Annotated in this window: 159 protein-coding genes and 4 tRNA genes (1 of these 163 only partly in view); 51 read left to right on the top strand and 112 right to left on the bottom strand. The window is 63.9% G+C overall.

Translation table 11 applies throughout. From position 1 onward, the window contains the following. The 9 genes from tuf to queA form a co-directional block, all read right to left on the bottom strand. On the bottom strand, window positions 1-282 hold a 282-nt coding region (gene tuf, locus JJ896_08525; protein MBO6779684.1), incomplete at its 3' end, for an elongation factor Tu. Window positions 283-430: 148 nt separating this feature from the next. Next, a tRNA-Thr gene (locus tag JJ896_08520) sits at window positions 431-502 on the bottom strand. A gap of 188 nt (window positions 503-690) precedes the next feature. Then, window positions 691-763 (bottom strand) — tRNA-Gly (locus JJ896_08515). A 46-nt stretch (window positions 764-809) separates the two neighbouring features. After that, a tRNA-Tyr gene (locus JJ896_08510) sits at window positions 810-891 on the bottom strand. Between the two features lie 86 nt (window positions 892-977). Beyond that, window positions 978-1,050: transfer RNA gene (locus tag JJ896_08505), tRNA-Thr, on the bottom strand. A 99-nt stretch (window positions 1,051-1,149) separates the two neighbouring features. Next, window positions 1,150-1,788: a DedA family protein gene (locus tag JJ896_08500; protein ID MBO6779683.1), complete on the bottom strand. Its 639-nt coding sequence runs from the start codon at window positions 1,786-1,788 to the stop codon at window positions 1,150-1,152. Between the two features lies 1 nt (window position 1,789). Then, a complete protein-coding gene (locus JJ896_08495) occupies window positions 1,790-2,269 on the bottom strand; it encodes a 2-C-methyl-D-erythritol 2,4-cyclodiphosphate synthase (protein ID MBO6779682.1) in 480 nt (159 codons plus the stop codon). Continuing rightward, on the bottom strand, window positions 2,266-3,027 hold the full coding sequence (gene ispD, locus JJ896_08490) for a 2-C-methyl-D-erythritol 4-phosphate cytidylyltransferase (protein ID MBO6779681.1): 762 nt from the start codon (window positions 3,025-3,027) through the stop codon (window positions 2,266-2,268). Before ispD ends, JJ896_08495 begins: the two co-directional genes overlap by 4 nt. A gap of 54 nt (window positions 3,028-3,081) precedes the next feature. Beyond that, on the bottom strand, window positions 3,082-4,128 hold the full coding sequence (gene queA / locus JJ896_08485) for a tRNA preQ1(34) S-adenosylmethionine ribosyltransferase-isomerase QueA (protein MBO6779680.1): 1,047 nt from the start codon (window positions 4,126-4,128) through the stop codon (window positions 3,082-3,084). A 141-nt stretch (window positions 4,129-4,269) separates the two neighbouring features. Between queA and JJ896_08480 the strand changes: the two genes are divergently transcribed. Together JJ896_08480 and JJ896_08475 are read left to right on the top strand one after the other, a co-directional pair. After that, window positions 4,270-4,737 carry a hypothetical protein gene (locus JJ896_08480; protein ID MBO6779679.1) on the top strand — a complete coding sequence of 156 codons (468 nt, stop codon included), beginning with the start codon at window positions 4,270-4,272 and terminating at the stop codon, window positions 4,735-4,737. Next, complete coding sequence (locus tag JJ896_08475) at window positions 4,734-6,977, top strand: TonB-dependent receptor (protein MBO6779678.1); 2,244 nt, start codon at window positions 4,734-4,736, stop codon at window positions 6,975-6,977. Before JJ896_08480 ends, JJ896_08475 begins: the two co-directional genes overlap by 4 nt. 3 nt (window positions 6,978-6,980) lie before the next feature. On the opposite strand, the gene JJ896_08470 is transcribed toward JJ896_08475, so the two are convergent. The 7 genes from JJ896_08470 to JJ896_08440 form a co-directional block, all read right to left on the bottom strand. Then, a complete protein-coding gene (locus JJ896_08470) occupies window positions 6,981-7,502 on the bottom strand; it encodes a putative metal-dependent hydrolase (GenBank protein ID MBO6779677.1) in 522 nt (173 codons plus the stop codon). Window position 7,503: 1 nt separating this feature from the next. Beyond that, window positions 7,504-7,860, bottom strand: coding sequence for a hypothetical protein (locus JJ896_08465; GenBank protein MBO6779676.1), 357 nt, complete (start codon window positions 7,858-7,860; stop codon window positions 7,504-7,506). Between the two features lie 2 nt (window positions 7,861-7,862). Next, window positions 7,863-9,605, bottom strand: a complete 1,743-nt coding sequence (locus JJ896_08460) for an amidase (protein ID MBO6779675.1) — start codon at window positions 9,603-9,605, stop codon at window positions 7,863-7,865. Between the two features lie 428 nt (window positions 9,606-10,033). Next, window positions 10,034-10,429 carry a hypothetical protein gene (locus JJ896_08455; protein ID MBO6779674.1) on the bottom strand — a complete coding sequence of 132 codons (396 nt, stop codon included), beginning with the start codon at window positions 10,427-10,429 and terminating at the stop codon, window positions 10,034-10,036. Further along, window positions 10,429-12,447, bottom strand: a complete 2,019-nt coding sequence (gene tkt / locus JJ896_08450; protein MBO6779673.1) for a transketolase — start codon at window positions 12,445-12,447, stop codon at window positions 10,429-10,431. Before tkt ends, JJ896_08455 begins: the two co-directional genes overlap by 1 nt. Window positions 12,448-12,607: 160 nt before the next feature. After that, entirely contained in the window at window positions 12,608-13,381 is a 774-nt protein-coding gene (locus JJ896_08445; GenBank protein MBO6779672.1) for a thioredoxin domain-containing protein, read from the bottom strand. Beyond that, a complete protein-coding gene (locus JJ896_08440; protein MBO6779671.1) occupies window positions 13,378-13,830 on the bottom strand; it encodes a vitamin K epoxide reductase family protein in 453 nt (150 codons plus the stop codon). Before JJ896_08440 ends, JJ896_08445 begins: the two co-directional genes overlap by 4 nt. 156 nt (window positions 13,831-13,986) lie before the next feature. Between JJ896_08440 and JJ896_08435 the strand changes: the two genes are divergently transcribed. The 12 genes from JJ896_08435 (at window position 13,987) to JJ896_08380 (ending at window position 24,653) form a co-directional block, all read left to right on the top strand. After that, window positions 13,987-14,886 carry a mechanosensitive ion channel gene (locus JJ896_08435; GenBank protein ID MBO6779670.1) on the top strand — a complete coding sequence of 300 codons (900 nt, stop codon included), beginning with the start codon at window positions 13,987-13,989 and terminating at the stop codon, window positions 14,884-14,886. Between the two features lie 237 nt (window positions 14,887-15,123). Then, a complete protein-coding gene (gene trpE / locus JJ896_08430) occupies window positions 15,124-16,617 on the top strand; it encodes an anthranilate synthase component I (protein ID MBO6779669.1) in 1,494 nt (497 codons plus the stop codon). 12 nt (window positions 16,618-16,629) lie between these two features. Beyond that, on the top strand, window positions 16,630-17,076 hold the full coding sequence (locus JJ896_08425) for a hypothetical protein (protein MBO6779668.1): 447 nt from the start codon (window positions 16,630-16,632) through the stop codon (window positions 17,074-17,076). Window positions 17,077-17,079: 3 nt separating this feature from the next. Next, on the top strand, window positions 17,080-18,084 hold the full coding sequence (trpS, locus tag JJ896_08420; protein ID MBO6779667.1) for a tryptophan--tRNA ligase: 1,005 nt from the start codon (window positions 17,080-17,082) through the stop codon (window positions 18,082-18,084). Further along, complete coding sequence (locus JJ896_08415) at window positions 18,081-18,671, top strand: aminodeoxychorismate/anthranilate synthase component II (protein ID MBO6779666.1); 591 nt, start codon at window positions 18,081-18,083, stop codon at window positions 18,669-18,671. Before trpS ends, JJ896_08415 begins: the two co-directional genes overlap by 4 nt. Then, window positions 18,668-19,684 (top strand): anthranilate phosphoribosyltransferase, encoded by a 1,017-nt coding sequence (gene trpD, locus JJ896_08410; GenBank protein ID MBO6779665.1) that lies wholly within the window; start codon window positions 18,668-18,670, stop codon window positions 19,682-19,684. The genes JJ896_08415 and trpD overlap by 4 nt, the downstream gene beginning before the upstream one ends. Beyond that, window positions 19,684-20,487, top strand: coding sequence for an indole-3-glycerol phosphate synthase TrpC (trpC, locus tag JJ896_08405; protein ID MBO6779664.1), 804 nt, complete (start codon window positions 19,684-19,686; stop codon window positions 20,485-20,487). The genes trpD and trpC overlap by 1 nt, the downstream gene beginning before the upstream one ends. Then, a complete protein-coding gene (locus tag JJ896_08400; protein ID MBO6779663.1) occupies window positions 20,484-21,134 on the top strand; it encodes a phosphoribosylanthranilate isomerase in 651 nt (216 codons plus the stop codon). Before trpC ends, JJ896_08400 begins: the two co-directional genes overlap by 4 nt. Continuing rightward, window positions 21,131-22,312, top strand: a complete 1,182-nt coding sequence (gene trpB, locus JJ896_08395; protein MBO6779662.1) for a tryptophan synthase subunit beta — start codon at window positions 21,131-21,133, stop codon at window positions 22,310-22,312. The genes JJ896_08400 and trpB overlap by 4 nt, the downstream gene beginning before the upstream one ends. Beyond that, the gene (locus JJ896_08390) at window positions 22,312-23,127 is read left to right on the top strand and encodes a tryptophan synthase subunit alpha (GenBank protein MBO6779661.1); all 816 of its coding nucleotides are present in this window, start codon (window positions 22,312-22,314) and stop codon (window positions 23,125-23,127) included. Before trpB ends, JJ896_08390 begins: the two co-directional genes overlap by 1 nt. Before the next feature lie 66 nt (window positions 23,128-23,193). Beyond that, window positions 23,194-24,336, top strand: a complete 1,143-nt coding sequence (locus tag JJ896_08385; GenBank protein MBO6779660.1) for a DUF4837 family protein — start codon at window positions 23,194-23,196, stop codon at window positions 24,334-24,336. After that, window positions 24,333-24,653: a DUF4296 domain-containing protein gene (locus JJ896_08380; GenBank protein MBO6779659.1), complete on the top strand. Its 321-nt coding sequence runs from the start codon at window positions 24,333-24,335 to the stop codon at window positions 24,651-24,653. The genes JJ896_08385 and JJ896_08380 overlap by 4 nt, the downstream gene beginning before the upstream one ends. A 109-nt stretch (window positions 24,654-24,762) precedes the next feature. Here the strand turns inward: JJ896_08380 and JJ896_08375 are convergent, their stop codons facing one another. Further along, entirely contained in the window at window positions 24,763-26,466 is a 1,704-nt protein-coding gene (locus JJ896_08375) for a RecQ family ATP-dependent DNA helicase (GenBank protein MBO6779658.1), read from the bottom strand. Beyond that, the gene (locus tag JJ896_08370) at window positions 26,463-26,948 is read right to left on the bottom strand and encodes a hypothetical protein (GenBank protein MBO6779657.1); all 486 of its coding nucleotides are present in this window, start codon (window positions 26,946-26,948) and stop codon (window positions 26,463-26,465) included. The genes JJ896_08375 and JJ896_08370 overlap by 4 nt, the downstream gene beginning before the upstream one ends. Before the next feature lie 90 nt (window positions 26,949-27,038). Between JJ896_08370 and truA the strand changes: the two genes are divergently transcribed. The 6 genes from truA to JJ896_08340 all read left to right on the top strand — a co-directional run bounded on the left by truA (window position 27,039) and on the right by JJ896_08340 (window position 32,471). Beyond that, entirely contained in the window at window positions 27,039-27,830 is a 792-nt protein-coding gene (truA, locus tag JJ896_08365; protein ID MBO6779656.1) for a tRNA pseudouridine(38-40) synthase TruA, read from the top strand. 306 nt (window positions 27,831-28,136) lie between these two features. Next, window positions 28,137-29,423 (top strand): hypothetical protein, encoded by a 1,287-nt coding sequence (locus JJ896_08360; protein MBO6779655.1) that lies wholly within the window; start codon window positions 28,137-28,139, stop codon window positions 29,421-29,423. 17 nt (window positions 29,424-29,440) lie between these two features. Beyond that, window positions 29,441-29,632 carry a hypothetical protein gene (locus tag JJ896_08355; GenBank protein ID MBO6779654.1) on the top strand — a complete coding sequence of 64 codons (192 nt, stop codon included), beginning with the start codon at window positions 29,441-29,443 and terminating at the stop codon, window positions 29,630-29,632. A gap of 123 nt (window positions 29,633-29,755) precedes the next feature. Continuing rightward, window positions 29,756-30,991: a hypothetical protein gene (locus tag JJ896_08350; GenBank protein ID MBO6779653.1), complete on the top strand. Its 1,236-nt coding sequence runs from the start codon at window positions 29,756-29,758 to the stop codon at window positions 30,989-30,991. Between the two features lie 41 nt (window positions 30,992-31,032). After that, window positions 31,033-31,488: a nucleoside deaminase gene (locus JJ896_08345; GenBank protein ID MBO6779652.1), complete on the top strand. Its 456-nt coding sequence runs from the start codon at window positions 31,033-31,035 to the stop codon at window positions 31,486-31,488. Next, window positions 31,485-32,471: a YpdA family putative bacillithiol disulfide reductase gene (locus tag JJ896_08340; protein MBO6779651.1), complete on the top strand. Its 987-nt coding sequence runs from the start codon at window positions 31,485-31,487 to the stop codon at window positions 32,469-32,471. The genes JJ896_08345 and JJ896_08340 overlap by 4 nt, the downstream gene beginning before the upstream one ends. A gap of 542 nt (window positions 32,472-33,013) precedes the next feature. Here JJ896_08340 and JJ896_08335 read toward each other — a convergent pair. Then, window positions 33,014-35,062 (bottom strand): tetratricopeptide repeat protein, encoded by a 2,049-nt coding sequence (locus tag JJ896_08335; protein MBO6779650.1) that lies wholly within the window; start codon window positions 35,060-35,062, stop codon window positions 33,014-33,016. Here JJ896_08335 and JJ896_08330 point away from each other — a divergent pair. Further along, the gene (locus JJ896_08330; GenBank protein ID MBO6779649.1) at window positions 35,049-36,923 is read left to right on the top strand and encodes a VCBS repeat-containing protein; all 1,875 of its coding nucleotides are present in this window, start codon (window positions 35,049-35,051) and stop codon (window positions 36,921-36,923) included. The two genes, JJ896_08335 and JJ896_08330, sit on opposite strands and share 14 nt — an antisense overlap. Here the strand turns inward: JJ896_08330 and JJ896_08325 are convergent. From JJ896_08325 to JJ896_08285, 9 genes are all read right to left on the bottom strand, one after another. Next, window positions 36,920-38,584, bottom strand: a complete 1,665-nt coding sequence (locus JJ896_08325; protein MBO6779648.1) for a VCBS repeat-containing protein — start codon at window positions 38,582-38,584, stop codon at window positions 36,920-36,922. The genes JJ896_08330 and JJ896_08325 overlap by 4 nt on opposite strands. A gap of 127 nt (window positions 38,585-38,711) precedes the next feature. Then, a complete protein-coding gene (locus JJ896_08320; GenBank protein MBO6779647.1) occupies window positions 38,712-39,746 on the bottom strand; it encodes a PorV/PorQ family protein in 1,035 nt (344 codons plus the stop codon). 88 nt (window positions 39,747-39,834) lie between these two features. Then, complete coding sequence (locus JJ896_08315; protein ID MBO6779646.1) at window positions 39,835-43,239, bottom strand: T9SS type A sorting domain-containing protein; 3,405 nt, start codon at window positions 43,237-43,239, stop codon at window positions 39,835-39,837. Window positions 43,240-43,321: 82 nt separating this feature from the next. Continuing rightward, the gene (locus tag JJ896_08310) at window positions 43,322-46,783 is read right to left on the bottom strand and encodes a carboxypeptidase-like regulatory domain-containing protein (protein ID MBO6779645.1); all 3,462 of its coding nucleotides are present in this window, start codon (window positions 46,781-46,783) and stop codon (window positions 43,322-43,324) included. A gap of 727 nt (window positions 46,784-47,510) precedes the next feature. After that, window positions 47,511-49,097, bottom strand: coding sequence for a phosphoglycerate dehydrogenase (locus JJ896_08305; protein ID MBO6779644.1), 1,587 nt, complete (start codon window positions 49,095-49,097; stop codon window positions 47,511-47,513). Between the two features lie 113 nt (window positions 49,098-49,210). Then, a complete protein-coding gene (locus tag JJ896_08300; GenBank protein ID MBO6779643.1) occupies window positions 49,211-49,798 on the bottom strand; it encodes a YihA family ribosome biogenesis GTP-binding protein in 588 nt (195 codons plus the stop codon). A gap of 10 nt (window positions 49,799-49,808) precedes the next feature. Next, on the bottom strand, window positions 49,809-50,687 hold the full coding sequence (sucD, locus tag JJ896_08295) for a succinate--CoA ligase subunit alpha (protein ID MBO6779642.1): 879 nt from the start codon (window positions 50,685-50,687) through the stop codon (window positions 49,809-49,811). Further along, a complete protein-coding gene (gatA, locus tag JJ896_08290) occupies window positions 50,684-52,120 on the bottom strand; it encodes an Asp-tRNA(Asn)/Glu-tRNA(Gln) amidotransferase subunit GatA (GenBank protein ID MBO6779641.1) in 1,437 nt (478 codons plus the stop codon). The genes sucD and gatA overlap by 4 nt, the downstream gene beginning before the upstream one ends. After that, entirely contained in the window at window positions 52,117-52,377 is a 261-nt protein-coding gene (locus JJ896_08285; GenBank protein MBO6779640.1) for a twin-arginine translocase TatA/TatE family subunit, read from the bottom strand. The genes gatA and JJ896_08285 overlap by 4 nt, the downstream gene beginning before the upstream one ends. 148 nt (window positions 52,378-52,525) lie before the next feature. On the opposite strand from JJ896_08285, the gene add reads away from it, so the two are divergent. Together add and aroA are read left to right on the top strand one after the other, a co-directional pair. Further along, complete coding sequence (gene add, locus JJ896_08280; protein MBO6779639.1) at window positions 52,526-53,560, top strand: adenosine deaminase; 1,035 nt, start codon at window positions 52,526-52,528, stop codon at window positions 53,558-53,560. Beyond that, window positions 53,560-54,855, top strand: a complete 1,296-nt coding sequence (gene aroA / locus JJ896_08275; GenBank protein MBO6779638.1) for a 3-phosphoshikimate 1-carboxyvinyltransferase — start codon at window positions 53,560-53,562, stop codon at window positions 54,853-54,855. Before add ends, aroA begins: the two co-directional genes overlap by 1 nt. Window positions 54,856-54,866: 11 nt before the next feature. Here aroA and JJ896_08270 read toward each other — a convergent pair whose 3' ends face one another. The 10 genes from JJ896_08270 to JJ896_08225 form a co-directional block, all read right to left on the bottom strand. Further along, window positions 54,867-55,196, bottom strand: a complete 330-nt coding sequence (locus tag JJ896_08270) for a methylated-DNA--[protein]-cysteine S-methyltransferase (GenBank protein MBO6779637.1) — start codon at window positions 55,194-55,196, stop codon at window positions 54,867-54,869. Further along, on the bottom strand, window positions 55,193-57,322 hold the full coding sequence (locus JJ896_08265) for a GWxTD domain-containing protein (GenBank protein MBO6779636.1): 2,130 nt from the start codon (window positions 57,320-57,322) through the stop codon (window positions 55,193-55,195). The genes JJ896_08270 and JJ896_08265 overlap by 4 nt, the downstream gene beginning before the upstream one ends. Before the next feature lie 65 nt (window positions 57,323-57,387). Next, window positions 57,388-59,526 (bottom strand): CRTAC1 family protein, encoded by a 2,139-nt coding sequence (locus JJ896_08260; GenBank protein ID MBO6779635.1) that lies wholly within the window; start codon window positions 59,524-59,526, stop codon window positions 57,388-57,390. Further along, on the bottom strand, window positions 59,523-62,585 hold the full coding sequence (locus JJ896_08255; GenBank protein MBO6779634.1) for a VCBS repeat-containing protein: 3,063 nt from the start codon (window positions 62,583-62,585) through the stop codon (window positions 59,523-59,525). The genes JJ896_08260 and JJ896_08255 overlap by 4 nt, the downstream gene beginning before the upstream one ends. Next, window positions 62,582-65,932 carry a VCBS repeat-containing protein gene (locus JJ896_08250; GenBank protein MBO6779633.1) on the bottom strand — a complete coding sequence of 1,117 codons (3,351 nt, stop codon included), beginning with the start codon at window positions 65,930-65,932 and terminating at the stop codon, window positions 62,582-62,584. The genes JJ896_08255 and JJ896_08250 overlap by 4 nt, the downstream gene beginning before the upstream one ends. 13 nt (window positions 65,933-65,945) lie before the next feature. After that, window positions 65,946-67,178, bottom strand: a complete 1,233-nt coding sequence (locus tag JJ896_08245; protein ID MBO6779632.1) for a hypothetical protein — start codon at window positions 67,176-67,178, stop codon at window positions 65,946-65,948. Continuing rightward, window positions 67,175-67,666, bottom strand: a complete 492-nt coding sequence (locus tag JJ896_08240) for a hypothetical protein (protein MBO6779631.1) — start codon at window positions 67,664-67,666, stop codon at window positions 67,175-67,177. Before JJ896_08240 ends, JJ896_08245 begins: the two co-directional genes overlap by 4 nt. Before the next feature lie 87 nt (window positions 67,667-67,753). Next, window positions 67,754-69,385 (bottom strand): hypothetical protein, encoded by a 1,632-nt coding sequence (locus JJ896_08235; GenBank protein MBO6779630.1) that lies wholly within the window; start codon window positions 69,383-69,385, stop codon window positions 67,754-67,756. An 87-nt stretch (window positions 69,386-69,472) separates the two neighbouring features. Continuing rightward, complete coding sequence (locus tag JJ896_08230) at window positions 69,473-72,694, bottom strand: SusC/RagA family TonB-linked outer membrane protein (protein ID MBO6779629.1); 3,222 nt, start codon at window positions 72,692-72,694, stop codon at window positions 69,473-69,475. 449 nt (window positions 72,695-73,143) lie between these two features. Then, window positions 73,144-73,980 (bottom strand): prohibitin family protein, encoded by an 837-nt coding sequence (locus JJ896_08225; protein ID MBO6779628.1) that lies wholly within the window; start codon window positions 73,978-73,980, stop codon window positions 73,144-73,146. Window positions 73,981-74,130: 150 nt separating this feature from the next. Between JJ896_08225 and murB the strand changes: the two genes are divergently transcribed. Genes murB through JJ896_08200 form a run of 5 tightly spaced genes read left to right on the top strand, consistent with a single transcriptional unit; the run spans window position 74,131 to window position 77,190 of the window. Further along, window positions 74,131-75,069 carry a UDP-N-acetylmuramate dehydrogenase gene (gene murB / locus JJ896_08220; protein ID MBO6779627.1) on the top strand — a complete coding sequence of 313 codons (939 nt, stop codon included), beginning with the start codon at window positions 74,131-74,133 and terminating at the stop codon, window positions 75,067-75,069. A gap of 13 nt (window positions 75,070-75,082) precedes the next feature. Then, on the top strand, window positions 75,083-75,757 hold the full coding sequence (locus tag JJ896_08215) for a heme exporter protein CcmB (GenBank protein MBO6779626.1): 675 nt from the start codon (window positions 75,083-75,085) through the stop codon (window positions 75,755-75,757). Window positions 75,758-75,800: 43 nt separating this feature from the next. Further along, the gene (gene ccsA / locus JJ896_08210; protein ID MBO6779625.1) at window positions 75,801-76,502 is read left to right on the top strand and encodes a cytochrome c biogenesis protein CcsA; all 702 of its coding nucleotides are present in this window, start codon (window positions 75,801-75,803) and stop codon (window positions 76,500-76,502) included. Window position 76,503: 1 nt separating this feature from the next. Continuing rightward, window positions 76,504-76,776: a CcmD family protein gene (locus JJ896_08205; protein MBO6779624.1), complete on the top strand. Its 273-nt coding sequence runs from the start codon at window positions 76,504-76,506 to the stop codon at window positions 76,774-76,776. A gap of 3 nt (window positions 76,777-76,779) precedes the next feature. After that, on the top strand, window positions 76,780-77,190 hold the full coding sequence (locus tag JJ896_08200) for a cytochrome c maturation protein CcmE (GenBank protein ID MBO6779623.1): 411 nt from the start codon (window positions 76,780-76,782) through the stop codon (window positions 77,188-77,190). 3 nt (window positions 77,191-77,193) lie between these two features. Here JJ896_08200 and JJ896_08195 read toward each other — a convergent pair whose 3' ends face one another. From JJ896_08195 to mscL, 9 genes are all read right to left on the bottom strand, one after another. Beyond that, entirely contained in the window at window positions 77,194-77,772 is a 579-nt protein-coding gene (locus JJ896_08195) for a hypothetical protein (GenBank protein MBO6779622.1), read from the bottom strand. Continuing rightward, complete coding sequence (mgtE, locus tag JJ896_08190; GenBank protein ID MBO6779621.1) at window positions 77,769-79,211, bottom strand: magnesium transporter; 1,443 nt, start codon at window positions 79,209-79,211, stop codon at window positions 77,769-77,771. Before mgtE ends, JJ896_08195 begins: the two co-directional genes overlap by 4 nt. A 396-nt stretch (window positions 79,212-79,607) precedes the next feature. Next, the gene (gene rsmA / locus JJ896_08185; GenBank protein MBO6779620.1) at window positions 79,608-80,357 is read right to left on the bottom strand and encodes a ribosomal RNA small subunit methyltransferase A; all 750 of its coding nucleotides are present in this window, start codon (window positions 80,355-80,357) and stop codon (window positions 79,608-79,610) included. Next, window positions 80,357-81,460 (bottom strand): VWA domain-containing protein, encoded by a 1,104-nt coding sequence (locus tag JJ896_08180; GenBank protein MBO6779619.1) that lies wholly within the window; start codon window positions 81,458-81,460, stop codon window positions 80,357-80,359. The genes rsmA and JJ896_08180 overlap by 1 nt, the downstream gene beginning before the upstream one ends. 3 nt (window positions 81,461-81,463) lie before the next feature. After that, on the bottom strand, window positions 81,464-82,645 hold the full coding sequence (locus JJ896_08175; GenBank protein ID MBO6779618.1) for a tetratricopeptide repeat protein: 1,182 nt from the start codon (window positions 82,643-82,645) through the stop codon (window positions 81,464-81,466). 64 nt (window positions 82,646-82,709) lie between these two features. Continuing rightward, window positions 82,710-83,282, bottom strand: a complete 573-nt coding sequence (locus tag JJ896_08170; GenBank protein MBO6779617.1) for a biotin transporter BioY — start codon at window positions 83,280-83,282, stop codon at window positions 82,710-82,712. 154 nt (window positions 83,283-83,436) lie between these two features. Further along, window positions 83,437-87,099, bottom strand: a complete 3,663-nt coding sequence (gene metH, locus JJ896_08165; GenBank protein ID MBO6779616.1) for a methionine synthase — start codon at window positions 87,097-87,099, stop codon at window positions 83,437-83,439. A 198-nt stretch (window positions 87,100-87,297) separates the two neighbouring features. Next, window positions 87,298-88,062, bottom strand: coding sequence for an alpha/beta fold hydrolase (locus JJ896_08160; GenBank protein MBO6779615.1), 765 nt, complete (start codon window positions 88,060-88,062; stop codon window positions 87,298-87,300). A 101-nt stretch (window positions 88,063-88,163) separates the two neighbouring features. Further along, window positions 88,164-88,616 carry a large conductance mechanosensitive channel protein MscL gene (mscL, locus tag JJ896_08155; GenBank protein MBO6779614.1) on the bottom strand — a complete coding sequence of 151 codons (453 nt, stop codon included), beginning with the start codon at window positions 88,614-88,616 and terminating at the stop codon, window positions 88,164-88,166. A 117-nt stretch (window positions 88,617-88,733) separates the two neighbouring features. Between mscL and JJ896_08150 the strand changes: the two genes are divergently transcribed. After that, complete coding sequence (locus JJ896_08150) at window positions 88,734-89,846, top strand: acyl-CoA desaturase (protein MBO6779613.1); 1,113 nt, start codon at window positions 88,734-88,736, stop codon at window positions 89,844-89,846. Here the strand turns inward: JJ896_08150 and JJ896_08145 are convergent, their stop codons facing one another. The 7 genes from JJ896_08145 to JJ896_08115 all read right to left on the bottom strand — a co-directional run bounded on the left by JJ896_08145 (window position 89,847) and on the right by JJ896_08115 (window position 96,538). Beyond that, entirely contained in the window at window positions 89,847-90,116 is a 270-nt protein-coding gene (locus JJ896_08145) for a hypothetical protein (GenBank protein ID MBO6779612.1), read from the bottom strand. A 163-nt stretch (window positions 90,117-90,279) separates the two neighbouring features. Continuing rightward, window positions 90,280-90,897 carry a GNAT family N-acetyltransferase gene (locus tag JJ896_08140; GenBank protein ID MBO6779611.1) on the bottom strand — a complete coding sequence of 206 codons (618 nt, stop codon included), beginning with the start codon at window positions 90,895-90,897 and terminating at the stop codon, window positions 90,280-90,282. 92 nt (window positions 90,898-90,989) lie between these two features. Further along, window positions 90,990-92,234 carry an AMP-binding protein gene (locus tag JJ896_08135; protein MBO6779610.1) on the bottom strand — a complete coding sequence of 415 codons (1,245 nt, stop codon included), beginning with the start codon at window positions 92,232-92,234 and terminating at the stop codon, window positions 90,990-90,992. Between the two features lie 17 nt (window positions 92,235-92,251). Continuing rightward, window positions 92,252-93,262, bottom strand: a complete 1,011-nt coding sequence (gene menC / locus JJ896_08130) for an o-succinylbenzoate synthase (protein ID MBO6779609.1) — start codon at window positions 93,260-93,262, stop codon at window positions 92,252-92,254. Then, the gene (locus JJ896_08125) at window positions 93,259-94,131 is read right to left on the bottom strand and encodes a 1,4-dihydroxy-2-naphthoate polyprenyltransferase (protein MBO6779608.1); all 873 of its coding nucleotides are present in this window, start codon (window positions 94,129-94,131) and stop codon (window positions 93,259-93,261) included. The genes menC and JJ896_08125 overlap by 4 nt, the downstream gene beginning before the upstream one ends. A gap of 35 nt (window positions 94,132-94,166) precedes the next feature. After that, on the bottom strand, window positions 94,167-94,991 hold the full coding sequence (gene menB, locus JJ896_08120) for a 1,4-dihydroxy-2-naphthoyl-CoA synthase (protein ID MBO6779607.1): 825 nt from the start codon (window positions 94,989-94,991) through the stop codon (window positions 94,167-94,169). A 38-nt stretch (window positions 94,992-95,029) separates the two neighbouring features. Beyond that, complete coding sequence (locus JJ896_08115; GenBank protein MBO6779606.1) at window positions 95,030-96,538, bottom strand: polysaccharide biosynthesis protein; 1,509 nt, start codon at window positions 96,536-96,538, stop codon at window positions 95,030-95,032. 65 nt (window positions 96,539-96,603) lie between these two features. On the opposite strand from JJ896_08115, the gene wecB (JJ896_08110) reads away from it, so the two are divergent. Then, window positions 96,604-97,698, top strand: coding sequence for a UDP-N-acetylglucosamine 2-epimerase (non-hydrolyzing) (wecB, locus tag JJ896_08110; GenBank protein MBO6779605.1), 1,095 nt, complete (start codon window positions 96,604-96,606; stop codon window positions 97,696-97,698). A 410-nt stretch (window positions 97,699-98,108) separates the two neighbouring features. Here the strand turns inward: wecB (JJ896_08110) and JJ896_08105 are convergent, their stop codons facing one another. From JJ896_08105 to JJ896_08035, 15 genes are all read right to left on the bottom strand, one after another. Continuing rightward, window positions 98,109-99,311, bottom strand: a complete 1,203-nt coding sequence (locus tag JJ896_08105; protein ID MBO6779604.1) for a glycosyltransferase family 4 protein — start codon at window positions 99,309-99,311, stop codon at window positions 98,109-98,111. Further along, window positions 99,311-100,360: a UDP-N-acetylglucosamine 2-epimerase (non-hydrolyzing) gene (gene wecB / locus JJ896_08100; GenBank protein ID MBO6779603.1), complete on the bottom strand. Its 1,050-nt coding sequence runs from the start codon at window positions 100,358-100,360 to the stop codon at window positions 99,311-99,313. Before wecB (JJ896_08100) ends, JJ896_08105 begins: the two co-directional genes overlap by 1 nt. Then, entirely contained in the window at window positions 100,357-101,643 is a 1,287-nt protein-coding gene (locus JJ896_08095) for a glycosyltransferase family 4 protein (protein ID MBO6779602.1), read from the bottom strand. The genes wecB (JJ896_08100) and JJ896_08095 overlap by 4 nt, the downstream gene beginning before the upstream one ends. Beyond that, entirely contained in the window at window positions 101,640-104,114 is a 2,475-nt protein-coding gene (locus JJ896_08090; GenBank protein MBO6779601.1) for a hypothetical protein, read from the bottom strand. The genes JJ896_08095 and JJ896_08090 overlap by 4 nt, the downstream gene beginning before the upstream one ends. A 444-nt stretch (window positions 104,115-104,558) precedes the next feature. After that, complete coding sequence (locus JJ896_08085) at window positions 104,559-105,305, bottom strand: alpha/beta fold hydrolase (GenBank protein ID MBO6779600.1); 747 nt, start codon at window positions 105,303-105,305, stop codon at window positions 104,559-104,561. Beyond that, a complete protein-coding gene (menD, locus tag JJ896_08080; protein ID MBO6779599.1) occupies window positions 105,302-106,981 on the bottom strand; it encodes a 2-succinyl-5-enolpyruvyl-6-hydroxy-3-cyclohexene-1-carboxylic-acid synthase in 1,680 nt (559 codons plus the stop codon). The genes JJ896_08085 and menD overlap by 4 nt, the downstream gene beginning before the upstream one ends. Further along, window positions 106,959-108,344, bottom strand: coding sequence for an isochorismate synthase (locus JJ896_08075; GenBank protein ID MBO6779598.1), 1,386 nt, complete (start codon window positions 108,342-108,344; stop codon window positions 106,959-106,961). Before JJ896_08075 ends, menD begins: the two co-directional genes overlap by 23 nt. Further along, window positions 108,341-108,985 (bottom strand): histidine phosphatase family protein, encoded by a 645-nt coding sequence (locus JJ896_08070; protein ID MBO6779597.1) that lies wholly within the window; start codon window positions 108,983-108,985, stop codon window positions 108,341-108,343. Before JJ896_08070 ends, JJ896_08075 begins: the two co-directional genes overlap by 4 nt. Next, complete coding sequence (locus JJ896_08065; protein MBO6779596.1) at window positions 108,982-109,602, bottom strand: hypothetical protein; 621 nt, start codon at window positions 109,600-109,602, stop codon at window positions 108,982-108,984. Before JJ896_08065 ends, JJ896_08070 begins: the two co-directional genes overlap by 4 nt. A gap of 296 nt (window positions 109,603-109,898) precedes the next feature. Further along, entirely contained in the window at window positions 109,899-110,759 is an 861-nt protein-coding gene (locus tag JJ896_08060; protein ID MBO6779595.1) for a hypothetical protein, read from the bottom strand. Window positions 110,760-110,780: 21 nt separating this feature from the next. Then, window positions 110,781-111,767, bottom strand: a complete 987-nt coding sequence (locus JJ896_08055) for a hypothetical protein (GenBank protein ID MBO6779594.1) — start codon at window positions 111,765-111,767, stop codon at window positions 110,781-110,783. 7 nt (window positions 111,768-111,774) lie between these two features. Next, entirely contained in the window at window positions 111,775-112,275 is a 501-nt protein-coding gene (locus JJ896_08050; GenBank protein ID MBO6779593.1) for a BMC domain-containing protein, read from the bottom strand. 4 nt (window positions 112,276-112,279) lie between these two features. Further along, the gene (gene eutM / locus JJ896_08045; GenBank protein ID MBO6779592.1) at window positions 112,280-112,567 is read right to left on the bottom strand and encodes an ethanolamine utilization microcompartment protein EutM; all 288 of its coding nucleotides are present in this window, start codon (window positions 112,565-112,567) and stop codon (window positions 112,280-112,282) included. Between the two features lie 103 nt (window positions 112,568-112,670). Continuing rightward, the gene (gene gatC, locus JJ896_08040; GenBank protein MBO6779591.1) at window positions 112,671-112,955 is read right to left on the bottom strand and encodes an Asp-tRNA(Asn)/Glu-tRNA(Gln) amidotransferase subunit GatC; all 285 of its coding nucleotides are present in this window, start codon (window positions 112,953-112,955) and stop codon (window positions 112,671-112,673) included. Window positions 112,956-112,966: 11 nt separating this feature from the next. Then, a complete protein-coding gene (locus JJ896_08035; protein ID MBO6779590.1) occupies window positions 112,967-113,761 on the bottom strand; it encodes a 1-acyl-sn-glycerol-3-phosphate acyltransferase in 795 nt (264 codons plus the stop codon). 107 nt (window positions 113,762-113,868) lie between these two features. On the opposite strand from JJ896_08035, the gene JJ896_08030 reads away from it, so the two are divergent. Next, complete coding sequence (locus tag JJ896_08030; GenBank protein MBO6779589.1) at window positions 113,869-114,501, top strand: outer membrane beta-barrel protein; 633 nt, start codon at window positions 113,869-113,871, stop codon at window positions 114,499-114,501. A gap of 37 nt (window positions 114,502-114,538) precedes the next feature. Here the strand turns inward: JJ896_08030 and JJ896_08025 are convergent, their stop codons facing one another. After that, window positions 114,539-115,702 (bottom strand): M28 family peptidase, encoded by a 1,164-nt coding sequence (locus tag JJ896_08025; GenBank protein ID MBO6779588.1) that lies wholly within the window; start codon window positions 115,700-115,702, stop codon window positions 114,539-114,541. Window positions 115,703-115,723: 21 nt separating this feature from the next. Between JJ896_08025 and JJ896_08020 the strand changes: the two genes are divergently transcribed. Beyond that, window positions 115,724-116,443: a hypothetical protein gene (locus JJ896_08020; protein MBO6779587.1), complete on the top strand. Its 720-nt coding sequence runs from the start codon at window positions 115,724-115,726 to the stop codon at window positions 116,441-116,443. 104 nt (window positions 116,444-116,547) lie between these two features. Here JJ896_08020 and JJ896_08015 read toward each other — a convergent pair whose 3' ends face one another. The 10 genes from JJ896_08015 to JJ896_07970 all read right to left on the bottom strand — a co-directional run bounded on the left by JJ896_08015 (window position 116,548) and on the right by JJ896_07970 (window position 131,696). Continuing rightward, window positions 116,548-117,906, bottom strand: a complete 1,359-nt coding sequence (locus JJ896_08015) for a type II and III secretion system protein (GenBank protein ID MBO6779586.1) — start codon at window positions 117,904-117,906, stop codon at window positions 116,548-116,550. An 11-nt stretch (window positions 117,907-117,917) separates the two neighbouring features. Then, entirely contained in the window at window positions 117,918-118,922 is a 1,005-nt protein-coding gene (locus JJ896_08010) for a hypothetical protein (protein ID MBO6779585.1), read from the bottom strand. A 4-nt stretch (window positions 118,923-118,926) separates the two neighbouring features. Beyond that, complete coding sequence (locus JJ896_08005; GenBank protein ID MBO6779584.1) at window positions 118,927-120,648, bottom strand: hypothetical protein; 1,722 nt, start codon at window positions 120,646-120,648, stop codon at window positions 118,927-118,929. Window positions 120,649-120,663: 15 nt separating this feature from the next. After that, window positions 120,664-122,067 (bottom strand): Flp pilus assembly complex ATPase component TadA, encoded by a 1,404-nt coding sequence (tadA, locus tag JJ896_08000; protein ID MBO6779583.1) that lies wholly within the window; start codon window positions 122,065-122,067, stop codon window positions 120,664-120,666. A 139-nt stretch (window positions 122,068-122,206) separates the two neighbouring features. Then, window positions 122,207-122,365: a hypothetical protein gene (locus tag JJ896_07995; protein MBO6779582.1), complete on the bottom strand. Its 159-nt coding sequence runs from the start codon at window positions 122,363-122,365 to the stop codon at window positions 122,207-122,209. An 89-nt stretch (window positions 122,366-122,454) separates the two neighbouring features. Further along, window positions 122,455-123,834, bottom strand: a complete 1,380-nt coding sequence (locus JJ896_07990; protein ID MBO6779581.1) for an HTTM domain-containing protein — start codon at window positions 123,832-123,834, stop codon at window positions 122,455-122,457. A gap of 70 nt (window positions 123,835-123,904) precedes the next feature. Continuing rightward, the gene (locus tag JJ896_07985; protein ID MBO6779580.1) at window positions 123,905-125,911 is read right to left on the bottom strand and encodes a hypothetical protein; all 2,007 of its coding nucleotides are present in this window, start codon (window positions 125,909-125,911) and stop codon (window positions 123,905-123,907) included. 117 nt (window positions 125,912-126,028) lie between these two features. Further along, on the bottom strand, window positions 126,029-126,601 hold the full coding sequence (locus tag JJ896_07980) for a hypothetical protein (GenBank protein ID MBO6779579.1): 573 nt from the start codon (window positions 126,599-126,601) through the stop codon (window positions 126,029-126,031). Then, window positions 126,598-126,987 (bottom strand): hypothetical protein, encoded by a 390-nt coding sequence (locus tag JJ896_07975; GenBank protein MBO6779578.1) that lies wholly within the window; start codon window positions 126,985-126,987, stop codon window positions 126,598-126,600. The genes JJ896_07980 and JJ896_07975 overlap by 4 nt, the downstream gene beginning before the upstream one ends. Window positions 126,988-127,478: 491 nt before the next feature. Next, a complete protein-coding gene (locus JJ896_07970) occupies window positions 127,479-131,696 on the bottom strand; it encodes a S8 family serine peptidase (GenBank protein MBO6779577.1) in 4,218 nt (1,405 codons plus the stop codon). Window positions 131,697-131,838: 142 nt separating this feature from the next. Between JJ896_07970 and JJ896_07965 the strand changes: the two genes are divergently transcribed. Continuing rightward, window positions 131,839-133,194: a M28 family peptidase gene (locus tag JJ896_07965; GenBank protein MBO6779576.1), complete on the top strand. Its 1,356-nt coding sequence runs from the start codon at window positions 131,839-131,841 to the stop codon at window positions 133,192-133,194. Here the strand turns inward: JJ896_07965 and JJ896_07960 are convergent. From JJ896_07960 to JJ896_07930, 7 genes are all read right to left on the bottom strand, one after another. Beyond that, on the bottom strand, window positions 133,184-137,665 hold the full coding sequence (locus JJ896_07960; GenBank protein MBO6779575.1) for a response regulator: 4,482 nt from the start codon (window positions 137,663-137,665) through the stop codon (window positions 133,184-133,186). The two genes, JJ896_07965 and JJ896_07960, sit on opposite strands and share 11 nt — an antisense overlap. Window positions 137,666-137,859: 194 nt before the next feature. Beyond that, window positions 137,860-139,611, bottom strand: coding sequence for a SpoIIE family protein phosphatase (locus JJ896_07955; protein MBO6779574.1), 1,752 nt, complete (start codon window positions 139,609-139,611; stop codon window positions 137,860-137,862). Beyond that, complete coding sequence (locus JJ896_07950; GenBank protein MBO6779573.1) at window positions 139,608-140,108, bottom strand: metallophosphoesterase family protein; 501 nt, start codon at window positions 140,106-140,108, stop codon at window positions 139,608-139,610. The genes JJ896_07955 and JJ896_07950 overlap by 4 nt, the downstream gene beginning before the upstream one ends. A 6-nt stretch (window positions 140,109-140,114) precedes the next feature. Beyond that, window positions 140,115-141,062, bottom strand: a complete 948-nt coding sequence (locus tag JJ896_07945; protein MBO6779572.1) for a hypothetical protein — start codon at window positions 141,060-141,062, stop codon at window positions 140,115-140,117. Window positions 141,063-141,085: 23 nt separating this feature from the next. Beyond that, window positions 141,086-141,772, bottom strand: coding sequence for a metal-dependent hydrolase (locus tag JJ896_07940; protein MBO6779571.1), 687 nt, complete (start codon window positions 141,770-141,772; stop codon window positions 141,086-141,088). Window position 141,773: 1 nt separating this feature from the next. Beyond that, window positions 141,774-143,810, bottom strand: a complete 2,037-nt coding sequence (locus tag JJ896_07935; protein ID MBO6779570.1) for an oligopeptide transporter, OPT family — start codon at window positions 143,808-143,810, stop codon at window positions 141,774-141,776. Window positions 143,811-143,813: 3 nt separating this feature from the next. Beyond that, the gene (locus tag JJ896_07930; protein ID MBO6779569.1) at window positions 143,814-145,499 is read right to left on the bottom strand and encodes a T9SS type A sorting domain-containing protein; all 1,686 of its coding nucleotides are present in this window, start codon (window positions 145,497-145,499) and stop codon (window positions 143,814-143,816) included. A 197-nt stretch (window positions 145,500-145,696) separates the two neighbouring features. Between JJ896_07930 and JJ896_07925 the strand changes: the two genes are divergently transcribed. Beyond that, window positions 145,697-146,815, top strand: coding sequence for an ATP-dependent 6-phosphofructokinase (locus tag JJ896_07925; GenBank protein MBO6779568.1), 1,119 nt, complete (start codon window positions 145,697-145,699; stop codon window positions 146,813-146,815). On the opposite strand, the gene JJ896_07920 is transcribed toward JJ896_07925, so the two are convergent. From JJ896_07920 to JJ896_07855, 14 genes are all read right to left on the bottom strand, one after another. Next, complete coding sequence (locus JJ896_07920) at window positions 146,732-147,475, bottom strand: PIG-L family deacetylase (GenBank protein ID MBO6779567.1); 744 nt, start codon at window positions 147,473-147,475, stop codon at window positions 146,732-146,734. The two genes, JJ896_07925 and JJ896_07920, sit on opposite strands and share 84 nt — an antisense overlap. Further along, a complete protein-coding gene (locus tag JJ896_07915; protein ID MBO6779566.1) occupies window positions 147,472-148,413 on the bottom strand; it encodes a glucose-1-phosphate cytidylyltransferase in 942 nt (313 codons plus the stop codon). Before JJ896_07915 ends, JJ896_07920 begins: the two co-directional genes overlap by 4 nt. Continuing rightward, window positions 148,410-149,798, bottom strand: a complete 1,389-nt coding sequence (locus JJ896_07910) for a hypothetical protein (protein MBO6779565.1) — start codon at window positions 149,796-149,798, stop codon at window positions 148,410-148,412. The genes JJ896_07915 and JJ896_07910 overlap by 4 nt, the downstream gene beginning before the upstream one ends. After that, window positions 149,785-150,423: a dTDP-4-dehydrorhamnose 3,5-epimerase gene (gene rfbC / locus JJ896_07905; protein MBO6779564.1), complete on the bottom strand. Its 639-nt coding sequence runs from the start codon at window positions 150,421-150,423 to the stop codon at window positions 149,785-149,787. The genes JJ896_07910 and rfbC overlap by 14 nt, the downstream gene beginning before the upstream one ends. Further along, complete coding sequence (locus JJ896_07900; GenBank protein ID MBO6779563.1) at window positions 150,420-151,514, bottom strand: SDR family oxidoreductase; 1,095 nt, start codon at window positions 151,512-151,514, stop codon at window positions 150,420-150,422. The genes rfbC and JJ896_07900 overlap by 4 nt, the downstream gene beginning before the upstream one ends. An 89-nt stretch (window positions 151,515-151,603) precedes the next feature. After that, the gene (locus tag JJ896_07895; protein ID MBO6779562.1) at window positions 151,604-153,088 is read right to left on the bottom strand and encodes a sugar transferase; all 1,485 of its coding nucleotides are present in this window, start codon (window positions 153,086-153,088) and stop codon (window positions 151,604-151,606) included. Then, entirely contained in the window at window positions 153,085-154,110 is a 1,026-nt protein-coding gene (locus JJ896_07890; GenBank protein MBO6779561.1) for a glycosyltransferase, read from the bottom strand. Before JJ896_07890 ends, JJ896_07895 begins: the two co-directional genes overlap by 4 nt. Before the next feature lie 2 nt (window positions 154,111-154,112). Continuing rightward, window positions 154,113-155,378 carry a glycosyltransferase gene (locus JJ896_07885; protein ID MBO6779560.1) on the bottom strand — a complete coding sequence of 422 codons (1,266 nt, stop codon included), beginning with the start codon at window positions 155,376-155,378 and terminating at the stop codon, window positions 154,113-154,115. Next, complete coding sequence (locus JJ896_07880; GenBank protein ID MBO6779559.1) at window positions 155,378-156,127, bottom strand: WecB/TagA/CpsF family glycosyltransferase; 750 nt, start codon at window positions 156,125-156,127, stop codon at window positions 155,378-155,380. Before JJ896_07880 ends, JJ896_07885 begins: the two co-directional genes overlap by 1 nt. Next, window positions 156,117-157,460: an O-antigen ligase family protein gene (locus JJ896_07875; protein ID MBO6779558.1), complete on the bottom strand. Its 1,344-nt coding sequence runs from the start codon at window positions 157,458-157,460 to the stop codon at window positions 156,117-156,119. The genes JJ896_07880 and JJ896_07875 overlap by 11 nt, the downstream gene beginning before the upstream one ends. Further along, a complete protein-coding gene (locus JJ896_07870) occupies window positions 157,457-159,517 on the bottom strand; it encodes a hypothetical protein (protein ID MBO6779557.1) in 2,061 nt (686 codons plus the stop codon). Before JJ896_07870 ends, JJ896_07875 begins: the two co-directional genes overlap by 4 nt. Next, window positions 159,514-161,928 (bottom strand): hypothetical protein, encoded by a 2,415-nt coding sequence (locus tag JJ896_07865; GenBank protein ID MBO6779556.1) that lies wholly within the window; start codon window positions 161,926-161,928, stop codon window positions 159,514-159,516. The genes JJ896_07870 and JJ896_07865 overlap by 4 nt, the downstream gene beginning before the upstream one ends. Beyond that, window positions 161,912-162,988, bottom strand: coding sequence for an SDR family oxidoreductase (locus JJ896_07860; GenBank protein MBO6779555.1), 1,077 nt, complete (start codon window positions 162,986-162,988; stop codon window positions 161,912-161,914). The genes JJ896_07865 and JJ896_07860 overlap by 17 nt, the downstream gene beginning before the upstream one ends. A gap of 142 nt (window positions 162,989-163,130) precedes the next feature. Then, entirely contained in the window at window positions 163,131-166,172 is a 3,042-nt protein-coding gene (locus tag JJ896_07855; protein MBO6779554.1) for a hypothetical protein, read from the bottom strand. 146 nt (window positions 166,173-166,318) lie between these two features. Here JJ896_07855 and JJ896_07850 point away from each other — a divergent pair, with 146 nt between their 5' ends. Next, window positions 166,319-167,236 carry a serine hydrolase gene (locus JJ896_07850; GenBank protein ID MBO6779553.1) on the top strand — a complete coding sequence of 306 codons (918 nt, stop codon included), beginning with the start codon at window positions 166,319-166,321 and terminating at the stop codon, window positions 167,234-167,236. Between the two features lie 759 nt (window positions 167,237-167,995). Here the strand turns inward: JJ896_07850 and JJ896_07845 are convergent. The 3 genes from JJ896_07845 to JJ896_07835 all read right to left on the bottom strand — a co-directional run bounded on the left by JJ896_07845 (window position 167,996) and on the right by JJ896_07835 (window position 175,349). Further along, window positions 167,996-168,904 carry a glutaminase gene (locus tag JJ896_07845; protein ID MBO6779552.1) on the bottom strand — a complete coding sequence of 303 codons (909 nt, stop codon included), beginning with the start codon at window positions 168,902-168,904 and terminating at the stop codon, window positions 167,996-167,998. Then, the gene (locus JJ896_07840; GenBank protein ID MBO6779551.1) at window positions 168,898-171,945 is read right to left on the bottom strand and encodes a PD40 domain-containing protein; all 3,048 of its coding nucleotides are present in this window, start codon (window positions 171,943-171,945) and stop codon (window positions 168,898-168,900) included. Before JJ896_07840 ends, JJ896_07845 begins: the two co-directional genes overlap by 7 nt. Window positions 171,946-172,088: 143 nt before the next feature. Then, window positions 172,089-175,349, bottom strand: coding sequence for a hypothetical protein (locus tag JJ896_07835; protein ID MBO6779550.1), 3,261 nt, complete (start codon window positions 175,347-175,349; stop codon window positions 172,089-172,091). Between the two features lie 234 nt (window positions 175,350-175,583). Here JJ896_07835 and JJ896_07830 point away from each other — a divergent pair, with 234 nt between their 5' ends. From JJ896_07830 to JJ896_07820, 3 genes are all read left to right on the top strand, one after another. Beyond that, window positions 175,584-178,340: a S8 family peptidase gene (locus JJ896_07830; protein MBO6779549.1), complete on the top strand. Its 2,757-nt coding sequence runs from the start codon at window positions 175,584-175,586 to the stop codon at window positions 178,338-178,340. Window positions 178,341-178,812: 472 nt separating this feature from the next. Beyond that, window positions 178,813-181,260: a S8 family serine peptidase gene (locus tag JJ896_07825; GenBank protein MBO6779548.1), complete on the top strand. Its 2,448-nt coding sequence runs from the start codon at window positions 178,813-178,815 to the stop codon at window positions 181,258-181,260. 65 nt (window positions 181,261-181,325) lie between these two features. Then, window positions 181,326-184,139 carry a S8 family peptidase gene (locus tag JJ896_07820; GenBank protein MBO6779547.1) on the top strand — a complete coding sequence of 938 codons (2,814 nt, stop codon included), beginning with the start codon at window positions 181,326-181,328 and terminating at the stop codon, window positions 184,137-184,139. Between the two features lie 106 nt (window positions 184,140-184,245). On the opposite strand, the gene JJ896_07815 is transcribed toward JJ896_07820, so the two are convergent. From JJ896_07815 to JJ896_07805, 3 genes are all read right to left on the bottom strand, one after another. Next, window positions 184,246-185,211: a Gfo/Idh/MocA family oxidoreductase gene (locus JJ896_07815; GenBank protein MBO6779546.1), complete on the bottom strand. Its 966-nt coding sequence runs from the start codon at window positions 185,209-185,211 to the stop codon at window positions 184,246-184,248. After that, window positions 185,208-186,443, bottom strand: coding sequence for a Gfo/Idh/MocA family oxidoreductase (locus tag JJ896_07810; GenBank protein ID MBO6779545.1), 1,236 nt, complete (start codon window positions 186,441-186,443; stop codon window positions 185,208-185,210). Before JJ896_07810 ends, JJ896_07815 begins: the two co-directional genes overlap by 4 nt. 265 nt (window positions 186,444-186,708) lie before the next feature. After that, window positions 186,709-187,971 carry a hypothetical protein gene (locus JJ896_07805; protein ID MBO6779544.1) on the bottom strand — a complete coding sequence of 421 codons (1,263 nt, stop codon included), beginning with the start codon at window positions 187,969-187,971 and terminating at the stop codon, window positions 186,709-186,711. A gap of 199 nt (window positions 187,972-188,170) precedes the next feature. Here JJ896_07805 and JJ896_07800 point away from each other — a divergent pair, with 199 nt between their 5' ends. The 9 genes from JJ896_07800 (at window position 188,171) to JJ896_07760 (ending at window position 198,912) form a co-directional block, all read left to right on the top strand. Continuing rightward, window positions 188,171-189,874 carry a hypothetical protein gene (locus JJ896_07800; GenBank protein MBO6779543.1) on the top strand — a complete coding sequence of 568 codons (1,704 nt, stop codon included), beginning with the start codon at window positions 188,171-188,173 and terminating at the stop codon, window positions 189,872-189,874. Between the two features lie 71 nt (window positions 189,875-189,945). After that, a complete protein-coding gene (locus JJ896_07795; GenBank protein ID MBO6779542.1) occupies window positions 189,946-191,496 on the top strand; it encodes an acyl-CoA carboxylase subunit beta in 1,551 nt (516 codons plus the stop codon). A gap of 180 nt (window positions 191,497-191,676) precedes the next feature. Further along, window positions 191,677-193,806 (top strand): LysM peptidoglycan-binding domain-containing protein, encoded by a 2,130-nt coding sequence (locus JJ896_07790; GenBank protein ID MBO6779541.1) that lies wholly within the window; start codon window positions 191,677-191,679, stop codon window positions 193,804-193,806. A gap of 110 nt (window positions 193,807-193,916) precedes the next feature. After that, a complete protein-coding gene (locus JJ896_07785) occupies window positions 193,917-194,528 on the top strand; it encodes a sigma-70 family RNA polymerase sigma factor (protein ID MBO6779540.1) in 612 nt (203 codons plus the stop codon). 13 nt (window positions 194,529-194,541) lie between these two features. Continuing rightward, window positions 194,542-195,156, top strand: a complete 615-nt coding sequence (locus JJ896_07780; GenBank protein MBO6779539.1) for a hypothetical protein — start codon at window positions 194,542-194,544, stop codon at window positions 195,154-195,156. An 11-nt stretch (window positions 195,157-195,167) separates the two neighbouring features. Further along, window positions 195,168-196,082: a hypothetical protein gene (locus JJ896_07775; GenBank protein MBO6779538.1), complete on the top strand. Its 915-nt coding sequence runs from the start codon at window positions 195,168-195,170 to the stop codon at window positions 196,080-196,082. A gap of 35 nt (window positions 196,083-196,117) precedes the next feature. Continuing rightward, entirely contained in the window at window positions 196,118-196,819 is a 702-nt protein-coding gene (locus JJ896_07770; protein ID MBO6779537.1) for a hypothetical protein, read from the top strand. A gap of 181 nt (window positions 196,820-197,000) precedes the next feature. Continuing rightward, window positions 197,001-198,221, top strand: a complete 1,221-nt coding sequence (locus JJ896_07765) for an N-acetylmuramoyl-L-alanine amidase (GenBank protein MBO6779536.1) — start codon at window positions 197,001-197,003, stop codon at window positions 198,219-198,221. Between the two features lie 130 nt (window positions 198,222-198,351). After that, entirely contained in the window at window positions 198,352-198,912 is a 561-nt protein-coding gene (locus JJ896_07760) for a hypothetical protein (protein MBO6779535.1), read from the top strand. Between the two features lies 1 nt (window position 198,913). On the opposite strand, the gene JJ896_07755 is transcribed toward JJ896_07760, so the two are convergent. Beyond that, a complete protein-coding gene (locus JJ896_07755) occupies window positions 198,914-199,315 on the bottom strand; it encodes a RidA family protein (GenBank protein ID MBO6779534.1) in 402 nt (133 codons plus the stop codon). Between the two features lie 79 nt (window positions 199,316-199,394). Between JJ896_07755 and JJ896_07750 the strand changes: the two genes are divergently transcribed. The 3 genes from JJ896_07750 (at window position 199,395) to JJ896_07740 (ending at window position 201,799) form a co-directional block, all read left to right on the top strand. Beyond that, window positions 199,395-200,201: an SDR family oxidoreductase gene (locus tag JJ896_07750; protein ID MBO6779533.1), complete on the top strand. Its 807-nt coding sequence runs from the start codon at window positions 199,395-199,397 to the stop codon at window positions 200,199-200,201. Next, complete coding sequence (locus tag JJ896_07745; GenBank protein MBO6779532.1) at window positions 200,198-201,142, top strand: MBL fold metallo-hydrolase; 945 nt, start codon at window positions 200,198-200,200, stop codon at window positions 201,140-201,142. Before JJ896_07750 ends, JJ896_07745 begins: the two co-directional genes overlap by 4 nt. Before the next feature lie 120 nt (window positions 201,143-201,262). Further along, window positions 201,263-201,799 carry a hypothetical protein gene (locus JJ896_07740; GenBank protein MBO6779531.1) on the top strand — a complete coding sequence of 179 codons (537 nt, stop codon included), beginning with the start codon at window positions 201,263-201,265 and terminating at the stop codon, window positions 201,797-201,799. Window positions 201,800-201,811: 12 nt separating this feature from the next. Here JJ896_07740 and JJ896_07735 read toward each other — a convergent pair whose 3' ends face one another. Genes JJ896_07735 through JJ896_07720 form a run of 4 tightly spaced genes read right to left on the bottom strand, consistent with a single transcriptional unit; the run spans window position 201,812 to window position 206,445 of the window. After that, a complete protein-coding gene (locus JJ896_07735; protein ID MBO6779530.1) occupies window positions 201,812-202,600 on the bottom strand; it encodes an MBL fold metallo-hydrolase in 789 nt (262 codons plus the stop codon). Further along, the gene (locus JJ896_07730; protein MBO6779529.1) at window positions 202,593-202,883 is read right to left on the bottom strand and encodes a hypothetical protein; all 291 of its coding nucleotides are present in this window, start codon (window positions 202,881-202,883) and stop codon (window positions 202,593-202,595) included. Before JJ896_07730 ends, JJ896_07735 begins: the two co-directional genes overlap by 8 nt. Before the next feature lie 14 nt (window positions 202,884-202,897). Then, window positions 202,898-203,614 (bottom strand): hypothetical protein, encoded by a 717-nt coding sequence (locus JJ896_07725; GenBank protein ID MBO6779528.1) that lies wholly within the window; start codon window positions 203,612-203,614, stop codon window positions 202,898-202,900. Then, window positions 203,611-206,445 (bottom strand): Rne/Rng family ribonuclease, encoded by a 2,835-nt coding sequence (locus JJ896_07720; GenBank protein ID MBO6779527.1) that lies wholly within the window; start codon window positions 206,443-206,445, stop codon window positions 203,611-203,613. Before JJ896_07720 ends, JJ896_07725 begins: the two co-directional genes overlap by 4 nt. Window positions 206,446-207,003: 558 nt before the next feature. On the opposite strand from JJ896_07720, the gene JJ896_07715 reads away from it, so the two are divergent. Beyond that, on the top strand, window positions 207,004-207,978 hold the 5' portion of the coding sequence (locus tag JJ896_07715) for a citrate synthase (GenBank protein MBO6779526.1). Its footprint extends 153 nt past the window's final position; only the first 975 of its 1,128 coding nucleotides appear in the window; the start codon lies at window positions 207,004-207,006; the stop codon falls past the right edge of the window.

Raw genomic sequence — 207,978 nt, 5'->3', positions numbered from 1 at the left:
GACCATGTTCTTCACGTAGTCGGCGTGGCCCGGGCAGTCCACGTGCGCGTAGTGACGGTCGGCCGTCTCGTACTCCACGTGCGCCGTCGCAATCGTGATGCCGCGCTCACGCTCCTCAGGAGCGTTGTCGATCGAGTCGAAGCTCCGCAGCTGGTTGCCCTCCACGCGCTTGGCGAGCACGGTCGTGATCGCCGCCGTCAGGGTCGTCTTGCCGTGGTCCACGTGACCGATCGTACCCACGTTCACGTGCGGCTTTGTACGCTGAAATGTCTCCTTCGCCATGTTGTCAGGCTTCTAGGTCAGGTTCTTCGGAATGTGTGCTTCCCGGGGATTGCTCCCGGCAGGCTTTCTCCGGGCAGCAGGTGTCGCCCAAAGGGGGCACTCCCGACCCGAAGGCCGAAAGCGACCATCGACCGCATGGCCGAGGTTGAGCCTCCTCCCGGACTTGAACCGGGGACCCCTTCCTTACCATGGAAGTGCTCTACCGCTGAGCTAAGGAGGCAATATGTCCAGGGAGAGCAAGCGAAGCGAAGCGACCCCCGCCCCAGGAGCGAGCGAAGCGACGCGATTCCGCCCAACTAAACAATTCGCAGGTCCTGACCCGGGACCCGTGATGTTCTCCGCAGGAGAAATCACGGGAGAAACCCAAGCGACCGAATCGCTGGCGTAAGCACAGCTCTCCCATTCGGGAGCGGGAGACGGGATTCGAACCCGCGACCCTCAGCTTGGAAGGCTGATGCTCTACCAACTGAGCTACTCCCGCTTGAGTGCCGGCGCCACCATGTTCGGTGCCTCTCTGGGCACCTGTGTGGACAGGGGAGGATTCGAACCTCCGAAGGCTAAGCCACTAGATTTACAGTCTAGCCCGGTTGACCGCTTCGGTACCTGTCCATGTCGACCCTAAGGTCGAAAGGTGTCGGGCGCCGGCAGCGCCCTGTCATAAAGTCAAAGCCGACAATGCCCTGGAGGGCAGCTTGAGCTGGCGAAGGGACTTGAACCCCCAACCTGCTCATTACAAGTGAGCTGCTCTACCAATTGAGCTACGCCAGCAGCAGGTGACCCTCAAGTAGGGCCAGACACGAAAACTAGCCTTATCGATCAACGCATGTCAACCTGCGGCGGCGAAAGATCGGTGAAGCAGAGACGCGCTCAGGACCCGGATTCCGGCGGAACATCCAAGGGGCGGCGCACCCTCAGAAAGCGTACAAACTGAACCACGGCAAAGAGCACCAGCAGCGCGACCACCAGGGTCCCGTACTTCCTCAGATACTCCCCCACTACGCTCCAGTTCTCTCCCAGGTAGTACCCGGCCACACCGAGCAGGACGCACCATACGATAGAGCTGAATGTGGCCCAGGCGGCCACAGGACCCGCGGGCTTGTGAGCCATGCCAACGGACAGCGATATGACAGAACGAAGACCGCTCAGAAAACGATTGGCGGCGACGAGCCGATACCCCCATCGGTGCAGATAGCGTCGCGCCGCCCGGATTCTCCCCTTGGGCAGCCACCGGAAGCGGTTCGGGTCGAGAATGGCGGTGCCCAACCGGTGACCGATGGCATACATGCTCATGAAGCCCAGGGCGCCTCCGAGCGAAGACAGCACGATCACTGCCCACAGGTCGAGGCTTCCGATTCCGGCCAGGTACCCCCCGAAAACGACAATCATGTCACCTGGAATGGGCGGGACCACGTTCTCCCCGTACGCGACCACCAGGATCAGGCCATAGGCCCAGACCGCCGGCAGCTCCGACATCCAGGCGACCATGTCGTAGAGCAGATCGCCCACGTCAGTCGGACCGGACCAGTGTGCACACAGCGTGCGCCGCAGCGCCTGCACCGGAGCCGACAAAGCCCATCTTCTCAGAGGTGGTGGCCTTGACCGAAACGGCATCGACCGGGCATTCCAACAGCTGGGCGATACGGGCCCGCATGGTATCGATGTAGGGACGCAGCTTCGGCCGCTCCATGACCACGGTGGCGTCCACATTGCCAATGCGCCAGCCCTCGGCGCCGACGCGCTGCATGACTTCAGCCAGCAGATCACCGCTGTCTGCACCCTTGTACGCCGGGTCGGTGTCCGGGTACAACGCTCCGATGTCACCCCAGGCCAGAGCACCGAGGATGGCATCGGTGATAGCATGCAGCAGCACATCGGCATCGGAATGCCCGAGCAGGCCGAACGGCGACTCTATGAGGATGCCGCCGAGCACCAGGCGCCGGCCCTTCGCCAGCCGATGCACGTCATAGCCGAAGCCGATGCGCATCATGCCCCGCCCTCGCCGCGCAGCACGACGCCTCGAGCCCCGCTTTCCAGACGGAGCACTTTCTCCCACATCGGCCAGAAATCGGTGGCTCGCTCCCAGTCGTCCGGGTTCGTGATCTTGACGTTGTCCGAGCTTCCGTCGACAACCCGCACGGGCGCGCCGGCATGCTGCGCCAGGCCCACGTCATCGGTGGCATCCAGCCCTCCTTCAGACGCCAGGCGGTGGGCCTCCAGGAGCAGCGATCGCCGAAAACCCTGCGGGGTCTGCATGCGCTGGAGTCCGCTTCGGTCGACGGTATCACCAAAGAACCCATCGCCCGATCTGCGTACCGTGTCCGTCACCGGGATGGCCGGAGCAGCCGCACCATACTCGCGCGCGGCCCCGATCACGTCAGAAACCTGCGAGACCCGCACGAAGGGCCGAACGGCATCGTGCACGAGGACCACGTCCACAAGCGGAGGCAACGCCGCAAGCGCTCGAAACACAGACTCCTGCCGGGTGGACCCGCCGGCCACCACGCGCTCTAGCTTGGTGATGCCGACTCGCCTGAACTCCTGCTGGAGCGGCTTGACGGCATCCTCAGGCGCGGCCACAACAATGTGATGCACCTCCGGGTGCCGCTCAAACACCAGGAGCGTCTGCACGATTACCGGACGCCCGCCAAGCTCGCGAAACTGCTTGCGATGCCCTCCCAGTCGCGACCCCGATCCTGCGGCCGGAACGACAACCGCAACTTCTCCGGGAAGGTCTGCTGGATTCACGATAGGGCGTTAATGGGCTGGCTCAGCCGGACGGGGCGCCTTCCCCGTGGCGGCTCAGATGATAAGCATGGCATCGCCGAACGAGAACAGGCGATACTTCTCCTTGAGCGCCTCCTGATAGGCGTGCATCATGAAATCGTAGCCGCCGAACGCCGAGACCAGCATGACCAGCGTGCTGCGGGGCATGTGGAAGTTCGTTATGAGCCGCTCGGTGATGCGGAACTCGTAGGGCGGGTAGATGAACTTGTCCGTCCATCCGCGATTGGCCTTCAGCGTGTTCGAGGCCGAAAGACTCGACTCGATGGCCCGAACCACGGTAGTACCCAGGGCGGTGACACTCTTCGTCTTGGAGTTGAGCGCCTGATTCACCTTCTCCTGGGTGGAATACGGAATGTTGAAGTACTCCGAATCCATGCGGTGCTTTGTGAGGTCCTCGACCTCCACCGGACGGAATGTGCCCAGGCCCACGTGCAGCGTGATGGGCGAAATGTTGACGCCCTTCTCCTTCAACTTGTCGACGACCGCCGGCGTGAAGTGAAGCCCGGCCGTGGGTGCCGCAACCGCGCCACGCTCCTCGGCAAAGACCGTCTGGTAGCGCTCACGATCCGCTTCTTCAACATCGCGTTTGATGTACGGCGGGATCGGCGTCTCTCCGATCTCATCGATCTGCCGGTAGAGATCCTCGTTGTCCCCGTCGTGCACGAATCGAATGGTGCGCCCGCGCGAGGTGGTATTGTCGATCACCTCTGCCACAAGCCCGTTCTCGAAGTAGAGCTTGTTGCCGATCCGGATCTTGCGAGCCGGGTCCACGATCACGTCCCACAGGCGATTCTCCGCATTCAGCTCACGGAGAAGGAAGACCTCGATGCGGGCCCCGGTCTTCTCCTTGTTGCCGTAGAGGCGGGCCGGAAACACCTTGGTGTTGTTGACCACCAGGGCATCGCCTTTGCCGAAGTAGTCCACGATGTCCGTGAACTGCCTGTGCTCGATCTTTTCTTCCGCCCGATTGATCACCATCAGACGGGACGAATCCCTCGGCTCCACCGGGTATTTGGCAATGAGCTGCCGGGGGAAATCAAAGTCGAAGTCTGACAACTTCATTGCCATTGCATTACCTCGAGAAAGAGCCTTTTCTGCCGGTTTTTGGAGGGTCGCGAATATAGTATCGTTTGCCGCCTGGGCCAAAAACGCGGGTTGAACATCTAACCAAGACTGGTTACTATGTCATGCTGTACGGAGACTATGACCCACCGCCCCGGCATCGCCTGTCTCGCTGTGCTGCTCTGGATCGGAGCGGGGTGTGACCACGGTCTGGAGCCCCCGGAAGAGGTTGCCAACGGCTCCATATCGGGCACCATCACGTACGTAGGAGAGTGGCCCCCGCAGAGCCAGGTTCAGGACCTTCGTTTTGTGGCGATGCGGTTTGTGCCCCAGGACACACTGGACTTCCTGCAGCTGAACCGCATGGCCATCTCGGAGCGGCTGGCGTACGGCGTCGCGGAGGACACCTTCACCATCCTGGATGTAGAGCCGGGAGTCTTTGTGTACTCGGGTGTCGCTCAGCAGCAGACCACGGACATTCTCTCATGGCGGCCGGTCGGCCTGCTTCAGGGAGACGGCGGCTTCTTCTCAGTCGAACCCGGGCAGTCTGCCTCCCTGTCGATGACCGTGGATTTCAGCAATCTGCCCGTCTTTCCTCCGGATCGATGAGTCGATGGGCACACAACACACTCCTTCTGGCCCTGCTTCTGGCAGGCGCGCCAACTACACAGGCGCAGACCGCATCGCTCGCCGGACGTGTGACGGATGCCTCAGGGCTGGCCCTTCCCGGCGTGAACGTGGTCATTGAGGGCACGGGCCAGGGCACCGCAACTGGCGTTGACGGGCGCTACCTCATCGAACGGCTCCAGGTTGGTCCGGTGACCGTCGCAGCGTCCATCATCGGTTACGAACGTCAACGGCGGGACACCGTGCTGTCCGCCGGAGGAAATGTCCTGGACTTCGTCATGCAGGAGGACGTGATCCTGACGGACGGCGTGATCGTGACCGCATCGAGACGGCCCCAGGCCGTGCTGGAGGCGCCGGCCAGCGTGGCGGTTCTCACGCCCAGGGAGTTGGAATCCCGCAACATCGTCGCCATTGACGATGCCCTGCGCTACATCCCCGGCGTCAACGTGCAGGAGAACCAGGTGAACGTGCGCGGCTCCTCCGGCTTCGCATACAACACCGGAAGCCGCGTGCTGATGCTGATTGACGGTATGCCGCTGCTGACGCCGGACTCGGACGGCATGCCCTTCGATGCGCTGCCGGTTGCCCAGATCGAGCGCATCGAAGTACTCAAGGGGCCGGGCTCGGCCCTATACGGCGGCGGCGCGCTTGGGGGCGTAATCAATGTGATTACCCGGGATGTGGGCGATGAGCCCCGCACCCAGGTGTCGGCCTTTGCAGGGGCACACGCACCGGTGCGCTACGATATCTGGACACGTGGATTCGCCAAGGGTGGCGAATTCCGGCCCTATCTCGGATTCGCGGCCTCCCATGCGCGCAAGCTGTCCGAGAGCCTCGGCGGTTGGCTCAACGTCTCGGTGCGCCGCGACGACGGTTACCTCAACTTCAACCGCGCGTCCTATCTGCAGGGCTTCGGCAAGCTCAACTGGAAGCCGAATCCGGAAACCACCGGGGAGCTGCTTGTGGGCCTCCTGGTGCGCGAGAAGGACAACTTCCTGTTCTGGAACGGGGCGCGGGACGCGCTGAATCCGGGCAGCCTGGCCATCGGATCGCAGGATCCGGGAGGCACCCCGACCGGCACCAACGACATCTTTGCCAACCAGCTGACGCTGCTGCCGTCCTACACGCGCCTGGTGGGCGACAAGCTCTATCTCGCCGCGCGCGGCCGCGTGTTCGGTACCGTGCTGCGACCCCTCGATGACGAAGGCAATGTCGAAAGCCTCGACAACGGCACACTTGGCATTCGATGGGGCGGCGAACTCCAGGTGGACTACGCCGCCTCGGACAGCCGCAACCTGACGTTTGGCGCTTCCGGGGATGCCATGGCGTCCCGCTCGACCTTTTTCGTCACGGCCGATGGGGACTCGACCGGCGCCCAACCGGAAACGGCACTTTTCACCCAGTGGGAGGAGCAGCTGGGGCGCACCACCATCTCGGCGGGCATGCGCCTGGATCGTTACGCCATCGACACCGGATCCACGGTGCAGCGACTGAGCCCCAAGCTCGGGGTGTCGCATCTGCTGGCTGAAGGCGCGTCGGTGCGCGCTGCCTGGGGTCACGGATTCCGGGTGCCGAGCCTTGCTGAGCGCTTCACGGACAACCAGGACTTCTTCCCCATCGTACGTAATCCGGGCCTGCTGCCCGAGCGCAGCGTCAGCGTTGAGGTCGGTCTCCGTGATGAGCGTACCACCGGCTTCGCGTCCCTGCAGACGGACCTTGCGGTGTTCGTCTCGGACTACTGGGACCTGATTGAACCGCGGCTGGTGCCCGAACTGCGCGCGTTCCAGTTCATCAACCTGACCCGCGCCCGGATATCGGGCGTTGAGCTGGCCTTCGAGGCAGCGGCCGACCGCGGCATCCTTCGGGTGGGATACACGCTGCTTGATGCCGAGGACCGCACGGTCAACGAGCCGCTTGCCTCCAGGTCGCGGCACCAGCTGACGGCGGGCGTGGAGTTGCCGGTGGCGCGCGGATTTCGAGCCGCGGCAGACGTGCGCACGATGAGTGCTCCGGAGCGTGTGGACTCGGATTTTGCGCTCTTTGTGCGCGATGCCGACCTGCTGGTGCCCATGCGGGTGCTGGACCTGCGCGTGATGTACCAGCGCGGAGCCATGCGGGCTTCCCTCCTGCTCAATAACGCGCTGGACTACTACTACCTGGAACGGCCGGCTTTTCTGGCCCCGCCGCGGCACCTCACCGCCCGGGTGCAGCTGGACTTCTGAGGCCTACCAGCCTTCGCGATCCCGCGTCATGGTCACGTGCGCGACGTGATGACGACCGTGCCACTGGTACGTGTCCAGCAGGCCCCAGAGCGTAAGGTCTCCGGATTCCGGGTGATGCAGCGTGCGCTCGTACGCTGAGAGTTCGAGCGTGTCCAACAGGCGACACCACCTGTCGTGAAGCGAACGGATAAGGTTCAGCGAGGGGCCAATCGGTGCGGAGGACGCGTCGGGCAGCTCTGCCCAGGCCACCTCGTCGTACGGCCGGATGGTCGGATTGTCCTCGGTGATCGTCAGGCGGAAGCGACAGTAGGCGTTGAGATGGCTGTCGGCGAGATGGTGCACGACCTGCCGGATGGTCCAGCCTTCATCCCGGTAGCGGGTGTCCAGTTGGCTGTCCGTCAGGTCGCGGACCGCATTCTCGATGTCCGTCGGAAGGCGCCGAATCCGCTCGACCCACTCCGCCCTGAGGGCTTCCGAGGATTCGGGCGTGGTCTCGTGGGGTCCGATCGGGTAGCGGGGATCCATACTAGAACGGCTTGTAGAGCGCGAGGTAGGCAGCCAGCGTGCCCAGCAGAATGGCTCCGAAGAGCAGCGGACGACCGCGTTCGGGCATCTTGCGCATCGCCGTCAGCGATCCTCCGAGGATGACCCAGATGGCCAGTTTCGCCCAGACCCAGCCAGGCCAGCCAGAGATGATTCCGAGACGGGCGAGCATGCCGAATCCACCAAGCAGCAGCAGGAACAGGCCGGACCCGTGCAGGATGGCGTGCATTTTCTTCCACGGCTTCTCTTTGAGCGCCGCTTCAATGGCCGCGCCGCCGAGGGCCGCGAAGACCAACATGAGGCCGAGAAGGTGGAGGACCTTGTAGAGAATGAGGGGCATGATCAGACGATGGGTGGTCGTTGCAAATGGAAGTCGGTGGCGGACTGGTAGGCATGCGCCACGGCGAGGGCCATGTCGTCCTGGTAGAGCGCGCCGATGAAGTTAATCGCATCCGGTTGTCGGCGGGGCGAATCCGGAGCGTCTTCCAGCGGTGAGAATCGATTGGGCACCGTGACCGAGGGATGGCCGGTCAGGTTGGTGATGGCGAGGCCACCGCGGCGGTGATTGGTGACGATCACGTCGAAGTCCTGCATCAGCGCCGAGACGTCTTGCATGAGCAAGGTGCGCTGCCGCTGGCCGTTCAGGAAGTCCACGCCGCTGATGAATCGGGACTGACGGAAGTTCTCCGGCCAGAGCTGCTGACTCACCATGCTGTCGGTGCCCCCGGTGCGGCTCAGCTCATCGAACGCAGCCGCCGTCTCGACCGAGAGCGTGAGCATGGCCGGTGCCGTCGAACGGTCCGGCCACGCCATCGGCTTGGGGTCGAAACCGAGGCTTCTAAGCACCTGGAGCACTGCCCGATCCGCCTCGGCTCCACGGAACTCGCCCTCAAAGGCATCAGCTACGTAGCCCAGTCTCACTCGCGAGGGCTGCACGGCCGGGGGCCAGGAAAAGTCCCCATCGACCGTGGTGGGATCCCGATGGTCGGTGCCCTGAATCGCCTGAAACACAAGCGCGCAATCGGCAGCGCTGCGACACATCGGGCCTAGCTTGTCCATGCTCCAGCACAGTGTCATGGCCCCGTGGCGCGACACGCGGCCGAAGGTCGGCCGCAGGCCCGTCACGCCGTTCCTGGTGGACGGAGATACGATCGAACCCAGGGTCTCCGAGCCGATGGCGAAGCCGACGAGCCCGGCCGCGACGGCACTTCCGGGGCCCGCGCTCGAGCCGCTGGAGCCCTGGTCCAGATTCCAGGGATTGCGGGTCTTCTCCCCGAACCAGACGTCTCCCCAGGCCAGCGCGCCTGTCGTGAGCTTGGCGACCAGCACGGCGCCCGCCGCGTCGAGTCGTTCCACGACCGTTGCATTGCGGTCGATGACCTGGTCCTTGAACGGCATGGCGCCCCAGGTGGTCGGGTAGCCTCGCACCGAGAGGAGGTCTTTGGCGCCCCATGGCACGCCATGGAGCGGCCCCCGCCAGAGGCCGGCGTCGAGCTCGGCGTCGGCGGCGCGGGCTTGCGCGAGCGCACGCTCCTCGGTGAGGTTGATCACGCAGTGCAGCTGGGGGTCGAGCCGCTTGAGCCTCTCCAGGTAGAGCTGCGTCAGGTCGAGGGAGCGCACGTCCCGCTGTTTCAGCAGGCCCGACAGCGTGGTGACGGGCGCAAAGGCCAGGTCTTCATCCGACTGCGGCATGGGAGCCAGCTGCGGCTCCCACGGGCGACGAGGCACCCGCGGTCGCGGGCGGTCTCCGGCTATTTGCGGATCGAACCGCCATGCCGGAATGAGGTGGTTGGGCGGACTCGCCGCGTGCAGGGATTCGAGGACTTCCAGGCGCTCCTGCAGATCTTCGAGCATCGCCTCCCGCTGCTCGGGTGTTTGGGTGACGCCGAAGATTTTTTCGGCCGCCTCAATCATTTCGACCGTGATTTCGGTGTCGGTTGGCGCGGGGGCGGTGGCCGTGGCGCCCGTCGGTGTCGCGCCCCCCGGGCCCGCCGACGGGGCCGCGCTCAGCAGTTCGGGCCGCGTGGTGCCGGCGAGGCCCAGCACGGCGGCGCGGAATAGGAAATCTCGGCGGGAGGCGGGCATGCGCTTTCCGGGGATGAGCGAACCGCTAATCTACGAGCGCGCGGGGCGTGCGGTCTGCTTCTGCGGTGGCCGTTGTCCCCTCCGCGGGCGCCCAGATGTTGAATCGGGGGCCGCGATTCAACCTCTGGCCCCGCGTGTCGCGCCTCTGCCCCCGCACGCCGCGCCATTAGGTTCCATTCGAGGCGATTTTGAACCTCTGCCCCCGCACGCCGCGCCATTAGGTTCCATTTGGGGCGATTTTGAACCTCTGCCCCCGCACGCCGCGCCATTAGGTTCCATTCGGGGCGATTTTGAACCTCTTCCCCCGCACGTCGCGCCATTAGGTTTCATTCGGGGCGATTTTGAACCTCTGGCCGGCAAGCCCGGTGCCTCGCCCAACCCCTCGGCAAACCCCTCGCCCAACCCCGCTCGCCTCGGCGCCCCGTCGTTCACCGGCGCGTCACGCGAAATCCCCGCATCCCGATCTGGGTCACCTCCCTCCCATCTTCAAACGGGATAAAGAAGAGCCCGTCGGAATCGCCGGTGATCGACGCCCCCGCCTCCAGCGAACCCTCGACGAGCGTCTCGGCGCGGTCCTCGCCGCTCCGGAAAATCGCCACGAACCGGTAGGTCACGTCCGCCGTGCCGAAGTTGTCCAGCCTGAGCACGACGCCGTTGTTGTAGTTGTCCGCCTCAGAATACAGGATGTAGCGCACACGCACGCTATCGGCTTCGTGCACGTGCCTCCAGGCCCACTCGCCCGCCACCTGCCGCTGGGCCGATGCCGGGTCCGGGGTCGCGAGGAGTAGCAACCCGGCCAGTACGATGACCGGCCGGACGCCCATCAGGCCATCACCCGTCGGGCGGCGGCAACCACCGCATCGACCGTGAAGCCGAACTTTTCAAACAGAACCTTGGCCGGAGCAGAGGCGCCGTAGTCATCCATGGCGACGGTGGTGCCGGCCAGGCCGACATAGCGTTCCCAGCCCAGGCTGACGCCGGCTTCCACGGCAACGCGCGCGCTGACCGACGGAGGCAACACGGCGTTCCTGTACTCGGCATCCTGACGGTCAAACACGTCCGTGCACACCATGCTGACCACACGCACAGCCACACCGTCGGCGACCAGCGCATCCGCCGCACCCACGGCAAGCTGCAGCTCGGAGCCGGTGCCCATAAGGATGACATCGGGCGTGCCCTCGCAGTCGCGAACCACGTAGCCCCCACGGGCCACACCGTGCGCGGCCGCGCCGGCGGTGCCTTCCAGTTGAGGCAGGCCCTGCCGGGACAGCGCCAGGGCGCTCGGACCGTCGGTGCGCCGGAGCGCTGCCCTCCAGGCCTCAGCGGTCTCCGCCGCGTCGGCCGGCCGGTACACATCCAGCCCCGGAATCGCCCGCAGGGCCAGCATATGTTCGATGGGCTGGTGCGTCGGGCCGTCCTCGCCAAGTCCGATGGAGTCGTGAGTGAAGACGTAGATCACCTGCAATCCCATAAGTGCGGCAAGCCGCACCGAAGGACGCATGTAATCGCTGAACACCAGGAAGGTGGCGCAGTAGGGCACGATGCCGCCGTGCAGCGCCATGCCGTTGCAGATGCCACCCATGCCGTGCTCGCGCACGCCAAAGTGGAAGTAGCCGCCCTCGGGGCTCTCGGCCTGGTGGTCACCGCGACCGGGCACAAAGGTCAGGTTGGATCCGGAAAGGTCGGCAGACCCCCCGATCAGATTGTCCAGCGACGGACCGATGGCTGCCAGCACCTTTCCACTGGCTTTGCGCGAGGCCATGTCGTCACCGGGCGTAAATGCGGGAATCAGGTCCTCCCAGTTCGGAGACAGCTCACCGGACATCCAGGCACGAAATTGCCCGGCCAGTTCCGGATGATCCCGCCGATAGTCCTCGAGCCGCTCCCGCCACCGCTGGTGCGTCGAGCGACCGTTGTCGGTCGCCTGCCGCAGATGTTCGTAGACCTCGTCCGGCACATGAAACTCGGCATCGACGGGCCATCCCAGACGCTCTTTGGTGGCTCGGACCTCATCGGGCCCCAAGGGAGAGCCATGACTGGCGGCCGTGTCCTGCTTGTTCGGACTTCCGTAGCCGATGTGCGTGCGCACGACGAGCAGTGAGGGGCGACCGGATTCGGCGCGCGCCTGCGCCAGGGCCTCGTCCAGTGCCTCGACGTCGTTGCCGTCTTCCACATAGGCCACGTGCCATCCGTAGGACTCGAACCGTGCGCCGACATCCTCCGTGAAGGAGAGGTCGGTCCCGCCATCGATCGTGATGCGGTTGTCGTCGTAGAGATAGATGAGCTTGCCCAGGCCCAGGTGCCCCGCCAGCGAGGCGGCCTCGTGACTGATGCCCTCCATGAGGTCCCCGTCAGAGACGATCCCATACGTGTGATGGTCGACCACCATGTGGCCGGGCCGATTGAAGTGGGCCGCCAGATAGCGCTCGGCGATGGCCATGCCGACGCCGTTTGCGAAACCCTGACCCAGGGGACCGGTGGTGGTCTCGACGCCACGCGTCACGAAGTTCTCAGGGTGGCCGGGCGTGCGGCTTCCCCACTGACGGAACTGCTTCAGCTCGTCCATGGGCAGATCGTACCCGAACAGGTGGAGCAGCCCATAGAGGAGCATCGAGCCGTGCCCTGCCGACAGCACAAAGCGGTCGCGGTCCCACCAATCGGGATCCTGGGGATCATGCTTCAGGTGGCGGCTCCAGAGCGTGTACGCCATGGCCGCCGTGCCCATAGGCATGCCGGGGTGGCCGCTGTTGGCCTTCTGCACGGCGTCGACCGCCAGAAAGCGCAAGGCATTGATGGACAGGTCCTCCACGTCGGAGGAGGTGCGAACGGCTTCTACTTCCATGGGCTCGGGGCTGAACAGAGGCGGGGATAAGGAAATTACGCCCCGCCGGAAGCGCTGTTCAGCCGAGACCGGCAATTGTGGAAACCTTTACGGCGGCGACCGAAGCGCCGCAGGCGAGGGCTCTAGCAGGGCCGCCCTTGTGCCGTAATCTCCTGCCGCCCTAGCCCTCGGCCTCAGCCGCCGCTGCGTCGATCAGTTCCTGAAGGCACTCCACTGACTTGGAGGCACTGGCCACGACGCGGCCGTTGATCAGCACGGTCGGCACACCGGCCAGACCGATGGAACGAGCCTGCTCCCGGCGGGCCGCGATGGCATCCCGGTTGAGGCCACGATTTACCCTGCGGGCAAAGACTTCGGCGTCAATGCCCATGCCGGCGGCCAACTGGGCCAGTTCATCGACAGAAAGCCCACCAGGCTTCTGCGCTTCGAACTGCGCATCGACCATCTCCAGATACTTGCCGTCCTGTGCAGCGACATACAGCGCCTCGATCTGGGGCAGCGAATGCGAGAAGACAATGAAGGGCACCATGAAGAACTGCGCCTTGTCGCTGTGGGTCTCGATGACCCGCTTCATGATCGGGTGCATCGTGCGGCAATGCGGGCAATTGGGGTCGAAGTACTCCACCACCTGGATGCCGGAGCCCGCGTTGCCCTGGAAGGGATCGGCGAAGGTGACGAGGTTCTGATATTGCGCTACCGGCGGAATGGCCTCGTCATAGCTGCACTGACTGGAGACGACTGCTGGGGCTGCTTCCGGGGCCGACGGGGCGTCGGGTGCCATGGCAGGCGACTCAGGCGCGGCAGGAGCCGGTGCTTGTGAGACCGCTTCCTCTGCGGGCTCGGCGACGGCCAACTGGCTGAAGTAGGCAATGTCTGCGACGACAATCACAAACGTGAGAGCGGCCAGACCGATGTAGAAGTTGCGCGCCTTCATGCGTCAGGTTGTTTTGAGAAGAGTTGCCAGGATGTGAGCAGAGTGAGCACAGTCACGATCCCGGCGGAAATCAGGCAGAGCTTGCACCACTGGCCGATCTGCGTCGCTTGCACGTACACGAGGTAGGCCGAATACGCGAATCCAATTCCAATCAGCGCGTGCCGCAACCGCCGGGCAGTAGCGCCGAAACCAGTCGAAAACGCCACCAGCGCCGACAAACCGGCGACGCCCAGGTAGAAGAGCAGCCCCCAGACGGCGTTCGAGATGCCGAACAGAGAGCCGGCATCAGACTGAATGACCGCCTCACATTCCACTACGGCTGTGGGGGCCGAGAATCCAAAGCAGCCGCGGTCAAAACCGCGGTCCACCATCAGCCAGAGGTGCACGACCACCAGGACTCCTATCAAGGAGACACCATAGATGGTCTTTTCAAGAGTTGCCCGTTGCATGGTCCGTGGTATCGACCGGTTGCGCAGCCCATCAAGCGTTCGCGCGGTCCTACCGGGGCCGGTGCCTATTGATCCGGGCCAGATACCGGGCGGAAGCGCACACCGCCGCCGGGAGTCCGGGCTTGCCGACCGACGACCCTGGCGCGACCTTTGGGCATGGACTTCACCGCCGCCCTCCAGAACGAACTCGTAGCCCGGCTGCTGATGCTGCTGGGTGTGGTGGTGGTCCTCCTGCTGCTGACGCGGGTCATCATCCGCATCCTGACAGGCGCAGTCCAGGATCCCACCAAGGCCTACAAAGCGTCCAGGGTGGTCCGTCAGATCGCCGCTGTGGTGGGTGTCGCGGCAGCCCTGGTCATACTGTCTCCCGATTCGAGCGGCCTCGTCACCATTCTGACGGTGATCGGGGCGGGCCTGGCCATTTCCCTGCGCGAAACCCTGCTTTCAGTCGTCGGCTGGCTGCGCCTGGTCACCATGAACGACTACAGGGTGGGAGACCGGATCGAGATCGGTGGCACGGTGGGGGACGTGATCGACATCCGCCTGTTTCGTACCACGCTGATGGAAATCCGCGGGTGGGTTGACGCCGACCAGAGCTCGGGGCGCATCACCCATGTGCCCAACGCCTGGGTCTGGCAGCATGCCGTTCACAACTACAATCGGGGTTTCAGCTTCATCTGGCACGAAATCAGCCTGACGGTCACGCACCGCAGCGACTGGCGCGCCGCCCGCGAAATCATGCTCTCCCTGGCCCAGGAGAGCGCAACCATCGTGGAGCAGCAGGCGGGTGCCGAAATCCGCGAGATGTCCCGCGAGTTTCTGGTGCACTATGGCATCCTGACGCCGTTCGTATACGTGCGCATCACGCGCGATGGGATCCTGCTCACCCTGCGCTATCTCACGGAGGTGCGAAAGCGGCGTGGCACCGAACACGCGCTGACCATCTCGATCCTGGACGCCTTTCGTGAGCGCGGGGGCATCGAATTCGCGCACGGTTCCATGGACATGTGGCCCCCGGATGCGCCGCGTTTCGGCGAGGTACCCGACAAAGCCTAGCTCTCGCTCGCCGGCAGACTCGGAACTCACCGCGACCCCGTTGCCCGACACCCCCCGCAGCCCCGTTGCCGTATTCAGCCGGGAGCGCTAGTTTAGGCGCATGATTCGCTCTGCAACCCACATGACCAGCTGGTGGTGGACCGACCCTGCGGGCCGGCCCGACGCCTGATTGTTATCGGTTCGTCGTGATTGCAGGTCCGCGCCTTCGGGTTCGGACCTTTTTTCGTTTTTGCCCCCATGCTGACTCTTGAACAACTAGGATCTCTCGTCGACGCCGAACGTGCGGCCGGGCATGAGCACATCGTGGTTCCGCTGCATCGCCGCGTGAGCGCTGATCTGCTGACCCCGGTCTCGGCCTTCCTGGCGCTGCGGGACGGGGCAGATCATGCGTTTCTGCTCGAGAGCGTCGAGGGGGGCGAGAACCTGGCCCGCTACTCGTTCCTGGGGCGCGACCCCTACCGGGTGATCGTCGGGCGCGACAACACGGTCGAGGTGCTGGAAACGGCCACGGGTGTTCGCGAAACCCGGCAGCAGACCGTCTTCCAGGCCTTGCGCCAGGAGATGAAGCAATACCGGGAAGTTCGTCTTCCGGGTCTACCGAGACTGACGATGGGCGCCGTCGGCTATGCGGCCTACGACACGGTACGCCTGATCGAGCACCTGCCCGACCCGCCTCCGGACGACCTGAACGTGCCGGATGCCATCTGGTGTTTCTACGACACCATTGCTGCCTTTGACCACGTCAAGCACCAACTGGTGCTGGTCTCGGGCATCTTCGTGGATCCGGACAGTGACCTTGCTGAAGCGCATGCGGCCGCCTCAGAGCGCATCGACCGCCTGGCCGAACTGCTGGTGCGAATCCCGCGCAGGAGGGGCGATGCGGTCATGCTGGCCGGGGACATGACTTCCAATTTTGAGCGGGAGCAGTTCGAGGACGCCGTCCGGGTGGCCAAGAAGCACATCTTCGAAGGCGACATCTTTCAGGTCGTGCTCAGCCAGCGCTTCCGTCTGCCCTACCGGGGGGACCGATTCAACCTCTACCGGGCGCTCAGGCAGGTCAATCCCAGCCCGTACCTCTTCTACCTCGACTTCCAGGACTTTGCGCTGATCGGATCCAGTCCGGAGGTGCTCGTGCGTGTCGAGAACGGTACGGCCGAGGTCATGCCCATCGCCGGTACCCGACCGCGCGGGGAAACGCCGGACGCCGACCAGAGCTTTGAAACCGACCTGCTGGCAGATCCCAAGGAGCGGGCCGAGCACCTCATGCTGGTGGACCTGGGCCGCAATGACCTGGGACGAGTCTGCGAGTTCGGCAGCGTGCATGTGGACCGGTACGCGTATATCGAGCGGTACAGCCACGTGATGCACATCGTCTCCGCCGTCAGCGGCGCGCTTTCGGAACGCAAGGGTGCCGTGGAGGCGCTCGAGGCCTGCTTCCCCGCAGGCACCGTCAGCGGCGCGCCCAAAGTGCGGGCGATGGAGATCATAGACGACCTCGAACCGACGCGCCGGGGACCGTACGCCGGCGCCGTCGGGCATCTTGACTTTTCGGGTAATCTGGATACGTGTATCACGATTCGCACCATGCTTGTCAGGGACGATGCGATATTCGTGCAGGCCGGAGCGGGTATCGTCGCCGACAGCGACCCCGCATCCGAGTACGAGGAAACCCTGAACAAAGCCCGCGCGCTCAAGCAGGCCATCCATATGGCCGCCGGCGAACTACTCTAGACCACCGCTCCCATGGGTATCAAGGATCTGCTTCTGAACAAAGGCTGGGCCGGCAAGACCATCGACCGTGCCGAGACCATCGACCGGATCAATCCGCTGATTCAGGATATGACCGGCCTGATGCACTTCTACCTGAACGCGGCGGAGCGTCTTGGTGGCGATGCGGCCGGCACCATAGAGCAGCACCTGCGCACCATGCGGGCCGACATCGGCAAGCTGGCCGAGACTGTGTTCTCCAGTGGCGGCGTGGCCTATTCCGGCACCGACATCGAGCCGGGCGAACTCAAGCTTTCCGACGGTCTGCTGGATGAGCTGGCCGATCGCGAGCGCGCCTTCTGCGCAGCGGTCGAAGAGGAAGCAGACGTCGAACACCAGATGCGCACCCGCGCCGTGCTGTCCGTGGTGCGGGCCAACGGCGACGCGCGCCTGAAAATGATCCGCTCGCTGGGCGGCCGATAAGCCTTGGCTGAGACCCCCGACTTCCCCCCCGTCATTGTTTCCGGCATTCAGCCGTCGGGCACGCTCCACATTGGCAATTACTTCGGTGCGCTGCGGCAGCACATCGAACTGCATAGGCAGCACGAGGCCTACTACTTCATCGTGAACTACCACGCGATGACCACGGTGCACGACGCCGAGGCCCTGCGTCAGTTCTCGATCGATGTGGCGCTGGACTATCTGGCGCTCGGCTTTGACCCGGTAGAGGCCGCCCTCTTCATGCAGTCGGACGTGCCCGCCGTCAACGAACTGGCCTGGGTGTTCTCCACGTTGACGCCGGTTTCCCAGCTGGAAAAGGCCGTCTCCTACAAGGACAAGGTCGCTCAGGGTCTGACCGCGAATGCGGGCCTCTTCAACTATCCAGTGCTGCAGGCCGCGGACATTCTGATCTACGGCGGCACGCTCGTGCCGGTTGGTCAGGACCAGAAACAGAACATCGAGATCACCCGCAATCTGGCGCAGAAGTTCAACCTGACCTTCAGCCCGGACGACCCGGTGCTGCCGGTCCCGGAGCCTTACATCCTGGAAGACGTCGCGGTGGTGCCGGGCATCGACGGCCGCAAGATGTCCAAGAGCTACGGCAATACCATCGGAATCTTTGACGAGGGCAAGGCCCTCAAGAAGAAGGTGATGAGCATCGTCACTGACTCGACGCCGCTCGAGGACCCCAAGGATCCGGATACCTGCAACGTGTTCGCGCTGATCAAGCTGTTTGCCTCGGACGAGGACAGGGAGCGCATCGCCCAGGCGTACCGCGCAGGCGGCTACGGATTCGGGCACGCCAAGAAGGAACTGCTCGGCATGATCAACGCCTATTTCGCAGAGGCTCGCGACCGCCGCCGCGACCTGGCCTCGCGGCCGGATTACGTAATGGACGTGCTGCGGGAAGGCGGCCGCCGTGGACGCGAGAAAGCCGCCGGGTTCATGGAGCGCGTGCGCGCCGCCGCCGGACTGATTACGACGACATGATTCTGGTCATCGACAACTACGACTCCTTTACGTACAACCTGGTGCACATGGTGGCCGGGGCGGGCGAAGAGGTGCACGTGGTGCGCAATGACCGCATCGACATTGACCAGATCCGTGAGTTGGCACCGGACGGCATCCTGATCAGCCCCGGACCCGGCAGACCCGAAGACGCCGGCGTCACTACGGACGTCATCCGGGCGATGGGCTCCGAGATCCCCATTCTCGGCGTCTGCCTGGGACATCAGGCCATCGGCCAGGTGTATGGCGGCTCTGTGGTGCATGCGCCGAGCCTCATGCACGGCAAGACCAGCCCGGTCACGCATGACGATCGGGGTGTGTTTGAGGGTGTGCAACAGGACTTCACAGCCACCCGGTATCACTCACTGGTCGTCTCCCGGGAGTCGGTGCCCGAGTGCCTCGAAGTGACGGCCTGGACCGCAGACGGCGTAATCATGGGCCTACGGCATCGCGATCATCCGGTGGAAGGCATCCAGTTTCACCCGGAGAGTTTCGTGACGACCGCCGGGGGGCAACTCATCGAGAACTGGCTGAAGCGCGTGCGCAGCCGGAAGACCCAGGAAGCATGACCGACTATCTGAAGCGCATCGCAGCCGGCGAGCGGCTCACGTTCGATGAGGCTTGCGCGGTCATGCACCTGTTGCTGAAAGGCGAGGCATCGCCCGAACAAACGGCCGGCCTGCTGATGGGCCTGCGCGGCCGTGGCGAGTCGTTGGACGAACTCACCGGCTTCACCAAGGTGATGCGCGAATACGCGGTGCCGGTAGCGGTGAACGATCCTGATGCCATCGACGTGGTCGGCACAGGCGGCGACGGCAGCGGCACGTTCAATATTTCGACGGCCACCATGTTTGTGTGTGCCGGAGCCGGCGCCACCGTGGCCAAGCACGGCAACCGGTCGGTGTCGTCCAAGTGTGGCAGCGCCGATGTGCTGCGTGAACTCGGCGTTTTTGTTGAGCTGCCGGCGGAGCAGGCGAGTGCCTGCATCAACCAGGCCGGGCTGGGCTTCATGTTCGCGCCCCTCTTCCACCCTGCACTGCGGTTTGTGATGCCGGTGCGGCGCGCGCTGGCGGCCCGCACCTTCTTCAACATTCTCGGCCCGCTCTGCAACCCCGCCGGGGTGCAGTCCGGCCTCTTCGGCGCGTTTGCACCGGACGTGGCCGACGCGATGGGCCAGATCCTGGAGCGCCTTGGCGGCCGCCGGGTCCTGACGGTGCATTCCGAGGACGGCCTGGACGAGTTCTCGATCGCTGCAACCACCACCGTGCGCTCGTTCGGACTGCCGGCGTGGGCGCTGGTACGTCCGGAAGATCTGGGACTGCCGTCTGCTTCCCTGGCCGATATCCGGGGTGGAGACGCGTCCGTGAACGCCGACATCATCCGGGCCATCCTGCGGGGAGACGAGGGGCCGCACCGGGACGTGGTGCTGCTGAACGCCGCCTTTGCACTGATCACGGCCGGAAAATGCGACGACCCGCAGGAGGGCCTTGAGCTGGCGCGCGAGAGCATTGACGGGGGCGGCGCAGCGCGTTCGCTGCAGGCCATGGTGGACGCCTCCCAGTCCCTGCGGCCGTCGGCGTAATGGCGACGATCCTGGATGAACTCGTGGCCGGTGCGCGGGCAGAGGCCGCATCGCGCAGGAAGCAGGTCGGCATGGCCGAGCTGGAGTCGCGCTTCCGTGCTGAGCGGCGCTCTCTGGCTGAGGCTCTCCGGGGCGATGGGCTCTCCGTCATTGCGGAGGCCAAGAAGGCGTCACCCTCCCAGGGCGTCATTCGCGAGGCGTTCGAGCCGGGGGCAATTGCGGAGATGTATCAGGAGGCAGGAGCCAGCGCGATGTCCGTGCTGACCGAGAATCTGCGATTCCTGGGCTCGCTCGATGACCTCGCCGAGGCGCGCTACCGATGCGAGCTGCCACTGCTCAGGAAGGACTTCATTGTCGAGGACTACCAGCTGTTTGAGGCGCGCGCGTTCGGGGCCGACGCCGTGCTGCTGATCGCCACCGTGCTGGACCGGCACCACCTGACCGACCTGATGCAGGCCGCACGGGAGCTGGAGCTGGACTGCCTGGTCGAGTTGTATGAGGAGTCCGAGCTGGATCGCGTGGACTTCGACCTCTGTGAGATAATCGGCGTGAACAACCGCGACCTGCGGACTTTTGAAGTGGACCGCATGCACGCGCCACGTGTGCTTGCCCACGTGCCGGACGGCACCGTGCGGGTGGCCGAGAGCGGCCTTCGTACGGCCGACGACCTGGCGGTCGTGGCTGAAGCCGGGATCGATGCCGTGCTGATCGGCGAGACGTTCATGCGGGCCGAGCACCCCGGTCAGGCGCTGAAGGATCTGCGCGAACAAACCCACCAACTGTTGACCGAACGAGCAGGATGACCCGCATCAAGATCTGCGGCATCACCAACCTGGCGGACGCACGCTACGCGGCGGGCGCCGGAGCCGACTACCTCGGGTTCATTCTGCACCCGGGCAGTCCGCGGTTTGTGTCTGCGGAGTTGGCGCGGGACATCAAGGAATGGCTGTACGGATCGGAAACGGTCGGCGTGTTTGTGGACGTGCCCTCCGACGAACTCGCTGAGGCTACAGAGACGGCGGGGTTTGATCTGGTGCAGCTTCACGGCAACGAAGCGCCCGAGACCTGTGCCCTCGTCGAGCAACCCGTGATCAAGGCTGTACACATCGGCGGGTCGGGGCCGGCCGCGGCCTCATCGCCCGAAGAACTCATGGCTGTGGCCGAGCGCTACGAAGGCGCCGCGCAGTATCTGCTGCTGGACACAGCTCGCGGCGGATTGTCCGGGGGATCCGGGCAGGCGTTTGACTGGAGTATCGTGCCGGATCTGCCGCTGCCGGTGTTCGTGGCGGGCGGGTTGACGCCCACCAACGTGGGAGAGGCCATCCGGACCTGCCTCCCGTTTGCGGTCGATACGTCCAGCGGCGTCGAGGAGGCGCCGGGCCGCAAGGACTTTGAGCTGATCGACGCGTTCACGGCAGCCGTCCGGGCTGCCAACGCCACCGAAGCATGATGGAAACCGTACCTACTTCAACCGGCCGATTCGGCGACTACGGCGGCGTGTTCGTGCCCGAGATCCTGGTCCCTGTGGTCGAGGAGCTCGTCGAGGCCTACGATGCCGCGCGACAGGACGATGCGTTCCAGCAAGAGTTGGACGGTCTGCTGCACGACTACGTCGGCCGGCCCACCCCGCTGTCCTTCGCGGACCGGCTGACCGACGCGCTTGGTGGTCCGAAGATCTACCTGAAGCGCGAGGATCTGTGCCACACGGGTGCGCACAAGATCAACAATACCATCGGCCAGATCCTTCTTGCGCGGCGGATGGGCAAGACGCGCATCATTGCGGAGACCGGCGCGGGGCAGCACGGAGTGGCGACCGCCACGGTCTGCGCCAAGTTCGGCATGCAGTGCGTGGTGTACATGGGCGCGGAGGACATCGAACGTCAGAACCTGAACGTTCTGCGCATGCGGCTGCTGGGGGCTGAGGTTCGACCCGCCACCAGCGGTAGCCAGACCCTGAAGGACGCCACGAACGAGGCGATCCGGGACTGGGTCACGAACCCGCACGACACGTTCTACATCATCGGTTCGGTCGTGGGCCCGCATCCGTACCCGATGCTGGTTCGGGATTTCCACCGGGTAATCGGGATCGAGACGCGGGAGCAGCTGGAGCAGGCCGAGGGTCGCCTTCCGGATGCCCTCGTGGCGTGTGTCGGCGGCGGCTCCAATGCGATGGGGCTCTTCCACCCGTTCCTGGACGATGCGTCGGTACGGATCTATGGCGTGGAGGCAGCCGGGGAAGGCCTGGACGGACGGCACGCCGCCACGTTGACCAAAGGCGCGCCGGGCGTGCTGCACGGAGCACTGAGTTATCTGCTGCAGGATGCGGACGGGCAGGTGGAACTGGCCCATTCGGTGTCGGCGGGTCTCGATTATCCGGGCGTAGGGCCGGAGCATGCCTACCTGAAGGATTCAGGGCGCGTGACATATGTGTCGGCCACCGACGAGCAGGCCCTTGAGGGCGTGCGCCTGCTTTCCCGCACAGAAGGCATCATCCCGGCGCTGGAGACTGCACACGCCATCGCATTCCTGCCGGAGCTCGCAAGGCAAATGACTGCCGATGAGATCGTGGTACTGAACTGCAGCGGGCGAGGCGACAAGGACATGGGCACGATCGCGAAATACCTCTGATGGCCTCACGCATTACCGAGCGCATCCGCCGCACCAACGCGGCCGGCAAGAGGGCCATGGGCATCTTTGTGACCAGTGGCTTCCCGCGGCCGGAGGTCACGGTCGAGGTCCTGCGGGCCATCGACGCGGGCGATGCGGACTTCATTGAGTTGGGCATGCCGTTCAGCGATCCGCTGGCGGAGGGATTGCCCATTCAGCGGTCGAGCGAAATGGCGCTGGCTGCGGGCGCATCGATGAAGTCCACCCTTGAGGCGGCGCGCGCATTCAGGGCCGAAAGCGATACGCCGTTGCTCCTTATGGGGTATCTGAACCCGGTGCTGCGCTTTGGACTGAGCAACTTTTTCGACACTGCGGCCTCTTGTGGAGTAGACGGGCTGATCTTGCCTGACCTCCCTCCTTCCGAACGGGCGCTGGTGTCGGAGCATGCCGATCGCGTCGGCATGGACATCGTGCACCTCATCGCGCCCAATACGCCGGAGGACCGGGTCAGGCAGGTGGACAGCCTGTCCGGCGGATTCGTGTACGCCGTGTCCATTACCGGGCTGACCGGCACGGGCCACGGACAGCGCGAGGCCGTCAACGCATACCTGAAACGATCCCGTGAGCTCGTGACCCGGAATCCGCTGCTTGTAGGCTTCGGCATCTCCTCCCATGAGGCGGCCATGGAGCTCTCCGCCCACACGGACGGATTCATCGTGGGTTCTGCCGTGATCCGGCTTGTGGAAGAGGTCTACGGCGATGAGTCGCTGGACGCCGGGGAGCGGCAGGGCCGCATCGCCCGGTTCGTCCGCGGACTGAAGCACGGCCAGGTCTGAATCAGGCCCGGGCAACCGAGGCCGTCACCGCCGCGTATTGAGCGCGGTATCTGAAATCGAATGACTATGATTCGCACGCTCGTTCTTCTGATGGTGGTCGCCTTCGGCCTGGGTTGCGAGGCGCTAGACATTCGCCCGCGTGCCGTGGGCAAGGAAGGTGAGATTGTGGTCGTCACGGACTCGGCCAGCTGGAACGGCGAGCTGGGCGATGCCCTGCGCACCGAGTTGGCTCCCTACATCGGCACGCTTCCGGCCCCGGAGCGCATGTTCGAACTGCGGCGGCTGGGACTGGTGTCGCAGCGCTCGATCGACCTCGTAAAGAAGCAGAAGAATGTGATCTTCGCTGCTCCGATTTCCGACACGTTGTCGCTGGAATCGCGGTATATGCGCAGCACGCTGGCGAGCGATGCGCTGGAGGCCGTGGAGGAGGGCACAGTGGCCGTTGTCGGCCGCACCGACGAGTGGGCGCAGGGACAGCAGGTCTACTACGTGATTGGACCGGACGTGGAGACGATTGCCGGGGCCGTGCGCGCGAACTCGGACGGCATGCTGCACGCGTTCAATACCATGACGCGGCTGCGCATGCAGCGCTCGATGTTCGAGAAAGGACGGCAGTTCGAGGTCGAGGAGCGCTTGATGAACGACCACGCTTTCGCCGTGAATGCCCAGCACGACTACGTGGTGGCCATGGACACGACGAACTTCGTCTGGATGCGGCGCATTGTCAGTTCTGACTCCTGGCGCAGTTTCTTTGTCTGGTACACGGATGATTTGAGCCCGGCGGACCTGAACCCGGAGTGGGCGTTGGCCGTGCGGGACCGACTCACGCAGGCCTATGTGCAGGGCAATCTGGGTGGCTATGTGACGGTGGACGACCGCCGCCCGCTGGAAAGCCAGAACATCGACTTCCTGGGCCGATTCGGCTATGAAGTGCGCGGCCTGTGGCACATGGTCGGCCCGGATGACTCCGGTCGCATCGTGCAGTATGGCATGGGTGGTCCCTTTGTGCTGTATGCCTTCTACGACGAGGTCAGCGGACGCACCTATGTGATGGACGGGATGGTCTTTGCGCCCGGCTTCTCCAAGCGCGAATTCCTCCGGCAGATGGAGGTGATTGCCTACACGTTCAGGACGGAGAACGATCTCAACGCGCCGGCCTCCGAGTTGGAACCGCTGCCCGCCCCTGCGGCAGAGGCCCCTGTCCCGTGAGCGGAAATGCACGCAGGTTGACCGGGGCTCTGCTCCTCGCGGCGTTCCTGCTTGGCGGGTGTGCCGAGCAGTCATCCCGCGAGATCGTGGTTTCGGACTCCCTGCTGATTGAGGTCCTTGCCGACCTGCACCTCGCCGATGCCCGCGCCCGACTTCCGGGAGAGCCGGTGGGCCTGCGGGATTCGGTGCTTGTGCATCACGGACTGGACGAGGACGTGTTCAGCAACGCCATGGACGGTTTTGTTGAGCGACCTGAGGAGCTGACCGCGCTGTACAACTCGGTGCTGGACCGGCTGAACGCGGAGCGGACTCCCTAGGGCTCGCCCGTGGGCTCGGCGCTGGTGGCGCCTGCGGGGAGCCGCTTCGGCCGCGACCGGGGTCGGGGGCGACGCGGCCGGCACCGACCAGCGCCGGCCGCGACCGGGGTCAGCCGGAGACGCAGTTGTCGCACGAACCGCAGTACCCTGGGGCTCTTTCTCCGAAGTACTCCCGGAGCACGCGGCGCCGACAGCTCGCCACGGACGCGTACGCGATCACGTCCTGTGCCCGCCTTTCGGCCCTCTTGCGCAGACGTTTGAGCCGCTGCGCCTGGAAATCCGGTTTTGCACTGCGAGGCTTGAGAAGCTGCAGTCTGAAGGCCTGCGCTCCGGAATCCCGTCCGGTCAGGCCACGCTTGTGCAGAAAGCGCAACCCCTCGAACGTGCGTTCCTCCGAGAGGTCTGCCAGACGGGCCAGTTCACGCACCGGAAGTTCCGCCCTCTCACGAGGAGCGCGCATGAGGGCGGTAATCAACCGGTGCGCCGGATGTCCGGGGTCGTATGCACGTGCGGCTTCCGCCAGATCCGAGGGACTGGCGAGTCCGGAAATGTCGGCAGTTTTGCCGCGGCTTGATGTGATCGTCCAATGCCCCGTGCCCTCCAGCAGGGCGACAGCGGCATCGACCTGAGCGCGCGGAATGCGCAGTATTTCGGACAGCCTTTCGCTGTCTGCGGTTACATGGCCCTCGGGCCGTTCCCCAGTCCCCACAGCAGCGAGGTCGAGGGCCACCCTGTAAACATCCCGGATCACCGCATCGGGCGGATACTGACTGCGGGCCCAGAGGCGCAGGCGATCGTCTTCGGCGGGCGAGGCAATCATCACCGCATGCGCGTCGTCGCCGTCGCGCCCCGCCCGGCCCGCCTCCTGATAGTAGGCCTCCAGGGAAGTGGGCAGCATGGTGTGCAGCACCAGGCGAACATCCGGTTTGTCGATACCCATGCCGAAGGCCGAAGTCGCCGCGACTACCCGCAGCTCGTTGGCCATAAACGCGTTCTGCACGCTCTGGCGCTCAGCCGGAGACATGCCCGCATGGTAGGCTGCGGCCCGGATCCCGTTTGTCGTCAGGCGACGCGCCCAGTCTTCCGCATTGCGGCGCGTTCCGGCGTACAGCACCGTCGCTCCTTTGTGTGTCTGCAACCGATCGCGACAGGCGCCCCAAAGGTCGACCGTGCGCTGCACGACCCAATGGATGTTCGGCCGGTCGATGGGCAGCACGTGCGATCTGCAGTCGTTCAGCGAGAGTGCAGCAATGATCTCATCCCGTACGCGTGGCGGGGCCGTCGCGGTGTACGCTGCCAGGGGCGGCGAACCTATACAGGTCAGTGATTCCGGGATACGCAGATAGTGAGGACGGAAATCGTGACCCCACTCGGAGATGCAGTGCGCCTCATCGACCGCGACGCGCGTGATTCCGAGCCTGGGCGCACGCGCCTGAAACAGGTCTCCGGATATGGCCTCAGGAGATAACATGAGAATGGAAATGGGAGCATGCTCCGCCTCGTTCCATGCGTGCTCCCGCTCCGGGAACGACATTCCTCCATGAATGGCGACGGCCCGGACGCCGCGGGATCTCAACGCCTCGACTTGATCCTGCATGAGTGCAATCAACGGAGAGATCACCAGGGTCGTCCCTTCCCCCATCAACGCAGGCAGCTGGTAGCACAGCGATTTTCCGCCCCCGGTCGGCAATACGGCCAGCAGGTCCCGGCCTTCAACCGCATCCCGAATCACCGCTTCCTGGCCGGCGCGAAATCCGGTGTGGCCCCAGTAGGTGCGCAGTACCGAGAGGGCGTGCTCTCGTTGATAGGTCACAGGGCGCCCTGTTCGACCAGAAACGCGTGCAACGCCTCACTCATGCGCGCCTTCGTCTCGTGCGTAGGAATCGGAAAGACGAAGTCGGCCTGCTGGTAAGACGGCAGCCGTGCTTCAATGAGTGCGCTGATGCGGGTGACCAGTTCGTCGCCCCTGAGTCGGTTGCCCTGGCCGTCTTCCAGAATTGGTCTTCGAACACGCGCCTCCGCCAACCTTGCGGCAAGAATGCCGATGGGCACATCCAGGTATACGCTGACGCCGCAGCCGGCGATCAGCACCCGGTTCCGTTGCGGGACGAATGCTCCGCCACCAAGGGCGATGACGTGGCGTTCGAGTGTGCACGCGTATCTAAGCGCGTCGTGCTCCTGCTCGCGAAACCATGCCTCGCCATGCTCCCGAAACAGATCGGCCACCTCGGCGCCGTGCTCCGCCACGATGTACTGGTCCAGGTCGAGAAAGGAGTATCCGGCCGACGTGGCCACGCGCGGGCCAAGTGTTGACTTGCCACAGCCCATAAAACCGGTCAGGAATATGCGCGTATGTCCGCCTCTGGTCATCAATGCTGGCAATGCATGGTCTATCGCCTCACGATAGAGTACGACGGTTCTGGATGGCACGGCTGGCAGGTCCAGGCGGGCGTGCCCACAATTCAGGAGGCCCTTGAAGCCGCACTTGCAACAGCGCTGCGGACGCGGGTGCCTGTAACCGGTTCCGGCAGGACGGACGCCGGTGTGCATGCTACCGGTCAGGTGGCCCATTTCGAGACCACAGGCCCAGTAGACCCGGACCGGTTGATGGGCAACCTCAATGGACTGCTCCCGCGGTCGATCGCGGTGAGGGACATTGCCGGAGCACATCCTGATTTCCATGCGCGCTACTCGGCCGTGCTCCGGAGCTACCGCTATCGCATCTCAACCCTTCCGATTGCGCTTTCCCGGACCTCCCGCGTGTTCGTGCGTCCTGCACCGGACATCGCACGGATGAACCAGGCCGCGGCGGACCTGATCACAAGAGATGATTATTCCAGTTTCTGCAGGACGAGCTCCGAAACCACCAACCGTGTTTGTGCGGTGAGCCGCGCAGGGTGGGAATCAGCTGCCGAGCCTGGGGCTTTTGATTTCGTGGTCTCGGCCGACCGTTTTCTCCACGGAATGGTGCGAGCGTTGGTCGGCACCCTGCTGGAAATCGGTGCCGGCAAGCGGCCCGTGGACGACGTTCCGCGAGTTCTTGCGGCCAGGGATCGGCGTGTGGCCGGACCGGCGGCACCGGCGTACGGCCTGAGCCTGGAAACGGTGCACTATCCGCCGGAACTGCTGGCCCCGACATCGGAAGCGACTTCCGCCGACGCCGGGAATGCCGACTGACTGCGAGGACGGCTCGAGGCGATTCGCGCCGACGCTCGTTGCCGAACCCGCTCAGGTGCTCCGTGCGTACGGGAACGAACTGCCACTCGGCCCGGCCGCAGTCGCTGTGCAATTCGGTCATCTTTTCCGTCAACGGAAGGCCTTTCTCGGTACTTTCGGCATGGTCTTCCGCTGTGGGCCATCCCGACTCACCCTAAAGGCAATCCCTTCCACTCCCCTTCCCGGCTGTTCGATATGGGCAACAGTTTCCTGAGGCGATCTCGCCCGGCCGCCTGGTGGCTGGTGGGGTTATGCGTGCTAGGGGGAATGCTCTTCACGGGTTGCGAGCGTCCCTTCGTCGAAGTCTCTGTCCCCGAGATCGAGATTGTCGAGCCGAACCCTGATCTGGTCCTCCAGACGGTCAACCAAAACCTGGTTGTTCGCGCGGAGAGTTTCCGAGCGGTAGATCGTGTCGAACTCGGGGGAAGACCTTTCGAGCGCCAGTCAGACGGATCGTGGCGACTTCCTGTGATTCTCCAGAACGGCGCCAATCGCCTGGTCATCGAGACCTTCGACTCGGAAGAGACTGCCAGTACCGATACGCTCGAACTGCTTGTGCTGCCGACCCGGGTAGAAACTGCCGCCAGCGCCTGGTCCGATCCACGAGGCGGCCACACCGTGACGCCCCTTCTGAATGGCGATCTCCTGCTGGCCGGTGGCGCCGGGAGCACAACTGGAGACGTTTCAGCAGACATTTTTGAGCTGCCGTTTGGGAGCACGCTGGTACGTCACTCCGGAGTGCGCTTTCATCACGCGCGCATCGGCCATACGGCCTCGGTGCTCCCGGACGGACGCATCCTGTTCCTTGGCGGAGCATCCAACACGGTGCTTGACGACGTTTCCGATCTCGTGGAGACTGCGGAGCTCTACGACCCCCAGGACGGCTCCATCATACGACTGGGTACGACGGGCCCACCAATCCGCCGTGCCTACCACACCGCACTGGTAGCTGCTTCTCAGGACGGCATCGTTGTCAGCGTGATCGGCGGAACGGGCGATATACGCTACAATCCGGCTCCGGAGCTGGGCGTGAGACGCGACATCCGGTCATTCCTACTGATAGACGACCATTTGCAGGCTCTCAGCCCGGCCATTGGACCCTTTATCGAGGCGCTTTCGGGCCATTCGTCCACACCACTGGCTCGACAGCCGCCCGGAACGGCGACTCGAGAGCTCATCTCCGGTGCGCTCTTCCTGGGCAACGGGGTGGAGACGCATCACTTTGTGCTCGACCCCCGATCCCCACTCGGCCTTGCCTTCGAGGACATTGAGCCGCCGAACACCCTGAGAACCGAACATGAGGCTGTGCAGATCACGCCAGGTCGCGTATTGCGTCTCGGAGGCATTGTAGACGCGGAGTCTACTCTTTCGGGTACCCTGGACCTGTTTGACGACGCGACGTCGCGCTTCCTCGATTTCGAGTTCGCAACCATTCGAAATCGGCATTTACATGGTGCAACAATTGTCGATGCTTCCCGAATACTGGTTATAGGCGGATTCGGCGAAGACGGAACCGCGCTATCAACCCTTGAATACGTAGTGTTCGACCTCTAAAGGAGCTACCAGCCCTCATGCTCGACATTCAGCAGATCCTTCGCTGGCTCGTGATGGCCATTGTGGCCATGGTGGCGATCGTTGTCTTGGGCGCCGTGCTCAAAGTGGCGGTGTTTCTGCTGCCCTACGCCATCAAGGGTCTGGTGATACTTCTGGTAGTCGCCATTGTGCTGAGACTGATTTCGGCCGTTCGCCAGCAACGGCACTAGCCGACACCGACACTAGGGGGCTCGCCGGTCTGGCCGCCCCGCCACCGTATTCAACAGCGATTCCTTGGGCCACCCGCCCGGTGCCCCTACTTTGCGGATCTGTCGTACGTCAAAGCGCTGCCCATGGCGAAATCCGCCCTCAATGTGCGCTCCGAAACGGGGCATCTGAAGGAAGTCATCGTGCACACTCCGGCGGCGGAAATGGAGCTGGTTGCTCCCGACCGCCTGGATGAGCTGCTGTTTGAGGACATTCTGTTTGTAGGCCATGCCCGGGAAGAGCACCTCGTGATGCGTGCGGTGTTCGAAAAGGTGATCGGCTCCGCGCATGGTGTCATCGAGATCGTAGATCTGCTCAGGCAGGTGTTCGAGTCCGAGGACGCGCGTCGCGGCTTCGTGGAACAGCTTTGCTCCGTCATGCCCGAACGCAACCTGCAGGCGTTTTCGCAGGAATTGGCGGACCTGCCTGCAGAGGAGTTGACGAACTTCGCGCTCACCGGAGTCTCGCCGCTGCCCGTGTACGCCCAGCCGCTACCGAATCTGCTCTTCACCCGTGACCTGGCTGCGGTTGTGGGCAAGCACATGGTCCTGTCGCATCCAGCAACGGCGGCACGCGCACGAGAAAGCGTCATCATGAATGCGGTCGTGAGCCACCACCCCCGTTTCGAGGCACACCGCGACCACGTAATCCGCCTGCCCCGAGGAGTCACGTTCGAAGGGGGTGACCTGCTCGTCGCCTCGGAAAAATGTGTCATCGTCGGAGTGTCCGAACGCACGTCCTTCGGCGGCGCCATGTCTCTGGCGAGGTCGCTTTTCGAGGAGACGGCCATCGAGGACGTGATTGTCGTGACCCTGCCTCATCAGCGATCCTGCATGCATCTGGACACGGTGTTTACGTTTGCAGAGCCGGATCTCTGTGTGGTCTATCCCCCGATTATCGAAGCCCGCGGACTGAACAACGTGGCACAGTTTCGGGCCGGCAAAAAGGACGGACGCCTGGAGTGCCGCCTGCATGAGGACCTCAAGGCGGCCCTGGAACAGGTGCTGGACAGATCCATGCGCTTTGTCTCCTGCGGTGGAGGCGACCCGCTCAATCAGCAGCGCGAGCAATGGACCGACGGGGCGAATTTCTTCTCGCTGGCACCCGGCGTGGTGATTGGCTACGAACGCAATCATCGCACCTTCGAAGCCATGGCCCGCAACGGCTATCGCGTGGTGAGCGCTGAGAGCTTTCTCACCTACCATGAGGAGAGCGACTTCGACCCGGCCCAGCGCCTGGCCATCAAGCTGGAGGGCAACGAACTCTCCCGAGGGCGAGGCGGACCGCGCTGCATGACCATGCCGCTGGCCCGCAGCAACTGATACGGGCGATGGACGAGTTGCTGGCCCCCCACAAGAAGTGGATGAAGGCCGCTCTGCGCGAGGCCGAGCGTGCTCTGGAGTCCGGAGAGGTCCCTGTCGGCGCCGTAGTGGTGCGTGGAAACGTCATCGTGGGGCGGGGCCACAACATGGTCGAGCGCCTGGAGGACCCGACGGCGCATGCCGAACTCATTGCCATCACGGCCGCCTGTACCACCATGGGCTCCAAGCACCTGGACGGCTGCACGCTCTACGTGACACTGGAGCCGTGTGCGATGTGCGCGGGCGCCTCGGTGCTTTCCCGCGTAGACCGCATCGTATTCGGCGCATTTGACGAAAAGGCCGGGGCGGCGTCGACGCTGTACAACATTCCGCAGGACGACCGACTGAACCATCGCGCCGAGATCATATCGGGGATCGAGGCGGATCGGTGCGCGGAGCTGCTTCAGGGCTTTTTTCAAGCCCGTCGAGGGCGAAACGGCAACGGGAGTCCGTCGTGATTGAGCGGCCGGTGATTGTTGTCGGAGCCGGGCCGGTCGGCCTGGCCTGCGCCATTGCCCTGAAGCGGGCAGACCTTGCATGCGTGGTCGTCGAGAAGGGTGCCCTGGTCAACTCGCTGACCGGCTACCCCACCAACATGGAGTTTTTCTCCACTCCGGACCTGCTGGAGATCGGCGGGCATCCGTTCCCCACGAACCGGTACAAGCCGCTCCGCGAGGAGGCCATCGACTATTACCGGCGGGTGGCGCAATCTGAAGACCTGGACACCCGTCTCTACACCCGGGTCGAATCGGTCGATGGGCATCCTGGGGCATTCGAGGTGTCCGTCGTCTCGCGCGACGGGCCACAGGTGCTTCCGGCGCGTGCCGTCATCGTGGCTACCGGCTTTTTTGATGTGCCGAACCTCATGGGCGTGCCCGGCGAGCAGCTGGAGAAGGTCACTCACTACTACAAGGAGCCTTACCGGTACTCCGGGCAGGACGTGCTGGTTGTGGGAGCCAAGAACTCGGCGGCCAAGGCCGCCCTGCAATGTCACCGAAACGGGGCGCGGGTGACCATGGTGGTGCGGGGACCGCAGATCTCCGATCGCGTCAAGTATTGGCTGAGGCCTGATCTGGTCAACCGGATCGCGGAAGGTGCCATCAAGGCCCATTTCAACAGTGTCGTGCAAGCCATTCGCGCCCGGGAGGTTGATATCCAGACTCCGGATGGCCCCCTCACCCTGGCCAACGATTTCGTGCTCGCCATGACCGGATATCGCCCGGACTACACGTTTCTGGAGCACCTGGGCGTCAAGGCCGGCGACGATGCCCATCGCACGCCCCAGTATGACCCGGAGACCTTCGAAACCAACCGGCCGGGCATATACCTGGCCGGTACGGTGTGCGGTGGCCTGCGCACCGGCCGCTGGTTCATCGAGAACGGGCGGTTCCACGCCGAGGCCATCGTGCGGCACCTGCAGGGAGCGGGGCTGGGCGCTTAGGCGGCGGCGGCGCGGGGGGTGGCGCGGGGGGTGGCGCGGGGACGGCGGGCCCGAACGCGGCGCCGTTCGTTGCCAGCGCGGCCGGCGGCGCGGGGACGGCTCGGCGGCGGCGGGTTCGCGGGGACGGCTCGGCGGCGGCGGGTCCGCGGGGACGGCTCGGCGGGCCCGAACGCGGCACGGGCACTGCCTTTCCGCCCCAGACATGGAACGACGCCGCTGTTTTCCACCTGCGCGGGCTCCGCGATGGGTCAAACGTGGAAAGGCGCCCCGGTTTTCCGCGCAGGCGGGCTTCGCGACCGGCCAAACGTGGGAAAATGCCCCCACATTCCACGTCGGGAAGCTCCAGCACGGGGCGGAATGTCAAATCGCGGTTTGAGCACGGCGATCCGACCCGCAGCGCCCCGACCCACGGCGATCCGGCCCGCAGCGATCCGACCCACGGCGCCCCGACCCACGGCGCCCCGGCCCGAAGCAACCCGACCCGCGGCGCCCCGGCCCGAAGCAACCCGACCCGGGACAGCGCCGCCACTCCGGGCCGAGCCCTAGTTGACCTCCTGCAGGATCTGACCTGCCAGCGCGTGACCGGGTGCGGCCTCCAGTGCCCGTCCGGCATACAGTCGCGCCGACGCACGTTCGCCCTGCCTGAGGTGAGCCAGGGCTCGGTTGGCCAGGGCGTCGGCGAAGCCGGGGTCTTCCTGCACCGCGCGGTCGAGGTATTCGATGGCCAGGTCGTACTCGGCAACGTTCAGCAAGAAAGCGCCCAGATTGCCCAGTGCCACGGGGTCCCGAGGCGCCAGCTCGACGGCCTGCTCAAACGCGTATCGGGAACTGTCCGGCGCGCCCATCTGACCGTATACCGCACCCAGGTTGCCCCAGGCTTGCGGATTCCTGGGCTCGAGCGCGACAGACTCCAGCAGATACGCACGCGCCTCGTCAAAGGCGCCGGCGCGCGCGAGAGCGGTGCCCAGGTTGTAGGCGCCCTCCGGCAGCCATGGCTCCTGCCGCACGGCCTCGCGATACGCGTCGACCGCATCGTCCACACGCCCCGAGGCTTCGAGGAAACGGCCGAGGTTTACCCAGATGTCGGCGCGGGCCGGCTGAGCGGTCACCGCGCGCCGGTACAGGGACTCGATGGTCGCGCGGTTCTGGCCGAGGGCCTCGTAGGCCTGCGCCAGGGCATTCAAGCGCTCGGGAATCTCGCCATCTGCGCCGGTGGCTGCCTGGAGGCCTGGCACGGCACCCCGCGCATCGCCCGTCTGGAGCCGGGCCAGGCCGCGCAGAAAGTGCGCTTCACCAAAAAGCTCCTCTTCCCCCGCAAGTCCGTCAAGCAAGTCCGCGCCCCGCAGCATCATGGGGACATCGCCACGTCGTCTTCCGAGCACCACGTAGGCCATGGCCTGGTAGACGGCTGGCTCGCCCGCCGAGCGGTACGCGACAAGCTCCTGGTCGGGCTCCAGCTCGCTCAGGCGCTCCGTCGGCAGGCTGTTGGCCCTCTCGTCACGCGTCGAAACGACCCGAATCTTGTGGTCAGTAAACGAGGAATGCGGCGCCTCTGAGCTCTCGACCTTGGGCATGTGGCAGTCGATGCAGTTGGCGCTCGCATCGTGCGCGGCCACCAGCTCCAGTTCGGCTGGCTGGTGGCAGGTCAGGCAGGTCTGGTTGAAGTACTCCGGCCCCGATGTGCGGAAACCCTGATGCGGGTTGTGACACGTGGTGCATTCGAGGCTCGCTCCGACCGCCAACGTCTCGATGAAGCAGGCGCTCTGCTTCATCCGGTCCGCGTGGGAGATCACCGCGATCTCGTCGTCGCTCTCGGGCTCCGTCGAAGCGAACATGGCCACCCAGGACGACAGATCGTGCGACGGTCTATAGTCAAACGCACCCTGGCCTTCCTTGAGCAGGGATACCGTCGTGTGCAAATGGCACTGCTGGCAGACATCCAGCCGCCGCTCAAACGCCAGATGGGCGGGGTTTACGATGGTGCTATCCACCTCGGAAACGGGCTCCGGCACCGCCAGACGCTCCGACACGTGCAGGCTTCCCGGGCCGTGGCAGCGCTCGCAGCTGATGCCCTCCGGAATCGAGATGTACTTGCCTCCGGTCTCGGGCACGGCCTCCGGATACGCGTTGTGGCAGGCCATGCAGCGCTCAGGCACCTTGCGGTCGAACCGCTTGTTGGCCACGCGGTAGCCGGGGCTGAAGTCCCATCGGCCTTCCTGCGTATACCAGGTCAGTGGCAACTCGTACAGATAGCCCTGGCTCTCGTCAAAGTAGGTGCGCGCGGTCGTGCCGCTGCCCATCACAAAACGCATCTCCCGCTCCAGGCGATGGATCTCCCGACCGGAGGCGTCGCGCAGGATCTCGACCTGGACGAACCGGTCCCCGTTGCGCTCGGCCCGGTACTCATAGCCGCCGTTGGGGTCGCGCACCCAGGGGCCCGGGAAGTCCTCGACCGCCGTCTCCGCGTTCAGGTGGTAGAACGAGTTTGCCATACCGTGCGCCTGGTATCCGGCATACTGATCCTCGTGACACGAAGCACAGGCCGCATCGCCCGTAAATGTGGCCGGCTCCGCAATATTGCGGAAGGCCACAGGCTCCGGCGAATCCGGACCGCTGCAGGCTGCCAGCAGCAGCGCCAGCAAGAGAACAGGGCATCTCATTCCGCACGCAACGCCGCGGGCATTTGAGCGTTTCGGCATCGACTCCCCATCCATCGACAAATCTGCTCTGCGCGGACTCGTTTTCATCCTGCTGCTTCTGACGCCGGGCGTGGCCTGGGCTCAGTTCTTCACCGAGCGGGGGCTGGAGGCTGGCTTTGACGTGACGGGGATCGTGAATGGCATCGCAGTGGCCGACTACGACCTGGACGGCGATCTCGACGTGTACGTCGCAAGTGCGGTGCAGCATGACGATGCGGACCCGACCACCTGGAACCGGCTCTACCGAAATGACGGTACCGGAACGTTCGAAGAGGTGACCGATGCGGCCGGCGTGCGGGCGGCCGGCGTGCGCGGCTTCCAACGACTGCCGCTGGGCAATCGATTTGGCGTTTCGTGGGCGGACTATGACGCCGACGGCGACCCGGATCTGCTGCTCACGAACGTCGGACCCGAAATCCTCTATCGAAACGAGGGGGACGGCACGTTCACGGACGTGTCGCAGGCCTCCGGGATCAACCAGGGCGCGCCCGATCCCGACACCACGGAAACGTCAGGTGCAGCCTGGTGGGACTTTGACCGCGACGGCGATCTGGATGTGTATCTCTCCAACTGGAACGGCGCAAACCGGCTGCATGTCAACCAGGGCGACGGCACGTTCATGGAGCGTGCCGTGGACTTCGGCATCGAGGACACGTCCCGCACCTGGACGGCGCTGCCACTCGATGTGGACCAGGACGGCTGGCTCGACCTGTACCTGGCCAACGACTTTGGAGAAAACCGGCTTTTCATGGCCGATGGGCTCGGCGGCTTTCTGGACGCGACCTTCGACTATCGTGTGGGCGATGAGGGGAACGGAATGGGCGTCGCTGTGGGTGACGTCAACGGAGACCTGTTGCTCGACCTCTACATCACCAACATCTCTGACGGGCCCTTTCCGAACGTCTTCTACGTGGCCTCACCGGCCGGGCCTTTCGAGGAGGTCGCGGAGTTTCTGGGCGTGGAGAACGCCTCCTGGGGCTGGGGCACGGAGTTCTTCGACTTTGACCATGACGGCGATCTGGATCTGTATGCCGTCAATGGATTCATCTTCGAGGACAACACGCCGAATCGGTTCTGGCGCAACGATCTGGTGCCTGGCGGACGGCTTGCCTTCGAAGACATGTCGGTGCAATCCGGCGCCGACGACCTGGCCGAGGCCCGCAGCCTGGTCACGTTCGACGCGGACGGAGACGGCGATCTGGACATGCTCGTAGGCACCTGGCGGGACCCCATCAGGTACTATCGAAACGATGCCGCCCGTGGAAACTGGCTGGGCCTGCAGCTGGTCGGGGCCGGGCACAATGTGCATGCGGTGGGCGCCTACGTGGAGGTTACCGCAGGACAGCGAACCCATGTGCGCCTGAATGACGGCGTGGACCTGTTCGGCCAGAGCATCCAGCCCATGCACGTTGGACTGGGGATCGATGTGGCCGAAGCAGTGATGGTGCGGTGGCCTTCCGGCCAGGAGGAGCAGTTCTTTATGAGCGCAGCCAATACGGTGGTAACGCTAACTGAAGGGACGGGTCACACCCGTGTAGATGACCCAGTCGCCTCAGTGGGCGGCCTCGCCGTGTATCCCAATCCGTCGCCCGGCAGGGTGCACGTACGTGCTGCGCAGCCCGCGGAGTTGTATGACCTCCTGGGCCGACGGGTCGCCTCGGGACTCCTGGGCTCTGTGGATCTCTCCCACCTGCCGGTCGGGGTCTACCTTCTTCGCGCGGGGGGCGTCGTGCAGCCCTTGGTCAGGCGCTAATGGGAGACAAACAGTCTCCGCTCCTGAAGTCCCCCCGACTGTACCACTACCACGTACAGGCCGGGGGCAAGTCCTGAGAGCGTGACGCGCCCACCGGAGACAGCGACGTGCTGCACCTGCCGCCCCAAAACGTCGAACAGCCGCACCTGAGCGCCGGCATCAACGCCAGTCGCATGCACCATTCCGTGTGCAGGGTTTGGCCAGAGGTCCAGAGCTGAAGGCGCCGGGGTGCTGGTAGTGGTCGTCGCGCCCGCCTGCAACAGATCATGCCGACGATTAGCTGACAGATTGTAGTACGTGTCGACGGTGCGTTCGGGCCACCAGACCACCACGGAATCAGCGTGCCCGGCATCACCCAGACCCACGTGCAGGATATCCGAGGACTGCGAGTTGTAGCTGTCTCCGCCGCTCACGAACCGGGTCATTCGCTGGCCTCCGGCGTGCACCTCTACCCGGGCTCCAATGGCAAAACGATTGGTGGCTGAACCGAGCAGACGCAGACTCAGGGAGTTGCCGGGAGCCTCGCTGGTATTCATCAGCACGCCGTTCTCTCCTCCGTTTGCGACATAGGCGATATCCACCCTTCCGTCGAGGTCGAAGTCCGCCGCCGCCGCACCCTTGCCACCTCGAATGAAGTCCATGCCGACATCGAAGAAGTAGGCGTCCCGGTTCTCCCACAGGAGGGGAGGCTCGTTATTCCACGCGGAGGTTGAGTTGACGAAGAGGTCTTCGTCCCGGTCATTGTCCAGATCGACAAACAACACACCCCAGGAGACTCCGTTGACTTCTGCGCCCAGAGCACTGGCCTCATCGGAGAAGGTGTTGTTACCTCGGTTCATGTACAGGCCGCCGAACTCAATCCGGGAGATGTAGGCGTCCAGGTGGCCGTCCAGATTCGTATCGCCCCAGGCGATGCCCATGCTGCTGCCCGGACCGACGTAGGCCATGCCGTTGTCCTGCGCGACGTCTGGCCAGACCCCCGTGCCGTCATTGAGGTGGAGGCGACTTTCCACATCGAGATCGTGCGTGGCCAGCAGGTCCAGGTCGAGATCCTTGTCGAAGTCAATCCACACTGCCTGCATGGGCTTGGAAACGCAATCGCCGGAAACGCCGTGCAGCGCCGTCACGTCCTCAAAGCGCTGCCCGTCCACATTCCGGTAGAGCAGATCACAGCCTCCCTGAACGGCCAGAAACAGGTCCACGTACCCGTCGCTGTCAAAGTCGCCGAACGCGCCAGAGCCGACCACCGCATCAGGGCGCACGCCCCACTCCGGGGCCGAGGTCCATGTGCCGTCAGACCGGCCGAGCAGGAGACGGTTTTCTCCGTCTCGCCCCTGCCCGACAAACAGGTCCGGGGTGCCATCCCCGTTGACATCGGACCAGAGGGCGATGGCCGTGCCGCCCACCGGCAAGTCGAACCGGTGCGTGATCTCATCGAACGTGCCGTTCCCGGCGTTGAGAAACACACGCGACGCCCCTTCCCAGGCGGCGATGGTAATGTCTGGCAGGCCGTCACGATCGATGTCGAACGCCGACACCCCGATGCCGTGAGAGCTTGTCTGTAGCTGCTGCGTCTCCGTCGCGACGCGCAGTGCCAGCGCCTGCCCATGCAGTGTCGCAGGAGAGGCCACCAGAAGGGCTATGAGCGCAATGAGGCGCATCACGTCAGTAACGCCGATTACAGCGAAAGGTGCAATCGGCCGCGGAAATTGCCCCCATGAGAAAGGGCCGACCCCGTCGGGGCCGGCCCTTTCAAAAGGACTCACATTCAGAGTCTACACAAGGGGTCTACAGGTCGACTCCGAGCGTGAACATCTGGACGTTGTCAAAGAAGTCCGTGGCCCGGTAGGCGTAGTCCAGGTGGAGCATGGTTCCACCGAACTCCACGTTCAGACCGGCACCGAAGTTGGCGCCGGTGAACATGGACAGATCCTGATCCGGAATCACCTCGAAGCCGCCACGCAGGTCGAGCATCTCGAAGAGATTGACTTCGATGCCACCCGAGTACTGGTCCTGGTCGAACGAGTTCGAGCGGAAGTTGCCCAGCACGGTTACGAGCGCGCCAGCGCCCATCTCCCGTGTGTAGGCCACACCGAAGTTCAGCAGCGACGGAAGCTCCACGCCTTCGCTCTCGATCACGAGCGCGTTGTTGGTAGCGTCCGGAGCCTGTCCCGGGATGCGGGTCTGACGGGTCAGACCAACACCGCTGTAGGACAGCTCGGTGCCGATGTTCTTCAGGCTCACGCCGAGGCGCAGGCCAGACTCGCCAACCACGTAGGTCATACCGGCATCAACGGCTACGGCAGAGCCGGAGACATCGTCGATGGACTCGGTGACGACCTTCAGTGTAGCACCGGCCGCAATACGGTCGGTGAACTGGCGGGCGTAGGTGAGACCAGCCGTCACGAACGAAGCGTCGTAGGTCACTGAAGAGACTTCAGGCGACGTTTCGGTCTGCTTCGGAATGGCTCCGAAGTCCCAGGAGGTCACGGTGAAGGCCAGAGAGCTCTGACCGAAGTTCTGCGCCACGCCGAAGTAGTTGACGCCGATGTCGGCGACGTACTCCATCCGGCTGAAGATGGCGCCCGTGCCCTGGGTGTTAACCAGGCCGGCGGGGTTGGAATAAATAGCCTCCAGACCCATCAGGTCATTGAGACCGCTCGTGGCCGACGACCCCAGCGAGGCGTTGCGCGCAGTCACTGGGATCAGCAGCTGCGACGCTCCGGCGGTACCGCGGCGCTTTTTGTCGCCGGCGTACGCATCCATCGCGGAAAGCCCCAGCATGGACACGATCACGAGCCCAAGCAGAATGTTGCGTTTCATATCGGAATTCCTCCGTTAGTCTTTTCCGTGGGTGTCGGTGTGCAGTCCGGTCGGGGCCCCGGAGACCCGGGGCCCGTTCCGTTTCGCTTTAGAAAGCGTTGAGCTGCACACGCTTCTTGACGACACCGAATTTGATCACCTTCTCGCCAAGGTTGGGTACATCAATGTGAATGATGTACATGCCCGAGGCGATGGGCAGACCTTCTTCAGTCGTCAGATCCCAGGGGAAAAACTTGTCGGAGCTGTTCTTCTCGAGGGTGGTGATGAGGGTACCGTTCAGGCTGAACACCCGAATGGTAGCCTGCGGGGGCATGTTGGTGAAGCGGACCTGGTCAACCAGCTGGCTCACTTCGTACGCGGAAGCACCTTTGTACGGGTTCGGCGTGATGCCGATCTCTTCGAGACCTGCAATCGCTTCATCCGTGGTCTGGGCGCGAGCGCCGAGTCCGGCAGTCGACAACGCAAACGTGTCGCCCGGCTGGTTCGGCTTGGTGGTATTGATCCGGAACACCGAGCCTGCCTCAGGCAGTGCATCCACACCCGGGAACGGCGTAGAGCCGCCGCCATCCACATAGGCGGTGGTGCCACCGTTCCAGTCCATGAAGACCATGCGGCCGAACGTGTGCGTGCCTACGTCACCAGGATCGCCACCTGCCAATGCAGAAGCCACCCAGGCCTGGTAGCCACCCTCACCGGGCGTCTCGTCATTCGGAGCGTACCAGTAGATCCAGTCCGTGTACGGGTCGTTGAGCGCACCCGACGTAGCGTGGTCGTCGTCAAACAGCGTAAACCGTGCGTTGTCTTCCAGGTCGAAGAAGAACGACGTGAAGCGAAGGTCGTCACTCGGATCATCCGGAGTGGCAATGCCAGTGCGCCACAGTTCGTAAGGCACGTTCACGAACGGGCCGCCAGTGGACCAGGGTGACCAGGCATAGTTGTCAGCTTCGTAAGTGAAGCGGATCTCCCAGTCGTAAGGCACGATCACGTCCCAGCCGCCACGCTGCGTCACCGAACGGTCGATGAACGATGCGAGGGGACCACAGTCGCCACCAAGACAGCCGCCGGACATGCCGGTAGCAATCATCCACTGGCCGTCAGTGGTAGCCTGGGAGTCGCCATCCGGGCGGCTCGGGATCGGGAAGCCTTCCCAGTCAGCTGCGGCGCCCTGAGGCGTAGCAAGCGGACCGTTGGCATTGGCCACGATCAGGAAGTCCAGGAAGCCGTTCGGGGCGCCCGCGATGTTGAGCGAGAGACCGTCGAACTGAACCACGTCGATGCCTTCCGGAGCACCTTTGCCCGTCTGGGCAACGGCCAGCGCACCGTCAAACACTTTCGTGCCGTCCGAGCGGTTGACGTCATAGGTGGTGACCATCTTGGCTGCGGACTTCTGAGCCGAGTCGCGCACGAACTGTGCGGTCTCGTCGTCGTCACGCTTGCCGGCCTTGTGACCGTCGTCCTCGACCTCGACGGCGAAGAACTCGACCGAGTAGTCGAGACCCGTCACCATAGCGGGGTTGATAACGTTCAGTCCAGCACCGCCGTTACCAATATTTCCCTCGGCTACAGCGCCCTCGATGGAAGCGGTACCGGCGGCAATGTTGGCAGCCGCGACCGCAGCGAAGGCTTCCGCCTCACTGGTGGTCACGATGTCCGAGCGGCTCGGCACAACCGAGAAACGGTTGATCGGGCCGGCGTACACCTTCTGACCGGAGGTCGCATTGTAGGCGTAGGCCTGCACGCCGAAGTAGTAGGTCTGGTAGTTGGTCAGACCGCCCACCTCGTGGTAGTGCAACACGCCGGTGTCGTTGCCTTCAGCTGTGACGAACGTGATCTCGTTACCCTCGATCACACGCTTGATGCCGTTCACCTTGTCATAGGTGGCGAGCAGCTTGCCCGTCTGGTCAGCACGCGAGGCGTACTGGTAGACATTGTAACCCTCGAAGTTGTAGTCGTTGTCGGTCACGTCCTCGGAGAGGAGCGGGTCGATCACGTTGTACGCGTCGAGGTAGTTGTTGTCGGTCGGGCGGTAGCCCCACTCAATCAGGATGGAGCCATCCTTGGCCGTGGTCGTCACGCGCGGTGCGGCCGGAGGTGAGGGCAGTTCGAAGTTGATGTCGAACACGGCCTGCGCGAGCAGGTCGTCTGCCTTCATCTTGTCGACCGAATCGATGTTGTCGTCACCGAAGGAGGTAACGATACCGAATACGATCTCCTGCTCGTCATTCGGACGGATGGTGAACGGACCGGTCGCCATGATGAAACGACGGTCGGCCGGGGCGATAGCGGTTCCCTGGCCATCCGAGTTGAACTCGCTCCAGAACTCGGGCGGGTTGCCCGGGAATTGGAAGGAGGTCGGGATGTTCGAGAAGTCGCGACCGTTGCCACCAAAGGTGAAGCGCTGACCATCTTTCCAACGACCGCGCATGTAGTTATACATGTCGGCGCCGTTACCCGGGTCACCGATCACACCACCGCCGTTGTTGTAGAAGCCAAAGGCCGTCATTTTCAGACGTTCGCCTTCCTCGTCAACTTCGCCGTCCTCGTCGTTGTCGATGCCGTCATCGGTTACGAGCGGGCCCTGGAAGAAGTCGTAGCCGGCAGCCGGAGGCGCGTCACCGTAGCCTTCACCGCCTTCGTCGTCGTTGTCTGCGTTGTAGACGAAGCCCATACCGAGCGTCGTGTCACAACCGACGTAGTCGTCGTCGAAGTTACCAAGGTCCGGGTCGGAGAAGATGCCCATGTAGGTCTGCTCCAGCGGCACCGAGCCCTTGTAGAAGATGCGGTACTTGTAGAAGGTGGTGTTGCCAATGGCACCAGCCGTGTTGAAGGCAAACGCTGACACATGTGCCTCAACGCCCATCGGGGGCGTATCGGTACGCGTGTGCACGTTGCCGCGGTCATTCATGATCCACCAGAGCATCTGGTCGCCAAGAATGGCCGGGCGCTCGCCGGCGCCGAGGTTGACCTTGCGATCCACGCGGGAGGCCAGGGGCTGGTCGACGAGGTCGATCAGATCGCCGTTGGCGTCAAGCGTCGGAGCGCCGAGACCGGTGGGCCAGTCCTGAAGGTCAGGGGTGGCGACGCCGGTACCGTCGTAGTTGACCACGTCTTCCTTGGAGACCTTCCAGACGCGATCGTACGGATCACAGGAGGCCGGCGGAGTGCCGTCGTCATTGAGGGGGCCTGCCCAGAACTCGTACGGCCCGTAGGTGGAGCCTGCGAGGCGGAGCTGACCATTAACGAGGCCGCCCATCCAGATACCCGATGCAAAGATCGCGTTGGAAGGACCGCCCTTCGGAACGTTGTAGACGTGGGGCGAACCACGCCAGAACAGGTTACCGTTGTTCAGAATACGCGCGCGGACGTTGTTGATGTCGAGGAAGGCCTCGCCAATCGCCGCCTCGCACGTACCGGTGCTCTGAGCCTGCGCGGGAACCGCGATCAGGCCGAGCACAACGGCAAGAACGAAGAGAGAAAGTTTTCTGTAGTGCATGTCTGTCCGTGTTTAGACTACGCGTCGATTTCGTGATGAGTCCGGTATCCGGGGTCCCTGAGGACCCCGGATCCGAGAATCTCTAGAAGTCGACACGCACACCGATGCGCGTCATGCGCGGGAGACCCCAGGCGCCGGTACCGCGGGTGCGGTGCCGGTAGAGCGCCTCGGCTGCCGGTACCTGGCCGCTCAGGAACTGCTGACCGCCACTCGTGGAGAGGAAGCCGTCATCGCCCGGGAGACCGGTGGCGCGCCACACGTTCTGGACGTTCTCCTGATCGAGCACGTTCTGTACCCACAGGAATGCAGAAACCGTCGAGCGCTGACCCGCGGCGAACTTGCGGTCAATGCGAAGGTCGACACGACTGGTCCACGGCATGCGGTCGGAGTTGATACCGCCGGACGGGACCGGAGCCTTCGAATCGATGATCGAGAAGGGCTCAACCTGCGGCGTATACGGGAAGCCGGAGCCAGCCGTGCCGAGGATGTTGAAGCCCATGTTCTCGAAGAGCTTGGCGCCGAACACCGTCGGACCTTCTCCTGCGCCAAGGCGGTAGTCCAGAGACAGGTTCACCTTGTGGCGCTGGTCAAAGTCCAGCGGGGAAATGAAGTTCGGCGGGGTCTCGTCGATCCAGGTGATGATGCTGGTCGTGTTCGAATTCGAACCCGTGCCCTGTGCGAAGGCCAGCGTGTAGTTGGCATTCAGGGCGACGCCGCCGGTGCGACGCAGGTCGAAGTCAACCTCGACACCTTTCACCGTACCGAAGTCCTTGTTACCCCAGGTCAGGTACCCCTGCGGGAAGGCCTCGCGGAGGTCGTCACGCTGAATGAGGTTCTCGATCTGGCGGAAGAAACCGGAGATCGTCAGGGCCGAGCGAAGGCTCAGGCGCTGGCGGAATCCGAGTTCGTATTCCGTGATGGACTCGGGCTCGAGGGCCGTGTTGTTGATCGTTCCGGTCGCACGGGCGAAGGAGGCGATCGTCGAGAAGTTGTTCGAGGACGGACGCTGCGACACCACGCCGTAGCGGGCGAAGAACAGGGCCTCGTTCGTGACCGGGAAGGACACACCGATACGGGGCATCAGCGTGACCTGCGGCTCGTAGTCCTCGTAGCCTTCCGAAGTCGGCACGTTGGACGTCGTGCGGGGCTTGGCGCCCGTCAGCAGGATGTCACCGCCCGGTACTTCCTGACCGTTGGCATCGTAGAAGAGACCGTCGGTGTCGCGGTAGCCGATCACGTCGTTGCCGTTGTAGTACGGCGCGGCGTTGGACGGCACGTTGGCCGGAGCACCACCGACGTCGGCGACGCGGACCAGCGGCAGACGCGAGTAGCGGTCGGCCAGAACCCGGGTGTTGTTGTCAAACACGTCGACGCGCAGGCCGAGGTTCAGCACGATGTCCCGGAATTCGATCTTGTCCTGGATGTAACCGCCGTAGTAGAGCGGCTTCCAGGGCGCGATGTCGTAGCACTCCTCCGGAGCTGCCGAAGAGACCGCTGCGCCACAGTCGTTGGCGCGGTCTGCGATCGCGTCGGTAGAACCTGCCTGACCGTCACGGTCGGTGGTCCGCGTTCCGTAGAAGTTGTAGCCGTAGTAGCCGGCCGACATCTGCTCGAACGTCAGGTCCGTCCACTGCGTCACGCCCTGCTCGCCGGTCGCGAGGTTTTCGGCGCCGTCGGCGTCGTCAACCCAGCGGGCCAGAGAGGCCGAGCCTGTTGCATAGGAACGGTTGGTCTGCTGCTCGAACTCACCGCCGAACTCCAGCTGATGCAGACCGATCTGCGTCGTGGCCGTGGCCTGGAAGCGGATCTGGTTTGTATCGAAGAAGGAGCGGGAGCTGTGGTAGCGACCGGCAACCGGCGTGACGAGGTTGGCAACCGTCTCCGTGTTGGCACCACGACCATCTTCCCAGCGCTGGGTGTAGGTCGGGACCTGAACGGTGAACTCGGTGTCGTCAGACGGATCGTCCGGCGTGCCGTGGTCGTCGATGCGGGTCTCGCTCGTGAAGCCCAGGTTCATGGGCCACTTGAGCATTGCGTTCGCCGGGTGGTCGATGTCTCCGTAGGAGAGCACGTCATCCAGCGACTTCGAGAAAGCCGGGTCCCAGATGTCTCCAGTGCGGTTGGTGTAGTCAACCTGCAGCTGGTAGAACGTCGAGTTGGACAGGTAGTGCGTCCACGTCGCGAAGAACTGGGCATCCTTGTAGAGCCACTCGTCCGCCGTGTTCGGCGAGAACACCATGTCGCGGGTCGAGATGCCGGTGTCTCCACCGCGCGTCACGTAACGGCCGCCGACGCGCAGACGCACATCGTCCAGCAGCGTGAACTGCAGGTTACCGTTCAGAGCGAAGTTGGAGAAGGCGCGCTCCTTCTTGAAGCGGTCCAGTTCGGCCACCGTGTTGCCATTGCGGTCGACGAGAGACTCGCCATCCGCACCGGTCTGCAGGTAGGCAGCAGACTCGCGCAGTTCCGGGTCGATGGACGAGGCCTCGACGCCTTCCGGAACGGAGATCACAACGCCATTGGCGGTGGTGATCGTGCCGTTGGACACCAGGACGTTGCCGTCATCGTCAACAGGCAGCTTGTCGCCCGTGACAATGGTATTCGGCACGTCGATGATGACGCGGTTGCCGTCACCGTCGAGCGCGAGCATGACGTTCGGGAAGGCCTGCAGCTGTGCAAGCGCATCGTCCGTCATGGTCAGCTCACCGATCCAGCGGGGGTTCGTGTCGGCTTCGTCAACGAATTCGGCGGCGAGGAAGAAGTTGATGTTCTCCCCTCCGACCGGGCCGCCGAGAGCGACGGACGCCAGGTTGTAACCGAACTCATCGAGGGATTCCGACGTCACGCCTTCGAGAGAACCGAAGAAGCGAGTCGAGCCCGACTTGGTGGTGATGTTGATGACACCGGACATCGCGTCGCCGTAGCGGGCCGAGATGTTACCGATGATCATCTCCTGCTCCTGGATGGCCGCCTGCGGCAGCGAGGTGGAACCGACAATCTTGACACCGTCGATGTAGTACGTGACTTCAGAGCCACGACCACCTCGGATGTTAAGCGTGCCCGAGCCTTCCTGGCTGACCACACCGGCCTGAATCTTGGCAACCTCAGCGGCGCCTCGAACGGGCAGGTTAACAATCTCTTCCGCGTCTACAATCTTCGGGACACCAATGGCGTCCTTCTGAATGAGCGGCCGCTCGTACTCGACGACGATCTCGTCGAGTTCAACACCGGCCGAAAGCACGAAATTGACTTCCTGGGTGTATCCGGAGCTGACTTCGACACCCGCGACCGTGCTCGTCTGAAAACCGACGAACGAAGCCTGGATGTCGTAGCTGCCCACGGGGACGCCGATGATGAAATAATTCCCATCGACGTCGCTGATCGTACCGAGCTGCGTACCGACAACGACGACACTTGCACCTGGCAAGGGTTCGCCGGTATCGGCGTCCGTCACAACACCTGAGACCTTACCCGTGTTTTGGGCAAGGACCAGTGCAGGCGTTGCGAGCAGCGCGAGTACGAACACGCCCCATTTACGCAACATATGCTACCTCCTCCTGTGATATGAGATGTGTGGCTAGAGGGATGTGCGGGACAACACCAGAGTTGGTGGCCCGCACAATTTTCTGTGTGGGAAGACCGTTCCATACACGGCAGCGGGATACAGCTCCTCCAGGGAGAACTCCTAGGAGAACCGTGCGGCGAGAGCGTCTCGCCATCGAACCCGGACCTGCCGGACTCATCGGTTTAGCGACCAAGTTGGATCGGTATCTGATCACACTCAGATGGAGAACTGCGGCCATGTAACATGGAATGCCGTTCCCCGTAGTTCTGGGGTGCGCTCAAAGCGCGGATCTACCGACGCCTGACTACTCGCGACCGAATGCGCACACCGATCCCCCGATCTGGAGGGAGCTTGGGTGGGAGCGTGCGCCGGCCGCAGCTGGCTTGGGGGTGAGGGGTCAGGAATCGAAATGCCGTAGCGTAAGATCGATGCTCTTTGCGCGTTTGTGAAACGTGAGTTTCGCGTTCAGTGAGTCAATATAGAGGGGTGTTTCAGCGTAGTCAAGGCATTGTGAAGGCCTGAAACCGCAGGGCTGTGCCTTTTGCAGTCACGCAGAATTACCCTCTGTTTAAGGGGCCCACAGACCGATTCGGGGCATAACGGCGACCGCCGGACGCACGTTCTTCACCAAGCTTGCACACGCCATGCGACGAGGCGCTGCGAGCCGCTCGAATCCGTGCCGCCCAGTCCGCCGCGCAAGCCGGAGCTAGAGCTGGATATGGCGCACGGCCGTCACGCCGTCCAGGTCCCGGATGGCGGAGAGCGCATCGTCCTCAACCGGTTCGTCCACGCTGATCGCGGTCAGGGCTATGGCACCGGGAGCGCTGCGGCCCAGCGCAAGCGCGCCGATGTTGATGCCGCGGTCCGCCAGGATGCCTCCGACATGGGCCAACATGCCCGGCCGGTCGACATTGCGGTAGAACAGGAGCGCTCCCTCGGGCTTCACCTCGATCCAGGAGTCGTCCACGCGAACGATGCGCACATCGTCTCGCCCGAACACCGTGCCCGTCACCCGCTGCTCTGACGTCGTAGTAGTGAGCACGACTTCCACAAGATTGGTATAGCTGCCGTCCGCGTGGAAAGTCTGCACGTCCGCCTTGAGACCGGCCTCCTCTGACAGGACGGGGGCATTGACGAGGTTTACCTGCTCGGTCACCGTATCACGCATGATGCCCTTCAGGGCGGCGACCAGCAGCACGTCCTTGTAGTGACGCGCGACCTCACCGTGACAACGCACGATCAGTCCGCGTGCGGCACCATCGGACAGTTGGTTGGCGATGCGGCCCAGCTGTTCCGCAAGCTCCAGGTACGGCTGTACCTCCGGCTGCGCGGCCATGCGGATGGCCATGGCGTTGACGGCCGTGAGCACCGGCTCGTCGCGCAGGGCGTGGATGACCTGTTCGGTCACCTGGCGGGCCACCTTTTCCTGGGCTTCTCCGGTGGAGGCGGCGATGTGCGGAGTAGCCACCACCCGCGGATGTTCAATCAACGCGCGCAGGTGCTCCGGCGGGGGCTCTTTGGAAAACACGTCCAGGGCCGCGCCGCCCACCTGCCCCGACTCGAGCGCTTCCAGCAGATCGGCCTCATCGATGATGCCACCCCGTGCACAGTTGACCAGGCCCACGCCCGGCTTGCACCGCGAGAGAGTGTCCGCGTTGAGCAATCCGCGTGTGGCGTCGTTCAGCGGAGTATGCACGGTGATGTAGTCCGCGCGGCGGTACATCTCCTCGAGATCCACGAGCTCGATGCCAAGGCGCTCGGCCACCTCCGGAGAGAGCACCGGGTCAAATCCTACAATGCGCATCCCGAAGGACTGCATGCGCTCGGCCACGGCCTGGCCGATCTTGCCGACGCCGATGACGCCGAGCGTCTTCTCGAAGACCTCGGACCCGGAGAACTTCTTCCGCTCCCAGGCCCCGGAACGCAATGACGCGTTTGCTGCGGGAATCTGCCGCGCGAGCGACATCAGCATGGCGACTGTGTGCTCGGCCGTCGAGATGGTATTGCCCGCGGGTGCGTTGATCACCAGCACACCGCGATGGGTGGCCGCCGTCAGGTCCACGTTGTCCACGCCGACACCGGCACGACCGATGACCCGCAGCTTCTCGGCAGCCTGAATCATGGGAGCCGTGATGCGCGTGCCGCTGCGAATGATCCAGCCGTCCACATCCACGGCCAGCCCAGCCAACTCCTCGGGGCTCTTGCCCAACTCAACACGGGGTTCGATACCAGCCTCCTGCAGCATATCGGCGCAGACGGCGTGAACGGAGTCGGTAATCAGGACGGAAGACATGAGGGCGATCGGCTGGAATCCTGGGGGCCGCGGATGGCAGGCAGGAAGCTAGAAGGGGCCGCTTCCTGAAGGGGTTGAATTTCCTTGAATGGAAGCGGTTCTGACCGGAGGGTTTACCTGAGGTGAAGACCGATGAGTTTCATCACTTCGTCCTTGCCGCGTCCGTCCTTGGCCGAGGTGAGGATGACAGGGATCTCGAGACCCATCTCCAGGGCGGCATCCTGCACCCGCTTCCGGTTCCGGCCCCGCTCGTTGCCGGACAGCTTGTCTCCCTTGGTCATTACGATCGCATACGCCGCGTGGGACTCACGCAGAATGGACATGACTTCCAGGTCCAGCTTGGTCGGCTCGTGTCGGCCGTCCACAAGGTGCAATACCAGCCGCAGCGATTCCCGCGTGGTCATGTAGCCGCCGATGGCTTTCTGCCAGCGCTGCCGGTCCTTCTTGCTGACGCGCGCGTACCCAAAGCCCGGCAGGTCCACCAGGTAGAACGCCTCGTTGATGAGGTAGAAGTTGAACTCCCGGGTCTTGCCGGGCTGACCACTGGTTCTTGCCAGCGACTTGCGGTTCACCAGCCGATTCAGGAGCGAACTCTTGCCGACGTTGGATCGCCCGATAAGCGCGATCTCCGGCCTGCCGGGAGCCGGAAGCGTGCGCAGTCCGGGAGCCGCCAGATCAAATTTTGCGCTGGTAACCTTCACGCCGGCCGGCTTAACCCACCGGCGAAAGCAGCTGCTTCACCGCTGCACCGATGGCAGCCGGGTTCTTGACCACGGTAGCTCCGGCGTCCTCAAGGGCGGCGAACTTGTCCTCTGCCGTTCCCTTCCCCCCAGAGATGATGGCACCGGCGTGCCCCATGCGACGTCCGGGAGGCGCCGTTGCGCCCGCAATGAACCCGACGACCGGCTTGGTCATGTGGTCCTTGATGTAGGCCGCGGCCTCTTCCTCCGCCGTTCCGCCGATCTCCCCGATCATGACGACCGCCTCGGTATCGTCATCCGCCTGGAACAGTTCGAGAATGTCGACAAACCGGGATCCGATGATCGGGTCACCGCCGATGCCGACGGCCGTGGACTGCCCATAGCCTTCGCGGGTCAGCTGGTCGACCGCCTCGTACGTGAGGGTGCCAGAACGAGAGACAACGCCCACGTTACCCTCTGAAAAAATCATCGCAGGCATGATGCCCACCTTGGCCTGCCCCGGCGTGATCACGCCCGGACAGTTCGGACCGACGAGTTTGACGCCCTGCTGCCGGATGTAATGGTAGACCGGCACCATGTCGCGGGCCGGAATGCCTTCGGTGATGCAGATCACGACTTCGATCCCCGCCATCGCCGACTCCAGGATGGCGTCTGCCGCGAACGGCGGCGGCACGAAAATCACAGACGTGTTGGCGCCCTCCTGCTCCACCGCCTCGGCAACCGTGTTGAACACCGGTTTGCCCAAATGCGACTGACCGCCCTTGCCCGGCGTGACACCACCGACCAGCGGGGTGCCGTACTCCAGCATCTGCTCGGAGTGAAACGTGCCCTCCTTTCCAGTGAAGCCCTGGACAATCAGACGGGTGTTGCGGTCGACGAGAATGCTCATGATGGTATGACAGAGAGAGAGGGTGTCCAGGCAACGCGTCCTGCCCGGATCAGTTCGGCTTCAGAGAATGCGGGACCCAGCAGTTGGATGCCGATGGGAAGGCCCTCCTGACTGCTGCCGGCCGGGACCACCAGTCCCGGGATGCCGGCCAGATTCGCTGTAACTGTATATACGTCCGACAGATACATCGACAACGGATCTTCCATACGACTGCCGAGCGGGAACGCAGGCCCCGGCGCGGCAGGCGTGGCAATGATATCGACCTCATCGAAGGCCTTGTCGAAATCCTGTCGAATCAGCGTACGCACGCGCTGCGCCTTGCCGTAGTACGCGTCGTAGTAGCCGGATGACAAAGCGTACGTCCCGAGCATGATGCGACGCTTGACCTCCGGGCCGAAACCTTCGGACCGGCTCCGCACATAGAGCTCCTGCAGATCGGTGGCGCCCTGAGCTCGATGGCCGTACCGCACCCCGTCATAGCGTGACAGGTTGCTGGATGCCTCGGCGGTGGTCAACACATAGTAGGCAGCGATTCCGTAGTCGGTATGCGGCAGGCTGATTTCATGCGTCGAGGCGCCGGCACGTTTCATACGGGCGATGGACTCGTGCACGAGCCTGGCCGTCTCGCCGTCCAGACCCGGATCGAAATACTCCGACGGCAAACCGATGCGCACCCCTTCAAGTCGACCGCCCGCCGCTGAATAGTCGGCTACCGGTTCATCGGCGGACGTGTTGTCCTTCGGGTCATGGCCGGCCAGATGACTGAACACCGCCGCCAGGTCCCCCAGGCCTCGGGCAAAAGGCCCGATGGAGTCGAAGGACGAGGCGTAGGCCACGAGTCCGAATCGACTCACTCGACCGTAGGTGGGCTTGAGGCCCGCCACCCCGCAGAACGACGCCGGCTGGCGAATCGAGCCTCCTGTATCTGAGCCGAGAGCTACCTGACACAGGTCGGCGGCAACGGCAGCGGCCGATCCACCCGAGGACCCGCCCGTGACCCGGGTTCGATCATGCGGATTGCGCGCGGGACCGAAGACCGAGTTTTCGGTCGATGAGCCCATCGCAAACTCATCACAATTGGTGCGGCCGAGCACCACGGCTCCGGCGTCCACGAGCCGGGCCAGCGCCGTCGAGTCGATCAGTGACTCAAAGCCCTCGAGCATGCGGGAGGCACACTGCACGGGCTGGCCTTTCTGACAGATGACGTCCTTGACGCCGAGCATCAGTCCGGCAAGTCCGGGGGCTTCCCCCTCCGCAATGCGCCTGTCCACGTCTCGCGCAGCCGCCAGTGTGAAAGCGGGGTCCACGTGCACGAACGCGTTCAGAGACGGGTTCTGCCTTTCTATCCGGGCGAGGTAGGACTCCGCCAGCGCCTCGCACGTGTTTTCTCCCGCCAGGATGGAGCGGCGGGAATCCAGGAACGGATCGATCACCCGGCCTCGGTATTACCCGTCTGCTGCGTGTGCTCCGGGGTGCGCGGCGCAGGCGCCTGCGCTGGTGGAGCGGGCGGCTGAATGCGATTTGGCGGGGCCTCGGTGTTGAACTCGTTGGAGATCTCCCGGGTGGCCGTTTTGAACTCACGGATCCCCTTGCCCAGTCCGCGGGCAATCTCCGGAATGCGCTTGGCGCCGAACACCAGCAGGATCACCAGAAAGATGAGTGCGATCTCGAAGGGGCCTAGGCTTCCCATGTATGGTTACCGGTGTGTGGGCGGAGCCTCAAAGGCTCCAGGAATTGGCCCGGAAAACTACGAACAGAAGGCGGGGAACAGCCGCTTCTTTGTCGTTTTTCCCGGACCTTTACAGGCCCTTGAACCAGCCGGATCGAACCGGTTCCCCATGCCTGAACTCACCCCGGACCAGATCGCGGCCTGGCCGAAAGCCGAATTGCACGTCCATCTGGACGGATCGCTCAGGCCGGCCACCATGGTCGATCTTGCCGCCAGGCAGGGGAAGCTGGACCGTCTGCCTGCTCGCGACGCGGCGGGTCTGCGAACGGCAGTGCGTGCCATCGATGACGCCGGTAGCCTGGAGGGCTACCTCGCGTTCTTCGACCTGACGCTGGTCCTCATGCAGACGCCTGACGCGCTGAAACGCGTGGCTTCGGAATTCATCGAGGACGTGGCCCGCGAAAACGTGCGCTATGTGGAGGTCCGGTTCTCCCCGCTGCTGCACACGGCAGAGGGCATGACCTATGAACATGTGGTCGATGCGGTTCTGGAGGGGCTCACCGAAGCAGGTGGGCGGTGTGGTGTCGAGTTCGGCCTGATCATCTGCGCCCTGCGTGGCAAGCACGCGGACGAATCTCTGCAAATGGCCCAGTTGGCGGTGGCGCATCATCACCGCGGCGTGGTGGCATTCGACCTGGCCGGCCCGGAGGCGGGCCACCCTGCACGCGCGCACCTGGAGAGCTTCTACCACGCCCGCAACAACCTGATGGCGCTAACCATCCACGCCGGGGAGTCCTGGGGGCCCAGCAGCATTCGGCAGGCGTTGTTCTACTGCGGTGCCCACCGCATCGGTCACGGTATCGCGGCGGTGCAGGATCCCGAGTTGCTGGACTATCTCGTCCTGCATCAGATTCCACTTGAGGTATGTCCCACCTCCAACGTGCAAACCCAGGTAGCACCCGACTTTGCGCGGCATCCCCTCAAGCAGCTCGTGGAGGCCGGGGCGCAAGTCAGCGTCAACACTGACAGCCGACTGTTCTCGACCGATACGCTCAGCGAGGAACTGTATCGGGCACACGCGCGGTGCGGCCTGACCGCCGCCCAGGTCCGGGAATGCGTGCGCAACGGTTTCCGGTCCGCGTTCCTTCCCGCCTCGAAGAAGCATACCTACCTGGACCAACTCGAGAAGGCCTTCTCCGCCTGATGGGAAAAAACCCCGACATACAAACGGTGCGAACGGCGCACGGCCTGTCGGGCCGCGTACGCCTGCCCGGCGACAAGAGCGTCGCCCATCGATCCGCGCTGTTCGCGGCGCTGGGGGACGGCACCAGTCGCATCGTGGATTTCCCCTCTGCCGCAGATCCGCAGTCCACCCTGTCCTGCCTGAGGGCGCTGGGCGTAGAGATCGTGTCCGATGAGCACGGCATCGTGCTTGTAGACGGTCGCGGCCGTGACGGTTGGAAGCAGCCGGCCGAGGCCCTCGACTGTGGCAACTCGGGCACCACGATGCGACTGATAGCAGGGCTGCTGGCCGGGCGGTCCTTCGACACGACGCTGGTGGGTGATGCGTCCCTGCAGAGTCGACCCATGGGGCGCATCGCAGACCCACTGGGCTTGATGGGAGCCCGCATCGAATTGACGGAAGGAACCGCGCCCATGACCATCCGGGGGTCGAGCCTGACAGGTGTGACCTACCGGCTGCCTGTGGCGTCGGCACAGGTGAAGTCGGCTGTCCTGCTGGCTGGTCTGTTTGCGCACGGTGAGACGACCGTCATCGAGACCGAGCCGTCACGCGACCATACCGAGCGCATGCTCGGCCTGCCGGTTCTGGAACTGGGCGGTGAACGGCACATCACGACCTCGCGGGAGGTTGTGATCCAGCCGGCGACGTACGCGGTGCCGGGTGACTTCTCGGCGGCTGCCTTCTTTCTGGTGGCGGGGTCCATTGTGCCCAACGCGCTGGTCAAGCTGCACGGCGTGGGCATGAACCGCTCACGCACCGGCCTGCTGGATGTGCTGACAGCGATGGGGGCCGACATCCGGGTGACCGGAGAGCGGGTGCACGGTGGCGAGCCCCTCGCAGACCTGGAGGTGCGCACGGCGGCGCTGTCGGGGGTCAGCATCGGCAGAGGCATCATTGCCAACCTCATCGACGAGATCCCCATTCTTGCTGTGGCCGCGTGCGCCGCCGATGGGCCTACCTCAATCCGCGAGGCGGGCGAACTGCGCGTCAAGGAAACGGACCGGATTCGCGCGATGGTGGACAATCTCCGCGCGCTGGGTGCGAACGTGGACGAGCACGAGGACGGCCTGACCATCCACGGACCGTGTCGACTCCGGGGCGCCGAGGTGCAGGCGTTCCACGATCACCGAATCGCGATGGCCATGGCGGTGGCCGGCCTCGTGGCGGAGGGCCAAACGACCGTGCATGGTGCTCAGGCGGCCGCAGTGTCGTTCCCTCACTTCTGGGATGCGCTCGACGAGATCGTCTGGAACTGACCTGACCGTGACTACCCGTCGGGCTCGCCCGGATCCCACAGGTGCAATGACAGGTCCACCGTCCCGTCATCCAGAAACGTCACTCCCTCACTGCGCAGGGACTCCTCCATGGCGAAGGGCGTTCTGAACTTCATGCGGCCGGTGAGCGCCCCGAATCGATTCACCACCCGGTGACACGGAAGGTGCGAGGCCCCCGCACTGCCCAGCGCCCATCCCACCGTGCGCGCACTCGACGCAAGGCCGAGATGACGGGCGATGTGACCATAGGTGGTAACGCGGCCGTGTGGGATGGCCTCCACTACCTGGTAGACCCGGTCAAAGAAGTCCGGGTTCGTGCTCACCGCAACTCAAACGTGATGTCACGGGTGATGGCCTGGCCGCTCACATCATCCGTGACGGTTACCGTGATGTCGAGTTCGCCACTTCCCTCCCAGGATTGCAGATCGATCAGGATCATTTCGTTGGCCTTGCGGGAGGTGCCGGTGCTCTGGAAGCTGGAACTGGTGCCCTGATCGCGCCCTCGCAGCGACAGGAATCCGCCGCGGCTGTCGTTGCGAGCGACGTCGAACGACACCGTGTATCGCGTCTGGTCATCCGCACCGAAGGCCAGGTGATAGACCTCAAACGAGAGTGCCAGCTGCAGTTCGCGCGTCAGGGTGCCGAACGGGTACGGCGTGGGAACGAAGTCAGCCGGGCTGGACGCCAACAGCGCCGTCATCGGCAGGAGATCACTCATCTCCAGCACACCCGGATCAGCGTTGAGCGGCGGCAGACTGTCCAGCTGCGCGGTGGCCACTCGAATGCGGGGGCCCTTCCTGGTGCGCGAGGCACCCATGGCATACTGGTCCCACTGCATGGCGACGTTGAAGAGCGTCGTGTCGCCGAGCAGCGTCGTCTGCTGCACCGGAATGGCCTCGTCCTGGTTCGGGAGGTCATCGACCAGGAAACGGTCTGTGTGCACGACGCGGTCCAGGTATTCCGCCGTCTTCTGAACGGCCGTCAACGTCAGGAGATAGCGCCCGCTGTCTTCGTAGGCCATCTCATCCAGGATGCGGCGCTCGCCCCGGCCAGGTCTCAGTTCGCCGGGCTCAGGGCTCCAGTGAATGACCGTGCGCGTGGAACCGTCGGGTTCCAGGTAGCGCACTGTGCGATAACCCATCCGCAGTTCGCCGGCATCGGAGAGCGCCTCTGTGTAGACCCTGGGCGCGTACTCTTCCCTGCGGGAGATCGACTCATCATCCTCGGTCCGCGACTTGACCATCATGGTCTGGATAAATGCCGTCGGCTGCTCTGCCTGGGTCTCCCCCGTGACGCCACCGGGAATCGCAGCCAGACTGCCGGAGGTACGATTGGCCAGGCGCCCAGGCTGGAATTCCGGCATGCGCATGGCGTAGTTATCCACCTCCGCATACCGGATGGCGAAGTCCGGATGCAGGGGCGCCAGTTGCCGGAAGATGTTCTGCAGCACAGCGATGGTCATGCCCGCCTTGATGCGGCCGCGCTGGCTGGGGCCGAATCCGGTGCGCAATTGGTTGGGTACCAGATCCTCCGTCTCCGCGATGCGATAGGATCCCTTGTCCTCGACGAACAGGAACCACGCCGAGCGGTCGATATGGCCGAACACCCAGAACTCGTTGTCCGGGAAATCCGAGAGACTCACCGCCACACCGGGTCGATATACGATGTCGGTGAGCACCGGGTCATCGAAGCGGACTTTGATTTCTTCCTCCGGCGGGCCGTAGCGCAGGTAGATCTCCCCACGGTCGTCCACACCAGCGGGCCGATCCACATCGGAGAATTCGCGCTGGACGTGGGCAACGCGGCGTAAATGCTCTTCCAACCGCTCGTTGCTCCTTGTGGCCGGCACCGGATCCTGGCTGCGCCACCAGGTAACCAGGAGCGGTCCCGCACCGGATCGAGCACTCCAGGTCGCCCCTGCGCCCAGAGCGTCCCCGCGCCCTGCGTCCTGCATGACTCCCGCGGGAGCAACCAGGGCCAGTTGCGCGACATGTCTGCGCAACCGTGCAGATTCTTCCTCGTCCAGCAGCGCATCGACGTTGTAGAGCAGGTTGACGTAAAGATCCACGGCCGTCGGAAGAGCCTCGTCCAGGCGCCCGGGTGCCGCCATGAGATGATCCAGATAGGAATCAGCCAGGCGGACATCGAAGGAGCCCTGTTCGAGCATCGCCATGACCCCCGCTCTCCATGCAGCTACGCCTGCGCTGTCCTGTCCGGTCTCCCGCAGAGCCGCCCCAAGCCAATAAGCCGCAGCACCATACTCGAGGTCCGACCAGGCCGCCGACCGTGCCACCAGGGAATCAAACTGGGCGGCCGCGGCGCCGAAGTCCCCCGCCTCGAACGCCCGCATACCCGCGTTGAAATAGTCGCGCTCAGCCTGCGCGTGCAGGGGCAGCGCACAGAACAGGGAAACGGCTGCGAGGACCGCGAATCGAAGCAATCGAGGCATGTACTGCCTATTTCAAGCGCCGCGCAGGGTTCCGGCGGGTACCGCGGACTGCTGCAAACCGCGCCTCAATGCGCATGATCGGGGGGCTGATCCGACAGCCGGAATCCGGGCAGGTTGAGGGGTGTCGGTGCCTCGGCGCCCTCCGACAGGGCATAGTGGGCGCGTACCGGCAGATCCGTGAACACGTCCGTTCGGCCAGACGGCCAGGTGACCTCCAGGGTATCGATGCGCGTAGCCCCGTTCAGCCCGAGGTAGACGCGAAACGACTGGGCGCCAAAGCTGCCACCCGACCCGACCAGCCGGTGGAGGCTTCGGCCTCCGGCCACTGCGCGCACGCGTGCTCCCACGGCAGACCGATTGCTGGTCGTGCCCTCCAGACGCAGCGTCGCCCACGACTGCACGTCCAGCGGGTTTTCAAACAGCACGTTCCGGAAGACGTCCCCTTCGAATGCGCCTCCCATTACGGCATAGACGTCCTGATCGCCGTCGTGGTCCAGGTCCCCGAACGCCACGCCATGCCCCTTCTGCAGATGGCCGAAACCGCCGGCTTCGGTCACCTCCCGGAAGCCGTCCGGGCCTCCGATGAACATGCGGTTCGGCATCAACGCGCGAAAGTCTGGATCCCCGGTGCCCAGGTAGAGATCCAGCCAGCCGTCGCCATTCAGGTCGCCGAAGTTGGCACCCATAGTGTACAGCACGCGATCCAGACGCCGCTCCGCTGTCACGTCCTCGAAGGTGCCGTCTCCCCGATTACGGAACAGCCGCGGCGGCTCAGCCCGGTGCGGCAGGTCCAGGTATTCTGCGGCCACATCGCCCGCCATGGCGCGCCAGCCGGAGACGAAAAGGTCCAGGTGGCCGTCATTGTTCTCGTCCCAGAACCAAGTCGGGAAGGAATCCTCGGGCTCTGTGACGCCTGCCTCTCGGGCGGACTCCACGAACCCCTCCGGCCGATTCATCCAGAGCTGGTTGGCTCCGTACAGGTTGGAGACGTACAGGTCCGGACGCCCGTCATTGTCCACGTCTCCCCACACCGCGCCCTTGACGTACCCGATGGCTCGCAGGCCAGTGGATTCGCTGACGTCCTCAAACGTGCCGTCGCCACGGTTGCGGAACAGCTGGCTTGGAATGAACCCTGCCTCGGGGTTGGTTTCATGCCCGACGAAGACATCCAGCCAGCCGTCGTTGTCGTAGTCGGACCAGGCGGCAGAGTGGCTGGGAAACTCACCGCCCAGTCCGGCTGCCAGGGTGACATCCACAAACCGGCCATTCCCTTCGTTTCGCAGCAGGGAGTTCGGCCACCCGTGGTAGAGCCAGGCTCCACGCAGGACCAGCACGTCCGCGTCGCCGTCGTTGTCGTAGTCGGCATGCACCAGATTGAGGCCGCCGGTGATGCCGTCCAGGCCGGTGTCTGCCTCCTGGAAACCACCCTGCCCATCGTTCAGAAAGAGCCGTAGCGGGTCGCGAAGTCCCCAGCTCGACGCCATAATGTCCAGCAGGCCGTCCTCATCGAAGTCCTCCATGACCACGCCGCCCGAAAGGCCTTCCACGTCCGTGCCTGTGGGGCCTGCGCGGTCCAGGAAGCGCGGCATCGAGGCTTCGGATGCGGGTGTCGGCAGCCTCTGTGCAGGCGGCACGCCGTCCGGCCATGCTCCCAGCGTCATGTACGCGACGTTGAGCAGCCAGCGACTGTTCAGGTCATCGGGATCCTGCGCGAGGATCTCCTCATAGCGCTCAATCGCGTTCTGCGAGCCGCGCGGATAGCGGTGCACGCCATTCTCCACGATCGGCCAGATGCATCGATCGGCGCTTGGATCGTCGATACAGTTTTCCTGCTCGCCAAGGCGCATGTAGGAGATCGCGAGCAGATCCAGCAGGGCCAGTTTCTGCGCAGGGGGAAACCGCTCCGACTGCTCCAGGGCGGCCTCGAAACCGGCGATGGCCCCTTCGTTGTCTCCCGCGCGCAGTCGCTCCTGGGCCAGGTTGATCTCCCAGAAGAGCCGTTGCTCAGGCGATGGCGGCGGGCCGTTTTCGATCAGGCGTGCCACGCGCGCACTGTTGGCGTGCGCGTTGATGATGGGATTGGCCTCGGTGGAATCGGCGAGTGCGGCCAGGCGCGCGGCCATGGCGGCGGTGCCGTCCATGTCGGTCGGCTGGGGCGGGGCGCCGCAGGCCGCCAGGAGCGCTATCACCGGAAGCCACCTCACCACTGGATCCACACTACCGGGCCGGCATTCAGGCCGATCACCACGCCCTCCCGCCAGCGCGCGATGCCCCGCTGATCCCCGAAGACGCCGAGATGCTTCAGGCTTCCAGGCGTGAGCCGCAATCCACGTCCCGCATCATGCCGGGTTCTGCTTTCCGGAAACACCGGGAAGAAATTCTGGGCGATGTACAGCGAGTCTCCCTGCACGCCGAATGCGTTGGCAGGCGCCCACTGAACCTCAAAGGGCAGGCTCTGGGCCTCAAACCCGCGGTCCGTCTGGATGAAGACGGTACTCGCGAGCGTATTGGCTTCGAGGTACTGGAGATCCTCCCCGAACAGGTCCTCCACGCTGGAGCCGGCATAGGCATGCCACGAACTCACCCGGCGCGCGATACCGGGGAGGGCGTTGCGCAGCGTATTGAAGTCCAGGATCGGGCTCCAATCGCGGATATCGTTCCGGTATTCGGCCTCCAGCACATCGTAGGTGCCGTTGCCATCGAAGTCGCCGTGGTACAGGCGAACCGTTTTGCCGTCCCGGTCCGGCGCGCCCAGACGCGAATTCCAGCCCAGATTTCCGGCGAAGAGGTCCAGGCGCCCGTCGCCGTTGTGGTCGGTCCATGTCACGGTTCGCCACGGGCCGGTTTCCTCCGGGCCGTCGATCTCAGCGAAGGTGCCATCGCGGTTCTCGAAGATGCGGATCCGCCCCCAATCGTTGCTCACCGCCAGATCGGCGTCACCGTCGCCGTCAAAATCGCCGAAGTCGGCCCCCGTGACCATGCCCGCTTCCAGTTCGCCGCCGGGAATGAGCAGGCTCGGCTGGGCGATGGGGTAGCGGCCGGCCTCGGCCCGGGCACCTACGAAGACGATGTTGTCGGTCGTGACCACCGGGCCGGTTAGCACGAAATCCAGCGGTTGACGTGTCGTTTCGAGAAGACGGCCGTCCTCCAGATCAAGGCGGATCAGCGAGCCGGTGGTGCCGGTCTCGTAGCCCGATACGGCCGCGATTATCTGTCCGTCCTGGATCGCGGCGCCGGTCCAGTCGCCGTCGGCTTCCGGGCCCTCGATGCGGGTGCCATCGGCCATCAGCAGTTGTGGGCGCCCGCGTCGACCGGGGGTGATCAGCAGTTCCTCCTGTCCGTCGTTGTCGAGATCTCCCTTGATGAGGAACGGGCCGTTGGAGGCCAGCGTGTGCGGCAGAAGCGGTTGAAGCGTGCGGTCGTCGAAAGGGAGGTCGGTGTGGGTGGCGAGGGTGTCGGTGAAGGGCGGCGGCGGCCGGCCTTCGCGCCGGATTCCCGACTCGTACTCCTGGATTTCGTAGAGGCGATTCGGCTGAACCCGCAAGCTCTGCCGGCCGGCCCCGTGCGCCAGCCTGAGCGAGCTGTCTGCAGGCAGAGAAATCAGGGCTTCATGTCCGGACAGGTAGCCTCCACCGGCAATGATCTCCTTGCCGCCGGCGAAGTAGCCAATACCGAACGGGTTGTCACCTTCCAGCCTGAATCTGACCGCGATTCGCGGCGCCGATGCATCGTTGCGAAACACCCCTGCCGGTTTGTTCAGGCGGTTCACCACGACATCCAGATCACCGTCCCCGTCCAGGTCACCAAGCGCCATGCCGTGGGAGATGTCCGGCTCGTCCGTGAATCCCCAGTCGATGGGCTCGAAGCGCTCGCCATCGATGTTGCGCAAAGACATGTTGGGCAGTTCCAGTCGCGGGTAGTCGAGGATGAGGCTGCGGAACTGCTCCACGGATCGCACGCGCCGGATGGCCTCCCGCTCGCGCATCTGGGCGTCCACATCCTGCACGTCGAAGGAGTGGCCTGTGGTCATCAGCAGATCCTCATGCCCGTCGAGATCCACATCCAGGAACTCGGCGCCCCAGGTCCACTCGGTCGCCTCGACCCCATAGGCCTGCGCCACCTCCGCCATGTGCTGATTTCCTGACGAGACGAACAGGGCATTCTGCATGTACTGAGGCACGGAATGGTGGTCGCCCGGCGGGATGCGCACCGGAGCTGCCGTACCGGCCTGAAAGCGACGCGCCTTCGGGTCCGGGCTCAGCATGTCGGGCACAAATACATCCGGGATGCCGTCCCGGTTGATGTCGGCCGCGGTCACCGCCATGCTGGAATTCGGGGTATGCCCAAGCGTCAGTTCCCCGGCTTGTGATGCCGACACGTAGTCGGGGCTTTCGAAATCGTTGGCCACGTACAGATCCGGCTCCCCGTCACCACTGAAGTCCTGGATACGGACCGTCAGCCCCCAGTCCCGATCCACTTCGACCGGCGGATCGACCTCCGTAAACGTGCCGTCTCCGTTCCCCCGGTAGAACTGATCCTCCTCCCCCAACTCCAACCTCAAAGGCTGTCCGTCCACCTCGTCGATGCGAAAGTGGTCGGCCATCTCCGGGACCACGGAGCCGTCGGGCCCCACCAGATTCTGAAACAGCAGCCGATCCGGAGGAAACGTATCCCGCGCCGCGATGCGCTTGTAGTTCGCCACGTACAGATCCAGAACCCCATCGCCCGTCAGATCCCCGAACGCGGCACCCATGCTGCCCCGTCCAGACTCGACACCGGCGGGCGTGGCCTCAAATCGGCCCGATCCGTCATTGAGGTAGAGCACGTTCGGGCCGGTCAGCACCGTCAGAAACAGATCCAGGTCCCGATCGGCGTCCACGTCCACGAACACGGCGCCCGTAGACCAGTGCGGCGCAGCCGCAAGGCCGGCCTGTTCGGTCACGTCCTCGAAGGTCCAATCGCCCAGATTTCTGTATAGCCTGGGCTTCGACTCCATGGCCGCGAAGAAAATGTCCGCGCGATCATCACCGTCCACGTCTCCGATCGTCACGCCGGAGCCGTTCATGCGATTCCGGTTCTGCACGATGGCCGCGTCGGAGAGCACGTTCATGAAGTCGACGCCTCCCACCTCCGTGAAACCGGCGCCCTTGCCCTTCACGGCCAGCTGCCGCCAGCGATAGCCGTCTTCCTGCACCCACTCGGTGGGCTGTTGAGGCGTGCCCGTGCAGCCCGCCACCAGCAACGCCAGGAGCAGTACCCTCACCTGTTCAGCCGGAAGAGATAGGCCGGCGCGGAGTTCTGCGTGGCGACGAGCTCGGAGATGCCGTCCGCCTCGAGGTCCACGGCCAGTATCGCGCGGCCGTCGCCGAAAAGTCCCAAGGCATCGCCCGTTGCCTGAAGATTGCCCGCACCGTCCCCTATGAGCACTAGGCCGTTGCCGCCATCCTGGCGCAGGCCGTCTTCAGGGAGCAGCGGGAAAAAGTTCTGGGAGAGCACCACGTCCGGGTGCGCGTCACCGTTTACATCGAGCACCGCCGCATCGGACGCCGGGGCGCGCTGGGCCGCTTCGGGCAGCAGGATGGGCTCGAACCGGTCCCCCCGGTTGAGCCACAGGACATGGCCCAGCTGGTTTATGGATGCAAAAGGGGCGTCTCCGGCGGCGGGCCCGAGCACATCGGAAATAGATGCGTTGGCATATTCCGAGGCAGTCTCCATGCGACGCGTGACGTACCGCAGACCCCGGACGAGGTCCATCAGGCGATGGATGGGGGCCCAGGCATCAAGGGATTCCACGTACTCCGTTTCCACCGGGTCCACAGAGCCGTTGCGGTCGAAGTCACCGAAGTACAGGCGACGGCCTCGACCCTCATAGTCCGGGGCACCGATGCGACCGTAGGTGGAATTCCAGCCCCAATTTGTGGTCAGCAGGTCCGGAAGTGCATCGCCGTCCGCGTCCAGCCACGTCGCGCTGCGCCACAGGCCCGTGTGATCGCCCAGGCCCCACGAATCCGTGGCGTCTGAGAATCCGCCGTTGCCGTCGTTCAGATAAAGCAGCACCGGACCCCACTCCGTGGAGATGGCGAGGTCCTGATCGCCATCCCCATCCGCATCGGCGAACGCGGCTCCGGTCACCAGGCCGGCGGGCAGCTCAGGGCCCGGCATAAGTGCATCGCCCTCCCGCATGTAGAAACGGCTGGGTACCGACGACGGGTAGCGATTCGGCAGGAAACGCATGCCGACAAACAGGTCGTCGTCGCCGTCACCGTCCACATCGGCCACTGCAAGCGGCCCCGGTGAGCCGCCACCCAAATTGATGCTTCCCCGGTCCACCAGGCGCTCGCCGTTCAGGGAATACTGGTCCAGGCGTGACGGAAGGTCGGTCTCGTATCCGCTCACTGCTGCGATCAGTCGTCCGGTGGATACGGCGAGTCCTGCCCAGTCTCCCGCCGCGGGCCTGACCACCGACACGTCGGCGGGAACGAGCCCGTCCGCGCGATTCAGGTACACGACCGGTCGGCCGCCCCCTCCGGTGCCGATGACGACCTCGGCACGGCCGTCACCATCAAGGTCTCCGCTCGCTGCATAGGGGCCGTCGTTGCTGAGGCGACGCGTCAACAGGGCCTGGCGGGCTCGATCCTCAAAGTGTGCGTCCTGGTGGTCGGCGAGTTGCTCGGCGCTGAAAAGGGCAGCCGGGCCGGGCGGGGGCGCGGGCTCACTGCTGCCCGACGGCTCGTCCACCTCGTAGAGGCGGTTTGGCTGCACCGGCAACGTGGTACGGGCTCCGGACGGCCAGTGCACGGTCAGCACCATCGTGCCCGAGAGCGCGGCGAAAGTGGCGATGGGCTCGCTGCCGGACAGATACTGGCCCCCGGCGAGAATTTCCTTCTGCTGCATCATGCCCCCGCCTTCCAGCGTGACCCGGGCCCCTATCCCGAACCGATTCCCTCCCCGACCTCGCAGTCGCACGGCGATGCGCGGCGCGTCCGCCTCATTGCGCCAGACCACGGCGGTGTTCTGCAGGCGGTTGCCGACCAGGTCCAGATCTCCGTCGCCGTCAAGGTCACCGAACGCCACGCCGTGCGTCACGTCAGGCTCGAGACCGAAGCCCCACCCTTCCGCCACTTCCGTAAAGTGGGTGCCACCCTCATTGCGGAACGCGACGTTGTTGAGGTCCAGGCGAGGGAATTCGAGAAGCTCCGCCGTCCAGTCGTCTCCCGACCTGCGGCCGGCCATGCTGGTCTGGGTATCCAGGTCCATCGCGTCGTAGCGATGGCCAGTCGAAATGAGCAGGTCCTCCCAGCCGTCCAGATCCACATCCAGGAAGATGGCGGCCCATGACCATTCTGACGCAGCAACGTCAAACGCCCAGGCGGCATCGACATAGTCCTGCACGCCGATTTGCGGCTGTCCCGCGCGCACGGCCGGCTGCGCCAGGAACAGGGAGTTGTGCATTACCTGGGGGCGGACCTGGATCTCGCCCGGCTCGGGAATGATGGGCGGGGGACCGGGCACCTGCCGCAACCTCCGCTCGTGTGTGCGGCTGAGCATCTCTGTGACGAAGAGGTCTATGTCACCGTCCCGGTCCACGTCCGCGCCGTCTATCGCCATAGATGACTGCGGTGTGTGCCTCAAAGACAGCTGCGGCAGTGCCCGGAATGTGCCGTCTCCGCGGTTGATCCAGATGTGGTCGGGGCCCTCGAAATCGTTGCACACGTAGAGGTCGGGATCGCCGTCCAGGTCCAGATCCCGGAACTGCGCCGCCAGGCCCCAATCCTCGGGCAGGTCAGTGCCGGTTGGAAAGGCTGTCGTGGTTGCGTCCCGGAAGCTGCCTCCCTCGTTGACCAGTAGCATGTCCGGCTCGCCGTACTGGTAGCGCATGACCCTACGCTTCTGGACTTCGATGCGGTAGTACTCGTCGAAGGGCGGCAGCATGCGGAACGCATCGCCTTCCCGGACTACGGTCTCCTCAAAGGTAATCTCGTCCGGGTGGTAGAGGTCTTTTACGGTGTGCCGTCGGTAGTTCGTGACATAGACGTCCAGGTCCGTGTCGCCGTCGATGTCGGCAGCCGCAAGGGTGGTACCCCCGCGAGGCCCGGCCAGCTTGCCGGGCCAGGATCCGTCCTCCTGGAATCTCCCGGTGCCGTCGTTGAGCAGCAGCATGCTTGGACCGTCCAGCACGGTGACCACAAGATCCAGGTCGGCGTCGCCGTCGGTGTCGAGGAAAGCGGCCCCGGTGTTTTGCCACGCCTCAAGGGCCAGCCCTGCCGCTTCGGTCGCGTCCTCGAACTGCATGTTGCCCCGATTGCGGTAAAGCCGGGACGACGCTTCGAGGCCTGCAAGGAACACATCCGGCAGGCCGTCTCCATCCACGTCCCCGATGGCGACACCGGCCCCGTTGACGAGATGCCGGTTGCCCAGGAACGCAGAGTCGGACAGTGTGCCAGTGAAGTCTATCCCGGTTCCAGACACGGGAGAGAAGCCCGCCCCTCGTCCCTCAGGCCGGAGCTCGATCCACCTGTGATCGGCGGCCTCGACCCACTCTGCGGGCGGCGGAGGTTCGGCGCAGCCGGCGGCCGTCAGGACCGCGAGGCCGATACAAAGGAGTCGCACCAGGCAGGCGGGTTCAGTTTGCAGGAACGTCCAGCAAACGCCGCATCATGGACTCTGCTCCTGCCGTTGCGACGGCCCGGATCGTATCCCGGTCGGTCTCGTCACCCACCTCGTAGGTCATCGCCGTGGCGTTGAACTGGAGATAAAACCAGCTCTTGGAAGTTGGCGATTCGACATCGCGCGGCGCGTCGTTCACGTGGTAGTCAGGCAGTGCCTCCGCAATATCGGCCAGCCAGAGGTCTACCAATCCCGGCGTGTTTGATACCAGGTGGCGCAGCGTGGTGTAGAACACGTCAACCTGAGTGGAGTGGAAATCCGCGGCGAAGCGCACGGTGCCGTCGCCCACTGTGTCCACGAAGTATTGGGCCACAGCCCGGGTTTCCGGCTGATTGAAGGCGATCCAGTCCCGGTTGAGGTCGACCCCGCCGGCGTTATGGCGCCAGTGCCCATCGTCCACGCCGTCCGGATTCATGAGCGGCACGGCCAGGATGCGGTACCTCGCCCGAAAAGCGCGCGCCAGATCGTCTTCCTGCATGATGCGCTCAATGAAGGTCAGCACGGCGAGGGCACCGGTGACTTCAGGCGGATGTTGGCGCGAAATGAGCAGGACGAACTCATCGGAGTCGTCGGGTCCCATGTCCAGCAGACGAATCGGCGATCCATACGTAGACTCGGCGACCCTTCGCAGCGTTGCGTCGGGGTGCCCGGCAATGAGAGCCGTCCAGTCGTCGTAGAACGTGCTGACAAGCCGTTCCTGGCCGGACACCCAGAGTGTGTCCGGAGATACACGCAGTTTCATAAGGCCGGCACGGCGCTCTCCGGTCGTATCGACCCGAAAAGCCGAGTTATCGATAGCACGCCAGGCCGAGCCATCGCTGCTCACTTTGGGAATGTACCGGTGATCCCCGTCTTCGTACTCCAGCCTCACCCACACATCCCGGTCGGTTTCGGACCAGATCTTGAAGCCAAACCAGGCGCTGTTGTTGATCGGGGCGTTCTCAGGCCGAATCGTTCCGAGCAGCAGGGTATCGTTGACCTGGGTCAACTCGTTCAGGCGTGCCCCTACATAGTCATTTGTGACACCGATGGCGCCCACATTCCACGTGCGCCGGTCCGGGGTCGTTATCGGCTTGGAAACGGTGATCGTCGACCCCGGGGGATCGTACGACAACGGCACAGCACCACGACGGCCGCAGCCCGTGAGGACTGCGGCCGTCATGAAAATCAGCAGGGCATTTCTGCTCATCGCATCGCAGTCTGGTACGTGCGGCGAAGGTACGTGGAAATCTGGCGGAGCGCGTCCTTTCGTTCGTCGGTCGGCTCGATGGAAATCCAGACCTCATTGCCGAACGGCAAGACCTGGGTTTCGGCCACAAAGTTCACGGCCAGGTTCTGCGAGCCCGACGTGGAGCGATTACGCGGCCGGGCCGTGACCGTAATCTTGGTTCGGGCGTGCGTGTAGCCCTGATCCTTCTCATCGGCGAGCGCCGACTCCTGCTTCCAGTCGGTTTCGAATCGCATGTCCTCGGTGTCCATCACCGTGCGGAGCATGTTGTAGCCGTACCGGGACGTCAGGATCTGCACGGTCTCGTTGACCAGCGTCGATCGCGCGGCCGTGCCCAGATTGGCCCTGACCTGGCTCTGCCGAGCGCCGGTGTTTCCGGAACTCGCGCAGCCGGCAAGCACTACCGGAAACGCCATCAGTGCAATCAGAAGAAAAAAACGGGGTCTCATGGTTCTCCGGGTTTGGGGGAAAACGGAAGAGGGCCGGGACGACCAAGCCGCCCGGCCCTCTCCAGAGAAATCAGCAAGTAACCGGGGTTACTTGACGCGTACGTTGCGCTCCTCGATGGCCAGGTAGCGATCCGCCTTGTTCTTAGGCGCAGCGCTCGGGCCGCCTACACCGCCAAAGGTGTAGTTGTCGAGACCAAGCGTCTCAAGCTCGGCGCCCGGTACGGGGTAGTGCAGCGGCGTTCCCTGCACGAGGTCTCCCCAGCCGCGGTCGTTGGCGTATGCCAGCGCACCTGCGGTTGCGAAGGTCTCCATGCGGAACTCGTGCATCAGGTATCCCCAGAGCGTGCCGTTGATGTGGATCTCGGTGTTTCTCCATGATCCGTCACCCGGCGAGCCGGCGGGAGTCGATGCCGTTGCCGGCGGCAGTTCGCCGTTGGCAACACGCGTGTTGTTGATCAGCTGTGCAACCGTAGCGGCGGAACCGCCGGTGCGAAGCAGACCCTCAGCCTTGTACAGGTCCATCTCGGCCTTGGTCATGTGCGTCATGACACCGTTGGCGTTGTTTTCCTGGTACGGCTTGAAGCGGTTGTGCGTGTGCGAGCTGTAGTGGTACGTACCGCGCGAGGACGGGAACGGACCAGGAACGCCCACATAGCGGAAGTAGCTGCCGCTTTCTTCGGGGCCGCCGGCACCCATGATGCGACGGTCCTGCGTGGTCAGACCGGAGTACACGTTCCGGGACGAAGTCGGCGTGGCAAGCCAGGTCGCGTATCCACCGGACTCGTCGGCGGGACCGATCGAGCGGTAGTCAGCGCGCGCCCAGGTGCGATGCTCCTGGCCGTAGAACTTCATGGCGTCCCACTCGCGAATGTCGCCGTTGTCGTCACCGATCGGAGCAAAGTCCTCGGTGATGCCGGCATCCACACGTCGAATGACTTCACCCCAGTCCACTGCGGCGCGCTCTTCCGTGGTGCGAGCATTCGAGGCCATGATGCGTGCCACGAACGAGTTCGAGATACGAACGAGGTCGTTGTTGTCAACCGTCAGACCGAATACCCAGTCCTCGGCGTCCGTGATGGTGAACGCGTTGGAAGAAGCAATGGCAATGGCCTCGTCGATCTTGGCGATCGCTGCGTCACGGACTTCCGTGTACGGAGCGAGCTCCAGCTCGACCTGACCGAGAGCAACTGCCTCCAGGTCGGTGGTCTCATCAACGATGAACGCGCGGTCAAAGCGGGTTGCCAGGTTGCCCAGGCACAGGCCCAGGTTCATCTTGGCGAACGCCTTGATGCGGTTCGTGTCGATGCCCTGCGACTCGTACAGCGCCTCGTTGCCTTCGACGGCAATCAGGGCGTCAGCCGCATTGGAGATACAGCCGTAGGAGCCGAACCACGGGGATTCGGTCATTTCCTCACGGTTGTAGGCCGGGTCGTTGTTCCACGCGATGCGCGGCTCGGAGGACATGTCGCGCATGCCCCAGTTGGCCCAGGAGCTGGAGATCTCGTCAGCAATGGTCGACCACGGCATGGACCGGGAAGACCACTGCATGGAGGCCCAGTAGTCAGTAAACGTATCGGACGCCAGCTTCTCAACGTCCTGCGGGGACGCCAGAGCCTTGGTCCGGTCCGGGTTGTTCGGATTCTCTACAGAGAGATCCTGGCAGGCCGTGAGCCCAAACATGAGCACGACGGCCAGGCCAATAGTGAAACGGAACTTCATGTGTTTCCTCTTAAGCAGTTTGCTTGGTTGCCTTGGTCAAGAGTGACCGGGTAGCCGGGCCGCCGCAGCGGCCCGGCTCCAGGGCAACTAGAACTGGATTTCGACGCGACCCGTGAAGGTCCGGTACTTCGGATACTCGAAGCCGTCGAAGCGGAACAGGGTGGCATCGCTGCCTTCGCCGACGTCCGGATCAAATCCGGAGTAGTCGGTGAACGTCAGCAAGTTGCGCCCGATCAGGTTGACCGAGAGGCCGGCGATCGAGTTGCCAAACCAGCTCTGCAGACGCTGACGCGGCACGCGGTAGCCCACGGAGAGCTCGCGCAGCTTCAGGTACGTGCCGTCTTCGATGTACCAGTCGTTGACTGCGGTAGCATCGTAGAGTGCTTCGTAGTACTGAGCCGGCTTCTTGTCGCCGTCAGCCTTGCCAAGCTGATCCTGGTCCTGGTGACGTCCGTCACGATAGGCCCACTGCTTGGTGAAGTTGTAGATGTCGCCTCCAACCTGAGCGTTCCACAGCATGTACGCCGAGAAGCCCTTGAAGGAGAAGTTGGTCGAGAAGCCGAGGTTGAAGTCCGGCAGCACGTCTCCGATCTGCTGGAAGTTCTGACCTTCGTCGTTGACCTCTTTGATCGGCATGCCGAACAGCATGTCGCCGTCGCCGTCGCCGTCGACATCAACCCGGTTGCCCCAGAGGCCCTTGGCGAAGCCGTCGGTGTAGCTGTTGCCGATGCCTACCGGCACGAGCAGGCCGTCGTCGTTGGTCTGGAAGGCGCTGGCCTGGAAGCCAGTCGGCACACCGCGACCTGTCGTGGCGGCGGAGCCATCCTGCAGCGTCTGCTCGGCCAGCTCGCTGACGTCCGTCAGGAAGTGGATGCCGTACATGGCGCCGATGGTCTCGCCGTTGCGGTAGTAGAACGCGGAGCTCGGGCCCGTCTTGTACGGGTTCGTGTTGAACTCGGTGATCTCCTGGTTCGTGCGGTCATACACGATGCCGATGTCGAGCGACTTGTTGCGGTCGCTGAAGACATTGAAGTCCAGGGAGGCCTCGATCGTGTTGGACTCGATCGTACCGGCGTTCTGCCACTGCGAACCGAAGCCGAAGTAGCCCGGAAGCGGCACGACCAGCAGCTGGTCTTCCACTTTCGCGTTGGCGTACACAAGGCTCGCGCTGATGCGATTCATGATGCCCATCTCCACACCGAACTCCTGCTCGGTCTGCAGCTCAGGCTTCAGGAAGGCGTTACCCAGGGTGCCTTTCGACAGCTGCCCGCTGGACAGCGTGAAGGTCTCGTACTGGGCTTCGAAGCCAGGACGGCCGCCGGCCGTACCCTGCGAGAAGCGCAGCTTGAACTCTTCCATCCAGTCGCCGAACGGGTAGAACGACTCTTCGCTCACGCGCCATGCACCGGACACGCGGTAGTAGGTCTGCCAGCGCTCTTCGGCACCGAACAGGCTGGAACCGTCGCGGCGAATCAGCACGTCTGCGATGTACTTGTCGGCGAAGTCGATGCCACCGGTGGCATACAGGCCGTCGAGGCGAATCGTACGCTCGTTCGAGGAGACGATCTTGTCGCCGTTCACGTTCGAGAAGTCGGCGATGCCTTCGGACGTCAGGGTGTTACCCGTGATCGACTGCGTGATGAAGTCGGTGGACTCGGCCTGGTACTTGAATTGGCCGCGAGCCGTCAACTGGTCAAAGGTCTGCTGCAGCGACACGGTCAGGTCGGCATTGAGCGCCTCGCTGATGGTGTTGGAGCGCAGGATTTGACCGTCGTTGAAGTTGGACGGGTCGATGGACTCGGTGCCGCGGTCTGCGAAGCGGAGGAAGTCCGAATCGCGGCGGTCGTAGCTCACGTTGCCTTCCAGGTTGAGCCAGTCGGTGGGCTCGTAGCGCAGACGGGCGTTACCAAGGATGCGCGAATCGCGATCTTCGGTGTCCACGTTCTCGATGACGTAGAGCGGGTTCTCCTCGACGGACAGCGGGTCTGCCTGTACCAGCAGGTTGCCGTTGTCGTCACGACGGGAGAGGCTAGTCAGCGGGTTGGTAAACATCAGTCCGAAGAACGGATTGAAGCCCGAGGACCGGGGCACGTCACGGGTGGCACCCGCATAGTAGGTCGACGTTGACAGCTGCACGTCGTCGCTGATGCGGTGGTCCAGGTTGACGCGGAAGCTCTTCCGGTTGTATCCGTCCATTCCGGGAAGAATTCCGCCTTCCTGGAAGTTGGTGAACGATGCGTGGAAGTTGGTCTTCGCGCTGTTCTGGCTGACCGAGATGTAGTTCGTGTACGTGTCGCCAGGCGTGAAGAACTCGTCGAAGTTGTTCGTCAGCGCGCCGGAGGCGGAGTACGGATTGTCGTAGAACGACACCGGGGTGTCGGTACCCGACAGACGATCGATCTCAACGCCCGGGCCGTAGCCGCTGGCGAGACACGTGTCGCAGGTGTTCTTGACGCCATCCTGGTTCAGGAAGTTGCCATTGGCATCGATCAGAAGATCGTGGGCCTCGTTGGCTTTGAAGTCGCTGAACTGCAGGTTGTTGGAGCCGAACTCGTTGCGAACCGTCACGCGCGTCTGGTTGAACGCGATGTTTCCGCCACGCTTGGTGGTGATCTGGATTACACCGTTCTGGGCACGAGCACCGTAGAGGGAAGAAGCAGCAGCTCCTTTCACAACTTCGATGGACTCGATATCCAGTGCGTCGATGTCGGCAAGGCCGCCCGTCAGGATCACACCGTCCACGATATACATCGGAGCGGAAGAACCTGTCAGGGAAGTCGTGCCACGCAGGCGAACCGCCACACCGTCACCGGGCTGGCCGGAGGCCTGGGTGATCTGTGCGCCGGCGATTTTGCCCTGGATGGACTGCACGGCGTTTGCGGCCGGTGCGAGCTCAACCTTGGAGGCGTCGAGTTTGTCCACCGTGAACGCCAGCTTCTTGGCCGGGGTAGCGGAGGACACACCGGTCACCACGACCTCGTCGAGACGAAGACGGTCGAACGTCAGGACGAAATCCTGCGTCTGGGTGCCGGAGTTGAGGGTGATGACCCGCGTCTGCGGGGAGAAACCGACGAACTTGGCGCGGAGCGCGACATTTTGGCCGCGTGCCTGCGCCGCAGGTACTTCGAACGTGTACCGTCCGTCAAGGTCGGTTGCCGAGCCGATGACCAGCTCGTCAATGACAACGTTCGCGCCGATAAGCGGCTCGCCGTCACCGTCGGTGACCGTTCCTGTAATAACGGCCTGACCGAATGCGATAGATGGAGCCAGCACGACGACGAAGGCCGCCGCCAGTAGCTTTCTTAGCATGGCGTTTTCCGATGAGTGGATGTTTGCGTCTTTCTGGGCGGGAGCTACCGGCGAACCAGTTGCGGGGGAGGCCCAGTGGATACCAAGTGTGGTCCTGGAGGTGGATGCGCCGAAGCGCCTCCGGGGGTGGGTTATGGGGACACTCGATACCGAATCACAGGAATATAGCGTTTCGGCAAAATCTGTTTCAACAAGTGAAACAATTTTCCAGAGTACCCCCACACACTAAACCAGGTGGTTGCGGCGTTACGCTCCTCCGGGCGTGCACATTTTGGTGATGGTGCAAAAACGAGCCCGCGAACCGTCTCAGGGACGATTCGCGGGCTGAACGGTACCGTCGGTCTACCCGACGGTTGTGCCGATACCGGCAGAGGACGGCGGTTGGGTACGGAAAACTGCCCCGAAGCATCCGGGTGGATTTCCCGGAATCTCCCCAGGGGCCGATCAGGCTATTGATTGCCCAGAATCACCGGGAGTCCATCGCCCCCGCCGCCGACAATCACCGTCTTGGAGTTCTCGGAATTGGCCAGCTGCTGGGTGGCTTCGATCCCCTTGAACCGCAGAAACTGGTTGGACAAACTGGCGGTGATGATGCGCTGGTATTCGGCCTGACCCTGCGCCTCGATGGCCTTGCGCTCCGCTTCCAGCCGCTCTTTCTCAATGGTGAACTGGTAGCGCTCTGCTTCCTGCTCTTCCTTGAGCTTGTTCTCGATGGCCATGCGGATCTGGTCCGGCAACGAAATGTCGCGGATCAGGACCGCGTCCACCTGCACAAACTGCGGTTCGACGGCAGCGGCTACGCGCTGGAAAATCTGCTGCTGAAGCTCCGTGCGACGCGAGGAGTACAGTTCCTCAGGCGTGTATTGGCCCACGATCTCGCGCACCGCGCTACGCAGCTCCGGCTGCACGAGCTTGCGATAGTAGTCCACACCGTACGTAGTGTGCAGCTGCGGCAGATCGTTTACGAGCGGACGCCAGCGAATGGACGCATCCATGCCGATCTCGAGACCATTGGACGACAACGCAGTGATGTCTTCCAGCTGCTCCTGCACACGTGCATCGTAGCGATAGAGGGTCACCCAGGGTGCGTGGATCTGGAGTCCTTCGCCATACTGTTTCTCCAGGTCGGTACCGCCAAAGACACTGTACTTGACGGCGCCCTCACCGGACCGGATGCTGGTTGTCATACAGCCCCCGGCGAGCCCGGCAACGATGACAAAGAGGGCACCAAAGCCCGCCATACGGGCAATGGCGCGCTGCAGGTTGGGATAGGGGTTCTGGGCCATTTCAGGGAGGTCTTGTTGGTTCAATGCCCGTGTACCGCCCGCCGATCGACCGGGTTGCGGACCGCATGAAGGCTTCACCACCCGTGCGGACAAGCGGTGAAGGCGCGCGACGAGCGGGATCGCGTCACGCAAGGGTGCGTTTTGCGGGCGATGGACTCTTATCCCGACCTGATAGCCGCGCTTGGCCCGGACCGCGTGCAGCGGAACGTAACGCTGGCCCCCTTCACGACCTTCAAGATCGGAGGCCCGGCCGACCTCTATTACGAGGCGCGCACTGCGGACGAGCTCGCGAGCGCGCTGCTCGCGGCACGCGAGGCCGGTATCGACTATTTCCTGCTGGGCCTTGGTGCGAACATTCTCGTCGGCGACGGGGGCTTCCGGGGCCTCGTAATCCGAAATGCTGCGACCGGGTACGCGATCGACAAGTTGCACGGGTTCGTCACTGCCGAAAGCGGATGCGTCATGTACCCGGACCTCATCGAACAGGCCGTTGCCGCCGGCCTGAGCGGGCTGGAGCACTACGTGGGCATCCCGTCAACGGTTGGTGGTGCATTGTGGCAGAACCTGCACTTCCTCGCACCGGCCCCGGCCCGCGAGCGAACCATGTTTATCGAGGAGGTGGTGCTGAACGCCGAGATCCTGACCGAGGAAAACACGCGCCGCACGGTGGGGGTGGACTACTTCGAGTTTGGCTATGACACCTCCATCCTGCACTATCGGGACGATGTGGTCCTGCAGGCCACGTTCCGACTCGAGCCCGGCGACGTCGCCCGGATGCGACGCATCATGCGTGAGAACCTGGAATGGCGCGCCGCCCGGCACCCGCCCCTCGATGCGGAGCCCAGTGCCGGCAGCATCTTCAAAAAGATCGAGGGCGTGGGCGCCGGCCGGCTGATCGACGGCTGCGGCATGAAGGGCACGCGGATCGGGGGCGCGGAGATTACCCATCGACATGCCAACATCCTCATTAACCGGGGTGGGGCCACTGCCTCGGACGTGCGCAGTCTGATTGCGCAGATCCAGGAAACCGTGGAGCGCGAAACCGGCTACGCGCTGGAACCCGAGATTTCCTTCATCGGAGAGTTCTGACGATCTTCCGGTCATGCGCTCCTGGCTAACCGGCACCTGGGCTGTTCTCCGCAAAGACATCGAGCTGGAATTCCGCACACGATACGCGGTCAACATGCTCCTGGTGTTTGTGGCCGCTTCCCTGCTTGTAGTGGCACTCGCCGTCGGTCGCGGCACGTTGCGCCCTGAGATGCAGTCCGGGCTGCTCTGGATCGTGGTGTTTTTCTCCGCAGCCGTCGGGCTCGGACGTGGATTTGTGGCTGAAGAGGACGGAGGCACCACACTGGTCCTGCGCATGCATGTGCCCGGCTCCGCGGTCTACGCCGGAAAACTGCTGTTTACCTATCTGCTCCTGCTCGCGGTGGACCTGGTCGCCACGTTCGGATTCGTCATTCTGCTGAACATGGACGTCGCCCAGGGTGTGCTGCTGGGCACGGTGCTCTCGCTCGGCTCCCTCGGGCTCGCCGGCGCTACCACCCTCCTGTCGGCCATCATTGCGCGGGCAGCCAACCGGGGCCCTCTCCTGCCCGTTCTGCTGTTTCCGCTGCTGTTTCCGCTCCTGCTCACTGTGGTAAGCGCGTCTGCCGCCGCGCTGGAGGGTGGGGGCGGCTGGAGCGGCGCCGCGGGCGGCCTGCGCATCATCGTCGCCTTCTCCGGCGTCGTGATCACCGGCGCCGTGCTGCTATTTGAATACATCTGGGAGGACTGAACCTGACGACCCGGTGCCGGTTCAGGCGGCCAACCCCCTCGGTATGTCCAGCCCTATCAACGTTTCCCGCTACCGCCTGATTCGCAACGTGGTGCTTGCGTGGCTCACGGTGGTACTGTTCGCCGGATTCCTGGTGGACATCCCCCGCATCAACATCCTGGAGCACACGGCGCGGAATCTCTATTTCCACGTTTCGATGTGGTTCACGATGATGGCCGCCGTGCTCGTTTCGGCGTACCACTCGGTCGGGTTTCTGCGGTCGGGCGATGCAGTTCGTGACATACGCGCCCTTCAATCGGCCCGGATCGGGTTCATTTTCGGGCTGCTCGGACTCGTCACCGGCATCGCCTGGGCCCGCTACACCTGGTATGTCGGGACCGACATCTGGTGGAATTTTGACCCCCGCCAGACCCTGGCCGCGCTGCAGCTGGTGATCTACGGCGCCTATTTCGTGCTGCGATCGGCGTTTGACGATCCAGAACGTCGCGCGCGCATCGCAGGGGCCTACAACATCTTCGCAGCGCTGCTCACGCCGTTCATGCTGTATGTCATCCCGCGGCAGCTGACCAGCCTGCACCCGGGCGCGGACGGCAACCCGGCGTTCAGCGACATCACCGCGCCCGTCATGCGCATGGTGTTCTATCCGGCTGTGATCGGCTTCATCGGCCTGTTCTGGGTGCTGTATACGCAGCGCGTGCGCCTGGCAGCCGTCAAACTGAAATTGACTGGCGATGGGGAGGACTGACATGACCGAAACTCTGCAGCAGGCCGTAGACAGCCTGCGGGCCGGCGGACAGGAAACCGCCTATGATTCCATCTGGGCAGGAAGCGAAGTTCCGGTTCAGACGGCAACCGGGCTTGAGGCGATCATGCTTTCGAACGATAAACTCTATGTAGTCCTGGCAGTTGTGCTGATCATCTGGATCGGGATCAGCGTGCTGCTGCTCAGAACCGACAAGCGCATCGACCGTCTGGAACGCATGGTCGAAGACCGCATTACCGACGAAGACACCCTCTGACCCATGAAGACCAAGACCATCTTCGGCATCGTATTCCTGGTGGGCTTCACCGGCCTGCTGCTTTCCAGTTTCGGCGAGCAGGTAGGCGGCTACATGGATTTTGAACAGGCGGAAGCAGAAGGTGCAAAGGCCCATGTGGTGGGCATGTGGGTGGACGACGGTGAGCCGTTTACGTACAACCCCTCCACCAACGTCTTCTCGTTCACCATGGCGGACGAGAAAGGGAATGTGCGCCGTGTGCACTACCAGAATCCCAAGCCGGCCAACTTCGAGGACGCCGAGAAAGTGGTAATCGAAGGCTATCCGGACGGCGACGAGTTCATCGCCGAGAATATTCTGGTCAAGTGCCCGAGCAAGTACAATGCGGCGCAGGAGGCGGGTATGACGCATCCTGATGGCGTTCCGACCAGCTAGGCTTCAAGACTCGGTGATGCGTCGGTAGACCTTCTCTCCCCGGCCGCATCCGTGCAGGAAAGGCACGACTGTGATCCGACCCTCCGTCAACCCGGAGCCGCGGTCAAAGGAGTATTCGTAGATCGAGCACCCGCGCCTGCCGGTGACTACCTCGGTCCGGGACCGCTCGTGAGGCACCAGGCCGCTCTCCATACGCACCCCGTCAAGCGCGACCTGGAAGGTCAGGCCCAACTCCTCGCGCTGGACGGTGATATTGACTGCAGTGGAACGGCTGTATCGCAGGGAGTCCTGGATGTTCGACCCGAACTCGAACCCCGATTCCTCCTGCCAGACTACCGCTGTGTACTTGTCTTCGCGGCACTCCAGAGACTGAACCTCCCAGGAACCACTGCCGCGCGTGTAGGAACTTCCTCCCTCGCCTCCTAAGGAGGACTCGACTTCGAACTGCCAGACATCCCCGACCGCCATGGGCACGTGCAGGTCGGTTTCGAGTGGGGCACACACTTCGACGGACGCACCCGCTCCGTCGCAGGCCTGAAGCACGGCAAGGGGCAGCAGTACCGCAACGGCCAGTCGCGTCATAGATAGAGTGCCTCGGCCAGGAGGAAAAACACCAGAATGCCGAGGATATCGTTGCTGGTGGTGATGAAGGGCCCCGTGGCCAGGGCGGGGTCGATGCCGGCGCGGTTCAGGAAGAGCGGAATGGTCGCGCCGATGGTGGTGGCCATCACAATCACGATCACCAGGGCGACGGCTGCCGTCATGGCCAGTTGCATGGGGTCCTCTATGTCCATCACTCCGGACGCAGCGACACCCATGATGACCAAACCCAGGACAACGGCTGAGGCAACGCCGTTCAGCAGCGATACGGTGATCTCCTTTCCGATTCGCGGCATGAGGTCGGCCGCCCAGATGTCCCCTGCGGCGAGTGCCTGCACGGCGATCGCCGAACTCTGAATGCCCGCGTTGCCGGCGGTCGCCATGACGATGGGAATGAATCCGGCCAGAATCGCAGACGCCGCCAGAGCGTCTTCGAATTGCAGAATCACGGCGGCCGCCAGTCCGGCGCCCAGCATGCCGGCCAGCAGCCACGGCAGGCGCCCCCGCACCACCCGCATCACGGAGTCCGTGGCCTCCTCACCGCCGGCCACACCGGACATGCGCTGGATATCTTCCTCGGCCTCCTCACGGATAACGTCCACGATGTCGTCAATCGTGATGCGTCCAACCAGGCAGCCGTTGCCGTCAATCACCGGGAGGGTGACGAGGTCATAGCGCTCCATGAGACGCGCCACCTCCTCCTGGTCCATGTCGGTCTCCACGGACACGGGGTCCGGGTTCATGACCTTCTCGATGCGGGCCTCGGAGGGTGAGAGCAGCATGCGCTTCATGCTTACAAACCCTTGAAGCTTGCCGTCAGGATCGACCGCCCAGACGCCGTAGACCTGCTCAACCTCCTCGGCGTTGCGGCGCACTTCCTCCGTGGCTTCGGCAACGGTCCAGGTCGTAGGCACGGCCACGAACTCGGTGGCCATAAGACCACCGGCGGTCTCCTCGTCGTAGCCCATGAGGGCGCCGATGTCCTCGGAGTCTTCCAGGCGAGGAAGCACGACCTCGGCGATCTCCTCGGGAAGGTCGGACAGCACGTCGGCCGCGTCGTCCGTGTCCATCTCATCCAGCACCGCCGTGAGGCGGCTGGGAGAGACGTCTTCGAGCAGGTCCGCGCGGTAGTCGTCATCCAGTTCGACGATGGCATCACCGGCCAACTCGGTTGGCAGCCATCCCAGCACAGTGCGGGCATCCGGGCGGGACAGGTGCTCCAGCAGGCCGCCGATGTCCGCCGGATGCATGTCCGCCAGGATGTTCATCAGCATCGGCCGGGACCCGGCCTCGATCAATGCCTCGAGATCATCCAGCAGTTCGGGATCCAGCTCCACCGTGGCCGTAGCACGCACGCTTTCCGGTTCGACCGTGGCGGCCGGACGTACGGGATCCTGTGCTGTGGAGTCGCTGGGTTCCATGGCCCGATGAGAAGTGTTGCCGCCTGAGGCCCGCTATGGGGCCGTGGCCGAAGATAGCGGGTCAGGCTCACAAAGTCGTCGGGACGAAGGCGCTGCAGGTCCCGAAATGCAGTGCCCGCAATCCGGGCTTGGAGGCGGATAGAACCTCCTCGGCCGCCAAGTCGCTGCAAAGGTTCAATACGGGGCCGGATAGAACCTCTTGGGCCGCAAACTCGCTGCAAAGGTTCCATACGGGGCCGGATGGAATCTCTCGGGCCGCAAACGCGCTGCAAAGGTTCACAAACGCGGCCGGATGGAACCTAATGGGCCGCACACGCGCTGCAAAAGTTCAATACGGGGGCTTATAGAACCTCTTGGGCCGCAAACGCGCTGCAAAGGTTCAATACGGGGCCGGATTCAACCGGCCAGATAGCGGGTCAGAGTCACGAAATCGTCCGGCGACAGGGCCTCTGCGCGCAGGCCGGCGAACTCCTCAGGCACGACCCGGGAGAGTCCCGACAGGCTGTTCCTCAGCGTTTTCCTGCGCTGGTTGAACGCGGTGCGCACGACGGTGCGGAAGAAGGAAGGATCCACCTCCAGCTCGGGCACATCGAACGAAAAGCGCACCACCGAACTGGTGACATCCGGCTTCGGATGGAAAACGTTGCGCGACACATCGAACAGCAGCTCCGGCCGGGTCAGCTTCTGCAGAATCACACTCAGGATGCCGTACACCTTGTTGCCCGCCTCAGCCACGATGCGCCGGGCCACCTCCTTCTGCATCATCACTACCGCCCATCGCACGGAGCCGCGCGGGGCGTCAAGCAGCGAAAAAAGGATCGGCGTCGTGATGTAGTAGGGCAGGTTGCCAATGACATGCAGGGGCGCGCCCCGCTCCGAGGCCAGCGCAGCCCAGTCCGTCTTGAGCACGTCCTCGTGGCGCACGTGCAACCCGGGCAGCTCCTGCCGCAGCAGGCTCACCGCACGTTCGTCCACTTCGATGGCCGTCATGCACGGATCCGTCCCCATCAGCATCCCGGTCAGAGCCCCCGTACCCGGCCCGATTTCGACGATGGGCCCATCGCCCGGAAGAGCGGCCACGATGCGTCGACAGGTATTGGGATCCCGCAGGAAGTTCTGCCCGAGCCGCTTGACCGGACGCAGCATCAGCGCACGCGTTTGGTACGGTGGCGCACGTAGTCCTCGAACAGATAGCCACCGAGGTCATCCGGGCTGGCGAAGTATGCACGTCCCTTGTTGGACTCGGTCAGGGCGCGCACGAAACGCTGCAAATACGGGTCCTGGGCAATCATGAACGTGGTGATCGTGACGCCTTCGCGGCGGCACATCACGGCCTCATCCAGCACCTTGTTCACGATCTTGCGGTCCAGGCCGAATGCGTTGCGGTACATGCGCCCGTATTCGATGTGGCAGGACGGCTTGCCGTCCGTGATCATCAGGATCTGCTTGTTGCGATTCTTGCGGCGACGCAGGATGTCTCTTGCCCGCTGCAGGCCGGCCCTGGTGTTGGTATAGAACGGTCCAACATTCAGGTAGGGCAGCTCCTTGATGGAGACCTCCCAAGCATCATTGCCGAACGCGACGATGTCCAGGGTGTCCTTGGGATACCTGGTCATGATCAGCTCGGACAGCGCCAGGGCCGTCTTGCGGGCCGGAGTGATGCGGTCCTCCCCGTAAAGCACCATGGAGTGCGACAGGTCGATCATCAGGACCGTCGCCACGCTGGTCAGATGGTCCGTCTCGTAGACCTCCAGGTCGTCCTCGCGCAGCGAAAACTCATCGATGCCGCCCCGGCGGTAGGCGTTCGAAAACGAACTGGTAACGTCGATGTGGCGCAGGTCATCTCCAAAGCGCCATCCCCTGGACTCCGGCAGCCGCTCGCCACCCTTCCCGGCGAATGGGGTTTTGTGCTGACCATCGCGCGCCTTGCGGAGCTGGTTGAACACCTCCTCCATCGACCTGCGGCGTAGAGAACGTTCGGTCCGGGCGGTGATGCGCACTTCGCCGAGTTCATCCTCCTGCAGGAATCCGCGCTTTTTGAGCTCCTCGATGAAGTCCCCGATGCCGGTCTCTCCATCCGTCAGGTTGTACCGGTTGTCGAGCTCGGTGAGCCACTGGAGTGCCTCGGCCGCATCGCCCGCCGTGTACTGAAGCAGCTGCTCGAAGAGGTCGAGCAGTTGTTCGAAGGAGTTCTTCTCCTCTCCGTGCCGGGCGGGGTCGAAGTTGGTAAAGCGGTAGGGAAAGGGCACAGGTCAGGATCCGAATGGCTTCTTAAGGTAGCGCTTGGCCTGATCGTGCGAGTCCCCGACTTCCGGGAGCGACAGCACGGTGCGGTAGGCGGCCAGCGCGGGCTGCCGGCGGCCAAGCCTGTCGAGCGCCATGCCGGCCCTCAGGCGGCCCATGGCCCGGTAGACCGAGTGCTCGTTGCCGGCCGCCAGAGTCTCCAGGTCGTCGAAGGTGGCCACGGCAGCGGGCAGATCCCCGGCGGACATATGGCTGCGGCCCAGGTAATAGAGCACGCTGTGGGCCAGGCCGTCCGTGTAGCCGTGCACACCCTCGGCGTGCAGATCCAGAAACTCCTGATAGATCTCGGAGGCACTGTGGTGCCGTCCGAAGCGAGTCAATACTCGCCCTTCAAGCGTGTGGAAAAAGGCGTTTGCCGGGTGTCTCTGGCGCAACAAGCCGACCATGTCCCGGGATCGCTCAAAGTCGGGCTCATACTGCATGTAGATCTGCAGGAGGAAGTACGCCGCTTCGGTACCGACGAACGTGGCCGTTTGCGCCACGCGGTGCAGTTCGGCCAGTCCCTTCTCCCGATCCCCGTCCGGGAAGAAATACATGACTGGCTTGACCACCGGGTACTCCTCGGGAATGGCCTCCGCGAAGTACCAATAGACACCCATACCGAACTGGAAATCCGGATTGGCGGGATCGCGGTCCGACACGTCGAAGACCAGGTCGAGCGCCTCCTTGCCGTCACGGGCCGCTCGCAGCCATTCATAGCGGTTGGACAGATGCCGACCCCTGAATCCGAGCGCAGCCGCCTTGAAGAAGACCTTGTCCATCTCCAGATGCCTGGGCAGCCGCTCTGCAGCACGCACCGTGCGGTTCATGGCATCGAAGAACTCGTCGTCGCGTGAGTGGTCCTCAACCGAAAGCACCGGCAGGATCTCCCACCAGACCGTGAGACCCTCCAGGTAAGGCCCGATCGGGTGCCTTGGGTGCGCGGCCTTGAGCGAATCGATCGTCGCCCTCGCGGCCGCGGGGTTCATGTCATACAGGTGCTGCAGTGCCCGGCCGCCCTGCGCGAACGTATCGGGATCGTCCAGAATCGAACCATACGGACCGTTCCAGGACTGGGCCGTGGCCGAGCCGGCAAGAAGAAGCAGAATGAGAGACAGATATCGCATGCCCATCGGGCGTACGAATCCCATGCCGCGTGCGTTTCCGGCTTCCAGAGGCTGTTTTTGGCGAATCGCGTGTAGTCTCGAGACTACACTACTTCAGACGCCGGGTGCCGGTGTAGATGACCGAGATCAGCAGGATCTTGGCCAGATCCACGGGCACGAATCGCAGCCAACCCTTGTCGATGGACTCCAGCCAGGTAGCGTGTCCGGCCGCGAAGTGCAACCAGGTGACGCCCAGCGTAAAGAGTACCAGCGAGCCGCCAATCATCGAAAGCGCACTTCCGGTCAGCGAATTCCAGCGACGGGACAGTGCACCAATGGCAAACGCTGCCAGCGGATACCCAAGCAGGTAGCCCGCCGAGACGGCCCCGAACAGGTAGGCCGGGCCAAAGCCGTCGCCCGCGTAGACCGGGAGAAACAATCCAAGTATCAGGTACAGCCCCTGCGCAAGCATGCCGTTGCGCCAGCCGAGGTAGAGCCCCGAACCGTAGACGCCGAGGGTCTGCAGCGTGAAGGGCACTTCCCAGATGTATATGCGGACCTGCGCGCCGAGCGCCGTCAGCACGGCAAACCCGACAATGCTCAGAAACTGAACCAGCGTGGCCGTGTCGTCGGCGCGGAGCACGTCAACAGCAGCGGTGCGGGAGGAAGTGAGACCGTTCACGAATCGGAGGGAGTTGTTCAGGGATCCCGCAAGATAATGCCGCTTCAGACCGGGCGCGACCACGACGGCTTCACATCACGGGCGATGCGGGCCGAGGCGGACGAGAACGGCGCGCTGTAGAATCGCGCCCAGCGAGTGCCTTCGGCACGACAGGTCAGGCCGTGACCCGCGCCTCCGGCTCGTACGCCAGCGACGGACTCAGCCATCGCTCCATCTCCTCGACCGGGACATCCTTGCGGCGCGCGTAGTCCTCCACCTGGTCACGCCCCAGCGGCCCAAGGTTGAAATACGCCGCGTCCGGATGGGCGAAGTACAGTCCACAAACGGACGCCGCCGGCGCCATGGCCAGCGACTCCGTAAGCGTGATGCCGGTGTGCCTCTCGGCATCAAGCAGCGTCCACAACGTGCGTTTCTCGGTGTGATCCGGCTGAGCGGGGTAGCCCGGCGCCGGCCGGATGCCCTGGAAACGCTCGGCGATCAGGTCCTCGTTGGAGAGCTCCTCTCCGGTGGCGTACCCCCAGAAGTCCTTGCGCACGCGTTCGTGCAGCCATTCCGCGCAGGCCTCCGCCAACCGGTCGGCGATAGCCTTCGCCATGATGCTCTGATAGTCATCGTGAGCCGATTCGAACTCACGTACCAGCGTTTCCAGGCCGTGCCCGGCGGTTACCGCAAACGCGCCCATCCAATCGCCCGAATCATTAACCAGGTCCGCCAGCGCCCGGTTGGGCTTGCCAGGCGTCTTTCTGGTCTGCTGGCGCAGCGTGTGTAGTCTGGCCAACTCGGCATCCCCGGACTGGAGCACAATGTCGTCCCCGTCCCGCCGCGCCGGCCAGATGCCGAATACGGCCCGCGGTGCGAGGCGGTTTTCCTGTTCGATGCGGTCCAGCATGGCCAGCGCGTCCGCAAACAGCGCCTGGGCCTCAGCGCCCTTTTTCTCGTCCTGCAGGATGGCCGGGTACTTGCCCCGCATCTCCCAGGCCTGGAAGAACGGTGTCCAGTCGATGTAGGGGCGCAATTCGGTCACCGTCACGGGCACGGTGTGCACCCCGGGGCGTGACGGAGCCACGGGGGTGTAGGCAGCGGGCTCCTGGCGGTTGGCGCGGGCATCGTCGAAGCCGAGCAGTTCGAGCTTGCGACTGCGGGCCTCGTAGGAGGCTCGGACCCCATCGTACTCCCTCTTTAGGTCTTCCAGATACGCCTGGTCTCCACCCATCAGGTAGTTGACCACACCGACGCTCCGGGACGCGTCCAGCACGTGCACCACCGGATTGCGGTACTGGGGGTCAACCTTGACTGCCGTGTGCACGCGACTTGTGGTGGCGCCGCCGATCAGCAGCGGCTTCTTCATGCCGCGGCGTTCCATTTCGGCCGCCACGTGCACCATCTCGTCCAGGCTTGGGGTGATCAGGCCCGACAACCCGACAATGTCGGCACCCTGCTTCTCCGCCTCGTCCAGAATGCGATCTGCAGGCACCATGACACCAAGGTCGATGATGCGATAGTTGTTGCAGCCCAGCACGACGCCGACAATGTTCTTGCCGATGTCGTGCACGTCTCCCTTGACCGTGGCGAGCAGCACGGTGGCGCGATCGTCCGTGTCTCCGCTGTCGGCCTTTTCCTCCTCGATGAAGGGAATCAGGTAGGCAACGGACTTTTTCATCACCCGGGCGCTCTTGACGACCTGGGGCAGAAACATCTTTCCGGCTCCGAAGAGGTCCCCCACCACGTTCATCCCGTCCATGAGCGGGCCTTCGATGACGTCCAGGGCGCGCGAACTCTGCTGCCGGGCCTCTTCGGTGTCCTCTTCGATGTGGTCCAGGATGCCCTTCACGAGTGCATGCTTCAGCCGCTCGTGTACAGGCGCAGAGCGCCATTCAGCGGTCTTCTGCTCCTTGACCGCGGCCGAGCCGGCAAATCGGCCCGCGATATCCACCAGGCGTTCCGTGGCATCCGGCCGACGGTCAAACAGCACGTCCTCGATGCAGGTCAACAGGTCAGGATCGATCTCGTCGTAGACCTCGATCTGGCCCGCATTCACGATGCCCATGTCCATACCCGCGGCGATTGCGTGGTACAGAAACGCGGTGTGCATGGCCTCGCGCACGACGTTGTTGCCGCGGAACGAGAAGGAAATGTTGGACACCCCACCCGAGACATGCGCCCCGGGCAGGTTGCGCTTGATCCAGCGCGTCGCCTCGATGAAGTCGATCGCGTACCGGTTGTGCTCTTCGATCCCGGTGGCGACCGCAAAAATGTTGGGGTCGAAGATGATGTCTTCGGCCGGGATGCCGACCTCTTCTGTCAGGATGCGGAACGCCCTCGTACAGATCTCGACGCGGCGATCGAATGATTCGGCCTGCCCCTTCTCGTCGAAAGCCATGACGATCACGGCGGCCCCGTACCGCTGGGCCAGCCTCGCCTGCTCCAGAAAGGGCTCCTCCCCCTCCTTGAGACTGATGGAATTCACGACGCTCTTGCCCTGCAGACACTGCAGGCCGGCTTCGATGACGCTCCACTTCGAGGAGTCAACGACCACCGGCACACGGGCGATGTCGGGCTCAGCCGCAATGAGGTTCAGAAACGTGACCATGGCCGACTCCGAGTCGAGCATGCCCTCGTCCATGTTCACGTCGATGAGCTGGGCGCCGTTCTCGACCTGTTGGCGGGCTACGGACAGGGCCTCCTCGTAGGCCTCCTCCTTGATCAACCGTGCAAAACGACGGGAGCCCGTGACATTCGTGCGCTCGCCGATGTTGACGAAGTTGAGGTCGCTGCGGAAGGTCAGCGGCTCCAGGCCGGAGAGATGCAGCAGCCCATCTGATTTCCTGGGCGTACGCGGTTCGTGCTGTTCGGCAGCAGCCAGGAAGGCACGGGTATGGTCCGGCGTGGTGCCACAGCACCCGCCGACGATGTTCAGGAAGCCCGCGTCTGCGTACTCGTGCACGAGCGCCGCCATCTGCTCCGGCGTTTCGTCGTAGCCACCCATTTCGTTGGGCAGTCCGGCATTCGGATACAGGCTGGTGGGCACGGTGGCCACACTGCTGAGGGCCTCGATGAACGGACGCATCTGGGCCGCGCCGAGGGCACAGTTCAGGCCCACGGACATCAGCTCCGGGCAGTGCTTGATGGAGTGCCAGAAGGCCTCGGTGGATTGCCCGGAGAGCGTGCGGCCGCTCTGGTCCACGATGGTGCCGGAAATCATCACGGGCACCCGCCTGCCGGTGCGTTCAAACACTTCGGAGATGGCGAAGATTGCCGCCTTGGCGTTCAGCGTGTCGAAGATGGTCTCGACCAGCAGGATGTGCACGCCGCCTTCCAGCAGGCCTTCCACCTGCTCCGCGTACGCCTGCGCAATCCGGGAGAAGGTCGCTGCACGATAGCCGGGATCGTTGACATCCGGCGACAGGCTCAGGCTGACGTTGGTCGGCCCTAGCGCACCGGCCACAAAGCGTGGCTTTTCAGGCGTGCTGAACGCAGCCGCGGCCTCGCAGGCGATGCGCGCCGACTCGACGTTTATCGCACGCACGTGGGGCTCACACGCGTAGTCCGCCTGCGCGATCGTGGTACCACTGAAGGTGTTGGTTTCGATGATGTCCGCGCCGGCCTCCAGATAGGCGTCATGGATCTCGCGCAGCACGTCCGGCCGTGTAAGTGCCAGGAGGTCGTTGTTGCCCTTCAGCGGCTTGTGGTGGTCCGCCAGGAGCGTTCCGCGGAAGTCCTCTTCCGACAGGGAGTACCGCTGGATCATCGTGCCCATCGCGCCATCCATGACCAGGATGCGGCGTTTGAGGGCGGCTTCGAGCTGCTTGTTCAGCACACGAGGGTGGGGTTCGTGAACAGAACTCGGTGCAACGAGGAATTGCGGTGCGGGTTCGCTTCCGGAAATGGACGATGGGGGCTGCGGTGGACTCGGCGTCGGAAGCGCATCGGTGCGACAGGGCCGCGGCAGTGCGGTCGGCACCCTGGGGCCTCCGCGGCACGCCGGAGCCGCTCCGGCACGCCCGGGCCCGCGGCCCTACTCCAGCACGAACCCCATCACGGCATCCGAAAACGCCTCGGGCTGCTCCGCGTGCACCCAGTGCCCCGCATCGGCGATGGTTACCAGCTCCGCCTGGGGGCAGTACGCGCGGAGTACGTCCATGTCGTCGTCCTGCACGTAGTCGGACCTCTCACCCCGGACTACAAGCGTCGGCCCTTCGTAGGTGGCGAATACATGCAGGCCACCGATCAGTTGGTCGTACGAAGATTCGAGCACGTCGAGATTTGGCAGCCAGTCAAACCCTGCCTCCGTTCGCCGCAGGTTCTTCAGCAGGAACTGACGAACGCCCAGGTCGGGTATGGTCTCGGCAAGTACGGCGTCCACTTCGTCCCGGCCGCCCCTGCTCGCCGGATCGGCCCTGCGCAGGGCCTCCAGAATGACGAGATGTCCAGGCGGATATGTCCTCGGCGCAATGTCCACCACGACGAGCTTCGATACGCGTTCCGGCGCCGTCAGTGCGACCTGCATGGCCAGTTTTCCGCCCATCGAGTGCCCCATGAGCAGGCCCTGCTCCACGCCATGCTCATCCCACATCGCCAGAATGTCCTCGGCCATGGCCTCGTAGTCCATGCGGGAGTCGTGCGGACTCTGGCCATGATTGCGCAAATCGGGCACGAGCACCCGGAAGTGCTCGCCAAACACCGAACGGGACAGGGTGTGCCAGTTGCCCCCTGCTCCCAAAAATCCATGTAGGATGGTCATCGGAGGCCCTGAGCCGTATTCGCGAAGGTGAAGCTGCATGAGAGTGGGACAGAGTGTTGCCGACAGACAAAAAAAGGGCGGCACGGTTTCCCGCGCCGCCCGTGGCCTGGGCTTGGCACCCTCGGCCGTAGAGCCAGTCGTCAGGATGCGGCCTGTGCGCGAAGGAGATCCCTGATTTCGCCAAGCAGTTTCTCTTCTGCCGTCGGTTCCGGGGGAGCCGGAGGTGCCGCGGGGGCCTCTTCCTCCTTTTCCTTCAATTCGTTGATGCCTTTGACGATGAAGAACAGCACCAGCGCGACGATCAGGAAGGCAATGGCCGCGTTGATGAACAGGCCATAGCCGAGCGCGACACCTCCGGCCTCGCGCACCGCTTCAATGGACTCCATGTTGACGGCCGCGGCTTCGGCGGGCGCCCTGAGCACCACAAACAGGTTGGAGAAGTCAGGGGCGCCGGTGATCATGGACACCAGCGGCATGAGGATGTCGTCGACGACCGACTTCACCACGGTGCCGAAGGCAGCCCCGATGATGATGCCGACGGCCATGTCGACCATGTTGCCTTTGACGGCAAATTTCTTGAACTCGTTGAGCATGTCGGAGACAGGATGTTTAGGGGATACATCCCTCAGCCGAAGCGGCGAGGAATCTGGGAATGTCGGGGATAGCGGGGGCAATTTGCAGTACCTTGCCGGGTCTAGACTGCCGACATCGTGGCCCAGACCATAAAGATCCGATTTTCCAACAAGGATGCGAGAGCATTCGTATCGGACGTGCGCGGCCGCGTGGCTGCGTATTTCAAGGAAACCGGGCGGTCGCGCAAGGCGGACTGGCGCATGGTGCTGAAGACCTTCGTCATTCTTGGCGGTACCGCCGGCTCCTACGCGCTGATTCTGAGCGGATGGTTAACGCTGGGCCAGATGTGGGTGATGACCTTCGTGCTCGGCATGGGCATGGCCGGCATCGGGTTTTCCGTTGCCCACGATGCGCTGCACGGCGCGTACTCGAGCAAGAACTGGGTCAACGCGATGCTCGGCTTCTCCTTCGACATGATGGGGGCCAACGGGTACATGTGGAAAATCACGCACAACGTGATCCACCACACGTACACGAACATCCATGACGTGGACGAGGACCTGACAGTCTCCCCGCTCATCCGGCTGTCACCGGATGCGCGGCACTACTGGTTCCATCGATACCAGCACCTGTACGGATTCCTGGCATACGGCCTTGCTACAGTCAATTGGCTGTTTGCGAAGGATTTCCAGCAGTTCATGAAGTCGGACATCGGGCCGTATGTGGACAAGAAGCATCCCGTGCGGGAGATCGCCATTCTTGTGCTCATGAAGGCCGCGACGATTGCCTGGATGATCGTCATTCCACTGCTGGTGCTCGATATCACCTGGTGGCAGTTCCTGATCGGGTTCCTGACCGCCCACATGACGGCGGGCATCATCCTGGGCGTGATTTTCCAGCTCGCGCACGTGGTCGAAGGTCCGGAATTCCCGCTGCCCGACGACGGCGGCAACATGGAGTATGCCTGGCTGGTGCACGAGATGCGGACCACGGCGAACTTCGCCGGTCGCAACAAGCTGCTGTCCTGGTATATCGGTGGACTCAACTACCAGATTGAGCACCACCTATTCCCGCAGACCTGCAGTGTGCACTACCCGGCCATCGCGCCGATTGTGCAGGCAGCAGCCGCGGAGCATGGCGTCCCGTACCATTACAATGAGACGCTGTCGCGGGCCATCGCATCCCACTACAGGATGCTCAAGAAGCTGGGTCCGGAGGCTGGTGGCAGAGAGGTGCTGGTGACGGCCTGATCAGGCCTGCCCGTCCTCGCCCTCGTCTTCGTCGGGGTCGCAGCAGTCGCACATACAGCCTCCCCAGCAGCCACAACCACGACGACGCCTGCCGCAACATCCGCTGCCGCCGCACGAGCTGCACAGGAACCAGATCAGCAATCCGAAGAGCACCCAGCGCAGGGTGCTGGAGAAGGAGATGCCAAAGAAGAATCCGGGGCCGGTGGACGTTAGCACCAGGAACAGTGCTACCAGAGCTACAAGCAGAGCGGGACGGGAGAAATCGCGCATGGGGAGTGCTTAATTACCGTTCTCCCTACGGACCCGCGCCAATCGGAGTTACAGCGACTCCACAATTTTGTCGGTCTGCGCCGGCACGGGATCGGCCCGCGAGCACGGGGGGCGCGGCGTGCGGGATGCCCTCAGCCATTGGTGCCCGGCGCCCGAGCTGCCCTCAGGCTGCCTCGCCGGTAGCCGGTCGCACGGAGCCGCCTTGCCGCTGGCGTCCTGGCCGCCCCTTGCTCTGATACTCGGCAGCCAGCATTCCGTAGCGAATGCGATCGTAGAACTTGCCGTCCCAGAAGAGATACTCCCGGTCGGTGCCCTCGGCCACGAAACCCATGCCTTCCACAAGGCGCTTCCACGCCTGGTTGTATTCGAAGACGTCGGCCGTCACGCGGTGCATGCCGAGTGACTCGAAGCAGTAGCGCAGAAGAATCGTCATGGCCTCGCGACCATACCCCTTGTGCCAGTAGTCGCGCTCTCCGATGGTCACGCCGATCGAGCAATGCAGATGATGTCCGCTGATCCCGTTCAGAAACGCCACACCGATGCAGGTGCCGTCCTCATCGTGGATCTCGAAATCCCGGCAGGCAGGATTCGGTCTGCTGATCATGCGCTCGAAGCGCTTTTTGAAGGCCCCGAAGGACTCTTCCACAAACGGCACCTCGGAATCGAGCCGGTTCAGTTCCGGATCGTTATTCCACTTGAAGTGCGTGTAGATATTCTCCAGGCGTAGGCGATCGAAGCGAAGGCGTGGACCGGCCAGACCTTGTTCCTGGGGAGGGCTCATGTCGCAGGTCGCGGTTCGGCACGGGTCGGGGGCCGAGCGACGCGCTTTGTGAAGGGTGTCTGGGAGCGTTATCGGCTCAGGAGACCCACGAATTAAGCGAGCGTGCCCAGCCGCTCCTGCGCCGTTGTCGCCAGTCGCACCCTGGAGGGCTTCATGCCCTCGTCCTCGAGGGGCCATTGCAGCACGGCGACGGGGTGCATGAACCGGGGGAGCGATGCGGCGAATGCCGCTTCGATCCCCGCCGTCTCGCCCTCGACGAATGCCACGGGGCGAAAGCCGAATTCGCGGCTTTCGACCGGAACGACGATGGCGTTTCGCACACCGTCTGCCTGCAGCAACACGGCTTCGATGCGCTCAGGCTGGATGTTTTCGCCGCCTGAAATGAACATGTTGTCGCGGCGCCCTGTGACGAGGAGAGCGCCGTTCTCCAACACGCCCAGGTCTCCTGTGGGGTGCCACTCCCCTGCCGGCGCGCCGTCGAGATAGCCTTCAAACAGGGCGTCTCCACCCACATGGATTTCGCCGGTGCCATCCAGCCGTAGCCGGCGTCCCGGCAGTACGCGGCCGGACCCCAGACATGCCCCGACCTCTCCCGCAGTAACCAGACTGCCCATCTCACTCATCCCGTAGCTGAGCACTATCGACCACCCGGCCTGGGAAGCGCGACGGCACAGATCTCGAGGGATGGCGCTTCCCCCGAGAAGTATCCGTTTGAGCGCGGGAGGTGGTGGACCAACCCACCCGTCCAGCAGCCTGCGCAGCTGCGTGCTGACCAGGGATACATGCGTGGCTTCCCGGGCGATGGGCTCCAGGGCTCGCGGATCGGCCGGAAACGACATCGAGCCCCCCGCCGCGAGGCAGCGGAAGAGCACGGCAAGGCCTCCAACGTGGTGCGTCGGCAGCGTGACGGGCCAGTGGCTGCCTGGACCGAACTCCAGGAAGCCTGCCGCACCCCTGGCGCTGGCCATAAGCGAACCCAGCGTGTGCACCACGCCTTTCGGCTCGCCGGTGGTGCCGGAGGTCAGGACCACGATCCGTGGTCCTGTGCTCCGGCGCGTGCCAAGCCCCCAGCGCTGCTCGAGTGCCGCGAGCCGCCCCGGCGGCTCGCGGCGCCCGAGCAGCACCACGGTGCAGCCGTCCCGGAGGAGTGTGAGCATGCGGAGGATGCCGGCGGCATCCTCCGGGGCGAGCAGGCCGACACGGTGTCCTGCTTCCACGGAATCCGGCCCGTCGCGTACGGCCTCAGCTGCCTGCGCGAAACTCGGGCCGTCTTTCAACAGCGGTGCCGTCCCAAACCGGGAAGCGGCGTCATTCAGAAGATTCAGGACCGGATTCAAGCGCCGGGAGGGGTAGGTCACCCATTGATGACGGCGTATCCGTTCAGTTGATCCGTGCGCAGCGAGGGTGCCCCGCTGAAGCGGGGATCCGTAGTGTCCTGCATCATCAGACGTCCGGTGTCCAGCCCGGCCGGCACGTCCTCGTTGCCGATGGAAGCGGCCAGCGCCGCCAGGGCACGCAGTCCGATCCCCGTTTCCATACTGGAACTGATCACGGGTTTGATGCCTGCCTTCAGAGCGCGGTCGGCGTACACCTTCGCCTTGCGGATGCCACCGATAATCGTCGGTTTGAGCACGGCCGCCTTGAGCCAGTTCATGCGCCGGAGCTCGTTGGGGTCCAGTCCGACCACGGACTCGTCGATGGCAACCGGCATGCCCTGAATGGCGAGTCTCCGAAGCCCGGCAGGATTGCTCAGCGGCTCTTCCACGTACTCGATGGGCAGGTCATGCACCATCTCCCAGAAACGCTCGGCATCGCCGTCGGACCACGCCCTGTTGGCGTCGAGGCGCACGGACGCGCGGTCTCCCACCGCCTCGATGACCGAACGCACACGGTTGGAATCCTCAACCACAGACCGATGACCCACCTTCATTTTCAGCGCACGATACCCGGCACGCACTGCCGAATGCGCCTCATCCACCGGTTCGTCCGCGAGCAGGACCGCATTGAGGCTCTGCTTCTCGCGCGCGAACGGATGAAAGGCCTTCGCCAGCGTCAGACCTTTCCTGTGAGCCGCCAGATCTGCCGTGGCCAGCTCCAGCGCAAATCGCACCGAACTGCAATCCATGAGACCCGGATGGAAGTCGCCGCGCGCGATGCGCGGGGGGACTCGCATGAGGTCCCGCTCCGCCTGTTCGGCAGTCTCGCGGGAGAATCCTGGCAGCGGCGAGGCCTCACCCCAGCCCACATTTCCCTTGTTATCGCTGATTCTCAGCAGCCAACCCGTGCGAGCGCGCAAGAGCACATCGCCCAACCGAATCGGCCGGACGAACGGCAACGCATACGGGATGACGTCGGCATGAATCATGCGATGATGAGTGGAATCAACCACCCGACGGAGAATAACACGGCGTAGAAAAGCAGCAATCGTGCCGTTCCTGCCAGAACCGGGTTCAGGGACGCGGGCGGACCCGGCTGGCGCAGCCTCAGGTACAGCGGGAGGGCAGGCATGAGGATGAGTGGGGCCAGCAAACTCAGCCCCGAGCCAACGCCGAGAAGCCACATGGCGATGGGTGTGAATGCCGCGCCCACCACGCACACCGCCCAGAGCGTTACCCCGAAGGACCGTCCGGCACGCACAACCAGCGTGCGCTTGCCGGCGGCACGGTCCTCATCGACGTCCCGGATGTTGTTGACCAGCAGAATGGCCATTGACAGTAGACCCGGTGCCAGCCCGGCCCAGAGCACCTCGGGGTGAATCTGAAGGGCCTGGACCCAGTAGGTGCCGCCTACCGCAACCGGCCCGAAGAAGACCAGCACAAAGAAATCGGCGATGCCCAGGTACGCCAGTGACTTCGAACCGGCGGTGTACATCACTCCGAACAGGATCGAAAGCACGCCGATGGCAACGATCGGCAGGCCTCCCCGGACCATGAGGTACACGCCGGAGAGCACGGCCAGACTGAACGCAAGCACCGTCGCGCGGCGCATCTGCTCCGGCGTGGCGAGGCCGGCCGCCGTGACCCGCTTGGGGCCGGCCCGGTCCGGTTTGTCGGTACCCTTCAGAAAGTCCGCGTAGTCGTTGTGGTAGTTGGTCGCTACCTGAATCAGCAGCGCACCTACCATCGCCAGCAGGGCCGCGGGCGGGTGAAACACCCCGTAGCCGGCTGCCAGCGCCCACCCAATGAGCACCGGGGACGCGGCGGCCCACAGCGTCTTCGGCCGGGTAGCCTTCAATAAGACCCCGGCTGGCGGCAACCAGGCCGTTGTGGTCACGGACGTTTGGGGAACTGGCCGAAGTCCGGCGGACGCCGCTCATTGAACGCGTTGCGCCCCTCCTGCCCTTCTTCGCTCATATAGAACAGCAACGTGGCGTTCCCTGCCAGTTCCTGCAGACCGGCCTGGCCGTCGCAGTCCGCATTCATTGCGGCCTTCAGGCAACGGATGGCCAGGGGCGATTTCTGGAGGATCTCGCGACACCACTGCACTGTCTCTGCCTCAAGCTGGCCCAGCGGAACCACGGTGTTGACCAGTCCCATATCCAGCGCCTGCTGGGCGTTGTACGGCCGGCAGAGGTACCAGATTTCGCGCGCCTTCTTCTGGCCCACGATGCGCGCCAGATAGGACGAGCCGTAGCCGCCGTCAAATGAACCGACTTTTGGGCCGGTCTGCATGAACCGGGCATTGTCGGCGGCGATCGTAAGGTCACAGACCACGTGCAATACGTGCCCGCCGCCCACGGCCCAGCCGGCCACCATCGCGATGACGGGCTTGGGGCAGGAGCGGATTTCGCGCTGAAAGTCCAGCACGTTGAGGCGCATCACGCCCGAGCCCTGCTCCTTGTAGCCCGCATCGCCACGGATACTCTGGTCACCGCCGGAGCAGAAAGCGTCCGGGCCTTCGCCGGTCAGGATGATGACGCCGATCTCATGGTCGTCGCGTGCTTCCTGGAGCGCGTGGCGCATTTCGGTGACCGTCTTCGGTCGAAACGCGTTGCGCACCTGAGGGCGGTTGATCGTGATTTTGGCGATGCCCTCGGCTTTGTGGTAGAAGATGTCCTCGTAGGATCCGGCTACCTGCCAGTCGATGGAGCTCATGGGGGCGTTGGGAGTGCGTGGGTGGGTTCAGCCAGTCATTAATGCGCGGGGTCGGAGCCCTGTTTCTCCGAATGACCCGGGGGTTGTCCGGTGATCGCGCGGATTTTCGCCCAACCTGCCGCGAGGTCGTGTGGCGTGTAGAGGCCCAGGGCGGGAACGGCCGCCACATAGGCGCCGATCAGGAGCATGCGGCCGGGGATGCGCAGCGCCGGCTGGATTCCGTCCATGGCCAGGCTGGCCGCACCGAGCACGACAAGAAGCGTCACCACAACGGCCGGAATTCGCCAGGGGTATCGGACCTTGAGGTCGCGGCGCGCGGCAAATGCGGCGAGCGCCGCCAGCAGCGCGTAGGAGAACGTGGTTGCCACCGCGGCGCCCATCGCGCCGAATTGCGGAATCAGGGCCACGTTCAAGGCAATATTGACCAGTGCGGCGATCAGCACGTTGGCCCCGATGACCCCGGTCCTTCCGGCCGCCAGCAGCGTGTTGTTCACGATCACGTACACCCCATACGCCGCGAAACCGAGGGCCAGCGGGAAGACCAGAACGGACGCCTGCAGGTACGTGTCGTCCACGGAAAACAGCGCCTGTAGTACACGCATGCCGTCCGGGGTCCAGACCACCAGCATGAGCACCGCCGCCCCGGTCCAGATCGAGAAGTGCCGCATGGTGCGTCGATAAAACGCCTCCGCACCGGCCTGCAGCGCCTTCAGCCCAAGCACCGTGAAGGCCAGCTGGAAGGACTGCACCAGCAGCATGTTGATCAAGCCGGCGAGCCGCGCGGACCATTCATAGGCGGCCACCGCCTCTCGATCCGCCAGCCACTTGAGCAGGTAGCGATCGCCCGCGTTCAGAAACCAGATCGAAAGTGACGCCAGAATCAGGGGAGTGCCGAATGCCAGCAGAGGCCGCATCGCAGCGGTCGATACCCGCCAATTCGTGCCTGGTGCGGTCAGGAGCAGCATCACCACCAGGCCGACCGCAGCGGAGATCGCGTAGGCCAAGAGCAACCCCGGCAGGCCTGACTGAAGCCCGGCCAGTTGCCACCAGGCCAACCCGACCAGAGCCACCATTTCCACGACAACGGCCAACGTGTATAGTCCGGCACGTTCGCGCACCCGCAGCACCGCCAGCGGGATGGACGATGCGCATTTTGCGGCCACGTAGGCGGCGAGCGGTATCATCAGTGCGGCACCCTCCGGAGAGTCCGTGAGGGCCACGGCCAGCGGCCTGGCCGCCAGGACCAGCAGGGCGGCCGCGACGACTGCGGAGCCCATCGCCAGTATGAGTGCGGTGACGGGGAGCCGATCCCGGTCCGTGCCGCGCGCGTCCCCGGTCATGAAGCGGATGAGCGCCGTGGCCAGGCCCAGGCCTGCGACGTAGATCACCAACTGTGCCGTGATCATGAGCAGCGCGTAGCTGCCGTAGTCGGGGACCGACAGGTAGGTGGCGTTGAGCAGCAAGGGCGCCAGCAGCAGGCCGGCTCCTTTGAGCAGCGCGCCGGCGAGCGCGTACGCCCCGCCCTGGCGCACCAGCCGCTCCAACATTCCGGTATTCTCCCCGTTCGCGATAAGGCCCCCTGTGTAGCTTCGGCGTGAAGGTACACCGAGCCATGATCCGACTTCTGTGCATAGCCGGGGCGCGCCCCAATTTCGTCAAGATCGCCCCGTTGCATCGGGCGTTTTCCGCGCATCCGGGGCTTGAAAGCCGCATCGTGCATACCGGTCAGCATTATGACCGGCGCATGAGCGACCTCTTTTTTGAGCAACTGGGTCTTCCGGAGCCCGACCTCCATCTTGGTGTGGGATCGGGCAGCCATGCGCGGCAGACCGCGGCCGTGATGGAGGCGCTCGAGCCCGTGCTCATGGAGGATCGACCCGACGCGGTGGTAGTGGTGGGCGACGTCAACTCCACTCTGGCCGCAGCGCTGACGGCCGTGAAGCTGCACATTCCCGTGGCACACGTGGAGGCCGGCCTGCGAAGCGGGGACCGCGGCATGCCGGAGGAGATCAACCGGCTGGCGACGGACGCAATTTCGGACCTGTGTTATGTATCGGAGCCTTCTGGCATGGCGCATCTGAGGGCGGAGGGTGTGCCGGAGTCCCGAATCGTGTTTGCCGGTAACGTGATGATCGATTCGCTGGTCGCCATCCGTGAGCAGGCGCGGGTGGTGGGCCAGGCAAAGGCCATGGGGCTCTCCGGGCCGTTCGCGCTGGTCACGTTGCACCGTCCCGCGACGGTGGATCAGGCGGACACGCTTGCGCGGGCCGTCGATTACCTGGAGGAGCTGGCCGCTTCGCTGCCGATAGTGATGCCGATGCACCCGCGCACACGCGGCTGCCTGGAGTCGCATGGCTTGCTGGAGCGGCTGCAGGCTATTTCCGGGATTCTGGTGGCATCGCCTATGGGGTACCTGGAGTTTATGAGCCTGATGCTGGACGCAGCCCTCGTGTTCACCGACAGCGGCGGGATTCAGGAGGAAACGACGTTCCTCGGCATCCCCTGTCTTACGATGCGGCCGAGCACCGAGCGGCCGGTGACCGTGACTGAGGGCACGAACGAGCTGTTTCCGCTGGGGTCGACCGGTCTGACCGAGAAGGCGCGGGCCGTTCTCTCGGGGCGCTGGAAGGCAGGGCGCATCCCTGAGGGCTGGGACGGAAAGGCGGCGGAGCGCATTGCGGCGCACCTGGCGGAGACGCTCGGGTAGGCGGCGGCCCGGGCTGGCGTGGCTTGGCGGCCCGGCTTGGCGGCCCGGCGTTGCGGCCCAGCGTGGCGTGGCGGCCCGGCTTGGCGCGGCGGCCCGGCGTGGCGCGGCGTGGCGCCCCTCGCTCCCCGCCGCCGCCCGGAGTGGAAAAAGGGGCCACGATTACACCCCAGAAGCCGTTTTCGGAGAGCCTGAGTGGAATTCGGGGGCGTATTCCATTTGCGAGTCATCGGCGGTCCCGGCGCGAGTGGAATTCAGGCCCCGTAATCCACGTTGACACGTCCGTGCGGCGGCCCAAAACCCAACACCGCCGCCTCAGCGCACCAGGCCTCCGGCCCAAAACCCGACACCGCCGCCTCAGCGGACCGGGCCTGCGGGCCAATGCCCAACACTGCCGCCTCAGCGGCCTCCGCCTACCGAGTCGCTGCCAGCCGCTGATACAGCGCCAGGAGGCCCTGCACGCCGGCCTCCCAGTTCCAGCGCTCCTCCACGGCCCGCCGCCCGCGCGCACCCATCGCGGCGGCAACCGAGGCATCGGAGCCCATCGCCAATATGGCATCTGCCAGGGCTCGCGTGTCACCGTCCGGAGTCACCAGGCCGCATGCCTCGGCGGTGACGATACGGTCCAGGGGCCGACAATCGGTCACCACGACCGGCCGCGCGGCATACATGTAGTGGAACAGCTTGTGCGGTAGCGTCGCATCCGTGTGAGGGGTGCGCCGATGCGGAACGAGGCAGACATCCGCAGCCTCGATATAGGACCGGATCGACTCCTGGGGCTGCCACCCTTCAAACTGCACGGGTGCTCTCAGTTTGGCTGCGAGCGACTCCAGGTCCGGGCGAACCCGTCCATCCCCCACCAGCACGAGTTGCGCATCCGGACGCGTTTCTGCCACCTGCGCCATGGCACGGATGGCGTTGTCCAGGCCGCGGTGAATATCCATGCCGCCTGTGTAGACGACGGTGAAACCAGCCCCGCGGCGCACCCTGTTGACCAGCTCCGCGTCGATGCTGAACGCGTCGAAGCTGGCGCGCTGCACCGTATTCGGAACCACCACCAAGCGGTCTGCCGGCACACCCAATTCACGATTGCGCTCGGCAGCCTCCTCCACCACCACCACAAGGTGATCGACCGCGGTCACCCATTCCTGCTCCAGTCGCTCCCACTTGGGGATCGACACCGCGAGGTTGCCCGGGAAGGACGTGCTCCAGGCGTAGTGTTGAAGTGCCTCCACCCAGTTCTCATGCAGGTCCCCGATGACAGGCACGCCCAGCGCCCGACCCGCTTCCAGGCCACCACCGAACAGGTACAGGTCATGAAGGTGCAGGGCGTCGAAGGGCCACCGCTGGTGAAGCGAGCGGATTTCGCGCGCCAGCAGCTTGCCCGGCACAGAAAGCGTGCCTGATAGCCCGCGGAGCCAGTTTCGCAGCCTGCCCGGCACACGGCGACGGAACACACGGACGCCATCGACCAGATCCTCGGGCGGCCGCCTGTCGGGCGCGAGGGCCAGCAGGCCGACCTCGATGCCCGCCTCCACCAGACTGCGCGCCTCATTCTCCACCCGAATGTCGGGCGGGTAGGCATGGTCCAGCACCATGAGAACGCGAAAGGGCATCAGGCGAGGGTACGGGCGATGAACTCGCTGCCGGATTCACCCTCCTCGGGCAGTCCAAACCGCGGCGGATCTCCGTCCGGGTCCCGGGTCTCGGCTGCTTCCATCGCGTCTGCATTCGCGCCGACCACCCGATTCCAGCCGCCCTCACAGGTCTCCACCCACTCGGTTTCGTCGCGCAGGGTGACGCATGGCCGGCCCAGCCACACCGCTTCCTTCTGCAGGCCGCCGGAATCGGTGTAGACCCGATCGGCGTTCCGCACCAGGGTGAGCAGTTCGAGGTAAGTGGCCGGCTCGCGCACCAAAACATTCTTAGGCACGCTCGACAGCAGCGCTCGGACCCGTGGGTGGGCGGGCAACAATACCGGCTTCTTCAGTCGGCCGAGCCCGTCGAGAATCGCAGCCAGACGCGCTGGGTCATCGGTGTTTTCGGCCCGATGCACGGTGGCCACATGGTAGGCGCCGGGCGCGTGGTCGGTCAGTGTCGCGAGGTTTACGCGCTCCTCTGCCAGGGCAGAAAAGTGTCGGGTAGCGTCCAGCATCACGTCTCCGGAAAGCAGCACACCATCGCGAATCCCTTCAGCGGCCAGGTGATCGACGGCCGTCCGGGTGGGGCAGTACAGCAGGGTCGACAGTCGGTCGGTAACTACACGGTTGATCTCCTCCGGCATGCGCCGGTTGAACGAGCGCAGTCCGGCTTCGACGTGGGCCAGGGGGACATGCAGCTTCGCCGCCACCAATGCGGCCGCGATCGTGGAATTGGTATCGCCGTAGACCAATACCCAGTCCGGCTTCTCGCCCGCCTGCAACAGGCCCTCAAGGGCGGTCATCATGCCACCCGTTTGCGCCGCATGGCTGCCTGAGCCGACGGCCAGGTTTACATCCGGCCGCGGGATGCCCAGCTCATCGAAGAACACGCGCGACATGCGCTCGTCGTAGTGTTGACCGGTATGGACAAGCACCTCGCGGATCCCCGCGTCGCGAATGGCCCGGCTCACAACGGCCGCTTTCACAAACTGTGGGCGGGCGCCCACGACCGAGAGCACGGTCATCCAGAAATCAGGTTTAGTTCTTCGGCAAGGCGTCCGGCCAGAACCGGTCGACTGTACCGGGCAAGATAGTCGGCGTCTCTGGGGTCACCCGAGGCCGGTTGTGCGTAGTGGCGGTCAATCAATGCACCCGCGCCCTCGGCGTCTCCATGGCAAACCAGGCTGCCTGCACCCGATCGCGCCAGCAACTGGCCGAGGTCCGATTCCCTGGGTCCGACGGCCAGAATGGGCGGTCCGGCCGCCAGGTATTCGAACACCTTGCCGGTCAGGATGCCACCCGCTTCGGCGGTCCGAGGAACACTGAGCAATAACAGGTCGGCGCCTTTCATCCAGGCCACTGCCTCACGGTGTGGCACATAAGCCCTTCGCGTCACGGAGTCCGTGAGTCCGCATTTTTCGAGCGATGCGGTCACGCTCGCGTCCTGGGCGCCGACAAGCTCGACCCGGATGTCCTGCCCAGCCGCCCGTCGGGCAGCCACAGCGCGCCATACCGCTTCCGGGTTTTGGGCCTCCGTCATGGTGCCCACGTAAACAAGTCGAAATCCGTCCCCCCGGCGGGGTTCGACACCCTCAAAGTCAGCCGCGTCAAAGCCGTTCGGAATGACGGTCACATCCGATCCGCCGCGCTTGCGGAGCAGCGCTGCCACCGCATCGGACACGGTCACCACGCGGTCGGCCGCCGTGAGCACTTTGGCTTCCAATCGCCGATCAGCGGCCCTGGACCAGGGGAGGAACGGAAGTTGGTCGTAGTAAGAAAGATCGCTCCACGGGTCCCGGAAGTCGGCCAACCAGGGTAGCCGCAGCTTTCTGCGGGCATGGAAGCCAACGAGATGGCTGCTGTGTGGGGGCCCGCTGGTGACGACAGCATCGTACCGATGCGCTTCTGCGAGGCTTTCGACCGCCTTCCGTGCACTTTGGACCCACCCTATCCTGGCGTCCGGCAGGAACACATTGGCTCGCACAAAGCGGGCGAGCCACTCAAAGGGACCGGGCTTTTCACCGGCGGCAAATCCCACCCCAACCGAGTCTGCCTTTGTCTTGCCCTTCAGCCGCGCATATGCGGCGTACGGGTCCCATGACCCCGTCCGTCGCACCAGTACCTGTTCCGGGACTTCCGCCAGCATGGTTGGGTCCACGGCCGGCCAGGCTGCATGTCGGGGATCCACCGTAACCACCGTCGGCAACCAGCCGTGGTCCGGCAGATAGCGTACGAACTTCAGTGATCGCTGAACGCCGGGGCCGCCGGAAGGCGGGAAGTAGTAGGCAATGTAGAGGACCCGCTTCACGCGGACCGGCGGCGCCACTGGCCCACCAGCAACAGGAGCAGAATGCCATAGACCAGGCCGCTGCTTGCCCAGGAAACGGCCAGGCCTGCTCTCCGGCCTGCCGGCTGGAAGGTCATGCGCAACTCATGCGATCCCGCCGGCACGACGACTGATCGCAGCAGGTGATTGGCTGGCAGAATCGGCACAGGGTCGCCGTTCAGGGTGGCGCTCCAGCCGGCCGGGTAGTAGACCTCCGATGCCACGAACAGTCGAGGAACGGCCGTCGTCACGCTCCAGACAATCTCCTCGGGCCCGTAGCGCATGAGCTGTACCGATGAGGCGGCAGAATCAGGAGCGGGTGCCAGGCTCGGGTCCTCCGTCATCAGCGCGGTATGCTCAGGATCGATGGTCGGGAACGCCTGCCACAGGGCCTGCGCATCCTGGACCACCGCCACGCTGTCCACAAACCAGGCCCGCGGTAGCGCATTGGGCACCTGAAATACCGTGTACCCCTGCTCGGAGAAGACCGGCTGCATACCGGGCAGCGTGCCGCCTGCTACCACGTAGCGGGTATTGGTGATGGCCAGAGCGTTCGGCTCGGGCAGCCCTGCCCTTCGGTCGAATAACATGTAGTCCAGGAAGTCCTGGTACCGGCGCAGTTTCGCCCCATGATATCCGCTCAGGGTCTCGTGATGGAAGGCCGGGCGCGAGGTGGTCACTGGATCTCCCTCGAGCGAAAGCACGCGGAATCTGCCCAGCCCTCCTGCCTCCTGGCGACGCTCTTTCAGAAACGTATCGAAGCCAAACTCGGGCACGACGGAGCGCGCTTGCCTGGCCGGTACGAGGGCATCCTCGTTGAAATATCTCCGTCCGACGCCCCCAAGATCCACGGTGACCAGAATTACCAGGATGGCCTGCCCGGCGAACGTCGGGAGCTTGCGCCTGCGCATCGCCCATAAAGCGCCCGCGCCCAGCAGCACAAAGATGAGGGTTCGCAGGGCGTCTCCCCGGAATAGATCCCGCCGCTCGTCCTTGACCCGTTCGATGGTGTCCACGAGAAACTGCTGCGTCTGCGGATCCTGAAGGGACACGTCCGGCCGGCTGACAGCTACCTGCCGTGCCAGAAGCTCGTACTCGTTGGGTTTGTCGAAGCTGAAGAACGCTGTTCCGCCGATGGCCATCAGCCCTGCGAGCGCCACCGCTGCAATGCCGAGACGCTGCACGTCGGCAGTGACCTTCTCGTTCTCTGCCTTGTCGGGCCGCTGCCTTGTGGCATCGCGAAGCCCGAATGCGGCCAGCACGGCCAGCACCAGCGCCACCATGGAGAGCCAGGTCTCCGGCACCCTGAAAGCATCGAACAACGGGAAGTAGTCGAACATCAGTCGGTTCAACATCTCCAGGTTTTCGCCGAGCGAGAACGCCGTCATCAGCAGACCGGCTATCGCCAGCCCCCAGACGGCGGGACGACGGGCGAACACGACCGCATAGCTTGCCAGCAGGAGAACTACTCCACCTACGTAGTGAGGCCCGGCCGTGAAAATCTTCGGGCCCCAGTACGTCGCTCCCGTGTTGCCATACGCGTTGGCAATGAACAGCGTCCACAACTCGCCCCACGCCTGGGACCAGCCCATGGCATAATCCCAGCCCATCCCGCCCTCGGTTGCGCCCGCTGCCGCACCTCGAATGGTGTAGGCCTTGTATTGCGCCTTGGCCAGGTAGGGATCCGCAACCATCAGAATGCCCAGCACCCCACCCACGGCCATCCAGACTGTGGCCTTCAGCACGGTCGATGTGGTGCCGTTCCGGAATGCGCGAACGAGATCCACCAGCCACCAGATGCCCAGGGTGAACGCCGCGTAGTAGGTGATTTGCACGTGTCCCGCTCGCAGGCTTGCCGCCGTAGCGACGGCGAACAGCAAGGCTGACATCAGTCCGGGGCTTCGGCGCACGTACGCAAACGCCCAGAGCAGCCAGGGCACCAGCGCCAGCGCCACATATTTGGAGTGGTGCCCGGCGATGAGCAGGATGGGCAGGTAGGTCGTCAACCCGAACGCGACGGCAGCCAGGACGCCGCCCCAGTGGTCACGGGTGAGGTGAAAGACGAGACCGTACGTGCCGGCGAATAGGATCAAGAGATGCGACAACGGCCACATCAGGCTGCGCAGGAGTCGCGCCAGATCATCCACCTGCGGGACCGCGTGCGGATACGAAATCTCTATGGCTGGCATGCCCATGAACGGTCCCGTCGCCCAGAGGGGACGCTCACCCGTGGTTGCCTCCCAGTCAAACAGCGACTGCGCCATCGCCTTCCACTGCACGATGTCCCCGCCAACCAGCACCCGGCTTGAGAACAGATCCGGTGCCATGAAACCGACAGCGATGATCGCCAGAATGGCCAGGCAGATGCCGTGGCGCGCGGTCGCCGAGAGGTCGTTCCACATGTTGAACCAGGCGGGTTGGGCGGCTGCCTGGCGGCGCGATCGTGCGGTCATGAAATGGGTGCTTGAGGGGTGCGCCCGCCTACGGCGCGTGCGGACTCGCGTTCCGGCCGTTTTCGGGGTGGCGGGGGCGGGGCGGGGCGCGGCGGCGCGGGCGGGCGGGTGGCCCGGCGGCGGGGGGGGCGCTCGGGCGGGACGCTGGCCCCGCGGGGCGGCGCGGGCGGCCCCGGCGGGCGGCCTCGGCGGCGGCCCGGCGGCTTCGGCTGCGCCGGCGGTCTCGGCGGCCCGGGCGGCTTCGGCGGCCCGGCGGCGGCCTCGGCGGCCCGGCCTCCTCGGCGCCGGGAGACACTTCAGTCCCGCGACATGGAAAACACCCCCCGGATTTCACCCAAGGGCGCTGCCTGGCCCCGTGCGGGTGGAATAGGGCCCCGTTTTCGACTTCCGAGCCCGCGCCGGCGGCTGCTACGTGGAATTGACCCCCGAAAATCCACGAAGCGTTCAGGCGGACAGGCTCTCGAGCATCGACCGGATGGCCTCCGCCACGAGCTGGGGAGCTTCTACCAGCAGGTTGTGTCCGGCATCAGGGATGATGATGCTGGGGGCGGTTTCCTGGGCCAGCCGCACATAGCGCTTGTCCCGCTCGCCGGCCACCGCCAGGACCGGCCGCCCGGACCCGGTCCCTTGGTCCGCACTCAGGTTGCCTCCCGAAGGCGCGGTCTGAGACCTGGACTGCCGCAGGTCCCGTTGCCGCCCGGTTGAAAAGCCCACCAGCGCCTTGGCCAACTCAGCAGGATCCTGCCGGCGTCGCTGGGCGATGAGGTCTTCCCGCTGTCCGGGCGACAGGCTCGCGAACAACGGCTGCTCCAGCCACGAGCTCAGAAACGCAGGAAAATCAGCGCGCATGGCGGTCGCCCGCTCCACATCCAGCGCCAACCGGGCCCCTCGCTCGCCCTCCGGCAGTCCGGGATGCGCCGAGATCGCCACCACGCCGGCCGCGGCTTGTGCGTGTAGCGCGATGCGCCCGCCCATGGAGTAGCCAACCACCAGGGTGTGCGAGTCCGGCGCCAGCCAATCGACTACTCCCTCCAGCGTGTAGCAGGCATCGGGCAGTCCTGTGCTCGAACCGTGTCCTGGCAGATCCGGACCAAAAAACGCCACATCGACGCCGAGCGCCTCCCGGACCGGGTTCCAATCTGCGCCGGTTCCCATGAAGCCGTGCAACGCCAGCACGCGAAACTCGCTCATGCCAGGAGGTCGGCCGCGGCCTGTCGCAAGCGCTGATGCTCGATCGTGTTTTCCGCGCGCTTGGTGTTCACCTCGACGATTGCCGGACCCTGCACCTCGAGATCTTCGAGTCGGCGGGCACGCACGTAGGGAATGCCGAACATCGCCGCGGCGTGCTCGAATGACAATCCGTGTGGCGTGGCGAAGTAGGGTTCGAACAATTCCTTGTGGGCAGAGATCGGCAGGAAGGAAAAGATGGCCCCACCGTCGTTGTTGATCGCCACGACCCGGACAGGGTGCCGGGCAATCAAGGCCAAACTGTTCAGGTCGTGCAGGAAGGCAAGATCCCCGCAAACCACGGTCACAGGAGCATCCAGGCCGCGGCTCACGCCGGCCGCCGTGGCGAGTGTTCCGTCGATCCCACTCGCACCGCGATTCGACACGACCAGTCGCGGCTTCGGTCCGGGGCCCGCAAACGTGTTCATGTCGCGCACGGGCATGCTGGCCGCAAGCACAAGGCCGTGATCCTGCGGAAGCGTGCGCGAGAGGTGGTTCGCGACGGCCGGCTCGGTCAGACGCCTCCCCAGCAGATCCGGCAATGCCTGGCGCACGGTCCTTTCCGCCGAGCCCCACTTCGCTGCAAACGCCTCATCACAGGCCGGCAACTTTCCCTGCAAAGCGGCGGCCGACACAGAGAGTCGATGGGTTGCCGCGCCATGCGGATCGATGCGCTCGGTGCCGTCCGCCAACACCGCCCAAACGGACGGCTCGGCCGAGGCCAGCCAACGAGTCAGTCGCTGCGAAACGGGCATGCGACCCACCTGAATGATCACGTCGGGGGCGGGAGCGTGACCTGCGAGCAAATCTCCCAGCGTGATAACGCCGGGGCGAACGGGACCCATGCGCAGTTGTGAGCAGATGTCTGCTACGAGTGGCCAGCCAGACGAGTCGGCAAGGGCCTGAACGGCGGCTGCCTCAGCAGGCCGCAGACGACCAGCAAGCAACAGCCCCCTGGCCGGTGAGCCCATCGTCCGCAAAAACGCACTGACCTCAGAGCCGACCGCCTCTGCCCCCCCGGCGTGCTCGCCAGATGCATGGGCCGTCTCCCCGGGTCCGCCGACATTCCCCTCCCGATCCCCAGGAAGCACCTCCGTAGGCTCCAGCGGCTTACGAAACGGCGCGTTGATGTGCACCGGCCCCGGCCACTCCCCGGTCGCCGCTTGTACCGCTCGATCGACGGCCCGCCTGACAACATCGATTGAATCGGCATCCTCCGGCGCGGGCAAGAACTCCGTATGCCTTGGATAGCTACCGAAGATCCCCTCCTGCCGGATGGTCTGGTTGGCACCTGTGCCGATAAGTTCGGGAGGACGATCTGCGGTCAAAAGCACCAGGGGCACGCCGTCCTGAGAGGCCTCCACGGCCGCCGGCAAACCGTTCGCCACCGCCGTCCCGGAAGTCGTCAGCCATACGGCGGGAATACCGGTAGCGCGACCAAATCCCAGGCAGTAGAACGCAGCACCACGCTCGTCCACGTGCGTCTGAATGCGAAACCTGCCGTCCGCGACTGCCGCCGCAACCAGCGGCGTGGACCGGGATCCAGGCGCCATGCAGACTTCGCTGACGCCTGCCCGCGCCAGTTCATCAAAAAGCGCCCTCGCCCATCGCTGGGCCCTATTCGGCTTCGACTCCCGCAAGGCCCAGCACCCGGGCAAAGTCCACAATCTTGTGTTCGATCTCGTCCCACTCAGCCTGGGGCTCACTGCCGGCGACAATGCCGGCGCCCGAGTAGATGTGCATGCTGGAGCCCTGCACCAGAGCGCACCGAAGCGCCACAGCGAATTCGGCCTCGTCGCGTCCGACCCAACCGATCGGCCCTGCATACCAGCCCCGGTCGAACGCCTCCATGCGGCGGATCACACGAATGGCCGCAGGCGCGGGATACCCCCCGACCGCCGGGGTGGGGTGAAGGTGGCGAAGCAACTGCCAGGTTTCCACGCCGTCATTCAGCACACCGTTAAACCGGGATACCAGATGGCGTCCCTGCGAGAGACGCATCTCGCTGGCATGCGCATCGACCGCCAGATCCTCGCACAGTGGCCGGAGAATTTCCTCGATAGCCCATCGCACACACAGATGCTCGCGCTGCTCCTTGTCGCTGGCCATCAGCGCGGCCAGCAGGGCGGCATCGTCTGCCTCATCTTCCACGGCAGGTCGTGTACCGGCCACGGCCTCGGTAAACACGAAGGACTGCTCGCGCTTCACAAGCCGCTCCGGCGTGGCTCCAAGGAATACGCTGCCGTCCTCTGTCTCCACCAGATAGTGGAAGCGATTCGGGGCCTCGTGATAGAGCCTGGCAACCAATTCAAAAGGCCGCACAGGACCATCAAATTCGAACGAGCTGCGCCGGGCGAGCACGACTTTCTGGATTTCCAGCGCTTCGATGGCCTCCAGCGACTCGGCCACCCGCTGCAGCCACTGGGGGCGGTCCGGTTCGTCGTGGCGTGCCACCGCATGCGGAAGCATCGAGGACTGCGCCGCGCCCGGCCACACAAGCTCCCTGATCTCCCGCAGGATCGTCGACATGGATGCCCGATCCCGATGCCGGACCAGGTTGCAGACCAGTTCCGCCCCCGTGTCGTCCACAACGAGTTCGAATCGGGGGAGCACAAAGCGCACAGACCCGAACGAATTCCATTCGGGCGATGTGGTCCGTCCGCTGTCGAACCGGATGCCTCCGTAGTACCGCGTGCCGGGATCGGCCCCCTCCAGCTGGTGGGAGATGTAACGGCTCAGGCGATCCACATCCGTCTTGCCGACGCTCTCATAGACGTCGGCTATGCCGCACATGGCGACTACTCGATGGGTGTCGCGCGGTGACCAGACGGCCCTTGAGCCCGGGTGCTGCGCCGCCAGCCAGCGAAAGGCATCAACGTGCGGCACCGGCACTCCGATGCGCATCAGCCCCGGCCCATCCGGGCGGGCGGCGGCGCGCTCGACCGCATCGGCCAGAGCCTGCCGGATTTCACTCGAATCGGTATGGGTGCGCGCCCCGCTCATGCGGCGTCTGACAGGTGTTCCAGATGTCCGGTTTCGTTGCGCAGCGTCAGCGTGAAGGTCCCGTCGCGAAGACCCTCCATCCGGTAAAGTCCACAGTTCGCATGAGGGAAATCATCCATACGTGTCAGGCCGGTCTCCGGCAGTGCCGTGGCCAACAGCACGCGTAGGAAACGACCATGTGTGACGACCATGATATTCTGGCCGGCGGAATGTGTGTTCATGAGGTGGTCCAGCACCGACTGCGCGCGATTCTGCACGTCGAGGATGCTTTCTCCTCCACCGACGGCAAAGTCAAAGTGTCCGGCACGCCAATCGGCTCCGACCTCACGAAGATGAGCGCGCAGTTCCGAAATGGGTCTTCCCTCGAGGGACCCCCAGCTCATTTCAGCCAGATCGGGTAGTGTGGTGACATTCAAGCCACGTCCACCGACGACGCGCTCCGCAGTTTGGCGGGCCCGAAGCAGTGCGCTTGCATACACGGTATCCAGCTGCACCGGCACCATCCGCTTTGCAAGTGCTTCGGCCTGGCGAATCCCGCGCTCATTCAATGGAGCGTCTATGGAACGGCCTTGCATAAGCCTCTTCCTGTTGTACTCGGTCTCGCCATGGCGAGCCAGGTAAACGGTGAAAGAAGAGGTCATGGTTTATTTCGTTTGTGTCTGGTGCCGATGTCCATCATGCGCTTCTCCATCGCATCGAGATCACCGACCGACACGCCAAGCGCCAGCGCATGGCGGACTATGAGTGCCCGGAGAATCTGGTCGGACTCTGGCAGGGCATACATGCGCCGGACAACCCGGTCCAGGACAGGCTGCAGCGCGCGAGTCAGCAGCCCCCATCGCACGAAGACGAATCCCAGCAGGCCGACGGCCACCTTTACAAGGGCGTCGTCCGCGGCCAGCCAGCTGAGGCACGCCACAAACGCACCGCCGACAACCAGCGGAAAGCCGAGAACTGAGGCGAGTCGCACGAGCGGTCTCAGCACCAGACCCGGAGCAAGCAGCGACCATCCTGCATACGCGGTGAACGCTGCCAGCACGGCCACCTGCCAGGAACGTGTCAGCAGGCCGATCAGCAGGACCCAAAGCGCCAGCGTGCCAGGTGATCGCAGCCACGCCGCCGAATCCTTCAGAAGTTTCTCAAGAGGAACCCGCTCAAGCACCGGAGCCGCGAACTCCTCCAGATCGGCGCGTGAGGTGTGAAACCAGACTCCATCCGAGGTAAAGATCCCGGTGGGCAATTCAACGAACGCAGGCACTTCGGCTCGTCGGGAAGAGCGCTTGTTTGCCTTCGAATCGGTCAACGGTCGCCTTGTAGGCTGGTTTCAAAAAATTCTGAAAGTATTGTATGCCCCTGCGGCGGGCGGCGCAAGGGTGCGTCGGTCGGCCCAGCGCCCAGCCCGCGCCGGTCGGCCCAGACCCCAGCCTCGGCCCACGCCCAGCCCACGCCCGTCGGCCCAGCGCCCAGCCCGCGCCGGTCGGCCCAGACCCCAGCCCCGGCCCAGCCCCCCCGGCCGGCGCCACCATTCGCCACAGCGCCCACGCACCCCACCCATCAACCATTAAGCAACACCACGGCCGCGGCCGCCAACGCTATTCCGGCCATGTTGACGGGACTCAGCCGTTCCTTCCAGACCAACAGCCCAATCAAGGCTCCGCCAACCACCACCGACACCGACACGGTGGGAAATACCACCGTAGCCGGGATGCGGGCAACTGCCTCCAGCACGAAGAGAATGGACGCATAGTTGACCACCCCGAGCACCAGCCCCCACCTGGCGGCTCGCGAGTCCTTCACGCAGTCCCTTCGGGCCAGCATTAGCGACGCGCCAGCCAGGAACGAAACCAGAAACGCACCGCCCATGAAGGCGTGACCGGGCAGCTCGCCGGCAAACCAGACATCGAACGCCTTGACCAGCGTGTCTCCCGCGCCGCCCCCCACAAATAGCAGTACCAGTAGACCCGCAGCAGAGGCTACCTCCACGGTACCTCCCTCCTCAGAGGGCTTGCGCGTGATGAAGATCAGCGCGAAAAGGACCAGCATGAAACCGATCCACTGCGCCGAAGACGGCTCCTCGCGCCAGGCCAGCCATGAAACGAGGAACGGAATACTGACTCCCACTCGCATCACGGCCATGCTGACCGACATACCTGCTCGCCGCGTGGCTTCGGCAAACAGGAAAAACGACCCGATCAGTACCAGGCCGGTAACTGCAACCAGGCCCAGAAACCCGGGCTGGAAATAGTCTGCACTGGACGCCGCATCATCGGCGACAAGGAGCAGCAGCCCCATTCCGGCCGCGACCGCATAGTTCACCACCAGCAGGGTGAGCGTGTCCAGTCCGGCCTGGCCGGCAAACTTGAACATGGCGCCGATGGCCAGGCTGCTGGCGATTGCCAGCGCGAGAAACAGCATGGTTGAAGCCTGCGGTGCCGGTCAGTCGAACAGCACCTCAAGGAAGTATCCGAGTGTGGGCGGCTCCAACCGGTACTCCCTGAACTCGATACCCCCGGGCAGGTGAATTCCCGGCACAATGCTCCCGGTGGTGTCGGCGCGCATCGCAGCGTAACTGACCTCCGCATAGAAGTCTTCCGCCTCCAGTGCGGCATCATACTGATCCAGCGCCACCTGATAGATCACCCTGACGGTCGGAGGATCAAACTGCACCTCACCGGGAGGCGCGCCGATAACCACGATGCGCACGTCACGCTCGCCTTCGGTGAACTCCCGCACGGACGCCGTGAACAGGGTAGAGGGCACATCGACCGAGACCAACTGAGACAGCGTATCCGCCAACGAAACCTGCACGGCCACGGTGTCTGCCTCGGGCTGTACCTGCAGTCGGCGGGTGGGCCAGCTGGTGACATTGGCGATCACGGACTCAGCCCCTTCGATCGTTACTGAGTCGGGCCGGATCTCGGGCGTGCCGATGACATGGTGCCCGGGCGGGGGCACAACGGACACGCGGGACTGCAGCGGCACCCGCTTGGTGATGCGCCGGTCCTGTTGCAGGCTCACTACGCGCGGGATGATCGTCTCGACGCGCACCCCGGTAATGGCTTCGGCTGCAGCGACTTCCATGTCCAGCGTCTCCTGCGAGGCGTCGACGGGAATCGCCGTCGGGTTGTAGTACAGACGCAGCAGCTGAATGCCTTCCCCCACCACCTGCACCCGCGCAGTCGCAGGAGGGCGGGTCACCAAGGCCGCCCCCTCTTCCAGATTCACTACGCGAAGTGGGACCTCCAGCGTGCGGGTATACGTCTCCCTCATCGAAAACGTGAACCACAGCAGCAGACTGGCAAGGATGCAGAAAGTGACGACCCATCCCTGGGGCCCTTCTTCGTCTGCACGCTCCGCTGGCGCGGTCATCAGGTAGCGCCTCAGACGCGCCACCAGTTTGTTGCCCGACTCCTGTGCTGTCATCCCCGGCCTAACGACCGAACGCCTTCAACAGTTCGGCTTTACTGGCACGAGCAATCTCCCGACCCTTGATCGGCAGTCCTTCGGTGCTTCTGGCCAGCGCCCGCAACTCGCGCACCGTCATCGATTCAAGTGTGGCCGGAGACGTGGACTGAGGCGGGGCCGCCAGCGTGGCAGGCTGCGTTCTGCGGGGCGATGGGCGCCTCGGCGCCTTCGGAGCGGCCTGCTCGGTCACATCCATGCCCTGCATGCGCGCCACGTCGGCGGAGGGTCGAGGGATCACGTGCACGGAGACCACGGTGCCTACCCGCTCGGCAGCGGCGCGAGCCGCATCGACGGCGGAGCGCACGGCAGCGGTTTCGCCTACGACCTGCACAGTCATCAGGGCCGGATTCGTCTTTCGAACGCCGATAAGTTTGACGCGGGCTGCCTTCGCAGCGGCATCGGCCGCCTCCAGCGCGGCAACCAATCCTCGGGTCTCTACCAGACCCAGGGCCTCCTGCCCTGCCACGGGATCAGGAGCCCGACGGGAGAATCTGCTCCACGTCGCTGTGCGGACGCGGAATCACATGCACGGAGACCAGTTCGCCCACACGTTCGGCCGCTGCGGCTCCGGCATCGGTCGCCGCCTTGACTGCGCCCACGTCTCCCCGCACCATCACGGTGACATAACCACCGCCGATGGTCTCCTTCCCGATCAGCTGCACCCGGGCGGCTTTCACCATGGCGTCGGCGGCCTCGACCGCACCCACGAGTCCGCGGGTCTCAATCATTCCGAGGGCAATACCGTAATCGTCTGACATGGTAGATAGGCTTGTTGGAGGTCGCGGAAAGCGCCGCTACAGAGGACGAATATAGCCGCCCCTTTCCGGCGTTGTCAATCAACCAGAGCCGCCTCTCTGGAGCTCAAATGACCTTTGGCACCCGGAAATGCGAGCCGTCGTGGTCAGGCGCATTCTTGAGCGCGTCCTGATGCGAAATCCGGCTTTCCTGCCTGTCTGCACGAAATACATCCACACGATCCAGCACGTGGGCCATGGGTGGTACGTCCGTCGTGTCGAGCTCATTGAGCTTCTGCATGTAGTCCAGCACGCGCGACAGGTCCCGGGCCATGGCCTCCTCCTCCTCCGGGGAGAACGAAAGCCTCGCCAGGCGGGCCACATACCGTACGTCTTCGATGCTGACTGACATGCTCAAGAGGTTCAGGCGCCGAGTACCGGGCTGTCTTCGGGCGGGTTCCTCCATTCCGGAGGTAGATCACGGGCGATGGACTCTCTGGCGAGCCTCATGAGCTCCGGAATGTCGCGACGGGTGCGATCTGCCAGAGACATCGCGGGATGGGCCACTATTCGAACCGTGCCGGGCCTGCTCAGCCAGCGGCTTTCGTCGAACACGGAGGCCGCATCGACAATCGTAACGGGAACGATCGGCACCCCGGCCTCGACCGCCAGGACAAATCCGCCCTTGCGGAAAGCATGCAGGTGGCCGGTGTACGAGCGCTGTCCCTCCGGAAAGATGAGCACGCTGCTGCCTCCCCGGATGTGTTCGCCGGCGGTCTTGATGGAGGCGAGGCTGCGTCTCGGGTCCGACTGGTCCACAAAGACGCTTGGAGAATGCTTCAGCGCATGTCCCAGAAATGGCATTCTCTCAAGCTCTGCCTTGGCCACGAAGCCGAAGGCAACCGGAAGCGCCGCCGCCACAGCCGGAATGTCCAGGCCGTTCTGGTGATTGGCCATAATCACGCAGGGACCCTGTCCCAGGGATCCGTTGCGGTCCTCCAGCACCAGGCGCACGCCCGAGAAGAAGAACATCAGTCGGCCCCAGGTGCTTGCCCACCAGCTGAAGACGTTGGTGGTCGGTCGCAGGAGTTGGCTGATCAGGTAGCCGGTGGCGCACAGAACGGTCGCCAGGACGGCCCAGAACGAAGACCACAGGTAGTGGAGCCTCGTCCAGATACTGGCCTTCAGCGGCCTCGCTTTGGGTTCGACGGTTTGCACAGATGCGATTCTACGGCGCAGGGGCAAAATGCACATGTTCGCGGACCGCATGCACCGGCTCGGCAGGTGGTGTTCTCCAGGAATTGAAGCGCTGCCTATTCTGAGGCATGAAACGATTCCTCGTGATGGCCCTGTTCTGTCTGCCCCTGGCCATAGCCCATGCGCAGACGACCGCCCGCATGCTCATCGGCATGTCTGGATATACGATGGTGGGTGAGCCCGAACTCGATGTCGAGCCGGTGTTCAGACTTGCGGGTGGCGGCGGCATCCAGTATGAGCTGACTCCCAACCTCGGCCTGCGCGGAGAATTGCGCTACACGATCCAGGGCGGACGATTCAGCGGCACGATCCCGGGAAACGACAGGCAGCCCATTCCGGTCGATGCGACCTTCGATCTGACCTACCTCGAGGTCCCCTTCATGGTGGTCGGCGGCCTGGATATCCTGCGTGCGACCCGGATTGAGGTTGGCGCCGGTCCGGCCATTGCAATCAAGGTGGACACACGGAACACCTTCTCAGCCGAGACCGGGCCGGAGATTGGCCAGGGCGTCGATGCGCCACCGAATTACAAGGGCTGGACCGCCATGTTCGACGTGATGTTTCCGGTCCGTGGCGAGCGGGTTCTGCTGGGCTTGCGACTCTGGCGGGCCACATCGTCTGCCGGGCTAGAAGAAACCGTGCCCGGATCCGAGGATCTGCGCACCGCGGGCGTGACGCTGGTATCGGGGGTTTCCTTCTGAGCTCAGTGCAGGCGTCTCGGGACCAGGTGCCGCTACGTTATCGGGGGGCGATCAGCGTTTTTTCCTCACTGGACCGTGCGGCCACCTCGACCTCCCTCTGAATCCTGTCGGCCAGTTCAAGTCCTGCCCGCCCCCAGGCGTCCGGAGTAGGCCGCATCGCAATATCAGGGGCGACCAGACGACGCACGCCCTCAAGGCCCGCCACCTCGTCAAAGGCCCCTGCCAGGATGACCGCGTCAACCGCATCCAGCGGCCAGGGCGGATGGCGAAGGAATGAGCGCAGCCCCGCATCGCCCTGCGCCCCTCCTGCAAACCAGGCGAAGACCACCGTGCGTGCATTGCCCGCACCGCGCTGCCTCTCGGCTGCCATGACCCGAGCGACCTCCAGCAACGCGGCGGCCTCCAGCCCGGAACGACCGGGATCCGGCATGGCCACACCGGCCAGGAATCCACCCGAATCCAGCTGCGCCGCCACGAGCACCGCGCGGTCGCGCGAGGCGGGGTGCCACCCGGCCAGCATGCCGACCACGTGGATGAAGCCTGCGCCGGAATCGTGATCGGCTTCCACACGAATCTCCAGGCGCTCAAGGCCCTCCGGGACGCGACCGATGCGATCCAGAATGCGGGATAACCTGTCCGGAGCTACCTGGATCGCCGCGAGGGGCAACTGCATGGATGCGCGGCCGCTGGTCGGATGCCGCTGAATCAGTACCGCCTCAAAACCGGCGGCAGCGAGATCGATGGCGCGGCCGGTACTGAGCACGGAGTCCACAATGGCAATCTGGGACGGCAGCGCTGCCGATATGCGGCCCGATCCCGGAATCCTCCGCACGGAGGCGGCGCGCATCGATACCGATGCCGTGCGGGGATCCGGCAGGAGGTCGCGGTCCGTATCCCATACGGTCGAGTCCGGCCCCAGGGAACGTAGCAGAACGCCGGAAGCGTGATTCACGGCGTCGTAGGTCAGATGGCGGTATTCGCCGGGATGAACGGGCTGCACACCGGACGCACGCAACCGACCGGCCACATAGTCCGCGGCCGCAGCATAACCCAGCGTCGCGGTGCGCCTCCCGGCCATATCTTCCGCGTTCAGTCGACTGACGTGGGCGCGGATCAGACTGGCGGAGAGACCCGTCGGTTCTCCCGCGTCCTGCACGGTGGTCGCAGAAGAACAGCCCAGCAAAAGGCAGCTGGCGACCATAAGCAACCGACGTGCAGCCCTGTGTCCGCGCGCATCATTATCCAACTCCAGCGACTGCGCTCCGCCACGCGCAATGCGACCATCCTGTACGCCGTCGCGCTGTGCGCCGGTGTGTTGATGGTGCCGCTGGCCTACCGGAACGGGATGCCGCATCGTCTGATCGTCATGGTGCCGACGGTGGCGTACCTGGCCCTGGCGGCCTGGCGACTTCTGGCTGGATTCCAGACCGATCGTCAACTGGAGTTTGAAGAGCGCTTTGTGCGCTTCGCCGCCAACAGGAACGCCCTCATGGCGTCTGCACAGGCGGGAAGCAAACTATGGAAGCTGAGTTGCCTCGTCCAGGGACTGACACGCTCCGAGGCGGCCGCGGTGCCCGACGACAAACGGCAGGCCTATCTGATGCGCTCGCTTCGGGCGACGGGCGGTCATCTGCTGCCGCCCCGAAGCCGGTTCGCACTTCCCGCCGCGATCGCCATTACGGTTACCTGGATAGGCATTGCGCTTAGTACGGCCTCCGTGCGTGGGCTGTACCTGTATCTGGCGGTCCTGCCCGCCCTGGTTACGATTGGCTGGGCAGAGGTCCGAATCGGGCAGCGGCGCGCGGTGCTGGAGGCCATGCGACAGATGCTGTTTGAAGCGACGGCAGGCTGGGCCACCAGCGAATGGGTCAACTATCGGGAGCGCCAGTCCGTGCATCCCTTCCGCCACCGCATGCTCTACCGGGACTGGCGGGTCGTGTGACTCTGTCGCGGGCCCTTGGAGCCCATCGACAATAAAATGGGCGGCGTCCACCCAGAGGTGAACGCCGCCCGCCGGAACACCGCGGCCCCTGGGGACCCCGATAGTCAGTTTTGTTGTGTGGCGCCGCTCCGCTTGTACTTCTCGGGCTTGGCTGCCTGCTCCTGAATCTGTTCGTTGAACCGTCGCAGGGCATCCTGCACGTCCTGGCGCCGCCGTTCCAGCAGATTGTCCTGATAGGGCTGGCCGACGCGGCTGAGCAGCGGCTGAACAATGTCTGCCTGCAGCACCATCAACAGTTCCTTCTGCGTGACGGTGGTCTGCGAGCGGGAAAAGAGGTATTTGAGACCCAGGAACCAGCCGGGCAGGTCCTTGAGGACCGGCACGCCCCGGCGCGATATGGTCTCATCGGTGCTGTAGAGGCCACCAATCAGCACCTGCTCGCCGTCCAGCGACACGATCTGAGTGCCGGCCTGGCTGCGGTCGATGATGGGCCCGGCAGCAGAGGGTCGGCTGGACGACTTCTCCACGCTGACATCCATGTGTACGATGTCCACGGCCACGGAATCCGGCGTCATTTCGGTGATGATCGTCGGTGTCACGTCGATAATGATACCGGTCTGGAGAAGCTCGATCACGGTGTTGCCCGAGAAGTCGAGCTTCTGAATCGGCACGTCCTGGCCGATCTGGATGTTGCCCTTCTGACCGGACTGCACGGTCACCTCGGGACTGGCGACGGTCTCGCCGACGCCGGAGGCCTCGGCCAGCTGAATGAGTCTCTTAAGGTCCTTGACATCCACGGATGTCGGCGCGACGAGCACGTTCTTCAGGGGCTCGAAGAGCTCGTCCGTTTTCAACTGGAACGAAAGGCCCTGGCTGGCGCCACCGCCACCCTGGCTGCCTCCACCACCACCCGCGGCGGCTGCTGCGCTGGCCTCACCGAAGATCACGCTCCAGTTGATGCCGGAGTCTCTGGCCTTCGTGTGGTTGAGTTCGAAGAGCACCGCGCTGATGCGCACCTGCTTGGTGGCCAGGCTGGCCGGGCCGGCTGCAGCAGGTAGCCCGGTCGTCGGGTCCAGATTGAGCTGCGCGGCGAGGTCCGCCGCAGGATCAGGCAGTGTGGACGGATCTGGCTCCACCATGAAGTACTGCTCGGTTTCGCGCAGGTAGAACCCGTTGTACGCCAGAACCATTTCCGTCGCGTCCAGGAAATGCATGCTCGAGATCGAGATACCGATGGCGTCGCTCAGTCCATCCGGGTCGATTACCTCCTTGCCGGTAATCCGGGTGAAGATGGGATTGACCAGCTCGAGAAACGTGTTCATCGGCGTGGAGGGCAGAAAGCTCACCAGCTGATCCGGCGGGATGTAGGTCCTCAGGGCGCGCTGCGGCACACGCTGGGCCTGCACCGAGCCAGCGCCCACGAGGGCGACCAGAAAGAGCGTAAGAATGCGGGTACGGTTCATTGCAGCATACCTCAGTTGGAGGGTGCCAGCTGGGCGGGACCCAATGCCTGGCGGAAGTTGGCGTCGACATCCAGAGTGAACACTCGCTCGTCCATGATGCCGCCCATGTTGAGACGGGCCACTACAGTGTTCTGGATGGGATCGACCATGATGATTCGGCCGAGATACACGTCGTCGCCGACCCCCACGTCGACCAGTTCAGTGCTACTGGTCCCGTCGGGCTGCTTGACGGACGTCCTGAATACGGCCTTGCCGTCAACAATCGATTCAAGCACCGCCACGTCGAGGTTCAGCAACCCATAGGTATTCGGCGGAATCTGCGACATGATGAGCGGATAGAAGGGATCCTTGGCCGGCTTTCGCGAGGGCAGGATCGATGCCGGCACGGGCGGGAGTTCGGTCTGCGGTGTCACGCCGGTTACTGCGCCGGGTAGCTGGTCGTCGGCGGAGAGGCCGGCCTTGCCACCGAAGTACGCGTGCAGGTCGAACTCGAATTGCACGTACACGTCCATTCGGTCGTTGCCGGTCGTCTTGTCGGTGGTGACGAGGTCGATGTGCGTCAGATCGAAATCCATCAGCTTGTAGAAGCTGCGGTAGTTCTCGATGGCCCAGACAAAGTCATACAGCGCCCGGTACGAGGCCTTGCCGGAGATCTTGAACTTGTGCGTATTGAAATCGCGACCGCCTTCCATCTGGTCGTAGCGCAGATCGAAGCTCTGGAAGCCTGACTGGGTGAGACTGTTGAGATAGGCGACTACTTCGTGCGTGGCGAGCTGCTTGGGGATCGTCTTGTAGCGTGAATCCCACTGGGCCTGAATGGCTGCGGCTTTGCCCTGCATCATCGATTCCTCGGAAAGCAGCGCGGCCACTTCGCTCTGCTTGATGCGGGCGTTCTGTTCGGTCAGGCGGAGATCCTCGATCTCGCCCGGCTGCTTGAAGAAGGTGAGCCACGTTCCGACTCCGACCGACATCAGCCAGAGTGCGAGAATGGCCATCATGTTTTGCAAGGGACCCATGTCGCTACTCTCCTGATTGTTCGGCCTGGTCCCTCAGGAACTGCGCTGCGGCAGGCAGCTCGTGCGGAAGCGGCACGTCCATGGTGAACTTGAACACCGGCTGCTCTCGGATTTCGCCAAAGGACATGCTCTTGATGATGCCGTCCATGCGCGTTGCGTACCGCACCAGGTGATCCCGGTTGGTCGCCGTGCCGATGAGTTCCAGGCTCTCGCCCTCCTGCTCCCAGGTTTCAATCCAGATGCCGGGGACGGCTGCGGCCTCAGCGGATGCGCGTTCCATGGCGCGCGACCACTTGTCGCTTCCCACCAGGATGCTGTCCAGCACGGCCAGCGCCTGGATATAGCCCGCGGAAACGGCCTGTATCGAGTCGATGCGGGCCTGCAGGTCGCCCTTGTTGCTTTCGATCAGCTCTGCAGGGTACTCGGCAAGCTTGTCGTTCAACGCCTGGGTCTCCTGCGACTGACGGATGTACCGGTGCACAAAGAAGAGGGAGGTCGCAAAGAGCAGGACCATAAGGGGCACAGTCTGCCACTTGAACTGGTCCAGTCTCGGGCCGCGACGGAACAGCTTGCGGGGCAGCAAGCTGATTGGTTCGAAATGGGTCTTGCCGGCGGGATCGTAGAGGTAGCGGACTACGGCTGCCGCGGCGAGGGTCGCTTCGCGGGAGTACTCTTCGTCCAGGTCGTCAGCGCTTCGCGGAAGCACCTCACGAATGCTCTGAACCTTGCTCTCTTCGAAGAACTCCGTGAGCCGCCGCGTCAGCGACTCTTCGTTCTCCTCTCCGAGCACCAGGATTTCGTCCGGATCGGCGAAGCCGTGCTCGTCCTGCAGCAGCAGGATGCGGGAGCAGACCGTATCGGCCGGATCAAACGAGGTGATGGACCGGAGGGACTCCACGTGGGAAAGGTTGCCCCCCTCGATGAGCATGATGACCGTATCGTCCGCACCGACGCGGACCAGCAGTCTAGTGGGCGGCGTGCGACCGTCGTCGCTGTCCGCGACCAGACGGCGCACGGTTCCGAGCAGCAGACTCACCTCGGTCTCGATGACGCCGACGTTGATGCGTCGATTGCGCGCAGCCAGCCGCTTCAGGGTCGGAACAATGATCTCGGAGCCACGGGCGCAGATCGCGAGGTAGCGGGGCACCCGCTCCTCGGACGGCGTCATGGGCACGAACACCGTCTGGTCCGGATTGAACTTGGCGTCCGTGGTGGCGGCTAGATGTTGCAGCAGCTTGCTGCTCTCGTGCCGCTTCTTGCTTTTCTTTTTCTTGGCCGGCCGATCTCCGGGTTTCGCCTTGCCCCGTACGAAGACCTCGTGGTAGTCCAGATCGGTCGAGCCGACGCAGAACACGACGTAGGGGTCGGGGTAGCCGGCCTCGGCGCATTCATCAAGAATGTCGGTCAGCTCGATTTCGACGGTGGACGGTGCCACTTCACCGTTAATCACCTCGGTATCGGAGAATTCAGAGCTCAGAAACAGGCTCGAATGGTCGGCGGCCGCCGAAGCGAACGCTACGTCCGGATCGTTGTCCTCTACGTAATGGAACTCCTGCTGGGCAGAACCCCCGGACTCCATGGCCGAAGAATCGGTCGCGCTGCGTGGCCGATCGAAGTGACGAACAACCTCAGGCCCATTCGGAGTGTCGCGAACCAGTACGCCGTGCACGGCGCGGTAGGTTACCGCGATGCCCAGTACGAGGTCTTTGGATGATCCCAGTTTCATTGGCGGCCTCCGGGATTACCGTCGGAGCAGCTGATTCAGCCGCTTCTTGTTGTTGGCGTAGTTCACTGCGGTCTCGACCGTGATCTGACCCTGCTTGACCAGGCGGTAGAGGTCCTGCTCCAGGGTGATCATGCCCTGATTGCCTCCCTCCCACATCATCTGGTAGATCTCGCCGACGTTGTCGCCCTTGATGGCGGCTCGAGCCGAAGAGTCCAGCCACAGCACTTCCTTGACCAGGATGCGGCCGCCACCGTGACGGGGCGCGAGTTTTTGTGCAATCACGCAGCGGAGCACGTCCGCCAGGCGGTTGCGAACACGATTCTGCTCATCGGTCGGGTATTCCGCAATGATTCGGTCGATGGACTCGACGGCGGACGACGTGTGCAGCGTGGTAAAGACCTTGTGACCGGAGTCCGTGATCTCCAGGGTCGAGGAGATGGTCTGCGGATCGCGCATCTCGCCGATCACCACAATGTCCGGGTCCTGACGCAGGGACTGGGTGATGCCTTCCTTGAACGAGTTCACATCCCGTCCGACTTCCCGGTGGCGTACGATGCACTTCTGCGACATGTGCATGTACTCGATCGGCTGACCGAGAATGACGATGTGGCCGGGAAAGTCCTTGTTGTTTGCGTCGACGACGGCATCCAGCGTCGTACTCTTGCCCGAGCCGGTCACGCCGGAGATGATGGTCAGTCCATCGCGCACATGCCGGAACATGAGGCTCCGCTCGATCACGGGATGAAACTCCAACGTCTTGAGTGGCCGAACCGTGTCGGTGATGGCGCGCATGTTCAGCGCGATGTCCTCCATCTCGTAATACACGGTGGCACGAAACCGGACCTTTCGATCCCCTTCGATGGGCAGGGAGAATGAGAAATCGGCCGCTCGGCGCTCCTGAAGCACGCTGCGGTTCTTGTCATTCAGCAGGTTCGTGATGAGCACGGTGAACTCATCGGGGTTGAACATGCCGAACTGATGCACCGGCCGCTTGTCGCCGTGGATGCGGAGCCAGATCGATCCGCGTGACGATGCGCCGCCCAGGTCGATGTCGCTGGCGCCCAGCGTCAGCATGTGCCGCATCACCCGGTAGAAAAACTCCCGCATGGCCTGCCGTTCGGCGGCTGACACGCGCTGGATCTGCTCCACGACGTAGAGCACCCGGTCTTCCCCGAGAAACTGATAGGGGATCTTCTCAGCGATCTCCCGAATCACCATCGGGACCTCATGCGCGAACTGTCCGCGCAGGGATGCCGTGTTCTTCTTGCGCGGGGCCGGCGCAGGCGGTTCGGGCACGGCCGCGCCGTTCTGCTCCGCGTGCAACCGAGCCATCATGGCCCGGGCTTCGCGCGCGGTACGGGGGCGGCCTCCTGGCGAGTCGGCCACCGAGAATCGAGGTTCAGGTAGGTCTCTGAACATGAGACGGGCGATGTTCTGGCTTCGTGCACCCCCGAATGAGGGGAATACACAGCCGGTATCGTCCCGTCCGGCGAGCCCTTAAGCGTAGCGGCGAGTTCGAATCATTGCTCTGCGCGTACCCGGGACCTGCCCGCGACGATCAATATCGCTCCGGAATACGCCCCGAATGGCCCACCGGGGCGACTGCACTTTTCAGCGTCTGAATGCCCGTGGGCACTTCGATCTCGGCTCCGGCTGGTGGTGCCAGCATCAGGGAGGCCAACAAGAGCATTCCTGCCCGGAGGATGCGGTTGTGCATGGAATCAAGGGGTATCGTGCCAGAAAAGCGCGTGAGCGTATCACGCACTTCAGGTATCGGCAGCAAAGCCCCGGACTTAAATCCACCAATCAGCGGCCTGCGACAGAAGGCTGTTCCAGGGGCAACACCCACTCGGAAGCTCTCAGGCCCCATCGAACACTGGTAAGATCTGCGTTGGGATCGATGAGCGCGGTTCGGGGGCGACCATTCAGAGAGACAGAAGCGGCTCCGTAGATCTCGACGTCCGCGAGTTCGAGCTCCCGCAGCAACTCCGGTTCGATCGCGCGTGCAAACTGCATGATCAGGTGTGGCCGAGTAGTCATCTTGCGGAGCTGTCGGCTACTCAGGAAGTGCTCCGGGTCTATTCGCCAGTACTGACCGGTTTCCGGGTCCCGCGCTGTGAAACCGATCTCGCCATTCTTGTCCCGCAGCTTCATATGCCACGAAAAATTGTGGCCCTCTTCCGTCCAGCTCACGTTTCCTGGATACAGGTGGTGGCGCATGGGCATGAGCAGCTGCCAGGCGACAAACGCCAGGGCGGCCGCGAAGCCCGCCGCGGGCATGGTCCTGAGAGTCGCCGGCTTTACGATCTCCGATGGCCTGACACGACGCCAGGGCGTATCGAAGAAGACGGGCGTTGCCGCCAACATCAGCCAGGGAAAGATGCCGATGGAGAAGATGGCCGAGTTCGTCAGATGGAATGCCGTCACGGCAAGCACCGCCGGAATTCGGGTACGCTTCCACAGGAGGGCCGGCACAATCAGCACATCGAACAACAGTCCTCCCCAGGAGATGAGCAGTGGTGCCAGCGGGGCCTCAAGGAAGGGGCCGATTAGCCAGGTGTCGCCCGTGCCCTGCAACCAGTCGTTCATCGGCCTGCCGGTGAGCCAGTCTCCATTCAGTTTGGCAATGCCACCAAAAGCATAGGCCACTCCCAGCTGGAACCTAATGGCCCAAACACTCCACGTCGGCACCCAGCGTGACCGGATTTCCGGGCTTATTCGGGCATCAACGCTGCCGTAGCGGTGGGCCGGCACAAATACCAAGAGCAGGCTGACCAGCGAAATCAGGTAGAAGTGGTTCAGGTAGTTGGCCTGTTCCAGCAGGAACCAGTAGCAGAACCCTGCCGCAAACAGCGGCATCGCAATCCGATACGCCAGTCCGACTGCGACGGCGGCGGCCAGTACAGCCATCGCCGCGAAGTACATCCAGATCCAGGGCTCGGGGAGAACTTCTACCCAACCAAAACCCTGAAACTTGAAGTTCATCCAGGGCTGGATGTAGTACCGCTCGATCCACCCCTTGGACCAGTACCGGTATACCTCCCAAACCATGATGGCCCCGAAGACAAATCGAAACCACACCAACGGCGCTGCATCCATGGGTCGGGACAAGCGCGCACGAAAACGGCCCACCTCCTTGCGGAGGCGGGCCTGAAGACTGGAACTCTTTTCCTGTAGAGCGATCACGAATCCGGCGTTTCAGGCTGGCTGCCCAGACGCCGGACCAGGAGCAATCACCGGACCGAATCGGCCATCGCTATTGCAGACCAAGCCACTTGGCCAGCTTCTTTGGACGCACTCCCGCTTCGCTGACGTCGCCGAGCGTGATGGATCCAGAGCCGGGATCGACCTCGGCAAGCAGGTCCTTGATGCGGGTCATCGCCAGCGAGCTGTACTGGATCAGAGCATCGTCCTCGACGTCCAGCTCCAGCGGATCTCCGGCCTGCACGATGTCACCTCCGCCCAGAAGCGGATCACAGATTTCTCCACCCGGATCATCCCACCAGCCGTACCCGGTATGGTGGTAGACGGACGTCTCGTACAGCAGACTGCCCTGGTTCCAGCTGGAGCCGTCGTGCGAGGCATCGTGAATCTGAATCGTGAACGCGTCATTGCGATCCGTCGGATCGTAGATCACGCCATTCGGCGAGCTGATCATCAGAGCGCAGAGATACTCGAAGTTGACAGAGAAGCTGGTGACTTCCCGTGAGTCCAGCAGCGTGGCCGAGAGCCCCTCGTGCGTATTGCCAGCAAGGTCGACTGCCGGGATGTTTGTTGTGGTCGGTTCACATCCATCACCTTCATCCTCCGGCTCGGAGCAGGCTCCGATCGAGTCGCCGTGCCAGAGATGAGCGAGCACGGCAAATCCGGAGACGTTGATCGTGGTCCCGTCGTGGCACATGGCCAGGCCGTTTCCGCTGCCCAGGCCACTGAAGAGACCGGTCAGCTGAGAGGCTCGCGCCATGTCGGCGCCGGCCGAGAAGTCCCATCCGCCGTCATCGTCGTCGTCGGAGTCGCCACCATCATCATCGTCGTCGTCGGAGTCGCCACCACCCCCGCCGCCGCCACCACCACCGTCATCACAGGTGCTGGTAACGGAACCTGCGCCGGCCTCGATGTCGAAGGTGCCGTACCCGTAGGTCTCGTTCTTGAAGGACACGTAGACCGCATCCTCACTGCCCAGAATGGAGCTCCAGCAAAGGCCGCCGCTGCCACACCCGGTCGGGTCCAGGAGATCGATTCCGGTGACGTCAAAGTCGTCGTCATACTTGTGCTCGTGGTAGCGGTAGTCACCGACTCCGAACTCATCGAACACATCGACATCGAAATGGCCGCCCGGCAGGCCGCCGTCATCTCCGGAGCCGTCCTGCGCAATGGACCGGATAACCACCGCTCCATACACGCGGGCGTCGTCACGCAGAATGTGGTCGCCGCCGTCCTCTTCAATGAAGATCAGTCCTTCCCATCGCGCGTCGTCTTCCATGACGAGCGTGCCGTCGAGATAGAGAATGCCGTATCCGGTGAACGTGCCGGACAGCGTCAGGTCGCCCTCGGTGACGCGCAGAACAACCGGAGAGCCGGCAGATCCCAGCGTAGTATCCGACAGGTCCTGGTCACCGGTGTAGGTGGTGAGCGCACCCCCTGAGTAGGCCAGAATATTGGTGGACATGTTGTCCAGATTGGTCTCGGGCGTGCCCTGAAGCACATCAGCGAGTCCGGCAACGCCCGGTCCGACACCTGCGACTACCTCCGCCAGGAAGTCGGTGTAGGCGTCCGTCGTGGTTGCCAGCACGGCGTGCACATCCTGGTTGGATCCGTCGGATCCATCCGGATCGGTATCCAGACCGGACACCATCGCGTTGCCTGAGAAGTCTACCGCCTCAACGGCCCCATCGACCGTCAGTGCGTCCAGTACCCGGGATCCGGAGCGGGAAAGCACCCCGGAAATGGTGTACTCGGCGTCCTCAAACCGGCCCGTGGCCGAGATGGCGACCGGCGATCCCGCCGTGCCGACCGCAGTGATGTCCATCTCACCCTGTCGATGCGCGACATCGGCCAGGCTGACCCGGTGATTCTCGAAATCTCGGCGGACCCTGCTCTCCACACGGTTGAATGCGGACTGCGCGATCTCCCGCGCGAGGACCTGGTGCTCGTACACCGCTTCCTGACTGAGCGTCTCGATGGACTGTCTGTCCTGCGTCATGTAGACCGTAGTCGAAGCGACGCTGACTGCGGCGACGAGGATTAGTGCTGCCTTACCCATAGTGGTAGTTAGGTTGTCTGAGGCGGATCGTCTGATAGCAGACGCATGGGTAGGTATCGGCAGCTTCCCCCCCGCACTTAAGCCCGGTCGCGAACTTTTTCCCTATGGTTCGGCCCGCTACAAACTCAGGGCAATCGGCCTGAGGGTCATGCCCCAGTAGCTGACATTGACGTTGGAGTCGTCCATGTCCCCCACAGTGTGGGCCAGCGACATACGGATGCGCACCAGCTCGGCAGTGGAGGTCGTAGCGCCTCCGCCGGTGCTGGTCAGCAGGTCAACCCGGAAATCGGTGAGAAGCGCAGGGCCTCCACCCACCTTGACGCCCGCCTCAAACCGATCCACCCGGTAAATCGGGACATCCCTCCCCTGCACCTGCACCGTGTCGGTCGCCACCAGGCGGTATTCCACCTGCGTATCCACCGAACTGATCTCGCGGTTGAAGACGAACGACGTCGTCTTCCCGTTCGCGTCCGTCGTGTGGGTTTGAATCTTGGTACCACTGATCCCTTCGCCGATCAACTCATACTCGTCCTCGATCATCTCGGCGAAGCTCAGGAGCTGCTTCTTGGCCATGTACGCAATGGTCACCTCAGCGGTGTCCTTCTGCATGCGGAACTGCGTGGCGGCCAGCACCAGCGCGACCGTCGCGAAGACCAGAGTCGAGGATAGATTGTCGAGTAAGACGTTCACAGGCCGAAAGTCCGGGCAATGATCACCAGGTCAAATGCCCAGCGGTTGTGCGTGATGGTGATCTCCGCCTCCTTGAGGTCGGTTGGCGTCACAGAGAGTTCCCCGAGATCGTCCACGTAGCGCACGTCCCACTCCCAGTCAAATGACACGCTGACCGTGTCGAGGTCGTAGGTCGAGGAGCCGGTGGTGTCGTCGAGGTCGTCGAGAGCGACCCAGCTCTTGGATGCTGCAGCCGTCTCCATCTCGTGAAGGGCAACGGCTGCGGCCATCATTTCGATCTCACTGCGGATGCGGTCCTCCTGGGAGCGGATGTCGGACATCTGCTGGTTGTACGCCGCGATGGACGCCACCATCATGGCCAGGAACGCCATCAGGGTTTGCTGCATGGATTACATGGGTTTCCGCGGTCGGTATCGGCCGTCGCGACCAGGATCTAAAGCCGGCCCCTCAGCACTTCCCGCCAGGCACCCCGTCACTTCATCGTAGCTTCACAATACTTTTCTTAAGTCGTCTGAATATCTGCCGATACCCTACCTACCGGAAGCCATCCCGCTAAGCAAAGCGGGACTTCGAGTACCCAACGAGCCATTTACGGGACCGGGCGGGTATTGAGGGGTATCCTCCCCGGTCCCGGCTCTCCCGGGTTCTCTCCTTAGCATGACGAACAAGCCGTCGGCGTCTCAGATGCCGACGGCTTTTTCGTATGCGGGCGATGGGCTCCGTGCCACGCCTTCCCCGGTTCGCATGGGTTCGCATGGCGACCTGCCACCGGCTGGGCCACCCTCCGGGGGGGCACCGATGCCAGGGCCAGACGCAGAAAGGGCCGCCCCGTACCCGGAGCGGCCCTCATCCCAATCTGCAGGCTCTGGCCCTGAACTCAGTTCGCGGTGATCTCCACGTTGTCGATGTAGAGGTAACCCCCGCTGCCGTTGGCAGTCTGGATAACCCGCACCTTGGTGGAGCCCGAGATGTAACTCGTGATATCGAAGGAGAGGTCGCCCGTCGAATCGAAGGTGCTCAGCGTGTGCCAGCCGCCGCCGTTCGAGACTTGAAGCGCGGCCTGGCCTCTATATTTGTGCTTGTTGGCATAGAGCGTCAGGGTGGCGGAACTCGTTCCAGCGAGGTCTGCAGTGCGCTCCAGGCCCCGGTTGTTGCCCCATCTGGAATAGAGACGGGCGCAGCTGCCGCTTTGGCAGTTACCGGACGACACGACTCGTACCCTGCCGCTGGAGACACCATCGCTCTCGCCGATTTCCTCCCAGTCGGAGGCCCAGTTGTTGCTGCCGTCGTTGCCGCCAAAGGCGGTGGCAGCGAACGTGTCCAGCACCTGAACAGAGGTGGTCGGGGGAGCAGGCGGGGCCGGAGGCGCATCGTTGTCCTGGATCTGGCCCGCCGCTGCGTTGTCGTCGACGCCGGCGCCCGTGGCACTGTCGATGATCACCGCAAAGACCTCATCGCCCTCATAGTCGTCGTCATCCAGCAGACCGATTGACACCGTGCCGGAGGTTTGACCGGTCGGAATCGTCATCGAAGAGGAGGCCGCGACAAAGTCGGCTCCTGACGTGGCGGTGGCGCTCTGCGTAGAGTAAGCAACCGTCACGGGCTGCGTGCTCGGGTTGTTCAGCTGCACCTGGAAGACCATGGTGCCTGCACCTTCGACCGCCGAGGCATCGTGGATCGAAACACGCGGCTCGTTGTCGTAGATCGTGCCGCTTGCCGACATGGAACCCGTGTGGGCATTCTGCGCACCCGACAGGGCAAGCGTGAGCTGACGGTCCGGCTGAACCAGCTGATTGTCGAGAACCCCGACAGCAACGAGTTTTTCGGTCTCTCCGGGCTGGAAGGTCAACTGGCCGGATGCCGCATCATAGTCGGTCCCCGACACCGCAGCTGAGGCGGTCGTGGCTCCATCTACGGAGGCGAAGTTGACCGTGACCGGGTATGCGCCGGTCCGATCCAGCTTGACTCGAAAGGTCATGCTGCCCGCACCCTCGTCCACGTTGCCGGTGTTTTCGACGGAGACAGTAGGCTCGTCGTCACGAATGGTAAATGTCGCCTGCCCTTTGTCGACGTGGGCATGCGCGACGTTACCGAGTGCGACAGTGAAGGTGCGGTTGTGCTGAGGAGTGGCGTTGTCCGTCAGACTTGTCGCAATGCTCTTGTGCGTCTCGCCCGGTGCAAACGTCAGTGTTCCGCTGACCGCAGCGTACTCCGAGGTTCCGGCGGTACCGTCCGAAGACGCAAACTCAGCCGTAACCGGGTAGGGACTGGCGCGGGTAAGCGTGACGTCCAGTGTGACAGATCCGTCGCGCTCGTCGGCAGCCTGGTCACCGATCCGGATGGCCGGCTCATTGTCCTTCAGTGTGATCGTTCCGAGCGCCAACCCCATCGACGCACCCTCTGGATTCGCGATAGCGATCTTGAAGGTCTCAGTTGCTTCCGGCTGAGAATCTTCATGCACGTCGACGCTGACCTGCGCTTTGGTCTGATAGGCCGGGATTGTCACCTGACCGGAGGCGTGCGAATAGTCGCCAGACGAAGATGCGGTGCCACTCTGGGTCTCCCACGCCACCGACACAGGGAACTGGCTGGGATTCGAAAGCGCTATGTTCGCGACTGCGGTGGGCTCTCCCTCGTCCACTGAACCGTTCTCGGCCCTGATTGTGGGGAGGGGATCATCGTCGGAAATCGTTACGGTGATCGGGTTTGCGGGCAGGTTCACGTGTTGCCCGTTGGTGAAGGCCATGGTGAAGGACTCCGACCCGGCCTCATACACATTGTCCTGGGTAATCGGGACAAAGAGCGTCCACGCGTTCGTGCCCGGCTGAAGCGTCAGGGTGCCGTTGCTGGACGTGTAGTCACGACCGGCTTCTGCCGAACCGTCCTGCGTCGAGTAGTCCAGCGTCACGTGCTGCGAGGTCGCAAACGAAAGGCCTAGCTCCACGCGGGCCTGGCCGACCGCCTCATCGACCGTCACGTTGGAGACGCTCAGATCCGGTGCCTCGCCGGAGTCATTGATTTCGGGGCAGGAGCCGTCCCAGTTGCCGACGGGCCAGATGGGCTCGGTCAGGGCCGGCGATGCGGGGCGATACAGCACCTCCGCGTCGCCTTTGAAGTCCACACCCCCCTGGGTGACGATGTTGCCGAGAATGCGTGTCCCGTTTTCGAATGTGGGCGTACCGTTGGCGAAGATCTGTGCGGCGATGTCTACCCGGGTGGTGGTCTCCACTTTGCCGTTGGTATACAGCCCGATCTGGCTCTCCTCACCGGTGATGGCCGTGAAGAGATCGTCGCTGATCTTGATGTCGCCTGTGGCGACAATGATGCCGAAGCCAGAGAAGGTTGTCGTCCCTTCGGTCTCGACCGACCCGTTGACATACCAGATCTCAGGCGCCAGGCAGGTACCCATGGACACCGTACCGCTCAGGATCAGGCCGTCCCTGTGCACTTTCGTCGCCAGTGGCTCGAGGTTGTCGGCCACCAGGTACGGCATGTTGATTTCATCGACAGTCGCATGGACCGGCTCGTTCGTGGGATTGTAGCGCGGCTGAAAGGCGTTGGACGCACCGTCCAGGCTGCCCTTGTGGTAGCCGAACCCTTCGACCAGGTTACCCTGCCCAGACAGCTTGAGGTCACCGCTGGAGTACACCGATGCGTTCATCGTCGCGGACAGGGAGGACTCGACACCGATGTGCACACCGCCGTTCATCTCGAGCGAGTTGCCCGAAGCGATGGCGAACTGGAAGAATGGAGGCACGTCGACCTCGTCCATTTCCAACTGGCCTACCCACAGGCCTTTGTCGGTGGTACCGGCAGGAGCGCCGAGAACCCGGACTTCGGCCGTCGCGATGAGCGCGTTCTGCACCTGAGCAGGACTCATGTTGGGGTCCTCGGCCAGCAGCAGGGCGGCAGCTCCGGTCACGTGGCCTGTGGCCATCGAGGTGCCGTCGGCCAGGTAGAGGTCGACCTCCCCGCCCAGGCCCGGCGCCAGCGACAGGATGGTCTCTCCCGGTGCGTAGATGTCCACGGCCGGGCCGTAGTTGGAGAATTGGCTCGCGCGATTGAACACGTCGTGGCTGCCGACGGTAATGGCGCCCGGCACACGTCCAGGCATAACCGTGCTCATCTCGACGCCGTTGTTGCCGGCGGAGACGACCACGACCACTCCGGCATCAATCGCGGCCTGCACGGCGATGTCCAGCGCGGTTGGATCCGTCGAGCCGACATCGGCACCCAGCGAGAGATTGACCACCACCGGGGTGGCCGGGTTGGCAATCTTGAAGCCGATGACCTCGTCGAGCGCCTTGACCGTCATGGCCTCGTCCGCCGACCCGTTGTTGTTGAGCACCTTGAAGGAGTGCATGGCCACGCCAGGGGCGACACCGACCACGTCCGTCGCATTGTCCATGCCGCCAATGGTGCCGGCGATGTGCGTGCCGTGGCCCTCGTGGTCCTCGGCAGTCATTTCATCCGAGAAGTTGCGGCTCTCGACAAGGTTCAGGTCCCGACCACGCACCCCGGTATCCAGGACGAATACGTGGGGGCCGGTCACCGAACCGGATCCGTCTCCTGACGCTGTGGTGGATTTCTGGCCGCCGACGCGCTCGATGCCCCACGGCATGAGCTGGCCTGTTCCGGTGTCCTGGGTACGCGGGTTCGCCAACACATCCATGAGCAGGTCAGGCTCGACCCAGATGATCTCCGGATCATTGGCCATCATCGTCAGGATAGTATCCAGCATCGTCTCATCGATGTCGATGGCCAGGCCATAGAACACGTTGTCAAAACGATGGCGGTCCACCAGCTTGTGACGATCGACCAGCTTGTTGCGGTCAACCAGCTTGTAGCGGTCGACCAGCTTGTTGCGGTCAACCAGCTTCTGGGTCTCGACGATGAGGCCCACCATGCCCGCGGTCTTGCCGGCGGTCTTGGTGCGGAACTTGTCGCGATGGCGAATCTTGTCCGCGTCGGCCGTGGTGTAGGCGTCCAGAGTGAAATTCTGCTCCGCCTGGCGCGACTTGTCCGACACCATGTTGTCGGCACAACCCGCGAGGGTGAGGGCGAAGAGAAAAAGGAAGATCGGTGCGGTGCGCATACCAGTGTGTCTGGATGGGGGAAGTGTTGTCGGCACCCCGAACTGCCGCCTAAACAGACGGAGAGCCGCAGGGGGGGTATCGGCCGCCACACACCAGACTTAAATCCTATTTTCGGGCTCCACACGACCAAGCCACCGGTTCATGCGCTACGCTTCACTCCTCCCAGCCCTCCTCCTGCTCTCCGGGACCGTCCAGGCCCAAACGCCTCCGGCGACGGATGCCCGGATCTACGAGATTGCCACGGCCCCATCGCCCGAAAGACTGGAGGCAGACATCCGCACCCTGGCGGAATTCGGCACGCGACACACGCTGTCCGACACGCTGAGCGATACGCGTGGCATCGGAGCGGCGCGACGGTGGATCAAGGCTGAGTTCGACCGGATCTCTGAGGCGTGCGGAGGCTGCCTGGAGGTCTTCTACCAGCGCTACCTGGTGGAAGCCGGCGTGTCCAGTCGCATTCCGACGGACACCTGGATCGTGAACGTGGTGGCAATCCAGCGGGGCACCGATTACCCGGACCGGTATGTCATCATGTCGGGCGACATCGACAGCCGGGTGTCGAGCTCCAACAACTTTACGGATGACTCACCCGGAGCCAATGACAACGCCTCCGGCATGGCAGGCACCCTGGAGGCCGCGCGCATTCTGACGCAGTATGAGTTCCCCAACTCGGTAGTCTATGCGGGACTGAGCGGAGAGGAGCAGGGTCTGTTCGGGGGGCAGCACATGGCCGCGGTGGCACAGGAGCAGGACTGGCACATCGTCGGTGTGCTCAACAATGACATGATCGGCAACATCGAGGGCGTCGACGGAGTCATCGACAACAGAGCCTTCCGCATTTTCTCCGAGCCCACGCCTGTGACGGAGTCCGAGCAGGCTCGCCGTTCGCGTCGATTCTACGGCGGTGAGGTCGATGGGGTGTCCCGTCAGATTGCCCGGTACGTGCACCGCATGACGCGCACGTACATGCCGGAGATGAACCCCATGATGATCTACCGGCTGGACCGGTTTGGACGTGGCGGGCACCACCGTCCCTTCAACGACGCCGGTTTTGCGGGTGTGCGCATCATGGAGGCCCATGAGAACTACAACCGCCAGCACCAGGATCTAAGGACCGAGAACGGGATCGCGTACGGGGACGTCATCGAGGGAGTCAACTTCGAGTACGCCGCCAAACTGACCGGGGTCAACGTCATCTCTCTTGCCGGGCTCGCATGGGCGCCGCCCGCACCGGAACGGGTGCGCATTGGAGGGGCCGTGCGTCCCTCCACGACACTCGCCTGGGAAGCCCCCGAAGATCCGAACGTCGCAGGCTACGCGGTGTATTGGCGCGACACGACTGCCCCGCAATGGCAGCACAGGAGATTCGTGACCGGCGCAACCCAGTACACGCTGGAGGGCATCGTCATCGACAACTTCCTGTTCGGAGTCGCCGCAGTCGGACATGACGGGAACGAAAGTGAGGTGGTCTTTCCCGGCGGCCTGATCAGGCGATAGACGTTCCGGCATCCGGCGCGCGTCGGTGCGACGGCGGCTGCACGGCGGGCCGGTCCGGGGACTCTTCCTTCGTGAGATCGGTGCGTTCAAGCGGTAGCCAGATCCGGATGGTCGTGCCTTCTCCGACCTGGCTGTGCAGCCTGATGGTGCCGGCATGGTCCTCAACGAGCTCCCGGGCAACTGAAAGACCGATGCCCACACCTCCGTACTCGCGCGCCAGGCCCTGTGATACCTGCTTGAACGGCTCGAACGCGTCCTCGCAACGATCCGGCGGGATACCGATGCCCTCATCGCTCACGCTGATCTGCACACCGCGCGCCACATTCTCCACCGTCACGGTAATATTGCCGCCGTTCGGCGAGAACTTGAATGCGTTCTCCAGCACGTTTTCCACGGCTGTCGAAACCGCCCGGGTGTTGATCTCGGCCATGGCGGGCTCGGTGCCGGCGTTGAATTGCACCGTGTGCCCTGTGGTGCCGTGCTCCCGGGAGACATCCTCCAACACTTCTTCTACCAGGGTGCCCAGTTCCGTTCGCCGGCGCTCGACAAACTCCGGATTGCTACGCAGGTTGGCCAGCCGCAGAATGCCGTCCAGTGTGGCAAGCAGGCGCTCTCCGTTCTCCCGGATCGTATCCACGAATTCGCGATCCTCTTCTACGGTTGTCTCCGCCAGGATCTCTGCGAATCCCATGATGGCCGTCAGCGGCGTGCGGAATTCGTGACTGACGTTGTCGAGAATGTTCTGCTTGAGTTGCGACGCCGCGATCGCGCGGTCGCGCTCTGAAAGAATGGTCGCTTCGTAGTTCTTGCGCTGACTCAGAATGATGTCGACCTGCTCGTCGACACGCTTTTCGAGTTCCTCGGTCTGGACCACCAGCTTCTGCTGCTCTTCCCTGCCGCGAATGAGGTTTGCAATGCGGGCCAGGAGTTCGTTCGTATTGAACGGCTTCGGCAGATAGTCATCCGCACCCGAGTCCAGCCCGTCAATCGCGGACTGATTGGTAGCACGTGCCGTCAGCAGGATGATGGGTGTGTGCTTCAGTTCCGGGTCCGCCTTGACGGCTCGGCAGAGCTCCAGCCCGTCCATGCGCGGCATCATGACGTCCGACAGTATCAAGCGCGGGCGCCGGATGCGGGCTTTCTCAAGACCGTCCTGGCCGTCGAACGCCTTGACCGTGCGGTATCCGTGCGTTTCCAGGATCTCCGATACGTACGACCGCACGTCCGGGTTGTCGTCCGCCACCATGATCAGGGGCGCATCCAGGTTGACCGTCTTCCAGTGCCTGTCCTCAACTTCGACGAGGTTCTCTCCCTCGGCCAGCTTGGCGACCGTCGAAAGGTTGTTCTCCCTGGAGGTGATCTCCGCCACAATCTGATCCTGCTGCAGGTGCTCGGTCCCCTTGCGCAGCGTGACCGAGAATGCGGTCCACTCGCCTACTTCGCTGTCCACGGAGACCTCCCCGCCGTGAAGCAGCACCATTTCCTTGACCAGGGACAGACCGATGCCGGTGCCTTCGATGTCGTTGGACTTGGTGCCCTCGACCTGATGAAAGCGGTCGAACACGTGCGGTAGCTGCTCCCTGGGGATGCCCTTGCCGGAATCCTTGACGGTGACTGTGACGGTGTCGTCGGTTTCCGCGATGGAGATGCCTACCCGACCACCTTCCGGTGTGAACTTGAGCGCGTTGGAGAGCAGGTTGTAGAACACCTTCTCCATTTTGTCCGGCTCGAAGTAGAGCTCGATGTCCCTGCCCGGCGCCTCAAACGGCATCTCGATATTCTTCTTCTCGGCGAGCGCCGTCACGGTCAGCTGCAGGTTCTGCATGAACGTGACAATGTTCTTGGCGCCGGCCTTGAGCGGCATGCGTCCCGCCTCCAGCTTGGACAGATCCATCAACTGGTTGATCAGGTTCAGCAGCCGCAGCGCGTTGCGCAGCATGATCTGACTCTGGCGCCGGAGCGCATCGCTCAGATCCCCGTACTGACCCTTCAGGGCGTTCTCGAGGGGACCGACGATCATGGTCAGCGGTGTTCGGAATTCGTGGCTGACGTTGGAGAAGAACTTCGTCTTGAACCGGTCGAGCTCCTTGAGTTTTTCCGCCTGCGCCTCAATTACTGTCTTGGCTTCCTCAACGCGCTCCTTCTCCTCCCGCAGGTCCCTGGTGCGCTCGGCAACCGTCTGCTCCAGCTGGCGCTGGCGCTCTTTCATGGCCTTGAGGCGCAACTTGACGGCCAGCCAGGTGGTGGCCAGGATCAGCAGCAGGCACAGTCCCGCGAACCAGCCGGTCTCCCAGAACCGCGGCGGACGGTTGATGGCGATCTCCGCGCCAATCTCGTTCCACAGGCCGTCATTGTTGGCTGCCTGCACCCGGAAGAGCATCTGCTTTGCGGGCAGGTTCGTGTAGACGGCCTTGGGCTCGTACGTGTAGGTCCAGTCCGCGTCGTACCCCTCCAGCATGTACCGGTATTGGACTTCCTCCGGTACCATGAAGCTCAGCCCCGCGAATGCCACCTCCACGCGCCCCGGTGTGACGTCAGTGACCAGTCCTGCGTGGAACGTGGTCGTTGAACCGTCGACCTTCAGATGTTCCAGATGAACCGGCGGCACCACCGTGTTTCGAGGCACGTTGTGCGGTGAGATCACCGCGATTCCTTCGATGGACGGGAAAACCAGTCGCCCGTCCGGGCCTCTCCATGCAGCGGGCTGAAATCCGCCGTTGAACTCGTTTGACTTGAGGCCGTCGTCCCGACCGTAGGATGTGGAATTCACCCGCTCCCGAACACCGTTCGCGACGGCGTTGAGCTCCGCCACCGGCACCGAAAACAGGCCCCGCGGGCTCGTCATCCAGAGCTGACCGAGGTCGTCCACAACCAGCCCGTAGATGGTATCGTCAAACAGACCATCCTGCATGGTCAGCGTGGTGACTTCTGCCTGCTGGACGCGAGAGAGGCCACCGCCGTAGGTCGCGAGCCAGATTTCTCCGGGGGCCGTCTCCACCGCATCGAGCACCATGTTGACACCAAGGCCGGCGTCCGTGTCGAACACCGTAATCTGACTTCCCTCGATGTGGGCAACGCCGCCGTCGTACGTGCCGGCCCAGATCCCGCCGGCCGAGTCTCGGTACAGCGACATGATGTACGGGCTGGGCAGGCCATCATCGACGGTTGTGTTGTAGAACTCTCCGTCGGCATATCGGCTGACGCCCCCGTCCGTGCCGATCCAAAGCACGTCTCCCGGTGCCACCACGATGCTGGACACCACGTCGTGGGCCAGGCCGTCGGCCGCCGAAAAATGGGTGATGTCTCCTTCCGGCGAGATACGGTTCAGTCCCGCCCCGTAGGTACCCGCCCAGACCGCGCCATCGCTCGTTCCTGCGATCGACATCACATTGTCTCCAGACAGGCCGTTCTGCGTGGTGATGAGTCTGGTTTCCTGCTGGTCGATGACCGAGATGCCATCACTTTCGCTTCCCACCCAGATGCGGTTGGACGGATCCACCCATACGCCGTAGGCCATATTGGAGGCCATGCCCTCAAGCACCGTGTAGGACTCGAATTTCCCGGGACGCAGCCGGTTGAGACCTCCTCCGTCGGTGCCGATCCAGACGCTGCCTTCGGCGTCTTCCACAAAGGCAGCCACTGCGTCGTGTGTCAGACCATGCTCTGTGGTGTAACGATCGATCCCGTTCCAGGTGAGGCGAACCACGCCGCCTGTAGTCGTGCCAAGCCACCGACTGCCGAATCGGTCCTCAAACTGTACGTCCACCTCCTCGTCGGCGGCGGCCACGTCCGTCGTGAAGCGGGTGCCGTCGAAAACCCGGAGACCTGCCTTGGTGCCGACTGAGATCAGCCCGGTGCTGGTGCTTATGACGGACGTGATTTCGCTGCTCGGGAGCCCATCGTCCTCATCCCAGACCGTGAGCTGGCCATCCTTGATGCGGGCCAGCCCGGACTTCGTACCTAACCAGGCGGTCCCGTCCGACTCAATCGAGATCGCGGTGGTGTAATCATCCGGGAGGCCCCAGGCTGCGGTGATCCTGCGGATGGGCCCTCCGCCTACGGGATACACAAATACGCCGTCTCCAAAGGTCGCTGCCCAGACGGTGCCTTCCGGGTGGGCCGCGATGGAGGAAATTACGCTGCGGCTGAGCTCTTCCGGCAAGCCGGCCCGTACCAGTGCGCTGCCGTCCCAGCGGAGCAGTCCCGACCCTGAAGTGCCGACCCAAAGCGAGTCCTCCGCCCACAGCAGACTTCGGGTGCCGTGGGAAGCCACAAAGGCTGCGGAATTCGACCGGTCAAAGACATCGAACTGCCGACCGTTGAATCGAACGAGTCCGCCCTGCGTGCCGGCCCACAGATACCCGTCCGGCGTCTGCAGCAAGGAGCGCACGCTGCTCTGAGGCAGGCCCTCCTCCTCGCCCCAGGATTCAGAAACGGCCTGTGTCAGTCGTCTGGAGGGGTCCAGGCCCATGCCAGGACCTTCCTGTCCCGAAGCCGGAAAGGCCGTCAGGACGCCCAGGAAGAATATTAAGGGGGGCAGGCGGTGCAAAATGGCGGTATTGAGTGCTGCTCAGAGTCAGGTTTCGGCCATTTCGTGCGCGGGTAAAGCGCGATTCGCACGCCGCATCCCGAAAGCAGATCGCGAACCCGTGCAGGAGCTCGCTGCTAGATCGCTTTGACGACGATCATCGTGAGGTCGTCTGACAGCGTCGGCGCATCGGCCGTCCATTCCCTGATGGCAGTTCGCACTCCGTCCAGGATCTCCTGGGCGGATCCCGCCGAGGCCTCGCGCAACACCTTCTCCAATCGAGGCTCCTCGAACTCTTCGCCGTCGGGACTCATGGCCTCGGTGACGCCATCGGTAAAAATGGCGAGCACGTCCCCTTTCTCCAGCGTCACGAGACCCGCTTCATAGGGCATGCCCTTCATCACACCAAGCAACAGGCCTCCCGTTTCGAGTTCTTCCACCTCTCCGGTTGCCCGGAGCAGCATCGGCGGATTGTGCCCGGCATTGACGTAGCGGAATGTGCGCCGCTCCTTGTGGTAAATGCCGTGGAAATAGGTGATGAACTTGTCGAACCCGGTGTTTCGGCAAATCACCCGGTTCATGTTTGCCGTCGCCTCTTCCAGCGTGATGTCCATGGGCAGTATGGAGTGAAGCGCTGCCTGCAGATTGGACATGAGCAGCGACGCGGGCATGCCCTTTCCGGTCACATCGGCAATGGCCAGAAGAATGCGACCGCCGTCGAGCTCGACTACGTCGTAGTAGTCGCCCGCCACATGCCGGCTCGGCAGGGCAAGCGTCGCGATCTCAAGTCCCTCCACCTCAGGCAGGGACGCCGGTTGAAGCCCTTCCTGAATCTGCCGGGCCAAACGTATCTCCTCCTCGAGGCGCTGCTTCTCAAGCTGCTGCTCCACCAGGAAAGAATTCTGGAGCGAGACAAAAGCGAGGTTGCCGAGCGAGATCAGGAATTCGACATCGTCGGGGCCGTACGGCTTGCCGGTCATCTTGGGCCCCAGGCAAAGAACCCCGCCGGTCTCCCCTTTCTGCCTGATGGGAATGGCCACGACAAGACCCTGCTCCCGGAAAGACGTCCAGGCCTCCGAAGCATCGTGCCCGACCAATTCCACGGTCTCCAGACGGCACAATGCCAGCAGTGCCTCCTTGCCGAGGGCGCCTGCCGGCACGCCCTTGGAGGTAACCACCCGGAAATATCGGGTGCCGTCCTCACTCTCCAGCGCCTGCGCGTCCTCGGAGGGCTCGCTGGACCCGAGCAGGAAGAGGTGCTTGCTGACCAGCATCTGGCCCATCAGGCCCAGCGAGAGCAGCTTGACCAGCCTTGCCCGGTCCACGGTGGCGTTGAACTCCTGGGAGAGATCGAACAGCGTGTTGAGTTGCTGCACCTTGCCGTCCAGGTCCCGGTTGGCCTGCTTGAGCTCCTCCACCATGAGTGAGTTGTGCACGGCCGCGGACGACATGTTGACCAGCGAGTGCACAAACTCCAGTTCGCGACTCTCGAAGTCCCGTCCAAGTGCTTTCGGGCCCAGAGCCAACAATCCCAGCACGCGATCCCCATAGGCGACAGAAACCGCCAGGTCGATTCCACGGTCGGCGAGCGTGGCCGGCACGGCTTCTCCCTGCGCCAGCGCGCCTGGAGACAAGCCCGGCAGGTCCAGGTATTCCCCAGCCTTAAGGCCTCGAATACCCTTTACCGCGGCGACGCGGTACGCCCCCTCAATCTGGTCGTACAGGAACGCGGCACCTCGGGTGACCAACAGCTTGCTCATGGCGGTGAGCAGCAGGTTGTTCAGCACGAATTCCAGTTCCAGGCTGGAATTCAGGATCCTGCTGGTCTCGTAGAGCGCTCGCAGGTCGAATCGTTCGGTGCGCTGAACCTTGAGTTCGCTTTCTGTCATGCGGGGGATTCATCCAGGTGCACGACTTCCGCCTGCACGGCCTTTCCGCCGTCCAGGTGCAGCCGGACGCAGGTCTTTACCTGATGAAACCCCTGCCTCCCTGCCGCGCCGGGGTTCAGAAACAACATATTCCCCAGCGAAGCCACACGTTCAATGCGAAGGATATGACTGTGGCCGCAAATGAACACGTCCGGTGGATCCTGGCGCAGCATCGGGCCGAGACCGGCCTGCCATCGATCCGGATGTCCTGCGATGTGTGTCATCCAGAATCTAAGGCCTTCGAACTCGAATCGGTCGTGCGCAGGGTAGCGACGCAGGATGTACTGCCCGTCTATGTTGCCCGGTACCGCGCGCGTCGGAGCGACCTCGGCAAGACGTTCAAGAATCGACGGATCGCCGACGTCGCCCGCATGCAGGATGAGGTCGCAATCTCCGAGCGCGGAGGGTAGTTCTGGGTGGAACCACCCGTGCGTATCAGAGACGACGCCTACGATCAATCGGGCCTACCGAAACGTCAGCCGGAAGCCGACACGAGTCTGGAGTCGCGGGTATTCGCCACTTGGTGCCCACTGGCGGAGGGGGACCGATACGTAAGGCCCGAACCGGAAGCTCGGCCGGTCAAACTGCAGCCCGATACGACTCCAGATGACGCCCCCGTTGAAATCGGACGAACTGCGTTCTTCTGGCGCCTCAATGTCCCACTCCACAAGGTCATAGCTGCCGCCCTGTCCCAGGAGGGACACGTACAGGCTGGAGCCGGCCGGATCAAACACAATGCTGTACCGACCGCTCATGTGCACCTCCCAGCCAAAGGCCTGGGTGCGCAGTACCGATCGACTTTCCGGCGGGGGCGTCGGAGTGGGATCGGACGGGTCAACGGTCGGGCTCGTTCGGGTGATCAGTTCCTGCACTCCAATCTGAACACGCCGAACGCCCAGGGCATAGTCGGTGCGCACCCCCGGACTGAAGGGCGATCCGTACAGGAACGCCAGGTCCATCTGAGGAAACCCCGACACGCCATGGGCGATGGGGTCTACGGCAAACCGGATGGCGTAGTCCGTGAACTCGTCCATGCGGTAGTACTGCAGCGTCAACCACCGCAGGGAAGGCGCTGAACCGACGCCGGTATTGGTCGCATCGAGATACATGCCCACGTCAACGCGGTCGGACAGTTCGTATTCGACCCGGAGATTGACGCCCAGCGCATCGCCCGCGGGACCGGTAACCGCGCCGCCCTGCAACAGCCCCGTCGGACGGTAGATCAGCTCCCCCGTCACCGCGTAACCGTCAAAGAACCCTCGCCGAGGGCTCTCGTCGTGGTAGAACGGGTCGAACACACGGATGGGCCGCTGGGCCGTACTCTCCCCTGGCGCGACGGCATAAAGCACGACCGCGGCCAGCGCTGCCGAAGCAACGCGCCTTAAGGGAGATGTCCGGGCCTTCCGCATCATAACGGATACGGTGCCCTACGTAACTAAATCGAAAGCGTTTCGCCAGGGCGAAGCACGTGCCCTCTGTGTCCGGCGTCTACCATGCGGTCCAGCCACGACGCCACGTCCACCTCGATCGGCGGAAACGTGTTGTAGTGAACCGGCACCGTCACAGCAGGCTTGAGCATGCCTGCTGCACGCACGGCGTCCTCAGGGCCCATCGTATAACAGTCTCCGATGGGCAAGAACGCAACGTCGATGTCATGGTCCTCCCCTATCCAGGCCATTTCCGCGAACACCGCCGTATCCCCGGCCAGGTACACCACGTCGTCTCCGACCGTCAGCAGGTATCCGTTGGGATTGCCGCCGTAGGTGCCGTCCGGAAAGGACGAAGAGTGGCGGGCCAACGTCTGCTTCACGGTGCCCCAGGGAAATGTATAGGCTCCGCCAACGTTCATGCCGTGAACCCGCTGGTGGCCGGTCTTGCCGGACAGGTAGGTCACGATTTCGTGATTGGCCACCACAAGGGCGTTCGTCCGGCGGGCGATGTCCTCTGTGTCTCCCCAGTGATCGCCATGGGCGTGCGTGATCAGGATGACGTCCGGATGGAAGTCCCCTGCGACCACGATCCCCTCTACATGGGGATTCCCGGAAATGAACGGGTCCACCAGGATGGTGGTGTCCGCGGTTTCGATCTGCACCACGGAGTGTCCGTAGTAGGTCAGTTTCATGTCAGGCTCGGGCTACGCGATACATCCAGGCACAGAAGCACACGAACGCGCCCAGTCCCAGCACCATGGGCAACCAGTCCATGCCGCCCAGAGGAATGGCCAGCACATCGGTGCTTTGGGTCGCGGCAAAAGGAATAGCGAGCAAAATGCCCACCAGGGCCTCGCCGGTGATGAGTCCCGAGGCGAACAGCAGACCCTGCCGAGCCCCGGTCGCGGTGGCCTCCTTGCCTCCTCCGGCATTCCGGATGGCACGCGCGGCAGCCCATGCAATCACTCCTCCGATGAAAATGGGGGTGGTCAGCTCGATGGGCAGGTAGATGCCAACCGCTACGGCAAGGACCGGCGTGCGGAACGAGGATCCTGTTCGCTCCAGGTGGCGGTCCAGGATGATGAGGGCGGCGGCAATCGCCACGCCAATCCAGATCATGGTCCAGGGCAGGTCTCGCGAGAAGACACCGTGCGCGACCGAACTCATCAGGGTAGCCTGCGGCGCGGACAGGGCCTCTGCCGTGTCCATGCCGGCCCGCGGAAACACGTCGCCAAGACCGTAGGCCGAGAACAACAGCTGAAGCACCGGAGCAATGGCCACCGCCCCGGCCAGCACGCCGACGACCTGCAGGATCTGCTGCTTGGCCGGCGTCGCGCCGACAATCTGCCCGGCCTTCAGGTCCTGCATGTTGTCTCCCGCGATGGCCGCCGCACAAGCCACCACGCCTCCAACCAGAATTGCGGTTGCAGCGGCGGAGGTAGCACGGGCCGCATCGACCGCGAAATCAATCTGCGCTCCGAGGATGAGCAGCAGAAGCAGCGACACCGCCAGGATGGTCGCAATGGTTACGCCTGAGATCGGGTTGTTGGACGACCCCACAAGTCCCGACATGTATCCGGCGACGGATGCAAAGAAGAAGCCGGCCAAAACAGCAAACACGACGCCGAACAGCACCGTGCCGTAGTACGTGCCGGACGAAACGCCAAGCGCGTCCTGATCCACCACAAACAGGAACACCGCAAAAATGGGGATTGCCATGGCCAGCGTACCCACGAACACCGAGTTGATCGGCATGTCGCGTTCGGTACGCGGGACGGCGTCGGCGCCGCCCGCCCGGGCGTTGCGCACGGCCTCCAGGGAGGAACGAATGCCGTCGCGAATCGGCTTGACCAGTGCCACCAGCGTCCAGATGCCTCCGGCCGCCATCGCGCCGACTCCCATGAACCGGATGCGCGCGCTCCAGATCTGCTCCGCCGCACCGTATCCCGTGGCGCCACCCGTGACCGACTCAATCGTGTCCGGGTTTGCAAGCAGGCCGTACAGCGGGATGCCCACGAGCCAGGAGATCAAGCCACCACCGAAGACCAGCGTGGCAATGTTCAGCCCCACGATGAAGCCGACACCGAGCAGGGCCACGCCCAGTTCGCTGCCGAAACCGAAGACGGCACCCCCGGCCGTGAGTGCCCCCGAGGCCTTTCCGGCCGCGATTTTGAAGCCGGATTGCGCAAGCTTGAGGCCGGCACCCGCCAAACCTGCGATGCCGATGAGTTTGGCGCCCTCACCGCCCCGAGTGCCCGCCTTCAGCACTTCGCCGGTGGCGACGCCTTCCGGAAACTGCAGCTTGGCCTCAATGATGAGGGCCCGCCTCAGTGGTACTGTGAACAGCACCCCAAGCACGCCGCCCGCCGCTGCAACGGCCATGGTCGGCAGGAACGGGAATCCCTGCCAGTAGCCCAGCACCACCAGAGCCGGCAACGTAAAGATGACTCCGGCCGCCACCGCCTCTCCGGCCGAAGCGGCCGTCTGCACGATGTTGTTCTCCAGGATGTTCTGCTCCCGGAACAGGCGCAGCAGGGCCATCGAAATCACGGCAGCAGGAATCGATGCCGAGACGGTCATTCCCACCTTCAGTCCCAGGTATGCATTCGCCCCTGCCAACACGGCGGAAAGCAAAAAGCCCAAAACCAGGGCTTTTACGGTGATCTCAGGCAGCGTTGTAGAGGCCGGAATGAACGGCGCCAGTTCCTCCGGATCGGTGTTTGATGCCATAGACTACTTCATGAGGAGAATGGGGTGGCTCTGCACACCCTCAGGGGACGCGAGACGCACAAAATACGTCCCGCTTGGCAGTTGATCGGCAGAGAACGGCACTTCATACCGTCCCGCTTCCTGGAAACCGCTCCAGAGCATGGCAACTCGCTGTCCGGACAGGTCCCAGACGGACACGCTGACGTCCTGCCCTTCCTTCAGCTCGTAGTGAATGGTGGTTCTTGGGTTGAACGGATTGGGGAACGATCCGTCCAGAACCGCCAGACGTGGCTTTTCAATCTGCTCGTTGCGTCCCACCTTGACGGCATGCGAGACGTGTTCGGGTCCGCTTCGACGCTGATGGCGGATGCGATAGAAGGCCAGGGTCTGCACGTCGTCGTGCCGGAAGGAATACGCCGACGCCCCGGTCAGGGTCGTGATTCCGGCCGAGGCGCTCAGTGTGCCGACCTGCTCGAACACGCTGCCGTCCTCGCTCCTTTCAATCAGGAATCGCCCATCGGGAAAACCCTGCAGTGCCCAGGACAGGGTGACGCCGGACTCGTCCTGCTGAACGCCCAGGTCTGTAATGCCCCTCGAGAACGTCAGATCGGTTCTTCGGGGGCGAGGGGCTCTCGTCCCGTCGGCCAGCAGGCGTCTGGGGATCGCCTCGTCGAAAGACAAAAACGTAGCACCGACTGCCGGTTGCGGCAGCTGGCGAAACAGCGTGCTGCGCACCATGGACGGGGTACGGGCAACGGCCCAAACCCGCAGCTCATCAATCTCACCGGAGAACCGAGCTTGCTCGTCGCCAGGTCGCGCCGCGAGGGCCAGTCCGGGCGCGATGCCGCGCTGCAGGGGCGTCACGTGGCGAACCGAGTCCTGCGCAATCCCATCCACGAGCAGTCGCGCCCAGCCTCTCTCCGGATCGTGCGTCATGGCGACGTGATGCCACGTGCCCTGTGCAACGGGCTCAAGGGAGCGCAGTGCACGATGATCGCCCGGCATGCCCTGGTAAAATACGAGGTGACCGCGCTCGTCGACCACGAGTTCGATCGCGTACGGCACCTGCTCCTGTCCATCCCAGGCGGACATGACTACCTGATCGGTGTGCGACGTGCGCATCCAGGCTTCCACCGTAAATGCCGCATCGGCGTCAAGGGTGGGCAGTGCGTCGGCCGTCAGCATCACCGGCCGGCCGCCCGTCTCGAAGTGCAGGGAGCGGTTCTCCGTGCGGGCCGGTTCGGCGGCCACCAGACCATGCTCGATGCGCAGGCCCGCGTCCGGAATGAGGCTGAAGGTAGTCGGATCCGGCCGCTCCAGACGGTACGGCGTGAAGCTCCAGGCTCCGCGCCCCGGTCGCTCGGCAGCCCGCACACGCAGAATCAGCGTTCCCTGTCCGTCAACGCTCGCCTCCGGGATGAGCTGCCATACGCCGGGCGCCTGCAGGGTCCGCGCACGAACTTCGACCGCGGCAAACGAACCCGCCCAGCGAGCCTCCATGAGATCCCAACCCTGAGGCAGTCGAAGCACGCCGCCCTGAAACGCATCGCTCTCGGTCCATTCGACGTAGACCGCAGCCTGCCCGCCGGCGGATATGCGGTCGGGTGCGTGCGCGCGCAGCGACTGCGCCGATGCAGCCGCGGGTCCCGCGACCAGCCATACAACCAGCGCGGACAGCACCCACGCGGGCAACTGACAAGGTAGCTTCACAGGAATAGAGGGCCGATCTGTCGGTCCATGCGTCTTGGTGCGCGCCGGCGTGGGTGGGGGTCCGGTTTCAGCACATCCTTAACATATTGAAATATTGGACATATGACAAGAAAGCGCTACCGCGCCAAAGTGGGCGCTGAACCGCTTGCAGCACACAACGTTGGTGGGGTTCACCTCGACTCATTGGCCAGTTTGTAATGTCAAAACGGTTGCGCGTAGGCGTGCTGACGGGGGGCGGAGATGCCCCGGGATTGAATGCGGTAATTCGCGCAGTTACCAAGAGTCTGATCCTTCGGCATGACGCCGAGGTGATCGGCATCGAAGACGGATTTCTCGGGCTGATTGAGCGACGCATCCGGCCGCTGGCCTACGGAGATGTGTCGGGCATCCTGACGCTCGGAGGCACCATTCTCGGCACCCACAACAAGGCGAATCCCTTCTCCTACTACAAACGGGGTGGCGCGGACGTCTCGGCAAGCGTGCTGAAGTACGCCCGAAGCCTGGGCATCGATGCCATCGTGGCGATCGGCGGAGACGGCACCATGTCCATCTCCTCCCGCCTCCAGGAAGTGGGCCTCAACATCGTAGGCGTGCCGAAGACCATCGACAACGACATCGTGCACACCGACCGCACGTTCGGATTCGACACCGCCGTGTCCATTGTCACGGAGGCCATCGACCGTCTGCACACTACCGCGCAAAGTCACCAGCGCGTCATGATCGTGGAGACCATGGGACGGTACGCGGGCTGGATCGCGCTTCACGCCGGCGTGGCCGGCGGTGCCGACATCATCCTGATCCCCGAGTTCGAGTACGATTTGGATGAGGTGGTTGCGGTCTGCAAGGGCAGAGAGAGCTTCGGCCGCAGTTTCACGATCATTGTGGTCGCCGAAGGAGCTCGTGTACGCGGCGGCGGCATGACCGTAGACCGCAAGATTGCCGACAGCCCGGATCCGATTCGTCTGGGTGGTGTCGGCAGGGTGCTGCAGTTGGGGCTGGAGCAGCACATCAAGTCTGAGGTGCGTACGACGATTCTCGGCCATGTGCAGCGGGGCGGCACGCCGACCCCCTACGACCGCAACCTCGCCTCCGTATTCGGCTCCTACGCAGCCAAGCTGGTTGAAGACGGGCAGTTCGGGCAGATGGTCGCGCTGCAGGACGGCAGGATCACGAGCGTTCCGTTGTCCTCGATCGCCAACAAGACGCGCACGGTGCCCAGGGATGCTCCGGTGCTACAGGCCGCCCTTGCGGTCGGCACTTCGTTCGGGCATCCGGACCTGACGTTTCACCTGGACTCGTCTGCCACGCTCACCTGAGCGATCCGGCCTGGGGCGAGGCGAAAAGACCGTCTTCGGTGTGTAGAAGCCTTCGGCGAATCCCGAAGCGGAGCGGCACTCCAGACCCCTCAGGGCCAGCACGGCGCGAAACGTGTTTTCTCCGTACCAGGGCTTCTGCTGCTGCGTCTGAAAACTGCTGCAGAGAAGCTCCACCTTGCGCGTGGCGGCCTCGGCGCTCAGGGGCACATACACATTGGGCCGGCCGAGGTCTCCTTCATATTTGGGGATCTCGTATTCCAGCGCCCAGTGGTTGCGGAACGTCTGCCAGGTAAGCTCCTGAATAACGCGATGGTCCTGGTGCTCATCGTCCCCCCGGTGCGTCAGGATCAGGTCCGGTTCGCAGGCCGCGGAAAGTCGCTGAAACTGTGCCTTCAGTCCTGAGCGCTCCTCAGGAAAACGCGTGTCGGTAAATGACAGGACACGCACATCGTGCGCTCCGCCACTGAGAAACTTCCTCGCCGACTCCAGGGCCTCAGCCCGTCGCTCGCCGGCAGCGCTGAACACGACCCAGGTGACCTGCACGCCGGGATTGGCTTCCAGCAGGGAGAGCATCAGGCCGCCGCAGCCGATCTCAATGTCGTCTGAATGGGCGCCCAGGCAAAGAATGTGGCGCAAATCGGCCGGATAGAGAGGGTTCATGAGTCCGTTTCGCGCCGGAGCGTTATCTGTTTGCGACGGGCCCTCACGGGTGCGCGATCAGGCGCACGCTCCAGCCGCTGTGCCGAAGGCGTGGTCGGAAGCAGGCGGCTCGTGCCAGCCGAGTCCCGGGGCGCTTGCCGCTCCTGGCCAACCCGCTGATCCGCGGTGTCCCAGAGACGGGTCCATGGGGCGTTCCCCAGCTCGAACAGGTCGTCCAGCAGCTTCTTTTCCTTGAACGTGTCCATGCAGGCCCAGAAGCCGTCGTGCTTGTACACGCCCAGCCTGTCCTCCCGGATGAGCCGGTGGAACGGCTCTATCACCATCTCCTCGCCCGGCTCCATGTAGTCGAAGATCTCCTGGCGCAGCACGAAGAAACCGCCGTTGATGCGCAGCCCCGCCTGGGTCACCGGCATGATCTGACGGACCTGGGAGCTGCCGTCGTCGGTGACGACATGGAACGACTGGGTAGGCTTGACACCCGCAAACGTCGCGACGTTGCCCGTTGCGCGGGCCTCGGCCACCATGGCGGTCACATCCGCATCCGACAACCCGTCGGCGTAGTTGGCGAGAAACATCGGCTCGCCGCGCAGATGATCACGCACGGCCATCAACCGTTCTCCGATGTTGGCACGAATGCCGGTATCGACAAACGTGATTTTCCAATCGTGGATATCGCCTCCAAGCACCTCCACCTCTCCGCCCGGCTGCATCACGAAATCGTTCGAGACCGTCTCGTCATAGTCGCGGAAGTAGCGTTTGATGACGTCGGCCTGCCAGCCCAGGCAAAGAATGAAGTCCTTGTGTCCGTGCGCCGCGTAGTACTTCATCAGGTGCCACAGGATGGGGCGATACCCCACAGGCACCATCGGTTTGGGGATCGACTCCGAATACGAGCGCATCCGGGTCCCCATGCCGCCGCAGAACAGGACTACTTTCATGATTCCGTGCGGTCTTTTCTGGCGATGCGGTCCGGCTGCGGCCTGACGGCGTCGCGATCGGCCCGCGATCGAGCCAGGTGGTCCTTCAGCCAGGCGTCGCCCCGGAAACGCACGTACTGTTCGGCCCGGAGGGTATCGCTGAGTCGACCGGCCGGCAGGCGCACGTCGTCATAGCGCAGCACGCCGTCTTTCGGGATGTCGCGCAGCAGTGTGCAGCCCTTCACAAGCCCTTCCGGCAGGAGGCGGCCGCTGGACATTTCGTCCACGTTGACGGCTTCTCCGTAGGTCATATACATGCCGTAGTCATCCAGGACTTCTCCCGCTTTCAGGTCTCGCTTGGCTACGGCACAGACCTCCACCACCGGTCCGGCCAACGGACGTGCCACCGGATCGCGGAACGCCACCGCTCGGGCGATGGCGTTGTGCACCTCAAAGTGCACCAGGTGGTAGGGCGTGAAGAACGAGTACAGGGGCCCATCGCCCATTTTGTACAGCTTCAGGTAATGCTGCTGCTTCGGATCCGGGTGTTCGGCGAGCACATACACCTTGGTGTGCGGCGTGCCGACCACGTAGTCGATGATGCCACCATATGAGCGGACCTGGTCGAGGTCGTAGATCTCGCCGATGCGCATCACATCATCCCGGTACTCGCGCCCTCGCGACATACCGCGCTGCAGCACCCCGAAACCGGTGGCGTTCGCCACGATGGCCTGCTCGAAGCTGATTTTGGATCCGTCGGCAAAACTGGTAACCATCGTCGGGTTCTGACCCCAGGTCTCCGCAAACCCTTTCTGAGTGGTGGGATTGCGATAGGGATCCTGGAGGCCCTTGACGTTGCCGACCACTCTGGGAATAAGACCCAGGCCCCGAACCCAGCGCACGAGATTCATCTGGGCGCCGGGCTCATCGCCCTCGCAGGCGCTCAGCACGCAACCGTGGCGATCCGCGTAGGTCTGCAGAATCGGACCGAGGGTCGCGTCCAGCTCGGCGTTCATGAGCACCACGTCCTTTCTGTGCTCGAAGGCCTTCACGGCCAGCCGTGCGCCGAATTCCACCGCACCGGTCACATCCACCAGCACATCGATGTGGTCCGACGTGGCGATCAGGTCGGCGTCTTCGGTCACGACCGGCTTACCCTGCGAGACACGGGCCTCGAAGGCAGTCCGGCAGTTCGCCACCGGCACATCCTCCACGCCCGCATATCGAAACACGCCCAGTGCCCGCTCGGCAGTCCGGTTGAACACGGCTGCAATCCTCATGCCCGGCACGCTGTGCAGGATCTGATTGCTCAGGCCCTGCCCCATGAATCCAGCGCCGATCAGGCCGACACGGATCGGGCTACCGGCCTGCTCCAGCTCCTGAAGCTTGCGATCAACGATGATCATGGCGGGCCTCCGAACCGTTGGGGGTGGAGGTACGCTTGCGGCGCACCGGTCCGCGATCCGCCTCTACCCGCATCCGGGCGCGAATCTCGGCTTCCTGCTCGCTGAATCCAGCCCACTGCGTGTCCTTTTCAGAAATAACCTCGACAGGAACGGGCCAGCTCAGGCCCAAAGCCGGGTCGTCATAGCGCAGTCCGCCTTCCACGCCGGGCGTGTAAAACTCCCCTACCTGGTAGGTGGCTACCGTCTCATCCTCGAGCGTGAGAAACCCGTGCGCGAAGCGCGGCGGCACGAACAGAGCTCGAGAATTGTCCCCGGTCAGTTCCACGGAAACGTGCTGCAGAAACGTCGGGCTCTCCGGCCGCAGGTCGATGATGGTGTCCAGCAGGGAGCCACGCACGCAGCGTACCAGCTTGGACTCCGGTGCCCGGGCGTCCTGGAAGTGCATTCCGCGCAGCGTGCCGCGCGCCTTGTTATAGGAGAAGTTGGCCTGGGCAATCAGCGGCTCGACCCCGTGCGCCTGCATTTCTTTCTGACAGAAACCCCGCGCAAAAAAGCCGCGCTCATCGCGATGCGGCTCCAGATCGATGATGAAGGCGCCCTTCAGGCGCGTCTCGGTAAACTTCATGACGTGGTTCGGCGGCGTGTGTGGACGCGGGGTTTCGGGCGATGGGCTGCGCGGTCGGCCCGTTCGGGTGTCCAGCGCAGATCTGTCGTTAGCCTGCCGGCCTCCATGAGACCGAGCAGGTGTTTGATGCGGCGGTACCGGCGACCCTCGAAGTCCTCCGGCGTCAGCTCGGCCTGTCTGAGCGCGGCGTACACCTCAGCGGCCCCCTTGCGCGCGGTCCACTCGGGGCGGAAGTCCGGCAAGACGGTGCGGATCTTGTCAAAGTTGACCTGATAGGACCGCTTGTCCGGGCTGGCGTCGTCCGCAAAGGCCACCTCGCATCCGGGAACGACCTGACCGACGGCTTCGGCAATCTCGCGGATGCGGTAGTTCTCTTCGGACCGTCCCACGTTGAAAGCCTGATTGTGCACGTCTTCCACGGGAGCGCGCAGCACGCACGCAAACGCCTGGGAGATGTCGCGTATGTGCACGATGGGACGCCACGGGCTGCCGTCGCTCTTCATATAGATCTGCCCCGTCGTGACCGCCCAGGCGACCAGATTGTTCAGCACCAGGTCGAAGCGCAGCCGGGGCGACATGCCGTAGGCCGTGGCATTTCGCATGTGCGTGGGGCTGAAGCCGTCGCAGGCCAGGGCGCTGATGTCGCGCTCCGCGAGCACTTTCGCCTCTCCGTACGGCGTTACCGGATTGAACGCGGCCTCCTCAGTCAGCGGCGCATCGCCGGCCGCGCCGTACAGGCTGCACGAGGATGAGAACAGGAAACGCTTCACACCGGCCTCCCGGGACAACTCTGCAAGGCGCACGGTGGCCCGGTGGTTGACCTCAAAGGTGAGGTCCGGGTTGAGATTGCCGATGGGGTCGTTCGAGATGTTGGCGAGGTGTACCACGGCGTCGAAGCCTGATACGTCCTCAGGAGTCACGTCCCTGAGGTCCCGCCTGATCGCAGGGATGGTGACGGTCGACCCGAATGGAAAAGAGCAGCCTTCGAACAATCCGGTGTCGAGTCCGACTACCTCGTGCCCCTCCTGAATGAGGAGCGGGACCATTACCGCTCCGATGTATCCCTGGTGGCCAGTTACCAGTACACGCATGTCGATTCAGTCTGTGATTGAAATGGACCCGTGGGAGTCACACAGACAGGATCGACCGCTTTTCAGGGTTGATAAGGCAGCGTGCGCCTTTAGTAGGCCCCTTCACCTGCAATCGCCGCCCGGAACGTGCGGAGCAGGATGGCCAGGTCCAGCCACGGTGTCCAGCTGCGTACGTAGTAGGCGTCCAGCCACTCGATCCCCGCATCGCCCGTATTGCTGCGGCCGGAAATCTGCCACAGTCCGGTGACCCCGGGTCGCACTCGCCGCCGCAGTTCGCGCGCATCGTCCTCCAGACGCTCCTCGTGATATTTGGGCAGGGGCCTGGGTCCGACCAGCGCCATGTCTCCCCTCAGCACGTTGACCAGTTGTGGCAGCTCGTCGATCGAAAGGCGCCGCAGTACCCGTCCGACAGCCGTGATACGCGGATCCTCCTGAAGTTTGCTGGTAGCCTCCCATTCGAGTCGGAGTGACTCGTCGCGTTCGAGGGCCTCCTTCAGGACCTCCTCCGCGTTGTGCACCATGGTGCGCAGCTTCAGGACGGATATGCAACGACCACCACGGCCGATGCGCTCCTGCCTGTAGAAGGGAGACTTCCGGTCCCCCAACCACACCAGCACGGCGCCCACGCCCACAACGGCACCCCAGAACGGGATGGTCGCTATCGTCGCCACCAGATCCAGCGAGCGCTTCAGCGCCCTGGCCGTACCAGAGGCGAGATTGACGCTGAGCTTTAGACCCAGCAAGCCCCCGAAATCGACCATGCGGGTGGTTGAGGTCGACTGCTCCATGAGGTCCGGTACATAGACCACGTCCCGGTAGAATTTGAGCAGAAAGTCCACGTGCTGGCGACACGCCCTGCTGCCGTCGCCAGTGACGATGGCCACCGGGGCGTCCGGGTGTACGAGGTTGGCGTCACCCAGCACCGGCACGCCGCAGACCATGCGGCCCCAGAGTCGCGGGTTGTCCTCAAAGATCCCCTGGGGCAGATAGCCCACGGCCGGCTGCATGGCCAGCAGCTGCACCACCCTGGACGCGGCATCGCTGGTTCCGTAAACGACGCAGTCGACGCCCCATCGACCGAATTTCCGGAACAGTGCACGGGTGGCACCACGGGCGGCCATGAGGAGGGGGAGGGCGAGCGCTCCGGCGGCGAGCAGCGCCAGGTACTCCGCCCGCGGCGCCGCAGTAAGGCTCAGAAAGACGGCCGACAGCCCAACACCGGCCGTCAGGCCTCGAAACTGGGCGCGCATGCGGTCCACGGGACCGACGCCCCATCCGGGATACAGGTGCTGAAGGGCTGCCATGATCATCCATGCCGAGGCGAAGAGCGGCAACCACAAAGCCGACAGCACGCCGCCTGCCAAGAGGGATGCCGACCAGCCGGCAGTGGTCAGCGCGACGGCATCTGCACCCGCCAGGCCGAGCACGTTCGGCCAGAGGTTTGGCTTGCCGGGCAGTTCTTCGCGGCGTCCGGCACGCGCCTCCAGGAAGCGGCCGTCAACGTCGAAATGTTCGACGATCGGCTTGTCAAGGCGAGGCTGCCTGGGCTTCTCGTAGGTGGAGGCGTGAATCATGAGACCGCTTCCGGAAGGTGACGCTCGCAGGGCTTGCTGCGATAGCGTGCCGGAGCCGCGAGACGGTCCGGGGCCCGAAACCCCTGGGCGCGCACGCGGGCTGCAAGGGCATGCTCAGTAGTGGCGATTCTCCGCGTTTCCCTCGCGTGGCGCAGATTCCACCACACGGCCCGGGCCAGCAGCACGGCACCGCCCGCTCGACCCGAGGCCAGACGAATCCGCCGGTGGGCGTCATCAGCGGGGCGATAGTCAAGGGGCCAGGGGTTGACGGCCACGTCCAGATAGCGCAGTACGCGTCTGCCGAAAGCAGGCCAACCGTCATGCTTCAATGCGCAGCGCAACGAATTGCGCATCTGCATCCCTGCTGCCCAGGCAGAGCCGGTGCCGACGGTCGCTTCCCCAAGATGTACCAGGGGTACGGAGCACTTCAGCATACTCAGGCCGCAAGCCCGGATACGGGCAAGCAGGTCGTCCTCGTCCGCATACACGAAGTACGTCTCGTCAAATATGCCAATGGCCTTCAGTAGCGCCGCCGGAAAGAGCAGGGCAAACCCGTTCAGGTGTTCCGTCGGCTGAGCCTCGGGGCTGGAGAGCAGCGCAGTCGTGAGCTCTCGGCCGGCTGCCTGGTCGTGCTGCACCATGGTCCAGCCGAGCACACCGGCGCTACGATTCTCATTGAGGGCATCGATGCCGGCATCCAGCCAGCGCCCGTCCACCACTTCCGCATCATCATTGAGCACAGCTACGTAGTCCAGGCCGCGACACAATGCCTCCCTGAGCCCCGCATTCACGCCGCCTGTGTAACCACGGTTTTCGTCGAGCCGGATGACGTGCACGTCTGGAAAACGCTCCGCCACAAGGTCCCCGGTGCGGCCGGGTGATCCGTTGTCGACAAGGATCACCTGCACGTCGGGCCTGCTGGTACGGCCAAGCGCCTTCAGGCACCGCAGCGCCAGATCCTGACCCGTGTAGGTCACCACCACGACGCCGACAGTACTGCTATAGTCCGGATTATTCGCCATGCTCAGTCCTTCCGGGAGGTATCGGTTTCGCCGCGGGGGCCTATAGGCTTGCCGGGTGGACGGGTCGGCAGCCGATCGGGGTTCGGGGCTCGACGTGGTCGTATCTGGCGTGAAACGACCTTCCGGTAAACCTGGAGGGTGGACGCGTACACCGCATCTTCTGAGAAGCGAGACGCCGCGTCTGCGCGGGTGGAAGCCCGCATCCCTTTCAGCTGGGCAGGGTCGGCAAACAGCCGACCCACTGCGGCTGCCAGCTGGGCGGCGTCGCCGGGCTCAACCAACCATCCCGACGTGCCTTCACGCACCACGTTCTGCAGACCGCCTGCCCGCGTCACCAGAGCGGGTGTGCCCGCTGCCGTCGCCTCCAATGCCACGAGGCCGAACGGCTCGGCCCACTGCGAGGGCACGATAGCCAGGGCAGCCCGACCTACAATCTTCGCCAGTTCGTCCTTCTCGGTCCAGCCGAGGTATTCGATGTGGGGGTTGCGCGACGCTGCGCCTCGAACGAGGTCCTCAAGCGGCCCGGTGCCGGCAATCTTGAGCGAAACCGGCCGCTCGAGCCGTGCCCAGGCTTCGATCAGGACTCGCAGTCCCTTCTCTTCGGTGAGTCGACCCGAAAACACGGCAAAACCGCCATCGCCCGTACCGGGCTCGGGGAATGTCTCCAGGTGATTGGGAATGACGTGAATGCGCTCCTCGGGAAGCCCGCCCTGCACAAACAGATCGCGACCGTTCGGGTCGAGCGCGAGATACGCATCGACGTGCCGATTCCAGGTGCCCAGGAACCGATGAACGCCGGACATGGCCGCCACGCCGGCACTCGCGAGCCTGGAACCCCGATAGCATCCATGCCTAATTCCGGAAGTCGCCAGGCGTTTTCCAACGCAACTGGTGCAGGTACCTCCGTCTCGGAACAGCGTGCCGTTCACGCAGAGCAGCCGGTAATTCGGTAGTCGCAGCACCACGGGTACTCCGCACTCCGAGAGTGCGCGCAGGATTGCCGGGGATAGCGACGGGAAGAAATTCTGTACGTGTGCGACATCCGGACGGAAGGATGCCACCGCCGCACGCACACGGCGGACCTGTTCCGGATTCCAGACCACGTTGCGGGCCTGCTGCAGACGAGACCACCCGTCTACCTCCGCATTGTCGAAGGTGAAGCGCTCGACCACATGCCCGCGACGCTCCAGAAGGCGCGTGTCCGCAGCAAACATGCGGTCCTCGCCACCGAACTGCTGGTAATAGGCGTGTATCGCAAGCACCCGCATTACGTGCCTCTGGTCAGCTGGCGAAGCGCGCGCGCGGCGAATCGCGGGTTGTGCTTCAGATAGCGACGGGCCAATCGGCGAGGCTCCATGGCCAGCCGGAACGCCCATTCCATGCCGAGCTTCTGAACAGTCGGCGGAGCCTGTCGCACGCGACCGCTGTGGAAATCGAAGGCAGCTCCGACTCCCAACATGACGGCGTCGATGCGCCCCCTGTGCCGAGCCATCCACCACTCCTGTCGGGGACAACCAATCCCCACGAACACGATGTGTGCGCCCGAGGCCCGAATTTTTTCGGTGTATGCGGCGTCCTCCTCATCGGTCAAGGCGCGAAATGGAGGCGCGATGCGCGTTGCGATGTGCAACCCGGGATTGCGCTCGTGCAGGAAGTCCGTGAAGTCCTCCAGACTCTCTTCGGTACCTCCGTACAGAGCCACCGAAAGGCCGTCCCACTCGGCTCGGTCACAGACGCGGAGCGTGAGTTCCGGACCATATACCCGCGAAGTCTCGTGTCCGAGCGCCCTCAGCATCCAGACCAGCGGCATACCGTCAGGAGTTACTGCCAGCGCTTCCCGGAGCACGCCGGCGAAGTCAGGATCATCATTCGCCTCCATCACCATGTGCACGTTGGCCACGCACACATAGCTGCTGGTGCGTGCCGCGGCTGCAGATGCCACGACATCGACGGCCTCGTCGTAGGTGAGCGGGTCGACGCGAATGCCGGCAACCAATGCGTGTCGTTCAGGAGCCATGGACCTGCAGGGTTTGAGACAGTTCGAGCTCGTCCGCGCGCACGGAGGAGCGGTAAATCAGGCAGGCACCGATCCCGGCACCGAAAACCGACCAGAACCAGATGCCGCCCATCGGGCCCTCGAGAAATACGTCGAACGAGGCATTGAGCACGTGCGCCGTCCAGTAGGCGAGCAGGAAGAGCAGAATGCCGTGCCATCCGTCGTCCCCGCGACTGCGAGCCAGGAGCACGTTTCGCAGCATCATGACACCCCACCCTATCATCATGGCCATCCAGAGGAGGAACGCCGGGACGCCCATGCGGGCCAGGATCGTCATGTGCGCGTTGTGGGGGCTGCGCAGGGATTCATCTTCGTTTACCTGGTAACCGTCCTCGGTGGCCAGGTTGGGTCCGAATCCTTTTCCGGCCGCGAAGTACGGGCCGGCGAAGGTGTAGGCCACGATGTCGCTCCACCAGTTCAGCCGCCAGGTCCGCGTACCGTCCAGATCGCCCTTGGCATCACCTCCGCCAATGGATCGCACGTTCTCTACGAACTGCTCAAGCGAGACCTCCCTGCGCTCGTCAAACTGCACCCTCGGGTTGATGACAATCAGGAGCATGACCGCAATCAGGCCACCGTACACCGACTTCCCGATGTGCACGCGGTGATTGCGAAACAGGACCACCAGCCCGACCGCTGCCAGGAAGGCCAGCATGCCGCCCCGGTTGGTTGGAGCGATAGCCAGGAAATTGAGAGCGATGGCCGGCAGAAACCACCATCGACGATCGGTCAGACCCACCAGCACGAAGCAGGTGACGCCGGCCAGGTGCACCATCAAATCTCCTCCCTTGGCCTCCAGCAGAGTTGCGGGTGATCCCGGCAGACTGGGGATCTTGCCGTCCAGCACACGCGCCGCCACATACAAGAGCCACGCCAGTGCGAGGAAGACCGGCACAAACCGGCGGTAATACTGCAGTGAACGAGCAAGGACCGCGCGATCCCGCAGCATCAGGGCCGCAATGACAATCCCGAACACACCGTAGCCCCAGATCACGGCATCTCGCACCGCATCGACTCCGTAGCGGGGCACATCGACCATCAAACGCAGCGTTCCAATGAACGCCACCGATGCAAACAGCGCACCGACGGGTGTGGCAAGGGGTCGAAGCAGGTAACCACCGAGAACCGCAGCGAGCAGCCCCATCGCCAGGGCCATTTCCCCGATAAACAGCGGGGCGACGCCGAGATAGGCGATACCCCGGCCTAGCAGGGCATAACCCAGCAGCACGGAAGCAAGAAACGCCAGGAACCGGCGGTCCCAGGCGCTCGCAGGAGTATGGAGTGCGGCGCTCATGACCGGCGGTGGTGGACCAGCCAGGAGCGCATCGCAGGCAAGGCGATCATCCGTCCGGGATGCCGAAACCAGATGGCTCGCATTCCGGAGGTCTCGGTAAGTTCGGCGTACCGCCACCAGCAGGCCTGCATCAACTGGCGATCGTCTATGGCCCGCCCCTCCTCCAGGAGGTGCAGGAATCGCGAGAGAATCTCACCATGCACGCCGAGGGCCCGGCCGCTGAGGCGCCCGAAGGGTCTCGCGTGCTGATAGGCCAGCCAACCCAGGTAATTGCCGGCCGTCACCAGTTCCAGAGGCATGCCCTTCGGAGGGGGGATGCGCGGGCCGGGACCCGCGAGGTCGATCATCCAAAGGGTACGCTGGTGGTCGTCCCACAGCAGGTTGAGCGGTGTCAGGTCGTGATACGGTTCCTGCAGCTCCTGGTGCACGTGACGGACCCCGTCGTGAAGCCGCTCGGCCACCACCGCGACGGCCTCTTCGCTCAAGGCCTCATCCTGGACCCACCGGTGCAACTGCCTTCCCGGCGCGTGCTCCATTACCACCTGAGGTCCTCGGGAAACCTTGGGATAGGGACGCGGAATCGCAACCCCGGCGGGGCGACGCTTCGCAGCCCGGTCCAGTCTTCCCAGTACCTCGGCCTCATTCCGGGCCATGAAACGCAGCGGGGCGCTGCTGTCGACGTATTGCTTGACGACGCGCCCGTCCGGAATCCGGTAGAGGTCCGCGAAGCATCCGCCGTCTATGAGTTCGCTGCCGGGCAGCGGGACTTCGGTCCTGGCGGCTGTTCCACGGTTTCGTCGCCCGATGCCCAGGAAAACGCTGAATGCATACGAGGTAAGCGGAATGGCCGAACCCAACAGGACCAGCCCGATGCCGACCAGTCCGAAGTAGTTGAGCAGTATCGGGGTAAGGACTGCCAGCAGCACAATCCGGAGCGCGGCATCACGCACTACGATGGAGCTGTCGCCCGTGGACACCAGCCCCGATTTGAGTACGCTGCCTGCGATCCTCACCACGCGGGCCAGGCAGGCGATTACCACGAATCCGGCGGCAGCAAATCCCGCGTATGCTGTACCGTAGGCCAGCGTGATCAGCGGATCTGCAAACACAGCCAGGACACCCAGCAGTCCGGCCGCGACGACCACCACGACCCCTGCGATGCGGAGAAACCACGCGGAGTAGGCGTCGGCGCCGTGACGCCCGAAGTAGTCAGCCGCCCGAGGGGGCAGATAGAGGAATAGCGCCTGCTCCAGCGGGTTGGCCACATTGACCAGGTGGATCAGGGCCCGGTAGGCTCCGAGGACCGGCAGCCCGGCAAACCCGATGATGAGCCAGTTGAACATGTACTGGGCACCGGTAGAGATGAACTCCCCCGCCGTAAGGAAACGGCTGATCTTCCAGGCCTCCTGGAGATCCGCGCGCAGTTCAGCCAGGTGCACGGTGACGCCCAGGCACGCAAGCTGCACCACGCCGGTGAGTGCGCCCGCCGCGCAGGCCGCTGCGTAGATCAGACCCACGTTGGAAATGGTGGCGTCCAGATAGCCGAAGCCGAGAGCCAACGCCCCTACGGTCTGCGTTCCATAGCAGAGCACATCGTTCAGAAGCGCCCAGGAGGCCTTGCGATCGGTGTAGAAGATGCGCCTGGAGGCGTCCTGCAGCATCCACGGGAATACGATTGCGGCAAAGGCTACGGCCAGGTCTCGCCCGCCGGCGCCCAGCGCGAACTCCCCAAACGGAACGACGGCCAGGGCCGTCAGGGTGACGAGCAGGCCGAAACCCATCTGTACCAACAGCAAGTGCCCCGTCAGGCTCAGGAAACGCGTGCGCTTGCGCCGAGGGCCCAGCACATTGTGTACGTGGCCCACGAGCGAGGTCTGGATGGCCGTGACCATCAGCAGGGAGGCCAGGAGCAGGGCGACCAGGCCGAAGTCCTGAGGCGTCAGGCCTCGAGCCAGCAGGAACACCGTGAGGAAGTTCGCAAGGCTGACTACCGCCTGATCGGCCAGGGTGGCGCCGGGTCCGCGAACGAGTTCGCCTATGGACGCCCGGGTCTTCATGTCGGGCCGCCGTTGTAGTAGCGGTGTGCCTCCGAGTAGGCAAAGCCGAACGCCTCGTCCTCGTGCCCGCGCACCCTGTTCAGAAGCAGCTCGCTCAGTTCAACGCCCTGCGTGCGAAGCTCGCCCACGGCCATCGTAAGCAGTTCTCGCCGCGTCTTGCCCGATCCGACCACGCCCACGGTGCGCTGGGCAAAAGGTGCCAGTCCCGCAGCAATGGCAGAAGCCGCCACGGGCGGTGTATCGACAAGCACAAAGTCGAAATGCTGTCTGTAGTGGGAGACGGCATCGACCAGGCGCGCAATCAGGGCCGGCTCGAGATTGGCCGACTCGCGGGCGGTCAATTGGAGACCAAACAGCAGCTGAAGCGCGCCTGGAAAGCGGTCCAGGCCACCCTGGTCGGGAAACAGGCCCGAAATGGCATCCAGGCGACACGCGGCCGAAAGGCCCGATGCCCTGGTAAGGCCCTGCCGGTACGGGTCGGCGTCCACAATGAGGGTCTGGTACCCTGCCAGCGCAAGCGCGCAGCCAACATTTGCGACCGTGAGTGATTTACCCACCCCGGAATCGGCGCTCGTAAATACGATGGTGCCGCCGCCCGGCGTGCGTGACGACAGGCCCAGCGCGTACTTGCGGACCATGGCCGCCTCGGCCGAATTCGGCGCACTGGCCAATACCACCGTGGCATCCATGCCGCGACTGCCCACCCAGACCTTGCCGTCTGCTCCTGCTGCCCGCTTCGCGGCCCGACTTAGATCCGGCAGCATGCCTCCGAGCATGACGCCGGCGGGCTTGAGATCTGCCGCCTCATAAACACGCCCCAGAAGACGTGTGCGCGCGAAGGCCCCGCCTCCACCGGCCAGCAGGCCGAGCATCAGTCCGATCACCGCGATGACGGCTGTATTCGGGAACGCCGCGTCCTCCGGAACCTCCGCGGCCGCGATGCGACGGGCGTAGTCAGCGGTCTGGTCGGACTGCAGGGTGGCCAGCCGATCAATCTCCGAGGTCAGGCGTGTTTCGGCAGCCTGCTTGTTGCGGGTCAGCTGCGCCAGCGTGACGCTCTGATCGGAATACCGGGTCTGGGAGTTCTCGTAGGCCGAGATGCGCCCCTGAATGGCTCGCACCCGCGCCTCCGCTGCCCGTACGGCCACGCGCTCCTCCGCGATCTGGCGCCTCAGGTTCAGAATGTAGGTGCGTCCTTCGCTGTCCCCCGCAAGGTCGATGCCTCCGGTGGCCACGATCTCCTGGACATAGCGCTCCGATAGCAGATCCAGCTTGTCGCGCAGGACCCGGGCGTCATTGACGAGTTCGGTGACCTGGCGGCTGCCGGACGGGTCTTGCCTCAGCTCGGGGTTCTTGGCATAGAACTGCTCGAGGCTGATCTCGATCTGCGCGAGCTGCCGGTGCGTGGCCGCAATTTCCTCTTCCGCGCTGGATGCAATGCGCTCGGCAAGTCGGTCGAAATCCAGGCCATCCAACTCCCCTTCGAGACTGGACAGGCGGGCAGTGTGCGTGGAGAGTTCGATGCGCGCATCGTCCAGCGACCCTCTCAGCTCGGACAGCCGACCTGCGGCCAGTGCTGCCTCCTGCTCGATGGACAACGACCCGTTTTCCCGGAGGAACTGTCCCAACTGCTGGTCCAGACTCGCGACCTCGGCCGAGGCGTTGGCAACGTTCTCCCGCTGCTGAACAAGCGCCGCCTCTCGCTGCCCGGCCACGGCCTGCGCAATCATGGACAGGTACGACTCCGCATACAGGTTGGAGACCTGCGCCGCCAGGGTGGCATCGGGTGCCGAGGCCACGACCTCGATCACATCCGCCGATTCCTTGCCGTCTCCGGCTACGATGGTGATGGCACCTTCTGCGAGCCACTCCGCGATCTCCGCCCGCTCGACGGGCAGGCCCAGTTCTTCCAGCCTGGCGACCGGCACCGCACGCAGCAGGCGCGCCGTGGCGGAGTCGGCAATCTGCACCGAGGTCTCCAGGATCACGGCCTGGTTCGCCAGCTTCGGCAGTCCGAACGGCGAGACGGCATCGTCCGTGGCCGCATAGGTTTCGGCGATCGCCGCCAGCGCTCCCGTGTCTATGAGCAGCACCGTGCTCGACTTGTACCGAGGCGGCACGACCACGAGAAATACGGCGACCAGGGCCCACACGGAGACCGCCAGGGCGATCCCATGCCACCGGCTTCTCCGGATGGCCTTCCATACGTCCAGCAGTCCCGGCTGAGGCTCCGGAATCCGGGTTGGGTACAGGGTTTCCGCCCAGGTGGTGTCCCGAACCGGACGTGCACCGGCCCGTGGATCCGCTGCAGGGCCCCTATACGGCGCAAGCCGACGGTCCTGGTGGTCCGTCGGCCGGTCAGCGGAGGGCCGCTGCCATGCGTGCGATTGGTGATCAGCGCCTGGCGGCATCGCGGCGGTTTCTGCGTGAGGTCCGTGTTTCGGCGCGTCGTTCGGCGGCGCGTACCGGTCCGCGATCTGCTGCCGCAGCGGGCATCACCCGGCGCGTCGGATCCGGGTGGCTGAGTTCTTCCCGGAAGTAAGCGATAGTCCGTGCGAGGCCGTCAGCCCGCTCCACACGAGGCTCCCATCCAAGCTTTTTGCGAGCCTGGGTGATGTCCGGACGGCGCACTGTCGGGTCGTCCTGCGGTCGCGGGTGGAACGTCATCTGGGACGTGCTGCCACACAACTCCACGACTTCCGCGGCGAACCCCTTGATGGACACCTCACTCGGGTTGCCGAGATTTATCGGTCCGCACTCCCCGGAGGTGGCCGCCAGGTAGAGGCCGCGAACCAGGTCCTCGACGTAGCAAAAAGAGCGTGTCTGACTGCCGTCTCCGTGAATGGTGATCGGATCGCCGGACAATGCCTGGGAGATGAATGCGGGCAGTGCCCGTCCGTCGTCCGGCCGCATGCGCGGTCCGTACGTGTTGAAGATGCGCACGATGACCGTGTCTGCATCCAGCTCGCGCCGGTAGGCCATAACCAGGGCTTCCGAATAGCGCTTGGCCTCGTCGTAAACCGAGCGCACGCCGATGGGGTTGACGTTGCCCCAGTAGGTCTCAACCTGCGGATGGATTTCCGGCTCGCCATACACCTCCGAGGTAGACGCCATCAGGAAGCGCGCTCCATGGGCGTGGGCGAAATCCAGCGCCTTCTGGGTGCCGATGGACCCCGTCTCCAGGGTCAGAATGGGCAGTTCGAAGTAGTGCTTGGGCGATGCGGGGCTCGCCATGTTGTAGACGAAATCCACGGGGCCGTCCACCGGGATATCGTTGCGGATGTCGGTGGCCACGAACTCGAAATCGCTCCGACCGAGTAGATGTTCGACGTTGGCGGCCCGGCCCGTGACAAGACTGTCGACGCACGTGACCTGGTGTCCCTCGGACAGCAACAGGTCACACAGGTGGGAGCCGACAAAACCGGCTCCACCGAGGACGACCGAATGCGGAGTGTGGTCGAGGCGGTGCATATCGAAGGACTTCGTGAGGTTCTGGTATCGGACGATGCCGCCTGCACTTGAGTCCTTCTCGCAATGTGCGTCCTTCCCGCAAACGCAAAACGGCCGCGCCCCCCGGGGGGACGCGGCCGTCGTTTGCGCGCAGGTGTTGGCGTCAGTTGTCGAGCACAATCGCCGGTATGTCGGCCTCCCTGACGGCGGCGTTGAAGGCCGCCAGATCGGTGGCGAGTATCTCCGCCAGCTTGGCCAGCTCGGCGTCGATGGCGGCGACCAGCTCATCGCGCACGACGATCGAGTTGTCGGTGGGCCGGTAGTCCCCGCCGCCGGCCGTACCGCCGACAGAGGCCAACTTGTTGTTCAGCCGGATCGGGAAGTTCAGCGGATCCTGACCACTCCGGTTTTTGGTCTGGTACAGCGTTTCCTCGATCTCCTTCATGGGATCCAGCATGGCCTGGGCGGCCTCCTTGAGGGCATCTCGCGAAGCATGGCCTTCGGGCACGCGACCCAGCACGCCATTGATCTGCTCCCGGGCCGCGCGAATGCGCTTGATGGCCTGGTGCGTCTCGGTCAGCTTGTCGCGGACCTCGATCAGGAAGTCGAACTGTGCCTGGCGGTCTGCAGCCGTGGATGGGCTGCGGGGATCGGCCAGGATTGTAAAGTCGGTGTCCGTGGAATCCTCTCCGACAATCAGTCGCGCGGTGTAGCGGCCTGGCACGGCCATCGGGCCGCGCATTCCGCCGCCGGACCACAGGATCATGCCGGGGAAGTCCTCGGCGTCCTCGTAGCGCATGTCCCAACTGACACTGTTCATGCCGTGCTCGGCGTCCAGGTCATCGTCGAACGTTTCGATGATGTCCCCGTCCTGCTCCAGGACACGCACAGTGACGTCGGTGTCCTCGTCGGGATTGTTGAGGTAGTACCGGAAGACCACTTCGTTGCGGCCGGAAACCATGCGGTGCACCGCGGCCGGGCCGATCAATGCGAACGGCTGCTCAGCCATGGCCGCCGAGGCATGGTGCAGCGGCATCAAATCCTCCATGATCCAGAAACTGCGACCCTGTGTGGCGACGATCAGGTCGTGATCCTTCCACGCCAGATCGGTGACCGGAGAAATGGGCAGGTTGTTCTGGAACGAGTGCCAGTTGGCGCCGTCATCGAACGTGATGTACATGCCGAACTCCGTGCCGGCATAAAGTAGGCCGGCGCGCTCCGGATCGGGCTGGATGGCCCGGGTAAAGTGCGAGCCGTCGATGCCGTTTGTGATTTTGCTCCACGTCGCCCCGTAGTCATCGGTCTTGTACAGATAGGGCGCGAAGTCGTCCAACTTGTAGCGGGTACCCGCCACGTAGGCGCCACCTGCATTGAAGGGATCGACTACGATGTCGTTGACCATCATCCACTCGGGCCAGATCCGGTCCGGAGGAGTGATGTTCGTCCAGTTCTCGCCGCCATCGCGGGTGATGTGCATGAGCCCATCGTCCGAGCCGACCCAGATCACCCCCTCTTCCTCACCTTGCGCCACGGCAAAAATCGTGGCGTAGTACTCGACGGCGGTGTTGTCCTTGGTGATGGGACCACCGGAGGGGCCGAGCGTCGACGGGTCTCCGACAGTAAGGTCCGGACTGATCTGCTCCCAGGTCTGTCCCTCGTTCTCTGACTTGAAGAGCACGTTGGCGGCCGTGTAGACGACACCCGGGTCGTGGCGTGAGAACTGGATCGGGAAGTTCCACTGGAACCGGTAGCGATAGTCCTCCGCCCCGTGACCCATGGGGTTGTCCGGCCAGACGTTGACGTTGCGACGCAGGCCGTTCTCGTGGTCCACGCGGGTCAGCAGGCCGCCGTAGCTGCCTCCGTACACGATGTCCGGGTTGTCCGGATGCGGAGCCAGGTGACCGGACTCGCCGCCGGCGGTCGGCTCCCAGTCACTCTCGCTCCCGCTCGAGGTGTGCAGGATGCGCACCGTGGAGTTGTCCTGCTGCGCCCCGTAGATGCGGTACGGGAAATGGTTGTCGGTGGTGACCCGGTAGAACTGCGACGTCGGCTGGTTCATGTACGTCGAGAAGGTCTCTCCGCCGTTGGTGGTGGCCTGCGCACCCCCATCGTCCGCGATCACAAACCGCTCGGGGTGGTGTGGATTGATCCACATGTCGTGGTGGTCGCCGTGAGGCGTGCGGATGCGCTCATACGTGCGGCCGCCATCGGTGGACTTGTGGAAGCCCACGTTCATGACGTACACCACGTCTTCGTTCTTGGTGTCGGCGAAAATGCGGGTGTAGTACCACGCGCGCTGGCGCAGACTGCGATCGTCGTTGATCAGTCGCCAGCTCTCGCCGCCGTTTTCGGAGCGGAAAACGCCGCCGTCTTCGTGCTCGACGATGGCCCACACGCGCTCAGGATTCGCGGGCGATACGGCCACGCCAATCTTGCCGATGGTGCCTTCAGGAAGGCCGTTCCCGGCATCGGTCAGCTTCTCCCAGCTGTCGCCGCCGTCGGTGGACTTCCAGAGGTGTGAACCCTCACCACCGGATTCGAGGCTGTAGGGCGTGCGGATGACGCGCCAGGTAGAGGCGTAGAGAACCCGGGGGTTGCCGGGCTCCATTTCGATGTCCACCGCACCGGACTGGTCGTTTACATACAGGATGTTCTCCCAGCTTTCGCCGCCGTCCGTGGAGCGGTACACGCCACGCGTCTCATGCGGGCCATGAAGATGGCCGAGCACTGCGGCATACACCAGATCAGGATTGCGCGGGTGGATGACGATGTTGGTGATGCGCTCCGAATCCTCGAGTCCGATCCGGAACCAGGTTTTGCCGGCATCCTCCGACTTCCACATCCCGGTGCCGTAGGAGACGTTGCCGCGAACGGTCTCTTCGCCTTCGCCGACGTAGATCACGTTCGGGTCCCATTCGCTCACGGCAACTGCACCGATCGAGCCACCGAAATAGCCGTCAGAGATATTCTCCCAGGACTCACCCGAGTTGGTGGTCCGGAAGACGCCACCGCCGGTGACGCCCATGTAATACAGGTCTGGCTGGTCAGGCACGCCGGCAACGGCAGCGGAGCGCCCGCCGCGATACGGACCGACCAGGCGGTATTCGAGGCCCTCGTACAGGGCGGAGTCTATCTGGGCCGTTGCGTCATACGCGAACAGCACACCGATGAGAAGCGCCGCGAACGGCGTGAGGAAGCGTCTCATGTTCGGGAGTCGTGGGTGAGTGGGACGTTCCGCCCAGTGGAGGCGCTCGCGCGCAGGGCGAAGTCGATCAATATAGAAGCCCTTCCGGGTGCGATCTATCTCCGCGGACTGCGTCTATTTTCCCGCTCCCATAATCGGTCCATGCGATGCGCCTCGCCACATTCTGTCTGTTCCTGATGCTGCCCATGGCCTCCTGCAGCAACCGTCCGGACTCGGCCGACCTTCAGGCCGTCCTGGAGCAGGCGGCCGAGGGGTTCGACGGTCGCGTCGGCATTTTCGCGCAGCACCTTCAGACCGGTGTCGAGGCGGGCATCAACGCCGATTCGCTGTTTCCAACCGCGTCGATGATAAAGGTGCCCATCCTGGTTGCCACGTTTGACGCCATCGAGCGGGGTGAGCTGTCCTGGGATCAGGAACTGGTGTATCGCGACTCGCTGCTGTACCCCGGGGTCGACATCATGGGGAGTTTTGTGGACTCGTCGACGGTCACGCTGGCCAAGGGGGCCATGCTTATGATCACGACCAGTGACAACACCGCATCCCTGTGGCTGCAACACCTGTCGGGCACCGGTATCGCCATTAACCAATGGCTGTCGACCAATGGTTTCGAGGCCACCAGAATGAACTCCCGAACGCCCGATCGCCGTCCCGACTGGGAGCGATTCGGCTGGGGTCAGACCACCCCCCGCGAGATGGCGCGGCTGATGACCATGATTCGGCAGGGCTCGGCGGTCAGCCGCGCGGCCAGTGAAGAGATGTACCGGGTGCTCACCCGGATTCACTGGAACGACGAGGCGCTGTCCCGCTTGCCTCCGTGGGTGCAGGCGGCGTCCAAGCAGGGGGCTGTGTCGGAATCGCGTTCAGAGGTCGTGCTGGTGAACGGTCCTTCCGGCGACTTTGTCTTTACGGTTATCACAGACGGGCAGGCAGACACGTCCTGGGAATACGACAACGAAGGTTTCGTGCTGATCCGGGAGGTGGCCACCGCGCTCTGGGAATTCTTCGAGCCGGAGCACCCGTGGCAGCCCGCCGAGGGGTGGCAGCGGTACACGCTCGGGTATTGAGGGCGGCGGGCGGGTGCGGGTGCCAAGGGCGCGGTGGCCCAGGCGCGGCCCGGCGCGGCCTCGACGCCCTGCCCCGGCGCAGCCGCGCCTGCCTTCGCCGGCGCGCGCCCAAACGTGGAATCTCGGGGGCGGATTCCACTTCCCGACCCGACCCGACAACCGCTAAGTGGAATACGTCGTCACATTCCGTATCGGACCAGGCGCGGACGGCTGCCTTGTGGAACGAGGGCCCTGTATTCCATATCGCGGCGGATTCGCTCGGGCTCGTACGCGCAGAACCGCCGTGCCCGGCGCCGGGGCAGGGCGCGGCGCGGCCGGGTGCGGGTGCGGGCGCGGCGGCCCCGGCGCGGCCCGGCGGGCCCCGACGCCCTGCCCCGGCGCAGGTACCAGCCGCGCCTGCCTTCGCCGGCGCGCCCCCAAACGTGGAATCTCGGGGGCGGATTCCACTACCGGGCCCGACCCGAGAACTGCCAAGTGGAATACGTCGTCACATTCCGTATCGGACCAGGCGCAGACGGCTGACTTGTGGAACGAGGGCCCTGTTTTCCATATCGCGGCGGATTCGCTCGGGCACGAACGCGCAGAACCGCCGTGCTCGGCGCCGGGACGCCCCGCAAACCGGCCTGCGCCGCCCAGCGCCGGGCCGCCTCCCCCGCACCGGCCGGAACGCCGGGCCCGCAGCGGCCCAGCACCGCGCAGCAGCACGCAGCACCGCGCCGCACCGGCCAGCACCGCCCGGCACCGCCCAGCACCGCCCCGCTAAAACACTGAATGCCCGGTCAGCGTCGTGAATGTCTCCAGCGCCCGCGTCCCCGCGAGGGAGTTGCCCTTGGCATTCAGCCCCGGCGACCACACGCACACCGTCAGCACATCGGGCAGCACCGCGAGTACACCGCCACCCACACCGCTCTTGGCGGGCAAACCGACCCGGTAGGCGTACTCCCCCGCCTCATCATAGACGCCGCAGGTGATCATGACGGCGCAGAGCCGTTTGGTCTGGCGGTCGGGCAGCACGCGGTGACCGGCGGCAGTGACCCCATCGCGCGCGAGAAACGCTCCGGCACGGCACAACTGCCTGCACGAAAGCGTCACGGCCGACTCACGACAGTGCGCATCGACAACCGCGTCCGGGTCCCCGCGCAAATTGCCGAACGACTTGAGCAGGTGGGCCAGGGCCCGGTTGCGATGCGCCGTCACACGCTCGGCCTCGGCAACCACGGCATCGTACCCCACCGCATCACCGTCGAGGCAGCGGCTGAGAAACGCGATGCCCGGATCCTCATGCGGATCATCGAGAATCGCATCCAGCACCACCAGAGCGCCGGCGTTGATCATGGGATTGCGCGGCACGCCCTGCTCCGTTTCGATCTGGATCAGGCTGTTGAAGCTGGTCCCGGACGGCTCGCGCCCCACTCGATCCCAGAGCGCATCGCCATGCCGCTCCATGGCCGCGGCCAGACGGAAGACCTTGGACACACTCTGGATCGAGAGCGGCTCGTCGGCCTCGCCCACGCAGAACTCGGTGCCGTCCGCCAGTCGAACAGCCATTCCGAATCGGGCTGGATCGACGTCCGCGAGTGGCGGAATGTAATCGGCCGATTCACCCTGACCCCGGGACGGGGCGACATCCTCCAGCACCTCCTGGAGGATGCCGCCATAGTCTACCACGAGTCTGCCCGGGCACCCCGAGGCAGTTCCGTGGCATCATACAAGCGTCCGTTTACCATGACGTGCGTCACGTTCTCGGCATCCTCCAGACGGGTCAAGGGGTCGCCCTCGACCAGGATCAGGTCTGCCAGCTTGCCGGGCTCCAGGGAACCGATGTCCCCGTCCATGCCCAGATACCTCGCCCCGTGAAGCGTCGCCGAGCGCAGGGCCTCGTGAGGAGTGAAGCCACCCTGTTCCAGCATGCGCATCTCCCAGTGAAAGGCCAGACCCTGCATCTGCCCGTGCGATCCCACCTGAACGAGGTTGCCCTGCCGAATCAGCTTGCGCGCATCCGCGGCGACCTCATCGTGGTAATACTCGTTCTCGGCGGACTTCCATCTACGCCGCGACTGCGGATCGACAAAGTCACGGGGCGTATACCGCAGCAGACGCTCATTCTCCCACACGTTGTCGTGCTGATAGAACCAGCGCTCACCGCTTGGACCGCCGTACACCACCACCAGCGTCGGCGTATAGCCCGTTGCCGAGTGGCGCCAGGTTTCGAGTACATCGCGATACAGGGGGGCGATGGGCACATTGTGTTCGATGCCGGTGTGCCCGTCAATGATCATGGTCATGTTGTGCTGGAAGGTGGATCCACCCTCCGGCACCACATTGAGCCCATACTCGCGGGCGGCCTGCATCACCTGTTGGCGCTGGTCGCGCCGCGGCTGGTTATAGCTCTTGACGCTCACCGCGCCTACCGCTTTCATCCGGCGCACGTGGCTGCGGGCGTCTTCCAACGAGTTGACCACGGCCTTGAAGTCCCCGTCGGCCCCGTACAGGATCGTGCCCGTGGAGAACACGCGCGGCCCGAGAATGCGACCTGCCTTGACCATCTCCGACAGCGTGAACACGGTCTCGGTGTTGGCGCTCGGATCGTGAGTGGTGGTCACGCCGAACGCCAGATTGGCAGAGTACACCCACGACTCCTGGGGGGTGGGTCCGCTGAAGAAATGGCTGGCATGGGCGTGCGCGTCCACGAAGCCCGGCAGCACGGTTCGGCCAGCGGCGTCGATGACGGTAGCGCCGGCAGGCACGTCGACATTCGTACCGACTGCCTCAATACGGTTGTCCCGCACGAGCACCGTGCCATCCTCAATGATCTCGTCGCCCCGCATCGTGATAATGCGGGCACCGGTGATGGCCGTGACACCGGAAGGCTTGTCCGCCGTGAGCGTGAGGCCCACCGCCACTCCGGTGGTATCCACGGCCGGCAGCTCCTCGGGTGCGCCGTCCATGAACGAAAACGAGTTGGCCAGCGATCGCGTGAAGTACTCGGGCCCGGTCACCCAGTGCAAGGACTTCGAATCCGCGGACCAGTGCAGGTCGGTCCCGACATCCCGGGTTACCTGCTTCACCGGCACGGCCTTGGTGTCCTTGTTCAACGAGACCTCGCCGCCAGTCCTGGGAAAGGCTGCCACGTAGGCGTTGTGCAACTCGTTGAAGGCTACCCACTCGAAATCCGGGCTCGGCACCAGATTGGCGCCGTATGTCATGGTAAAGTGCGTGCGCTCATCGCCGCCGTGCAGGTTGACGGACCGGTACGACTTGGACAGGCCACCGCCGCTGGCGAAATAGATGCGTGTGGAGCGCGGTCCGAAGCGTGCGTCCGAGCCGGAACGGGTCACCAGGACCGGTGCCCCTCCGGACAGATTCAGCCGGTAGATGCCCGTATCCATGCCGTGGAGGCGACCCCGGAGCGCACTGCCCCCGCCTCGCCGAAAGACGATCTGAGCCCCGTCCGGTGAGAATCGCGGCTCGAAATAATGGCCGGGACGCCGTGTCAGTGGCTGCGATTGCCCGCCGCCCGCCGCAATGCGGCGGATCGTGGCATAGTCCTCGTCGCTCCAGGTGGTATACACAATCGTGCGCCCGTCCGGACTGAACGCCGGGTCGTACTCCCAGTGATCGGTCTGGCTGGTAAGTCTCCGGGGCGTACCGTCCGGCATGCGTTTGATGTACAGGTATCCGGCCGCATGGAACACGATTGTAGAACCGTCCGGACTCGTCGCTACATCCCGGATCATGCGAGAGGTGAAGCTGTCCTCATGCACCGTCACGGGTACACGAAGCGCCTCGTGCAGGGTGCGGGTGAGTTCCACTTCGAACGGGATCTCGCTGTGTACTCCGTGAACGGTCTCGCCGCCACTGAAATCGACGGCATCGACAAAGTCCAGCCGGTGGAACCCGCCTCCGGCCCAGAAGACCAGGCTGCGTCCGTCCGGGGTCCAGTCCATGCGCGGGTACACCCCGAAAATGGCCCATGCTTCCTGCTGGTCCCGGTTCAAACCGTCGAAGACCTGCCACTGGCGACCCGTCTCGGTGTCGAACAGGTGGATGGTGGACTTCTCCCGGACGCGCCGCACAAAGGCAATGGTTTTCCCGTCGGGCGATGGGGTCGCGCGCGCTGACCCACCCGCTCCGGTGATGTAGTTGTCTACGCGACCGCTTTCCCGATCCAGGCGTCGGATCACATAGATCTGCCCGTTCGGGTCTTTGCTGTACTGAAACGTCGAGCCGCCCGACATGTCCTCGGACCAGTAGATGTAGCGGCCGTCCGGACTCAGTGCGATCTCATTGCCCTGGTCCTGCTGATCGTTCTTGCGTTTGGTGATCTGCAGTCCCGCGGTCGCCTCTCCGCTCGCGTGATACATCCAGATCTCTCCGGCACCAAGGGAGCGCGTTGAGGTGAAGTGCTTGCGCGCGAGGATGTAGTTGCCATCCGGCGTCCACGCGGGACCATTCAGCAACCGGAAGGTCTCCTTGGTCACCTGCCTCGCATCGCTGCCGTCAGCGGCCACGGTCCAGATGTTGTCTCCGCCGGCTCGGTCGCTCGTGAAGGCGATGCGGGATCCGTCCGGGCTGAACGAAGGCTGCACGTCCCAGGCCGGACCGCTCGTGATGGCCGTGGCAGTACCGCCACCAATCGGGATTGTGTACAGATCACCCATCATGTCGAACACGATGGTGCGTCCGTCCGGAGACACGTCGAGACTCATCCAGGTACCTTCATCAGTTGTGAAGGACACCTCTTCGGTGGGACCGAAAGCTTCCGAAACGTCCCAGGCCTCCTTCTCCTGGGCGTTGGCGGTGGAAACGAGGACCAGGAGAAGGAGGCCGGGAAGCTGTCGGATGGCGCGTGTCAGTTGTCTAGTCGGATGGGCTCCATGGGTTCGAACCAGGGAAGATCGGCGTTCTCGATGGTCTGCACATACTCAGCCCATCGCCCGCTCATAAATCCGTTCACCAGATCCACCAGCTCCTGGACCGCTGCACGGCTCGCGGCGATAGCGATTTCTTCGGTCTCGCCGGGCATGTCAGTGCTCCGATTGATGTAGCCGAGCGCGGTGCGCATGCGACTCGTGATGGTCAGCGGGTCACGGCGAATGCCCTGCACATCGGAGGGACCGGAAATCAGTTCGCGCACCGCCGAAAGCGAGTCCGCCACCGCGCGATGTGCTTCCATGAGCTCATCCACATCCTCCATCGATGACAATTTGTCGCCGATCCACTCGTGGGCGTCCTCCGCATCGTCCAGCTGCTCCAGGGCCGAGGTAGCCGCCCCAAACATGGGCTCAAGGCTCTCATAAAGCGCTACCCGAGCCTCTGCTCCTGCCATGTTGTAGTCTTCGCGCGGGTCCGGATGCACGGTGATCGTGGTGGAATCTGTCTGCTGTCCCATCGTGAACCGCACGGTATAGGTACCGGGATACACGTCAGGACCCGGGGGCTCGGCGTTTCCGCCACCGCCTCCGCCAAAACCACCGAATCCGCCGAAACCCGGCGGACGGAAGCCGGCCCGGCGCAGGCGCCAGTAGGTCCTGTTCAGTCCGGGTTCTGCAGGACCGTTCAGCGTGCGAATCACGTCACCGTCTCCGTTGACAATCTCTATCGTCACCTGATTGCGCGCGCCCATGCCCCGACGAGCGCCCTGGCCGCCCGGACCACCGGCAGCGGCCATGCGTGCGCGCATGCGACGCATGCGTTGTGCGCGCTGCTCGTCCGTCGCGCCCTCAGCACGCTGGGGACGGTTGACGATGTAGGAAATCATGGCGCCGCGCTGCCGGTTTTCGCCCTCGAACATGGCGCTGGCAGAAAAGCGGGTCCCGGCAGCCTGGCCCCACCTGGCCAGATACGCATCCGGAGTGGGCAGTGCCTTGAGGCGGGCGTCGAGGATATCGGCGCCCTCAGAGGCCATCGCCCGCAACGGACGGATGTCATCCAGCACATACACCGAACGACCGAAGGTGCCGACTACCAGGTCGTGCTCCCGCGGATGAATGGCCATATCCATGGCGCTCATGGTCGGCATGCCGTGTGTCCACTGGGTCCAGTTGTCCCCGCCGTCGATGGACACCCAGACACCGAACTCCGTGCCGAGAAACATCAGGTTGGGCTCGATGAGGTCCTGCACGAATGAGAGCGCATAGCCCCAGGCGTCCTCAGCCAGCCGATTCCAGCTGCGACCGTAGTCGTCGGTATGGTAGAGGTAGGTGTCCCAGTTGTTGCGACGGTGGTCGTCAATGACGGCAAACGCCTCACCGGCGTTGAAGGTGGAGGCCCGCATCTGCGTGACCCAGCCGCCGGGAGCAAGGCCGGGCATGTCATCGACAACGTTCGTCCACGAGGCACCGCCATCACGGGTCACCTGCACGTTGCCGTCGTCGGTGCCGACCCAGATCACGTTCTCATCCAGGGGGCTGGGCGCGATCGAGACGATGGTCGTGTTGTTCTCGGCGCCCGTTACGTCGTAGTTCAGACCGCCTGAATTGATCTGGTTCTGCTTCTCCGGATCGTTCGTGGTCAGGTCCGGCGAGATGATCTCCCAGTTGTTGCCACGATCGGTGGACTTGTGCACGTATTGGCTGCCATAGAAGATGGTGGCCGCGTCATGCGGGCTCTGCGCAAAGGCTGCGTCCCAGTTGAAGCGCAGAAACTCGCCGTCCGGGTGTAGCGGGCGAATGCCCACGCCAGTTCCGGTTTCGCTGTCGAACCGGCGCAGGTTGCCGCCCTGACTCATCGAGTACATGAAGCGCTGGTTGTCCGGCATGACCGTGACATCGAATCCGTCTCCGAACCCAACCTCCCGCCAGTCCGAATTGCGGATGCCACCGGCTTTCCAGACATAGGCCGGACCGATCCAGGAGCCGTTGTCCTGCAGGCCGCCCATCACGTTGTACGGGATTGCATCATCCACGTTGATGTGGTAGAACTGGGCGACCGGCAGGTTCTCGGCAAACCGCCACGTCTTGCCACGATCGTTTGAGATGTTCAGACCACCGTCGTTCCCCTCAATGATGTAGTTGGGGTCTTCAGGATGAATCCACCAGGCGTGGTGATCGGGGTGAATGCCACCACCGGGTGTGCCGCTAGGCGGAATCGGTGAGAAGGTGCGCCCGCCGTCATTCGTGACCCGCACGCTGGAGGACAGCCAGTAGACCCGATGCTCGTTGACCGGGTCGACAAAGATGTCGTTGTAGTAGAAGGGGCGGTTGGTCACGGCACGGCCGCTGTTGACCTCCTCGAAGGTGAACCCCCCGTCGGTGGAGCGCATCCAGGCATTCTCCTCAGCCTCCACGATCGCGTACACCACATCGGGATCGCTCGGGGCGATGGCGAGGCCGATGCGGCCGAGCTCTCCATCAGGCAGTCCGTCCTCGCTGGTTCTGCGTACCCAGTTGTCACCACCGTCGTGCGTGACCCAGATGCCGGATCCCTCGCCTCCGGACTTCATGAACCAGGGCCACCGGCGGAACTCCCACATGGCCGCAATGAGCTTGTCCGGGTTGCCGGGATCCAGGACCAGATCCGCAATGCCTGTCTTCTCATCGACATAGAGCACGCGCTCCCAGGTGTCTCCTCCGTCCTGTGTGCGATACACCCCACGTTGGGTGGCCTCACCCCATGCGGGGCCCTGCACGCCAGCCCAGGCGACATCCGGATTCGTGGGATGCAGAATCAGACGATGGATGGCGCGACTGTTTTCGAGGCCCAGATGGGTCCATGTGCGCCCGCCGTCGATGGACTTGTAGAGTCCGTTGCCCTCGTTCTTGGAGTTCCGCGGATTGCCTTCTCCGGAGCCTACCCAGATCATGTCCGGGTTGTGCTGGTTGACGGCCACTGCGCCGATGGAGTGCACGGGCTGCTCGTCGAAGATCGGATCCCAGGTGGTACCACCGTTCTCGGAACGCCACAGGCCGCCCGAAGCCGTACCGGCATAGATGATATCGATGTCCCGCAGTACGACATCGATGGCCGTGACGCGTCCGCTCATGCCGGCCGGCCCGATGGCGCGTGCCTGCATAACCTTCAGCTTGTCCATGTCGAGTTGCTGCGCTGCCGCATCGGAAGGGGCGACAGCGAGGATCAACAGGGCCGCCAGCAGGGAGAAAAGGGTTCGCATGGTGGGAGTGGATTCACGTGGGTGTGGAAGAGCGCTGAATCTAGCGGGCGACCAGTCACGAAACTGTCACAAGTGTTGGTGGGCCCATCGTCAATTCCCCTGTGCTCCCCGAGGGCCGGCTGTAAGACGAGTCCTACAGCCCGAGACGATCGATTCCTACCTGCGCTCGCGGACGGGGCCTACGGATTTCGGCGCGGCCGAGCACGAAACTCTGATCGCGTAATCCCCCCTCGCATGCGATTATTCCGACTTCTGTCGGCGTTGGTGCCGACCCTGGCGATTCTGACTGTTTCCACCCCGGCCCAGTCCCAGACTATCGGGGGATCCCTGCAGGACGCGCTTTCGCTGGCCGCGCCGCTTGATCGACTTGAGGTTATCGTGACCTTCGAGGGAGACGCGCCTCTGTCTGCAACCCAGGTTTCCGCGCTTCAGTCTGTCGGCGTCACGGGCCTGCTGTTTCGCAGTCTTCCGATCGCGGGTGTGCTGGCGACCCCGGCCCAGGTTCAGCAGTTGGCGGCACTTCCAGGCCTCAGATCCCTCTGGCTCAATGAGGAGTTGCGGTGGGAGAATGATGGCCCGACTGCAGTCACCGGCGTTGATCGCCTGCGCAACGATGCGAATTTCCGGAACCGCCTGGGGCTGCCATTTTCCGGTGCGGGCGTAGGGGTGCTGGTGAACGACTCCGGGATTGACGCGCTGCACCCGGACCTGCGGGACAATGTCGTACAGAATGTGGCAGGGCAGACCAACCTTCGCGGCCTGAACGCCTTGCTGCCGGTGACATACGTCGAGGATATTCCCAATACCGACAACGGTGGTGGACACGGCACGCATGTCGCAGGGATCGTGGCGGGCACCGGAGCCGCATCGGGCGGCAAGTTCGAGGGGGTGGCACCAGGGGCCAATCTGATTGGGTACGGATCCGGAGCGGTCGTGCTGATCCTGGACGCCATCGGCGGTTTCGACTACGCCCTCACGCACCAGTTCGAGTACAACATCAGGGTGGTGTCCAATTCCTTCGGAGAGTCGGACGACAACGGCACCGACTTCCAGCCCGACCACCCGACAAACGTTGCGACCAAACGCCTCGCGGATCGCGGCATGATTGTCGTCTTCTCGGCGGGCAACTCCGGTTCGGGAGCCGGTACGATTACCGGCAACTACAAGAAGGCTCCCTGGGTCGTCACTGTCGCCGCTGGCGACAACCAGGGTCGCCTGGGGGATTTCTCGTCCCGCGGACGGGTGGGCGTCACCGGCAGCTACATCGATCCACGCGATGGGCAGGAATACGTCTGGTCGGACGCGCCGACCGTGACAGCTCCCGGAGTCAGCGTGGTCTCGGCAAACGCGTCCACCGGTTCGCTGTACTTCAGCCTGCACCCCGAATTCGCTCCGTACTACAGCGTGGCAACCGGTACGTCCATGGCGTGCCCCCATGTTGCGGGCATCGTGGCCTTGATGCTTGAAGCCGACCCCACTCTGGACTGGCGCGATGTCAAGGACATCCTGGCCCGGACTGCGACGAACCTGCCGGCGCGCACGGAATGGGAAGCCGGAGCCGGATTTGTGAATGCGTACACCGCTGTGCAGGAGACACTGCGCCGACAGTCGGGCGATGGCGTTCCCTTCGGATCCAGCGTCAATCTGTTCCGGGAGTTCAATTCGCAAGCCAGCCTCTACCCCGCCCAGCCGGCCGTTTCCTTCAGCCTGCAGTTCAGTCCGGTCGGGACGTCCGAATCAGCGACCTTCGAGGTCGACGGCGAAACCGACCTGGTGTCGGCCTCGGCCGTGATCGGCGACAATACGGCGGCTCTTGTGTTGTCCGCTCCGGACGGATCCGAGTTTGTTTCTGCCGTTTCGGTGCCTGCCTACCAGCAGTCCATCACCGTCACAGCACCCGCCTCTCCGGGTACATGGACCATCTCTGTGCGCGGTGTACGGTCCTGGGTCGGACTTCGCCTGGACATGCTGGGCATTTCGAACGGAATCGGTACCGCAAGTACGATACGCGGACAGATTGCGCTACTGGGCACCACATTCGCAGGGCTCGACGACATCCACGGTTCACCGGAGGAGGCACTGGTCACATACGCCGTGGCTCGTCGCCTCGTGGACGGAACTTCAGAAGCCCACTTTCTGCCCGACGAGGAGCTGCGCCGGAGCAACCTCGCGGACTACCTCATCATGGGAGCCGGTGTACGCCAGTCGCTGCCCAGGGACGGCCGATCTTCCTTCCAGGATCTGCCAGTGCTGGACCCGTTTGCCGAAGCAGTGGCCGCCCGAGGGGCCGCCCTGCGCGACCTCCATGGTACCCAGCACGGCGTGATGCGCCTCACCAATGGCGAGTATCTCCCCGAACAACGGGTACGGCGCTTCGAACTGGCATACTCCCTCATCCAGAGCCTTGGGCTGCAGCCGGAGGCCGAGCAGCTTGGATCCGGTCCGGTTACCGCATCGGGTGGCTCCGAGGTTGAGCTCGCAGACTGGCAGGATATCCCCGAAGACGTCCGGGGACACGTGCAGCTGGCTCTGGATCTGGGCTTGATGGCACCGGAAGAAGCAGGGGGACTGTTCTACTTCGCCCCCGAGTCAACCGTCACGCGAGGTGCCTACGTGGCGCACGCGGTTCGCCTGAGCGACAGCTTCCTGAATCCTGCCCTGCCCGACCTCGGATTCGCGAGCAAGGGAGGATCGGCCAGGGTGGTACATGGAGACGAGGCTTTGCCGCAGGCGATTGAACTCGACCAGAACTTCCCGAACCCGTTCAACCCTTCCACCACGATCGGTTTCAGGCTGCAGGAGGCCGGCCACGTGCTACTCGAGGTGTTTGATCTGACCGGGAGGCGAGTCTCCGAGTTGGTTAATGCGACCGTGGGAGCAGGTCAGCACTCCGTACCCTTCGAAGCGTCCCGACTGTCTTCAGGACGCTACCTCTACCGCCTGACCGCTGGCGGCACGGTGCACGTACGCTCGATGGTGCTCGTCAAGTAGGGACGCACCGACGGGCTTTCGCCCAGCGAGTGGAGAACACGGGCAGAGGTTGCGCTGACGCGCTTTGACGCAACGCCGTTCCTGCTGGACGACAGGCAGGCCGCCCACACCACCGCTCGCAGCTGGAAGGGAGCTCGAGCCAGGGGGCAGTCACACCCAGCGAAACTTCGCTGAGAGACCCCGAATCGCCTGTCACGGAAATGTCACAAAACGGTGGCGAGAACGCCGTTAAGTAGGACGATTCCTGCAGAAGCATCGTCCGATTCCTACGCAGACATCGTCGAATCCCTACAAACTGCGGTCCTCTACGACTACGGATTCCGGCCCCGAAGTCCCACAAAACGAAAGGGCATCGACTGATAGCCGACACCCTTTCGTGGTCAGGATACTAGCGGCGTCTCAACCCGCATCGCCTCTTTTGTCCTGTTTTCGAGACCTGACAGACGAGGCGGTCGATATCCAACCAATTGTCATGATCTCTTTTACGAATCCGCTGGGACTCGTGTTGCGCCGTCTTACACTGGTGGTCGCCTTCACGATCATCTCCGCCGGCACCGTTTTGTCACAAAATGTTGTCTTCGGACCCAGTCTTCAGTCGGCGCTTCAGTCCGCGCTTCCCACCGAACAGCTTACAGTAGTCGTCACCTTCCACGGTGAAGGGGCCCTTTCAACCACACAGACTTCCGCGCTAATTGCGACCGGCATCACGCAAGGCATCGTTTTTCAGAGCCTGCCCATCGCCGGAGTCGTCGCCACCCCATCGCAGATCAACGCCATCGCCGAAATCGATGGCGTTCGTTCTATCTGGGGGAATGATCAACAGGAGTACTACAACAAGGACGCGCGCCACCTGACGGGAGTCGAGAAGCTGCGCACGGACTCCGAAATGCGTAATGCCATGGGCCTGCCCTTCAGCGGACAGGGTGTAGGTATTGTCGTGCATGATTCGGGAGTCGACGGAACGCACCCCGACCTGAGTCTGGTGCAGAACGTGCAGGGCGCCACCAATCCGCACGCGGTGAGCAGCCTGCTGCCCATCAACTATCTCGAGGACCAGGACAACACCGACCTGGGCTCGGGCCACGGGACCCACGTGGCGGGCACCGTTGGCGGCAACGGGCAGCAGTCCGGCGGCGACCACGCCGGTGTGGCGCCAGGTGTCAACATGATCGGATACGGCTCGGGCGCCGTGCTGCTGATTCTGGATACGATCGGCGGTTTCGATTACGCCATCTCCAACCAGTTTCGCTACGGCATTCGCATCATCACCAACTCCTGGGGATCCACGGCGACGTTTGACCCGGAGCACCCGGTAAACGTCGCGTCCTACGCCGCCTTCAACCGTGGCATCAATGTGATCTTTGCCGCTGGCAACTCCGGACCCGACGAGGCCACAAATAACCGCTACGCGGCACCGTGGTCGATCGTCGTGGGCGCCGGCACCAAGGCAGGCAAGCTGGTCGACTTCTCGTCCCGCGGCGTGAAGGGTGAAACGCTCGACTTCACCACGCCCGACGGAAAATCCTGGACGTGGCACAATGAGCCGACGGTCGTTGCCCCCGGTGTCGACATTATCTCGACCCGTGCCAACTCAGGTGCGCTTCCGCCGCTGGAAGCCGAAGCCGACGCAACCGTTCTGGGCGCGAACGCTGCGTTCTACACGCACATGAGCGGTACCTCCATGGCGACACCGCACGTCGCAGGCATCGTGGCACTGATGCTGGAGGCGAACCCAAGCCTGCAGCCCGCCGACGTGATCGACATCATTCGTCGAAGCGCAAGCAACATGCCGGGCCGGGAGGCCTGGGAAGTCGGAAGTGGCTACGTCAATGCCTACGCGGCGGTACAGATGGCCCTGGGACTCCAGGACTACGGTTCCACGCTGACGGCGGACCGTGCCTTTAACGCATTTGTGGACGCCAGCCGCAACGACACGCCCTTTACGATCGATTACAACCCGCGGCCGGAACTGTCCTCCGACGGAAACTCGATGACGTTCAACGTGCCCGCCGGCCTGACCACGCTCGCGGCACGACTGTCGGCTGAAGGCGTGCTGGGAGAAACCGGCAACCCGATCTACCCGGTGCTGATTTCGCCGAGCGGGGTTTCGCACTCCAGCGGCACCACGCTGCTCTTCACACTCGAATACGGTCGTGCGCAAATCGTGACCGCTCCGGAGCCGGGTGTCTGGACCATGGAGATCCGCGGGATCCAGAACGGAACCGGCAACAATGTCGTGTCGGTGCCGGAGGAGGTGCATGGCACGCTGTCGTTCGAAACCGCAAACGGATTCACCGGCCTCAATGATGTAGACGGCCACGCGGCCGAAGCCGCCATCAAGAGCGGGGTGGGCGAACTCCTTTTCGACGGCTATGCCGACGGCACCTTCCGTCCCGATCAGGGACTGACCCGCATTGAGCTGGCTCAGTACCTGGTATGGGGAGCAGGCATCCGACAGGCCGACGGCGGACACGGGTTTGGTGATGTGTCTGCTGCGCTCGCCCCCTTCGCTGAGGCCGTAACCATGCACGGTGCCTCGATGCGGGACCGCGAGTTCCTGGAAGGCGGCGTAATGGAAGCAGGCGGTGCCTTCGACCCGAACGGCTCCGTCACCCGAACCGATCTGGCCTACAGTCTGGTACGCAGCCTCGGTCTTGCCGACGCAGCCGACTCGTTCTCCGGCGACATCACCGCCGACTTCAACGGGACCCGCGTGCCGGTAACCGACGCCTCCGGCCTCGGGGACAAGGCGGGCTATGTGCAGATCGCCATCGACCTCGGACTGATCAACGTCTACTTCGATCTGGCCCAGGGCGCCTTCGAGTCAGAGCCCACTGTGACGGCCCGGTTTGAACCGAATGGTCTGGCCACGCGCGCCGACTACGCCGTCGCCGCCGTGCGCTACTTCACCCAGTACTAGAGATTAATCGGCCCGCACGGTGGCACAACGTGCCTGAGACCGACGGACCGCATCGCAATAGAACAATGACTTCTCGCATTACCCGGAGCTTGCGCTCCACGATTCTTCTCCTGGCACTGCTCCTGGTCGGCGCCTCCACCGCGCTTGCCCAAACCATCGGCGCTTCGCTCCAGAACGCCCGGATTGCAGCCGCTCCGCTGGACCAGCTTCAGGTCATCGTCACCTTCGATGGTGAGGGTGCGCTGAATGCCGGCCAGTTGGCTTCGCTGCAGGCCGTCGGCGTGACGGGCTTCTACTTCCAGAGTCTCCCGATTGCCGGCGTCCTGGCGACGCCCGCCCAGATTGACCAGCTGGCCGGTCTTCAGGGGGTGCGTTCACTGTGGCTGAACGAACAGCTCGAGTGGGAAAACGACCGCTCAACCGCGCTGACCGGCGTGGACAAGCTGCGGAACGACCCCGGCATGCGGAATGCCATGGGCCTGCCCTACTCGGGACAGGGTATCGGCGTTCTGGTCAATGATTCGGGTGTAGACGGCACCCATCCGGACCTGAAGGACAACGTGGTCCAGAATGTCGCCGCCCAGACCAACCTCGCGTCGGTCAGCAGCCTGCTGCCCGTGACCTACACGGAAAACGTGCCCAACACGGACCACGGTGGTGGCCACGGCACGCACGTAGCGGGTATCGTCGCCGGTACCGGTGCGGCCTCAGGTGGCAAGCATGAAGGTGTTGCTCCCGGCGCCAACATCATCGGCTACGGCTCCGGCGCGGTCATATTCATCCTCGACACCATCGGAGGATTCGATTACGCCCTGACGCACCAGTTTCAGTACAACATCCGTGTCGTCTCGAACTCTTTTGGTTCTTCCAGCGACTCCGGCACCGACTTCCAGCCGGATCATCCGACAAACGTGGCAACCAAGAGGCTGGCTGATCGCGGCATCATGGTCGTTTTCTCCGCCGGCAACTCGGGGCCGGGCTTTGCCTCCATCACGGGCAACTACAAGAAGGCCCCCTGGGTCACGCTCGTCGCTGCCGGCGACAGCCAGGGCAATCTGGCAGACTTCTCGTCCCGCGGACGCATCGGCGTCGGCGGCACCTACACCGACAACCAGGGCAACACGTACAGCTGGGTAGACCGTCCCACCGTGACCGCTCCAGGTGTCGACGTGATTTCCGCCAACGCATCGACGGGATCCATGCATGACGGCATGGCAGACGAGTTCCAGCCGTTCTATACCGTTGCGTCCGGCACCTCGATGTCATGCCCACACGTCTCGGGCATCATCGCCCTGATGCTGGAAGCAGACCCGACGCTGAACTGGCAGGACGTCAAGGACATTCTCGAGCAGACCGCAACCAACCTGTCGGCACGCGCCGACTGGGAAGCAGGCGCCGGCTATGTGAATGCGTACGCCGCCGTCCAGGAAACCCTGGCCCGTAAAGCCGGCACCACGGCCGACTTCGGCGCTACCGTCAACGCGTTCCGCACCTTCAACGCCTCGGCGTCGGTCAGCCCCGCCGGTGCTCCGGTGGACTTCGAGATCTTCTTCAATCCTGTTGGAGAAGCCGAAGAAATGGAGTTTGAGGTACCGGCCGGCACCGGCATTGTGGCTGCAAACGCCAACATCGGCGACAACACGGTCGCGCTGGTCCTTTATGACCCGCTCGGCAACCGCTACGGCTCGTCCATCAGCCTTCCCGTGATTGGCCAGACCATCGGCGTCACGGCTCCCGGCGTGCCCGGCACCTGGCGCGTGACCGCGCGCGGCATCGGCAGCATCTCCGGCAATCGTGTGGACCCGCTGGGTCTTACCAACGGCTACGCGGCTCCCGGATTTATCAACGGACAGATCTCTTTCCTGGCCAGCAACTACGAGGGTCTGGGAGACATCGGCGGCCATGAGGCCGAGGAACTGATCAAGTACGCGGTCTCCAAGTACCTGGTCGATGGGTCCAGCAGCTCCGCCTTCAGCCCTGATGCCGCGCTCAACCGGGGCGACCTGGCGAACTACCTGGTCATGGGCACCGGAGTACGCCAGACCGCAGACCGTCCTTTCTCGGACGTGGGAGCAGCCGGCGCCCCGTTCGCAGCCGCCGTGGCGGCCCAGGGGGCAGCCCTGCGCGACACGGACGGGTTCAACGCAGGCGTGATGCGGACGGACGGATCAAGCTTCAATCCGAACGGGGGCGTTTCCCGTGCCTCGCTTGCCTACTCGCTGATACAGAGTCTCGGTCTGCAAAACGCAGCCCAGTCGCTCAACGACGGTTCCGTTTCCGTCGCCTACATGGGTGAAGACATCGAGCTCAGCGACTGGCAGGATATTCCCGCCGACCTGCGCGGCTACGTCCAGTTGGCGCTCGACCTCAACGTCATGCAGGCGCATTTCAGCCTGACGCAAGGTGCCTACGACCTACAGCCGACGATCCATGCGGCCTTTGACCCGAACGGATCCGTCAGCCGCGCTGCCTACGCCTGGCACATTACCCGCTTTGCCGACTCGTATCTCAACGGCTTCACCCTTCCGGGCGCCGGCGAGCAGGCGTCGAAGACCATCGCACCCATCACGTACAGCCCCGTTCAGGAAACCACACATCTCGAGCACAGCCCGGCTGGCGAGATGACGCTGGACCAGAACTATCCGAACCCGTTCAACCCGTCAACCCAGATCAATTTCTCGGTGCCCGAGAGTGGAAACGTCCGGCTGGCGGTGTATGACCTGACCGGCCGTCTGGTCCAGGTCCTGATGGACGGCAACCTGTCCTCCGGGCAGCACAGCGCCCGCTTCGACGCGTCCCGTCTCGCCTCGGGTCGCTACCTCTACCGTCTCGAAACCCCGACCAGCACCATGACCAAATCCATGCTGCTGATCAAATAGTTCTCGCGGGGTGTGTTCACGTCAGGCTTCATTGCCGATCGAACACCAGGAGAGACAGCAAGGGGGTCGTCATCTGCAGGTGGCGGCCCCCTTGTATTTGTTCGAGCTATCGATCCATGCTCCGCGCCGACTCATGCAGGCGGTGGATTGCGTCCACATTGCCCCGGCTCTCGGAGATGGGAATAGCCTGCGCAGCGCCGTCCAGCACCGCCCGCTCCATGTCCGTGACCTCGCCAAGGAAGATGGGTTCAAATCCCGGCACCACAACCGTGCGCGATTCGTCCCCCTGTTCCAGGACGATGTCCGCCGTCAGGCCGGGGCGGAACGCCATTGGGACCGTGATTCGGCCCTCCGTCCCGACGAAGGTCATTTCGGATCGAAAGACTGCATCGAACCCACAATCGAACGTCGCCAAGACACCGGAGGGAAACCGCATCGAGCCCGCAAACAACATGTCGACGCCGCTCTCTCCCAGCACACTGACGCCCTGCACGGTCTCGGGCTCCTCTCCCACCACATAGCGAGTAAAACTCACCGGGTAGCAGCCCACGTCCCACAGCGCACCGCCTCCGGCCGCCGGGTCGAGTCGAAAGTTGTCGTCGCGGTCAAAGAGAAACGTAAAAGCCCCGTGCACCACGCGCAGCCTGCCGATGGCCCCTTCGCGAACCAGATCGCGCACGCGGTGGGTACGCGGATGATGGCGATACATGAAGGCCTCGGCCAGCACGTTCCCGGACTGCTCGGCAGCTCGGGCCATGACGTCGACCTGAACCGGCGACAGCGCCAGGGGCTTTTCGCACAGCACGTGCTTGCCGGCCTTCAGGGCGCGCACGCACCATGGCGCATGGAGCTGGTTTGGAAGCGGAATGTAGAGGGCATCGACCTCGGGGTCGTCGACCAGATCCTGGTAACAACCATGGCTGGACGGGATGCCCCACTCGTGGGCATAATTCGCCGCGCGTTCCGGCGTGCGACTCGCCACCGAAACCACCTTGCTACGCTCGGCTGCCCGAACAGCGGCGATAAATCGCCTGTTGATACGCGCCGTCGACAGGATGCCCCAGCGGATCATGGGCGCCAGGTCCCGCGAGCTACCGGAGGTATGTAGGAATCGAGATTTTCCGGTTTCCAGGCGATTGTGCGCTCCTGTTCGGCGCTCATGTAGGCCGTCATCAGCAGCTCCACGACCTCCAGGCCGGCATGGAAGTCGAGCTCCGGCTGGATTCCGTCCAGAAAGCAGCGCACGAAGTGCCGATTCTCATCCTCGTAGCCATACTCGGCGGCTTCGTTGCCCACAAACGGCATGACTCCCTGCTCGGCGTTTTGCTTTTCGACCAGGTCCTCTCCCTCCTCACCGGTCACGCGCCGGCTGAAGAACAATTGCCCGCCCGCGTCGAGTGAATTCAGCTGCATGGAATACTCGGGACCCAGCAGTTCGCTGCTCAGTCGCAGTCCGGCACCCACGAAGCTCCAGGAGGTGGTCGTTTCACCAATGAGGGTGTTGCCGTGCCCATCCACATATTCGATGGTCGCCCGGGCGAAATCCTCCGACGGCCGCTTCAGATAGTCCACCTCCTCGCCGAATCGCTGCGCCAGGTCAGCAGCGTATTCGGGTCTTGACCATTTGAGACTGGCTATCTGTGCCGTGACTTTGAGCGGCCGAATGCTGTTTCGGGCCGCGCCCGGCTGGGTCAGCAGGAAGCGCGCCACCTCGACACTATGGCACATCATGTCATTCAGCACCCCGCCGCCCTGGAGGTCACCTTGCCAGAACCAGGGGGCGTGTGGGCCACTGTGCTCCTCGGCAGCCCGGGCCAGGTACGGACGACCCGCGATGGCCGCTCCCCGTTTCCAGGCCAGTGAACGACCGCGCATGAGGCTCGGGGAGAACAGCTGGTCCTCCAGATAACCGTGTAGCACGCCTGCCTCCTCGATCAACTCCACCACGCGGCGCGCCTCGGCCACGTTGCGCGCAAGGGGCTTTTCGCAGGCTATCCCGACCAATTCGGCTCCCTCGCTTCGAGCCTGCACGATCTCCTCCATGTTTTCGACACGTCGGTGATTGGGTCCGCAGATCCAGATCGCGTCGATGGACGGGTCATGGACCATCTCCGCCAGGGAGTCAAAAGCCCTGGCCTGCCCCACCCTCAGGTCACGTGCAAGCGCTGCGGCAGAGTCTGCGTTTGCCCTGTTGGGACTCCAGACTCCCAGCACATCCGCATCGCGCACGGCCTGCCAGGATTGGATGTGAAACCGGGTGATGAACCCACTGCCAACGAACCCGATGCCGAGTCTTCTTGCCATACCATCACTGTGTTGAGGGGCGCATAATAAAGAACCGCCCCGAGCCACGAAGGGCCCGGGGCGGTCTGCACACGGAACGTTAGGGGAGCATGGCCGCCTGATAGCGGCAAGACCGTAGTGTCAGGTCTGGCGTTGCCTGACTGCGCGGCCTGCGCAAAGAGTGTTTGGGATTGAGATTCGTGACTTGCCCACCTCGCGCCCCAAGGGTATCGGCAGAGCTTAAGAAACCTTAAGTCCGACCCAAAAGAATTCCCGAACCGTGCCCTCAGAATCCAAAACGGGGATTCACGACGTTGTTGAAAATCGACCCGAACCGGTAGTTGAATCCTATCCGGGCGTTGAAGTCGTACCCTGTCGGCAGGCGGCGCGTCCCCAGCAGAATGTCCTCTTCGGAAATGTCGCTGAGCGGCAGAAACAGCTGGTCCCTGATGAGCTCGTATCCAGCTCCAAAAAAGACCGAAAAGCCCCGGGCCAGGCGCACGTCTGCACTGAAATCCAGTTCGAGCCGGTAGGAGTCGGTGAGCGAACGGTCGAAATTCGTGAGCAGATGCGAGAACTCGGCGTCAAACCCGACCTCTCCCCAGGTCTGCTGCATGTCCAGTTCCGCCTGCAGGGAATGGCGGAGGAGCGATTCTTCGGTCACGTTGAAGATGGTGACCTCGTCGTAGTTGCGGTAATCCAGCCGCACGCCGTACTGAAACCGGAACTCCCGCCGGGTCGACTCGGAGTACGGAAAGACGTTGTATTCGATGGCCGGCCCCGCAGTAACCGACCCGTCGGTATTGCGCTCTGAGGAGGTGTTCATGAACAGCGTGCCACCCACACTCCAGTGGTCTCCCAGGCTGTTGACGACCATCATCCATATCGACCCGTTGCGACTGATGCTGGAGACAGTGCGATCGTCTCCGATGTCGAAGTTGCGCTCGCGATACCGCCCGTTTGCCGAGAGCCTGATTTTCCATTCCTCGGTCGTGCGATTGGCCGAAATGTTGCCGCGCACCGAGTACGAGTCCGACGATTCCTCGCCCGACACGTCCCCACCTCCACCCACAGAAAACACCCAGTAGTTCCACGGGTCGTATTCGATGGACTCGGTCACCTCTCCGTTGCCGTTTTCGGGCCTCACCAGACTCAATTCGATGCTGGGAGCCAGCGTGGTGCGAGACAGATAGCGCACCAGGCCGTTTTCGATCATGTTCGTCAAACCCCGGCGACGCTCGTCATCGGTGGCCGTGCCGGGACTAACGAAACCCAGCGTGTCCGTGAGGGCAGCGAAGTCCCGCTGGCCGATGAATGCCAGGCTGAATACCCGACCGCCCGAGCCGGTACCCTCCGTCGTAACCAGGAGATGCACGTCGGAAGCGGTCCGGTCATTCACGAAGTCCACCAGGGTGATTTCGGAGCGGATGAACTCCTGGTCGCATGCCCACTCGCAGTCCAGAAAGAGTCGGAGTGACGAGGGCTGGTCTTGCGCGCTGACGGAAGGGGCCATCAGCAGGAAGACCAGGGCGAGTGCAAATAGACGCATGCGGTTCGGCGTGAGGCGGGCAGTTGTTGGTTTGATAGGTCGGGGAGATTCAGGAGGACGCGCCGGCCTACCCTTTGATGCGATTCCGGTAGCGCTTTCACGCAAGCTTGGAACGGGCCTTTGTCGAGGCCGTCCATATTGTCGCCGCGTCATGTTGGTACGCGGGTTGCTTTCCAGCAGGTCTCCACCCCTCTTCCATATGTCCCAAACCCTACCGGACGCCGTATACCGCGCGCTCTTGCGGGCTTTGCCCGACAAGGGCCCCATATCCCGCCGGGATCTCAGGCGGCACGACGTTCCGGAATCGATCGTCCATTTCCTGGAGCACGCCCTGGACCGTCGACTCGAACTGGAGACGGCCCGCATCATGGATCTTGCGCCGGGTTGGGTGGACCATGGTCAGAAAGAAGTGTCCCTGGCGCGGACTGCATATCTCAATGTGCTGGCCCGATATGCGCACTACCCGGAGTCCGAGTGGCCGCGCGCCCTGCGGCAAGCCGTACATCTGGTCACAGCGTACCTGATCCGGCCGGTGCCTACCCTCATCCATTTTGTGTTTGGTGAGAAGCGCTCGGAGCTGTCTCCGGAGGACGTTCGCCGTCGGGTAGCCTATTTCCTGCCCTACTCGCACCTGCGCACGGCCGTGGACGCGTTCGCGGAACGTGGGGGTGACAAAAAGGTCACTCGTCGTGCGCTTTCCACCGCGCTGGAGGCCGTCGATCGCAGCTTTTGTGTCGATTATGCGGGCGATGACTGGCGTGCCCTTGTCGGCCCACTCACGGAACTCGGCGAGTTGACCGAGGCCGGCACGCTGCCCGTTCCGCTCCTGACCCAGTTTTTCGAGGCCCGCAACGGGGCCGGCCTGGCTTCCGGCGTGCGTGGATACGCACGGGCCAGAGAGTTGGCGGCACTGACCGCCGAGCAGGTCGATGCGGCGATTGCACTGGTCCTGGGCGATGGGGGCATCGCCGAACCGGAAATTCCGCAGCCGTCCGCACGTCCGTACCGGGCGCCCGCGTCTGAAATTGTTCGGGATGACGAACCCGCGCCGGAGCTCGAGTATGAGCGCGAGCCCGAACCCGAACCCGAACCCGAGCCGGAGCCGGAGCCACCGCCCGAGCCGGAGCCGGGGCCTGAGCCCGAACCCGAGCCGGAGCCCGAGCCCGAGCCGGAGCCCGAGCCGGAACCCGCGCCCGAGCCGGAGCCAGAGCCAGAACCCGCGCCCGAGCCGGAATCCGAGCCGGAGCCAGAGCCCGAACCCGCGCCCGAACCCGAGCCGGAGCCAGAACCTGAGCCCGATCCCGATCCCGAACCGCCAGGAATCGGACTCTCCGTCGTGAGCGCTCCCATGGGCCCGATCACGGACATTGAATCCGTTGAGCCACCGGAAGAAGACTCCATCGACGAAGCCCCAATTCCGCTATGGGCGCGCTTCCAGGCCAGCAGCGCCGAGCCCATTCCCGAGCCCCTCCCGGAATCGGAGCCCCTCTGGAAGAGATTTCAGAGCAGCGTGACGGGTGTGCCGGACGACCCGGACCCCGAACAACCGCAGTCCGGCGCGCTCGATTCGACCCCGGACGGCGAGCCGATGCCAAGGGTGGTCAAACTGCATCCAGCACCGCCCACCCTGCCGGAGCCCATCGAATCCGACTCTGCAACTCTGGAATTCGACGTGCTCGGCCCGGCGGCGTGGCAGCGCGATCAGTTCATCGAACGACTGTTCCTCGGCAGCTCGGAATCGTACTTCGAAGCCCTGCATCGGCTGCGCGACGCCCCCGACTGGCGCTCTGGCAGCGACATCATCGCCGTGGACATTTTCCGGGCAAACCGGGTCAACATCTACGACGAAGCGGCCATCGACTTTACGAACGCCGTCGAGGAGCAGTTCAAGCGCCGCTCCTGAACAGATTCGCGTCTCCTCCATGACCCGCGGCGCCGGGTGCGTGTACTTTCTCTGCAACCAGTCACGAGACCATGGCAGAGCAGGACAAACTGGCGGATCTGGAATCGCGGCGCGAGCAGGCCCGACTGGGCGGCGGCCAGGCCCGAATCGACAAGCAGCACGCCAAGGGCAAGCTGACAGCGCGTGAGCGCATCGACCTGCTCCTGGACCGGGGTTCATTCCAGGAACTGGGCACGTTCGTGCGGCATCGGTCCCACGACTTCGGGATGGAAAACAACCGGCCGTATGGTGATGGCGTGGTGACCGGATTCGGCACGATCGAAGGCCGTCTGGTGTACGTGTTTTCGCAGGACTTCACCGTGTTCGGTGGGTCGCTGGGACAGGCCCATGCAGAAAAGATCTGCAAGGTGATGGACCTCGCCGTGCAAAACGGTGCTCCGGTCATCGGCCTCAACGACTCGGGGGGAGCCCGCATTCAGGAGGGCGTCGTCTCTCTGGGCGGTTATGCGGACATCTTCCTCCGGAATACCCTGGCCTCAGGTGTGGTGCCGCAGATTTCCGCCATAATGGGCCCCTGCGCGGGCGGCGCGGTGTACAGTCCGGCGATCACCGACTTCGTGTTCATGGTGAAGGACACCAGCTACATGTTCATCACTGGTCCCAACGTGGTGAAGACCGTCACGCAGGAGGACGTGTCGTTCGAGGAGCTCGGCGGCACCTCCGCGCACGCGGTTAAAAGCGGCGTGGCGCACCTGGCCTGCGACAACGACGCCGATTGCCTGCAACGCATCCGCGATCTGTTCGGCTACATCCCGCAAAACTGTGAGGATCCGGCGCCGGTTCGACCTACGGATGACCCGGAGGATCGCGCGGATGACGCCCTGGACACCATGGTCCCGGACAATCCGAACAAGCCCTACTACATGCATGATGTCATTCGGACAATCGCAGACGATGGGCGGTTCTTTGAGATCCACCCCGACTTCGCCGGAAACATCGTGGTAGGATTTGCTCACCTCGGCGGGCAGTCGGTCGGCGTTGTGGCCAACAATCCCGCCAATCTCGCGGGCGTGCTCGACATCGATGCCTCCGTCAAAGGCGCCCGGTTCGTGCGTTTCTGCGACGCCTTCAACATCCCCCTGGTGGTGTTCGAGGACGTGCCCGGTTTCCTTCCAGGCACGGACCAGGAGTGGCGGGGCATCATCCGACACGGCGCCAAACTGCTGTATGCGTTCAGCGAGGCCACGGTGCCCAAGATCACGGTCATCACGCGCAAGGCCTACGGGGGCGCCTACGACGTGATGAACTCCAAACACATCCGCGGTGACCTCAATTATGCCTGGCCAACCGCCGAAATCGCCGTGATGGGGCCGAAGGGCGCAGTGGAGATCATCTACCGGCGCCAGATTGCCGAGAGTCCATCGCCCGCCGAAACCGAGGCCGCGTTCATTGACGAGTACCGGGACAAGCTGGCGAATCCATACGTAGCCGCCGAGTACGGCTATGTGGACGATGTGATCAGGCCGTCCGAGACCCGGAATCGCCTGATCAGGGGCCTGCGAATGCTGGAGAACAAGGTGGTGAACAATCCGCGGCGCAAACACGGCAATATTCCGCTCTGACGCAGCTACCGCCTGCGGACCGAACTTGTGCAAAATCGCAGAACCTGCGGCGGGCTGTTCAGTTGATACTTGAAGGTGGTGCTCGCTGCGGGCGCGCTCCGGCCCGCACGCACAACCCACTCACGGGATGTGAGATAGGGACACCACCTCACCCAATACTTCAGGTAGACCGCCTCTGTCGTGAACGCTCGCTACACGCTCGCCGCCCTGTTGGTCTTCGCTGGTTTGTCGGCCTTTGCGCCGCTTGCCGCCCAGGATATTGAACGCCTGGAAGCGCGCCCCCCGTCCCAGCTCACAGGATCCCGGCTGCTGCTTCCGCTGCACCTTTCTCTGAACGGGTCCGATCGAGCCCCGGACACCCTGCCGACGGTGGCCGAGCTCTACCGCCGCCATGCGGCCGTGCTGGAAGCTCAGGCCAACGAGGATCACATCCTGGTGGAGGCCCGTCTCGGCGCCATCGTGCGCGATCTCCATGCACTGGTTACCCGGCCGGAATACCTGGAGGACGAGCGTTTCGCCGAGCTGTATCAGGCCGTACTCAACGAGCACGAGCGTTTTTTCGGGCCGGATGACGAGCGCCTTGCCAGCCCCGCAGAGGTGTTCGCGGTGCGCGAGCAGACCTTTGCGGCCCTGAACGAACTCGAGGACCCCCTGGAGACCCCGGTCGAAGGGGCCGTGCTGCCGACTCCTGCCTCGGTCGCTCCGACGCAGGTCCCAATGACCATCAACCGCGCGGCAACCACCGCCATGCAGGTCCTGCTGGAAAAGCGGCCCAAGACGTTGCAGGCCTGGGCAGAACGGGCACATACCTGGTTCCCGATGATCGAGCGCATCTTCGCCGAGGAGGGCGTGCCGGATGAGCTCAAGTACCTGGCCATGATCGAGAGCGGCCTCAGGCCCAGCGTGCGAAGCCGGGCGGCTGCAGTAGGCATGTGGCAGTTCGTGGCCGCGACGGGTCGTGCGTACGACCTCGTCATCGACGGCTGGGTGGACGAGCGCATGGATCCCGAGAAAGCGACCCGTGCGGCGGCGAAACACCTCAAGGACCTGTACGAGCGGGAGGGAGACTGGCACATTGCTCTGGCAGGCTACAACTGTTCGCCTCGCTGCCTGAATCGCGCGAAGCGCAACGCGCGGGCGCAGGGAGTGGAGAATCCCACATTCTGGGATATGTACCGCTATCTGCCGCGTGAGACGCGCAACTACATCCCGCAGTACATCGCAACGTCGATCATGCTGTCGAACCCGTCCGCGTACGGGATCGAGCCGGAGGCACCTGGTCTCCCGTTTGCCTACGAGTTGGTCCCCGTTCGCGGCTCGCTCGCGCTCAGGGACATCGCGGCCATGGCCGGCACCACCACCCAGGATCTGGCCGCTCTGAATCCGGCGATTCGCCGCGGCTACCTGCCGCCCTCGGCCAAGCCGTATCCGCTGCGCCTGCCGGTGGGTACCTCGCAGGCCTTTCTGACGGCGTACGCGGAGCTGCCCGCTGACGCGCTCAGGCCCCCCGGAGAGCACATCGTCCGTCGGGGAGACACGCTGTCGGAGATCGCCGCCACGTACGGGGTGTCCGTATCCAGGCTACGATCCGACAACCGCATTCGCGGAAGCATTATTCGACCTGGGCAGCGGCTGATCGTGCCGACCTCCGAATATGCCCTGCCGATTGCCGAAGCCGTCGTTGAGGCGGAACCGCTGTCTGTGGCCTACGAGGCCATTCAGCTCCGTCCGATTCATTCGCTGACGCCGATCGAGTTGGCGGACCGGGACGCCATCCCGGCCATGCAACAGTCGACACCCACCCGCCAGCCAACGCAGCCGGCCGGCAAGCGTGTCACCTACACCGTGCGGCAAGGCGATACGCTGAGCGAAATTGCCGAGGCGCACGGCGTCGGCCTGAGCCGAGTCAGGGCCTGGAATAACCTCCGGGGGTCACGCATTCGTACCGGAAGCCGCCTGGTGCTGTACGTCGCGGATGACTTTCAGGGCCCCGCCGCCGCCTCCCGCGGTGCCACCACCTACCGGGTAAAGTCGGGCGATACGCTCAGCGAAATTGCCCGCGCCAACAACGTGTCCGTAGCGAACCTCCGGGCATGGAACGGCATCTCGGGGTCACGCATCCGGTCGGGCCAGACCCTGCGGCTCCACCCCCCTGCTACCAGAAGCACCTACACGGTGCGCACCGGGGACACCCTCACGTCCATCGCCCGCCGCCACAACGTATCTATTTCGGACCTGCGCCGTTGGAATGCGCTGTCTTCGGACCGCATCTACCCCGGACGCACGCTGGTCGTAGCTGAAGGCCAGTAGCAAATCGGGCTGACCGGGCCGCGGACAATAATCCGAACCCGATCACGTTGTAGCGTGGAGGCCGCGGCAACACCCGCCCGCCGGCCCGGCTACCTCACCCAGGCCCGACTTTGGCGACAACGGCACTGAGCACTCCCTCGGACGAAGAACTCGTCTCCGCGTATGCGCAACGCGGCGATGAGCGCGCCATCCGAATGCTCGTCGAGCGTCACCAGGAACGGGTTTACGGGTACCTGCTGGGCATGGTACGGGATCGAACCACGGCTGATGACCTCTTCCAGGAGACCTTCCTGCGCGTCCTGAAAGCGCTACAGGGCGAGCGGGCCGGGTACACCCGACAGGGCCGATTTCTGGGCTGGGTGCTTCGCATCGCCCGGAATGCCGCGCTCGATCATCTCAGAAGCCGGAAACGGTGGCAGGATGTCGATGCCGGCAAGGACCAGGATGGATCCGGCTTCTGGGATCATCTGAAGGACGACGCAACACCCGTTGATCATGAAATCGATCAGGGCACGCAGCGAGCGTGGCTCCGGCAGGCCATAGAGAAGCTGTCGCCGGAGCAGCGTGAGGTGCTGCTGCTGCGACACGAGGCTGAACTCACGTTTCGCGAAATAGCTGCTCTGACTGATGTCTCGATCAACACCGCGCTGGGTCGCATGCGATATGCCCTCCTCAACCTGAGGCGCATGATGCCTGCTGAACTGGAGGGAATCCGACCCTAGCCCACTGAACCCCATGGATAAAGAGCTACAGCTTATAGAGCACCTGTACGACGAGGTGTCGCCGGACACGCCCCCGCTGCGTGAGCTGCTGGAGGATCCGGATCTTTCCTCGGAGTACCAGGCCCTGAGCCAGGCACGTTTTGTCATGGAGCACCGGCCCCGCGTGCGGCCGCATGCCTCCGTGGTCAACGCGGTGGTCCGGGGAGCGACACCCGGGCACGCCACGGATGCCCGGGCCGACCGCCCCGCCTTGCGGCGGCTGATCTTGCATCGCCGAACGCTGAGCGGAGCGCTGGCCCTGGCGGCCGTACTTGCCCTGACGGTCATGGTGTCGCCGTGGACGTTCTTCAACGAGCGGCCGACCTCTCCGGTGGCAGATCGCTCGATGGCACAGGAGGCACCCGCAGACATCATGAAGACCCTCCCGCCGGCAGCCACGCCGGCACGATCGGCCGGCGCATCGGCCATCCCCGAATGGGACTCCGGAGATGATCTCCGCACGTTGTCCCGCAGGATCAAGTCGCTGCAGGCCTCCGGCGAATTACAGTGGGACGAGCCCGCTGTGCCGCTGGAGTTGTTACCCACTGGTGCCACGCAGGGCGTGCGCCCCGCAGGAAACCGGCGATAATGTCAACAACCATGTATACCCAGACTGTTCGGTCGTTCGCTCTGGCGCTGTTCTTCGGAATGACGCTCACCGCAGCGGCCCAAACCAATACCATCCGCATCGAGGAAGGCGCCGTCTTTGTGAACGGACAGCGGCAGGCCGCCGAGGAGCTGCCCGAAACGCTTGAACTGGAAGGGCTGACGGCCAGTCTGTCCTTTTCCGGGCCGGCCCGCTTCCGGATGGGCGAATACACCTACTCCATTGAAGGAGGACGCCTGGTCCAGGCAGAACCCTCCGATGATGCATTCCTGATTTTTGTAGGGCGCGGAGACAGCTACCTCGAGTCACCGCGGGCCGCGAATCCGTTTCTGATGCGCCGGCTCAGCTCCACGTCGGAGCCCCGGCCCCTTGTGCAGGGCCAGGGTGGTCTGTTTGACCTGCAGGGCAACCGCGTCGCGGTGACAACGCCGCAACCCATGCGGCAGTACTTCGAACTGCTGGACGGCAAGCTGCAGCGCATGGACGTGTTGGCTGATATGCCGGCCAGTCAGGCAGCCATCCGCCTGCATCAGGAAGCACGTGAGGCGGCCGATGTGGTCCGTGCCTTTCCGCAGATAGAGCTTCAGACGTACCTCGAGGACGTGCAGAACCGGAATTCGGGGCTGTATGACCGCATCGTGCGAGAGCACCTGATGGAAATGGAGACCCGGCGCCTGGCGTCGAGGATTCTGACCACCGACGATTCCCGTCAAAAGCAGGAACTGCAGGAGACCCTGCACGAGAAGCTCTCCGAAATTTTTGAGCTCAAGCAGGAGAACCGTCGCTCCGAGATCGAGGAGCTTGGTGACCGGCTCACCGAACTCCGTTCGCAGCTGGATGCACGAGAACGCAACAAGCAGGAGATCATCGATCGGCGCATCCGGGAATTGCTCGGCCAGCTGAACTGATCACCGCATCGCACAACCACGAACAAGCGACCAACATGAAACGACTCGTTACCGGCCTGATGGCCCTTGCCCTGTTCGCCATGGTCGCCCCCGAGTCTCGGGCTCAGGAGGACGACAAAACCATCCGCATAGAAATCCGTGATGGCCGCATACTGGTCAACGGAAAGGACGTCGACCGCGCCGAGGGAAACCGGCTCACCATCACAGGCGATGATGGCGAGGAAGTGAGCGTGCTGCTCGGCGACAACGGACACAGCGTCTGGGTGGGGAATATGGATGGCCCCTTGCGGGCCTTCGACCGCCTGCGCGACAACGCATTCTTTTCCGACGACGCGGAGCCGTTCGTCTGGGAGGGCTTCGGTCAGGGACCTCGCCGCGCCTATTCCATAAACGGAGACCTGCTGCGCGGTTCGCGAGAACTGGCCGAGTTGGCCGGACGGCTTTCGTTTGAGATGGACCCCGAACTGCGCAGCATGGAGCGCAGGATTCAGGAACTGGCCCGGGAGGTGCGTCGCGCCGCCGAGGCGGACCGGGCCGAGCTGGAAGCCGAACTCGACGAGTTGCTGGCCGAGGCCTTTGAGGCCAAGATGGCCCGCGAGCAGGAGCAGGCCCAGAGGATGAGCGAGCGTCTGGGTGAGCTCGAGGCACGTATGGCTGAGCGACGCGAGGCGCGCGAGGAGATCATCCAGCGTCGCAAGCGGCAGCTGCTCGGTGAGCGGGACCTGCTGGATTGGTAGGCCCCGGCATACCCGGAAAACCTTTCACGGCCAGGGGCTCCGAATTCCAGATTCGGGGCCCCTGGTTGTTTTGCCCCGCAGAGGAAGGGCTTCATTGGCGGGCCTGCGCGCCGATACCTACACATACGCGAAAACGGCATCCGCTTTGTCTCCTCGAGTCCACCTACGGTGACCACAGATCATGCTGACCGGACTCCTCTTTCTGGCCCTCCTGAACCCGCTTGCGGGTGAGCGTGCGCCACGGCTGCACGCCGTGAGCTTTGTGGAATCAGCCTCCGGACACCGTCAGGTATTGCGACTGCACCTGGACAACCGCGTCGCGGCGTTTTCGGACCCCAGACAGAACGGCGACGGCGCCTGGGAAGTGACCCTGTACAACGTCAAGCGTTCACGCGACTTCGCGGGAGCCGCTCCGCGCGCGCCTATCGAAGCCTACCGCGCCAGGCCGGAGCGGGCTCATCTGGTAATTGAATTTCGGACCGATGGCCCAATCCTGGCGGACGCCTATCGGGATGACGCCTCGGATGACCTTCTGGTCGCCATCACGCAGACCGGACTCCCGGTTGCGACCGAACTGGAGGCCGCGGCAGCGATACTGCCCGCCTCCGGCCAACCCGTGTCGGCACCCGCGGAAGAAGCCCCGACACCGGTGCTGCAGCCGGCGACAACGTCAGTCTCACAGGCGGCCTCCAGGTGGCGCATAGATCGCATCGCCATCGATGCCGGCCATGGTGGACACGATCCCGGCGCGGTCGGTTCGGGACGTCTCAGAGAGAAGGACGTCGTGCTCCCGGTAGCCCGTAAGCTTGGACAGTATCTGGAAGAGCGTCTCGGAGTCGAGGTGATCTACACCCGCACGGACGACTCGTTCGTGGAGCTGCGAGAGCGGGGCCGCATCGCCAATCGTGCGGAGGCGGACCTGTTCATCTCGATCCACGCCAACATGGCCCGCAACACGGGCGCGCACGGGACGGAGACCTATTTCCTGGGCATGAACAAGGGCGGATCAGCGCAGGGAGTCATAGAACGAGAGAACTCCGTCATCCAGATGGAAAGCGACCAGTCACACTATGATCAGTTCGATCAGGCGGCGCTGATTCGCCTCCAGCTGGCTCAGAGCGCGTTCCTGAGACAGAGTGAGGAACTCGCGGCCCTCATCGAACACCAGTTTGAGGACCGGGTGCAGCGAAAAAGCCGTGGCGTCAAGGAGGGCAATTTTCAGGTACTGTGGGCAGCAGCCATGCCTGCGGTGCTCGTGGAGTTGGGATTCATATCCAACCCCACCGAAGCGCGATTCCTGCGCACCGCGCAAGGCGTGGACTACATGGCATCGGCCATTTTCAGGGCTATTCGCGACTATAAAGCCACGGTTGAGGGAAGTCTGCTCTCCGCGCAGGACTAGCGGCAAGACGAACTCACTGGTAGCGGCGGTAAGCCCGGAAGCGGGGCATCGAGGAAACCAGAGCCCTCCCGGTCGAATCTCCCGGCCCTGCACGTCGTATGGATTGCCCATCTCGGACCGACACCGCCGCATGCGCACCCGCCTGATCCTCCCGACCCTCTTCCTGGCCGTCCTTCTGGCCGGTTGCGACTCGACCACCGGCCCGGACGACCTTGTTGTTCTGACCGCCGAGGTGTCGGCAGATGGAGACGGCAATCCCATTCGCTTCACGTTCGACTCGGACGACCTGCAGACCGGGCGCCTGGCAGACATCCTCTGCTCGTGCTCCCTGGAGATTGACGAGTTTCTCGAGAGTCGAGGATTCACGCGTACCGACCTGGTGTCAGCCAATGTCGAGTCCGTGCGGCTGCGCATGCTGTTCCCGATTCAGGAGCGGCTGGACTTCCTGGATCGGGCCATCCTCAAACTGCGCGCCTCCGGCAACAGCGTGACAGAAGTGGCGGAGCAGGACACATTCCCGGAAGCGGCCGAAGCACCCATGACCCCAAGGCCCGGTCGGGATGTGGCGGGCTTCGTGGCTCAGGACTCGTTCGAGCCTCTGCTTCAGATCGACCCCTCCCGCCTCATTGCAGGTCGGGAATATGAGATCGGACTGGTCCTGACCCTGAGACTGGAGCTGGAAGGCCTCTAGCCTACCGGACTGCTACGCAGGAAATCTCCACGCGCGCCCCCCGCGGAAGTGCGGCCACCTGCACGGCCTCCCGAGCTGGGGCATCGTCGCTGAAGTAGCGCGAATAAATCTCGTTCACCTGCGCGTAGTCATTGATATCCGCCAGGTAGACGGTGCACCGTACCACGTGACGGAAGTCCATCCCGGCGGCCCGTAGCACGGCGCCCAGGTTGTCCAGCACACGCTCCGCTTCAATCTCAACGCTGTCGGTCACCATGTGCCCGGTAGCCGGATCAATCGCGATCTGCCCGGAGCAATACAGGGTATCTCCCGCCAGAATGGCCTGACTGTAGGGGCCGATGGCGGCGGGGGCCAGCTTTGTTTTGATACGCTGGCGGCGGACGGTGACCTTCTCTCTTCTCATGGTGGATCGAAAGTAGGAGAGCCACTACCGTACCTTGGTGAGGTTGCTCCTTAGACGTATCGAATTCTGATTAAAGAACATGGAACTGGGTCTCGACGGAAGCGCCGCATTTGTAGCCGGCGCCAGCAGCGGTCTTGGTAAAGCCTGTGCCGATGCGCTCCTGGGCTGTGGCGCGCGGGTAGCCATCTGCTCCCGCAGTGAGGATCGCATCGCGGAGGCGGCTGAATCTCTCCGTGCCGCACACCCTGGAGCGACCGTGCTGCCGCTGGCATGTGATGTCACTGATGAGGCACAGCTGGCATCGGCGCTGCGGAAGACCGCAGACGCCTTCGGTGGCCTGCACGTCCTGGTCACGAACGCCGGCGGGCCGCCGGCCGGCACCATCGACGACTTCGACGCCTCAGACTGGGAGAAGGCACTCCAGTTGAACCTGATGAGCACCATCAATCTGTCCCGACATGCGTTGCCCCATCTCAAGCGTACTGCCGAGAGGGACGGCTGGGGCCGCATCATCATGATCTCGTCACTGAGCGCCAAGCAGCCCATTCCCACACTCTATCTCAGCAACGTCTCAAGGGCAGGCGTGCAGGGGTTCGCCAAAAGCCTGTCGGAAGAGGTGGGTGCACTCGGCATTACAGTGAACACGGTGCTCCCGGGGTACACGCGCACGGATCGATTGCGCCATCTGTCGGACGCACTTTCGGAACGCACGGGCAAGTCGGTCGATGAGGTCGAGGCCGGCTGGGCCGAAAGCTCGGCACTGAAACGCATCGGCACGGAGGAGGAATTCGGGGCGACGGTCGCGTTCCTGGCGTCCCGGCCTGCCGGATATATCACCGGTGTCGGCCTGCCGATTGACGGTGGCGCCGTGAAGTCACTGCTGTGAGTAGGCTTCTTCTACTGGTCGTTCTGGCCGGTGCCTGTGCCTCCCCGTCTCCGGAGCGGGAGGCCAGGTCCGGACTCCCGGTTCCGACGCCCGAAACGCCCTTTTTGGCTGTGCTGGGCATAGGGCAGGACGGCGGGGTTCCCCAGACCGGCGATTGGGATCACCCCGGCTGGACCGATCCCGGAAAACGGCGCCTTGTCAGCTCTCTCGGGCTCATCGATCCGGAGTCAGGGACCTCCCTGCTGCTCGATGCGACACCAGACCTGCCGCGTCAACTTCGACGCATGCACCTGCTCGGCGCATCCGGTTTGCCGGCCATTTTCCTGACCCATGCGCACATCGGGCATTACGCCGGGCTGATGTACCTCGGTCACGAATCCATGGGTGCTTCTGATGTGAACGTGCACGCCATGCCGCGCATGGCAGCGTTCCTGCGGGCTGACGGGCCCTGGTCCCAACTGGTCAACAAACAGAACATCCAACTTTCCGAGTTGGAAGCGGGCACGCCGGTCCAGATCAGCCCGTTTGCGGTGACAGCCGTTCTTGTGCCTCACCGACAGGAGTACTCGGAAGTCGTCGGCTACCACGTTCAAGGCCCCTCCCGGTCTGTGCTCTTCATCCCGGACATCGATTCGTGGGAGGACTGGGATGCCTGGGGTGAATCCATTGAAGAGCACATCGCCCGTGTAGATCTGGCCTTTCTCGACGCGACGTTCTTTGCGAACGGAGAAGTCCCCGGCCGTGACATGTCCGGCTTCCCACATCCGTTCATTACGCACTCCATGCAGCGGTTTGAGGACTTGCCGGAATCGGAACGTGCCAAGATCCACTTCATCCATCTCAACCACAGCAACCCGGCGCTCTGGGACGGCCCCGAGCGTCAGCGTGTCATCGATGCCGGATTCCGCATGGCCGTGGAAGGGGCGCTGTTCGAACTCTGACGCACAGACCGGCGTCGCAGGGACACGATTCGCAGCGCGGCCGCAACGATCGACCAGCCCGATCTCACGCACGATGGGATCTCCTGCCTAGGTTCGCTTCTCACCTGCTCCCCCATCCCCATGCGCCTTCTGCTACTCCCCATTCTGGCACTGTCCCTGGTTGCCTCCGCGTCCGCACAAGATGTTGCCGACGCCGACGCTGATCGTCAGGCGCGACCATGCCACTATGATGAGCGCTTCCGCGCGTTTGACTTCTGGATTGGTGAGTGGGAAGTCACCGTGCCCGGCGGGGCCGTGGCCGGCGTGAACCGCATAGATCTGGTCGAAACCGAGTGCGTGCTACAGGAGAACTGGACCAGCGCCAACGGCGGCACCGGCCGGAGTTTCAACTATCTGGACGCGGCGACCGGCAGATGGCATCAGCTTTGGGTCGATGGCCGTGGAGGCCACACCCGCTACGAGGGTGAATTCCGGGACGGAGCCATGCGATTCGAGGGCACCAATGTGTACGGGAACGGCACCACGACCATGATGCGCATGAGCTTCACGCCGATGGACGACGGGAGGGTGCGCCAGTTCATTGAGGAGTCGCGCGACGAGGGCCAGACCTGGTCCGTCTGGTTCGACGGCTACTATGCCCGGAGCGCCTCGAACTGAAGCTCGTCCCCGTCAGGCCTCCAGCCGAAGCCCGTCATAGGCAAGGCGCATCCCGGGCGGCAAAGCTGCGTCCTCGACTGCGTGCAGCACCGAGTGCGTCATGTGCACAAACCAGGTTTCCCGGGCCCCGATTCGCTCCGCAGCCGCCACCGCCTCATCGAACGAAAAATGGCTGCGATGCGGGTCCCTGCGTAGCGCATCCAGGACCAGCACCTCGACGCCGTCCAGCAAACGAAAGCTCTCCTTGGGGATGAGGTTGGTGTCTGTGAGGTAGGCAAAGGGCCCGAACCGGTATCCGAACACCGTCGTGCCCCCGTGGGACACCGGAATGGGCTGCACCTCTATCGCCGCATCATCCCGACGGGAGTACAGAGCAACCGGCTGCGAGTCGATGCGCGTCAGGGTCAGGTTCGAGACTCCCGGATAGCTACCGTCCTCGAAGATGTAGGCGAACATGCGCCGTAGGGTCTGCTCGGTTTCCCGGGGCGCATAACACGGAATGGCCTCCCGATTGCGGAAGAGAAAGGGGCGGAGATCGTCGAGCCCCACGACGTGGTCAAAGTGGTGGTGGGTGAACAGCACGGCGTCGATGTGCTCCACGTGCTGTGTGAGCGCCTGCATGCGAAAATCAGGGCCGACATCAATCAGGACCGACACACCGCCCCACTCCACCAGGGCAGAGCACCGCGACCGCCGATCACGAGGATCCGGTGAGTTGCAGACCCGGCATCGACAGCCGATCACGGGCACGCCCGTCGATGTCCCGGTACCCAGCAGGGTGACCCGGACCGGATCAGCCATCAGCCTCTTCCTGCAGTTCGACATCGACCGCAGCGGCCCAGGCATCTTCCAGCACCTTGCGCACTGCGGGCTTCAGATACACCGAGTCCACGGGTAACGTTTGCAGGGCCCTCGCCAGCACCGCCAGGTGCGCCTCCGCAGGCTGGTTCTTGTTCAGCATCATCAGGGTCTCGTCATTGCGCACGCACAGACCTCCGCGAAAACTGCCCTTCTCCCTGCGAACCGGAACGCCGAGCTCACGCACGGCCTGCTCCAGTTCCTTGACCACCTGTTGAACCTTCATGGTCGAATCTACGCCTACCAGGTGATTCCTACCCGCAGAGACTGGGTATTTCCGTCATAGGTCACCTTGCCCGATCCGGCCGCATCGAACGCATCCGGCCCCCCGACACGCCAGGCCTGATACCGAAAGCCGTATCCCAGCGCCAGACCGAATCGTCCGAACAACTGGTCTACGGTAATGTGCAGATCGCTGTCTACGAGGGTCGTCCATCCGCCGGAGGCGCCGAAACTGCGGGTTGCATACCCGATGCCGGGGACTCCGCGAACCTGCACGCTCACTCTGCCAGACTCCCTGCGACCGGCAAGCCCGGCGCCAAGCCCCACGCCGGTATACTCGAATGCGGCGAACTGTGAGCCGGACTCGATGCGTCTGACCCGCCGGTAGCTCGAGTGGAGCATGACCGGCACGAAGACCGGCCAGTCCTCCGTTCGATCGGCCAGCAACCGACCAAACACGCTGAGGTTGAGATCGAACAGGTCCAGCGCCCCGTCATCATTGAACGGAGAGCCGTTGTGCAGAGCAATCTGCAGGCCGGGGCGTGTGATGTAGAGGCCGACCACCGTCTCCGAGAAGTCGAACGCGATGGCCGGATTCTCATGATCCAGCGCAAACGCGACCGGAACGGCGGCCACGGTCACGGTGGACAATTCCGGGCGTGGCTGCGCATTCCCCGAAGCAGGGAGCATCGCGGCCAACAGGACTGCGGCGGCCAGAAGCCGAATGAACCTCACTGGTCGGACTGAGCGGGCTGGTGACTGGACGAGTATCGCAGCTTGAACGGCTGGACCTTCGGCATTTTCTCTTCAGCCGACGCCTCGGCCGGCCCGGCTGCCTCCTTTTCCGCCGAGTCGGACGCGTTCAGTTGCACGGTCTTTTGCGCCGCCTCCACTGAGGTCGGTGGCTGCTCCACGGAGTGTTCGTCTTCGGGAGAGCCGTTCTTGCCGGACGCATGTTCCGTGTCTTCAGTCGAGGACCGCTCCGCCTTGACCTCCGGCTCGGCCTTGACCCGGGACTTGCGTCGCGAGCCGGCCGCCTTGCCGGCTTTGGTGCTCTTGGCCCCATCTCCGGTGTCCGCCAGGTCGCTCTCGGCGATTTCGAGGGACGAATCCCGGGCTTCGGGTGCTGCGGAATCCTGCTTCGGCATCGCCTTGTCTACCGCCTCCGCAGACGCCTCTTCAGCCTGCGCAGTCTTTGTCTGCCGGCGCGACGTCGAACTGCGGCGCGAGCGGGTTTTCGGCTTCGCCTCGGCGGACTCGGAGCCGTTACTGGAGACTTCCGCGGCCGTCGACGACTCCCCGTCGGAGACTACGGCCGCCTTTGCACCCGCCGCCTTCTCGGCGCGAGCTGAACTCCGCGGCTTGCTCTCTCGCCTGGGCTTCTGAGCCTCAGAGCGCGAGCGGTTGGAGCGGGAAGACTTGCCGGACTCAGAATCGGACTTGGACGATTCCGATTTGGAGTCCGCATCGCCCCGGGCTTTCTGGGCTCGCCGGCTCTGTTGATCCTGATTCCTGCCCGAACCGCCTCTCCGTGCCCGGCCGTCGCTCTGGGGTGTGTCCTCGGATCGCTTGCCGCGTCCGCGCCGCTCGTTTCGCTGCTCTGACCCGCGACCGCTCGTTGCCTCTGCGGGAGCCTGAGCATCCCTTGCCTGGGGTGCGTCCTCGGCTTCCGTCGACGCCGCCTGGCCATCCTTGCGCTGCGTGCCCTTTCCGCGACCGACCTCCTCGCGCTTCTTGCGTCCGCGTCGAGGTGGACGCCGTATTTCCTTGCCGTTGGTTTCGTCGTAGAACCGGAACCGTCCCGGGTCCATTCCCGGCGACCCCTCCAGCACGACCCGCATGCGGTATCGGAACAGACAGGGTAGCCAGAACCCAAACAGGCCCTTGGACAGATAGGCCGCCGTAAACGGATGCACCTTGAGCCGGATGGCACCCTTCCAGCGGGCGTTGCCGAATGCCTCGAGCCAATCCTCGATGCGACCAATGACCTCACTGGGCTCCACAACCCGCGGGCGTTCCCGCGCCTCCCGGATGCCGCTGCTGGCCGCCTTTGCATCGATATCGGCCACCGATTCTTCGTGCAGATCCGAGAAGGTGTGCGTGATGCTGGGACGCAGGCGCTGCCGGGTAATCTGCATCAGACCAAAGTCGCTCATCGGAAGCACCTTGGTCACCGCGCGGTCCTTGCGGAATTCCCGCCGCATCTGCTCGTACACCTTGCGGCGACTGCGCTCGCTGCGCATGTCGATGAAGTCGATGACCAGGATCCCGCCCAGGTCCCGCAGTCGGATCTGCCGGGCAATCACCTTGGCAGCCTCGATGTTCACCTTGAGGGAGTTTTCCTCCTGGGAAAGCCCCTTGCCGGCGCGGCCCGAGTTCACGTCGACCACGTGCATGGCCTCGGTCTGCTCGATATACAGGTAGCCTCCCGACGGCAGGTTTACCCGGCTCTCAAACGCTTCCGCCACCGCGCGGTCGATGCCGACCGTCTTGAACACGGGCGTCTTCTTGTCGTGGAATCTCACCTTGGCCCCCATGTCCGGTGCGACCGCCTGCACATAGCCCTTGATGTTGCGGTACATGCGCTGCTCATCGATCAGAATGCGATCGAAGTCCACCGAAAACAGGTCGCGCATGATCGAGGACACCATGTTTACGTCCTCGTAGACGGCCACGGGCGGCTTGGGCTTCTCGGCCAGCCGCTTCTCGATCTCGGTCCACTTCTCCCGCAGGAGCCGCAGATCCGTATCGAGCGCCTTGGCGTTCTGACCTTCCGCCTGCGTGCGCACAATCACGCCGAATCCGTCCGGGAGCAGCATCTTGGCCAGCGCACGGAGCCTGCGCCGCTCCTTGAACGAAGACACCTTCTTGGACACGGCCACATAGTTGGCCATGGGTACCAGCACCAGGAATCTGCCGGCCAGGGAGATGTCCGTCGTAACTCGGGACCCCTTCTGGGCGATGGGCTCTTTGGAGATCTTCACCAGGATGGGCTGATCCCGCTGGAGGAAGGACTCCGGAGGCACGCCGTCGTCATGCTCTTGCGACTGCCCGCCTCCGCGACGCCCGGAGCGACCGCGCTGCTCGGCCTGCACCTTCTGGCCGGCCTTGCGGCGATGTCGTCCCCGCAGTCCTACAACGCCCCGTTTTTGCTGGTCGTCCTCCTGCTCGAGGGCCAATTCAGCTTCCGGATCCTCGGCCCCGTCTTCCAGCCGCTTTCTGCGTCGGGCACTGACCGGCTTGCGTCGCTTTCCGCCTTTGGACTGTTTGGCCGACCCGGATGCAAACCGGGCTATTTCAGGCTTGTCGGACTTGACGTATTCGAGCCAGTCCGGGATGCTCTCGCTCAGGTCAGAGAAATGGAGAAACGCGTCCTGTTTCTGACCAATGTCGACGAAGGCCGCCTGGATGCTCGGCATGACCCTGCGGATCCGGCCGACAAACAGGTTGCCGATGGTTCGTTCATGCTCCTCGGTCTCAATAAAGAGTTCCGCGAGATCGCCGCCTTCAACGATGGCGATCCGGGTGGTCTGACCGTCGGAGTTGATAACAAGCTCTTTGGACATGGAATTCGCGCGGCCGCGCTCCTGTCCCCTGGAGACCGCCCGATACCACGGGCAGAAAATCCGGCGGGTCGTACTACTTCAGATCCCGCCTGAGCCCGGAAAATCCCGGGCAATGGACTGCCGGGCGGACCTGCCGCCGGCCACTGGGTGAATACAGGTCTCCCGAAGCGTCTTGAGGCGACGTCGACGGAGCGCTGGCCTTTTGGAAGATGAGTCCGCGAATCCGAAGCCGAATGAATCGGGGTGCTTCGAAGTCGGGGAAAGTGCCGACCGGATGGGCCCAGAGCGGGCCTCCAATCGGAAAGAAGTGCGATGGTTCGCAAGATCTGCCGCACCGACCAGCCCCCTGCAAGGAGGACCATGTACATCGAAACCAGAGCCGCGCGCCTGCGCTGTGGCCCAGATTTCATGATGGATGTACGCATACCGGGGGAAGCAGACCTGAAATTCGAATCTTGGTGTCCGCTCGGGCGCGGACCTCGGTCGTCGTATAATCCATGATCGTGCCGAAATGATCCCCCGCAAACCCCGAATGCGCACCCGGCAACAGTCCCGAACATGAGCACTGCTTCCACCTCCTCAGCCGGACGCGGCCTGGAGGGCGTCGTCGCCCTCGAAAGCCGAATCAGCGACATCGACGGTGCCAAGGGCCACTTGGTCTACGGCGGATACGAGATCGATGACCTGGCCCGGCACAGCACCTTCGAGGACGTGGTGCATCTGCTATGGCACGGCGATCTGCCCGACCCGGCTCAGCGGACCGAACTCACCGACCGGCTTCGCAGGAGCCGCTCGCTGCCGCCCGGGGTTGTGAACCTGCTGGACCACGCGCCTTCGACCTCCTCCCCGATGGCGGTGCTTCGCACTGCGGTCTCGGCGCTCGGCCTGAGCGATGGGGAGGCCGACTCGCCGGATCGGGACGCCAATCTTCGCAAGGCCGTGCGCCTGGTGGCGCGCACGCCTGTCATCGTGGCCGCCATAGCCCGTATCCAGGCCGGGAAGAGCCCCCTGATGCCCGATCCCGACCTGAATGAGGCGGACAACTTCCTGTACATGCTGCACGGTGAGCGCCCCGGTCCGCAGGCCAGCCGCATCTTCGATGCCTGCCTTATTCTGCATGCCGAGCACGGACTGAACGCGTCGACCTTTGCCGGACGGGTGATAGCGGCCACGATGGCAGACATGTACGGAGCGGTCACCGGAGCCATTGCCGCGCTGAAGGGACCGCTGCACGGAGGGGCCAACCTGAAGGTGAAGGAGATGCTGGACGAGATCCGCGCCTCCGGCAAGGACCCTGAACGCTATGTCATGGACAAGCTCGCCGCCAGGGAGCGCATCATGGGCTTCGGTCACAGGGTCTACAAGACCATCGATCCCCGGGCCACATTCCTGCGCGAAATGCTGGCCGACCTGAGCGCCGAGCGCGGAGATACGTCCTGGCTGACGCTCTCCACGACGCTGATGGAAACCATGGCCCGGGAGAAGTCGCTGTACCCGAACGTGGACTTCTTCTCTGCTTCGGTGTATGCGCTG

The organism is Rhodothermales bacterium (assembly GCA_017643395.1).
Lineage (GTDB): Bacteria > Bacteroidota > Rhodothermia > Rhodothermales > UBA10348 > JABDJZ01.
The sequence above is the reverse complement of the archived record's forward strand: the minus strand, read 5'-3'. Positions and strand labels throughout refer to the sequence as shown.

Coding starts and splice junctions, on each gene's coding strand:
- JJ896_08435 (MBO6779670.1), top strand. CDS start 13,987: ATGGACTTCACCGCCGCCCTCCAGAACGAACTCGTAGCCCGGCTGCTG.
- JJ896_07740 (MBO6779531.1), top strand. CDS start 201,263: ATGCGCCTTCTGCTACTCCCCATTCTGGCACTGTCCCTGGTTGCCTCC.
- JJ896_08105 (MBO6779604.1), bottom strand. CDS start 99,311: ATGCCCTTTCGCGTTCTCATGGTGCTGGACCATGCCTACCCGCCCGAC.
- JJ896_07900 (MBO6779563.1), bottom strand. CDS start 151,514: ATGCGTGTACTGGTAACTGGCCACCAGGGATACATCGGAGCGGTAATG.
- JJ896_08205 (MBO6779624.1), top strand. CDS start 76,504: ATGACCGAAACTCTGCAGCAGGCCGTAGACAGCCTGCGGGCCGGCGGA.
- JJ896_08085 (MBO6779600.1), bottom strand. CDS start 105,305: ATGAGCGAGTTTCGCGTGCTGGCGTTGCACGGCTTCATGGGAACCGGC.
- JJ896_08265 (MBO6779636.1), bottom strand. CDS start 57,322: ATGCCTCGATTGCTTCGATTCGCGGTCCTCGCAGCCGTTTCCCTGTTC.
- JJ896_07805 (MBO6779544.1), bottom strand. CDS start 187,971: ATGCGTCTATTTGCACTCGCCCTGGTCTTCCTGCTGATGGCCCCTTCC.
- JJ896_08415 (MBO6779666.1), top strand. CDS start 18,081: ATGATTCTGGTCATCGACAACTACGACTCCTTTACGTACAACCTGGTG.
- JJ896_07855 (MBO6779554.1), bottom strand. CDS start 166,172: ATGAGACGCTTCCTCACGCCGTTCGCGGCGCTTCTCATCGGTGTGCTG.
- JJ896_08070 (MBO6779597.1), bottom strand. CDS start 108,985: ATGACCTCTTCTTTCACCGTTTACCTGGCTCGCCATGGCGAGACCGAG.
- truA (MBO6779656.1), top strand. CDS start 27,039: ATGGTCTATCGCCTCACGATAGAGTACGACGGTTCTGGATGGCACGGC.
- JJ896_08465 (MBO6779676.1), bottom strand. CDS start 7,860: ATGCCCCTCATTCTCTACAAGGTCCTCCACCTTCTCGGCCTCATGTTG.
- JJ896_08425 (MBO6779668.1), top strand. CDS start 16,630: ATGGGTATCAAGGATCTGCTTCTGAACAAAGGCTGGGCCGGCAAGACC.
- JJ896_07870 (MBO6779557.1), bottom strand. CDS start 159,517: ATGAAGACCCGGGCGTCCATAGGCGAACTCGTTCGCGGACCCGGCGCC.
- JJ896_07825 (MBO6779548.1), top strand. CDS start 178,813: ATGATCTCTTTTACGAATCCGCTGGGACTCGTGTTGCGCCGTCTTACA.
- JJ896_07735 (MBO6779530.1), bottom strand. CDS start 202,600: ATGGCTGATCCGGTCCGGGTCACCCTGCTGGGTACCGGGACATCGACG.
- mscL (MBO6779614.1), bottom strand. CDS start 88,616: ATGCTCAACGAGTTCAAGAAATTTGCCGTCAAAGGCAACATGGTCGAC.
- JJ896_08240 (MBO6779631.1), bottom strand. CDS start 67,666: ATGAGACCCCGTTTTTTTCTTCTGATTGCACTGATGGCGTTTCCGGTA.
- JJ896_07960 (MBO6779575.1), bottom strand. CDS start 137,665: ATGGGCCTGGACCCCTCCAGACGACTGACACAGGCCGTTTCTGAATCC.
- JJ896_07940 (MBO6779571.1), bottom strand. CDS start 141,772: ATGAAACTGACCTACTACGGACACTCCGTGGTGCAGATCGAAACCGCG.
- JJ896_08230 (MBO6779629.1), bottom strand. CDS start 72,694: ATGCTAAGAAAGCTACTGGCGGCGGCCTTCGTCGTCGTGCTGGCTCCA.
- JJ896_07775 (MBO6779538.1), top strand. CDS start 195,168: ATGTATACCCAGACTGTTCGGTCGTTCGCTCTGGCGCTGTTCTTCGGA.
- menB (MBO6779607.1), bottom strand. CDS start 94,991: ATGAGCTCCATCGACTGGCAGGTAGCCGGATCCTACGAGGACATCTTC.
- JJ896_07890 (MBO6779561.1), bottom strand. CDS start 154,110: ATGGCGAATAATCCGGACTATAGCAGTACTGTCGGCGTCGTGGTGGTG.
- gatC (MBO6779591.1), bottom strand. CDS start 112,955: ATGTCAGTCAGCATCGAAGACGTACGGTATGTGGCCCGCCTGGCGAGG.
- trpB (MBO6779662.1), top strand. CDS start 21,131: ATGATGGAAACCGTACCTACTTCAACCGGCCGATTCGGCGACTACGGC.
- JJ896_08195 (MBO6779622.1), bottom strand. CDS start 77,772: ATGACGCGACTGGCCGTTGCGGTACTGCTGCCCCTTGCCGTGCTTCAG.
- JJ896_07920 (MBO6779567.1), bottom strand. CDS start 147,475: ATGAACCCTCTCTATCCGGCCGATTTGCGCCACATTCTTTGCCTGGGC.
- JJ896_08115 (MBO6779606.1), bottom strand. CDS start 96,538: ATGTTGGAGCGGCTGGTGCGCCAGGGCGGGGCGTACGCGCTCGCCGGC.
- JJ896_08215 (MBO6779626.1), top strand. CDS start 75,083: ATGCGCTCCTGGCTAACCGGCACCTGGGCTGTTCTCCGCAAAGACATC.
- JJ896_08470 (MBO6779677.1), bottom strand. CDS start 7,502: ATGGATCCCCGCTACCCGATCGGACCCCACGAGACCACGCCCGAATCC.
- JJ896_08440 (MBO6779671.1), bottom strand. CDS start 13,830: ATGCAACGGGCAACTCTTGAAAAGACCATCTATGGTGTCTCCTTGATA.
- JJ896_08090 (MBO6779601.1), bottom strand. CDS start 104,114: ATGACCGCACGATCGCGCCGCCAGGCAGCCGCCCAACCCGCCTGGTTC.
- queA (MBO6779680.1), bottom strand. CDS start 4,128: ATGAAGTTGTCAGACTTCGACTTTGATTTCCCCCGGCAGCTCATTGCC.
- JJ896_07770 (MBO6779537.1), top strand. CDS start 196,118: ATGAAACGACTCGTTACCGGCCTGATGGCCCTTGCCCTGTTCGCCATG.
- JJ896_08495 (MBO6779682.1), bottom strand. CDS start 2,269: ATGATGCGCATCGGCTTCGGCTATGACGTGCATCGGCTGGCGAAGGGC.
- JJ896_07760 (MBO6779535.1), top strand. CDS start 198,352: ATGCGCACCCGCCTGATCCTCCCGACCCTCTTCCTGGCCGTCCTTCTG.
- JJ896_08060 (MBO6779595.1), bottom strand. CDS start 110,759: ATGCTGTTTCTCGCGCTGGCAATCGCCAGCAGCCTGGCCATCGGCGCC.
- mgtE (MBO6779621.1), bottom strand. CDS start 79,211: ATGGAACCCAGCGACTCCACAGCACAGGATCCCGTACGTCCGGCCGCC.
- JJ896_08345 (MBO6779652.1), top strand. CDS start 31,033: ATGAAGGCCGCTCTGCGCGAGGCCGAGCGTGCTCTGGAGTCCGGAGAG.
- JJ896_07995 (MBO6779582.1), bottom strand. CDS start 122,365: ATGCACAACCGCATCCTCCGGGCAGGAATGCTCTTGTTGGCCTCCCTG.
- JJ896_07910 (MBO6779565.1), bottom strand. CDS start 149,798: ATGATCATCGTTGATCGCAAGCTTCAGGAGCTGGAGCAGGCCGGTAGC.
- JJ896_07810 (MBO6779545.1), bottom strand. CDS start 186,443: ATGGCAAGAAGACTCGGCATCGGGTTCGTTGGCAGTGGGTTCATCACC.
- JJ896_08400 (MBO6779663.1), top strand. CDS start 20,484: ATGACCCGCATCAAGATCTGCGGCATCACCAACCTGGCGGACGCACGC.
- trpD (MBO6779665.1), top strand. CDS start 18,668: ATGACCGACTATCTGAAGCGCATCGCAGCCGGCGAGCGGCTCACGTTC.
- JJ896_07800 (MBO6779543.1), top strand. CDS start 188,171: ATGTCCCAAACCCTACCGGACGCCGTATACCGCGCGCTCTTGCGGGCT.
- wecB (MBO6779603.1), bottom strand. CDS start 100,360: ATGACCGTGCTCTCGGTCGTGGGCGCCCGCCCACAGTTTGTGAAAGCG.
- tkt (MBO6779673.1), bottom strand. CDS start 12,447: ATGGAAGTAGAAGCCGTTCGCACCTCCTCCGACGTGGAGGACCTGTCC.
- JJ896_07925 (MBO6779568.1), top strand. CDS start 145,697: ATGTCAAAACGGTTGCGCGTAGGCGTGCTGACGGGGGGCGGAGATGCC.
- JJ896_07945 (MBO6779572.1), bottom strand. CDS start 141,062: ATGATGCGGAAGGCCCGGACATCTCCCTTAAGGCGCGTTGCTTCGGCA.
- rsmA (MBO6779620.1), bottom strand. CDS start 80,357: ATGCTGCGTCCGGTCAAGCGGCTCGGGCAGAACTTCCTGCGGGATCCC.
- JJ896_08200 (MBO6779623.1), top strand. CDS start 76,780: ATGAAGACCAAGACCATCTTCGGCATCGTATTCCTGGTGGGCTTCACC.
- trpC (MBO6779664.1), top strand. CDS start 19,684: ATGGCGACGATCCTGGATGAACTCGTGGCCGGTGCGCGGGCAGAGGCC.
- JJ896_08160 (MBO6779615.1), bottom strand. CDS start 88,062: ATGCAGCTTCACCTTCGCGAATACGGCTCAGGGCCTCCGATGACCATC.
- ccsA (MBO6779625.1), top strand. CDS start 75,801: ATGTCCAGCCCTATCAACGTTTCCCGCTACCGCCTGATTCGCAACGTG.
- JJ896_08445 (MBO6779672.1), bottom strand. CDS start 13,381: ATGAAGGCGCGCAACTTCTACATCGGTCTGGCCGCTCTCACGTTTGTG.
- JJ896_08005 (MBO6779584.1), bottom strand. CDS start 120,648: ATGAAACTGGGATCATCCAAAGACCTCGTACTGGGCATCGCGGTAACC.
- JJ896_08310 (MBO6779645.1), bottom strand. CDS start 46,783: ATGTTGCGTAAATGGGGCGTGTTCGTACTCGCGCTGCTCGCAACGCCT.
- JJ896_08235 (MBO6779630.1), bottom strand. CDS start 69,385: ATGAAGTTCCGTTTCACTATTGGCCTGGCCGTCGTGCTCATGTTTGGG.
- JJ896_07730 (MBO6779529.1), bottom strand. CDS start 202,883: ATGAAGGTTCAACAGGTGGTCAAGGAACTGGAGCAGGCCGTGCGTGAG.
- JJ896_07750 (MBO6779533.1), top strand. CDS start 199,395: ATGGAACTGGGTCTCGACGGAAGCGCCGCATTTGTAGCCGGCGCCAGC.
- wecB (MBO6779605.1), top strand. CDS start 96,604: ATGATCCGACTTCTGTGCATAGCCGGGGCGCGCCCCAATTTCGTCAAG.
- JJ896_07795 (MBO6779542.1), top strand. CDS start 189,946: ATGGCAGAGCAGGACAAACTGGCGGATCTGGAATCGCGGCGCGAGCAG.
- JJ896_08030 (MBO6779589.1), top strand. CDS start 113,869: ATGAAACGATTCCTCGTGATGGCCCTGTTCTGTCTGCCCCTGGCCATA.
- JJ896_07885 (MBO6779560.1), bottom strand. CDS start 155,378: ATGCGGGTGCTTGCGATACACGCCTATTACCAGCAGTTCGGTGGCGAG.
- JJ896_08140 (MBO6779611.1), bottom strand. CDS start 90,897: ATGAGCCCTCCCCAGGAACAAGGTCTGGCCGGTCCACGCCTTCGCTTC.
- JJ896_07965 (MBO6779576.1), top strand. CDS start 131,839: ATGCGCTACGCTTCACTCCTCCCAGCCCTCCTCCTGCTCTCCGGGACC.
- rfbC (MBO6779564.1), bottom strand. CDS start 150,423: ATGAAGTTTACCGAGACGCGCCTGAAGGGCGCCTTCATCATCGATCTG.
- JJ896_08025 (MBO6779588.1), bottom strand. CDS start 115,702: ATGGTCGCCAGCTGCCTTTTGCTGGGCTGTTCTTCTGCGACCACCGTG.
- JJ896_07765 (MBO6779536.1), top strand. CDS start 197,001: ATGCTGACCGGACTCCTCTTTCTGGCCCTCCTGAACCCGCTTGCGGGT.
- JJ896_08075 (MBO6779598.1), bottom strand. CDS start 108,344: ATGAGCGGGGCGCGCACCCATACCGATTCGAGTGAAATCCGGCAGGCT.
- JJ896_07820 (MBO6779547.1), top strand. CDS start 181,326: ATGACTTCTCGCATTACCCGGAGCTTGCGCTCCACGATTCTTCTCCTG.
- JJ896_07815 (MBO6779546.1), bottom strand. CDS start 185,211: ATGATCCGCTGGGGCATCCTGTCGACGGCGCGTATCAACAGGCGATTT.
- JJ896_08015 (MBO6779586.1), bottom strand. CDS start 117,906: ATGAACCGTACCCGCATTCTTACGCTCTTTCTGGTCGCCCTCGTGGGC.
- JJ896_07780 (MBO6779539.1), top strand. CDS start 194,542: ATGGATAAAGAGCTACAGCTTATAGAGCACCTGTACGACGAGGTGTCG.
- trpE (MBO6779669.1), top strand. CDS start 15,124: ATGCTGACTCTTGAACAACTAGGATCTCTCGTCGACGCCGAACGTGCG.
- JJ896_08355 (MBO6779654.1), top strand. CDS start 29,441: ATGCTCGACATTCAGCAGATCCTTCGCTGGCTCGTGATGGCCATTGTG.
- JJ896_08385 (MBO6779660.1), top strand. CDS start 23,194: ATGATTCGCACGCTCGTTCTTCTGATGGTGGTCGCCTTCGGCCTGGGT.
- JJ896_07850 (MBO6779553.1), top strand. CDS start 166,319: ATGCGCCTCGCCACATTCTGTCTGTTCCTGATGCTGCCCATGGCCTCC.
- JJ896_08225 (MBO6779628.1), bottom strand. CDS start 73,980: ATGGCCCAGAACCCCTATCCCAACCTGCAGCGCGCCATTGCCCGTATG.
- eutM (MBO6779592.1), bottom strand. CDS start 112,567: ATGTCAGACGATTACGGTATTGCCCTCGGAATGATTGAGACCCGCGGA.
- add (MBO6779639.1), top strand. CDS start 52,526: ATGCCTGAACTCACCCCGGACCAGATCGCGGCCTGGCCGAAAGCCGAA.
- JJ896_07955 (MBO6779574.1), bottom strand. CDS start 139,611: ATGACAGAAAGCGAACTCAAGGTTCAGCGCACCGAACGATTCGACCTG.
- JJ896_07895 (MBO6779562.1), bottom strand. CDS start 153,088: ATGATTCACGCCTCCACCTACGAGAAGCCCAGGCAGCCTCGCCTTGAC.
- JJ896_07720 (MBO6779527.1), bottom strand. CDS start 206,445: ATGTCCAAAGAGCTTGTTATCAACTCCGACGGTCAGACCACCCGGATC.
- JJ896_07975 (MBO6779578.1), bottom strand. CDS start 126,987: ATGCAGCAAACCCTGATGGCGTTCCTGGCCATGATGGTGGCGTCCATC.
- JJ896_08055 (MBO6779594.1), bottom strand. CDS start 111,767: ATGACAGCACAGGAGTCGGGCAACAAACTGGTGGCGCGTCTGAGGCGC.
- JJ896_08285 (MBO6779640.1), bottom strand. CDS start 52,377: ATGGGAAGCCTAGGCCCCTTCGAGATCGCACTCATCTTTCTGGTGATC.
- JJ896_07755 (MBO6779534.1), bottom strand. CDS start 199,315: ATGAGAAGAGAGAAGGTCACCGTCCGCCGCCAGCGTATCAAAACAAAG.
- JJ896_08010 (MBO6779585.1), bottom strand. CDS start 118,922: ATGGGTCCCTTGCAAAACATGATGGCCATTCTCGCACTCTGGCTGATG.
- JJ896_08390 (MBO6779661.1), top strand. CDS start 22,312: ATGGCCTCACGCATTACCGAGCGCATCCGCCGCACCAACGCGGCCGGC.
- JJ896_08325 (MBO6779648.1), bottom strand. CDS start 38,584: ATGCGCCTCATTGCGCTCATAGCCCTTCTGGTGGCCTCTCCTGCGACA.
- JJ896_08175 (MBO6779618.1), bottom strand. CDS start 82,645: ATGGGATTCGTACGCCCGATGGGCATGCGATATCTGTCTCTCATTCTG.
- JJ896_08350 (MBO6779653.1), top strand. CDS start 29,756: ATGGCGAAATCCGCCCTCAATGTGCGCTCCGAAACGGGGCATCTGAAG.
- JJ896_07915 (MBO6779566.1), bottom strand. CDS start 148,413: ATGAAAGTAGTCCTGTTCTGCGGCGGCATGGGGACCCGGATGCGCTCG.
- JJ896_07875 (MBO6779558.1), bottom strand. CDS start 157,460: ATGAGCGCCGCACTCCATACTCCTGCGAGCGCCTGGGACCGCCGGTTC.
- sucD (MBO6779642.1), bottom strand. CDS start 50,687: ATGAGCATTCTCGTCGACCGCAACACCCGTCTGATTGTCCAGGGCTTC.
- JJ896_08320 (MBO6779647.1), bottom strand. CDS start 39,746: ATGAAACGCAACATTCTGCTTGGGCTCGTGATCGTGTCCATGCTGGGG.
- JJ896_08455 (MBO6779674.1), bottom strand. CDS start 10,429: ATGGGCGTCCGGCCGGTCATCGTACTGGCCGGGTTGCTACTCCTCGCG.
- JJ896_07860 (MBO6779555.1), bottom strand. CDS start 162,988: ATGCACCGCCTCGACCACACTCCGCATTCGGTCGTCCTCGGTGGAGCC.
- JJ896_08305 (MBO6779644.1), bottom strand. CDS start 49,097: ATGTCTTCCGTCCTGATTACCGACTCCGTTCACGCCGTCTGCGCCGAT.
- JJ896_07970 (MBO6779577.1), bottom strand. CDS start 131,696: ATGCGCACCGCACCGATCTTCCTTTTTCTCTTCGCCCTCACCCTCGCG.
- menC (MBO6779609.1), bottom strand. CDS start 93,262: ATGATTCATGCCGACGTCATCCCGTATGCGTTGCCGTTCGTCCGGCCG.
- JJ896_07865 (MBO6779556.1), bottom strand. CDS start 161,928: ATGCCGCCAGGCGCTGATCACCAATCGCACGCATGGCAGCGGCCCTCC.
- JJ896_08480 (MBO6779679.1), top strand. CDS start 4,270: ATGACCCACCGCCCCGGCATCGCCTGTCTCGCTGTGCTGCTCTGGATC.
- JJ896_07840 (MBO6779551.1), bottom strand. CDS start 171,945: ATGAGTCTCGACGTGTCTCCGGACGGACGCACCATCGTGTTCGACATG.
- JJ896_08360 (MBO6779655.1), top strand. CDS start 28,137: ATGCTCTTCACGGGTTGCGAGCGTCCCTTCGTCGAAGTCTCTGTCCCC.
- aroA (MBO6779638.1), top strand. CDS start 53,560: ATGGGAAAAAACCCCGACATACAAACGGTGCGAACGGCGCACGGCCTG.
- tadA (MBO6779583.1), bottom strand. CDS start 122,067: ATGTTCAGAGACCTACCTGAACCTCGATTCTCGGTGGCCGACTCGCCA.
- JJ896_08315 (MBO6779646.1), bottom strand. CDS start 43,239: ATGCACTACAGAAAACTTTCTCTCTTCGTTCTTGCCGTTGTGCTCGGC.
- JJ896_08245 (MBO6779632.1), bottom strand. CDS start 67,178: ATGAGCAGAAATGCCCTGCTGATTTTCATGACGGCCGCAGTCCTCACG.
- JJ896_07835 (MBO6779550.1), bottom strand. CDS start 175,349: ATGCGAACCCTTTTCTCCCTGCTGGCGGCCCTGTTGATCCTCGCTGTC.
- JJ896_07880 (MBO6779559.1), bottom strand. CDS start 156,127: ATGGCTCCTGAACGACACGCATTGGTTGCCGGCATTCGCGTCGACCCG.
- JJ896_08475 (MBO6779678.1), top strand. CDS start 4,734: ATGAGTCGATGGGCACACAACACACTCCTTCTGGCCCTGCTTCTGGCA.
- JJ896_08145 (MBO6779612.1), bottom strand. CDS start 90,116: ATGCGCGATTTCTCCCGTCCCGCTCTGCTTGTAGCTCTGGTAGCACTG.
- JJ896_07830 (MBO6779549.1), top strand. CDS start 175,584: ATGCGATTATTCCGACTTCTGTCGGCGTTGGTGCCGACCCTGGCGATT.
- JJ896_07935 (MBO6779570.1), bottom strand. CDS start 143,810: ATGGCATCAAACACCGATCCGGAGGAACTGGCGCCGTTCATTCCGGCC.
- JJ896_07985 (MBO6779580.1), bottom strand. CDS start 125,911: ATGGGTAAGGCAGCACTAATCCTCGTCGCCGCAGTCAGCGTCGCTTCG.
- JJ896_08460 (MBO6779675.1), bottom strand. CDS start 9,605: ATGCCCGCCTCCCGCCGAGATTTCCTATTCCGCGCCGCCGTGCTGGGC.
- murB (MBO6779627.1), top strand. CDS start 74,131: ATGGACTCTTATCCCGACCTGATAGCCGCGCTTGGCCCGGACCGCGTG.